Below are 230,686 nucleotides of genomic sequence, written 5' to 3' on the forward strand. Positions count from 1 at the left end.
TAAAGAGTGGGTGGAGATCACCAGGAAGTATACTTCGGAGCCGGTGGAGAACGATTTATACTTTCTACTGCAAACCTTGCTGGTCGTGATGCCGCTGAACGGCGAGGTAGATGAGGCCCTGGTAAAGCGGGTGCAGGAGTACCTGGAGAAAGCGCTGCGAGAGGCCAAGAACAAAACCGACTGGTCGGCGCCGAACGAGAAGTATGAGCAGGCCATGAAGGACCTGGTGCAGCAGTTGCTGGTGCAGGATGAGGACTTTATGCACTCCTTTCAGCCGTTCTTCCTGAAGGTGGCGCACTATGGTTGGCTTTACTCGCTTGGCCAGACGCTGCTCAAAATTACCTGTCCCGGCGTGCCGGATGTGTACCAGGGCACCGAACTGTGGGATCTGAGCCTGGTAGACCCCGACAACCGCCGCCCCGTGGAGTACGACCTGCGCCGCCGCTACCTGCAGGAACTGCAGCAAGCCGAGGCACAAAGTATAGAAAAGCTGCACGAGGAGCTGTTGCACCATCCCGAAGACGCCAGAGTAAAATTATACTTGCTGCACACAGCCCTCACCACCCGCCGCGACCTCCAAACCCTCTTCGATAAGGGGGATTACATTCCGCTGCAGGTGCAGGGGCCAAAACAGGAGCACGTGCTGGCCTTCGCCCGCCACCACCAGGGGCAGTGGGCGCTGGTTGTTGTGCCGCTGTTGTTGGTGAGCCTGGTGGATAGCCACGATTTGCCGTTGGGCCAGGAAGTATGGCAGGACACGAGTATACTCTTGCCGGACAACGCTCCGAAAGTATGGCAACAGGCACTGGGCAACGGTACTATAAATGCAACCAATACCCTGTCGGTGACGGACGTTCTTAAAACGTTCCCATTAGCACTCTTAACTACAGAATCGTAGTTATTCGTTGGGCATCATATAAATAAGAATTGCGATGACTATTAAAGAGGCGATAAACAATATCATTGAAAGAAACGAAGAGATGTCACGCTTTTTAGAAGATGAAGGGAATGATTACTCTCTTGACGTAGTTGACATAGCAGCCTCAAAGTATGTAGAGTTACTTCAGAAGTGGAATTTTAATTTAGGCCTAGGCTCATACTTTGCCAATATCCTCTTGGTGTTAAATGATGAAAAACTTATCACTCAATTTGACCTACAGGATGTAAGAAAGCTATATGAAAGTCTTTTAGATTTTCAAGAATGCAATCTTGACAACTATGTTGACTTGGCACATTTTGAACATGCTATCATGGACAACAGTGAACATGCCAAGCAAATCACTTTGAATGGTATTATGATGGCAAAACGAAAAATTGAAGAGCTTGAAAGTTTGCTCAAGCACATAGAAAGAGAAAAGTAAATTAAGAACATTGCCCGACCACATGTATATTCTATGCTTTCGCACGTCTTCTACACCAGTCCGTCAATTTTTATTAATTATTAGCTACCTGCTCCCTAACCTTCTAACTTTTAACTCAAAAGCTCCAAAGTATGGCGTCTCCACAACTCTCTAACTCCCAAACTCTTTAACTCCCAAACTCTACCATGATTGTACCTCAACGCAGCGCAGGCATTTTGCTTCACATCACCTCCCTTCCCTCCCGCTTCGGCATCGGCGATTTGGGGCCGGAGGCGTTTAGGTTTGCCGACCAGCTACAGGAGGCGGGGCAACGGTACTGGCAGATCCTCCCGCTCAACCCTACCGAGGTTAGCACGGGCAACTCGCCCTACAGCAGTCACTCGGCCTTTGCCGGAAACCCGCTGCTCATCAGCCCGGAGGAACTGGTGCACGATGGCCTGCTCCACAACAAGGATTTGCAGCACAAGGAGAAGTTTGACGATGCCCGCGTGAATTTTGAGCAGGTGACCAGGTATAAACTGAAGCTGCTGCGCAAAGCGTACCAAAACTTTAGCGAGGAGCTGCCGGACGTGCTCTGGAAAGATTTTACAACGTTTCAGAAAGAGCAGAAGCTTTGGCTACAGGATTACGCCAATTTTGTGGCCTTCAGGCAGCATTTCAAAAACAAGAACTGGACGAAGTGGCCCGGGGAGATAAAGTGGCGCGACGAGCAGGCCGTGGAGCAGCTGGCTGAAAAGCTGCGCGAACAGGTAGAGTATGAGATGTTTCTGCAGCTCCTGTTTTACCGCCAGTGGCAACGGCTAAAGGAGTACTGTCTCAGCAAAGACATCCTTTTCTTTGGCGACATGCCCTTCTACGTGAGCCACGACAGCGCCGACGTCTGGAGCCACCCTGGTATTTTTAAGCTGGACCGCGATGGCAAACCCACCGCTGTATCGGGAGTACCGCCAGACTATTTCAGTGAGACAGGGCAGCTGTGGGGCACGCCGGTGTTCGACTGGCAGGTACTGAAGGAGCAGAATTTTGATTGGTGGCTGCACCGCATCGAGCACAACCTGCGTCTGTTCGGCCTACTCCGCCTCGACCATTTCCGGGCTTTTTCGGCTTACTGGGAAGTACCTGCCGGCGAGGAAACCGCCATTAACGGCAAGTGGGTGAAAACGCCCGGCGCTCCGCTGCTCAAGCTGTTGCAGCAGCAGTTCAAGGAGTTACCGATTGTGGCCGAGGATTTAGGCGAGATAGACCAGCCCGTGCGCGACCTGATGGCGAAGTTTAAGCTGCCGGGCATGCGTGTGCTCTTGTTTGCCTTCGGCGAGGACCTGCCGCAAAGTCTCTACGCCCCGCACAACCACACCCAAAATAGCATCGTGTATACCGGCACCCACGACAACAACACCGTGCGCGGCTGGTACGATAAGGACGCCTCCCAAGGTGACAAGCGCCGCCTGCGTGCCTACAGCACCCACCGCGTGAACCAAAGCAACGTGCATACTATCCTGAACTGGCTAGCGTATAGTTCAGTCTCGCAGCTGGCCGTGCTGCCCATGCAGGACGTGCTGGGCCTTGGCAACGAGCACATCATGAACAAGCCCTCCACTGGCAACGGCAACTGGGAATGGCGCCTGCAACCCAAGCAGTTCACACAAGCCCACATACAGGAGTTGAAAGATATGGCTACCCGGTACGGCCGCTGGCAGGATGAAGAAACGAAGGAAGTATAGCTGAGGCTATACTTTTTTATGTTTGCTGGAATAATACTCTATTGTTAAAGGAGTATAAGCTGGAGGATTTGAAGCTGAATTACTCCAGATATAGTGCTTATAAGTATATGCTTGCATTTATAAAATAGTTAGTGGTCATTATTAGATTATGAAGATATACGACGAATACAAATCAGAATTTATAGAAATACAAAGGAATCATTCTGAAGACTACTATTACCCAAGTGTCAATTTGGAAATAAAAATAAAGACTAGAATTCTTGAAGCAAACATTGAAAGCATTTGGGTTGAGCGAAAAAACATTGAAGCTTTTATTGATAACTTAACAATTCTAGATGAAACTAGAAAAGGCAAGGCCATCTTAGTAGGAATGTCGCCTGAGCGCTTTAAACTAGAATTAGTTGGCATTGATGATTCTGGACATCTGGGAATAGGAATAAGGATTGAAAATGAAAATTTTTCAGAAACCGGTTATAATAATGTGATTCAAACCGGATTTAAAATTGATGCGGGGCTTATTTCTTTATTGATTACCGACTTAAAAAGAATAATAAAGAACCACTAACAACACCTGCAAAGCTCCAACTTACATTTTAGCCTAGTCCTTTACCACACACCACTCATCTAAAGTATGATTTATAAGATTGACGTAGAAGATCTGGAAAGTATAAACCACTTGATTTTGACGCGAGTGTTCAGTTCGAGGATCTTCAGAGCTTGAGTATAGAAGCGCCCATCACGTTCCAAATAGAAAGACGGTGCTTTGAAAATGTGAAAAGGAAGAGGTTTCTGTTTTGGACCAGCACCAGTTTTGGCGGTAAAACATCTGCCATCACTTTATCAGGAGTAACAAAAATTGAGCTGGAAGGTATAGACGAGAGGTTTAAGGACAATCACTTTATACAACAGTTTACCTATGATGCTGTAAACGATGTTCTTGCCCTGCATACCGTTTTCGGCTTAACAGTAAAGTTTACCATCGGCAAAGATTTTCAGGGAGAGTTAGCTGATTTAAAGGATAGCAGCTTTGGTGCCGGCATACTGCTTGGCTCAAAAGGCTTCACCGAAGAAGAGTGGGAAATGCTGAAAATAAACCAAACGTAGCCAGACCTATACTTTGTGTCCCGCCCGCATTTGGTATGCCGTGTTTTTCACTTCTGTTGTTTTTTGAGTAACTTATGAACCACTCATCACAACCTACATTTGACCAAGCAAAACCAATCCACCATGGACGAAATCATAAAAGAAGACATCAAACAGGAAGTATTTGACCTCTACGATGACTACGCGCACAACCGCATCAACCGCCGCGACTTTGTGCAGAAGCTTTCCGTTTATGCTGTTGGTGGCCTGACGGTCGGTTCGCTGATGAGTTTCCTGATGCCCGATTACCAGGGCGCCATTCAAATAAAGGCGGGAGATCCGCGCATCAAATCAGAGTACATCTACTACCAGTCGCCAAACGGTGGCGGCAAGATAAAGGCCCTGCTGTCGATGCCTGCCAGCGGCAAGAAGAAACTGGGCGGCATTGTGGTAGTGCATGAAAACCGGGGCCTGAACCCCCACATAGAGGATGTGGCCCGAAGAGCTGCTCTGGCAGGCTTTGTCTCCATTGCCCCGGATGCCCTCTCTCCGCTTGGCGGCTACCCCGGCAACGACGATGAGGGCCGCGAACTGCAAAGCAAACGAGACCGGAACGAGATGCTGGAGGACTTCATTGCCGCTTACGACTACCTGAAAAACTATACCATCTGCAATGGCAAGGTAGGCGTGGTGGGCTTCTGTTTTGGTGGCTGGATTTCGAACATGATGGCTGTGCGGATTCCGGATTTGGCAGCGGCTGTGCCTTTTTACGGTGGCCAGGCTCCCCCCGAGGATGTACCGAAAATAAAGGCGCCCCTGCTGCTGCACTACGCTGAGCACGACGAGCGCGTGAACGCCGGCTGGCCGGAGTATGAAAAAGCACTGAAAGAGCACGGCAAAACGTATAAAGCCTACATTTATCCCAACACCAACCACGGCTTCCACAACGATACCACGCCCCGTTTCGATAAAGAGGCAGCAGAACTGGCCTGGACACGCACCATCGACTTCTTTAAGAAGAAGCTGAGGTAAGTATAGCTGGACAGGTTCCTGCTATCAGGATTCCAGGCCTCCCCTATTGTAATTTATACTTTCTGACAGCAAAAAGCCGTGGCCGGTAAACCTTAGGGAATACCGGCCACGGCTTTTTGCATTTACTTTATACTTTCAGGAGCAGTTATACTTTACCGACCGCTTAACCTGCTTACATACTGTTTGTTATCATCAGGTAAAAGCTTATATTAGTAACAAGCATGGTAACAAACGGTTTTACTCCTACCCTCTAACCCTCACAAACTATGGCACAGCAAAGCATACAAACTGTTCTTGGCTCCAAGGCACACAATTTCGCCCTGGTGGATATGGTTTCTGATAAAATCGTGACGCTGCAGGACGTGGCCTCGCCCAAGGCTACGGTTATCATGTTTATCTGTAACCACTGCCCTTACGTCAAGCACATCCTGCCGACACTGGTGCAACTGGCCGCAGAATATAAAAGCGAGGGCGTAAACTTCGCCGCCATCAATGCCAACGATGTGGCTGTTTCGCCGGAAGACGGGCCGGAGCAGATGAAGCAGCTGGTCCGGGAAATGCAGTTTCCTTTCCCCTATCTCAACGACCAGACCCAGCAGATAGCGCGCAACTACCAGGCCGAATGTACTCCTGAGTTTTTCGTGTACGACGGCAGCCTGCGCCTGGCCTACCACGGGCAGTTCGATGGTTCCCGCCCCAGCAACGACACACCTGTAACGGGCGAGGACCTGCGTCAGGCATTGGATGCTCTCCTGGAAGGTAAACCTGTGGCTGAGGAGCAGCTCCCCAGCATTGGCTGCGGCATTAAGTGGCGGGCGCTGAACCCGGCGTAGGCGGCAAATCCCGCTTATTTTCGTGCACCAGCTCGGTCATGGCCGAAACGTGGTCCAGGTACTGCGAAGTATAGGCATCGTTGGCGGCGTGTATGTACATGGTGGTACCACCTTTTACTGCCCCGATGATTGCCTCATGATCCTCCATCGGGATGGCAGGGCAACCCAGGCTCCTGCCCAACCGGCCGGCCTGTTCAATAAATTCCTCCGAGGCATACTCAGCGCCGTGCATCACAATGCAGCGCTCCCGGGCATTGGTGTTGTAGCCTTCGTCCATCCCGTTTAGGCGCAGCGAAAGGCCGTGCTTGCCGTAATAGATATCCTCGGTCACGTAAAAGCCAATGCTGCTCATGAACGATTTGTTCTCGTTAGAGAACTCCGTGGCAAACTCCTGCCCGGAGTTCCGGCCGTGCGAAACATAGGTGTTGTACAACAGTTCCTTTTTCTCCACATCTATCACCCAAAGCCGCTTCTCGTTCGACGACTTCGTAAAATCCACAATGGTGATATAAGGTTTGTCTGATACCTCGTTGTTATGGCGCATGTTGTAAAACCCGGTAAGCGCCTTGTTAAATACTTCGAACCGCATTCCGGCCTCCTGCAAGCCCATCGTGCTGTACAGGTTATAGGCCACCTGGTTAAAGTGCATCAGCCTGATATTCGTCATTTTGCGCTTCAGGGTGGCAGCATCCGGGTGAGGCATGGCAGTGCCCTGGTTCACGGGTGTTGCCAGCGGCGTCAGTATAAGTGGCGCAAACAGGGGCAGCATTTTGCGGCTCAGTCTGCGGCGCATGTATCTCCATCTCGGCTTTCTCATATCTCCACAATTTTATACTTATTGGTTTTACGGGATGGCTTCGGCACGGTTTAAACTATGGCACGTGCACCTCATCTTTTACAAACAACTATACCACAACAGCTTATACTTTCAAAGGCACCATTTTTGCCTGTATCCGTGTTACTTATACTCAGTAAAACACTCTCTACATGTATCGAAACAGACGCAGCTTTACAAGCGCCCTATTTTATACTTTTCTGATTTTTATACTTGCCGGCTGTAGCCAGCAGCAGACCTTGCGCGGTGTGTTTAAACACCAGACGCCACACGAGAAATACGCAGCCAAACTAAAGGATGCTAACCTGCATGAAACGGCCCTGGGGCAACAGTGGCTACAGGCCAGCGAGCAGGCGCTGCAGGACTCCATTACCATCACCCTGCCTTTTAAGGAAACCGGCTACTTTGCCGCCGACAAACCCCGGGCACTGGGCTACCGCATACCGGCCCAACGCGGCCAGCGCCTTATCGTGAACCTGGAAGTGCAGGCCCGGGAGCAGTTGCAAGTGTTTATGGATTTGTTCGGGACAGAGGGCGGAAAGCCCAGCCACGTTGTCGCTGCCGATACGGCTGCCACTACACTGGCCTATGAGGTGGAGGAAGACCAGCAACATATACTTCGGGTGCAGCCAGAGCTGCTGCGAAGCGGGCAGTATACCGTTACCATTCAGGCAGCGCCCATACTTGCTTTTCCGGTGGCCGGCAAGAGTAGCCGCCACATTGCCAGCATCTGGGGTGACCCGCGTGATGCCGGTGCCCGCAGCCACGAAGGGATTGACGTATTTGCCAAACGCGGCACGCCAGCCATTGCCGCATCAGACGGCATCGTGCGACAGGTAGGCACCTCGCCACGCGGCGGCAAAGTCGTATGGCTCACCGACCTTAACCGCAGGCAAAGCTTGTACTATGCCCACCTCGACAGTCAGCTGGTGCAGGTGGGGCAACAGGTAAAGGCAGGCGACACGCTGGGGCTGATCGGCAACACGGGCAATGCCCGCACCACTGGTCCGCATTTGCACTTCGGGATTTACCGCTACGGCCGCGGTGCCACCAACCCTTACCCGTACATACACCAACCCACTGCCCCGGTGCCGGCTGTTAAGATAAACGCTGAGTTGGTGGGCAACTGGGTTCGGGTACGAAGCCGGAATGCCAATGTGCGATTACAGCCGGGAGCAACATCGGGCGTATACCGCACGCTGCCGCAGCACACGCCCCTGCAGGTTACAGGCGGCACTTCCGATTGGTACCGGGTGGCCCTGCCGGATGGGAAAGAGGCCTACATTGCCAGCAGCGTGGTAGAGCCCGCCAAGCAGCCGGTTAAGTATAAAAAGCTCGCCTCCGATACCGATTTGCTGGACCAGGCACACCCGCAGGCCGCCGCGAAAGACAGTTTGCCCGCCGGCGAAAGTATCGTCATACTTGGCAGCTACCAGGGCTTCGACCTTGTGCGGAACGAGGCCGGGGAAATGGGCTGGGTTCATCCGCAACAGACGGTGAGTGTACGGTAGTAAGGGTTAAGTCTGCTGTTACGGTCTTCTGTGACAGTGCTTTTGCAAAGTATAAACCCCTTCCAAACCTCCCCTGAAAACAGGGGAGGGAGTTCTGCAATACCGGGTCCAACCACCCCTGGCCCCTCCTTGTCTAAGGCGGGGAATTTCTGCAAACGATTACATCCCCCTACCCCCTTCAAAGGGGGACTCTGGCTGAGGCTCCGTTAGCCGTAGCTATCGACCTTATCCCAGCCTTTGGGTGGAGCGCCTTGTAGATTTCTGGTTTCGCTTCAGCGATATTGCGACGCAAGGAGCAAAGGAAATGTACACCGCGCGATGCCCGAAGGCGAGGCCTCCCGGCCTGGGAGGGCAGAAAGCGGGAGATGAAACAATAGGTATGTAAGGCTGGAGGATGAACGGCGGCTAGCAAAGATTGCTTGTGTCAAGCGGAAGGAAGCAAGGGCTAGTAAAGTATAAACCGGAAAGTATAAAAGCATGTATGATTGCGCGGATTTAGAAATCTACAGCAGAAGTAGTTTCGGACAAGGAGGACCGGAACAGCGGAAACACCAGCAATTTCACCTTTTATGCCTCCACAATAAACGATAATTGTTAACTTTACAGGCTCAAAACCTACCCTTAGTTGCCTTTGAAATTAGCTGCGATAGATATCGGATCGAATGCGGTGAGATGCCAGATCTCCAGTGTACTTAACCAAAACGGGCGAGTGTTTTTCAAAAGAGTGGAGTATGTGCGCTATGCTATCCGCTTCGGCGAGGATGTATTCAGCTCCGGCTACATCAGCGATCCGAAAGTAGAGAAATTTGTAAAGCTGCTGCATGCTTTTCAGCTATTGCTGGATGTGCATGACGTGGATTACCACATGATTTGCGCCACCTCGGCCATGCGCAACGCCTTCAATGCCCAGGAGATAATCGATCGGGTACAGCAGCAGCTCGGCATGGAAATCCAGGTAATAGACGGGGAAATGGAAGCCGAACTTATCAACAAGGTTATCTATAACTTCCTGGATGAGCAGCGCAACTACCTGCACATCGACGTGGGCGGCGGCAGCACCGAGTTTAACATCTATGTGAACCGCCAGAAAGTTGCCTCGCAGTCCTTTGAGCAAGGTTCCATTCGCCACATGCAGGGCCGCGACTCAGAGGAGCTGTGGAACAGGATGAAAGTATGGATTGAGGAAAACGCCAAAAAGTATCACCTGTCGCGTGCGGTGGGCACGGGCGGTAACATCAACAAGATATTTGAAATAGCCGGTAAAACAGCGGGCAAACCCATCTTCCGAAAGCAGATAGAGGAGGTAGCCTCTTACATTGCCAGCCTTACCATGGAGCAACGCATCACCGACCTGCTCCTCAACCCCGACCGGGCCGATGTGATAGTTCCGGCCTCTGAGATTTACCTCTCCGCCATGAAGTGGGCCAAGCTGGAAAGTATGATTGTGCCTACTGTTGGCCTGAAAGACGGCATGCTGCACGCCCTCTACGAGCGCCACCATCCTGATCGCTTCATTATCAACAGCATCAGCTGAAACATTTAACAATTATCAGTAAACTCTTTACGCTTTATCATAACAAAAAAGGCTGCAGTATACTTCATCTGAAGGGCTGCAGCCTTTTTTTATTTATTGATAACTGATAATTGACAAATTATAGATGTTAGCTGTTCACGGTTAATTGCTCAAAAAGCTCGACCTCTTCCGTTGCGTAGGCCTTGTTGAAGAACAACTTGTGGATGTCCACTACTTCCTCGTTGGCGCCAGGTCGGCGCTTGATGTAGGTGCCGTCCTCGCGCATGATGTAGGAGTTGTGGTTGTCCTGCAGGTTGTAGTAGAGGATGTTGATTGCCTCCCGCTTCAGCTCCGCATTGGTTATCAGGAAGAGCGCCTCGATACGCCTATCGAAGCTGCGCACCATCATGTCGGCGCTGCCGCTGTATACTTTCGGGTCGCCGTTGTTGTGAAAGTAGTAAAGCCGCGAGTGCTCCAGGTACTCCCCCACTATACTTTTCACGGTGATGTTTTCGCTCAGGTCCTCGCGGCCAGGGCGCAGGCAGCAGATGCCCCGCACAATCAGCTTAATGGGCGCACCGGCCTTTGAGGCTTTGTACAGTTCATCAATGATCTCCTTGTCCTCCAGCGAATTAATCTTCACCACAATACCGCTCTTCAGGCCCTTTTTAGCATTGCGGGCCTCTATCCGGATCAGCTCCATCAACTGGGCGCGCATCGCCTTAGGCGAAGTCATCAGGTACTTGTACTCGTTCGGACGCGAGTGGCCTGTGATTACATTAAAGAACTCCGACACGTCGTGGGCGTAGATCTCATTTGTTGTCAGCAGGCTGATATCCGAGTATAAGCGGGCCGTTTGCTCGTTGTAGTTGCCGCTGCCGATGTGCACGTAGCGCGTTACCTTCTCCCCTTCCTTGCGGATGATCATCAACATCTTGGTGTGCGTTTTATACTTGCTGATGCCGTAAATCACAAAGCAGCCAGCCTTCTCCAGGCGCTCGCCTTCGCGCAGGTTTCGCTCCTCATCGAAGCGCGCCTTCACCTCGAACAATACCGACACGTGCTTGCCGTTCTCGGCAGCTTTTAACAGCGCAGCCGTGATGCGGCTCTGGTCGGCCAGGCGGTAAATGGTCTGCTTGATCCCCAGCACCGACGGGTCTTCGGCAGCGCGCTCCAGCAGGTTCACGACCGGCTCCATGCTGTTGTAAGGGTGGTGCAGCAGCACGTCGTGCTCCTTCAGGTACTCAAACATATCTACGCCATCGCTTGGCAGGCTAAGCGGCGTTACCGGTGCCGGCTGCTTAAAGCCCTTGTCGCGGAACTGGCGGTGGTTGATGATCTGCCACAGGCCGCGCAAATCCAACAGGCTGTTGATGGTAAATACATTAGCATTGTCGATGGTCCAGCGCTCCTTGAGGATCTTCATCATGAACTGCGACGGGTTGCGCTCGATCTCCAGCCGTACCACGCGGCCTTTCTTGCGGGTCTTCAGCTTCGATTTGATCTCCTGCACGAAGTCCGCCTCCAGGTCATCCGATTCCTCCAGGGTAAAATCGCCGTTGCGCGTGATGCGGAACAGGTTCGCTGACACGATATCCACATTGCGGAAAAGCTTTTTTATCTTCCAGCGCACAATCTCCTCTATCGGCACAAAAATGATCCTATCCTTACGGTTGATCTCGTAAAAGCGCGCCAGATTCTGCGGTATCTGCACAAACGTCACCCGGTCCTGCGGCTTGCCCTCGTCGGTGGTGCGGGTTACCACGCCGAAGGTCAGCAGCTGGTTCATCAGCAGCGGGAAACCATGGTAGTTGTCGAACACCATGGGCGTGAGCAGCGGGTAAATCGTGTTCTTGAAGAATGAATCGGCCTTCTTCTGCTCTATTTCCGTCAGCTCACTCACCTTCAGGATATCGAAACCGCCCTTGTGAAACAGGGGTTTTAGTTCGTTATTAAAGGTCAGGTACTGGTCATTCACGAAACGGTGGGCGTAGTCGAGCAGCTTCTTGCGGAAGGGCAGCTCGCGCAGCCCCGAGTAATCGAGGCGCTCCTTGCCGTAGTCGAGGTAGTTGTACAAGCTGCCTACCCGGATCATGAAAAACTCGTCGAGGTTGGACGAGGTAATAGCCATGAACTTCAGCCGGTCAAAAAGGCTCTTGCTGGCATCGCGGGCCTGGTCCAGTACCCGGTAATTGAAGCGTAGCCAGCTCAGGTCGCGGCTGATGTATTTACTTTTCTTTATTTGGTCAGAAACCTTACTGATAAGCATGTTTTCTCCTTATTTGGGGTCACTTAGGGTGTAAGCGCCCACTTCCATTCATAAACTCAAAATATAGGGATAAAGTATAGCTTAACCTCCATATTCACGGAATTTTTCTCAGCGGCCCGGTTTCCGCTTGCACCCGGGTCCGAATTGCTGCGTACAACAGGGGAATATCCTAAAAAAGCGCCATGACCTCAACCCTTGTAAGTCCTCCTGTTTTAGACGAGTTTCCGCCGCTGCCCCTCGGGGAGTGGGAGAAAACCAAAGACACGCTGCACCTGTACCTGCAGGTGGTGGGCAAAATCCGGCTAAAGCTGATGCCCCGCCGCAATCACTGGTGGAACGTGACGCTTTACGTGACCAGCCGCGGCCTGGGTACGGGCCCAATCCCCTACAAGTTTTATACGTTTGCGTGCGAGTTTGATTTTATAGCGCACCAGCTGCTTTTGCGCACCAGCACGGGCGCCGAAGAAAGTATAAAGTTGCAGGATGGGCTAAGCGTGTCGGCGTTTTACCTGCAGGTGATGAAGGCGCTGGAAGTGCTGGGTATCCAGGTGGAACTATTGGCCAAACCTTATGACAACAAAAGTACCATCCCCTTTGCTCAGGACCATGACCATGCCACTTATAACGCCGAGCAGGTGCACCGGTACTGGCGTGTGCTCGTGACCGTAGACCAGGTGCTGAAAGAGTTCAGCGGCCGCTTTTACGGCAAAACCTGTCCGGTGCAGCTCTACTGGCACCACCTCGACCTGACCGTGACGCGCTTTTCAGGCAAGAAAATCCCCGTTAAACCGGAGTCCAGCACCGTGGAGAAGGATGCTTACTCGCATGAGGTCATCAGCTTTGGCTTTTGGCCCGGCGATAACGATGTGCGCTTTCCGGCTTTCTACTCCTATACTTTCCCCTCCCCGGAAGGGCTGGATAAGGAACCGCTAGAGCCCAAGCAAGCCCATTGGGTAGATGCCAACGGCAGCCCGATGGCCATTCTCAACTATGAGGAGCTCCGCCTGCTCGACAACCCACGCCAGGCCCTGCTCGACTTTCTGGAAAGCGCCTACCAGGCCGGGGCCAAACGGGCCAAGTGGCCTGTGGAGGATTTGACGGTTCCGCCGTTGGAGGCGCTGTAAAGTATATGCTTGGCGAAAGCAAAGTATAAAGTATGAGCTTCGGTCGTTCTAAAGTATAAACCGTATCTTTGCCGCTTACAGGCACATTCTTTAACCCTGATACGCATGTCCTTTACTTCCCTTGGCTTATCGGCGGCGCTGGTAAAAGCGGTAGCGCAACAAGATTATACTTCCCCTTACCCTATCCAGCAACAGGCCATTCCGGCGATGCTGCAAGGCAAAGACATACTCGGCCTGGCGCAGACGGGCTCGGGCAAAACGGCCAGTTATGTACTGCCCATTCTGGAGAGGCTGCAACGCCAGGCGCCCACCACCAACAGGGCCGTGCCCGTTCTGGTACTGGTACCCACGCGCGAGCTGGCCATGCAGGTGGGCGAGGTAGTGAAGTCTTTTTCTGCCGGCCTGCCGCGCCCGGTAAAAGCCATGGCGGTGTTCGGGGGCGTGTCGATTAACCCGCAGATGATGAAGCTGCACGGCACCGATGTGCTCATTGCCACGCCTGGCCGCCTCCTCGACCTGGTGGAGCATCAGGCAGTGCAACTCTCTGAAGTGAAAGTACTGGTGCTGGACGAGGCCGACAAGATGCTGAATTTGGGCTTTAAGGAGGAGATGGATAATATTTTCGCCCTGCTGCCCACCCGCCGGCAGAACGTGCTTTTTTCGGCTACCCTGGATGAGGAAGTCGCTTTTCTGGTGGCCGATATCCTGCACAACCCCGTTAAAATTAAGATAGAGGAAGAGGCCGTTGTACCTGAACTGATTCACCAAATAGCCTATCAGGTGACCGCGGAGCGTAAAGGGCCGCTGCTGCGCTACCTCATCAAGCAACAGGACATGCAACAGGTGCTGGTATTTGCCTCTTCTATTCGCACGGCAAATAACGTGGTGGGCAAGCTGGTGAAGAATGGCATCGAGGCCGCCGCGTTCCACGGGGATAAAAGTCAGGGCGCCCGTACGGAGGCCTTGCGCCAGTTTAAGGCGGGCAAACTGCGCGTGCTGGTAGCCACCGACCTGGCGGCACGCGGCATCGACATCAAGTTTCTGCCACACGTAATCAACTACGAGCTGCCGCGTTCCCCCAAGGACTATGTGCACCGCATTGGCCGCACCGGCCGCGCCGAAGCCTCCGGCGAAGCCATTTCGCTCATCTCCCCGGAAGAAGAGCATCACTTCAAAGTAATCCAGAAAAAGATGGGCCAGCGTGTACCTTATACCCCGACAGATGAGCTTGACCTGGCTGGTTTTTGAGTTAACAGACTTAGTCCTCGACAGAAAGCAGCCTTTGAAGAACGCTTAAGGCAATATTTTCTACACTAACACTTAGGCTCGGATGTGCTGCACGTCAGGGCGAAGTTTTCCTGTAATACCAATATTGAACAAGTTGTGCGCCTTAGCTTGTGCCCTCGCTCGCCTCTGGCGCGTGTGCGTCATTTAATGGAGCCCGCCTTTATACTTATACTTATACTTATACTTATACTTATACTTATACTTATACTTAAAGCGACCAGAGGCCGCCCTATAGCTTACACTCGCCAGAGGCAAGCGAGGGCACTGATGTACGCAATACTGACTTGGGATTGGTATAAAACCACCGCAGGATTTACGAAGTATACTTTCACCAACCACGCCGTGTGGTTAAGCGCCTACACCAGCAAGTATGGCGGCTGATGGTTCCGTTCAAGTATAGCTTTGTGATGCCCTATTTTTGTAAAAAGACTTCTCTTGCACTGTACCTGTTGCTGCTTTTTACCTTTCTGCTCTCTCCTGCTGCACCGGTTGCAGCACAAACGGAGGCCACCAAACCTGCCCTTAACCTGGGGCTGCGCACCCATTACGGCTTTATCATCCCCCACTCCGACGCCATCCGGGAAGTATCGTATTCCCACCCCCGCGCCCTGGAACTGGACCTGAGCCTGCACTTTACAAGCGAAAAGGCCTGGCAATACCTGCAAGGCTACCCCCGGCTGGGTGCCTCCTTCTCCTACATCAACTTCGATAACCTGCAGGTGCTGGGCGATGCTTATACGTTTATACTTTATGTGGAGCCTTTTCTATCGGCGCACCGGCGTTTCAGCCTGTCCTTTCGGTTTGGGGCCGGCCTCTCCTACCAAAGCAATGTCTACGACTCCATCAGCAATCCGCAGAACCAGTTTTACAGCACCAAAATAGCTTTCCCGCTGACGGCAAACCTGATGGGCAACTACATACTTAATGATACCTGGATGCTTCGGGCTGGGGGCACGTACAGCCATATTTCCAACGGAGGGATACGCCAGCCCAATAAAGGCATTAACTTCCCGATGGCCACAGTTGGGGTTGACTATGCCCTGCGCCCCGCTGATTTCCCGGAACGCCAGCAGCAAAAGTATAGTCCGCAGGCGCCGGAGCGGTATTACCTGTTTGCCTTACTGGGCACCGGTAAGGATGGGAGAATCGATGCCTCCGAGAAGTTTCCGTTGCTGGGGCTTACGGCCTATGCCAGCCAGCGGGTGGGCAGGCTGAGCGCCCTGGCGGTCGGGGCCGAGTGGGTGGCAGATTTTTCCTTAAAAAACGAGTTGGAGGAGAAAAAGGAGGATACAGATTTTGGACGTGGGGCGATGCTGGCCGGGCATGAGTTTTACATCGGCAGGTTCCGGTTTAACCAGATGCTCGGCATTTATGTGTACTCGCCCCACAAGGCCCGCGACCCGGTTTACCAGCGCTGGGGACTGGAGTATCACACCGCGAGGGGTTTATACTTTGGCATTAACCTAAAGGCGCACCGCCATGTGGCTGATTTCCTGGACGTGCGTGTTGGGTGGCGCTTTGGAGTTGATTAAGCCTTTAAACAAAACAGGCGAGCCTTTGGGCTCGCCTGCTGCTTTGTAATTGGCTATACTTGCTGTTACGGAATCCACTTGATGTCGGAGAAGTCCGGCTTGCGCTTCTCCAGGAACGCGTTGCGGCCTTCCTTGGCCTCTTCGGTCATGTACGCCAGGCGGGTCGCCTCACCGGCAAATACCTGCTGGCCCACCATACCGTCGTCGGTCAGGTTAAAGGCGAACTTCAGCATTTTGATAGAAGTCGGTGATTTAGCCAGGATTTCCTGCGCCCATTGGTAGGCTGTATCCTCCAGTTCCTCGTGCGGCACCACGGCGTTTACCATGCCCATATCGTAGGCCTCCTGCGCAGAGTAGTTCCGGCCCAGGAAGAAGATTTCGCGGGCGCGCTTCTGCCCCACCATCTTGGCCAAATAAGCCGAGCCATAGCCACCGTCGAAGCTCGTCACGTCGGCATCGGTCTGCTTGAAAATCGCGTGCTCCTTGCTGGCCAGCGTCAGGTCGCAGACAACGTGCAGCGAGTGTCCACCGCCCACAGCCCAGCCCGGAACCACGGCAATCACCACCTTCGGCATAAAACGAATCAGGCGCTGCACTTCCAGGATGTTCAGACGCGGCATGCCCGCCTCATCCACGTAGCCCTGAAAACCGCGCGCATTCTGGTCGCCGCCGCTGCAGAAAGAGTATACCCCATCTTTGGTAGAAGGCCCTTCGGCAGAAAGCAGCACCACGCCAATGGAAGTATCCTCGCGGGCGTCCAGGAAAGCCTCGAACAGCTCTGCCACCGTTTTCGGACGGAAGGCGTTGCGCACATTCGGTCGGTTAAACGCGATACGCGCCACCCCACCTGATTTTCTGTAGGTGATATCCTCGTATTCTTTGACTGTTGTCCAGTTAGCTTTGCTCATATCTTCAGATTTTTTGTAAAAATACGGCTTTTCAGACTTCGTTGCCAATTCAGAGGAGGATTTGGTGGTTTGGGTGTCGATGGGGCTTTAGTTTATACTTTGGGATTCGTTCGTTTGTGCTTTAGAAAAATCCCAACCACCCCTAACCCCTCCTTGGCTAAGGCGGGGAACCTATATTTGCTGTGGCTGAAGTATAAGCGCTATAGCCTCAGTTCCCGCGCGGACAGGTCACGACCTGTCCCTACAAAGTATAAACATGCCCACTCCACCTTCTGCTGGCACCTTTTGCTGGCGTGGGCTTCTAACCTGTGCCTTATTATGAGGTCGGATTTGTAATCCGACTGGGCCGCAGGGCCAAACTATAGTCCGTCACGAGCGTGGACGCTCGCGCCATACCGAAAAGTATAGCCACTAAAAAGAAAAGCCGCTCCGGTTATACTTCCGGAGCGGCTTTTTATACTTGGTTCAGACCTGGATTACCAGATTCTGATTCTTTCTTCTGGTGCTTTGTACAGCTTGTCGCCTGGCTGCACGTCAAACGCCTCGTACCAGGCATCCATGTTCACCAGCGGTCCGATAGTTCTGTACTGGCCTGGCGAGTGCGGATCGGTTACAATCTGCTGGGCAGCGGCCTCTGGCAGGATGTTACCTCTCCATACTTGTGCCCACGACAGGAAGAAACGCTGATCCGGCGTAAAGCCATCAATCAGTTCGTTAGACTGTCCTTGCTTGGTCATTTTGAAGGCCTCGTAAGCACCAGCCAAACCACCCAGGTCACCGATGTTCTCGCCCAGTGTCAGCTGTCCGTTTACGTGGATAGAGTCCAGCACCGTGTAGCCGTCGTACTGCTCTTTCAGCAACTTGGCCTTCGCTTTGAACTTAGCCAGGTCTTCTTCCTGCCACCAGTTGCGCAGCGTACCGTCTTTGTCGTACTGGCTACCGGAGTCGTCGAAACCGTGGGAGATTTCGTGACCGATTACCGCACCGATACCGCCGTAGTTCACCGCGTCATCCGCGTTCGGGTCGAAGAACGGGAACTGCAGGATACCGGCCGGGAACACGATTTCGTTCATCACCGGGCTGTAGTAAGCATTCACGGTCGGAGGCGTCATGCCCCAACGCTCTCTGTCAACCGGCTTGCCCAGTTGGTTCACCATTTTGTTGTAGCCCCACTCGCCGGAGTTACGCACGTTGGCAAAGAATGCATCGCGCTTGATCTCCAGGCCGTCGTAAGTTTCCCACTTGTCAGGGTAACCTACTTTCGGACGGAAAGCGTGTAGTTTTGCCAGTGCTTTTTCCTTCGTGGCAGGGCTCATCCACTCAAGCTTGTTGATGCGGATCTCGTAAGCCTTGATCAGGTTGGCGATCATCTCGTTCATTCTGGCCTTCGCCTCTGGCTTAAAGTGCTTCTCCACATACAGTTGGCCCAGCAACTCACCGATGGTGCGGTCTGTCAGCTGAGACATGCGCTGCCAACGTGGCGTCTGTACTTTCTGGCCGGTCAGGGCCTGCGTATAGGTAAAGTTGGCGTCTGCAAACGGTGTGCTCAGGTATGGCGCAGAAGACTTCAGGATGTTCCACTGCAGGTAGGTTTGCCAGTCAGCGATTGGTGTTGAAGTAAGCAGGTCGTTCAGCTCTGTGAAGAACTTCGGGTTGTTCACCAGGATGGTGTCCTCGCCGGTTACCTTCATTTTGGCCATCAGCGGCTGCCAGTCTATGTTAGACGTGGTTTTGCTGAAATCGGCAACGGCAAATTTGTTGTAGGTTTTGTACGGGTCACGCATCTCCACGCGGGCCATTTGCGCCTCGGCCATCTTCTTCTCCAGGTTGAAGATAGTTTCGGCATGCTGCTTGGCTTTAGCCTCCGGCGTACCTGTCAGCGTGAACAGCTGCGTGATGTAGGTTTTGTAAGCTTCCTGAATTTTCTGGTTACGGGCATCATTCTTCAGGTAGTAGTCGCGGTCTGGCAAGGTGGTACCGCCCTGGCTGAACTGCGGAATCATTGTGTTCGGGTCCTTGCGGTCCTGGCCCACGTAGAAGCCGAACATCGGAGAACCTACGCCGGACGTACGCTGGTAAGCCACCTCGTTCAGAACGCCCTGCAGGTTCTTCACCTTGCCGGCTCTTTTCAGGTCTTTTTTGATAGGCTTGTAGCCCAGCTTGTCAATAGCGGCGCTATCCATGGCAGAGGCGTAGAAATCGCCCACGCGCTTGTTTACAGAGCCAGCTGCGGCGTTTTTGTCGGCAGCGGCCTCATCCAGAATGTCTTTTACGGCCTGGATGTTGAAATCGCGCAGCAGGTTAAAGCTGCCCCAGCGGGTTTCTTTGGCTGGCACCGGGTTGCTTCTTACCCAGGCGCCACTTGCGTAGTTGTAAAAATCGTCGCCCGGCTTTACGGACAAGTCCATGTTGGCCTTATCGATAAAGGGCCCTTTGGGTGATGCGCTTTGCTGCGCGGATGCTTCTGCGCCATACAGCACGGCAGCACCGAATAGCAGTAATTTCAGGTGATTTTTCCAGTTCGACATGTTTAAATCGACTTTGTTTTAGGTTGTAAAGTATAGACTAATGCCGGAGCGCTACACGAGGTAACTTCCCCGGCCCAAAAATAGCACTTAAATATAAAAACAGCCGTACGGCAGCGTATTTTAGCGGCTTTTATTCACCTTTAACAAGAAAGGCTCCTATAAAATTCATACTTACAAGTATAGAGATACTTAGATTGCCATACCGCAAGTATAAACCGCCGTGCTCTTAGAGTGGACTTGAAGTATAAAGTTTAATCAGGAAGTATAAATCCTTAATGCTGTTCAAGCGAATATGGAATGGAGGCAAGTATGAGCTGGAAAATGCCTGTGGCAAGTATAAAAACCCTTTACAGCTGATCCACTTTGGGCTTGAGGAAGACTTTGAAATACGCCCAATAGTTGCCAACCAGAACGCCGTACAGCAGCAGGTTGACCAGGGCAATTGGCCAGTTGCGGTGATCAATGAGCAGATGGAAGAGCGCGATGTTGACCACCACCGGACCTAAAAGCACCAGGGCAGCCAGCACAAACCTGTTGAGCAAAAGCAGCAATCCGGCGGTAACCTCAATGGCCTTTACAAAGAAAATCAGTCCGCTTGATACCAGCAAGGCCATGAAGGGATGGTACTCCGGCACCGGGATAAACGTATAAAACCCGTTCAGGCCAAACACCAGGAAGATTAGCCCCAGCAGGATTCTGGCAATGTGTACAGCAGTTTTCATGGGCAGCGGGATAAGGCTTTAAGCTTTGCAGCAATGTTCCTGGTAGCTTGCCAACCGCACGAACCATCATCCAACTACCTGGAGTATAGGCCCAAAGATATGTATGGCCTGCGTCAACACCAAATTAACGAGGCTTGCTTTACACATACTTTACAATGAGAAAGGTTTACTCCTCGTGCGGCTCTACGCTTTTGCCGCATTCTCTCCAGGCTTTGAAGCCCCCATCGAGGTGCGCCACGTTGCGGTAGCCCATTTTGTTTAAAGTAGCTGTGGCCAATGCGGAGCGGCCGCCGGAGGCGCAGTGCAGAATCAGCCGGCTGTTTTTATCAAATTCCGGTTTGTGGTAAGGCTGCGCAGGATCGGCATAGAACTCCAGCATGCCGCGCGGCGCGTGCACCGAGCCTGCGATTTTGCCGTGCTGCTTTAGTTCCTCACTTTCCCGGATATCAATCAATGTTGCATCCCCTTTGGCGAGTTCTGCTTCTACCTGGTCGGGAGAAAGGTTCTCCACCTGCTGCTTTGCTTCGGCTACCATGTCGGTAGCGGATTTTCCCTCCTTCATCGTTACTATAAAATTTTAAAGTATAAATTATACTAGTATAGCGGGGGGAGCTTCGAATTGTTGCTCGAAGTAAGGTTGCTAAGTATAACAACTGCAAAACTTTAGCGGGGTCTGCTTTTCTTTTAGTGGTAAGCTGATGGCGGAAAGCGGCGGGTTTATACTCCCTTTAATACACTTAACACCTGAAGTAACATTAGAACAACAAAAAGGATGGATACGGCTTTAATTGCTTTTTTTAAACCAGCTCCATGAGTCGTCTGCCATTGCAGATATTTTTCTCTTTTATCACCCTCCTGAACATTGACTTTCCCGTCTGCATACCGGTAAAAGAACCCTGCAGTAAGTGAGAATACAATTACTCCTAAAGTTGAGAAGAGAAGTAATGTTTGATTGTCCATTTTATTTAGAATTGTGTCCTTTAAATTTCCCACAACGTCTCGTGCATAGTGTGGGCAAGGCATAGCCGCAGCCTAAACTATGAACCTTGTTGGCAGTTGTTATTTTTTTCTAAAGGTCTGCTGCCTTCCTTTACATTCTATCAAGCTTGTCAATTGCCCAGCGCTTACAAATTCATATTCCTTCTCTTGCAGCTCGGGCAGAATTCTTATTAGTTGTAGATAATCCTTTGATGAAGTGTGAGTCAAGACTACATTATGATTTTCTCCAACTTTTAAATCGCTCTTAAGGTCATTTCTAATCAAAAGCTTAGTATGATTCAGTATTTCATTTCTTGCAAATACTGATGAGTCAGCCTGATACTTCACTTTTATAATTACTACTTCGCTCAGCTCGCATTCATTTTGACTTCTCCTTTCTCCGACTGAACAGTCACACAATCCAGCTTGGCTTTTCTCCTTTACTTCTAAATCGACTACATATAATTCAGTCAAGCTCAGTTTTTCCTGCACTTTTGGCTTTTCAACTTGAAGAAAACCATTTATATGAGAAATAAAAACTAACCCGATAATGAAGTTTATGAGGTTCATTCTTTATTATTTATACCTGCCAACTACTGTATATAAGACAACCTACGCTTATCTGCACTATGTGCTTAGTTACAAACGCACAACACCTACTCAATATAGCATTTACTAAATAAAAAAGCGGCGGCCATACTTTAAAAGTATAGCCGCCGCTTTTGATTATTGCTAAAGCCTGAGCCTTACACGTCTACGCGGGCGTATTTGGAATTGCGCTCGATAAAGTCGCGGCGCGGGCCTACCTCATCGCCCATCAGCATCGAGAACAGGTGATCGGCCTCTGCGGCAGATTCGATAGTTACCTGCTTCAGGCTTCTCACCTCCGGGTTCATGGTGGTGGTCCAGAGCTGCTCCGGGTTCATCTCTCCCAGACCTTTGTAGCGCTGCACGTTCACGCTCTCATCCTTGCCCTTGCCAAGCTCGGCAATCGCATCCATACGGTCCTGCTCGCTCCAACAGTAGCGCTCTTCCTTGCCTTTCTTAACCAGGTACAGCGGAGGCAGTGCAATATAGATGTAACCTTTCTCAAGGAGTTCCTTCATGTAGCGGAAGAAGAAGGTCAGGATAAGGGTACGGATGTGCGAACCGTCCACGTCGGCGTCCGTCATGATGATGATCTTGTGGTAGCGCAGTTTCTCCAGGTTCAGCGCCTTGTCGTCCTCTGCAGTACCGAAGCTCACCCCGAAGGCCGTGATCATGTTCTTGATCTCCTCGTTCTCGTAGATGCGGTGCTCCTGGGCTTTCTCCACGTTCAGGATCTTACCGCGCAGCGGCAGGATGGCCTGAAACTTACGGTCGCGGCCCTGCTTGGCAGATCCGCCCGCTGAGTCACCTTCCACCAGGTAAATCTCGCAGTTCTCCGGGTTATTGTCCGAGCAGTCGGCCAGTTTGCCTGGCAGGCTGGTGCTGGAGAGTACACTCTTGCGCTGCACCATTTCGCGGGCCTTGCGGGCAGCATGGCGGGCCTGGGCGGCAAGTATAACCTTGTTTACGATGGTGCGGGCCTCTTTCGGGTTCTCCTCCAGGTACTGGTTCAGCATCTCGCCCACCGCAGTGTCCACGGCGCCGGCAACCTCTGAGTTGCCCAGCTTGGTTTTGGTCTGCCCCTCAAACTGCGGCTCCTGTACTTTCACCGAGATAACGGCCGTTAAGCCCTCCCGGAAGTCATCGCCGTTGATGTCTATCTTCACCTTGTCCAGCATGCCGGATTTCTCGGCATAGGACTTCAGGGTACGGGTAAGGGCGCGGCGGAAACCGGCCACGTGCGTACCACCCTCAATGGTGTTGATGTTGTTTACATACGAGAAGATGTTCTCGGCATAGGAGGTGTTGTACTGCAGCGCAATCTCCACCGGCACACCGTTTTTCTCACTTTCCACGTGAATCGGCTCCGGGATCAGGTTCTCGCGCGTCTCGTCCAGGTAGGTCACAAACTCCTTCAGGCCGCCTTCAGAGTAGAACGTGTCGCTCAATGGCTCGCCCTGCTCATTCAGCTCACGCAGGTCCTGCAGGTTAATGCGGATGCCCTTGTTGAGGAACGCCAGTTCGCGCAGGCGGCTGGCAATAGTGTCATACTTATACTCGGTGGTCGTGAAGATGGAAGCGTCCGGCTGGAATGTTACGATGGTACCTGTTTTGTCGGTCTCCCCAATCTCGCGCACCGGAAAGGCCGGTACCCCGATGTTATAGTGTTGCTCGAAGACCTTGCCTTTGCGGTGTACGGTCACGTGCATGTCGCTGGAGAGCGCGTTCACGCAGGATACACCCACGCCGTGCAGACCGCCGGATACTTTGTACGTGTCCTTGTCGAACTTACCGCCGGCGTGCAGCACCGTCATTACCACTTCCAGGGCCGAGCGGCCTTCCTTCTGGTGGAAGTCCGTAGGGATGCCACGGCCGTTATCCGATACCGTGATAGAGTTGCCGGGGTTGATGGTCACGTTGATCTCGTCGCAGTGACCGGCCAGGGCCTCGTCAATAGAGTTGTCCACCACTTCCCACACCAGGTGGTGCAGGCCTTTGATGCCAATGTCGCCAATGTACATGGCCGGGCGCTTGCGAACCGCCTCAAGCCCTTCCAGTACCTGGATGCTATTTGCTGAATAATCGTTTGCTAATGATTTTTCTTCTACTTCACTCATGTATGTATCAGGGTAGATTGAATAGGTAAAATTACCACTTTTATTTCTTTTAAACTATACTTTTAAAGCGCTAAAACCACGCTGCCGCACCCGATGGTCGTGCGACCTGGGCTCGAAAAGTATAAACAACTAAAATATAACAATTTACCTACCTTAAAGGTGCCTTATCAGCCTCTTTTTGCCCTCAAAAAACACAAATAGCAGGTGCTTTAAAAAGCGCCCTTTCTTTTGCTGTAAGCTACTGTTTTTATACTTACTGCTTACATCTTCATGGGCTTAGCTACTGGAGAGGTGCCTTATGGCCAGCCCTAAAACAACTCCGCCCTTGCGCTGGCAAGAGGCGGAGTAAAATAACACAAGTCTCGTTTAGTTGGAGGTCAGCCGGGCCCTCACTTTCACCCGCGAGGCCATCTTTCGGTTAAACTCATAGTATTCCGGACCATACGGCTGCATGTTGTCCATCTCCTCGATGCCCACAATCTCATACTTGCCCTCTCCCCCGCTCAGGAAATTGAGCTTGGCTTTGGCGTTGTCCAGCGCTTTCTGCATCAGCTCCTGCTGCAGCTTCTGCTTTTCCGCAGGCTCCACAAAAGTGCCCGACACATTCAGGTTGAAAGGGAAACCATTATCCAGCACGCTTTGGATGATGCGGCCGTAGGTGGCGCTGTCCGGCACCACGATGTTGTAGGTCATGCTGGTCTGGAACATGGACGGCTTTATTTTTTCCTTTGCCATCTGCTCGGGCATGTAGTTGAAGTAGGTGTTGTCGTTGGTGAGCATCATGCTGGGCACCTCCTCGCGCAGCGAATCGGCCCAGTGGATAAACTCCTGGCGCATGTTCATGGGGCCGTTGTAGGTCAGGCTCAGCCGGTAGCCTGCTTCGGGCATGGGCTGTTCATACTCCCCGATTACCTGCAGGTAATCCTCTTCCGGGTTGGCGGTTCGGGTCTGGCAGCCGCTCAGGGTAGCTGCTCCTAACAGCGCGGCCAATACCCAGGCATTCATCTTTTTCATAGTGTTGTATAATAGTAGATGGATATATAGAATGCCGCTAACGAAAAGTGTGCCGTACCGGAACTATAGCCTGTGTTCCGGCCAAATATTTTTTTAAAACCTATACTTTGAAAAGGGTAAAATGCACAGATTTGCAAGAAAAAGAAGTATGAAAACGGTCCTGCTGCTACTCATCTCCAACATCTTCATGACTTTTGCCTGGTACGGCCACCTGCGCTTTAAGGAAACCGCCCTCTGGAAAGTGATCATGATAAGCTGGCTCATCGCCTTCTTCGAATACTGCTTTCAGGTGCCGGCCAACCGCATCGGGCACGGGCAGTTCACGGCTTTTCAGCTTAAAACCATACAGGAGGTGATCACGCTGGTGGTGTTCATCGCCTTCTCGGTGCTGTACCTGCGCGAGGAGGTGAAGTGGAACTACATCGTGGGTTTTATACTTATACTTGCCGCAGTCTTCTTCGTGTTTAAAAAGTGGTAACACTCTGTTACCTAAACTCTTCCATGATGTCTTCGTTCTTTACAAAGAGTGTATGTTCTATCTAAAACTGAAGACAAACTATGGCGATGAATTTTGAGAATTATGTAAAGGAAAGTAAGACATGGCTGCACGAGCTGTGTACTTACCTGGGTATTGATGACGAGATGAAGGCGGCCCGAATTTTCCGGTCCGTGCTGCACGCCATCCGCGACCGCATACAGCCTGGTGAGGCCATTCACCTGGGGGCGCAGCTCCCCATTATCTGGAAGGGCATCTACTTCGATGGTTTCTCGCTGCACGATCCGGTGCGCATCCGCCACGAAGATGAGTGGCTGGAGTATATCCGTAGCAAGGACTCCGGTGCCGACCAGGCTGATTTCCCGACGCTGGACCATGCCTATTATGCCTACCACGACGTGATGAGCTTCCTGCGCGACCACATCTCCGAGGGCCAGTACCGCCAGGTTTCGCAGGCGCTGCACTCCGAGATCACCGTACCAGCCTAGGCTTTTTATACTTCCCCAGGCTCATTTATACTTTGTAACCACTTATGCCCGGTTATGGCCGGGCATTTTTTATGCTTGCAGTTGCCGGCCTTTGCCCCTACCTTTGTAGTATGTGGCGTAGCTATGTTATAAGCCTCAGCTTTACGGTAGTATACCTGCTGACTATGTTCCGTGATTTTGCACAGGCCGTGCAGTGCCTGCCACGCCGGCCGCTGTGCCTGAGCCCGGCATCAGCCTGGTTTTACCTTCCGCTCCCCTTCAGCCGCAGTGCCGTGCCTGTTCCATACGTTGGAAAAAGCCTATGAGCAGCAAACTTTTCCCCTTTCAAATCATTTTAAGGACATATGGCAATGGCCATACGTTGAAAGATAAGTTTACCATGAAGAAATATTTGATACTGCTTGCCCTGCCCCTGGTGCTGTTCTCGGCCTGCCAGGGAGGCTCCTCCCCGGAAACGGAGAAAACAGAGCTGGAGGCAAAGGTGCTGCACATCCACGACGAGGCCATGGCCCGCATGGGGGAAATCCTGAAGCTGCGGCGCTCGCTGCGCTCCGTGCGCGACACCCTGCAGGCGCAGCAGGCAGACACGGCCTCGCTGCGTGTGCTGGAGCAGGAGATCAGTGGCCTGGAGCAGGCAGATGAGGCCATGCGGCAGTGGATGCGCGCGTATAGCTCCCCGGATACCCTGCAACATGAGCAGGCCATGCAGTATCTGCAAACCGAATTGAAGAAGATAGAACGAGTACAGACGATCATGGACAGCACGATTTCCGCTGCCCAGGAAACCGCAAAGAAGTATGAGCAAGAGAAATAACATAAGCCTGAAAACCGGGCTGGCGGCTGGATTCCTCGCCCTGGCATCCACCGCCTTCTATGGCTGCGACTCCGGCAGCAAGTCTAAAACTCTTCCCATTTATGGCGAGCGTGAGCCGGTGGAACGCGTGGTGAACGGCGAAACGGTGATAGACACCATCTACCACCACATCCCCGATTTCGCGTTCGTGGACCAGGACAGCCAGCTGGTAACGCAGGAGACGGTGGCAGGCAAAGTATACGTGTCGGATTTCTTCTTCACGAGCTGCCCCACTATCTGCCCCAAAATGAAATCGCAGATGCTGCGCGTGTACGAGGCCTACAAGGATAACCCGAACGTGGTGCTGCTCTCCCACTCCATCGACCCGGAACACGACACGGTGGCCGTGCTGAAGGACTATGCCGACAGGTTGGGAATTGAAACGTCCAAGTGGCACATGCTTACAGGTGATATGGACAGCATCTACAAAATTGCTGAGCAGTACCTGGCAGCAGCCCGAGTGGATGAAGGCGCTGAGGGCGGCTTCTCCCACTCCGGCGACTTTTATCTGATTGACCAGCAGCGCCGCATCAGGGGCCATTACAACGGCACCCTGGAAGAAGATGTGGACAGGCTGATAAAAGACATCCCGCTGCTACTAAGCCAGAAGGAACATGAGACAAAATAAGCTGGTGATGGTGGCGATGGCAGGCTTCGCCCTGACCACCCTTACCCAGTGCTTTACCAAGAAGAAGGACGAGGGAAAGCGCCTGTACGAGCAGCACTGCCAGAGTTGCCACATGGATGACGGCAGCGGCCTGAAAGGCCTGATCCCGCCTCTGGCCAACGCCGATTACCTGCAAACGCACCGCGACGCCTTGCCCTGCATCATCCGGCATGGCATGGATGGCTCCATTATCGTGAATGGCGTGGAGTACAACAAGGAGATGCCGGGCGTTGACCTGCGAGCAGACCATATTACCAATCTGCTCAACTACATCCAGACCAACTTCGGCAACGACAACCCGCGTTATACTTTGACGGAGGTGCAAGAACTGCTGGAAAGCTGCCCGCCTGAGCGGTAGCTTATAGGAACTGAAAGAGGCCGGCTGTTGACACAGCCGGCCTCTTTTTTCTTTAGGCAGAATTATACTTTGCCAGCGCCCGGTCAGATTAGGGCAGGCTGTCGAAATCTACAACAGGTGATGTTCCCGAGGTGGGTCTGCTGAAAATTGTGCCGATGGCCACCGTCTCGTCGAAAAAGCCGCCGTTTCGGAGGAAGAACTGCGCCCCCTCCCGGCCGCCACTGTAATCCAGGCGGTAGGCTCTTCTGGCAATGTCGTCACCGGTGAAACGGGCCTCGGTCAGTTCCACCCAGTTTCCGTCCACATCCCTGGCCCACTGGTTTTTATACAGCCCGCGGCGGCTGATGTGGCCCCGCGTATCCTGGAAATTCTCCAGAAACGAGTGCGGCCTCTTGTACCAGGTGTCGGTTTTGGGCCTTAAGAAGCTGGCAATCAGCTTCCATTTGCCCTCCTCGGGCGCGTAAAAGTATGCGGTATAGATGGTATTGCCTTTGCCGTCGGGCTCCACGGAGTTGAGGAAGCGGTAAGTGTTGCCGGCTTTCCAGTTATACTTAAAGTAGCTCTGCCCGCCAGAACCCTCGTTGCCGAACTCCCCGGTATACACGCCCTCTCCTTTTTTGAGTAGTTTTATCTTCTCCTCCTCAGGTATTTCCTCCGGGTTGTCGGTTACAAACGGGCTCCAGACAGAGAACAGCACCCGTCGCTCCGAAGGCGAATTAACCTGTATGCCGAAGTATCCTTCCCCAAAGCCATTGGCCATAAAGTAGGACCCGATTGGATCGTCGCCCTCCTGCACTTCCAGCTCACTGTAGAACCACTTAAAGTTTTTCTCTGCCGGCAACGTATAGGAAAGGTGCACCGACGGTCCTCTCCTGCCCCAGTAGAACCTGCTGGCCTCGTTATCCTTCACAAAAGACAGCCCAAGCTCCTGATCCGCTTTCACGATCAGCTCTTTGACCGCTCCGTAGTTTTCGCCACGCTTCTGCAGCCCCTGCACGTCCACCTGCACATAGCCTGGTGCCTTCAGGTTATACTTTCCGGCATCCACTAACTGGTCTCCCGGCTTTACCTTTAGCTCCCGGCTCTGCCCGTCTATACTTACTTTGATGGTGCCTGCTGCCTGCTGCCCGCTGAAGGCCAGTTGCAGCTGAACCCTGCCTGCTTTCTCGGTTTTAAAGTATGTAGAGAAGATACTTTGCGGACTGCTCCAGCTCGTAATCCCATCCGTCGTTACCTTGTCCCCGGAACCTGTACCGGAGGTGAGGTAGGTGTTGCCCCCGAGCGGGATGGTGTAAACGGCGCTGCTGTTGGTTGCGGTGTCTGAAGTTCCTGCGGTTATACTTTTGCTGGCGCAGGAGCTGAGCAGCACTGCCAGGCAAATCCAAAAGGCAAAGGAGACTCTGTAAGCTGTAGTCATATAAACTATATCTAAGTATGAGGGGCGTTCCCTTGGTTCATAAACCGGTGTGATTGCAGCCCCTGTAGAAGTATAGCAAGTATAAAACTGCAGCCGCGATGCTTTCCGAACACGCATCTTTAGCCATTTATACATGCCTTTACAGCTATCAAATACAGAAAATGTATTAAGCAATGCAAATATTAAATCAACTTTGTGTTAACGAACACGCAATTTGTTAAATCATCTTCCGAAAGTATGGATTAAAGTATAGCTTGATCTGCGCGTGATGGGTTTTCTGCCAGCCTTATAGCGCGAGCGTCCTCGCTCGTGCTGAGTATAGGAGTGGCCTCTGGCCGTTGTATGAATTATCTCTGCTGTTCCGGATTTGCACTCCGGAACCACATACTATGAGGATTTATAATCAGCTTGCCTACCAAAAGCCCTAGCCGTTGCCGCTGCGGATTGCAAATCCGCGGTTCCTATACTTTCGGATTGCAAATCCGAAAGAGCATTTGTCATCCTCGGAAAGTAGATCTTATAGTATAGCAGCGCTTTACACTGCCTCGCTCCGCCTCGAACTGGCGGGACAACTATTCCTATCTCACCAAATAGAAAAAGGGAGACGCCTTCCAGAGCCTCCCTACTGTTTATACTTGAGCACGTCTGTACTAGAATCCCATACTTAGCTGCACAAACATATTTCGTCCCGGGCGGGTAATCTGCCCCCAGTCGAGGTGCTCGCGGTAATTGACGTTGAAGATGTTTTCCACGCCTGCGTTGAGCTGCCATACTTTCCTGGCGGTCTCTTTCTGGTAACCAGCGCGCAGGTGCCAGAGCATGAAGGGTTCGGTCGGCTGCTCCCCGAAACTTTCGCTGTTACGGTGCTGGGCGGCAGCTATTTCCGTTTCCCCCTGCACCCAAAGGTTATCCCCGAAGTACTTACGGAGCGAGCTTACGTGGCGGAGCGGGGCAATCATGGGCAGCGGCTCACCGGCGGCGTCCCTTCCGTAGCTATACTTTAGCGTGCTTACCAATTGGGTATACCCGTTGATGTTGTACACGGCACTGGCCTCGGCCCCCATCAGGAGCGCATAAGGGGCATTATAGTATACTTTCACGCCGCGTGCGCCCATGGTCATAGCGCTTAGCTCGGGCTTGTAGGCACCCACAATGTAGTTCTCCACCTTAGAGGCGTAGGCTGTAGCCTGCACCCGCACCTTCGGCTCCTGCCAGGACAAGGTAAACTCTCCCTGCATGCCTCGCTCCGGCTTCAGATCCGGGTTGCCCACATAGTCGTAGCCATCAAACTGACTGAAGAGGTAGAAGCCGTAGAGCTCGCTGGCAGTTGGTGTACGCCCGTTTATCCCCCCGGAAATAGATGCTTTAAGTTTTTTGTATACCATGCGGCTTAGCTGCACCGTGGCAGCCGGAATCACGAACTGGCGCTCGGTGCCGGTAGAACCAAACACGGCCATCTGGTCGCGGCCCTCGCGGCTGGTAACCGAGAAGTCGGACACATTCAGGCGGCTGTTGAGCTGCAGCTGGGTTTTGGCGTTTACCTGCCAGCTATACTGTGCCGCCACCCCCGACTGCAGCTGCCGGTTGTTGGGCCAGGTGAGCATGAACATAGGGGCCTGTCCTTCCTGGTACATCGTCATGGAGGCCTCCAGGTATGAAGCTGAAGCGTCGGCACGCACACTTAGCTGCTGGTTGGCTCCCGGAGCGGTGGTGCCCTCCACATAGAGGCCGCTGGTTCGGCTCAACCCGGGCATATCCATCCGCACCGGCAGATCCGGTCGGGCACTGTCGTCCATGGAGTGGGCGATGCGGTTGGCATAAAGACGAGCCTCCAGCCGGGTCCAGCGCCTTTCCTCATTTTCCCGCACCAGACTAAGCGATCCTATGCGCGCCTTGGCCGTTCCCACATCCATCGGCAGGGCCGGAAAACCAATGTTCCAGCCGTCATCCGCAATAAAATCAGCTTTCAGTATCAGGTCGTCCTGCAGCAAAAACTTGCCGTTGAGGGCTATGTTGGCCTTCTCGTACTGTGAATAAAGCACCTTGTCACCGTTGCCGTTGCGGTAATTTTGGGCGTTCCGGTACGTGCCCGAGGCACGCAGGCCCCAGACTGGAGTGGCATAGTTCAAACGCAAACCGCCTAGTACCGCATTGGCCGCAGACTGATAGCCTGTACTTACAGCACCCGAAAGTTTGGGTTCATCTGCCAGCTCTGCCTCTGCCAGCTTCATGTTAAGGCTACCACCAATGGCTGTGCCCTGCATCGCGCTGCCGCCGGCTGTTTGTACTTCTATACTTTGCAGGTTAAGCGGCTCGATGTAAATGGTGGCGGGGTCCATTTTATCGGTACAGGCGCCCTGTATGCGCATGCCATCCAGCGTTACGCTTACCTGGCTGGCACTGTAGGCCCGGATGGTGGGCTCCATGCCATAGCTGCCCCGGCGTATAAAAGATACCTCCGGCATGCGCGATAGCAGTTCCTCGGTGGTGGCCGCTTTGTTGGCGGTGTAAAACTCCTGCAGGTGTTGCTGGTGGTTGTGCCTTTTGGTTGATATGGCTACCTCTTGCAGTAGAATCGTGCGGATAGAGTCAGCAGGTATGGGTTGTAACTGGGCCCAGGCTGGCAGTGCCGCCAACGCAAAAGTCCCAATCAGGATAGGCGTTTTCATGTCCTTCGCTGTTAAGATTATTGGATGGCAGCCGTACTTATGGCTATTGCTTCAGCACGGCTGCCGGCCTGCTAAAAATTGACTTCGAAGTATACTTTGCCTGCTTCCTCAGTGCCGTCCTTTAGTGTCAGGTGCAAGTGCCACAAGCCCGTCATCGTGAAGTTTACCTTGCCTATGTAGTGCCCGCCACTCTGATGCACCGGGTTCACATTGTTGGGGGAGCCATGGCCCATAGCAGGCATTTCGGGATTGAGCTCCAGTGTCAGCTTGCTCTCTGCCGGGAAGTCCATCATGTTGTTTACCCGGTATACTGCCACTTCCAGATCATTCACGCCAACTTTGGGCTGCTGCGGCTGCAGGTAAGCCACAAAGTACTTGGCCCCGTCTGTCTTCGATACAAAAGATTTGAGGCGGGAGGTGGCTGGCTCGAAGACCGTTACAGGCACTGTCGCTTTGGTTTTCCGTCCATCGGCCTCTACTTCTACTACCAATGTCCAGGACCCCATTTCGCCGGAGGGCATGGTAAAAACTACTGCCCCACTGAATAGTCCATCCACCGCACGGTCGGTGGCCGGGTTTTCTACCGGAGCCGCATGCTGCTTGTCCATCATGTGCATCATGGGTTGCAGTTTTATACTTGCCTGTTCTATCCGTTTGCCGGAGGCAGCATCGAACAGGGCAATGTGCAGCGGGTTATAGCCGGTATAAAGTTTGTCTGTGCTGTATACTTCTACTTTGATGTCGGCCGTTTCCGTCTGGCCTTCGGCAATTTTCTGGTAGTTTATCGTTGGCATGGGCGCAACATCCTCAGAGTCGCAGCCGGTTGAGAAAAATGCTATCAGTGCGAGGGCCCACAAGGTGAGCCAGTTATACTTTTTCATGATGCTTATACTTCTTTGTCCCCTGATGCAGGGTAATAATTGGATATAGGTTTAGCTGGCGGGGCGCAAGGGGGCCACGCATAAGTATGCTTCCACGTTTCTGTGGGGGCAGGTAGAGTCCCATTTAGTGGCAACGGCACGTCAGGTCGCGCTGCGGAGGGACGCAGGAATGGCAGCTTATATCCGTGGAGGGTGAAAGCAGTCGGAGAGGTAGGCGCTATAGTAGGCTCCGCTGCTAAAAGTATAATACAGGGTAGTTTCGGGATTAGCCGGGAGAAGCGGGCTCCAGAAGATCGTTGGGGCTGTAAAGGGGCTTATCTCCAGCTTCAGGCTGAGCCCTGAAGCGTTGCTGTCAGGCGCATCCGCCTTCTGTAGTTCGTTTTTGAGATAGCACTTGCCCTCACATTCCAGTTCAGGCCTGTCCCTGTTCTCGCAGAGCACCGCGGCAATGTAGGCTTTGTTAGCGAAATAAGACGAGAACACGATGCCCTTGTAGGTTACCTGCAAGGTTAAGAGCAGAAGCAATATGGCAGCTATCGTAGGTCTCATTTCAATGGCAAAGGTAGGGCTGCGTATTTCCTAATTAAATGACATCCATCACTTTGACTTACAGCAATTGTCAGCATCGCCACAAGTATAAGTCACAGGCAAGGCCTTATATGCTCTTGCATCTGCCTTAGGTACAAATCACCTATAAGTATAATGGCCGTTGGAGGGATGAACGAGCATTACGCCAGAACTTGGTTCTTTCAAGGAAGCGCAGACGCAGCGAGTTTACCACCATTTTAGGGGCTTGTGCTGCCCTCCAAAAGGCTGCCTGAGCTAAGCAGGGCGAACAACTTAGGCTTTATCCAAAATCATCAACCACATTTTACGCTTAGGTTTCTGCGTTTAAATGCGATTAACTTAATATATTACGGACTTATCTGATAGATGCTATGGCAAGGAGTCTCCTAACCGGCTCGTCACCTATCGCACTTCACCCTTGTCAAAATAGATGAATAAGCTTAAAGTAAACACGGGAAACCTGGAGGCTAACTCGGGCCTTCTCAAACCAAAACAGCATTTTGTTATCCTAGATGGACTGAGAGGAGTAGCGGCTCTGGCTGTTGTCATTTTCCATTTCATGGAGTGGGTTCACCCGCCAGACTCCGGCAAAATTTTCATCGGGCATGGCTTCCTGGCCGTAGACTTCTTTTTCTGCCTGTCAGGGTTTGTTATCGGGTACGCCTACGACGACCGCATCGGTAAAATGGGCGTTAAGGAATTCTTTAAATCAAGGCTGATAAGGCTGCACCCGCTCGTCATACTTGGTTCGGTATTGGGCCTGCTGGCTTTCCTCTTCGATCCGTTCGCCGCTCCTGCTGATGCTTATACCGCAGGCGGGCTTTTCCTGGTTTTCCTTTGCTCTGCCCTCCTCATTCCCTATCCGGTGATGGAAGAGCGTGCGTTCAACCTGTTCGGCCTCAATGCCCCTTCGTGGTCCTTGTTCTGGGAATACGTTGCTAACATTGTGTATGCCCTTGTCCTCTACAGGCTCTCCCGCCGCAGTTTAATTGTGCTGACAGCCCTGGCAGCGATTACCCTTTGTTTTGTTAGCTACCGTGCAGGAAACCTCTTGGGCGGCTGGGCAGGAGAGAACTTCCTGGACGGCGGTGCGCGTATCGCCTACTCCTTCTCCGCTGGCCTGCTGATCTACCGTTCTAACTGGATTATCAAAAACAACCTTGGGTTCATCGGCCTGGCAGTTCTGCTCTCGCTGGCCTTTGTGATGCCCCATTTTGATGGATGGAACTGGGCTACAGAGGCGGTGGTTGTCCTATTTTATTTCCCGCTACTTGTTGCATTGGGAGCCGGGTCCAGCTTGTCGCCAGGAGTTAAAAAGCTCTGCGTGTTTTCCGGAAATATCTCCTACCCCCTCTACATGACGCACTACGCCGTTATCTGGATATTTGGCAACTATTTCACGAGCCAAAAGCCCGGAACAAACGAGCTGTTTCTTATCGTGTCGGTAGGAACACTTCTGTTGGTGGGCTTTGCCTATATCGTGATGGTGGTGTATGATGTGCCTGTAAGAAGGTACCTGAGCAGCAAGAGGCACCAAAAGTAAAACTTATACTTTACCCACGCCTACCAAAACGGCCAGCGGAGGTGTATGTGATGCAGCATATAAGCCTCTTCTGGCCGTTTTCTTTTTGAGTGAGAGTAATCCGGTTCCCAAGGGCGTTTGTTTATGCTTCTGTTGTATCAAGCAGAGAAGCGCTTAGCGTTCGGGCAACTAGAAGGAACAAAGGAGCTTGCTGTTTCATCCTCTGCCCCTATTGCCAAGGGTTTATTTGGCTATAAATCTTTAGAATGGAAATAATGTGTTACCGTTAGTATAGGAGCATAACAGTGTGCCAAAAATCACACGCAAAGTGTGCCAACTTTAATTCAAAGGCAACCTAAATGACTGTTGGGCTTTGTGGGAATGAAAGTGAAGTTATCCGAATTTGACGTCCTAGGACATAAAAAAACCCTCTCTACATGCCGTAAAGAGGGTTCGTAATGTTTAAACCGTGATCCCGTTTGGATTCGAACCAAAGACCTACTGCTTAGAAGGCAGTTGCTCTATCCAGCTGAGCTACGAGACCAGCGTTTGTCAGGAGAGCAGATGCTCTACCCTTAAACAAAAAATTTCGGAATCTCTTCCGAAATTTTTTAGTCGGGGTGGCAGGATTCGAACCTACGACCTCCACATCCCAAATGTGGCGCGATACCGGGCTACGCTACACCCCGAACTATGGTTTCGCTTTCGGACTTTCCGGTGTTTGAACCGTGTTATCTGATTGCGATGCAAAACTAAGGAAGATTTCAGACTAGCAAAAGTTTTTTTCAACTTTTTTTCATCGTCATCCTGCTGCGGAGAGGGGGGGATTCGAACCCCCGGTACCGTTTCCAGTACGGCAGTTTAGCAAACTGCTGGTTTAAGCCACTCACCCACCTCTCCGTGGAAAAATCTCTTACTGCTTAAGAGACTGCAAACATACTACATCGTTCCGTACAACGCAATACCCTCCGGCAAAATTCCAGCTAAACATTTCATCTCCCCTCCCCCCTCAAAAGCTAAGTCATTGATCCATCAGCCCTTCATTTGAGGAAAATTCTTCAGAATTTTTTCAAAAACCCTGCTATACTATGTAAGCGCCCTTTTCCAGTTATAGAAAAGCGCCCTTTTCCAGTTATAGAAAAGGACATCCACTATAGCTGGCCCCCCCTATTGAAAAAATGACCCTCCGCTGCAGTATGGTGGCGGTTTAGTATATTTGTAGCTGTGGCACGGGGTTTCCCATACCCTGGCGCCTCTAATTAACTACTTTATAATGACCTGGTATCAGAGCCTGACCTTGCTGGAGCTACTGCTTGGCGCCACCTTTCTGGTGTTGTACGCCGGCTATCTGCTGCGTGTGCGCAGGGTGGCGCTGTTCTTTAAGCAACGGCCACACGGGGTCTGGTTTAAGTTCCTGCTACGCCACCTGTACCTGGTGCTGATTATCATTGCCATACTCGGCCCCTCGTTCGGCGCCATGAAAAAGGAGATCCGCACCATCGGCAAGGACCTTTACATCGCCGTGGACCTTTCGCTTTCCATGGACGCGACGGATGTGCAGCCCTCGAGGCTGGAGCGGGCAAAGCACGTTACCCAGCGCCTGATCACCCGCTTTAACTCCGACCGCATCGGGCTGATGGTTTTCTCTGACGAGGCGCATATCCAGAGCCCGCTTACCTACGACCAGAACGCCCTGCAACTCTATACCCAAACACTGCGCACCAGCCTGCTCCCCCACACCGGCACCAGCTATGCCCCTGTGCTGGAGCTGGCCCTGGATAAACTCCGGCAGCGCTCCAACACCGCCGAAGAAGAGCAAAAGGCCCGGGTGCTGGTGCTCATCAGCGACGGGGAGGATTTTGGCAGCGATGTAACAAGGCTGGCCGGGCAACTTCAGCGGGAAAACATACGGGTGTATGCACTCGGAATCGGCACAACGGAGGGAGGCCGCATCCCGGTAGGGCAAGCCTTTAAAACTGACCAGGAAGGCAGGGAGGTGGTAACTAAACTAAAGCCGGAGCCCCTGGAGCAACTGGCAGAGTTAACGGGTGGCGCTTACTTCGAGGTGAATGACCGCGTGAGCGAAACAAGCAAGCTCATCAGCACCATCAATAACATTGAGGGCGAGCTGCGCGAGAGTAAAACCATCGATGTGACCGCCAACAAGTATGTATACCCGCTGGTGCTGGCCCTGTTCCTCATCCTGCTGGACATCCTGATCACCGTAAAACTTATCCGGATATGAAGGGCATGACACTGGCAGCTATACTTTTGGTGAGCCTCTTCAGTGGGGGAATATCCGTTGTGACGCGCATAAACCAGCACACGCAGGAGGCTGCCATTGCCTATAAGCGCCAGGATTTTATCGAGGCTATCGCCTCCTACAATTACCTGCTGGAGGACCTGAATGTGGACGACGACCAACTGCGCCTCAACCTGGCGCACTCCTACTACCAGGCTGGTTTGCTGCCACAGGCCACCGCCGCCTACCAATACCTGGCCGACCACCCCCAACCACGGCTGCGCGCACTCGCACACCTGCAGCTGGGTAATATTTATACCCGCCAGAAAAAGTATAAGCGGGCGTTGGCCTTATACAAGCAGGCGCTGGTAACAGAACCAGGCAACGAGGCGGCCCGGTATAACTTTGAACTTCTGAAAAAATACCTGCTGCTGAACCCCGAGGCCGGCATAGAGGACGAACCGGCGGAAGATAAGGTGGGGAGCATGGAGCAGAAGCCTGAGCCGCCCGCCACTGCCGACAGCCCGAAACCAAGGCAGAACCCCGATGCGCAATGCGACCAGCAAGAGGAAATAGATACCCCTGAACCCGATCAGAATGGTCAGGAGCAGCAGCCCGCCGGAAGCCATGAACTACCTGAGGGTGAGAAGGAGCGGGAAGAGGCCACTGGAGAGGAAGAAGGCGATGAGCAGGGCCAGAAGCAGGACAATCCCTTCGACAAGAACGGCCAGCAGCACAAAGGCAGCGCAGAAGGAATCTCTGCCGAGGATGAGATGGCGCAGACCCGCCGCGCCCGCCTGCGCCAGGCCAACATGAGTCCGGAGAAAGCCCGCCTGTTGCTGGATGCCATGCGTAACGCGGAAATGCAATACATCCAGCAACTCCCCAAGCAAAGCACCAGACAGCCTGACCGCAGCAAACCGGACTGGTAAGCTACCCCACCTTCAAAGCTTTTCATTGGAAAGTAAAGCATACTTGCTTTTTAAAACCAATCGGTTTATTTTGCGTTTACCAAAGTATAAACAGCCCCCATGAGTAAGGCAGACCGCACACGCCAACTGATCATCGAGAAATCGGCCCACCTCTTTAACCAGAAAGGGTATGCCGGCACCTCCATGCAGGACATCATGGCGTCGACCGGGCTGACGAAGGGCGGGATTTACGGGCATTTCGAAAGCAAAGAGGAAATTGCCCTGCAGGCATTCGAATACGCCGCTGCGCACCTGCTACAGTTGCTCAGCGACAGCATCTCGCCGCATACTTCTGCTACCAAAAAGCTGGAGGCAATTATCTCCTTCTACAAAACATACCTCTACTCCCCTCCTATACAGGGCGGTTGCCCTGTTCTGAACACCTCCGTAGAAGCCGACGACACCAATCCGCTGCTAAGGGCCAGTGTGGTGCGGGTGCTGAACAAACTGCACAAATCGGTGGCCAACATCGTGCGCCAGGGTATGGCACAGGGCGATTTCAAGGCCGACACGGACGCAGATCGCTTCTCCATACTTTTTGTAAGCATGATTGAGGGCGGCATGATGGTTTCGAAAGCCTACGGGGAGGCGAAATACCTGCACACCGGGCTGCAGCACCTGCAGCAGCTTATAGAGCAGGAACTGAAAGAATAATTTTTTTATCCTAAAATAAACCAATCGGTCTTTTTTTTAAAAATTAATTAACCCATGAAAGAAACAACAAGTATCGCACAGCAACTGGAAAGCAAAGCCCGCATCCGCTTTGAGGACTGCGACCCCTTCGGGCACCTGAACAACGGCCGCTACATCGACTATTTTATGAATGCCCGCGAAGACCAACTACGGGAACATTACCAGCTCGATATTTACCAGCACATGCAGCAAACCGGCAATGTATGGGTCGTGGCATCCAGCCAGGTGGCCTATCTGCAGGAAGTGAAGCTGAACGAAGAAGTTATCATCCGCACCAACCTGCGCTGGTTTACAGAATCCGATCTATTTATGGAGGGCCTGATGCTCCACCCCGAAACGGGCAGGGTGAAGGCGGCCGTTTGGCTGCGCTTCGCTTACCTGAATGTGCGCAAAGGCATAAAAGCCACCCACGAGCCACAATTGGCGGAGCTGTTTGAGGCAGCCGCAGTAAAAGGCGCAGGAAAACCCGACCAGTACTTTGAAGAACGCGTCAGGGAGCTGCGCACCATGGCCGTTGCAGATTAAGCCCTCACAGCAGACTGCGAAACATTCATACTTTTAAGGCTCTCATTTACAGGGATTTGGATTGGGTATGCGCTGCCGGCAGCTTATTTTTTGTTACTTTTGCTCATGCTGTTAAACCTTCTGCTTCGGATTCTATCATAATATCAGCCCCCATCCTCAAATCAAAATAAAATTATGAAGGAGCAACTGAGACAAGTACTCGAAGTACTCACCCTTGCTGAAAAACTAAAGTATGAATTGCGCCACAGCTGGCTGTCGAATGGTAGGCAGGAGAGCGTGGCAGAGCATACGTGGCGCATGTCGCTGATGGTGGTGCTGCTGGAGCCCTACCTGGACCAGGAGATAGACGTGGCCCGTACCCTTAAAATGGTGATTGTGCACGACCTGGTGGAGGCCGAAGCCGGCGATATCCCTGCCTTTGAGGTGAAAACCCTGGCGTTGGAGGAACTGAAGCGCCAGAAAGAGCTGCGAGCCATCGAGAACCTGCGCGAGGCCCTTGGCCACGGGCTGGGACAGCATGTGTACGAGCTCTGGCACGAGTTTGAGGACAAGCTTACGTACGAGGCGCGCGTAGCCAACGCCCTGGACAAGCTCGAACTGCGCCTGCAGCACAACCACGCCGCCCTGGATACCTGGCTGGAGGTTGAGCAGGAGGCTGTTTTCCGACTGGACAACCATACCTGGTTCGACTCCTGCCTGGATCAGTTAAGGGAACTGATCGAAGAGCAGGCCGTACAGAAAATGGAAGAGGGTGGCATAAGTGTAGCCTCCGTTAAAGAACGCCTTTTAAAGCAGGCACTTGCTGTATAGACCCAAACATATTGGTGCCAGGGCGTACAGCTTCGGCACGTTGTAAAGGACGCTAATCGTTACCATACTGGTGGCGCTTAACGTGCTGCTCGAGAAAATAACGATGCTTTGGTTTAGGGGTTTGCTGGTGGTGCTGGTGCTGTTGTAGCCCTTCATCTTCCGGATGTCGCGCGCCTGCAAATCAATCTCCTGCTGCGTTATGGCGAGGAGGCAGCTGCAGCCACGCGCTGTTAGCCATGCATTTTTGAAACGATTAGCCCTGGCACCAAAAAGCCAGGGCTTTTTTATAGTTCAATGTCCGGAGCATAGGCCACCTCCAGCACAAAGCCGTTCGGGTCCCGGAAATCTACCGTGTAGTACTCCGGTGTGTATTGCGGCATGGCCTGCGGTCCGCGGATGATGTCGGCGTTTATACTTTGGAGCCACTCCCCTACTCTGTTCACCACCTCCCGGCTTTCAGCATGGAAGCAGATATGGCGCACGCCCAGGCTGTCGTGCAGCTGCACGGGCATCTGCTTAAAGTATATTTCGTGCACGCCGCAGCTAAAAGAGGTTCTGTTCAGCGCATACCACCCGATCATCGGAAACAGTTTACTGTAAAACGCCAGCGACTCCTCCAGATCTTTTACCCAGAACTCCAGGTGGCTGATGCCCACGCCATACTTATATGCCATACTTTACTTTGCGTTTGATGCCTGCTAAAGTATAAAAATCCTAGAAGAGGCGAAGGCGGCGCTACATATATACTTTTATACTTGCTTTCCCTACCCTATGATAAAGTATAAATTCCCAAACTGCTGTGACTATACTTGCTGCTATACTTTCAAAATATACTTTCGCCACTTCGGACATCCCTGTCCGGAACTAATCTGCTGCGGACTTTCTTGTCCGCATAAGCCTTTCGTGTGACCCAAGCTATACTTTATACGTTGCAACCGCCCTGCCGCGAGCGCAGTTTTTCCTGATTTATACTTATACTTGCCGCATGCAACACGAGGAACATTACCAGCGGCTGGAGCGGCTCTACCACCAGGCCAAGGTGCAGGAACTCTTCAGCGGCAGCACCATCAGCGTAAGCCACAGCCACTCCGAAATTACCCTGCCCATCCGGGATGCCTACTTTCACGGGGCCAACGCGCTGCACGGGGCCGTTTACTTCAAACTGCTCGACGATGCCGCCTACTTTGCCGTGGCCTCCGTGGTGCGCGATGTGTTTATCGTCACGTCCTCCTTCCAGCTAAACCTGGTGCGCCCTGTTACCGGCGGAGCGTTGAAAGCAGTAGGCACCCTGCGCTCCCAAAGCAAGAATTTATTTATTGCGGAAGCCACGCTGTACAACGTGCGCGGAAAGGAAGTAGCTTTCGGCACCGGCCAGTTTGTACGCACCACGCAACCGCTGGGAAGTTTGGGAGTTTAGGAGTTAGAGAGTTGAGGAGTTGTAGAGACGCAACACCTTGCGTCTTAGGAGTTAGAAAGTTAGAAGGTTAAAAAGTTAGAAAGTTTGCCCTCGCTCGCCTCTGGCGAGTGTGAGGTATTAGGTGGCGTCCCGCCACGTTCCGTTCAATAATTTCTACACAGCAAGTATAAAAGTTTAGCTGAAGCATAAAGTATAGCCTTCAGCAGCCAGAGGCCGTGGGATAGCGTGCACTCGCCAGAGGCGAGCGAGGGCGCCCTGGAAAGTATGAAATCATACTTCAGCTAACAGCATAAAAAAACGGGAGCAAGTATAACCTGCTCCCGTTTCTCTTTCTTGGAGAGTATAAACTACTCTTTCGCTTCTCCGGCTACTTCGGGTTCGGCTATCAGCTCCAGGCCGTAGTTCTTGCCTTTCACCACCGATGGCACGCCCTGCTCCATCCATACCGGGGCCGGGACTCCTTTCAGGTAGTGATCGAAGAACTGCGACATGCGCACCGAAAGGTCTTTGCGGTTCTTGCGCTCTATCAGGTTGTGCTCCTCGCCATTGTACACCAGCATCCAGACAGGCTTGTTGAGGCGACGCAGCGCCATGAAGTACTCAATGCCCTGGTACCACGGCACAGCACCGTCGTTGTCGTTGTGCATGATGAGCAGCGGCGTCTTCACGCGGTCGGCAAAGAAGAGCGGCGAGTTCTCGATAAACTGCATTGGCTTCTCCCACAGCGTGCCGCCGATGCGGCTCTGCGTGCGCTCGTACTGGAACTGGCGGCTCAGGCCCGTGCCCCAGCGGATACCGCCGTAAGCACTCGTCATGTTCGATACCGGCGCGCCGGCCATGGCCGCCTTAAACAGGTTAGTACGGGTCACCATGTACGCGATCTGATAACCGCCCCAGCTTTGCCCCTGCAGCGCCATGTTCTTCTCATCCACAAAACCCTGCTGCACCAGCATTTGCACACCCGGGATGATGCAGTCCATCGCACTCTCGCCCGGATAGCCATCCTGGTACACGATGTCCGGCACAAACACCAGGTAATCGTTGCTTACAAACAGCGGAATGTTTATGGTTGATGCACTGGGAGCCGGCACGCGGTGGTTGTGGATACCATCCGAAGAACGCTCGTAGAAGTACACCATCATCGGGTACTTCTTATTCGGGTTGAAGTTCTCCGGCTTGTAGAGCAGGCCCTGCAGCGGAATGCCATCCGTGGACTTCCAGTCTACCAGTTCCACCGTGCCCCACTTATACTCGGCCGTCTGCGGGTTGGCGTCGGTGAGTTTGTCTACCTTGGCAAAGCTCAGTTCCGAAGTATACAGGTCGTTGTAATGGCGGTAGTCGCCACGGCGGAAGGTGATGCGGTTGCTGTTCTTGGCTTTGCTCAGCGATGTATAGGCATGGTCAGAACTGATAAGCTGCTGCGGCTGAGCGTTTCTGCCCACATAGTCTTTGTAGTAGCCTGCCGCCTTGGTTACATAGTTAAAGCCGGCCAGCACCAGCTCCGCATTGGCCGGAATGAACTTCTCCTCCGGGTCGAGCTTTTCGTAGCGCAGGCGCAGGTTATTCTGGCGACCATACGTGTCGGTCAGGTTAACGGCCGCTTTTTTGCCTGATGGGTCCAGTTGCCAGATGTCGTGGCGATCGTATACGAGCAGGTGGCTGTCGCCCTCTACCCAGCCGGCCAGCCCGTAGCTTCCGGGCAGCATCGGCATGTCGTTGTCCTCCTCATAAAACGGCACGTCTGCTTTTTTAGTCAGGTTGAGGTTAGCGCCGCCTTTCGTGTTCAGCACATGCCAGCTGCTGTCCAGCGGCTCGTACCAGTACACATACTTGCCCATGGGCGAGAGGCGCGGATTGCCTCTTGATTCGGTCAGTACCTGCTTCACGGTTCCTTTTTTCAGGTCAATCAGGAAAGCGTCCTTGCGGGTGGGGGTATCGTAGCCGATCGTGATTTTATACTTCTCATCGCTCACGCCGAGCGCCACATCACCAGTTCTATTGGCATCGAGGTAAATGTCCGGCATCTCCAGGGTAGCCAGCTGCTGCATTTTACCTCCTCTGAGGTCGTACATGGCCAGGAAGGAGCGCTTGAGCGTGCGGTCGTTCTGCTTGAGCTGCATCGGCTGGATGAGCGGGTCTTTGTAGGTCCAGATATCCAGGCTTACCTTGTCCTCCTCCAGCTGGGTGGTATCTTTTTCGTAGCGCACCGGTCGCGGGAACGTACCGAAGAACAGGCGCTTGCCATCTTCTGAGAAGTTCAGGCTGCCATGCTCGCTCACCATCCAGTTTTGCGGCATGCCTTTGGCCACTGTGTCGGCCAGCACCTGCTTTTTGCGGTCTTTGGCGTTCCAGTAGTTCAGGCTAAAGTAGCGGATATCGGCTTTCAGCGTATCAGCTGTGGCCACGTAGGCCAGCTGGCTACCGGCCTTGTCGGTGCTGATGCCCTTGTAGGTAACCAGGCCTGTATCGATTGGCATCTCCTTAAGTTCAGCTGTGTTAAAGGCAAAAACCCCGGCACGGTGCAGCGAGTCGAGCTCATCCTTTACAAAGTATAGCATGTTGCCCTGCTCGGAGAAAATGTAGTCCACCACGCGCGGGAAGCGGTGCTCCTGCCCGGTGCTCAGGTTGCGTAGCACAAGCTCGGTGCCTTTGGCATCCTTGTTTGGCTTGAGGGCCGGCTTCTTTGCCTCTGCTTTTGCAGCGCCCTCGGCTGCCTCTGTTTTCTTATCTTCCTTCTTCTCCGGCAGTTGTTTCTCCAGGTGGTAGGCCAGCCAGCCGCTTCCCTCCTTTGGCAGCTTGTAGGATTTCACGCGCGGCAGCTTCACCACGCTCATGTCCTCTAGCTTCACAATCGCCAGCGAGTCTTTGGGCAGGTCGTCGCCTTTCTTCTTTTTCAGCTTCAGGGCACGCACCTTGTCGTGTTCGGGCTTTAGCTGGAAAACCGCATAGCGGCTGTCGTTGCTGAAGCTGGCTCTGGTGCCCCGGCTATACGTGGTGGTGGCATTGCGCTGCAGGTTCCGGATGTGGAGTTCGCCGTCGCCCTCCTGCGGGTTGATGTTGTAGAGCACGTACTGCCCGTTGCGGGAGAGTGCATCCCCGCTCAGCGCATTCCAGCTGTCGTATACCTCGTGGGAAAGTGTTTTTTTAGCTGCCTGTCCTTGTGCCTCGGCCTGTAACAGACCGGCGCCAAAGAGAGCAGCCAGGCATAAAAGTTTCTTCATTTCGGGTGAAAAGCTTGATAATAAGGTAAGTGTTGTGAATAAAGCTAAACAATATCGGCCAAAAGTATAGCCGTTCTATTGTTTAGACAGTAAAATACCCCGGGAGTTTATAGCATACAGAAAAAAAGTATAAAAGGAGTTTGGGAGTTGAGGAGTTGGGGAGTTAGAGAGTTTAGGAGTTAGAAAGTTAAAAGGTTAGAAAGGTGTTTGGGGATGAGGGAAAAGGGGTCCTAACGCTCGTTTGGTTTTGAGCGTAAATCCCTGTAACTTCACAACCAAACCCAATAAACATCAAAACTATGCAGATTAAAGAAGTATATATTATATCGGCGGTTCGTACTCCGATTGGTTCTTTCGGTGGTGCGCTGGCCAGCCTTTCGGCTACGCAGCTGGGTGCGGCAGCCATCAAGGGAGCCCTGGAGCGAGCCGGCGTCGATAAAAAAGAGGTGCAGGAAGTGATCATGGGTAACGTGCTGTCGGCCAACGTGGGCCAGGCTCCTGCCCGACAGGCGGCTATCTTTGCCGGCCTTGGCCACGAGGTGGAGTGTACCACCATCAACAAAGTATGCGCCTCCGGCTCAAAGGCTATCATGTTCGCCGCGCAGGCCATCATGCTGGGCCACAAGGACGTGATCGTGGCGGGCGGTATGGAGAGCATGAGCAACGTGCCGTTCTACCTCGACAAAGCCCGTTTCGGCGCCAAGCTGGGCCACGGCCAGATGATTGACGGATTGCTGAAGGATGGCCTGTGGGATGTGTACAACAACTTCCACATGGGTAACGCCGCCGAAAACACCGCCCGCGAGCTGAAAATCACGCGCGAGATGCAGGACGAGTACGCCATCAGCTCTTACAAAAAAGTAGCCGCTGCCGCTGAGGCCGGCCTGCTGAAAGACGAAATTGTGCCCGTAGAGATTCCGCAGCGTGGCAAAGACGCGCTCGTGGTAAGCGAGGATGAGGAGTTCAGAAAAGTGAACTTCGAGAAAATACCTGGCCTGAAGCCGGTGTTTGACAAAGAAGGAACGGTAACGGCCGCCAACGCCTCCACGCTGAACGACGGTGCCGCGGCACTGGTGCTGATGAGCAAGGAAAAAGCGGAGGAACTGGGCGTAAAGCCAATTGCCAAAATCCGTGGCTTTGCCGATGCCGAGCAGGATCCGATCTGGTTCACCACCACCCCATCGCTGGCCATTCCGAAGGCGCTGAAAAACGCAGGCGTATCTCCGGAGGAAGTAGACTTCTATGAGATCAATGAGGCGTTCTCCGTGGTTTCCATCGCCAACAACCAGAAACTAGGCCTGGAAGGCGGTAATGTGAACGTGTTCGGTGGTGCTGTATCGCTTGGCCACCCGCTGGGAGCCTCCGGCGCCCGCATCGTGACTACGCTGTGCAACGTGCTCGACAAGAAAGGCGGCAAGATCGGGGTGACCGGTATCTGCAACGGCGGCGGCGGCGCCTCTGCCATCGTGATCGAGAAAGTATAACCTGTACCTTCGGTATATAATTTGCAGGAAGCCTTACGTTAAGCGCGTAAGGCTTTCTTTTTATACTGTAGCCTGCGTATTAAACTGATTCCTATCCTTTTGATGTTTACCAAATCCAGAGAACCTATGTTATTAGAAACCGAATTAGCTAAATTTTGGGAATGGGCGGGCATGACGCCAGATACTTACCCTGAAAACAGAGGCCTCGGAGAGTGGGAAACGGAGTATACGGATTGGGAAGCATTATATAAGGCAGCAAAGGAAGTGGTTGGGCAACTGAACACAGAATTTAACCATGACCTGGCCCAGCAGCTTGTTTATGCGCTTGCCATAGACAATGAGTCGGGACAAGTTCTGGCGATGATTGAGGGGAAACTGGAAAGCAAGCTGCGGTTCGTTAAAAAAGCAGTTAACTCAAACCAACCACAAGCGAAATGGCAAATTGCCGAGTTGCTCGGAAATGTTGACGTGGAAAACAGAGAGCAGCTTCTGCTTAACCTGATTAACCGCAACGACGACAAGTATATAAAACGGAGGGCCTTGATGAGCCTGAGCAAAGTCAATCATCCTAAAGCGGTTGAAGTAGCTCAAACATTTCTAAAAGATACAGACCCCTTCCTGAAGTTGGTTTCTAAGGAGATCATCAAAAAGAAAGTATAACCTTATCCAATTCACATTCTGGATCAGGATTGACAGAATTTTAGGATAAGCAGGATGAAGGCAGTATACTTACAATATTATACTTTATACTTGTGGGGAAGTATAAGATGTCTGATTCTGCTCCGAACCACCTGACAGCAAGCAGGTTGGGAATGATTGAAGTATAAATCCTGTTTCCCTTAATGCTGACAAAGTATAACATCACAGTTAAAGAACATGCGTAAACTCCTGGCATTACTGCTTCCGTTGGGCCTGGTGCAAAGTATGGCACTGGCGCAACAGCAGGTCACCACTTACCACGACGAGGCGTTCACCCAAATTAAGGAAGAGTACTACATCACTCCCGACTCTGCTATTGTGGGCTATTACCAACGCTTCTACCCTACCGGCGAGCGCGAGGCGCTGATAAAGTTTGTGGAGGGCAAAAAGGACAGCGTGTACACCGAGTTCTACCCGAGCGGCCAGCCCAAAATGCAGATCAGCTACCACCTGGATGTAAAGCAGGGTCCTTTCCGGGCGTACCGCCCCGACGGCAAACTGCTGCAGGAGGGATACTTCGAGAACGACAAGCAAAGCAAGCTGTACAAAACCTTCTACGCCGACGGCAAGGTGCAGAAAGAGACAGAGTTTGTCAACGGCTTCCCGGAGGGTGTGGTGCGGGAGTATTACCCTACAGGCAAACTCAAGTCTGAAATTACCTACCAGAACAGCAAGCAGAACGGCCCGGCCAAAACCTATTACCCCAATGGCAGTCTGGAAACCGAGGCCAGCTACCGCGGCGGTATGCTTCAGGGCTCCTACAAAACTTACTATGATAATGGCCAGGTAGAAACCGAGGTGCAGAACGTGGCCGGGCAGAAGCAGGGCACCTTCAAGAGCTATTACCGCAACGGGCAGCTCAGCACCGAGGGGCAGTTCCTGTCGGGTAAGATGCACGGACCGGCCAAATCATACTTTGAGAACGGCCAGCCACGCAGCGTCATCAACTACCGGAACGGAGAGATAAACGGCACGGCGCAGTACTTCTATGAGGATGGAAAACTCAAAGAGGAAATTACGGCCAGCAGTAATGGCAGCAACGTAAAAACCGTGCGCTACTACCCGAGCGGCAACCTGCAGGCCGAGGAGCAGCTCAAAGACAAACAAAAGCACGGCAACTGGAAAGTATACTATGATGCTCCGGGCAAGAAAGTGCAGCTAAGCGAAAACTACAACGCCGGAAGGCTGACCGGGGAGCGGCTGAGTTACTACGACAACGGGCAGGTGCAGGAAAAGCACGTGTACGAAAACGGCAGGATTGTCGGGATGAGCTATACCTACTATCCATCCGGTAAAACCAAGTCAGAAACCAACCACAAGGACGGCCTGCGCTTTGGCCCCTACAAGGCATACTTTGAGGATGGCAAAACAGAAGTAGTGGGGCAGTTTAGGAACAACCGCGAAACCGGCACCTGGAAGTACCACAGTCCGGAGGGCAAAGTGGTGAAAACCCGCGTTTACCGCAACGGCCAGGTAATGGAGGAAAAAGAGAAGTAAGTATAAACGGCTTTCCAAAGTATAAAAGCACTCCGGCGTGGGTGCTTTTTGCATTTAGAAGCTTTCAAAGTATACCTGTTATACTTCGCCCTTCCCCGCTACACATAACTATGAAAGGTAGGCAGGCGTAACATCAGCAAACAGAAAGTATAAATTCAAGAAGCGATAGAGAACATGACGACTGATGAAAACAACCGAAGCGGTGCCTCTAAAGGCGTAGTGGTGATTACCGGCGCCTCTGCCGGGTTGGGGCGCGCCTGCGCCCGCGAGTTTGCCAAGCAAGGGTACGATGTGGGGCTGCTGGCCCGCGGCAAAGAGGGCCTGGAAGGCGCCAAACGGGAAGTAGAGCAAATGGGCCGCAGGGCACTGTGGGTGCAGGTAGATGTGGCCGATGCACAGGCGGTGGAAGACGCGGCCGTAAAAATAGAGCAGGAACTGGGTGAGATTGAAGTATGGGTGAACAACGCCATGAACAGCGTTTTCAGCCCGGTAAAGAAGATGGAGCCCGAGGACTATAAACGCGTAACCGACGTCACCTACCTGGGCCAGGTGTACGGCACTTTGTCTGCGCTCAAACGCATGCTGCCCCGCGACCGGGGTTCTATTGTACTGGTGGGCTCGGCGCTGGCGTACCGGGGTATTCCGCTGCAGTCGGCGTACTGCGGGGCCAAGCACGCCATCCAGGGCTTCTACGACTCGCTGCGCACTGAGCTCATGCACGACAAGAGTAACGTGAAAATAACGATGGTGCAACTGCCGGCCATGAACACCACCCAGTTCGGCTTCGTGAAATCGCGCCTGCCTAACAAGCCGCGCCCGATGGGCACCATTTACCAGCCCGAGGTGGCCGCCGAGGTGATTGTGTATGCCGCTGAGCACGAGCGCCGTGAGTACCGCGTGGGCTACCCTACCCTGAAGGCTATCATCGGCAACAAAATTGCCCCCTGGTACGCAGACTATGTACTGGCCAACACCGGCTTCGACGGCCAGCAGACAGACCAGCCCGAAGACCCGAACCGTAAGGACAACCTCTACGAGCCCCTGCCCGGCGACCACGGCGCGCACGGCACCTTCGACGACCAGGCGACCTACTCCAGCCCGCAAGTATGGCTGAGCCTGCACCGCCAGGAGGTGCTCACCGGCGCCCTGGCCCTGGGAGCGCTTGCATTAGGCAGTTTGTTTGCCAAAAAGTGGACTGGAAATGGGAAGGAAGAGTAAAGCGACCGGACAAATATAACATAACAAAAGCGGCCGTTGCTTATTCAGCAGCGGCCGCTTTTTTAGGTTCTAGCAAGTATAAATTACCTGCCGAAGTCGTCCTGAACGCGCACAATATCCTCCTCGTCGGAAGGCTGGGCAGCGTCGGTATGTTGCCAGATTTCGGCCAGTACGCCCCAGTCCTGCAGGCCCACCAAGCGGTGGCGCTCACCTTGTTGCAGTTTTATCTGATCGCCGGGGTTGAGTACTTTTTGCGCTCCTTCTTCATCGGTATCGCTCGTTACCACGCCCACAGTGCCTTTTACCACGCGCCAGATCTCAGCTCTGCGGTGATGGTACTGCCACGACAGGCGTTTCTCCGGGGCCACCACCAGGATCTTCGGGCTCAGCTTGCCGGAAATTTTCAGGTCATCTACTGAAATGCCGTTAAAATAAGTATCGGCAAAGCGCTGGGCCTGCGACTCGTCGATTACAAAAAAGCCTCCCCAGGGGCGGGTGCGGTCCTGCTTGTCTATGTTAAAGCCTTTTGCCTGCAGCTCCTGCTTCAGTTCCGCGAAAAGCCTGTCTTTCGTTTCTGCTTCCGTTGTCATCCTTCGTTCTTTTATTTTTTACTTCGTTCTATTTTGAGAGCCGAATACAGCCTTACGCAAATAACGTCAGAAATTCCTAAAAATTCAGAAGGACTTTGGAGCCTTTACCGGAACAGGAAGTATAAACCCCCTCCAGGTATACTTTTTATACTTCGCTCCGCTTCTGAATAATTTAACTATATTTATACTTTCTGATATAAAACAAGTACATCGATGGAGCGAAAACTGCAGATAACGGGGCGGGGCAAACTGTCCGTCTCACCAGACATGGTTATACTTTCTTTTGATGCCTCGGCGCACGAGTGGGAGTACGAGAAAACGGTGAATGCCCTCAACAACAAAGTGGAAAGTTTACGCGCCATACTGGAGAGTGTGCACGTGGAACGCAAGAACCTGAAGACAAAAGACTTCAGCATCCGGAAGGATACGACCTGGAACAAAAAAACCGAGAAGCATGAGTTTAACGGTTTCAGGGCCACGCACCACCTGGAGCTGGAGCTGCCGCTGGACAAGCACCTGCTCAACCGCCTCCTGGGCCAGCTTGCCAAGCAGCTCGACAACCTGGATTTCAGCATCGCTTTTGGGGTGCGCGACGCCGCCGCACAGCAGCAGCAACTGGTGTTGCAGGCCATTGCCAAAGCCACGGAAAACGCCCAACTCATCGCAGGGGCCACCGGCGTGCAGCTACAGGAAATCCTCGACATCGATTACTCCTTCAGGGAGCTGACCATCCGATCCCAACGCCATGATTACCGGTTGTATGAATCAGAAATGAAAACGACCTACGATGCTGCCCCCGACTTTGAGCCCGACGACATTGATGTTTCTGAAACGATTACTATTACCTGGAAAATAGGTTAGAAGGCTGTCTAATAGATTGAGTTACCTTGGCTACGTTACGCTGCCACCAGCCACTCCAGGGCATCCTCCTCTGAGAGAAAATACTGGGTAATAAAGGGCGGGGTTTCGACCTTCACCCGTTTGTCCAGCACCTCGTTTGTCATCTGCTGCAGCGCATCCGTGGAAGACACGATGGCCAGGTACTTCAGGTGGCTTTTAGAGATTACCTCGATGGAGATTTTGGCCAGCCATCCCTGGTCATCCATGGTGAGCACGCCCATGCGCTGGTTATTGACCAGCAGCTTCTCTACATCCAGGCGCAGCAGGTGCCTGCCGATCTCCTCTATCCCATCCCGGTACTCGTGGCTTTTTACCGACCTCCGCCAACAAACCAGCAGCAGGTGGTTGGGCTTATCATAAAAAACATCTACATAATCCGTGTGGTACAACAACTCCCTCTCGGCATTCCCTTTCCCAGCCACAGCCATACAGGCTTCGGGCATATAGTTACGGTCAGCCCTTGCATTGTCTTCTTCCGTGCGCCTCTTTAAATTATCAGCCCTATCCGCCATATAATAAACAATCATTACCAGCAGCTCTCATGTTGTTGAGCCCAACCGGAGCAACGTATAAAAAGTACAAAATAATAAGAAGCCGACCTTTGCCTGCGCTAAATGGCTGCAAAGGTAGAAACTCTTTTTTAACTAAAAGGATCCGGCACGCAAAACGGACTTTATACTTTCCGCCATCTTATACTTTATAGCAGCCTTAAGAGAAATCTCTACCAACTAAGTACAAAACTTAAAGAGCGCCACACCTGCTAGTAGGTTCTACGCATGCGCCGCTTTCCGCCATGCCTCCTTCGCGAGAAACTACCTGCCGGCAACTGTGAAATAATGGCGGTTCGCTAAAATCCCGGTGAGGGCCCAAACAAAAACACCTGGCGCGTGGTGCTGCGCCGGGTGTAAAGTATAAAATCTCGCCTTGAGTTAGCGAAGGAATGCTTACCCAATCAGTACCGAGGTCATGGTGAGCGAGCCCGCTACAGCCTTATCATTGAAGAAGGTAATGTCATCCTTGCTGCCTTTTAGCCCTAAAGTATAAAGCAGAGGCCAGTAGTGTTCCGGCGTCGGGATGGCCATCATCGCCTCGCGGCCCAGTTTCTCATACTTTATAAGCTTGTCGTGCTCCCCGCTTCGGATAAGCTCCTTAAACTTGTTGTTGATCTGGATTGCCCAGTCATAGCCATACTCGTCGTCGTTTAGCTTGTCCCAGGCCACCATGCGCAGGTTGTGCACCATGTTGCCGCTGCCCATAATCAGCACGCCCTTCTTGCGCAGCTTCATGAGCTCCTTGGCCAGGTCGTAGTGGTACTGCGGGCCTTTGGTATAGTCTATACTTAGCTGCAGCACCGGGATATTGGCCTTAGGGTACATGTGGCGCACCACCGTCCAGGCACCGTGGTCCAGGCCCCAGTCGTGGTCCATCTCCACCTGGGTGGAGGTGATGATGGAAGCTGTTTCCTTGGCCAGCTCAGGGCTGCCGGGCGCGTTATACTGCACCTGGAACAACTCCTGCGGGAAGCCGCCAAAGTCGTGGATGGTCTTCGGGAAGTCCATGGCCGTGATGCGGGTGCCTTTGCTCAGCCAGTGCGCCGAAACCACCAGTACGGCTTTCGGTGTCGGAATCTCTTTGGCTACCTTGGCCCATTTCTGGCTGAACTCGTTGTCCAGGATGCCGTTCATCGGGGAGCCGTGGCCCATAAACAGCACCGGCATCAGCTGGTCCTGTTCGCCCAGGTCTTCTGTAAATCTGTTAAATGCTGATAAAGTGGTCATACCTACTGTTCCTGCTACAAGTGTTTTGATGAACTGCTTTCGCTTCATGGTTCACTTCTTAATAAATGCTAACCGTACAGCCTGACAAAGTATAACTGTACCTTCACTTGCAAAGATACCACCGTTGCCCCCTCCCGCGCCTTGACCTAGGTTAAGAAATGCGCCAGACGGCGAGCTGTTTGCGGATGCGGTGAAGGGTTTGGAGGGACGTGCTGAAATATGCAGGTATATAAACGAAAAATGCCCCCGCAAGCGCGGAGGCATTTAACACAATCAGGAAAACTAAAATGTCACTAATAGCCCCTAATAACTTAACCTATCATACCACAAATATATAAAATGTGTACGAACACGCAAACACTTCCTTCAAAAATATTTATTTTATACTTTCTATTGCGCCGCAAGCAGTCTTCGCTTTACTGTTTAAACTCAGATTCAGCGCGTTACAAGTAGGAACAAAGTATAGTCCTCATCTAACAACCCTCTCCGCTACCTACCCGCCAGGTCACACTTGCGCAAAATTTTCAGCAGTTGCGGCTGCAGTTGCTGCAGCATCCGGTCAAAGCCCAGGTCGTTGGGGTGGCTGCCGTCCACGGTGCCTTCGTGGTCCTCGCCAAGCTGGCGGGGGTAGGAAAGCAAGTATAAATCCTTCACGCCGCTGCGCTGCAGCTTCGCCACCTCCTGCTTTATCTGCTCGTTCTGCGCCTGCACCCGCTTGCCTACCTCCTGGTCAAAGGCCCCGTTCTCCCGCACCGTGCTGGGGATAACGATAATGGGCGCCTTCGGATGATGCTGCCGGATGGTGTTCACCAGGTAGGCGGTTCGCTCGCGTATCTCGTCCGGGGAGGAGTTGGGCACGCAGTCCAGCACAAAGGCATCCGCCGGGATGGTGGTGATCATGTCGGCCACCGCTTTTTCCATTTTGGCGCTGCCGCTCAGGCCCAGGTTCAGGAAGTTCAGCCCTGCGGCCCGGCTCATCCGCGCCGGGTAGGCCATGCCCGGCCTGCTGGCCGAGGCGCCTTGCAGGATGCTGGAGCCATACATCAGGATGCGCTTTTGGAAAGGGTCATTCAGCGGCTGCAGGGTGGCCCCGGCGGCAACGCCGATTTCCAGGCTGGTGGTTTCATCGTAGAGAGGCAGGTAGAGCAGGCACTCTTTCTCCCCTTCGGCCATGTTGCGCACCAGCGTATACTCGGTGCAATCGCCGTTGGGCCTGCCCACGCCGGCAAACTGCCAGCGCCCGTCCTTTTTAATGTATAGGTCCAGCCCCTCGTAAGCAATGGCCGTCATGTTAGATAAGGTGGTACGGGGACTGGTGCACCATTTGGCAGAGATAGTCGTGCTGTTGGTCTTGAAGGCGACGGCCAGGCCGGCTGAGTTGGTCAGGAGGCGCTTTACTGCTGGGGGCATATCCGGGTGATCCGCCGTATCCACCCGATGGTATACTTGTTGGGTGGGTAGCACCTTGCCAACCAACGTTAAATCGGTGGCAGGCGTGTAGACGGTGGATTGCGCCAAGGACAGGTTTGCGGTGCCAGCGCAAAGTATAAACAGCACCCAGGTAAGCATAAATCTTTTCATCTGTTGGGGATTATGCAATGGTCAAAATGATGGCGGATTGTCATCACGCTTTGCGTTTTAAGCTTAGGCTTTGGCTAGGAAACGAGACAGGCATGAAACCCCATGCCCGACGTTGTTTTTCGAGCTTTATACTTCGTTTTACTCCTCTACAAAGGCGATAACCGTGGCCACGCCACGCTCTCCGGCATGGTCAAACTTCTTATTGTCGCAGGGGTAATTGACCACGCCGCGGTTGCGGAGCCAGGCCGTGGAGGAGCCGCCGCCGTCCAGGTTCATGGCCTCTACGCAGCCCAGTGAGTGCATTACGGTGGCTAGCTCCTCAGTGGTCATGCCGTGTGCCTCTGAAAACCTGCCGTCCACTACCACCGCAATCAGCCGGTTATCGGCCGTAAGCCCGATGGCAGTTCTGGGGTGGCGGTTGGTGTTGAAAACCTCCTGCACCTGTGTTACCGGCTTGTCGTCATACACAAGCAGCGGTCCGGAGGTCAGCAGCGTATTGGCTTCGCTCAGCGAGTTCCAGCCTGCGGCCGGCTTCTTCTCAATCGAGATGGTTCCGTCCGCCGCTATAGCAAAGCCCGCGTTCTCGCGGTACGGGGTAAAACCGCTCCGGGTGGTGTTGATGACCTGACCATCTTTCTTAAAGAAGACCGTGGAGCCTCCCTTCGAGGTATCGAAGTATGAACCGTTGATAGCTGCGGCAGCCCGCACACGGGCGGCGCCCTCGCTTGTCTTCAGGAACCCCGACGTCACATAAGGCATGTCCACCTTCAGTTTTTCGTCTTTCAGGTCGATTTCCAGGATGGTAATGCTTTGGTTGGAGCTGAAAAGGTCTTTGAAGTGCTTATACTTCCAGACGATGGACTCCGATACTTTGCGTGTTTCCCAAGTCGCGCTGGCCAGCTGTTCGGCTACGGTTTTGGGCGCCTCAACAACAGGAGGCGTGTTATCGGGCGTTACCTCGTCTTTTGAGCACCCGGCCAACAGCATGGCCGGGAGCAGTAATAGGGCTAAAAGCTTTTTCATATGCGATTCTTAAGCGATGTTGAATTCCAGCGTGCAGCGGTTTATTTCTTCCCAAGTATACTTTCCGGCCACGCTACTTCGATGTTTTTCGGGTAGCCCGGCTCTACTTTCATACTTCCCTCCAGCGAGATGACCACAAATTCTTTCCCCCGGAACAAGTATACTTTGTTCTCACGGCTGTTGTAGTCGGCTGCGTCCAGGTTACCGCTTCCCCAGGCAAAAGGCCAATCGCCAACCAGCGTGCTGATTGGCTGTGGTTCTCCTGCCCCTTTGTTTTGGCCTGCCGGTACCTGCAGGTACTCCTCCCCTTTAAAGAGGAAAACCGCTTTGCTTTTCGGGTGAAAGAAGGCAGCATCGAGGTAGCCGTTGTGCCAATGAGTGGGCAGGTTTTTCACCAGGTCGGTCAGTGGTTTGGGGTAGCCGGCATCCAGCGTTTTGGCTTCCGGAGAGAAGCGGGCATACTCCGTTCCTTTGAAGATGTAGACTTTCTTATCACTGCTGTTAAAGTAGGCGGCGTCTACCTCACCCGCCCAGGCAGCGGGAAGGGCAGGCAAGGCTTGAGTTGTTTTTTCAACACTTCCACTACCAGATTTTCCTGTGCTTTCTACATACACCAGGTCGTTTATCAGGCGATAGGTCGTGTGCTCGCGCTTCTTTTTGTTTTCCACTGTAAAGCCGGCGCCTACCATTGGCCAGAGCGCTTTGGCCACATACTCCCCGCTCTTCACCTCCGGGTCAAAGATGTTCGTGTAGTTCACCTTGTCGGTGTTTTTCGGAAGAATGCCGCCTTCGATGTGGTACACGGCTGTCACGCCGTCGTTGGCTGTGAAGCGAGCTGCCACCGGAATAGCGTGCCAGTGGTTGGAGACCACGTAAAGCTTGTCGCCGGGTCTGATGACTTTGGTGCCGTCGGCCTTCCGCAGCAGCCTACTGTAAGTATAATTCTGCACCGTGGTTTTGGATTTCTCCTCTTCGAAGATAATCTCTGCCGGTACGCCCTTGGCTACCAACAGCTCCTTCATTTCAGAGGCTTCGCAGATTCTAGACTGATGCGCGGCACACCCACCCGACACCACAATGTAATCGAATGACGGGGAGGCGGCGAAGAGCCGATAGCCAATTTCTACCCTTTCTACCAGTGTATTTCGGTCAGCAGAGCCTAAAATAAGCATGCCGTTCCGCTGGGCGGCAGGCTGTTGCTGCGCCACGGCCTGCAGGCTGATAACTTGTATGGCCAAAAGTATAAATACCCACCCTAAGGGTAGCTTTCCGAGGATTCCGTTTCTCATAATACGCTCTTATTTTTACACAAAAAGGTGCCGGGTTTTGGCAACCGCAGCACCTATACTTTCTACATGCCCTCCGTCAAGAAAACGTAGCGCACCAAGTATAAAAAGTATGGGGAGTATAAAGTATAACTCCCCATACTTTTTAAGTAATTAGTTGCCGCCAGTTAGCGCGCCCATGGTGCGCAAGCCGGAGCGGCTCTTATGCTGCTGATCCTTCGTAATCAGGCCGCTTTCCACGGCTGGGTTAAGGCTGCTGCCCAACCTTGTCAGGTCGTCTGCGTTCATGCCATGCTGCAGGGCAGGGTTGTTCTCCCCTACCGGCACATAGGCCTCCGTTAACATAGTGCCCGCGCTGAAGCTGGTTCCGTCGATAGCCTCCCCATTTGCGTCGTAGGCTATACTTCCCAGCACCGAGGACTGTACTACCGGCGCTGGCGCTTCAGCTTCATACACATCCACATCCGGCCCGTCGCCTTTCTGCGTGTTGCCCGATACGATAGAGTTGTAGATGCTCACCTTGTTCACGCCCGCTCTTCTGTAAATACCGCCGCCAGGTCCGGCGATGGCGTTACCGGTGATGGTGGTGTTCACAATCGTTGCCTCGTTGTCCTGGTATAGCATCACGCCACCTCCCCCGTTGGCAGAGGTACTGGTGTTGCCGTAGATGAGGCAGTTTATCAGCAAGCCTTTCGAGTTTTGGCGGATATAGTAAGCGGCACCATAAGAGCGGCCCTTGTTATCGGCGATAACAGCGTTATACATGTTCACCGTGGCCTCCGGGTAACCGTGCACGCCTGCGGCTGTTCCACCCGAGTTACCTATCACCTCCGTGTCGTAGATGTTGGCCACAGACTCGCTGATCCATACGCCACCGGCATTGCCAGCTGAGCTGTTGTTGTTAATCTTGCTTCTGTGGATGGTGACCACCGAGCCGCCGAAAGCGTACAGGCCAGCCACGTTCTTATCAGAGTTATTATCCACAATCTCAGTGTCCAGGATGTCTACCACGGCGTTACCGATGGTGATGCCCCCGCCATAGTCTCTCCGGAAGTTTATTCCGTTAATCCTGGCGGAAGTAGTAGGCACACCAGCCTTACCTTCTGTAATTTTCAGGCCCTCCAGCACTACTTTCTGGCCTTCTGTTTTCGGTGCCGACACGGTTACCACGTGATAGGCCACGCCGCCGCCGGAAAGAATGGTTTTGTACTGTTGCGGATTTGCCTCTGTGCCTTCTGTGGCATCAGCCGGATAGCCTCCTTTTAAGCGAACATACTTGCTGATTTCGAAAGTCACGTCGCCTGCATCTGCTGCCTCACCACCGGTTACGGTTACAGTCGGAGTATAAACTCCCTCTGCGATGTGGATGGTGTTGCCGCTCACCGCGATGGCCAGCGCGTTCTCCAGGCTGGTGGCCTCGTCCCAGGAGTAACCTTCTCCGGTGCCGCCCACCTTCACGTAGATGTCATCCCGGTTGCCGGCTTCCTGCGTTACCACGATTTCCTGCTGCGTTACGCCGTTTGCTGTTACCATAATTTTGCCGGTTCGCTCGTCGTCGTCGTTTTCCTGCACCGTGAAAGAGAGGCTAACCTTACCTTTCTCGCCAGCGGTCTGCTCCAGGCTGATCCAATCCACGTCGGCCGCTGCCTGCCAGGCTTGGTTGGTCAGGAAAACGATGGTGTGTTTGCTGCTGGTGTTTGCCACGGAGAAAGCCTCGTTCTCCAGAAACAGCTTGGGCTCAAAATCCTCTTCGTCCTTCTTACAGCCCGCCACCGCGATAAGTAAAAAGGCAGCCAGGAAGAACCGCGTGATATAACTGAATTGTCGTATTCTGTTCATGGTTGATGCTGGTTTTTAGCTATGGCGCCAGCGGGACGGGTCTGCCCCGCCGGCACCTTGCTTATTTGCTGTTGATATAATTGGTATAAAGCGACTGGTAGCACGCGGCAAAGTCCTTCTCATCCTCAAAGGCGCTCTCGTACATAAACGGTCCGGTATACTTTACCTCCTCCAGAGCCGCCAGAATGGCGTTCCAGTTGTTCTTGCCCTCTCCGGTGCACGGGAAGAAGTGGTTCTCGGCCGCCCCGGTGCCATCGGCAATGTGCACCGTTTTCAGGCGGCTGCCCATGGCCTTGATCAGGTTCTCGGGGTTTTTGATGTGGTTCATGTCGATGGCCGAGTAAATGGTCTTGGGCAGTCTCTGAAAGATTTCCACCGTCTCCTCCACGGTGCGCATCAGGGGACGCTCCCGGCCATTGCTGGCCAATAGCTCTGGCCCGAGCATGTTCTCCAGCACCATGGTGGCGTTTATACTTTGCACCGCCTTGTCGAGCTCCGTAGCCGACTTGATCAGCTGGCTTTTGCGTCTGTCGCGCTCGTTAAGGCCCAGGTAGTAGCTCGGGTGGAAAAGTATAATCTGCGGCTCCAGGATCTTCAGGAAGCCGATGAGCTTCTTGTGCTTGGCCACTACATCCAGCCTGGCTTCCTCGTCGAGAAGAGAGAGGTCAATGTTCTGGCCGAAAGGCATGTGCACCGACCATACTTTAATGCCGGCCGCATCCGCTGCTTTCTTCGCTTCCGTCAGCCGCTTGACGATCTCCTCGTCGGAAAGCTTGAAGTTTCTGTTTCCGTCCAGGAAGAGGCCCATCCCCGAAGCTTCCACATAGCTCACTCCCACCGATTTAGCGTATGTAAGTTTTTCGGCTGTGAAGTTGCCGATGGCCAAGCCATAGCCAATTTTCAGGGGCGCTACCGGGTCTTCTTTCGAGGGTTGCTCCGGCGCGGGCTCATCTTTTCCCGAGTCGCAGGCGCTGAAGCTGAGAAAACAGGCAAGTAGTATTGTTAACATTTCGGTTCTTTTCATGGGTGTGAAATTCTTACTCCCAGTTCGGGTTTTGCACCAGGTTCTCATTCAGCCGCAGGTCCTCGATCGGCAGCGGGTAATAGTAATCCCGGTTTTCGTCGAAGTAACCACCCAACTGGAAAGGATTCAGGTAGCCAGAGGTGCCGTTGGTTAAAGGCCGCTGCTGTACGTTGATGATGGTGGAGGCCTCTTTTGGCGCGCCGGAGGCATTGCCATCGTGCAGGTACACATCGGCTTTGCCGTCGTTGTTGAAGTCGTGCGCGCCCAGGCGGGAGAAGTAGATGCCTACCATCGGCTGCTCAATCTTTTTGCCTTCCTTCCAGCGCATCAAATCATCCCAGCGGTGCCCTTCGTTGAAGAGCTCAATCCTACGCTCCCGGCGAATCTCCAGAATCACGCCCTTGTTAGCTCCGGCGTCCACGTTCGGATACATAGCAGCCAGGTAGGAGTCGGGGTAGGCGTTGGCCTGTGCCAGGTTGAGGTGCGGCATGCCTACCCTGTCTCTGAGCTTGTTGATGCTGATATCCAGGTCCTGCTGCGTCAGGGTGCCCAGCTCGGCTTTGGCTTCCGCATAAACCAACAAGGCCTCGGCATAGCGGAAGATGATGATATCGTAGTAAGAGGCGGTCCACTGGTCTTTGGCAGGCAAGGCCTTGATGACCCTGTAACCTGTGGTGGTACCATTCAGGTTTACCGGCTCAGGGGTGCTCTCACCGTATACTGTAAAGTTCGGCCCGGCGGTGGTCTGCGTCAGACGGGGGTCGCGGTTCTGCATCTCCTCGTAAAACTCCATGGTTTCATACCCGGGCTGGTCCGTGAACCGGCTGCCGTCCTTCATCAGATAGCTGTTTATCACGTCCTTGGTGATGCCCCAGGCCCCCATGGTGGGAGCCGTCATCAGGTAACCCAGGTTGTGCTGCCCCAGGTCCGACTCAAAGTCTCTGGCCAGGATGGTCTCGGTGGGGTCCTGGTTGTTTCTGGCAAACAGCTCGCGGTAGGCTCCATTGGCTCCTCCGGCGGTAAACAACCTGTAAGCACCTGAGTTAATCAGCTCCTGGGAGGCGGCGGCGGCTTGCTGCAGCAGCTCCTCATAATCTCCCAGCCCGTGGTATTTCCTGTAGGTGCCCTCATGCAGCGCGATGCGTGCTTTCAGAAGCAGGGCGGTATATTTGGTAATGCGGTTCAGCTTCACCTCCGCCGGAATGTTGGCGATGGCAAAGTCGATATCGGCCATCACCGAATCAATCACCAGCTTGCGCGAATCGCGGGCCTTGTACAGGTCAGAGTCTCCGGCCTCCAGCACCTTGCCATACCACGGCACATCCCCGAAGCGCTTCACCTTATCGAAATAGAAGTGCGCCCGGAAGAAGCGGGCGATGCCGCCATAATGGCGCTTGGCTGCCTCGTCGGGAACACGGTGGTAGTTCTCCAGGAAGAAGTTAATCTTGCGCAGGTTGCCCCACGACCAGCCCCCGCTGCCACGGGTGGTAGGCACGATGCGGTTGCCCCGCACCCTGTCTGCCGCAATCAGGGGCACAATGTTATCCGAGGAGGCGTCGTCGCTGTACACCCCGGTGGTGGGCAGCATGGTGTAGAAATCGTTCGTAGCTACCTCCAGGTCCGTGGCGGTTTTGAAGAAGAAGTCCGCATCCACCTTGTCTTTTGGTGGCTTGTCAAGGAACTCTTTCTCACAACCGGTGAAGAGAAGGGCTATGGAAGCGAAAACGGAAGCAATGTATATTCTTTTCATCTTTTATTAGAAATCATCAGGGTGAATTATAGGGTCACGTTGATGCCCAGCGAATAAGTTTTGCCCATTGGATAAGACCTTAGGTCGGCCCTGCCCACGGCGCTGCCCGGGTTAGAATAGTTGATGGCTGAACCTGCCTGCTCCGGATCGATATACTTGCTCAGGCCGCCGAAGCGCACCGTGAACAGGTTCTCCCCGCTAAAATATAGCCGCAGTTTTCGCACACTGATTTTGGAGGTCAGGGCCTCCGGCAATGTGTAGCCAAAGGTCAGGTTCTTCACGCGCATGTAGCCCACATTCTCCAGGTAATAGTCGTTCATCTCGTAGAGCGAGCGACCGCTGTTCAGTGAGGCGTAGCCACGCTCGATCTGCGGGTATTTGCCAGGTCGTTCTGGTGTCCAGGCGTTGTCTACCAGGTCTTTGCGCAGGAAGGACAAGTATGGCCGCTGGTAAGTGCCCCAGTAGATGTCGCCGGTTGGGTACCAATTCTGCTTGGCTACGCCGGCACCGGCCACCGACAGGTCAAAGCCTTTCCAGTTGGCGCTTACATTAAAGCCAAATGGGAATTTTGGCATGGCGTTACCAATTGGCTGCAAGTCCCCGTGATCTTCCAGCGTATAGTTACCCCGGTCGATTCGCCCGTCACCGTCCACGTCCACATACTTGATGTCGCCGGCACGGAGCCTGTTCCAATCGTTGTTCTGCACCACGTTCAGGATGTAGTTGTACACGTTGCCAAGGCTGTTACCAGGGTTCACGAAAGAGTTCTGGTAAGCCTGAGCTTCCTCGTCCGTCTGGAACTGCCCGGCTACATGGTAGCCCCAGATCTGGCCCAACTCCTGCCCTTCCCAGTACGTGCTCATCAGCCCGTTCGGGTTATCAAACTTAGTGATCACGCCTTTGAAGTTGGACACGCTGGCTGTGGCGCGAACCGAGAGAGGTGAGCCGCCCACGTCAAAGCTGTTATTGTAGCTCAGGCTGAAGTCAAAGCCCCTGTTGCGCAGGGAGGCCAGGTTCTCTCTTGGCTCCGCAGAACCGAACACCCCCGGCAGCGGCGTGCCCGGCAGGTACATGTCCTCCGTTTTCTTCTCATACAAATCAATGGAGGCCATTAACTTATTCCGGAAGAAGCCCAGGTCAGCCCCGAAGTTGATGGTGCTGGTGGTTTCCCAGCTCACCACTTTTGGAAGCGGGCCGGGAGCGCTGGCATAGACAATTCTCTTTCCGGCGTCCAGCCAGTCAGAGTTGCCGATGCTCATGGTTTGCTGGAACGTGTTGGTGCTGATGTTCTGGTTACCCAATGAGCCGTAAGAAGCTCTCAGTTTGAAGAAGCTGATGGCATTTTCCAGCGGCTGCCAGAAGTTCTCCTGGTTCACCTGCCAGCCCGCCGACACAGAGGGGAACAAACCCCATCTGCTCTCACTCGGGAAGCGGGAAGAGCCATCGTAGCGGGCGTTTACCTCCAGCAGGTACTTTCCGTCGTAATCATAGTTAAAGCGTCCGAAGTACCCCTGCACCGACCACAGTTCGGCAGACCCATCGGCCGCCATCAGTTCAGTACCCAGGGCCAGATTGGCCAGGTCGCGTATCAGCAGGCCGCCCTGCTGCCCCATTATTCTGTCGCGTTCAAACTCCTCTTGGTTAAAACCGGCCATCAACTTAAAGTTATGCACATCGCTTAAAGTATGAGAATAAGTACTGTATGCGTTTAACGCTTTATAGTAGTCTCGCCAGCGGTACTCGTTTAGGCGGTTTACCCCCACAGTTTGCAGCTGCAGCCGTTGGCTGGTGAGCATCTGATACTCATTTAGGCGGTTGGTATTGGCCTGGTTGGTAATGCGATTGCTGTAGTTAAAGTTAATGTCCAGGCCTTTGAGGGGCGTGGCCCGTGCGCGGAAAGTGTTTGTAAACTCCTCGATGTTAAGGCGCTGCCAGTTGTTGCCATCCTCCATAGCCGCAGGACCGCCCTGCCCGAAAACGTCTGTCGGGATGCCGTCAATCATGTTTGGCGCGAAAGGATAGAGTTGGTACCAGGTGGTGGTGCTCCAGATGCCACCGTAGCCATTGCGGAAGCCGCCATACTCCTCATCCTTCTCGTGGTTGAAGAGAACGTTGTTGGATAGCTCCAGCCACTTGGTAGGCTTAAAGCTGACGTTGGCCTTCAGGTTATACCTGTCCATGCCACCGTTGGCAATGTTGTTGATGTCTTCCCGCTCAAAAACCCTACCTGAGAGGTAGCCCTTTATCTTATCGGTCCCTCCGGATACGGAGATATTGTGCATGTTGGAGTACTGGTACTTCTTGAAGTGGTAATCATACCAGTTGGTGTTGTAGAAGAACTTATAGGTCCCGTTGGGCTGCAGCTCGTGGAAAGGCGCGATCTCGCCTCTGGACACCATGCGAATCGTTTCCCAGTCCAGGTCGTTGTAGCCGGTATAGGTGGTTCCGTTATAGCCGAACAGGGCGGCATCCACTGTCTTGCCATATAGATAAGGGTCAGAGATAAAGTCCGTGCGGGTGGTAGGGGTGGTCCAGCCAAAGTTATTGGAGTAGTTCACCACCATATCGCCAGCCTCGCCTGTCTTGGTTGTAATCAGGATAACCCCGAAAGCACCCCGGGCGCCGTAGATTGCCGCAGAGGCCGCGTCCTTGAGCACCGTCACGCTTTCCACATCCTGTGGGTTCACGCGGGTGATGTCTCCCTCAATGCCATCGATGAGCACCAACGGCCCGCCGCCGTTGATGGAGTTAAAGCCCCTGATGTTGATGTCGGGCGTGGCTGTTGGGTCTCCCGAATTCACTTGTATGTTCAAACCGGGCAAGAGGCCCTGCAGGGAGCTGGTGATGTCATTGGCCGGGCGCAGGGCGATGTCCGAACCGCTCACCTGGTCCACGGCGCCGGTCAGGTTGGCTTTTTTCTGGGTACCGTAACCCACGATCACAACCTCTTCCAGGGCTTTGGTATCCTCTAAGAGGATGACGCTAATCGCAGCCCGGTTGCTGATCTCCACTTCCTGGGGCTGAAAACCGATGTAGGAGAAAACCAGGGTGCCCTTGCCGTCCGGCACAGCGATGGAGAAGTTTCCTTCCCCGTCGGTTGGCGCCCCTTTGTTGGTGCCCTTCAGCACAACGGTTACGCCGGGCAGGCCAACGCCATTTTTGTCGGTAACCTTTCCTGTAATGATAATGTCCGCTTGTTGCTGCTTCTTCACCGGCTCAGCAGGCTTCACCACGATGGTGTTTTCCACCAGGCTGTAGGCCAATGGCTGATTATGGAAAATCTCCGCCAGGGCCTGCTCCAGATCTACATCCTTTAAGTCAAGCGACACCGGCTTTGCCAGTTGCAGCAGCTCGTCGTTATAGAGGAAAAGATACCCGCTTTGCTTGCTGATGGTTCGGAATACCTGTTCCAGGGATGCATTCTTCTCTGTGATGGAGATTCCCTGCGAGAAGCCGTGGGCGTGCAGGTGCATGCACGTCACCAGCGAAGCCATAAGCGTTATCCTCTTGGCAGGAACAATCCTGGGCAGCCACTTCCAGATGCCTCTGCCGCTCCTGAGTAGTAGATTTTGTTTCATAAAAGAAGGGTGTTTGGGTAATTGGTAAGACAGTTATTTGTTGATTGTACTTGCGCTAAATCCATACTTTCTGCCGGGAGTACCTTATACCTTCAGTACCCCGGCTGTGCCATCAGATCGTTGAGACAACAACCTTCCTTCCCTCTCGCCTGAACTGGATGGACCCCGTCAGTTCCAACATCTCCAACATTTTGCTGATTTCCGTATTCCGTGAGATGATTCCGGAAAAGTGCTTAGCGGACATATTGCCGGAATAGGCCACCTCAATGCCATACCACCTCTCCATCTGCCGCATCACGGTGGCGATGTCCGCACTGCTGAAGTAGAAAAGCCCGTTCTTCCAGGCTATAGCCTCATCCACGTCCACCTTTTTCAGCTTAATATCCTCCCCGATGGTGGCTTGCTGACCTGGCGTCATCATTTTGCTGACATTGCCTTTTTTAACCCGCACAGAACCCTCTACCAGGGTGGCGGTGGTCCGTCCCTCGTTGGCATAGGCCATCACGTTAAAGTGGGTCCCCAGCACCTCTATGGTTGCCTCGTCCACCTTTACCTGAAAAACCTGTTTCTGATTTCTGGCCACCTCGAAGTACGCCTCGCCTGTTAGCTCCACGGTTCGTTCGTTTCCGACAAAGGCAGACGGAAAGTACAGGGAAGAGGCAGAGTTGAGCCATACTTTACTGCCATCGGGCAGCACCACCTGGTATTGCCCGCCCACCGGCGTAGAAATGGTGTTATAGAATACCTGGTCGCTTTTGCTATCGGCAATCTCGAAGGTGACGACGCCATCCAGTTTGGAAACCTTTACCCCTTGCTCCTGGCGCACGGTGCCGTTTTCCATATCCTCCAGCAGGAACACAGAGCCATCACTGAACGTCAGCTTTGCCTTATCCCCGCCCGGAAGTATGTCCTCCGGTTGCAGCTTTGGTGTAACTTCTGCTATGGTAGCGGGGGCAGTATGTTTCCCTTGTTGTGTCTGGTAGATGAGAAAGACAGTGCCAAGTATAAGCGTGATGGCTGCGGCATACTTCCATACCGTGTTGACGCTCCAAAGGCTTCTGGTTTTCTGCTGGTCTACTGTCTGTGCAGCGATGCGCTGCCAGGCTTTGTCTGTGTCTATCCTAGAAAAGAAAGCAAGTTCTTCTTCCAAAGCCTGCTCATTCCGGATTCTGTCGAAAAAGAGCCGGTTCTTTTCGCTCTCCTCTACCCATAACTCCATTTCCTGCTCTTCCTGCGGGTTAAGCTCTCCTTTCAGGTATTTCAGGATAAGGTCGGCTCTTTCAAATTGTTCTTGCTTGTTCTCCATAAGGACTGTGTTGCGGTAAAGACACCTATGGAAGCAAAAGGGGTGAAAGGAGTACAAGAAATTTTTTCCCTAATTTATGTAGTAGGAGAAAAGTGGGCTATACTTCGCTTGTGAACAAGTAGGATAGGCTCACGAAAAGGCGCAGCTCAGCGCCTTAACTTAAACATAACATTAACTTAACCAGCTAGCTGGGCCGTGTGAATGATTTTAGGGATAGCTTTGGGGCATCAAGTTAAAGGTATCGGAACATGTACGTGCCTGTTGCTTCTGGCTTGAAGTTAAGCAGGCAGCGCCGGCGCAAGTATAAATAAGGCTACTAAAAATCAGGGGTTGATTAGCCAAACGAAGCAGTTGAAAGAACATCCTAAGCGAGCGCTTACTTTCATTCAAAACTTATATTTGATTTCGATTCCTTTCTTTGTAAGTTTAGCAAATGCTTGTTCAACGAAACAACTTTGCTGCAGTACGGGTGACGCTGCTTCATTTTCCATAAGTATACTTTGGTTACCCCTCCGGATAAAAGTTGCCATCAATTAAAAGTACTCCCAAATGAGCGCGAACGAGGATCAGGCTGTACCCAGTGATAATTCAGACCTAAAGCAGCTTTTCGACAGGTATTATACTCGCCTGGTGTACTTTTCCGCCCAGGTGGTTGGCTCCCAGGAGGCTGCCGAAGACATCGCTCAGGAGGCCTTCATTAAATACTGGAACCAGCGGCACGATATTCTGCCACACCCGTTGGCCATCAAGAACTACCTGTATAGTACGGTGAAAAATGCCAGCTTAAACGTAGCGCGACACCAGAAGGTAAAGGCTGATTATGCCGCCAGCCTCGGCGAAATGGCAGCAGTGACAGAAAGCCTGGATAGTGCTATCATTCATGCCGAAGTATTAGCCCAGCTACACAGCGCCCTAAGCGAGCTTCCGGAAGGATGTCAGCAGATTTCCAGAATGTGCTATTTGGATGGGAAGAAAAATCAGGAGGTGGCCGAAGAGCTGGGAATCTCCATCAACACAGTAAAGACACAGAAAAAGAGGGCCCTGCAGCTGCTGCGCCTCAAGCTAAACCCTGAACTGTGTGCTATGCTGCTCTTCCTGGAGTTCTAGATTTATTGAATTTCATACTCAGGCTACCGGCCACTTATTCTACAGCTTGATAATTTCCTTAAAGCGAGCCATTGCGCTACTTCTCCAGAGAATGCGGTTGAATAGTCTGCCTGATTTTAAAGGAACTCTCTAACCTGATGTCATCGGAGGAAGCGCCTACCAGTATATCAAAATCGCCTGGCTCCACGACCCACTGCATTTTTGTGTTTAGCAGCATCAGGTCCTCGGCATGCAGCACCAGCTCCACAGCTTTCTGCTCGCCGGCTTTCAGGTGAACGCGCTGAAACTTCTTTAATTGCCTGTCCGGTGTAACTATCGAGCTAACCCTGTCGCGCAAGTATAACTGCACCACTTCATCCCCGTCGCGTGAGCCTGTATTTTTCACTTGGAAGAGCACTTTCACCTCCACATCGCCCCGGTTCTCTATCGGATTTACTTCCAGGTCGCTGTACTCAAACGTGGTATAACTCAGTCCATAGCCGAAGCTATACAGGGGCTGGGCATCCATTTCCACGTAATCATGCTTGGCGGGCCTTTTGGCATTGTAGTAAACAGGCAGCTGCCCCACATGCTTCGGCACGGAAATGGGCAGGCGCCCAGCCGGGTTATAGTCTCCGAACAATACATCCGCGACCGCATGGCCTCCCTCCTGCCCCGGATACCACGCGTCCAGTATGGCGGGCACATGCGCGGCCATCCAGTTGAGGTTGAGCGGACGGCCTTTAATGAGCACCACGACTACCGGTGTGCCGGTTTTCACCACTTCCTGCAGCAACTCCAATTGTTTGCCGAGCAGGTCGAGCGTGGCACGGTCAAAGCCTTCGCCACTTTCCATATCGCTTAACTCCTGCACTTTTTCCGGAGCTGAAACCGTGGCCGCGCCGGTAGTTTGGTATTCGGTTTTGAAATCGCGTGCGCTGGAGCCTCCCAATACCACCACGGCCACCTCCGCCTTACGAGCAGCCTCCACCGCCTCGGCAATGTTGGCAGAAGTCGTGTCGCGGATGGCGCTCCCTTTGACATAGGTAACTTTTGTCTGGTCCGATACTTTGGCCTTAATGCCTTCCAGCACGGTGGTGATATTGCTCTCTGGTTGAGGGGCGGTGTAGTCACCCAACTGGTTGTAGCGATTGTCGGCATTGGGGCCGATGACGGCAATGCTTTTCAGGTTTTTACTTAACGGGAGCAGCTGCTTTTCATTCTTCAGCAACACGATGGACTCCTGCGCTACCTGGCGGGCCAGCTGCACGTGTGCCTCGTTCCGCACCACCCTGGCTGCTTTCTTTGGATCGACATATGGGTTCTCGAACAGGCCCATCTCAAACTTTAGGCGCAGCACCCTGCTTACAGCCCGGTCAAGTATAGCCATCGATACTTGTCTGCTTTTGATGGCTTCGAGTAGGTGTTTGTCGTATCCGTAACCGCTCAAGTCAGCATCCAAGCCAGCGTTAATGGCCAGTGCTGCGGCCTCGACGGGTGTTGCCGCCACCCGGTGGCTTCCCACCAGGCCCGAGATACTTCCCAAATCCGATACAGTGAAACCATCAAAGCCCCATTCATCCCGCAAAAGGTCAGAAAGCAGGTATTCGTTGGAGGAGCAAGGAACGCCATCAATGGAGTTATAAGCCGTCATCACAGACAATGCACCGGCCTTCACAGCAGCGAGGAATGGAGGCAGGTAGCTCTGGTGCAGCTCGCGGTTGCCTGTGCTGATGCCGCCTCCGTTGTGTCCGCCTTCCGGCACGCCATAGGCTGTGAAATGCTTTAGTGTGGAAATCACATTGGCACCGCTCCTGAGGTTGTCCCCCTGAAATCCTTTTACCATAGCCATCCCCATCTGGCTGGTAAGTACCGGGTCCTCGCCATAGGTCTCCTCTACCCTCGACCAGCGCGGCTCCCGTGCCAGGTCCAGCACCGGCCCGTAGCCGATATGCGCGCCCTGAGCGCGCGCCTCTGCGGCAATGGCCGCTGCCATGCGCTGAATCAGGGCAGGGTTCCAGGTGCTGCTTTGCCCGATGGAGGTCGGGAAGACGGTGGTGCCGATAGCCATATGCCCGTGCGGGCACTCCTCGGCCAGCAACAGCGGTATGCCTAGCCGGGTCTGCTCCACGGCATACTTTTGCAGCGCGTTGGTGGCCTGGGCAGCCAATGTCGGGTTCAGGCCGGTGGTAAGTGTCTTCTTTGTCCAGGGGTCGGCCCGCAGCGTGGCCCACAGCATACCGATATGCCGCTCGTCCACCGCTTTTTTATACTCCGGGCTGTACGTTACTTTCTTCCCCTGCTTCTGGTACATCTCCCAGCCAAGCAATGTGGACAGCTGCCCCACTTTCTCTTCCAGTGTCATACGCCCGAGCAAATCCTTCACCCTTTCTTCGGTAGGGGCTTTGCTGTTTTTGTAAAGCGGCTTTGCCTCTTGCGCCAAGGCTGTTGTCGCACAAAACAGGCTCAGGCCAAGTACGAGGTTTCTAATCATGCCCGGTAGCTCAAGTATAGGTGCTTGATTTATACTTTGTGGATGAGTGCCCTAGTATACTTCCACATTAGCTATTACCGGACTTGCCTTGGCATCGGTAATGCGGATGCGGACTTTATCTGTGTTGATTGGGTTGTCGAGCTTAAGGATGCGCTTATACCCGATGGTGGTGGCATCGGCCACCGGCCTCCAGGCATTATCCTGCCATACGTCCACGGAGAAGGATTTCACGCGCTGCCCCAGCCTGATGTGCTCTTGCAGCAGCACATACTTCACGGGCTGCACTCTGCCTAAATCCACTTCCAACACACCTGAACGCACCTCATCGTCTGTCGCCCAGTAGGTTTCTTTGTTCCCGTCTGTCACATTAGAAGCAGCATAGGCCTCTGCATTTCCGCGATAAGAGTCGGCTTTCACCTTTGCCTTCGCCGCCAAGTTGGTTTTAAACTCCCGGTCAAGCATTTGCCTCCACTCTCGTAGAGCGTTCACATCCTTCTCATGAATAAGCCCGCGCTTGTCGGGTGGCACGTTCAGCAGCAAGGTAGAGCCGCGACCGACGGAAGTCAGGTAGATATCAAATAGCTTTTCGGGGGTTTTTACAAGCGAGTCCTCCTTGGCATGGTAGAACCAGCCCGGCCGTATGGAGACGTCCACCTCCGCCGGAATCCATTTGTCTCCGTCTTCAGCGCCTGTGCCCAGGAGCTTTTCTATCCCTGCCTGACCTGCATAAAGCGTGTCGTTGCTGATGGTGTTCCAGTTCGTTTCGCTCACAAAACCCTTTTCATTGCCCACCCACCGGATGTCCGGCCCCGCGTCGCTGAAGAATAGCACTTTAGGCTCCGGCTGCAGCCCTTCTACCATTTGTAACGTGTTAGGCCAATCGTAGTAGGTTCTGCGGTCGATGTTGCGCTTTTCGCGAGCGCCGCCGTAGTACCCGTCGCCGCCATTCGCTCCGTCAAACCACATCTCGAACACGGGGCCGTAGTTGGTAAATATTTCCTGAAGCTGGTTCCGGTAGTACTCCACATAAGACGGCTGCCCGTAATCTGCTCGGTTCCGGTCCCAGGGTGAAAGGTAGACGCCAAACTTCAGCCCATACTTTCGGCAGGCCTCGGCCACCTCTTTCACCACATCTCCCTGCCCGTTTTTATAGGGACTGTTCTTCACCGAGTGCTCCGTATACTTGCTCGGCCACAGGGCAAAACCGTCGTGGTGCTTGCAGGTTAGAATCACACCTTTGAATCCTGCCTCTTTCAGTGTGCGCACCCATTGCTCCGCATCCAGTTGGGAAGGATTGAAAATTGCCGGACTTTCGTCCCCGTAGCCCCACTCCAGGTCTGTAAAGGTATTGGTGGTAAAATGGATGAAGGCATTCATTTCCATCTCGTGCCAGGCCAGCTGCGCTTCCGTCGGGACAGGAAGCAGTGGCTGTGGAGGAGCAACTTCTTTTACTGAAGTGTTGCTGCTGGTTGAACAGGAAAGGAAAGCGCCGGTACATGCCGCTGCCAGCCAAATGCTTAATTTCTTCATCAGTAGGTCTTAGGGTTTATGGGAAAGAAATGGTAGTGTTTACCTTATAGTAAGATAGTAAGCTACAGGATAGCACGAAAATGCATGTTATACTGAACTGGTGCAGCCTATGGGCGAGGCGAAGCATGTAGGCTGAACTTTGTCAGGCACTGGCTTTTTTTCTATTTCTATTAATTATCAAGTAAATAATCAAATTCATAATTGCAGAGTTACCGATAAGCACCCAATATAAATTAGCTCCTCCGAAGTCGAGAAATTCAATCAATCCTTGTAGCGGGTTAAACAATGCTAGTGCAACAACAGCAGGCATCAAATAACCAACAATATTGTAATTCCTATTCTTAATAAATTTTAAAGTGACTATGGTGATAGCCATATTGAATATATAATTCAGCGCTAGAAGAATTGTATATAAAAACATCACCAATCCTATTGTACCTATATCCCCCTTTTCGTTTATCAAGGATACGATCAGGATAATCGGCAAATAGATGAAATGCAGAAGGTAATATGTTTGAATTTTCTCGTTCATGAAATTAGCTAGTGCCTAATTAAGAAGTATAGGGAAGTTCTCCTCTGCTTGCCAACATTCCTAGATAGCACCGAAACTTTTATACTTCCTGATGCTTTGAAAGCAGGTGGTCCTGACTCCATTACCTAAAGCCAGGACCATCAATTAACCTCACTTAATAACTCACAACCTATCATCTAAATACCTGAGCCATTTTATACTTGCTCGTTTTGAGAAGGTAGCTCAACCGAGTATAAACGGCTGGTTTTTGCCCGGTAGTAGTCTATTTCAACTCTCTTATCCAGATATTACGGAAGCTGATAGGCTCGCTTTTGTCTCCGTGTGATTGTAATTTGATGGGACTGGCACCATGCGCCTTGTTGTAGCTGGGCTTGCCGATATACTGTGTTGGCCCGAGCAGCTCCACGTTGTTCTGCACCAGCACACCGTTGAACAGCACCGTCACGCGTGCCGGGGACTTCAGGGTGCCATCCACCTCGAACACCGGTGCTTTCCAGAAGATATCGTAGCTCTGCCATTCGCCGGGTTTCTTAGCCGGGTTGGCCAAGGGCACAAACTGTTTGTAGATACTGCCAGCCATGCCGTTCACATAGGTTTTGTTCTGGTAGGAATCCAGCACCTGTAGTTCGTAGCCATCATCCCCTTTCCCGGTGGAGGCCAGGAAAATACCGCTGTTTCCCCGCGACTGCCCTTCCAGGTTAATGTTCTCCGGAATGCGCCACTCGATGTGCAACTGGTAATCGGTAAAGGCCTTTTTTGTCTCAATGTTGCCGGCCGGTTTGTTCACGGTCATCACCCCATTGGCGACGGTCCACCCGGCAGGTTGAGCCCTGTCTTTTGTCGACACCCATTGGTCCAGATTTTTCCCATCAAACAGCATGAAGGCGTCTGAGGGAGCCTGCAGGTGCACCTGCCCGGGCTGCACCACCTTGGGGACCGGCTCCCATACTTCCGTGTCTTCCGGTTTTGCTTTTTGCTGCGCCTGCGCTGCCATGAAAGTAGTTGTTAAAATAGCGGTTAAGAGTAGTTTATACTTCATATGTGGTATAGCTAATAATACACATCCTTATTTCTTTTTACTGAAGCAATGACCTATCAGGCAAGGTCGTCATACCGCACGCATTCCCGCAATTCCTTTTCTGTATAGGCCAGGTTATACTCTTTCAAAACCTCGTCCGGCACACCCTTCCAAAGGTTCGGGCGGTTTCCCTCATACCCCAGGTCCTTCACGCCCATTTCAGAGGTAAAGAAGCCGGTGGCCGTCAGGTTGCGCACGAGGCTAAAGAAGGCAACGCCCTTCTTCATCTCAGGTGCAGCTTTCTGAGGGTAAGCGATGGCATCCACCACTTGCATCTGCTGCTTTTCATCACAGTCTTTAAAGGCTTTTTCAAACCGGTTCAGGCACTCTATATCCAGCCATTTCAGGCCGCTGCGCATGGGAGTCTGGAACTCAGGCTTATCTTTGACGATGAACTCGATAAACTCCGGCACACCCGCCTCTTCTGCATTTCCGCTTTTCTCGTCTGCCGGGATGATGATGTTGGCCAGCAAGGTGATGGTAGCCATCTCATGCTCTGCAAAGAAAGTTTTAGAGCTCACCGCTTCCTGGTGCGCCACCTCTTCCGGCATGCGTCCAGGTTCCCCGGCAGGCGTTTCAATAACTTCTGCAATGTTCTCCTCAGTCTTGGTACCGCAGGACTCCAGGAGTATCGCCGAAGAAACAGCACCTAACACGATTGCCTTGAATGATTCTCTTCTATCCATTTTGTTCTGATTTTAATCGGAAATATTCCTAGAGGTTTTGCTTCTTCATTTGATCCACGATGTACTCGGAGGCACGCATCGACAGGGCCATGATCGTCCAGGTAATGTTCTTGTCTGCCTGGGACACAAACTGCCCGCCATCCACGCAAAATAGGTTCTTGCAATCATGGGCCTGGCTCCATTTGTTCAGGGCCGATCGCTTTGGGTCGTTACCCATACGCACAGTGCCTGCCTCGTGGATGATCTTGCCGGGATTCTCCAATCCCCACTTGTTGTGAGGTCCGTTATCGCCACCCCAAGTAATGACTGCACCCATTTCATGCATGATTTCCTTGAAGGTCTCGTTCATGTGCTTGGCCTGGTTGATCTCATAATCAGAGTGCTTCACGTTAAAGCGCAGCACCGGAATGCCATACTTATCCACCACGTTAGGGTCAATCTCGCAGTAGTTGTGCTCGAAAGCGATGGCTTCGCCACGGCCGGCCATCCCCACACCCGCGCCATACATAAATCGATAGTCGTCCTTTAAGGACTTACCGTAGCCACCCGCCTCTTTGGTTTTGCCATGCACCTGCATCTTTCCGTTCAGGTTCTCAATTCCCCAGCCAAAGCCGTAAGCCGGTTGCTGCATGCCTCCCCAGTACTCGATGTGGTAACCTCTCGGGAAGTCCAACTTCTTATTGTCCAGCCACCAGGGAGTATAAACGTGCATGCCGCCCACTCCGTCCTCATTGTAGCGCTTGCGGCCCATGAGGTGCGGGAGCACCCCTCCCATCGCAGCCCCGGTCGAGTCGTGCAAGTATCTGCCCACTACGTCGCTGGAATTCGCCAAGCCGTTCGGGTGACGCCTGGAAACTGAGTTGAGCAGCAGTCGCGCGCTTTCGCAGGCACTTGCCGCCAGAATAACTACTCTTCCGTCCACCTGGTAGTCCTGCATGTCCAGAGTATCCACATAAGACACGCCGGTTGCCAAGCCTTCCGAATTCGTTATTACTTCGCGCGCCATCGCATGCGGAATAACATCCAGGTTTCCGGTTTCCACGGCAGGCTTAACTAAACAGGAGGAAGAGGAAAAGTCTGCGTAAGCCTTGCAGCTACGGCCGCACTGTGCGCAGTAAAAGCACTGCCCGCGCTCATCGTTAATCTTTTTGGTCAGTACCGACAGGCGCGAGGGGATAACCGGGATTCCGATTCCGGTGGCCGCTTTTTTGATCATCAGCTCGTGCAGACGCGGTAGCGGCGGCGGCAGGAATACTCCGTCGGGTTCATCCTCCAAACCTTCGTTTGTGCCGAACACCCCTATCAGCCTGTCCACCCTGTCATAGTATGGTTTTACATCCTCATAGCCAATAGGCCAGTCTTCCCCCAGGCCATCTATACTTTTGTGCTTGAAATCTTTTGGTCCGAAGCGCAGGGAGATCCTGCCCCAGTGGTTTGTTCTTCCGCCCAGCATGCGGGCTCGCCACCAGTCCCATTCGGTTCCTTCTGCCTTTGTATAAGGCTCGCCGTCTATTTCCCATCCCCAGTAACAGCCGTCAAAATCACCAAAAGGCCTGAACTTGGTACTGGCCCCTCTTCTTGGGGATTCCCATGGGTTTTTTAACTGCGCTGAGTCTGTGGCGGGATCGTACATTGCCCCTGCCTCCAACATACATACTTTAAGCCCTGCCTTGGCCAGCACATAGGCGGCCATGCCCCCTCCCGCGCCTGAGCCGACGATTACGGCATCATACTTTTTCGCTTCTTTTTTGACCTGAAAATCTTTCATATGCTTTTTTATCAAGGGTGTTGTCGGCTACCAGAGATGATGGTTACCATAATATAGTAGATCTTAGCGGCTTTCAGGGAGTTTCTGAAAGGCTGCTAAGATCTAATATACAAAAGCAATCGTAGGAAATTGTAATTTATTTATGCTTAGGACTCCTGCAAGCAGGTCTAACAAGCTGCTTCAGCCCTAGAGCCGATTAATAGCCCGGGTTCTGAGCGCCCAGGCTCGGGTTTCGCTGTCTTTCTGCCTCTGGGATGGGGAAAAGCAGATGCTTCTCCTCGAACACCTTATTCCAATTATTGGCATGCCCTACCAGATCCACAAAGGTGATCTCACCAGGCTTGCTAGCGGATGTTTCGGGGTACTTTCTGGTCCGGATCATATCAAACCATAAGCTGAACTCGAACACCAGCTCCCGGTATCGCTCTTTCCATACTTCTTCCACAAAAGCCTCCGTCGACAGTGAAGCAAGCCCATTCCTGATCTGCTCCATGTCCTCCTTCCAGTAGGCTCTTCCCCGCACCTGTGCCAGGTAATCAGCCGTTACGGCAGATACCCCCTGCGCCCGGGCTTTTGCCTCCGCTGCAATTAACAACACATCCGAGTAGCTATACAGCACAACATCTTTGCCGGAGCTGGCTGTTTCAAATATAGCGTTGTCGTCGTGCCACATGTAAGGGGAGGGTTCGAAGGTGACCACTTTGCCGTCATCTAGCGTGAGTGTTGTATGGAAGTATTGCTTTTCCTGCGCTCTCAGGTCTTTCGCCGGATCATACCCAAGTAAAAAGGCCCTTACCGGCTGATAGGCACCATTGGTAAGGGCGTAAGCCACATGCTGCGCCATAGACACAGGATAGGACCACTGCGGATAGGCATTGTCAGAAATGCCCACGGCGTATTCATGATAGAGCACATACTCATTTGCTGAGGCATCGCCTTTGCGGATCTTATTGTAGGCGCTGTTTTCCAGCACTACATTACCTCCTGCCCTGTCATGTTGCGTCAGGCTGTAAGCGCCGCTGTTGATAACGCTTTCTGCCATGGCTGCCGCATCGGCGTACCTGTCCTCCCGCAGCGGGTAGCCGCTCATGGTCAGGTATACATCGGCTAGTAGCGTGGCCGCAGCCCCTTTCGTGACGCGGCTTCCGTTATTGGCCATGGATGTTTCGGCCAGGCCACCTTCATTTACGGCGAATTTCAGGTCCTCTTCAATCAGGTTGTATACTTCTTTTACAGAGTTTCTCGCCGCGTACAGGTCGGTGGGTGCCTCATAGGGCTCCGTCACGACAGGCACCTCTCCGAACATTCTAACCAAATAGAAGTAAGCGTAGGCTCTAAAAAATTTAGCTTCGGCCAGCAGCTTGTTCCGCTCAGCATCTGTTAAGTCCGGTGTGGTTGGGATATACTTGATGGCATTATTGGCCCGGGAGATACCGCGGTACAGGTCGTCCCAGATGCCTCCCAGAAAGCCATTCAGGTTGTTACCGTTCAGCGTGAGCTGCTGTGCATGCTGCACGTGCACCTCCTGCCCCTTGTACTCGTTGTCGAAGAAGCCGGACATATAGTTGCCAATGATGGCTTCGGCACCGAAGTATACACCGCCGTCGAATAATTGAGGGGCGCCATTCCGGTACAGGGAGTTTACGGCATTATAAGCGTGGGCCGGCAAGGTAAAGTTCTGCTCAGCGCTTAGCTGGTTTTTTGGCACTTCATCCAGAAAGTCCTCACAGGAAAAGCATACCAAGCCTGTTAACGCGAGTATTACACTTATCTTTTTCATATTGCTTTTCATTTGCGTCTTTTTAGAATTTCACGTTTAAGCCCAAGGTGTAAGTCCTCGGTCTGGGATACTGGAAGAAGAAGATGTTCTGCCCCCATTGATCGCCTCCCCAGGAGGTAGCTTCAGGGTCATATCCCTGGAACTCGTCCGCGTGAATGACAAAAGCATTCTGTACACTTGCATAAACTCTTAGCGCTTTTAAGTTCAGCGCTGGCAAGAAGGTGTTGTCGAAGTTGTAACCCAGCGAGATAAGGTTGCCGCGCAAATAGGAACCGTTGGCTACCCATCTGCTGTCCACCTCGCTGTTCTGCCCGGCGTAGGCCTGGTTTCGTATTTCCTGCACCATGGTGTTCTGTCTTTCCGGTGTCCATCCTTCCGTCAGGATAGTACGAAGCCCATTGGCAATACCGGACCTGTCTTCTGTGGAGTGGTAAAACTGCTGCAGGATATCCACACCATACACAAACTGCAGGTCAACGGAGAGGTCAAGGTTTTTATACTGGAAGTTGTTGATGAAGCTGCCCGTCCAATCCGGAAGGCCTTTGCCAAGTATGGATTTCTCTCGTGCCCGCTTTGCCTCGCCCGGTACGGCACCTACTTTTGCGGCCTCATCCGCCTCGTCAGTGCCCCATGTTCCCAAGCGTTCATAGCCCCAGAAAGAGCTGACAGGCTCCCCGACACGCAGGATGGTCTGGCTGCCAGATACCCACCACGGTCCCATCTCAATGTCTTCGTCATTTTCCCCCAGCTTCTCTATCCTGTTCTTGTTGTAGTTGAAGTTCAGGGTAGACTCCCATCTGAAGGCGCTGTTGTCGATGTTGGTGGTGGTGAGCATCACCTCGATGCCCCGGTTAGACACGGAACCGATGTTATCTCTTACAGAACTGAAACCCGTGGAGTGTGGGATAGGCCGGTCGAGCAGCAGGTCGGTGGTTAATTTGTAGTAGTAGTCAAACTCCAGCCCTACCCGGTTGTTGAAAAGGCGGGCATCAAAACCCACATCAAACTGCTTGGTCCTTTCCCATTTCAGGTCCGGGTTAGGCATGCGCGATGGAAAGCTTGCCGTTTGTCTCTCCCCGCCTATCAGTACGGTACCGGAGGAAACGGTCGCCAATGACTGGTAAGTAGGTATTTCGGTGTTGCCTGTAACCCCATAGCTGCTTCTGAGCTTAAGATGATCCAGGAGGGTAGCGTTCTGCAGGAAGGACTCATTCGATACCACCCAGCCTACGCCCAGGGACGGGAAGAAACCATACTTGTTATTTCTCCCGAAGCGAGAGGAGCCGTCCACCCTTCCGGTCAGTGTCAGCAAGTACTTGTCTTTGTAGGCATAGCCGCCCCGCAGGAAGTAGGAGTTCATCGACCATTTCTCATACCCTGACTGTGGCGCACCCGGCTGACTGGCTGCTCCCATGTTATGGTACCTGAAAAAATCGTCGGCAAAGCCCCTGGCTTCCGCTGTGTTATACTCGTAGGAGCGCTCCTGCCAGCTAAGGCCGAGTACAGAGTTTATCCGGTGGTCACCAAGTTCCTTGTTATAGGACAAAAAGGTTTCCTCTTGCCAGTAATTCATGTAGTAATCACCGATAAAGGCCCTTCCCAGCGGACTCGATATATTCAGGAGGTCAGTAGGGTAATACTCTTTGAAGCTCCTGTTGTGCTTGTCGAAGCCAAACTGCGTCCGTAAATCAAGACCGGGTAAAAGGTGGAAAGTCAGATAGGTGTTGCCAAAATACTGTGTGCGATCCCTCAAACGGTCTTGCGTTTGTAGCACGTGTACCGGGTTAGCCATCCCCTCCAGGTTGTAGGCATCACTGATTAAACTGCTGTTACTCCAGGTGCCATCCGGAAACTTCACCGGGAAGATTGGGGGCATCTCGATCATAGTACGGCGTGGCATCTGGTGCCCGCCACCTTCTTCTGCCTCGTTCTCGCGGGTATAGTTAACGAGCAGGTTCACGCCAACAGAAAGCCATTTTTTAGGAGTGGCATCGTAGGCAACCTTCCCATTCACGCGCTCTAACCAGCTGTTCAGCATGATGCCTTCCATTTTGGCGTAGTTCAGGAAAGCTCCGAAGGAAGACATATTACCTCTTGTCTGTAAGGAGAGTTGGTGGTTATGGGAGATGGCCGTGCGGGTGGCCTCCTCCTGCCAGTCTGTATCATACAAGGGGTTGCCGCTGGCATCGAAAAGTCTGGGATCGGATTTAGTGAAGGTTGGAGTGACACCAGGCCGGTACTTGGGCGTATTCGCCATGCCCGTCTCCACCACCTGCAGCCACTCCTCGGCGTTGAGCAGATCCATCTTCTTGCGCATTTTCCCTACGCTTACAAAACCATCATACCCGACGACAACCCCTTCCGTCGCTGCTCCCCTTCTAGTTGTCACCAGGATCACACCATTGGCTCCGCGCGCTCCGTAAATAGCGGTAGAAGAGGCATCTTTCAACACCTCTATACTTTCAATGTCATTCGGATTGAGGAACTGAATATCTTCCATCACCACGCCATCCACTACATAAAGCGGACTGGAGGAAGAGTTAATCGTCCCGACTCCTCTGATAACGACGCGGGGGCTGCTGGTCGGTGAACCTGAATTCAGCTTCACATTCACACCGGCAATTTTACCCTGTAAACCTTGCAGTGCATTCGTAACTGGCGCCTTAAGCAACTCCTCCGAACTTACTACACCAACCGAGCCAGTTACATCCGATTTTCTTTGTGTACCATATCCTGTCACCACTACTTCCTCCAAGGCCTTGGCATCAGTTGCCATCGTTACATCTATGACTCTTTGGCCGCTTATTGGGATCTCCTGGGTTGCAAATCCTATGAAAGAAAAGACAAGCGTTCCATTGTTTTGCTCATCAGGCAGGGAAAGGGTAAAGCTACCATCGGCATTGGTGGAGGTTCCCAGGCTGGTTCCCTTTACAAGCACCGTAACCCCAGGCAGCGGCACTCCTTTATCATCCCGTACCGTGCCTGTTATCTGAAATTCATATCTGGTAGCAATAGCCGTGCTGACTTCTGGGCTAAGCGCCAGAGCAAAGGAGGTCATTTGAAGCTGTTCATGTTCAGCAGAATAGCCTTGCGCCGGGCTTATTCCCGCACTCATTGTGGTTACAGAGAGAAGTATGGCACGCCATACTTGCCCCCTTTCCCTTACATAGCTACCATTCAGGAAATCTGTAAAGCAGTGTTTCATAGGAATATATTTGTTATAAGATGATTTCGATAATTTGCTAAATCGTTTTATTAAAACGGGTTAGCAAGTGCGCTTTTGGCTTTTACCAACACTTCCCTCCCTTGTACCGGAGCGAAGAATTCACAACATCTATATCTTATTCCCCTACAAATGCAAAACCACCGTGCAGGGAACTGGTAAGTCAGAACAGGAACTCGCTATGTAAACGTCTGTTTATAAGGATTCTGGAACTATCCTTTTTAAAAGGTGGCTACTATTGGCTTAAATTAATTATTCCACTACTGAAAGCAATGCTACTTGCCAAATAAATAAGTAAGCAATCACATTTATAAAGTAAACAATCTCTCCAAAGGTTTTACTTTGTACAATACAGGGAACTTTGCCGTGCCTGAGATACTTGAAAAAAGCTAAGTATGTACAAACAGGCAGTTTTTTTATTTCTTTTAATTTCCTTAAAGATTCCTAATAACGGGTGCCAAGAAAAAAAGATTTAGAGTAGTATATATTAATACTTAGATTATAGCGGAAGAAACAATACTTTATCGCGGTTGCTTGTTGAAATACTCTGCATAGCTGCATCTGGTTGTGAGGAAGGTGCTCTTTGGATATCTCTACTTGACTTTTAATACCTGCAACTGGGAAAGTATGGAGAACTAATTGTTGAGTTACAGGCGGCCGAAAATTCTTCGCTGTTGATCCGCAGACCCTGGAGGTCAACGTCCTCCGGGAAGGCCTTGATCTGTTGACGATGGATGCGCAAGGCATCTTATACTTCAGGCTCGGGGCCGACCTGTGGAGCTATACACCCGATGCAGCGCTGAGGGAATAACCAGCTGTGCCCTAATTTATTCCTTCGATAATTATTAGGTTTTCACTATGTCCGGTGCAAAATAAATGCTATTTTCTACCTCTCATTCCTTGTTTAAGCAAAGAGCACACTATGGTAAGTATAGCTGAAAGGCATCAGCAGATCATTGACAGACTGCAACAGGAAGGCAAGGTAAACGCAGCTGACCTATGCACGGACATGAACGTTTCCTCGGTCACTATCCGGAAAGACCTTAAGCTTCTGGAGGACAAAGGGTTGCTTTTCAGGATGGGGCAAAGCTTAGAATAAAAGTTGTATTAGTAAGGACATAGGCCTTGAGTTGTGCCATACATAAGGGTAGAACCACTGCGGAAAAACATGCTTATCCATGGAATGGGACATAATCATTAGCAAGTGGCGTCGGCTACTTTATGGGCTGTTATTTTGTCTTAAATGAGGTCAGGCATATTTATGGACAGCTAATGCACAGCTCCTTATTAAGCTTCTGTTATGTAAAGTATGCCATGTTATTGAACCAACTCGACCTTTAGCTTGCTCTTTCTTCGGTGTAACTTCAGCATAGTTATGATAAGCAGAAAGCAGGAAACACTGATGCCAGTTGCATAAGCTATACTTTTCGGAAGATTAAACCCTTCAGGAGCCAGCAGAATGTAGGAAGTGACGACTGCACTCATAAAAATTGCCGGCAACAGGCTTATCCAGAACTGCTTCCCCTCCTTTATCAGATATACCGTCACAACCCATAACACAATCGTAGCCAGGGTTTGGTTTGTCCAGGCGAAGTAACGCCAAATGATACCAAAGTCTAACAGGGTAAGCCCATATCCTAAAGCAAACAAAGGCAGGCTGATCAGGATCCTGTTCATAAGCTGCTTCTGTTTTGATTTTGTAAGGTCTGCTATGATTAGACGCGCGCTGCGAAAGGCTGTATCACCAGAGGTTATAGGCGCTGCAACAACTCCCAACAAGGCAAGCACGCCCCCCACCTGACCTAACAGGGAGTTTGAAATATCGCTAACGATAAAGGCGGCATTTCCTTTCTGTTGTACCATCACCTCGTTTAGCCCCCCAACTCCTCCGTAAAAACTCATACTGATGGCTGCCCAGATCAGCGCTACAATGCCCTCGGTCACCATTGTGCCGTAAAAAATGCTTCGTCCCTGCTTCTCGTTGGTCATGCAGCGCGCCATCATGGGCGACTGTGAGGCGTGAAACCCAGATATAGCTCCGCAGGCTATGGTAATGAAGAGCATGGGAAACAGTGGAAACTTTTCTGGCGTATGGTGCTGGTTTGTCAGAGAGGACCAGGTAATCTCAGGGATCTGGATGCCATTTGTTAGCATCATAACAGCAATCCCTCCTACCATAAACAGCAAGGCGATGCCGAATAAAGGGTAAATCTTGGCAATCACTTTATCAATTGGCAGCACGGTAGAGATAAGGTAGTAGGTGAAGATCACCCACACCCACATGCGCACATCCCCTACCTCCCCTAGCACATCGTCTAGTATCTTGGCAGGTCCCGTAATGAACACTGCACCCACCATAATCATCAGGGCAATCGTAAACACCTGCATGAAACGCTTCATGCCTGTACCTAGGTAGTAGCCGGTTACCTCAGTGATGCTCTCTCCCTTGTGCCTGAGCGAAAGCATCCCGGACAAATAATCGTGCACTCCCCCGGCAAATATTGTCCCGAGCACAATCCACAGGAAGGCAGCTGGCCCCCACATTGCGCCAGCCACGGCGCCAAAAATGGGGCCCAGCCCCGCAATGTTCAGAAACTGGATCAAAAAAATCTTCCACCATGGCAGCGGCACATAATCTACATCATCCCGCATCGTGAGTGCAGGTGTCGCCCTGTTTGCGTCAGCCCCAAACGCACGTACAACTACTTTAGAATACAAGAAATAGCCCAGAACCAATGCCAGCACGGAGATGAGGAATGAAACCATACTTATACTTTTACCCGCTAAGTTTTATATTTAAAATGCTTCTGTACTTAGTTTCTTCTAAGAGAAGGGCCAACTCCTCCTTCCCACTTTTCCCGAACTTAACTTCCACATTGGCTTCCACAGGTTTCCTTACCCTCATCCTACCACTTATGTAAAATGTTTCTTGACCAGGAGAAGCAGGTGGTAGACATAAGGCAATCGTCTATCTGCTTATGATAGGCTGGAAAAAAAATTTAAAAAAATCACATAATAGCTTACTAAACTTAATAAAAAATCGACTTAATATCATTATATTTAAGTAATAAATTTAAAAACCTCAATAATATCTCCCTAGCTTAAAACAGTCGACAGCACGCTGCTTCCGGCTATTGCCTTATGTAAACCCATATAAGCTACATGAACATATTGGAAAACTCCTTATTAGAGGAATTTGGGAAAGAAAATATAACTGGCGTTGCCTATAAGAACGTCAATCAAAAGAGGAGTATCGTTTCTTATTTTGCCAATGCAGGCAATGCTACTATTGCAGAGCTGTGCAAAGAATTTACCTTAAGCGCACCTAAGGTAACGAGCCTCATCAACGACCTTATCAACGATGGACTGGTACGTGACTATGGAAAGGTGAGCTCCACGGGTGGCAGAAAACCGAACTTGTATGGCCTTGCCCCTGATGCAGGCTTCTTTCTGGGGATTGATGTGAAGAATAATTCCGTAAACATCGGTTTAACCGATCTTCAGAAGAACCTTGTCAAAATAGAGGAACATGTGCCTTACCTGCTCAATAACAGCGAGGAATCCCTGGCTGAGCTATGCAATATCATCAAAGGATTTATAGCCGGCCTCTCTATTCCCAAGTCCAAAATCTGGAGTATGGGAATTAACTTATCCGGCAGGATTAATTATGCAACGGGCCATAGCTACAGCTTCTTTCATTTCCAGGAAGATCCTCTGAGTAAAATTCTGGAGGAGGAAATCGGTATAAAAGTATACTTAGAGAACGACTCCAGGGCTATGGCTTATGGAGAGTACAGCAACGGCTCAGTGGATAATTATAAGCATGTGTTGTTTCTGAACCTGGACCACGGGCTTGGCTCAGGCATCATCATGAACGGACAGCTTTATTACGGCAAATCAGGTTACTCGGGTGAGTTTGGCCATATGCCTGTTTTTGACAACGAAATCCTTTGCCACTGTGGCAAGAAGGGTTGTCTGGAGACGGAGGCGTCGGGTTGGGCGCTGGTCAGGATGTTCAAGGAAAAGGTAGCAGAGGGATCTTCTACGTTAGTTATGCGCAACAAACATAACCTGGACGATGTGAGCCTGGAGAGCATTATTGATGCCGCTAACAACGACGATGTGCTGGCAATCGAGCTTATCGCCCAGATTGGAGAGAAGATAGGTAAAACCTTAGCAGGGCTTATCAATATATTTAACCCTGAACTGGTTGTCTTGGGCGGGGGCATGGCCGCTACCGGGGAATATATCAGACTGCCTATCAAAAGTGCTGTAAACCGCTATTCTCTGAGCCTGGTGAATAATGATACTACTTTTCAAATTTCAAGCTTAGGGAACAGGTCAGGCGTTATAGGTGCCTGCCTGCTAGCCCGTAACCGGCAGCTTGATCTGGGATGAGCCGATTAAATGCTCTGGCGGTTTTTACTAAAAAAGCCTGTACCCCGACGTCAAGGGATACAGGCTTTTTTATACAGGTACAAAACCGGGTTACCGCCCCTCCATGCACGTTGCCGTACTCTTAAGGCTCATAGCTCCATAGGTGTGTTCCTCTTCTAAAGTAGAGCTTGTTGTCTTTTCCCAACGTGAGCAAGGAGGCGTCCTTTTCCAACTTTTGAAATTCCATCGTCTCCGGATTTACCACAAACAGTTCGTCGTTGGCCGTACCGTACACCATGCCGTTCGGGTGCATCACCAGGAAAGCATCCCGCCACACAAAATTATTGGCCCTCTCCTCGCTAATGAAGTATAACTCCTGCATGGTTAGCACCTTCTTTTCTTCGATGCTGTAGGTAAACAGAGTGCCTCCCGCCACACCCCAAAGCTTACCGTCCGGGGCAACCTTGAGGCAGGTAACCGCCTTGGCACCCGGTACAGGCACTGTCTCAAACACTTTCTTGCTAGTCGTAGCGTCCCACACAAATAGTTTTCCTTCCTGCTCCGTCGGGTGTGCCCCAATGCCTCCCCAAACCGAGGTGCCACCGAAAACCATGTTCTTCTGATGGCAAAGCGCTACGATCGACTGGTTCTCCATCACCGCTTTGTGATCTACAAGTTTATCCGTTTGGGGTTCGTACTCCAGCAGAGAGCCTCCTAACAGGCCATATTCCGGTACCATGCCAAAGAAAATGGTCCCCTTCTTATCAGCGCTTGCAATAGCGAAAGGTCGGCTCTGCCCTTGTACCTGCTGGATCAGCCGGGGATTCTGTTGCGCCATGTCCCATGGCTTTCGCGTGTCATACACATAAAGCCGCCCATGCGGATATACCCCAAAGTAAATCCGGGAACCTTGAACAGCCATGCCTTCTGTCTGGTGCAAGCCCTTTAGCGTTATGGTTTTACCCGTAGCCGGATCAAACACCCCGTGGCCTCCGGCCACGTAGCCGGCGGTCCAGATACGTCCATCCGGTCCGCTCATAACAGATTGGATTGGAATCGGCAGCTCCGGCACATCGAGCTTTGCCACCGTAGATTTTCCCGTGGCAGGGTTATACTTGACAACTTCCTTGCCCGAGGTGATCATGGACAGTCCCTCGCCCTTTGACCAGTTCATGGTAATGGCACCGGACGTGGCCATCACTTCTTTTGCCTGCTCTGCCGGTTTAGTCAGGTCAAGGGTGTGCAGCTTGCCATTTGAAGTATAATACACCAGCTTTTTATCCGGTGAAAGCGAGGCAGAGCGTACATCCAGGTTACCCAACACCTGCTCTACCTTTTTGGTGTTCAGATTGATGACCAAGCTCTTGTTCTCGCCTCCCCTGGTGATCAGGGCCAACAGCCTATCACCCCCTTTCACACCGGGCAGCAGGCTCATATTGTACACAAACTCATGGTCCTTGAACTCCTGAGGCAGAAACTCGGTCTTTTCGCCTGTTCTGGGATCCAACTCGACCAGATGGGCATGCGACCCTACTCCGGCATAGATTTTACCTGTTTTCTCATGGTATACCAGGCTCCGCACATACTTTTCGCCCTCTACCAATGGCCCCTTTCCCACATCGCTGAAGCCATCTTTGGGATGGTAGCGGAACACCCTGCACCCTGGATAGGTTGCCCCGAAAATCTCTCCGTCTTTGCCGGCAGCTAAATCCCACAGGTAGGTCTCGCCCGACAAAGTATAGCCCAGGTTTTCAATCTGCTGGGTGCCAGGGCGGTGCTTGAACAAGTAGCCGCTGGCGCTGGGCACATACAACCAGCCGTCCGAAGAAACAGCCAGGTCCCAAACACCATCGGTTTTTTTGAGTGGCAGGTCTACCACCAACTTGTTGGTCTGCACGTCATAGCCCAGCAAATGCGCCGGCTCCCCGCGCACTACAGTATAGGCCATTTCACGCCCCTGGTCGTCTTTGGCAAACACACTTCCCTGAATGGCGGCGGCTCCTACCTGAGGGCCCAGATCTGTGAACTTACCGGCACCAGGAGTGGCTCTGGCTACTGCATCTTTGGGCAAGGCGCTCTTCCCCTCCCGAGGCACTGCGGCTGTTTGGGCTGTTTGCTTTGTCTGCCCCCAACCTGGGAAGCTACAGAGCAGAAGTCCTAGGCAGTATAAGAGTATATGTTTCTTCATACTTATAGTCTTATGTTTGATGTTATACTTCCCCAGGCTGTAAGCGCAACCATTGACGTATGTCCATACTTCAGGCAAGCCGGGCAGGTACTGTCTTAAAAGAAGTTCCTGCCCTGGAAGTAGTAGCCCTGCAGACCACACCACCAGGGCAGGAATCCTTCATCAATAAAGCTTTATGTCACTCAATTAGTACCCTGGGTTCTGCGTCAAAACGCCCGGTGCTGACTGATCGATCTGGCGCTGTGGAATGGGGAAGTACTTTAAGTGCTCTTTCGGGGTCAGGCTTACGACCAGAGCCGTTTGCGTATTGTTGTTAAACCCTCTCTCTTCTCGGGTAAGGCTCATGTACCTGCCGGTGCGCACCAAATCGAACCAGCGCTCATTCTCAACGGCAAACTCCAGCTGGCGCTCGAGCAAGAGTTTATCATAGAAGGCCTCTTTGCTCGAAATATCCGCCAACGTATAGTTGTTGGCCGCGCTTCCAAACGCCCGTTCCCGCACCTTGTTCAGTTGAGCCAGCGCCTGATCTGGCTGCCCCAGTTCGTACAGCGTTTCAGCGTAGAGCAATACCACATCCGCAAAACGAATCACCGGCAAGTCCAGTCCGGAAGAACCGTACGTATGGGTTACCGCATACTTGTTTATATAAGGATACCAGATGGGCGGGTTGTTCGGGGTAGAAGGAGGAGTCCAGAACTCTTTTATGGTAGCCGCCTTTCGGGTATCTCCCTCCTGGTATTGCTTGTGCAGGCTCCAGGAAGGCAGGGCCATCTCGTTGCCGCGAGACACGATCCCAATGGCGCCGCTGTTCGGAATAAAGGCCGTAGACAACGTATGGCCGTTCGTACCATCCACATACCTGATGCTGAAGATCGTCTCCCGGTTATCCTCGGTTTCCAGTTTCCAGAGCGAGGCAAAATCGTTCACCAGGCCATACCCGGGGTAGTCGTTCAGAAACTGCTCCAGGTACGTTTTCGCGTTATTCCAGTCTTTCTGGTACACGTATACTTTGGCCAGCAGCGCCACTGCCGCCGCTTTGCTGGCCCTGCCCTTGGCGATGTTGGCCTGCAGCGGCAGCTTCGTGATCGCCTCTTTCAGGTCCTCCTCAATCAGGTCATAAATCTCGCTTTCCGAGGCTCTGCCGATTGTTCTCGATTCCTCAATTTTGGAGATGGTGGCCGTAACTTTTGGCACTCCCCCGAAGGCCCGCACCAGGTCGAAGTAGAACAGGGCCCGCATGAACTTGGCTTCCCCTACCAGTTGGTCTTTCTGTCCGTTGGCGTAATTAAGTGGCTTGTCGATGTTACCCAGCACAGCATTGGCCCGGAAGATGCCGTTGTAGGAACTTTCCCAATAGTTGGCCACCTGCGGGTTATCGGGCGTAAAGGCCAGCAGGTCCGCTTCGTTTGCCCCGGCCACCGCCGTGTTGTTAGACATGTACAGGTTGTCGCTGGGCATTTCCAGGATCAGGTAATCGTTGGGCTTGCGGACCTGCAGACGGTTGTACACACCCAGCATGGCCAGGTCCAGGTCCTTGGCATTGTTAAAGGCGTTCACCTCCGTCAGGGCCGAAGGGGGTGTCATTTCCAGCAACTCGTCGTGGCAACTGCTCAGGGCAAGTGCCAGGCACAGGGCGGCTACAGAAGTATAAATTGTTCTTTTCATTTCGCTTCAGGAAGAAATTAAAAACTCAGGTTCACACCAAACGTCACAACACGGTTAACCGGCTCGGAGCCGTTGTTAAAGCCAGGGCGGCTGTTCACTCCCCCGATCTCACCGGCGGTAAAGCCCTCCGGATTATAGCCATGGAAGCCCTTCTTGGTCAGCATCAGCAGGTTGCTCACCGAAGTATAAAGGCGGAGGTTATCCATGCGCAGCTTATCCGTGATAGAGCTAGGCAGCGTGTAGCCCAGGTTCAGGTTGCGGATAGTCAGGAAGGAGGCATCCTCGATGTACACGTCAGCAGAAGTCTGGTAGGTGAGCATGCTAAGCGCACTGGCGGGCATTTTACCGTCTCCCGGCTCCGCTTCCGACCACCACTGGGTTTCCACCAGCGAGCGGCGCATGGCCCCAGCCAGGGCTCCCTGGTAGTACTCGTTCTCGAAGTTGTACATCTTGGCACCCAGCGAGGCCTGCATGGCAATGCTCAGGTCAAAGTTTTTCCAGGCGAAGTTGTTTACCATACCCAGGATCATCTTGGGCTGGAAGTTGCCAAGTATAACCCTGTCCTCCGGCGTGATTTCTCCGTCCCCGTCCACATCCGCAAACTTCGTGTTTCCAGGCTTGGAACCGGCCCTGATGGGTGAGTTAGCCACATCTTCTGCATTCTGCAGCACCCCAATGGCCCGGTAGCCATAGTAGGAGAACATAGGCTCGCCAACTTTGAGGATCCAGCTCATGCCATAGGTATCGGTGAAGATTCTTTCCTCCACGCCGCCCAGGCTCACCACCTCGTTTTTGTTGCGGGCCAGGTTAAAGTCAGTCTCCCAGGTAAAGGCGCCTACCAGGTTCTTGGTGCTGAGCTCCACTTCAAAACCATGGTTTTTGATCTCGCCGATGTTGGAGATCGCATCGTTGAAGCCGGTGATGCCCGGGATGCCTACAAAGTATAAAAGGTCGGTAGTGCGCTTGTCATAGTAGTCTACTACTACGTTGAGGCGGTTGTCGAACAGACCCAGTTCCACGCCCACGTCATAGCTGTTGGTTCTCTCCCACTTGAGCTCCGGGTTGCCGAAAGACACCTGCGCCTGCCCTTTGGCCAGCTGGTTGTTCGGTGAGTAATTCACGCTGCCCACGCGGCCCAGGTAGTCAAAGTCGCCGATGTTGAAGTTACCGGTGGCGCCGTAGCTGGCACGCAGTTTCAGGTTACTGATGGTCGGAATGGCATCCATGAAGTTCTCCTCCGAAACTCTCCAGGCAACCGAAGCCGATGGGAAGTAACCCCACTTGTTGTTCGGTCCGAAGCGCGAGCTACCATCTGTTCGGATAGAGCCGGAGAACAGGTACTTGTCTTTAAAGCCATACTGCAGGCGGGTGAAGTAGGACACCAGGCCCCACTGTGATTTGGAGGTGCTGGTGGCACCGGCGTTCACGATGGCGTTGTTCAGTGTCTCGATGATGTCGTTGTTATAGCTGCCCGCTACCGCCCCGATGGTGGCAAAGCGGTTCGTATACTTCTGGTAGGAAGCACCTGCTATACCACTCAAAGAATGGATATCCCGGAAGGTCTTGTCGTAGCTAAGCACGTTCTCATTCACCAGGTTGATGTTCCGCGCATCGGCGGAGGAGCCCGAGGAAACACCGGCGTTCGAGGCATAGGAAGCCTGGAAAGTCTCGGCAGTGTTGTAAGAGATGTTGGTACCCACGGATGACTTGAAGTTCAGCCCCTCCAGCAGCTTTAAGCCCACATAGGCCTCGCCAATATTATTCATCGTCGTGGAGTAATAAGAAGAGCCGTTCAGGATGGCCAGCGGGTTCACACCGCCCGTTACCACCACGCCCCAGTAATCACGCGCTTTCGGATAGGTGCCATCCGGGTTTTGCTTGGCCACAAAAGGCGGGTATTTTACCAGCGGGTTGATATCCAGCGGCGAGTAGCGGCGGTTGGAGAAGCTTGGGTTGATGTTAAAGCCCACATTCACGGCCGAATTCACTTTCACATCCACGTTGGCCCGCACCGAGTAGTTTTTGTACCAGGTGTTGAGCAAAGTGCCCTGCTCGTTTTTGTAACCACCCGACACGTAATACTTCACGTTATTCGTGCCGCCGCTCACCGAGAGGTTATAGTTCTGCATCGGGGCGGTGCGCAGCACTTCGTCCTGCCAGTTGATGTTGTTTTCTTTGATGGCCGGGTGCACCTGGTACTGTGCCGGACGGCGGTCATCGCCCCAAACCGGGATAGAAGGGTCTCCACCGGCCCACACGAACTCGCGGTTCTGGTAACGCACCACGTAGTCATAGTATTCCTGGCCTGAGATCCAATCGTCATGGCCCATGGCCTTGGAGAAGCCGCTATAGGCATTGAAGTTGAGCTTCGGCTTGCCTGATCTTCCTTTTTTGGTGGTCACGATAATCACACCGCCCGCACCCCTGGAGCCATAGATGGCCGCTGAAGAAGCATCCTTCAACACCTCAATCGACTCCACGTCGTTCATGTTGATGCTCTCCAGGTTACCACCCGGAAAACCGTCAATCACCACCAGCGGATCGTTACCGGCACTGATAGACCCGGCCCCGCGCACGCGGATAATCGGCGCTGCGCCCGGAATGCTTCGGTTCTGGGTAATGTTCACACCGGCCAATCGGCCAGCCAGCGCCGCCTCAGGCCGCCCTGCCGGAATCTGGTCCAGTTTGGTGTTCTCGACCTTGGTAACGGCTGCCGTAACGGAGCTCTTCTTCACCGTGCCATAGCCAATCACCACCACTTCCTCCAGCGCTTTGGCGTCATCGGCCAGCGTTACGTTGATGATTCCAGGACCATTGACCGGCACCTCCTGGGTAACCATGCCTATAAAGGAGAATACCAAGGTGCCAGGCTTATCCGGAACGCTCAACGTATAGTTACCCCCGGCGTCGGTGGAAGTGCCCAGGGAAGTTCCTTTCAGCACCACGGTTACTCCCGGCAGGGCTTCCCCATTCTTGGTAACAACCTTTCCGGACATGACCCATTCCGGAAGTATAACCTCTGGGCTCAGGATGGTTTCTGTGTCCCGGCTGTGCGCAGCAGAGGCAGAGAAACAGAGGAATAAGATGGCAAATCCCCTTCGCCACCGCTGGGTAAACGTTTTTCTCATATTCAGGCTATTATTAAGAGTTGATGTTTATCAGGAAAAAACAATTAATCCATAATGCCTCAAGAATAGAAAACGACTACAGCAGTCTTGCCTAACCACAATTTTCCTTGTTTCTCCTATCTTGGTATTTACCCAGGCTTATACCTGTCAGCAGCCATCTTTGGAGCATAAATGCAGGGCTGCCTCTGTATCATGTAAGAAAGGGCTAAAGCCCCCAAACAGACTTCGTACACATCTGATTAACGCGTTTTACGCAAAGGATCAGCCAGCATAAACACCGCGTCTATCCCGCTCTTCCTCCCCGATCCCATTGAAAATTATATCAGCCACCAAGTATAACCACGGCCCTGAAGTATATTATCAGGTTCCGTTAATAATACAAGGAGTGCCTTTACCGCCGGATGTGGTTAATCTAATTTTTATTCAACTTTAAGCTAATATACAAAATATATTTTTAATTGTATTTTATTTGCAAATTATTTAATAAATAGGGTTTGTATTTCTTAAATTCATGATTAAAGAAAGCTGACTAAGTAAAAAAATTATGGCTGTTCTCTATTGATCATGCTGCTCAGGAGCGCAGGATAAGTATCGCCTTGCGCTGTGCCGGCGCCTGCCATGTAGCTACCGTAGGTCATACTGTCTCCAAAGCAGACGATCTTCTTTTTACCTTTCAAAAGCTTTTTCTCCTCCAGATAAGTATAGATGGTTTTTGCCATTAGCTCATACCCTTCTTTCGTGGGATGAATCCCGTCGGGCTTGCCCAGATTTTTCTCGTTGATAAGCAGTGATTGCGCTTCCCGGTTTGGCGATCCGGTTGCTTTGAAAAGGGTATTCAGATCGATGAAGTGCAGGTTGTTTTCTTCGGCAAGTGCTCTGACGATCGCCCCAGCCTTCTCTACCTTAACATTCAGGTCTTCGGCGTAGAGCCGGCGGTCGTGCCGCCCGAGCACATACCCGGTATCGACCGGTGGCGGGGCCAGCAGCACGAGTTCAGCCCCCCGGGCCTTTATTTTCCGGATAAGGGTCAGGTAATTCTCCTTGTACTCCCTGTAGTCAACCAACTTGTGTGAGTTGACCATGTCGTTGGTGCCAACCATCATAATGACTAAATCCGGCTGTTCGGCCAGCACATCCTGCTCTACCCGCTGTAGCAGATCCCGGGTGTTATGCCCTGGCACCCCTTTGTTAAGTATGATGCACTGCGCAGAGGCAGTACCCGACAGGATGGCGAAAAAGAGTAACAGGACGATATACTTTAGCTGACTCATACTGTGAGCTTTAAAACCGATTTAAAAATTCTGGCTATACTTGTTGTTCTGCCTCCCCTGCCCACTGCATTGAAGACATGAAAGCTTGCTTACTCATCATGGTAGGCGCTGTTCCATCGGGGATGTAGCACATCTGTAAGTTTATACTTGTTAAGACTTGCTGGCCCCGGCCTTTTTAAACATTTCCTCCAGCGTCACCGGAGACCCTCCCCGCTTCTTGCTTTCATCCGCCGCATCCATAAACGCCAGGATCTCGAGTGTCTCGGCAGAACTTACCGGCGGCTTTCCGGTATCAAAAAATTTTGCTATTTCTACCAGCATGGGATTATAACCAGTAAAAGGGCCCAGCGATACAATACCTTTCTCGGCAAAGCAATTACCCCCAAAGTCTGTCTTACCTGTCCGTATCCCCCTGAAGGTGCCTACGCGGTTATCCTCCCAAGTGCCGACGACCACGTCAGCCCCTTCCGTATAGTAACGGGTTACACTTTTGCATCCTTTGCCCATCACCGAGAACAGGGTTTCCACGCCATGGATACCATACCAGTATAGATCCGGGTGCGTACGCTCCAGGGTGGCCGGGCTGTAGGTGTCGGCGCCGTATACTTTTCCATACTTGCCCTGCATCACCTCCTGCACATTGCCCATAAAACGCAGTGAGGAAGAGGAAAACACAGGTACATTGGCTTTCTCGGCAGCTTCAAAAATAGCGATGGCGTCGCTCAGGGAGGCTGTCATGGGCTTATCGATAAAGAGCGTTTTTTTCGCCTTGATGACTTGCAGGGCCTGCTCCAGGTGCAGCCGCCCATCGTTTGTCTCCAGCAGCACCACATCCACGTCCGACAGCAGGCGCTTGATAGAGTTTACTATCTTGACCCCATACTTCTGTATTTCCTCCGTGTACCCCGGAATCCGTGCCACACTTTCCTCAATGTCTTTGCTGCCGTGCGGGTAAGCTGCCATAACCTTGTAGCCGCCGTACTCCGGCCCAGCATCGGACGCATTAAACGTTTTAGTAAAGGCGATGCTATGCGATGTGTCCAGTCCGATTATGCCTATTCTTTTACCTTTCTGGGGTTTGGGATCCTGAGCCAAAGCAGCTAATGGCGACAGGCTCAGGCCTAGGCCCAGACTGGCCAAGGTAGCAGACTTCAGGAACAAACGGCGGTTGGTGTATGCTATCACGGTATAATAAATGTTCGTTTAAACTAAATTTACAGCTACTCTACAGGGTGTTATACTTCTTACCAAGTAGCGATACTTACTCCACGGGGGCTTCCGGCTCGTACAGCCACAGGTCCATCCCTCTTTTAAAGTATAATTTCCCCTGATTGTCCATGACCGGCATACCTACATTTTCATCCAGCTGCGTCATCTGCTTGGTGTTGGGGTCAATCTTTAAGAATTTGCCATTGACAGCGGCATATACTGCCCCCGAAGGGTGCAGTATCATGAAGGCACTACGCCAGATGTGGCTAGGTCGGGTATGAATCTCAAACAGCCTGTGCGTGGAGATGACGCTACGGTTAGGCACATCAAGTATAAATAAGTCTCCATCGGCAAAGCCCCAGATGTTGCCATCCGGTCCCTTCATCAAACCGGTGATGGCCATCGCGCCGGGCACCGGCACTATCTCAAATGTTTTCTGCCTCCGCACAGGATCCCACCCAAAGACCTTGCTCTCGGCTTGGGTTGGTTTCCCGCCAAGCCCTCCGAAAATGGAGGTTCCTCCAACCACAATGTCTCCTGCTTCAATCAGGCTTACAATCGACTGATCCGGTATCAGGTTGGTCAGAACTTCCAGCTTGTCGGTGGCCACGTCGTACTCCACCAGGGCGCCGCCCAATTGCCCATACCCTGGCACGGTGCCGAAAAGCACCTTGTTCAACTTCTCCAGGCCCAGCACAGCAAACGGACGATCCTGCCCCTTGATCTGCCCCAGCAGTCTGGGGTTGTTTTGCTTCATGTCCCAAGGCTTTTTGGTGTCATGGGCATACAGCCGCGCCTTGGCATAAATCCCAAAGTATATTTCAGAGCCCAGGTTGGCCAGCCCCTCTGTCTGGTCTAAGCCCGGCAGTTGCCTGTTCTCTCCGGTAGCCGGGTTATAAGTGGCATGCCCACCAGCCAGGTACCCGCCCGACCAGATCAGCCCGTCCGGCCCAACGCCGATAGATTGAATATCAATCGGCTGCCCTGGAATGTCTACTTTCTCAGTCGTAAGCTTGCCGGTTTTGGGATTATAAGTATGGATGTGCTTGCTGCTTGTCAGCAAGTATAACAAGCCGTTTTTGCCCCAGCGGATCGTCTTCGTTTCCCCTTCGGTACTGGCCAGTTCTTTCGACTCCGGCGCTTTGGTTGCATAGTCTATTTCGTAGAGCTTTTTGCCTGCCGTGTAGTATACTTTAGAGCCCTTTGAAACTTTGATGAGGGATTTCACATCCATAGTCGGCATGTACTCCTCAAACTTTTTTGTCTTCAGGTTATAGATGGTGGTAACCCGCTCAGTCTGTCCGGTTAGCCAACCAAACACCCTGTCGCCCCCTTTCAGGCCATGCACTAAGTTGATATGGTAAATCGCCTCCTGATCTCTGTCATGGTCGGGAAGGAGCTGTTTTTTCTCGCCCGTTTTCGGGTCCAGTTCCACCATCGCCGAGTGCGAGGCAATGCCTGCGTATACTTTGCCTGTTGCTTGGTGGTAGGTCACGCTCCGCACATAGTTCTCCTCCTCCACCAAGGGGCCGCGGCCCACATCGCTGAAGCCGTCTTGGGGGTGGTAGCGGAATACCCGGCAACCCGGGTAGGTACCACCGAAAATTTCCCCATCCTTGCCTGCTGCCAGGTCCCAGATCACTTTTTCGCCGGGTAATACCGTGCCCAGGCTCGTGACCGCGTCAGTGCCTGGCACATGCTTGAACAGCACGCCGTTAGCAGCCGCGATGTACACGGTGCCGTCCGTTGATACCTCTACATCCCAGGAGCCATCCGTGTCAGCAAGCGGGGCGTCCACCACTAGCTTGAGCGGGTCCAGGCTGTAACCGATAAAATGGGCCGGGCGGCCTCTCACCACGGTATAGACATAGCTCTTTCCGGCCGCATCATCGGCAAAAACGCTCCCTTGGATAAGCGAGGCGTACACTTGCGGCCCAAGATTTGTGAACTTACCGGAGGGGATCTGCGCCCAGCCGGGGGAAAGGCAAGCCATCCCCAGCCAGAGCAGCACAGCAAAGGATAACGTACGCATCATACCAGGATGTTTTCCTTTTTCAGAAAGGCTTTTACAAATTCGTCATCGTGCAGGTGAGGATAAGCGGCATATACCCTCTCGATCTCCTCCATTTGGCCTTCGGAGAGTTCTTCGTTTGGATTGAGGCACCAGCGCCCCTCCAGCAATCCTTGCCTTCGCAATATTTCATGTATGCCCGGAATGCAGCCATGGAAAGCATGCGCCGGGTCGAACATGGCCGCATTCACATCGGTCACCTCGATGCCTTTGGTTAAGAGTGCATCCGCAGCTTCTGCTGTTCTATCCTTACGGTAGGCCTTGATTTCCTCCAGCAGTTCCACTGCCTTGCGCGTCCAGACGGCCCAGTGTCCCAGCAGGCCGCCTACAAACTCTTTTTCCACCCTTTGCCCATCGATGGTAAAACGGTAGGTCGTCATCAGGTCCGGGATGATGTTGTCGTCGTTGCCGGTATACATGGCAATTTCGTCTCTTCGGGAGGAGTGGCAAACGGCCCGCATCACATCCAGGGTTTGGTAGCGGTTGAAAGAAGCGACCTTGATGGCCACGATGTTGTCGATCTCAGCAAATTGATACCAGAAGTCGTAGCTAAAAATGCGGCCACCCACCGACGGTTGCAGGTAAAAACCAAACACGGGCATGATGCGGGCTACTTCCCGCACACGCTCCAGTATCTGCTCTTCCGACCAACCCTGCAAACCACCCATACTTAGCAAGCCAATGTCATAGCCATATTTTAAGGCGACTTCAGCCTCTTGGATGGCCTGTGCCGTCGGGCCGCAAATACCTGCCACTTTAATGAACGGGCGGTCGAGCTTTGCTTTCTCCACCTCTTCGGCGGCCAGCCTAAGTACGGTTTCATACAGGTTGATCTTGGGGTCACGTATCTCGAACTGTGTAGAGTGCACGCCTACTGCCACGCCACCGGCACCACTAGCCATATAATAGCGGGTCAGCTGGCGCTGCATGCGCTCATCCAGTTTCCGGTCAGCGTTAAGGGCCAGCGGGTGCGCCGGAATGACGGTGCCCTCGTGCAACAATGCTTTAAGTGTTGTGTCTAGTATCTGTGCCATTAGAATTTTCCTTCTCTTTCCTGAAAATGTGTGGCCTTGCCAAAAGTAGAGCCACCCTCTGTTAACCATAAGGCAGTGATATCGATGATTTCGCGGATAGTCACCCGCGGGTAGCCGAACAGTTTATGCGCCTCCGAGGCATTGCTCAGCAAGGCGGTTGGTTGCACTTCATGAACGAACTTTGGCTCTTTGTCAAATAATTGGCCGAACTGCTCGGCCACCCATTTTACCGACAGCGTCTCAGGCCCTGTCACGTTGAGGATTTTGGCCGGGGCCTGGCAGTGCAAGAGCGAGCGCAGCGCGATCTCATTGGCGTCGCCTTGCCAGATCACGTTCACGTTACCTGTTCTAAGGTCTATTTCCCGGCCCTCATACACGGCCCTGGCTATCTCCAGTAGCACGCCATAACGGAAGTCAACAGCATAATTGAGGCGGTAAATGAGGGTGGGTGTGTTGTTCTTTTGCGAGAAGTACTCGAAGATACGTTCTCTGCCGAGGCAGGACTGGCCGTACTCCCCTACCGGAGAAGCGGCAGATTCCTCTGACAAACCGCCTGAGGTTACTGGGACAAAGGGGTACACGTTACCAGTTGAAAAAGCCACAATGTTAGAGTCTCTATACTTTTCGGCCACGCGGCCAGGCAGGTAAGCGTTCATGGCCCAGGTAAAGGCTTCCTTGCCGGTAGTCCCAAACTTGTTTCCCGCTAGGTACAGCACGTTCTCCACCTCCGGTAACTTCCTTAGTTCCTCTTCATGGAGTAGATCAGCTGCAATCGTTTCGATGCCATGGCTCTCCAACTCATCCCGCAGGCTCCCATCCGAAAACCTGGAAACACCAATGATGCGTTTGTTCAAGCCTGCTTCCTCCACCGCACGCCGGGCCAGCTTGCCCATACTTGGTCCCATCTTCCCGCCAATGCCCAGAAGTATGATATCTCCTTTGATCTTGGCCATATCCTGCAACAGCCTGTCGGAAGGGCTCAACAACTCATACTCTAATTTCTCTAAGTCTTTCATTCGTATCTGCTTAAGTATACTCTGCCGCACAGGGCACTATTTCAACATGTCTATGGCGTTGCTTACGGCAAGGCCGATGAGGAGCAGCAAGCCCACGCCCCCGAAAATCTTAGTGGCTAAACTATTCCTGTGTGCTCCCATCACGGAGGCTTTGTTTGCGATCACATACATCGCCACTCCAATAAAGGGCACCAGAAAGATGGTCACGCTCTGGGCAAACACGATCAGCTCCAGGGGCAACTTGCCGAATAGGATCGCTATGGTGGCCCCTGCCACCATGACCAGGGCAATAAAAAGCTTCACCTGCCTGGAGTTCAGGTTGCTGCCATACCCTAAAGCGTCTCCCAATAAGGAACCTCCGACAGTGGCATTGCCTACCAGCGAGGAAAAGGAAGCGCCAAACAAACCGGCCAGAAATAAAGCAGAGGCGTTGCTGCCAAACAGAGGTTCCAGTGCCTTGGCCATTTGTGAGGCGCTGTCGACTTTTATACCCTGTGGGTGTAGTACAGCAGCGGCACAAATGAGCACCACCGCGCTCATCACACCCAAGATAAGGATCCCGGTGGTACTGCCGCCGGCTAAGTTGTCGTTTGCAGTTGATTTACGAAGCTTGGCGCGCTCCTGCACCAGGTAAGATTGATAGAAGGCGCCCACGATGGAAAAGCAGGAAGCCGTAAAGGCAATAATCAGCCCGGCTGATCCAGTGGGTACCGCCGGTATAAAACCATGGGCCACGCCTACCGCATCGGGATCCGCCATGAATAGCGTCGTGACGAAGGAGAACAGCATCAGGGCCACCAGAAAAATCATGAGCTTTTCCAGCATTTTATAAAAGGACCGGAAAAACAGAAGTCCGATGCCGAGCATATTAAAGACCACTACCCACAAAACCGGGCTGGTAGCTGTTCCTTCCGCAATGGCAATGCCTACGCCAATAGAGTTTCCTGCCTGGAAGGAGGTGGTCACCAAAAACACGCCTATACCTATGGCAATGGCCACCTTGCTACCCCACTGCTGCCGGATCAGGCTCAACAAAGAGCCTTTATTAACTGCCCCAATTCTGGCTCCCATGCCAGCGAAAATCACCATAAAAAAGATCGCCACGGCCACTACCCAAAGCAGGGAGTAGCCATAGTCTGCCCCCATCTTGGAGGTAATGGTCATTTTACTAGGACCAAACACCAGCGCTGCGGTGATAATACCAGGGCCAAGGGAGAGCAGCCACCTTTGTAAGGTGCTGCCACGTACGGGTTTCTGTTCTGTAACGGGAGCGGTCATTGCTTCTTTCTATAAGTTTTCACGTCGTCTATACTTACTGCAGAGGCATTATTGCCCCAACTGCTCCGGATATAGGTCAGGATGTTGGCCAGCTCTTCGTCTTTCAGGAAACTGAAGGCAGGCATAGCCTGGTCATACTTATTCCCCTTCACCACAATGGGGCCAGACAGACCATTAACCACAATATTCATCAAGGCGGCCTTGTCTCCGATTACCTGCTCTGCTCCCTGCAACGGCGGGAATGTACCGGCCACACCTGCTCCATCGTCTTTATGGCAGGAGGAGCAGTACTGGCTGTACAAGGTCGCTCCCGTCACCTCTGGGGTCACGGTTCCCCCGCCCTTTGCGTTAGCGGCAAGCAGCTGCGGCGGTACCTCTGAGGCTTTAACCTTTCGGATGAGCAGTATCCGGTCATCGTTTTCTTTGGGGAAGCCCGGAGAGGGGTTCCAGTCGCGGTTGCTGGTGGCTATATAAATATCACCCGTTGGCGAAACGCAGATATCCCGAAGCCTTCCGTATTCGTTCTCCCAGAAAACTTCCTCAGAGGTAATGGCTGTTCCGGCTGCGTTCAGCCTCAGTACCCGCAGGCTTTTGCCTTTCAGGGTGCCGAGCAGAATAGCGTTCTTCCACTCCGGAATGGCATCAGATTCGTACATCGCAATGCCGGCTGGCGCGATGGTCGGGGTCCACGATTTTAAGGGTTCTGTTCGCTTATACTTTGCCGCAATGGCCTTTTCTTCGTCCTTGTCATGGAAGCCTTCTATCTCGGGCCAGCCATAGTTCTGCAAGGGCTTCACCAGGTTGATCTCATCTTCAATCGCGTCGCCATGCTCGGAAGTATAAATTTGCCCACTAGAGGAAACGGCCAGGCCCTGCATGTTCCGAAAGCCCCACGCCAAGACGTAGCTTCCCTTGATCGGGTTATCAGCTGGCACGGAGCCGTCAATGTTTATCCGCAGGATCTTGCCATTTAAAGCAGTAGAGTCCTGCGCATAACCGCTTTTCACAGCATCGCCGGTGGCCCAGAGCACCTTGCCGTCTTTTGTAAATGCCACACGGGCTCCGTTGTGGCCGGTGTTGCCTTCTATCTGTAGTAGGGTCTTGGCATTGGTGAGCGTATCGCCTTTGTAAGTATACCGGACAAGCTTTGAGACGATGGTGCTGTCCCTGCCTTCCCGCGCGGTATAGTTTACAAACACATAGGGGTGGCGCTCCATGTCCGGGTGCAGGGCCATGCCCAGCAGCCCGGCTGTACGCTTGTGCCACACCTCGTCAATCTTAAGCAACTCGTGTTTCTCGCCGGTGCTCAAATCCAGCCTGCTCACTACGCCTTTCAGTTCCGTCATCCAGATGCTGCCATCGGCTCCCCAGGCAATGTCCCAAGGTACGTCCAGGCTATCGGCCACCACGCTCACGCCCAGCACAGAAGCACCCAGCTCATGCGTGGACTCGATTGGGTATTCTTTCTGGATCACGTCCTGGTCTTTGCTGCTGACGCAACCAGCCAGTGCTGCGAAAAAAAGGGCCGCAATTGCCTTATGCCTCATCGGAGGAAGTATTTTTTGACCATTCTGTTTCAATTCCCTGTGTCCGGATAAATTCCTGGAACTCCGCCAGCAGCGCCTTGTCTTCCCTCACTTTTCTCGGGATAACATTTTTGCTGCGGGCAAACTTGATGAGCATGCCCACCGACTCGCCGATGTTCCACTCCACCGGATGGAGGCGGAAACAGCCGTTGGTAATATGGGTGGTGCCGATGTTTTTGTTCGCTGGCAGCAGGTTCTCTATCCTTACCGGCAACAGCGCCCCAAGCGGAATCTGGAAGGGCAGGGAGGCAAAGTCCACATAGTTTACCTTGTCGGAGGTGGGGTGCAGGTCGATGTGGTAATAGCCTGTGCCCACGCTGTCATAAAAGTATGCGGAGGTGGTGCCGTTCTTCTTGCCAGCCACTTTCAGCCTGTTCTCTTTGCCTACGTGCTCTTCCAGCACGGTAAAAACGGCTTTGATTCTTCTGGACTCCCGGATGTATGGGTATTTTGCCATGCCATCCTCCGTGCCCATGATGTCCTTGCGCAGGCGCAGCCCTGGCCAGCCCTTGCCCCCATCCGGGCGGGGCGCCTCTGTCTGCAGCCAGTAGAAAAGCGACAGGCTCAGTTGCTTGGCGGCATCCACGTGCTTGTTGAAGTCTTTCTCCGAGACCCCGATCAGGTTGCCCAGCATGTAGTCGTTCTGCGGCCAGTTGACAATGGTGATGTCACCGGCGTAGGTACCTTCTTTGAAATTATTTTTGTTGATGATCCTGCGGTAGTTCCACAGGTTGAGCATATCCCCTGTCTTATGCCCTTCCGGGTGGAAACCCAGGTTCTTCGGCTTCAGGGTGCGTGGGTCTGAGTAGTGCAGGGCCAGCAGCTTACCAGCCCAGGCAGGTTGCAGGTCCGGAATGTGGTTGCTCCAGAAATCATAATCGCGTGGCTTCTCTATCACATGATTCTCCCCGGGCACATAATCCATGGCAAAGCAAACGGTGAAGGCCTGGTTGCTGTTCGGGTTTGCCTTTTCCGGGGCATGCAGCTCGCGTGTCTCTTTTCTGGACTCGGTACCGGTGACGAACTCTGTTCCGGTCAGCGGCAGCAGTTCTCCCAACTCAGTTGCGTCTACGAAGTATGGCGCCTTCAGTGTAATGGTTTTATTAGTACGCAGGCTCTTTGCGGTAAGCTCGCTTACCTTGTTGCCGCTCGCTTTGGCGTCAGTGATTTTATGCTCCAGCAGCAGCACTAGTTTGCCGGAGCTGATGTAAGGCGCCATCATGTCGTTGAACACGGCCACGGCTACGCGTGGCTCGTGGCACAGCCGCGATACGGCCCCATCTCCGGGGTTAAGGTTAGGCTTGTTTTTAGCCTCTTCCGTGAGCGGGTAGTGGCGTTTGTAGTATTCCCGGATGGCATTCCGGAAGTCGCGGTAAAACTGCGTTCCCCCATGCGATTCTATCCACTGGTGCTCATCGGGCGGTACGCCCTGGCTTGTAAGCTGTCCTCCTACCCAATCTGTTTCCTCCGTGAGTACAACCGTCTGGTTGTTGCGAAGGGAAGCCATGGCGGCGGCAAAGCCACCTAACCCGCCACCGGCCACCACCACATCTGCCGTCAGGGTTTCATCGCCATTCGGCGCAACCGCCTTTTTAACCTCTGCCAATGCCTTCTCCGGAAAAACAGTTAAAGAGGCAGCTGCCATAGCGCCTCCTGTAGCCGTGAGAATCTCAATAAAGTTTCTGCGTTTCATGTCTTGACTTTAAATTCTCCTGATGGAGTACATCTAAAAATAAAAACACAGGCGACCTGCGCGGGCCGAAGCCCGGCAGATCGCTGTGCAACCTATTCTACCAACCGTTATTCTGCGTGAGTTTTGAATTTATGTCTCGCTCTGCCTGCGGTACAGGCAACAACATGAGCTTCGGATCCCAGAACCGTGTTTCGCGGGTATAGCGCTGATCAAGCTGCCCGCTGTAGTCCGGAATACTATTCAGGTCATGCTCCGGCGTGGTCTTGAAGTTTGGGACCGGCGGCAGGTCGGTGCCGGACTTGGAAATTCCCACTACTTTGCCTGGCATCACCAGATGCGCGATTTCCCAGCGGCGGATGTCAAACCATCGGAAGCCTTCCACTGCCAGCTCTACCGTGCGCTCTCTTCGGATCAACTCGCGAAGCTCGTTCTGGTCGTTTTGAATAGCCTCCGGAACAAGTGGCTGTTTGGCCCTGCCCCGCACCTGGTTAATGGCGGCTATGGTGGCCTCGTCAATGGTGTTGGACTCGATAGAGGCCTCGGCATACGTTAACAGGATTTCGGCATAGCGCATGAGAATAAAGCTCACCCGCGACTGGAAGGCATTCTCATCTGTCATGGTATACTTTGACCACAGGTACCCTACCCCACTCTTGGCAGGGCCGAACGGGTTATCAAAGTCGGCGTTAGATTTCACCGTCCAGCTACCATCCGCGTTGCGGAAAGAAGTGGTGTTATTGTAGATGTCATAGACAAAGGTCACTAGATTCATGGTTACAGTGTCGCCCGGCATGGCTACCGTATACTTCAGCCGGAGGTCTCTGTTCTCCCTTGGCTTTTGCGGGTTATATACCGCAGACTCATCAATACGCTTTCCATCTTTTGCCTCAAACGCATCCACCAGGCGCTGTGCCGGGAACCTTCCGGATTGGCCGCCGGAAGCACGGGCGGCATTGCCCAGCGGCAGGTTTGTTCTGGAAGAAACCTCTGCGTCTGTGTAAAGTATTTCGAACATGATCTCGCCACCTGCATTTGGCTTTTGGCCGCTGCGCGTGAACAGGTCCTGGAATTTGGGGTTAAGCTGAAGGCCGGTATTGTCCATCACCTCTTTGGCAGCCGCTTTGGCAACGGTGTACTCCTTGTTGTAGAGGGCGGTACGCGCCTTTAAACCCATGGCCACCGCCCGACTGACACGGCCGCGTTCTGTAGGTGCCCAATTGAGCATGGCCCCGGCCTCATCCAGCTCTTTGTAAATAAAGGCGATGATCTCGGCCTTTGGCGTGCGCACCTGCGTCTTAAATTCTTCGGTTGTCAGCGTTTTAGTAATCAGGGGCGCGTCTCCGAACATGAACGCCAGGTAGTGGTAGGCCCATGCGCGCAAGATCCTCGTCTCGGCCTGCATGCGGTTGTAGGCAGCAGGAGGAATCTTGTCCTTGTGGGGCTCCATACCATCAAGAATGGTATTGGCACGCTGGATGGTGATATAGGCGTTTCTCCATAAGCTGGCCGGGTGCGAGTTATAGGTATCGAACGTGCCTTCCCCCAGGTCGTTGGCCCGTAGAATGGCCATGTCAGCCCAGGCGTCGGTGGCCGATTGGTATGGCACCAGGCCGAAGTCCCAGTTCACAGACCGGTACAAGGCGTTTAGCGATACGTTCACGGCCTTTTCGTTATTGAGAAAAGTACCCTGTGCAGGAGAGTCCAGTGGCTCTTTCTCCAGGAAACTTTCACACCCGCTCATGAAAGTTAAGGAAGCGCACAGACCTGCTATGTATAGAAATTTATTCTTCATCTCTCTTAGAAGCTTAGGTTAAATCCGGTAGTATAAGTCGTCATGATAGGGTAGAACTCACCGCCTGTATCCCGCTGCTCAGGATCGAACCCTGGGAAATAATTGCTCCAGGTAAACAGGTTCTGGCCGCTGACATAGAACCTGGCTGAGCCTACCTTGATCTTATCGGTCAGGGATTTAGGAATCGTGTAGCCAAGCACCACGTTCTTTAATCTCAGGAAGGAGCTTTCGCGCATCCAGAAAGAGGAGGTCACGTAGTTGTTGGTGATGCTGTTAGCCGTCAGGCGCGGATAGGCTGCATCTCTGTTTTCAGGAGTCCAGTAGTCTTTCTGGTGCTCGTAGATACTGCCCTGGAAGCTGGCCGAGTAGAACGGCTGCGTACCGGTGCCGGACAGGTAGTTGTCCATCTTGCCCACACCTTGGAAGAAAGCCGTTACGTCAAAGCCTTTAAACTGGGCCGACAGGTTCAGGCTATACTCATAGCGCGGGAAGTAGTTACCCAGTACGGCGCGGTCGTTGGCGTCGATTTTCTTGTCATTGTTGATATCCCGGTAGCGGATATCGCCCGGTTTGGTGTTGGCGAAATGGAACGGCGCGCTGGCTATCTCATCCTCTGACTGGAACAGGCCTTCCGCGATGTAGCCATAGTAGGAGTTATAAGCGTAGCCTTCTTTCGTGATGCGTGAACCCGAAATGTACTCGCGGCCACCCAGGTCCACGACTTCGTTTTTCACATCAGAAACGTTACCCGTTACCTGATAGGTGAAATCACCTACCGCGTCTTTCCAGCCCAGGCTCAGCTCCCAGCCCTTATTCGTCATCTTACCGATGTTTACATACGGGGCGTTCAGGCCTACATAGGATGGAATAAGGTCCAGCTGCAGCATGTTGTCAATGTCGCGCTTGAAATAATCGGCAGTAACACTCAGGCGGTTGTTAAAGAAAGCCAGGTCCAGGCCAGCATCCAGAATGATCGATCTTTCCCACTGTATGAACGGGTTGGCGGCTGTCGTCAGCGCATAACCGCTGTTGACAACATTGTTGAAGTAATAATCATAAGGCGTACCTTTTGCATAGGAAGTATAGGTCGGGTAGTAGGATCCTACGTTCTGGTTACCCAAAGCACCGTAAGATACCCGCAGCTTTGCCTCGTTCACGACGTTTGCCAAGTTACCCCAGAAGCTTTCGTTCGAGATTCTCCAGCCCGCGGACACGGATGGGAAGAGCTCCCACCAGTTCTCCTTGATAAACCTGGACGAAGCATCAAAACGGCCGTTCAGCTCCAGCAGGTATTTTTCATCGTAGTCGTAGTTAATGCGGCTATACACAGAGGCCATGCTGAACTCATATTCACCGCCTGCCAACGACTGCCCGGTGGCGTCGCCGGCACTCAGATATGGGAAGTCCTCCGAAATCAGGTTTTGCCGGAAGGCATCAATATTACTTGCCGAAAAACTCTCTGCGCTAAAGCCTGTCAGCAATTTCACGTTGTGCTTCCCTAGTGCCTTGGCGTAAGTACCCTGAAAGCGTACCAGGTCACGCTGCGATTCATCAAAGTTATCGAAGATGGCATTGAAGTTAGGCCATGGGCGGGCAAAGTCCAGCTTGTTGTTGGCTAAGTCAGGCACGTAGATATCGTATTGCCCCTGCAGCCTGCGGTTGCGGCTCGTGGCACGGTTAGAGCTGTAGTTGGCCAGTAACTCCAGATCATCAATAGGTCTGTAGGTAAGAGTTCCGCTGATGATCCGGCTGTTTGTGATGTACTTATCAAAACCACCATCTTCGGCCTGTGCAGCCGGGTTGGAGTTAGACCAGCCTTCGCCCCACTCACCGGTATTAAAACGCCCCGGAGCGGTGGCCGGCATGCCCAGCATATAGCGGATAATAGCCGTTGGCGAGGAGTTGCCTGGCCAGGTACGCTCGGAGTTATTGAGCACCAGGTCCATTGATGCAGTCAAACGTTTGCTTAACGACACGTCGGTGTTAAAGCGTAGGTCTGACCGCTTGAAACCTGTGTTAGCTGTTATGCCGTTCTGGTCCAGGTAACCACCTGAAGCAAAAACCTTGATCTTCTCTGTACCAGCAGAAACGTTGATGTTATGGTTATGCATCAAACCGTTATTGGTCAGCACCAGGTCTTTCCAATCGGTGTTGAACCTGGCAAAATTGTCAGGTCCCAGGCGCTCATACTCTTCGATCTGTTTCGTGAAGGCCGGCGGAAGCCCGCTGTTTACCTGGGCCACATCCCATAGTTTCATATGATCCAGGGCATTTACCTTCTCCGGCAGGTCAGTCGGCTGCTGTACCGCCACATACGAGCTCAGGTTTACCTTCACACCCTCGCTGCCTCGTTTCGTGGTGATGAGAATCACCCCGTTCGCTGCTCTGGAGCCATAGATGGCAGAGGCGGCAGCGTCTTTGAGCACGGATATACTTTCGATGCTGTTGGGGTCCACGGCGTCGAGGCTCATTTCAACGTTGTCCACCAGGATTAGGGGATTAGAGCCCGCATTAATGGAGCCAACGCCCCGGATGCTGATCCCGCCGCCGTCTCCCCCCGGCACACCGGACTGCTGCCGGACACTAACCCCGGGGGCGGTACCCTGCAGGGCCAGCGAGGTAGAGCCTACCTGGCGCTTGGTGAGTTCCTTGCCTTCCACCACAGCCACTGAACCGGTCAGGTTCACTTTCTTCTGGGTGCCGTAGCCTACCACGACTACTTCATTAAGCTTGTTGTCAGCCTCTGCCATCACCACGTCCAGCTCCGCAGCCCCCGTTACGGTGACCTCCTTGTTGGCAAAACCGATGTAGCTAAACACCAGCACATCGCCTTGTTTCGCCTGCGGCAAAGAGAACTGTCCGTCTATATTGGTGGAGGTTCCCCTGTCGGTGCCTTTCACCACCACAGTTACCCCCGGCAGCGGCACGCCTTTGCTATCCCGGACCTTGCCTTTTACTGCCTGGCCTTGCCCAAAGGCAACAGGCGGCAGCACAGCCATAAATAGAAAAAGAAGCCAGCAGTATTGCCATCTTTTTCCGGTTAGTATAAGTCTCATCATAATGATTTTGTTAGCAGGTGAGTTATTAGGTTTAGGTTAAGTCTAACTAAATGGCACTGACACCAGAGGTATTTTAAGGGCTCTGCCGCCGATACCCGTTCACGCCGTAAAACAGGATGTAGAGATAGCACCCCAGCGGCAGCATAAAGGAGATGAGCCAGGTGTAATGGTCTATCAAGAAACCCTGTGAAAATGAGACAATGGCTCCCCCGACAATTGCAGTTGACAGCAAACCGGAAGCCTTAGTGGTATATTTCCCCAAGCCCTCTACTGAAAGCGAGAAAATGATGGCAAACATGACAGAGTTACACAAGCCGACCGCAATCATAGACCACACGGCCAGGTTGCCTGTGGAACTCACAGAAAGGATAATCAGAAGTATGGCTGTAACAGCGCTGGCTGAAAGCACCACCTGCGGCCTGACTGTTTTCAGGACCAAGGAACCAAGCAGGCGCCCTACCAGCATACTTCCCCAGTAAAAGGCGACATAGTTGTTCGCTTCTCCCTCTGTAATGGTGAGCGTATCCGCTATGTAGTTGGTCAGAAAAGTACCGATGGATACTTCCGCCCCCACATAGCAAAAGATGGCCCACACCCCCAACTTCAGGTTACGGAAAGCGAAAATGCCCTTCCCCTCGCTTGCAGGGACCTCTGAAGCAGCCTCCGCCTTAATGGTGGGCAGGTTTAACCGCGATACGAAAATGGCGATGACAAGCAATAAGGCTGCTATCCCCAGGTAAGGGTATTTCACAGCATCGCTTGAGGTGCCCGCCTCCTGAAGGTTTGAGAGTATAAAGCTTGCCCCGAAAAGCGGCGCAACCGTGGTGCCAATGGAACCCACGCCCTGAATCAGGGTAAAACGGGAGGAGGCAGTGCGTGCCGGCCCTAACACGGTAATATAGGGGTTAGCCGCCACCTGCAGCAGAACAATCCCAATAGCCACGACAAACAGCGCCGCCAGGAACAGGTAATACTGGTGCATCACGGCAGCCGGAAAGAAAAGGGTGGCTCCCAGCGCCGCTATCGAAAAGCCTAGCACCATGCCCTTTTTATACCCTACGCGTTCCACAACTCTACCCGCCGGGATGGACATCACGCCATAGGTCAGGAAAAAGTAGAACTGCACTAAGGAGGATTGGGTGTAGGTTAAGGTAAAACCTTCTTTAAAATAAGGGACAAGCGTATCGTTGAGACAGGTGATGAACCCCATCATGAAATACAGGACGGCCAGGGAAACCAGGGCCGACGTATAGTTCGCTTTAACGCCTCTGGACTCTTCCTCTAAAACGACTTGCTGCACGGGTACGTTGGCCATACTATTTCTCTTGTAGCGTTAAACTCGTCTCTTTCTCCAAAATCGCTTCCAGGGTCATCCAGCATTGGTACAGCGCGCGGGGCACATGGAAGCACCCTTTCCACTTGCCGCCTTTTAGCGTCAAAAGCGGTTTTCCCTCCCTGTTCAGGTAGCCGTACCACTCACCGTTCTCAGGATCGGGAAAATGCCTCCAGGTATACTCGTGAAGTTTCTCAAACCACTCCCAGCAGCGCTCATCTCCTGTGTGGAGGTAGGCTTTCAACAGGCAGACCAGCGCCTCCGCATGCACCCACCACAGTTTCTGGTCCCACTCCAGTTGCTGTGTGGGATGCCCTTTGATGTCTTTGAAATATAGAATGCCGCCATGCTCTTTGTCCCAGCCGTATTCCAGCGCGCGCAGGGCGATCTCCTTTGTTTGGTCGATGAGTGTCTGATCGTTTAACCGCACGGCCTGGTCGGAGATAAACCACATCGCCTCCAGAATATGCCCCGGATTTACCAGCCGCCCTTCAAACGAATCGCAGAAGCTACCATCCTGGAACACATTCTCCAGGATAAGGCCGCTTTCCGGGTGGTAGAAGACTTCCATGACCTCATGGATGATTTCCCTGGTCAGGGTGTCCACAGTCTCTTTCCCTAGCAGGTGCTCCATCTCCAGCGACAGGTTGCAGAGAATCATGGGCAGGGAGAAGTTTTTCAGGGGACGAGTACCGGGGAAGGCCTTATTATAAATTCCTTTGGGGTTATCCCTTCTTTTTAAGATATTTTGAAAAGTGGCTACTGCGATGTCTGCGTAGATTTGGGCTGGCTTTGCCTTGTAAAGAGCGCCAAACCCAAGGGCGGCGAAGCAATCCGAGAAGATATTGTAGGGCTGTACCAGGGGCTGCCCTTCGCGATTCAGGGAGAAGTACCAGTTTCCCTCCGCGTCGCGCCCGTGCTGGATCAGAAACTCAGCGCCATGCAGGGCCGCATCCAGCCATTCCTGCTTTTGCTCCACTTTTGTATAAAGCATGGAGAACATCCATAACTGACGCCCCTGCAGCCACATGAATTTATCTGTGTCGAATACGTTGCCGGTCTTATCCAGGCAGGTAAAATAACCTCCACACTCTTTATCCAAGGAATTATTTAACCAAAATGGTATAACATCATTCAGTAAATTACTTTTATACAAATGACTATACTGTTGTAGTTGCTTTGCTTTCATACCCGGGAGAAGTAACATCTATTATTTATATGTTTAACCATTAATGTGCTACTCTGCCCAAATAAAAGCATAAGTGAGCAAGGCGATGTGCCAGCAAGGGCTAGCGCATCGTGTCAGGTAAATCCAAAAGGGAGCTATATAATTTTATAAGTATGCTACTTCAACCCTTCAGCAGCAACGCCCGGGCTTATGTCGTCCGGTTTTCTTATTGGCGCGTGGCTGCTGCGAAAGGTTATGCTTTCTCAGAGGATCCGATCTTCACCTAGCCAGACTTTTTCTGGCTATAAACTACTTGATTAGAGAAAGTATAATTTATGTACTGAGACCGACCCACTTCACAGAAGCAGACCAGTAATGATTTTTTACTTGAGAGGAAGTCCTTATTGCAACTCCAGCAAACTTACCAGACCATCAAAGGTGGAGTTATTTCAATAAGTAAGACAGTATATATCAGTTATACGTTACTATTGATTAAATATATTAAATTTATTTATTTAAATACAATACTTTCTTAATTTTTTTTAGCAAATCTGATTGGTTTATACTTTTAAGCATAAATCCTAAAGTACGGTGCACCAAGCTTTAATAACTTCTGCAAATAAAGACATGGCAAGTATATGATTAGCGAAAAATTAGAGTGCCCTCCCTGCTGCGGATGAAGAGCAAAGAGGGCATGCTAAATGTCCAGGCAATTTAAAGCGACAAACGCCATGAGGCCCACCCCAATCTCCAAGGCTGCTTCATCTACTTCAAAAGTGGGGGTATGCAAGGAAGAAATTATCCCTTTCTCCTCATTTCCAACCCCTAACATGTAAAAGCAGGCATCTGCCTGATGGGAGTAGTAGGAAAAATCCTCTGCGGCCATCCAGATGTCAACCTCGGTTACATTTTCCTGCCCGAGGTATTCGGCTGCAAATGCTCGGAATCTTGCTGTCGTTTGTTCTTCGTTTATCAGAAAGGGATAGCCCTGCAGAATTTTGAAATCGCAGGTCGCCCCCATACTTTCAGCAATTCCTTCCGCCATCTTCTTCATCCGCTCGTGGGCCTCTTTGCGCCAGGCCTCATCCATGGTCCGGAAAGTTCCTTCGATGTACACTTCATCCGGTATAATGTTAGTGGCGCCGTTGGCAATGACTTTACCGAAAGACAGCACTGTGGGCATCTGGGGATTGGCAACCCTGCTCACAATCTGCTGCAAACTCAGAATAATCTGCGAGGCGATTACGACCGGATCGATGTTCTGCTGCGGCTGCGCCCCATGCCCTCCTTTCCCTGTAATGGTGATATACAGCTCATCATTGGAGGCCATGAATTTCCCTGGCCGTACCCCTACTGTCCCGACAGGAAGTGAGGGCATGACATGTTGCCCGATCACGGTCATGGGCTTTGGCGACTCTAATACCCCTTCCTTGATCATCTGGGCTGCCCCACCCGGGATCTTTTCTTCGGCTGGCTGAAAAATCAGCTTAACGGTGCCTCCAAAACATGAGCGGAGCTGTTGCAGAATACTAGCTACCCCCAGCAAAGAAGAAGTATGCACATCGTGCCCGCAGGCATGCATCACGCCAGGTTGGGTTGATTTGTATGGAACCTCGTTTGCTTCTTTAATGGGCAGAGCATCCATATCGGCCCGTAAGGCGATAACGGCATCCGAAGGCTTCTCTCCTTTGATGAGCCCGACCACCCCGGTATTTGCCATGGCGCTCCACGGCACACCCAATTTATCGAGCGTCGCTTTGACAAAAGCCGAGGTGTTATACTCCTCAAAAGACAGCTCCGGGTTGGCGTGAAGGTGGCGCCGGAAAGCGACCACCTCCGGATGAATCTGCTTGGCCAGCTCCTGAATTCTCTCTTTTAGCATACTGCGGTCACGCATCTAAAGTATAAATCTGCAAGGCTTAGCGCTTTGCCTGCCCCTGCTGAGAGTTGAGCATTGCATCGATTGCCTTTTGGGCCTCTGTTTTAATGGTGGAGTTTTTGGAAATGTCCCAAAGGCTTTGCTTTTGCTGCTGCAGGGCCAGGGTGCTCACAATCCAGCTTTGGGTCCAGCCCGTAAGCGTACCCCAGGCGCCCCAGCCGGCATCAGCGTTGGAGGCCCAGTATTCCCAGCGGTTATAGTCGAAGGCCCGGAACCAGGCCCCATCCAAATCCTGGTGCTGGGTGCTGTTTACCTGAATGCGCACAAGGAAATCGGCGATTTTATCCACTGCCTCTTTATACTTGGCATCCCCGGTGGCAGCTGCAGCTTCATTCAGGGCGAAGAAGGCAAAATTTGTGGTGTATAGCATGTCTGCCACGGGGTCGCCGTTTACGGCAATAAGCGGCGCTTCGTGCTTGCCATAGTCGGCGTTGGACTTGGTGGCGCCAAACATGCCGTCACTGGCAGCACCCAGTTCTTCCCGGATGGCTCCGCTTTCATCCATGTTCTCGAGCAGCGTGCCGGCAATCAAGTCCAGCCACTGCCTGTGCTGCGGCGTATCCTCTACCCGCACCAGCCAGGCCAGCGGCAGGATCATCCTGGCTCTTTCCTGCTGAATGCCGTTGGTCCATTTCCAGTTCGGGTATTTTTCCATGGTAATGGCAATTGCTTTCTTAGACTGCTCCAGGAATGGGCGGTGGCCTGTTTTATCATACAGCCAGAGGTAGCAGGCCCACATCCAGGCCTCAAAGTGCGGGTGCGGGTATACCAGGTCGTTCTGCTGGATGGCCTCCAGGCCAGCTTTCAGCACATTAGCGTCTTCCAGGCGCTCTCCCCGGAAACCGTTTTTACCTGAGGTGCGGAAGTTAGCAATAATGGCTTCTGCGATATACTTATCCCAGTCACTCTGATTTAAACGGGCGGAAGCACCCAGGGCACCCAGAATAACGCGGGCATTGTCGTCACCATAGTATACGTGCGGATGGGTCGTGCTCCAACCCACCAGACCATAGCTGGCAGCGTTCGGATCGTTTCGGTTACCGGCCCGCAGGTTTGAGCTTTTGAAGATATAGTCCAGCAGGTTAGCCGCTACTTCTTTATGGTTGGCAGATGAGTCACCCAGTACGCTCAGGGCATAGGCCACTTCGGCATTACAGTCGGCCCGCATCCAGTACCGGTAAATCTGAGAACCATCGGCCTGAATTCGCGACAAGTGCCCTTCCAGCACGCCCAGGGAGCCGTTGCCCACCGGCAAGCTATGGTCCAGCGGCGGCCCCGCTACGTCGGTGCCGTCCCCCTGTCTTTCCAGGAACAGGCTCTCCCAGGAAGGATGCACGAAAAAGCGGCCTTTGTAAAACCAATCTATTCCTTTCTTGATGACAGTTTGGTAATCCTGAGAAGAGAGAGCCTCTTTTTTGGCGTGCATGGGCGCCACATGCAGGGGCCAGTTGTTGAATTCCCACTTCACGGAGGGGGACAGGTAACTGAAGATATGCTCCCACACCGGCCATACGTGGTCCAGGGGGCCAAACCGGGAAGTTAAGGCGTTGCTCAGGCGCGTGGTAGCCACCAGGTAGCGGCCATGCTGGTAAAGGAAGGGGGCATGCTGCACATCACTGATCCCGTACTGGGCGTTGTCGAAACCTGCTACCTTGGCCACGATCATCAGCGGCTTGGTTGCCATAGACTTCACCACATAGGCATTGTGAATGCCGATCAGATCCAGCGAATCAACGCCTTTGATGTTGCTCGTAGTGACAACAGCCCGTTCGAGCTGCGTTTTGACAGAATCCTTTTCTGTAAGCAGAGCTGATGAGGGTGCCGGGTACTCTACAAAAACCCGCAGCTTCTTCTTATTAATCAACTGCTCCACCTCTTTTGACAGGGAGAGGCGCTTCTCCGGATAGCCGTCCGCTATAAAAAGCACGCTCCCCCCCTTCTTGGCTGCTTTTACAGCCTCCAATGGGTTGGGGATAACCCGGTAAGCATACTTGTTCGCATCCAGGATACTGCTGATATCATTCGTTCCTTCAGCGCAGATAATGATGTCAGTCTTGATGCTTTGGCTCCGGGCTTGGTTCAGGAAAAGGAACAGGCTTATCAAAAGCAGGAATACAGTTGTTCTTTTCATTAGATGTATACTAAGGTGAAATATATTCTGAAGTATGGTACTAATGCGAAAAGCTTTTCATTTATTCCTGCCTTACTTCTTCCTCTTCTGCCATTCAATTATCCAAAGCCGAGTTAAAATCTTTGCTTATTTGTAATGAATAATAGAACAAAAAAGCTATTAAAACAAATATTTATTAAAATAAATTAAAAAGAATATCTACCTATTAAATTTTATAGCTATATTAGATATAGGTAAATCCCAATTAGGAATACCATTTATTCTTTGAAAAGAGGTAGCATCATTTGCAGTTTCTTCCCTCCGCATCATGAATAAGGCAACACCGAATTACAGGCACCTCCGGAAGCATAGTATAAGTATAATTGCGCCAGCCATTTAGCAGTAACTCAATGTATGGCAAGTCTCCCCTATATACCCATCATCCTTAAGTATACTTACATGGTTCAGAAACTCTACATCGCTTTGCTTACGCTGCTTCTTAGCTGGGGAGCGCACGCCCAGGAAAATGGCACTTTTAAGAACCTCGGCCCACAACTACACTCAGCCACCCTGCAGGGCTCTGCCTTTGTAGAAGGCAAAAACGGCAAAACCTATTTATATAGTGTCGTCAGGGGCCGCCCTGCCCATTTGGTGGGTTATGACTTAGCCACTAACGAGTTGGTTGCTGACCTGGAACTGGAGAACACCGACGGCTCCTGGGCCATTGTGGCGTCCACCGACGGCTTGCTCTACGTATCAAGCGCCCAGGGCTACCTATTTAAGCATACGCCCGGCACGCAGCAAATCGAAAACCTGGGAATCGTGCTGGAGGGAGAAAAGCTCGTTTGGGATGTAGTGGCCGGAAAAAACGGGGAAATTTACGGCGGCACCTATCCCGGCTGCCGGATTTTCCGCTATCACCCGAAAGATGGCTTTAAGGACGTGAGTCGGGGACCGGTGGTGGAGAACCAGCAGTACGCCCAGTTCCTGGCCTATGACAAGAACACCGATAAGTTGTTTGTGGCCGTGTACATCGGGGCCAACGTGGTGGAGATTGATCTGAAAACTGGCAAGAAAAGAGAGTTCCTGCCGGAACATTATCAAAAGAACGGTTCGATTTACAACCTGAAGCTGGTAAAGGAAAAAACCGGCACCAAGCTGTTGGTGTGGCTAAACAACAAAGGAGTTGGCAGGGAAACCTTGGTCTTCGACACCAAGACAGCCAAGTTGGAGGAAACACTGGGCACGATGGAGGTTAGAACGCTGCTGAAAGCCCCCCAAATGCCTACCGCGTATTATACCGTAGATACCAGCCTTTACAGCACGGAGCTTCGTGCAGACGCGTATGCCGCCTCCAGGCACCTCTTTAGTTTCAAGGGCAAAACCAAAGCCGCCCGCTGGAACAAGCGCGAAGTAGAATTATTTACCACCGAAGGCCAGTTAGTGAAGTATAACCCGGCAACAGGAAAATCTTCCACTGTCACGCTAAACATCCCCAAGCAGCCCATCGACATCCAAAGCATCTTCTATGGCCCGGACGACAGGGTATGGCTGAGCGGCTACCTGGCCGGCGGCAATGCCGCCTATGACCCAAAGTCGGGCAAGACAGTGGAATACTATGGCCTGATACAATCGGAGGGCATGGCCAAACAGGGAGACGATTTATACTTTGGCATTTACCCTTCGGCGCAGCTTTATAAGTATAACACCAAGGTTCCTTGGGACATGAGCCAAAACAACCCGCGGCTCATCAGGCAGATAGAGGGGCAATCCAGACCCTTCGCCATCCTAAGCGTGGATGCGCGCAAGAAAGTATATTTTGGCACGGTGCCTAATTACGGTATACTGGGTGGGGCCATCACTGAGTATAACACCGAAACAGACGAACTGCATACTTACACAGATGTTGTAAAAAACCAATCCCCGGTTAGCCTGACTTACTTGGATGGCAAGATCTGGGGAGGAACCAGTATTTCCGGGGGACTGGGCATTGCCCCAACCGAGAAAGAGGGCAAGCTTTTCTGCTGGGATCCGGACAAGAAAGAAACCGTTTTCGACATTACCCCGATACCAGGCATTATGGCGGTAACTGCCTTGATCAACGGGCCCGACGATAAGCTATGGGGGATGGCCGATGGCAACTTGTTTATCTTTGACCCCAATATTCGGCAGCTTGTAAAGCAAACCAAAGTATACGAGGTGCCCGCCAAACGCACCCACCTCTGGCGAGATGCTTTTCTGGTAGTGCATCCTTCCGGCAAAGTATACGGCACAGGCGGCCGAAAATTCTTCGCTGTTGATCCGCAGACCCTGGAGGTCAACGTCCTCCGGGAAGGCCTTGATCTGTTGACGATGGATGCGAACGGCATTTTATACTTCAGGCTCGGGGCCGACCTGTGGAGCTATACACCCGATGCAGCACTGAGCAAATAACCTGCTGCACTACTCATTTATTCCTTCGATAATTATTAGGTTTTCACTATGTCCGGTGCGAATTTAATGTTATTTTCATCTTCTTATTCCTTGTTTAAGCAAAGAGCACACTATGGTAAGTATAGCCGAAAGGCATCAGCAGATCATTGACAGACTGCAACAGGAAGGCAAAGTCAACGTGGCCGACCTATGCACCGACATGGACGTTTCCTCGGTCACTATCCGGAAAGACCTTAAGCTTCTGGAGGACAAAGGGTTGCTTTTTCGGACACATGGTGGTGCTACCCTGCACAACCCCTACACCATCGACCGCTCCGTAAACGAAAAGGAAAAGATACAGTCGAGCGAGAAGATGCGTATAGGCGCCACCGCCGCCAGGCTTTTAGAACCCAACGACTCCATCCTGATAGCGTCCGGCACCACGGTACTGGCACTAGCCAAAAACATTCAGCCGAAAGGAAGCCTGACTGTTATCACCTCGGCCCTGAACGTAGCTTTGGAGCTAATAAAACACCCGGACATAGAAGTGATCCAACTGGGCGGGTTGCTCCGGAAAAGCTCTTCGTCGGTTACCGGACCCTATGCGGAGGGCGTTCTGGAGGATTTTTCTTTCAGCAAGTTGTTTTTAGGAGTTGATGGGATAGACCTTGAATTTGGACTGACTACCACCAACGTGATGGAGGCGCACCTCAACCGGCAGATGATCAAAGTATCCCAGAAAACAATTCTCCTGGCCGACTCCACAAAATTCGGGAAAAGAGGTTTTGGCAAAATCTGTGGCTTTGAGGATATCGACCAGATTATCACAGACAAAGGCGTTTCTGACTATGTGGTAAGGGCCTTGGAGGGAATGGGTATTAAAGTCACGATTGTGTAAAAGTATAACAAGTATAAAAAGAGCCGCAGTAATGTGGCTCTTTTGTTAAGGCCCTATCCTGTTCTGTGCCCTTGGCAAAGGTTCCTTTTATCCAGTGCTTCACAGACTTGCCTATAAATCGTATTTTAGATTTTCCACGAGAGGGAAAGTTAAACTTCTTTTCTGCCTTCTACCAAGAACAGGTGAGTTTCTGCCATACCGGGTCCAACCACCCCTGCCCCTCCTTAGCCAAGGAGGGGAGCCTGTGATTACTATGGCTGAAGTGTAAGTTTTATAGTGGCTGTTCTCGTGCGGACAGGTCGCGACCTGTCCCTACAAAGTATAAACCCACCCCTGCCCCTCCGAGGAGGGGAATTATCTGCAGGCGATTAACATCCCCCTACCCCCTTCGAAGGGGGACTTTAGCTGAAGCTCCGTTAGCAGTGGCTATCGAAAGCTACCCAGTTTTCCTGGGAGGCGCCTTGTGAGATCCGGTGCCCGGTAAGGGCAGCCCGAGGTACGAGGGCAGGAGGGAACACAGCGTCGAGCGGGAAAACGAGGCCTCCCGGCCTGGGAGGGCACTAAAGCCAGAGGTGCAACTGTAGGTATGTAAGTCTGGAAGATGAACGGCAGCTAGTAAGGATAGCTTGTGTCAAGTTGCGAGAAGCGGTGGCTATGGAAGTATAAGTATGGTCTACGCGGACTTGGAAGTCCGCAGCAGAATGAGTTTCAGACAAGGATGTCCGAAACAGTGGAAAGCAACTAACAAACAAACTCAAACGCTAATTCCTATTTTTGAGATAGCTTCTAATAAGTATAGCTTGGCTCAAATGGAAGGAAGCGGCGGCTATGAAAGTATAACCAAAGTATAAAGTACCATTCAGCAAGTATAAACTCAGCCTGTTAGTCAAGCTGCGTCAGAAGATTGGGATAATCCGTAATGATACCATCCACTCCCATCGCTTTCAGCTTGCTCATATCCTCCAAAGTATTCACGGTCCACGGCACCAGCTTTATACTTTGCTCTCTGCATTTTGCGACTAACCCGGGGGTAACCAGGCTAAAGTGAGGGCTGTAGATCGGAGGCTTATAGCCTAGCTTCTCCAGGTGTTCTTCGAAGCTCATGTTGGCATCACCAACCAAAAGGGCCGTTGTTACCTCAGGATATTGTTGGTGCACCTGTTGTATCTGCCTCCTATCAAACGACTGGATGTAAAACCGCCCACCGAGGTTCCGCTTTCGCACCTCGTCCATAACGAGTGCCACATATTCTTCCGGCTTTGGCTGATAGACCCCATCCTGATCAGGGTTCGCTTTTATCTCTATGTTGTAGATAACAGGCGGTAATCCTTTACTGGCAGTATACTGCTCTACCGAGTCTATTAACTCTCCCAAAAGCGGCATGTACGTTGCCATTTTCTGCTGCTCCGGGAAACCATCATGGTACCTGGAGCCAACGTCATACTTGCGAATCTCGGCATAGGGCATCTGGTAAAGCAACAGTTGTCTCGCCTGCTCCGGTGTCAGTTCCTTGCCTTCAGGAGTAAGCGATATCTGAGCGTTGATGTGAGGGTCATGCGCCACGACCACCTGTTTATCGATACTGATCTGTATGTCCACTTCCAACACATTGGCCCCGTCGTCTATGGCCTTTTTCATGGACGGGATCGTGTTTTCAGGCATGTACCCTCTGGTGCCCCGGTGCCCTACTTTAAAGAACTCCGGCATACTTGTCTGTTCCGTCTCCACAACCGGAGAACCGCTGCAGCCCCACAGCAGGAACAACGCCAGCATAAAGTATAGCTTTGGTTGGAGTTTTGATAGCATATTCATTTTACTAAGCTGTTAGAAATCTCTTTCGCGGATACGAGCCAAAAGTATAAATTATACTTCAACTTATTTCAGGTAGCCGCCTTTCTTCAGAACTTCCGCCCACTTTTTATACCCCTCATGCGTTAGGTGCAGGCCATCGTGCGTGTAGGCTTCCACCAGGCGCCCTTCGCTGTCCACAAACTCCGGATAGAGGTCAATGAGCGTCACCCGCTCTTCGGCAGCCAGCTTCTTCAGCTCGTTATTCAGCCAGAACACATGCTCCTCGCGGTTATAGTGCCTCGGAAACTTCGTGAACTTGTTGTTGGTGGGCAGCAGGGTCTGCAGGTAAAGCTTGGTTGTAGGCGACTCGGCTTTTATCCTGCGGACGATCTTTCTGTAATTGTTCAGGATGAGGCTGGCTGGAATGTTCCTGGAAACATCGTTGATACCGATCAGCAGAAAGATTTTGGCTGGTTTTCCTTCGGTCACCTCGTCCAGACGCTCCAGCACCCCGAACGTAATATCACCTGAAATGCCCCTGTTTCGGACGCGCTTGGACTCGAGCAACTCGTTCCAGTTTGGGTGCGCTGTAAGGCTATTGCCCAGAAATACGATGTCCTTTTTAGAGTTCGGGTAGGCTCTGAACTGGTCTACCTGTACCTGATAGGTTGCCGGCCGGTAGGTGCTGTCCCAGGCGGCCAGTTCCTGCGCCTGCGCCTTGTTGGAAAGCATCGGTACGCAGGCAAACACCAGGCAGCCACTCCAGAGTTTAGCGATAAACTTCATACTTCTATGACTTTGATCTCTTTGGAAATTATACTTGGAGTATCTCCTGTTATAGCTGCTCTGCCAGCACGTTCGGGTAATCGGTAATGATGCCGTCTACTCCCAGCGCTTTCAGCCTGGCTATATCCTCGGCCGTGTTCGCTGTCCAGGGTACAACCTTGATGTTGCGGTCGTGGCAGGCTTTTACCAACTCTGCTGTTACCAGCGTGTGGTGCGGGCTGTATATGGTAGGCGTAAAGCCCAGGTCGGCAAGGTTTTCCTCAAAGGTCTTTTTGTTGTTTGTCAGCAGCGAGGTTTTTACATGCGGGTGGCTCTTATGAAGCTCCTGCAACGTACGGAAGTCAAAAGACTGGATGATTACCCAAGGCGTGATGCCTTTGCTCTCCACCACCTCCATCAGCAGCTTCACAAAAGTGGCCGGCTCCGGGTGCAGCTGGTTATCGCCTGTTTCTTTGGACTTGGTTTCAATATTATAAAATACCTGCGGCAGGTTCTTCTTGTCCAGGTATAACTGCACGGAGTCAATCAACTCAGACAGCAAGGGAATGTAGGTCTCGGTGAGCTCTTGTTGCGGGAACTGGTCGAAGAACTTGGTTCCCATCTTAAACTGGCGCACCTGCGCATAGTCCATCTGGTAGATGGCATACTTGTTTTTCTCCTCACTTGTCAGGTCCTTCCCTTCCGGTGTTTGGGCATACAGGGGGTTGATGTGCGGGTCATGGGTGATCACCACCTTGTGGTCCTTGGTGATATGCGCATCCATCTCGATGGTTGTCATGCCCAGGTCAATAGCCTTTCGCATGGCAGGGATAGTGTTCTCCGGTGCCAGGCCGCGGGCGCCGCGGTGGCCTTCGGTGTCAAACGCGGGCAGTTCCTGGCTGAGCTGCTGCTGGGGTTGTTCCTGGGCGACTTGCTCCGGGTTCTTGCAGGCAGCGCAGCAAATAAGGGATAAGAGGGCGAGGTTGCGTATTTTTTTATTCATGACTAAAGCTAAGTATACTTTACATAAGGTGCTCAGGAAATTTAGGCCACGTTTGCCGTGCTTTCATACTTGTTTCCAAAGCGGTCGGTGGCAACTACTTTTATACTTTTCATTTCTGGTGATAAAGGAGCCGTGAAAATATGCTCTGTCTCTTTTGGCTCGGCAAACCCTCTCTTTTTAGGAAGCTCCTTCCCAAGATAAAGCGAGTAAGCCAACGGATCGAAGCCTTGCGCATTTTCCAGGGTACCGACGTATGTGCCATCAGCCCACCACTCTACTTTCCACTCCGGGTCCCAATTCCATACGTTGGCTATCAGGCGCTTCTCGTCCTGGCTGTCATTAATGTACACGCTCAGCTGGTGCTCCTTCGGGTGGCCCGTCGATTTATAGAACCAGCTCAGCTCCGTTCCTTTCACCTCATACACCCCATACCCTCTCGGTGTGCCGTCTCCGCAGACAGGTCCGGTCCACCAGGCGCCGCATAAGGTACCGTGCACGTGTTCGTATACATTGCCTTTTATCACATTGAGGTTATAGTGGGTGTGCCCCGACATGATATGCACCTTCCTGTCTTCCAGGATATCATACAGCTCCTGGTTGTTTGCTACCGCGTTATGCACCGGAATATGCAGGCCAATCACGATCAGGTGATCCTTCGGAACGAACGCTAAATCCTTTCTCAGCCATGCCAGCTGCTGCTCGGAAAGGTGCCCGTCATAGTTTCGGTCTTTGCCAAGGTAGCGCACATCATCCAGCACAACATAATGCACCTTGCCCCGGTTAAAGGAGTAGTACGTAGGGCCATATAGTTTCTGGAAGGTATCGTCAGAGGCATCATCCCCTCCCTTGTTATAGTCCATGTCGTGGTTGCCCAGCGCCTGGAAGAACGGAACTCCGGTAGCGGCAACGGCCTTGTCATAGCTGCTGAACAAGTGGTGTTCGTCCCAAACAATGTCGCCAACAGTGATGCCGTGCACCAACGCATCCGGACCGAAAGACTGCACCAACTGCTGCACATCCGGTGCTGCTTGTGTCAGCATCTGCCGTACATCCTCCTCGTTTTTCACCTGCGGGTCTGCCCAAACAATAAATTTATGGTTGCTATCGTCTTGCTGCAGCGGCGTAAGCTCAAAGTCATACCGTTGCTTTCTGGCTATCGTTTGATAGAACCTGGCGATGCCGTTTTCATGCGGGATGGCATGCCCTGCGGGAACAGATACAAAGACGAGCGACGCCTGCTCATGATAAGGAATTTCATACCGCCCCTTCCTGTCTGTTTTCACCACGCTAAACCCATCTGATACCACGACGTTTGCCACTCCTTTACCTGATGCCTTTACCGTGCCTTTTATACTTGCCTTGGCAGGTATACTAAGTCCCAGCACCGAGCGGGTACTAACCAAAAGGCCGCCAGAAACGAGTAAAACGTGATTTATAAAGTCTCTTCTTTTCATCATGCAGTGGTTAAAATTTACAGGCCGGGAATAGTTTTAAGCTTCTCGAAGTAGGAAGTATAAGCGCTGTAAAGGGCGTGGTCTTTCAGCAGCAGAATTGTTTCGTTGTTGTTGCGGAGCGCGTTCAGGGTGAAGTTATGGGATCCCGTTATGATAACATGGGAGGCCTGCCCCTCCCAGGAACCTTCCACAAGTATAAACTTAGCGTGGATGTTCATCTGCAACTTGCCAGATTCGGTCATGTTGTATACTTTCAGGTAAGCACCCTTTTCTTCCAGAGCCCGCAAGCCCGCCAGGACATCCTCGCTGATGCTGCTCTTTACCACCAGTTCTATAGTCGCGCCCTTCTCAAGCAGTTCATCCAGCTTTTCCACAATGTTCAGGCGGGTGCTCGTCCAGTCAGACATACCGATGCGAATAACAGCGGCAGATGGGTCTGTTATTTTTTCCAGCAATTCAATAATAGAGTCCTCTCCGTAGGCAGCTCCCCCGCGCCGCTTTGGCAGGAAGTAAGCCGAGATACCGGTTGCAGGGTCGTGGTACTCCTTGTAGTGGTAGTCTTTCATCCCCTGCTGTGCCCTTTGCGCCATGTCTTGCCAGTAGCCAAGGTAGGCATCGTACAATCCTTTATGGGTCAGAAACACGGCATCCTGCACTTTTCGGGTGCCGGAAAGTATAAAGTTGTGGGACGTCTGTAGTACCAGGTTAGTGGCTTCACCGGACTCGGTAAGCACTTTTGAAAAAAGCACGAACTTGTTGTGATTGATGGCAATGCTTCCGGCATCGCTATCCACCGTCACAAGCACTGCATTATCGGAAAGCTTTGTTTTCAGTTGGTTGATAGTATACGGATTGCTTTTCTGACTCTCTTCCCTGCTCAGGTCCAGCATCAGGTGCAACTTCACCCCACGGGCATCCGCCCTGTCGAGCGCATCCACCAGCTGGGCATAGTCAAATAAGTAAATAGACAGGTATATCGTGGCACCCTTTGGGCTGGCATCGATAAGGGCAATCAGCCGATCGAGAATCTGAGTGGAAGAAGCCCCACGCGATAATTGATCCGGGTCTGTAAATAGGACCTCCGGGAAGGAAGCCGTAACAGGCTTTGCCGCTGCAGGCTCCTCCGGCTGCGGCGTCTCCGGATCATCCTTAGCGCTCCCACAGGCAGCAATCAGAAGTATAAAAGCGTAAAGTAAGTATAAACGTAGATACTGCATAAGACTAGTTTGGGTAAGGCTGCCTCTGATAGGCAGCCTTACCGGTTTTAACATCAGGCAGCTACACAACACTGCCCGTAATAATCACCTTAAACTATTCTAACTATTCTCTTTCCCACCATACTTTGGTGTTGATGTCATCCCCGCCCATGGCTTCTACCGCTTTCCTGTAATTCTCAGCGTTCATTTGCTGCACCGTAGACGGGTAGCGGAAGCGAACGGGCACGCGCTTGTCGTTGAGCATGGCCTCTGTTTTGGGCAGCTCAGGCAAACCCGTGCGGCGATACTCATACCACTGCTGGTAATCGGTAAAGTATAGCGCCAGGTACTTCTGCAGCATGATGCGCTCAAACGTTCCGTCGTAGGCGGCGGCTGGGTTTTCGAAGTAATCGGCTGGCATCACAGCGCCCCATTGCTCTATGGCGGCCTTCACGCCCTTCTCGTAGTGCGCCTGTGCGTCGGAGGCGATGATGCCTTTCTGAGCCAGTTCCGCCTTAATAAACTCCACTTCCGCATAGCTCATGATAACAGCGATCATCGGCGCTGTTACCAAAGCGATGTTCATCGTGGAAGGAGTGTACTCGAACTGGGTATCGCTTCCCTCATAGCCGCTCGGAATGCCTTTGTACCCTAATTGCGTTTTGCCATCCCTTGAGGTAGCCTGTGTGAAGAACTTCTCGCGTCTTGGGTCGTTCAGCTCGTTCATGTTATCGATGAAGAAGGCAGCGGCAGCGCGACCGGTTCTGAAGTCCACGGCGCGTCCCCACGGCGAGATAAGCGGCGGAATACCCGTGATTTCAAGTATGGCGGCATGCGCATTGCTGGTAAATACAGGGTACTGCTCCAGATTATTGATGATCTCAGCCATCCTTGACTCAGCGTTCATCTCAGACTTTCCTGACACTCTAAGCAGCAGGCGCAGGCGAAGCGAGTTGCTAAAGCGCTGCCACATACTTATGTCGTTGCCATAGAGGATGTCCGTACCATAGATCATCTTCCTTGACTTGTCAAACAAGGTGCTGGCATGATCCAGATCGCTTAGTATTTTCGTGTAAACTTCCTGCTGCGAGTTGAAAGCCGGGTTAAAGATTCCCTCCTCTCCCCGGGCAGCCTCCTCCATGGGCACATCCCCGAAGGAGTCGGTCAGCAGCGAGTATACCCAGGCGTTCAGCGTAAGCGCTATCGCCTCATAGTTCGGATCCTCCGCAGCCACGGCTGCAGCATGCATCTCTTTGATGTTGGTAAGCCAGCGGTAGTAGGTGTTCCAGGTGGAACTCCCTGCATTTTCACCTATGTCATAACGGTGCTCACCGCCCGACGCGCTCGGAAACGGAAGCCCCACCTGCATGATTTCAAATGTGAAGTCATTGCTTCTGGTGGTGTTGAAGCTGGCCATTTCATAAAGGGTAGGATTGAGCAGTGTGCCGGGGCTAATTTTCTCAATCCGGTTCGGATCAATGTTTATCTCCTCAAAGTCGTCGGTACAGGATACGTTCAGGCAGCTTAGTGCCACGAGTAAAACAAATCCCTTTTTTATATTAAATGTCATGATTTTATCTTTTTAAGACGAACTGTTTATACCTGATACAATTCCTGCCTAGAGTTTTAGAGTCACGTTAACGCCATAAGTTCTCGTAGACGGCAGCTGCCCCATCTCCACGCCCGGCATGATGGTGCCACCATTCAAAGCCGCAGTCTCCGGATCAAAGATTGGGAACTTGGTTAGCATGGCCAGGTCGCGGCCGTAGAGGGCCACGCTGGCCCCTTGCAGGAATTTAGTGCGGGAAAGCAGCGACCCAGGCAGGTTATACTCCAGGCGCATTTCGCGCAGCTTCAGGTAAGAGGCATCAAAAGAGTTGGACTCCACGTTGGCACGACGGTAGTAGCGCGTGTAGTAGTCGGCTGGGTTTACCTTCTTTGTGTTTGGCGAGAAAGTTCCGTCGCCGTTGTCCACCACGCCATCACCGATGATAAAGCCTTCTTCACGGCCCATCAGTGTGCTCTTCAGCTTGCCTTGCTCGGCCATTTTATGGTGCGTCTGGGAATAAATGATGCCGCCATACTGTCCATCTACCAGTACACTGAAGCGGAAGTTCTTGTACGATACCTCGTTAAGGAAGCCGCCCTTCCAATCAGCATAGGCGTTGCCAATGTATTGCGTCTCGTCCGGGTAAGCTGGCAGACCAGCGTTGTCATATACTATCTGCCCGTCGGGGCTTCTCACAAAGCCGAAGCCGTAGATGTCACCCGTTGAGCCGCCAACTTTGGCGATAACACTTGCCTGGCCACCCGTTGCAATTACCTGCTCCTCTACACCAAGATCCTCTGCCAGTTCCAGAATCTCATTGTCATTCTTGGACCAGGTGACTGTGGTCTTCCACTTAAATTTGCCATTATCTATTGGGGTACCATTCACCATCAGCTCTATACCCTGGTTTTTGACTTCTCCGGCGTTCATTACCGCTCTGCTGTAACCCGTGGTTCTGTCAAGCGGGATTTCGAGAATCTGGTTCTTGGTAAAGCTGCGGTACAGGGTTACGTCCATGCCGATACGCCCCTGGAACAGGCTGTACTCCAGGCCGGCCTCGTAGCTGGTGGTGATCTCCGGCTTAAAGTCCACGTTGTGCAGTGTCGTCGGCACTGAGCCGGACCCCGGGAAGTCGCTTTGGCCGTAGTACTTCCTGGTCTTGTATGGGTCTGTGTCGTTACCCACCTGCGCTGCCGAAACCCTTAACTTGGCATAGGACACCTGGCGCGGCAACATGAAGATATCGCTCAGGATAAAGCTGGAGCTGATAGAAGGATAGAAGAAGGAGTTATTCTGCACCGGCAGCGTGGACGACCAGTCGTTACGGCCCGTCACGTCCACGAACACCTTGTCCTGGTAAGAGAAGGAAGCCAGACCGTAAAGGCTGTTTACCTGCTTCTCACTGTGCCCGGTCGTCATCATCGGGTTGCCGATACCGTTGGAGAGCTTGTATACTCCCGGAATCACCAGGCCGTCCACAACGCCATTCGTAAGTCTATACTTGCGCTTCATCATGTTGCCACCAATAGAGGTGCGCACATCAATATCGCTTCCGATCTTCTCCTTATAGGTAACCAAGGCGTCAGAGTTAATCTCATAGTCGAAGATGCTCTGCTCTTTGTAGTAGCCCGAGGGGAAGTTGGCCGTGTTGAACGGGCGTTGCTGCTCGCGATCTTCGCTGCTCAAATCGACCCCGGAGCGCACCATTACATCAAACTTAGGAGAGATTTCATATGTGGCCGAGAGGTTACCCACGGTGGAGTAGTTGTTGAGCGCGTTGGTCATCTCGTAGGCAATCACGTACGGGTTGTCGATAAAGGAACTGAAAGGGTGTATCTGCTCTATCTGCTCCTTGCCGCTTTTCCATCGTGGCTCGTACCAGGCCAAATCCACGTTCGGGTTCTGGAAGATCATGAAGTAGGCGATGGACTGGTTGCTGTAGCCGGTGCCCGGTAGGTTGTCGCTTTTCTTGTGCGTGAAGTTTAACTTGGAATTCAGGCTAAGCTTATCGGTGGCCTTGTAGTTCAGGCTCAGGGCCGCCGACATGCGCTCAAAGCCAGTGTTGGGCATAATCCACTCATTCTTAGAGTGCGTGATAGAGGCACGTGCTGACCCCTTCTCGTTACCCCCTTCTACAGACACGTTATTGGTAACGGTGTACCCGGTCTTGAAGAAACCTTTGATGTTGTCCTTGTAAGGTCTCCACAACTGGCGCTCCGCCGACTGTCCCTCCAGCGTAGGGTCGTACTGGTAGTAGTACTGCCCGTCGAACTTAGGGCCGTAGGCGCTACTGGTACTTCCTGTGTTAGCTCCATCCTCTGAGGCACCGTAGGAGTAGTAGGGTACACCTTCTTTATTAAAGGACTTGCCTGTACCTTGTCCATACTCATACTGGTAATCCGGCCACCGGAGCACATCGTTAAAGCTATAGTTGGTGTTCACCGTCACACCTAATCCCTTCTGGCGACGGCTTCCGGACTTGGTGGTGATAATAAGAGCGCCGTTAGCAGCACGGCTACCGTAAAGTGCTGCCGCGCTTGCTCCCTTTAGCACGGTTATACTTTCAATGTCGTCAGGGTTGATATCGGCGATGCCGTTACCGAAGTCCACCGGGATGTCGTTGCCCGAGCCCGCCCCGTAGGCGTTGTCCACGCCGGAGCTGGTCATCTCGCTGCTCATCGGCACGCCGTCCAGCACGATCAGCGCGTTGTTGCCATTGGCATTGAGTGAATTATCCCCTCTAAGGGAGATGCGTGTGGAGTTTACGGGACCGGAACCCGGGGACACCAGGTTCAAACCCGCCACCTTACCCGACAGGGCGCTGGCAAAGTTGTTGGAACGGGCAGACGTAACGCTCTCTCCACTTACGGTTTGGGTAGCATAGCCCAGAGCCTTTTCTTCCCGCTTAATGCCCAGCGCTGTCACCACCACCTCAGAGAGTTGCTGGTTGTCTGTCTGCATTCTAACGGTAAGATTATCGCTCGCCTGGTTGACAGTTACGCTTCCCTGCTTATACCCGATATAGGTAAAGGACAGCACAGCCCCCTTCTCTACATTTACCTGAAATTTACCATCCATGTTGGTTACCCCGACAGGGGTGCCGTTGGCAGCAATCGAAACGCCTGGTAAAGGAATGCCATCAGTATCATCCATTACAGTTCCCTGAACAGAAATTCTTTCGCCTTGGGGGAGATACTCCGTCAGCAATGGCCCTACCGGGGCAGCTGTAAGGGAGGGGCCTGCAGCAAAGAGGCACAGGGAGAGCATAGCTGCCCTGCCCAAATGGTGCCGGCCCTTTGGGGAGAGTGGTAAATGTTTTCTCATCTGACTTGAGCTTAGTGATTAGGTTAGTTGATGTTATTTAGGTTGTTAAGTTGATTTCCTTTTTCCAGGTGAGGGCAGTGAAGAAGATGGAAAGGATACAGGCGGCCACTAACACCATAAAGCCTCCATCCCAGCCCAGGCCGTCCACCACAAAGCCCATGGCGACGTTCGCAAACAAGGCGCCTCCCATATAACCGAAGAGTCCGGTTAAGCCAGCGGCGGTTCCGGCAGCTTTTTTCGGCACCAGGTCCAGTGCCTGCACCCCGATAAGCATCACCGGGCCATAAATCAGGAAGCCAATGGCTATCAAAGCCGCGTTATCGACCCATATGTTACCAGCGGGGTTTTTCCAGTAGATAAGCACCGCTATCAGTACCAGTACCATGTAAATGATGGTGGCTGGGGCCCGTCGGCCGCGAAACACTTTGTCGCTGATCCAGCCACAGAGCAGTGTGCCCGGTATACCGGCGTACTCGTAAGCAAAGTATGCCCAGCCCGTTTCCTTCACTGAGAATCCTTTCGCTTCCTCCAGGTAGGTCGGTGCCCAGTCCAGAATGCCGTAGCGCACCAGGTATACAAAAGCGTTGGCAAAGGCGATGTACCAGAGCACCCGGCTGGTGAACACATACTTAAAGAAAATCTCCCTGGCTGTTAGCTCTTTCTCGTGATCGGAAGTATAATTGCTGGGGTAGTCGTTTTTATACGCTTCTATGGTAGGCAGTCCGCACGACTGAGGCGTATCGCGCACGAGCATATAGGCGACCATGGCCGAAAGCAGGGCGATGATGGCCGGGAAGTATAGCTTGCTTTCCCAGGTTCCGAAAATTGCAACTGCTGCAATCGCCAGCGGTCCTACAAGACCGCCACCCACATTGTGCGCAATATTCCAGATCGACATCTTTGTGCCCCGCTCCTTAGTGGAAAACCAATGTACCATTACTCTTCCGCATGCGGGCCATCCCATGCCCTGGAACCAGCCGTTCAGGAACAGCAGCACAAACATGATGGTGATAGAACTGGTGGCAAGGGGCACTGTACCCATTACAAACATGGTGAGCGCTGAAAGCAGCAGCCCCACACTCAAAAACACACGGGCATTGCTTCTGTCCGAGACATTTCCCATCAGAAACTTACTCAGGCCATAAGCAACAGATACGCCCGACAGGGCTATCCCTAAATCAGCCTTGGAGTAGCCTTGTTCTATCAGGTCTGGCATGGCAAGCGAGAAGTTCTTACGAACAAGGTAGTAGCCGGCGTAGCCGAGGAAAATGCCTAAGAAAACCTGAAAGCGCAGGCGCTTGTACTCGGGGTCGATGCGCTCAAGCGGCAGGCGGTCGGCGTGTTGGGCGGGTGAGATAAGGTTCATGTACGCGGTTATACTTGTAATAAGTGGTAAAAATTATACTTTATACTTTGGAGTTAATTCTATAAAATTGATTAATCACTTGCCTTGCAAGACACAGTTACTCCTCACTAGAGGCACTATACTTACCTTCAATTGAAGGCCAATTTATACTTCTGCCCCGGCACGTATCCTCACTCTTAACTTGTGAAGAAAGCCCAGTAGCTGATACTTTAATGTATCAGCTATTCAAGAATAGGTAAAGGACCGCAGCTATACTTGCACCCAGCAAAGGACCGGCCACCGGTACCCAGGCGTAACTCCAGTCGCTGTGGCACTTGTCCTTGATGGGCACCAGCGTATGCACCAGTCTTGGTCCTAGGTCGCGGGCGGGATTAATGGCATAGCCTGTGGTGCCACCCAGCGATAAGCCAATTGCCCACACCAGGAAAGCTACCGGAATAGCTCCCAGCGACCCCATGCCGATAGGTGTTTTGTCATCGCCCAGCTCCGGGTTGGTGAAGTAGAAAATCACGAAGATGAGCACGAAGGTACCCAGCGCCTCGCTGAAGATATTGGAGAACCGGTGCCGGATGGCGGGGCCAGTACAGAATACAGCCAGCTTCGAAGATGCATTCTCTGTCGCATCGAAGTGCGGTTTGTATAACAGCCATACCAGCAGTGCCCCCAGCATGGCCCCGAGCATCTGTGCCAGCACATAACTCCCTACCTCCTGCCAGCTGAACTTACCGGCCAGGGCCAGGGCCAGGGTAACAGCCGGGTTCAGGTGCGCGCCGCTGTAAGGTGCGGCAATCACCACCCCTGCAAATACCGAAAGGGCCCAGCCGGTAGTGATTACAATCCAGCCGCTCTCACTGCCTTTGGTTCCCTTCAGGACCACGTTAGCCACCACACCGTTACCTAGTAGTATCAGAAGCATGGTGCCAATAAACTCGGCCATAAATGCTGTCATCAGTTTTTCCTGTTGCTTTGGTTGCTGATCTATTTATTATACCCAGGCTTTGGCCGCTTTTACCGCCTGGTGCCATCCTTTCAGGAGAGCATCCACCGCTAAGCTGCTATCCGGCTCAAAGCTTTTATCGATGTTCCACTGCTGCTGAATATCATCAATGCTGTTCCAATAGCCCGTGGCAAGGCCTGCCAGGTAAGCCGCCCCAATAGCGGTCACTTCCGTTACTTTCGGCTTGACAACATGGGCACCCAGGATATTGGCCTGGAATTGCATGAGTAGATCGTTGGCTGTGGCGCCACCGTCTGCACGCAATTCTTTTATGGTAATGCCGGCATCGGCTTCCATGGCTTTCAGTACTTCGTAAGTTTGATAGGCTATACTTTCCAGGGCAGCCCGGGCAATGTGCGCCGAAGTGGTGCCGCGTGTCATGCCTACCATGGTGCCACGGGTGTGCTGCTCCCAATGCGGGGCTCCCATTCCCACAAAAGCAGGCACCAGGTATACCCCGTCGCTTCCGGCCACTTTTCTGGCAAGCTGCTCTACTTCCGCAGAGGACGAGATGATGCCTAGCCCGTCGCGCAGCCACTGCACCACCGCACCTGCTATGAAAATACTGCCCTCCAGCGCATAATGCACCTGGTCGTTAATCTTCCAGGCGATGGTCGTGACAAGTCTGTGCTTGGATATGATGGGTGAGTCGCCAATGTTCATCAGCATAAAGCAGCCGGTGCCGTAGGTATTCTTCACCATACCCGGCTTGGTGCACATCTGCCCGAACAAGGCGGCCTGCTGATCCCCTGCAATTCCTGCGATCGGAATGGGGGTAGCAAAAAGAGAGGTGGCCGTATGGCCCACTACTTCGCTGGAGCTTTTTACCTCCGGAAGTATACTGGAAGGGATATCGAAAATCCGAAGCAGTTCTTCGTCCCAAGCTAGCGTATGGATATTATACAGTAAGGTGCGGGAGGCGTTCGTTACATCGGTGACGTGCTCCTTGCCGCCTGTCATTTTCCAGATAAGCCAGGTGTCGATGGTGCCAAACATCAGGCGGCCGGCTTCTGCTTTCTCGCGAGCGCCCGGCACATGCTCCAGAACCCACCTGATTTTGGTAGCCGAGAAATAGGCATCAATCACCAACCCGGTTCTCTCTCTAATAGACTCTTCCAGCCCCTGCTCCTTCAGTTGGTCGCAGAACTCAGAGGTGCGGCGGTCCTGCCACACGATAGCGTTGTATACTACCTCGCCCGTTTGCCGGTCCCACAGCACGGTGGTTTCCCGTTGGTTCGTAATGCCGATGGCCTGGATATCCTTTGCCTGCAGACCGGCTTTCAGAATGGCCTCGGCAGCTACTCCTACCTGTGTAGACCAGATTTCATTAGGGTCATGCTCCACCCAACCCGGCTGCGGGTAATGCTGCGTAAACTCCTTCTGAGCAACCGATACAGGAGCACCTTTTTGGTCAAATATAATAGCCCTGGAGCTGGTCGTTCCCTGGTCGAAAGCAAGTATAAATTTCTGCATAGGCGCCTATGTAAGGTTAGATATGATTCACTGCCGCTGGAGCTGCGCTATTGTAAGGCTCCAGCAAATACCTGTTTGCTAACTTTATAAAATCCCTGACTTGTTCTTGCTGCCACTCCGCATCTTTCCCCATTTCGCCTGCCATCAGGGCAGCCACCTGCGGTGCCATTTCAATAGCAGCTTTTGCATTGAGGAACAGTACCCTTAGCCTTCTTGCCAATACATCTTCCACTGTTCTGGCCATCTCGTGTCGCACCGCCCATACAACCTCAGCCCCTATGTGCGGAAAAGACCTGTGCAACTTGTTTCCTAATGCCGGATGCTGCGCTGCAAGCACTTCAACTCCCGCAGCATCTGTCCCATAATATAAAAGTGGTTTCAATATATTACTTTTTTCACTCACCGCACCATGTATTCGTAAGTTTGTTGTATTACATGGTCTTGCTGGCAGCTTCCCGACTGCAATTGCCTTGTCAATAGTGTCCTGCGCCATCTTTCTGTAAGTGGTCCATTTACCGCCTGTTATGGTAACCAGGCCTGATGCGGCAACGATGAGTTTGTGGCTGCGGGATATCTCTTTGGTGCTTCCGGCATCCTTTGTGGGTGCGGCCAGCGGACGCAGTCCAGCGAACACACTCAGCACATCCTTCCGCGTTGGCTTGCGTTCCAGGTACTGTCCGGCAGTCTGCAAAATGAAGTCTATCTCTGCTTCCAGGGCTGTTGGCTCCAGGCTATTCTCGTTAAGCGGCGTGTCCGTTGTTCCCAGCAGCACGTGCTCATGCCACGGCACCGCAAACAGTACCCTTCCATCCGGCGTCTTTGGGAGCATGAGCGCATTGTCTCCTTTCAGAAAGGAGCGATCGACTACCACATGCACGCCCTGGCTTGGACGTACCAGCGGATGCTGCTTGGGCACATCCATCTGCAGGATATCGTTTACAAACACGCCTGTGGCATTGACTACCACCTTTGCTTTCAGCTTATACTTGCGGCCGCTCTCCAAATCACAGGCTTCTACCCCTACAACCTTCCCTTGCTGATCTTTCACCAGTCCCTCTACCCGCATGTAATTTAGCACTACCCCACCCTGCTCCACGCAGGTTTGGGCCATGTTTACCGCAAGCCGGGCATCGTCAAACTGACCATCATAGTACACGATACCTCCTTTAAGGCCATCCCTCCGCACATTCGGCAGCAAGTTTATAACCGTGTCCTTGCTCACAAGAGAAGTCTTCTGGAACCTGTAGCGGCCCGCCATCCAGTCGTACACTTTCAGGCCAATGCCATAGAACATTTTATCCCACAGGCTGTAGCTCGGTATTACAAAAGGCTGCACATGCACCAGATGCGGGGCATTCTGCAACAGCAGGCCCCGCTCGTATAAGGCTTCGTACACCAGGCCAATATCCCCCTGCGCAAGGTAGCGCACACCACCGTGCACCAATTTTGTACTCCTGCTCGAAGTACCTTTGGCAAAATCAGCCTGCTCCAGAAGCAGGGTCCGGTAACCTCTGGATGCCGCATCTATACCAACTCCCAGCCCGGTAGCACCACCTCCAATTACTATCACATCCCATTCCAAATCCGTCTGCTCCAGCTGCTTCGCGAGCGTGGCCCTGTTAAACAGAGATTCAGAATATTTCTTTTCGTTTCCTAGCACCTAAATGCGTGTTTTATTTATTTACTATTTATTTCGATTTAAAAGTAAAAGAAACTATTTAATAATCAAATACAAGGGCACTTTTTTATCATTTTTAATTAAAGTTATACTTTGGAGAACAGTTTAAGCGGCTGATCTAGTAACATAAAGCATGCTAAAATCGCTAAAACTATACTTGATAAGAGGGAACTACCATAAAAGGCTCACTTATGGATACACGCTGTATGTACAATGATACAGCTCAACCAAATCGAAAGGTTAGCCAATTTTGCAGAGCTATTAAAAAGAAGAGGAAAGTATAGACTTGCTGTTTCGAAACCACTTCGAAAAGCAAGTATGTGGTGAGGGAGCTTCTGGTAAGTACTTATCAGGTCAGCTAGAAGCAAGAACTATGGCAGTGATGTACAATTTTGTGCTACCTCCAGCACTTAACTTTCCGGTTATGTGCCGAAGAAGATATTATACTTTAAACAGCATCTTCACTGCAGCTATACTTTGGGAACCACCATTAACTTATTGTTCACCATAACTGTGGTAAAACGCACATCATATACATACTCCAGAAAGGTGTCGGCATGGTTGTCAGGTTCTATACTTAGCGCAACCACCGCCCGGTCTTTCATGAAGTAGCAATGGTCCGCATACAGAAAAGCCATGTTCGGGTCGTGCATGATGGCGATGACTGTCAGGTTATTTTCTGTTAGCTTTTTGAGCTTCTCCAACACATAGGTCTGGTAATAAACATCGAGGTGGTTGGTGGGCTCGTCGAGCAGAATGATGCGGGGATGTTGTACGAGCACCCGCGCAATCATCACCAGTTGCTGCTCGCCACCCGAGAGTTCGGTATAGGGCCTGTCGGCCAGGTGGCTGATACCCAGATCTTCGATGGCCTGCCCCACCTTTTCCCTGTCGCTTTTACCGGGTGAGAAGGCGGAAAAAGCTGCCCTACCCGTCAGCACCACATCCTTCACCTGAAAGCGAAACACCGATTTATGAAATTGCGGCAGAAAGCCCAGCACACGGGCGCAATCCGAGAAGGACATGTTGCTTCTTCCTTCCCCATCAACTTCACCGAACCCTGCTTATACTTCTGCAGGCCTGCCATGATGTTGAAGAGCGTGGACTTGCCGCTGCCGTTGCGGCCAAGCAAAACAGAAAACCGGTTGGCCGGAAAGGTCACATTTACCTCTTCCAGTACTGGCGTTTGGCCATCCCCGAAGCTGAGGTTCCTTACTTCTATTGCTGCTTCTGTCATACCCAGTTGATTTTGTTTTTCTTTATTAAAAACAGAAAGAAAGGCGCTCCCAGCAACATCGTGAAAATGCCAATCGGAATTTCGAACTCCATCAGCGAGCGGGAGAAGTTATCGATGATAACCAGAAAAGACCCGCCAAAGCAAATGTTGGCCGGCATGGCTTTCCGGTTGTCAGGCCTAACCAGCATACGCGTGAGGTGCGGCATGAACAAGCCATACATGCTGATGACGCCAGCCGTCGCCACCGATGTAGAGGTGGTGAGCGTAGCCAGGCATACCAGTATGGCTTTATCGGCAGTAGGGTTCACACCAACAGCTTTCGCCTCCTCCTCCCCCAAGGCCAGCAAATTAAGCCACCAGCGCATCAGGCACATCCCCCTATCCCTGCTCCCACCGGCAAGGCAGCTGTATTAAGCTTATCCCAGGAGGCGTGGTGCAGGTTACCCATGGTCCACTGCACAATCGCCTGCAGTTTATAGGGGTCGCTGATATACTGCACGACGGTGAGGGAGGCCGTGAAAATACCCGACACAATCATTCCGGAAAGTATAACTGCTACAATAGAAGAACGATTGTTGCTGAAGGCGAAGGAATAAGTCAGTAGTACGGAAACCACGCCCAAGGCAAAAGCCGCCAGGTTGATGTTGATAAAGGGAAACGCAATGACCAGCGCCGCTCCGAAAGCAGAGCCCGAGGAGATGCCCAGCACATAGGGATCCACCAGCGGGTTCCGGAAGATGCCTTGCAAGGCTCCTCCGGAGGAAGCCAGCCCTGCTCCGATGATGAACGTGAGCAACACCCGGGGCAGCCGAACATTCTCGATGATGTTGTTGACCATGAACAACTTCGTGGAGCCTTCGTCAACACTGCCTGCCAGCGCAGCCCTGCCCCACTCCCAATAATCGGCAAATTGGAGTCCTTGGGACGGACCCACCGTCAGGGAATACAGCAGGAGCGGTAAGGGCAGGCCATAGATCAAAAAGGCTGTCAGGAATTTCCTCATTCGAGTAGCGCTGCAGCTTTGTCCCCATACAGATTCGTCATGATGTCCCTTCGGTTCTTTTCGAGGTCGAAGTTCTCTTTCTCGCCATAGCAGATATTATGCAGCTCGATGGCGGCATACATGATCTTGAGGGTATGGGGGTCGTAGTAAAAAGGTGGCTCCAGCACATGCACCTGTTTGTTTCTGACGGCTTTCAACACCGAAAGCTCCTTTTTGCTATAGAGTTCCTGCGGGTCTGTGTCCCAGAGCAGGATCAGGTCCGGTTCCCAGGAAATCAGCGTTTGGGAGTTGATTTTGGGCTGATCCACGGCAAAGGTACAGGCGTTTTTTACGCCAGCCAGCCGGAAGCACTCGCTCATGCGGCTGTTCCGGCCCGACGTAGAATAAATTCGGCCACCCGACCAGGCATAGTACACCGACTTCTTCTGCCCGATATACTTTGTCGCTTCCTGTATCTCATTCAATTTTTCACCAGAAGCTATCTCATAAATGCCTTTAACAAAATCAGCATACATGCCAGTAGGATGAATGCCTTGAAGTTTTCTTCCTTATACTCATACCTGATCAGGCATCTTCTGTAATTGAACAACCAAGCAAAGAACCTCTCGACTTTCCATCTTCGCTTGTAGCGTCGGAGTTTCCTGACGTCCTGCGTCTTTTTCTTTGCTCTGCTACTCCTGTTAGGGGTAATCATCTCAATGCCCTGCCGGCTTAGCGCCTGATCCAGAGGGTCCGAATCGTAGGCCTTACTCCGATGAGCCTTTCAGGCAGAGAGTCAATAAACCGCCCCTCCAAATCACCCCTTGCTCCTGCCACTGCTGGAACCTTCTGTGGCAAGTCTGGCAGGGAGGGTAAATCACTGGCAAATGGCTCCATTGTGCTCCTGTCTTCAGTATCCACAGGATTCCTTCTAGCACTTCACGTTTGTCTCGCCAGGGCCTGCCTTTCCCGTCAGACCTTCTGGCTCCATCAGGAACCAAATCCTTTAGCTTATCCCACTGTTTATCTGTCAACTTCATGACAGATAAACAACCCGCTATGGAAGAAAATCCCTATTTATGAGATAGCTTCTAATAGCACGGGCACTATTACTGTCATTCCAAAATGAATGTAACCTCTTCATGCTGAAATAGCACACTTTAAATAACACTAAACCTAGACTATTTTTAACTTTTTTTGACTAAACTCGCTATTCTACTCTTCTTCATCTCTCGGATTATAGTCAGTTTTCATCTACTGCTGGCTGACACATGAGACTGAATATCAGCTCACAACCGGAACCATAATTTAGGTAAATCCTGTAAAAGAATTGGTTGGGTATCTGGGAGGCAGGTCTTTATAGTTATCAAACCACTCAGGAGCGCATTGGCAGGGGTAATGTGGCGAGTTGAATACCCTTTTGCAAATCAGGCCTTTCCTTAATCTAAAAAACAGAGGATTCAGGGCGCAGGAGGACCTAGGGCGCCTTGGGCAAAGCTGCCCCAGTTTGTCCCGCGCAGGAAGGCTGGATCGCCCTAAAGGAGTGTTATCAGACGCCGCGCGGCGCCTTTGGCCTGGAGGAGTCCCGCTCCCTGAGCTCTGCCTTGAGCACCACCTGATGCACCGTCTCCTTCCCGTCCCGCAGCAGCTCGAGCATGATCTCCATCAGTTTATGGCCGATTTCCTCCAGCGGCTGGGCCACCGCTGAGATGGAGGGCGTATGAATCCGGAAGAACTCCGTATCATCGAAGGTCATGATCCCCCAGTCGGTCAGCTTACCGGGAAAGTGCTCGCGCATCACCAGCAGGCCCTGCTGGGTCAGGTAGTTGGTCGCAAAGAAAACAGCGTCCAGCTCCGGGTGCGCTTCAAAGAACCCCCGCATACAGCTTTCCCCCTCCGGGGCATCCGCCCGGTAGGGCAACTTGAGCACCCTGCTTTTGAGCCTTACCTCCTTCACCGCCTTTTTGTAGCCTTTCAGGCGGTCCAACATCTGGGTCTGGCTGGTGTCGAGCGTCACAAAGCCTATGTCCCTGTAGCCATTCCCAATCAAATGCCTGGTGGCCCGGTAAGTGGCGTTTTCGTTGTCTATCACCACGTAATTCGTCTCCAGGCCGGGGAAATAGCGGTCGAACAGAATCACGGGGATGCCCGCCTCCAGCAATGCCTGTATCTGTTTTTTGGCGCCTGCCGAGGGGATGATGATGTAGCCTGTTACCTGCTGATCCCTGAAAACCTGCAGCAGCTCCTGGGTGTGCCGGTCGTCATTCTCGTTGCTGCAGAAAATAACCTTGTAGCCTTTCCTGTAGGCGATGACCTCGATGATGCGGGCCAGGCGGGCAAAGAAGGGGTTGGAGATGTCCTCCACCATGAAGACGATGATGTTGGACTTGCCCGTACGGAGGCTCTGCGCCAGCCGGTTGGGGCTGTAATTGACCTCCTTAGCGTAGCTGAGGACCCGTTGGGTCACCTCTTCAGAGATGCGCATCTCCGGTCCTTTGCCGTTCAGCACGAAGGACACAGTGGTTACGGAGACGTTCAGCCTGGAGGCAATGTCCTTGATGGAGGGTCGTTTGGGTCTCAATTTTCGAAAACAATTGGCGGTTTACAAATAACCGCCCATGATGGAGAAGGTGTTGGGGCACTACCGGTTGCTACTGCTGCTGCTCCATTGTACGGGTTTGCCCCTAAAAAGGAAAGCAGGAAACTAGTTTTTCCGGGCCCTGGGCTTCAACTCCTGCCTGGACGCCTTCTTCACCGCCTGGAGCACCAGGGGCTCCATCACGGCGTAGCCCTCCAGGTTGGGGTGCACGCCGTCGCCGGAGTACTCCTTCTTCAGGCCCTGTTCCTTGTCGGCCATGGCTGGGAAGTAGTCCAGGTAGACGAAGCCCTGCTCTTCCGCGTACCGCTTCATCCACGCGTTCACCTGGGCGATCATGCCCACCGCGTCGGCCTCCTTGCTCCACGGGTACTCCTTCACCGGCAAAATGGAACTGAGCACCACCTTTACCCCGTTGGCCTTCGCCAGCTGGGCCATGGCCGCCAGGTTGTCGGTTATCATCTTCACTGTGGAGGGGCCGGTGTTGCCGGCGATGTCGTTGGTGCCAGCCAGGATGACCACCACCTGCGGCTTCAGATCGAGCACGTCGGGGGTGAAGCGGATGAGCATCTGGGGCGTGGTCTGCCCCCCGATGCCCCGGCCCACGAAGCCGTGCTTTTCGAAGAACTCGGGCCGCTGCTGCCACCAGCCCTCGGTGATGGAGTTGCCCATGAACACGGCCTTGGGGGGCGTGGCAGAGGCGATGACCTGCTGGTTGGCGGCCTCGTACTTCTGCAGGTTGGGCCAGTCCTGGGCATAAGCGGTTGCGGTCATCGATAAGAGCGCTAAGGAGAGTAGTATTCGCTTCATGGTTTTATGGTATGTTCCTGTCCTGGTATTTAGAGCTGCAGGGCGGCGGCAGAAAGCATCCCACCCGGATGCGGCATGTAAAATATTACTTTTCCACTTATAAAACTATTAGTTTTCGTTTGATTATAAAGCCCCGCGCACAGAAACTACCCTCAGCTTGCTTGGGAGCATCTGCAAAAACCCACTCTAAGCAGCAGGTTACGCCGCTACCTTAGCTGCTGCAACCTATCCAAGGCAGCTTTTCACTGTAATATATTGACCATTAACATATTTATATCGATTTCATTAGCATATATAGAAAATAGTCTCCATATTACCGCCATGCAATCCATGAGCAACAACCTGTTTTCAACTACTATTATTATCTCCACCGGGATCATTACGATTACCGGGACAACAGGCTATTGCACATGGGGAAAGGAATATTATCGTAGTATGAGTTAAAAAAACGCATCATAACCTACAAAAAGGCCTTCCTCACTTCCTGAGGAAGGCCTTTTTGTTTTAATCCCTTTATAACATGAAAATCCTGAAATTCGGAGGTACCTCAGTCGGCTCCGCGCAGTCGATCAGCACATTGGTGCAATTAGTCAAAGAGCAACAGCAGCAAAATGAAGCCGTGGCCGTGGTCTGCTCGGCCATGGGCGGAGTGACCAACACCCTCCTGCAGCTCGTGGCAGAAGCAGCGGATGGAAAAGAGTATGGGCCCGGGTTGAAAACGGTTGAGGACCGCCATTTTGGGCTGGTGAAGACCCTGTTGGAGGTGAAGCACCAGAACGTGGCTCTGCTGGGACTCCGGCTATACTTGAATGAGTTGGAAGAATTGCTGGCAGGGGTCAAGGCACTGGGGGAGGCCTCTCCCCGAACCAGCGACCGGGTAGTGGCCTATGGCGAGCTCTGCTCCAACTATACCATTGCGCATGTGCTCAGGCAGCATGGGATAAGCGCAGTGTTCGCCGATGCCCGCCAGCTTATCAGAACGGATAGCAACCATGGCAGCGCCACCGTAAACGAAGCGCAGACCAACCAGCTTGTAAAAGATTTCTTCAGGCAGCACGCCGGCGCCGTTCCCGTGATCACGGGTTTTATTGCCTCCGACCAGCACGGCAACACCACCACTCTGGGCCGAGGAGGCTCCGACTATACGGCCGCCCTGGTGGGTGCCGCTGTGGGCGCAGACCAGGTGCAGATCTGGACAGACGTGGATGGCTTCATGACAGCAGACCCACGGCTGGTAAAGAAGGCCTTTTCGCTCAAACAGCTGTCTTACAACGAGGCGATTGAGCTTTCATACTTTGGCGCCAAGGTCGTGCACCCGCCTACCATGCTGCCAGCCATTGCCAGAGGCATCCCGATCGTGGTCAAAAACACGTTCAACCCTGCATTTGCCGGGACAGTCATTGGTCCCAAAACCTCTGTGAACGGCTCCCTGGTGAAAGGTATTACCTCTATTCCTGCAGTTAGCATGCTCACCGTACAAGGTGGCGGTATGGTCGGGTACAAGGGCTTTAGCGGCCGCCTGTTCAGTGCCCTGGCTCAGGCAGGCGTAAACGTGATCCTCATCACACAGGCCAGCTCTGAGCACAGCATTACCCTTGCTGTGTCGCCGGCGGAGGCCCGGGCTGCCAGTGCCGCCATTGAGGCAGCGTTTGGGTATGAGCTGCTGTCCGGCAGGCTCTCCACGCCAACAGTGGAGGAAGGGTACAGCGTGATGGCCGTGGTCGGGGAAAATATGAAGCAGGCCATCGGGCTGTCGGGCAAGCTCTTCAGCGCCCTGGGGCGCAGCGGTGTGAACATCAATGCTATCGCGCAGGGTTCCTCTGAGCTTAACATCTCTGTGGTGGTGAGCAGCGACGATCTGTCCAAGGCAATAAACTCTGTGCACGACGCGCTTTTTCTGTCGCCCGTGAAGACGCTGAACGTATACTGCTGCGGCACCGGCAACATCGGCGCCACCCTGCTCCGGCAGCTGGAGCAGCACCAGGGGCACCTGCAGGCCAGCCGGCACCTGAGAATCAACCTGGCAGGGGTGTGCAACAGCCGGCAGATGCTCTGGAACCGTGACGGCATCAGCCTTAAAAACTGGCAAGACGAGCTCGTGGTAAATGGAGAGCAGGCCAACCTGGAGCACTTCATGGAGCAGGCCGTGTCGCTCAACCTGCCCAACTCCGTTTTTATAGACAACACCGGCAGTGCCGACGTGGCCAGTAGCTACAGGCAATTGTTTGAGCAGAGTTTCTCGGTTGTGACCTGCAACAAGATCCGCAACTGCGGCACCTTCTCCGACTACTACAAGGACAAGCAGGTGGTACGCAAGTATGGCGTGGACTACTTCTTTGAAACCAACGTGGGGGCTGGCCTGCCGGTCATTAAGACACTCCACGACCTGCTTATCAGCGGAGACCAGGTACTGAAGATCGAGGCCATTCTCTCCGGCACTATCTCCTATATCTTCAACGAGTACAAAGGCGACAAAACCTTTGCAGCAGTCGTACGGGAGGCACAGCAGAAAGGCTTTACCGAACCCGACCCACGGGATGATCTCAGCGGGCTGGACTTCGCCCGGAAAATGCTCATCCTGGCCCGGGAGACAGGCCTGCCAATGGAGCTGCAGGAGGTGCAGATACAGCCTATCCTGCCGGAAAACTGTGTTGCTGCTCCTACAGTGGAGGGCTTTTACCAGGAGCTGGAGAAATCTGAGCCTTACTTTGCCAGATTGAAGGAAGAAGCGGCAGCCTCAGGAAAGGTGCTGCGCTACATCGGCTCGCTGGAGGAAGGAAAGGTAAGGATAGCGCTGGTCATGGCCGGTCCGGAACACCCTTTCTTTGGCCTTTCGGGCAGCGACAACATCATCTCCTTTACCACTGAGCGCTACCAGCTCAACCCGATGGTGATCAAAGGACCCGGCGCCGGCGCCGAGGTAACGGCCGCCGGGGTATTGGCAGACTTGGTACGGGTAGCAGCGTATTAACTTTAAAAAGAAGAACACGTGAAATCAATAAGAGTATTTGCCCCGGCCACTGTCGCCAACCTGAGCTGCGGCTATGATGTGCTGGGCCTTGCCGTGCATGCGCCTGGCGATGAAGTGATCATGCACCTCAACGACAGCGGACAGGTGACGCTGGACGTGCTGGGGGGTGACGAAGGACGCTTGCCCCGCGATCCCGAGAAGAATACGGTGAGCGCCGTGGTCATCAGCTACCTCCGGCACTTAGGGATAACGCAGGGGGTGAGCATCGAGCTCTACAAGCAGATGCCCTTTGGCAGCGGCCTGGGCTCAAGCTCTGCCAGTGCCGTGGCTGGGCTGGTGGCGATAAATGAGCTGATGGGCCAGCCGCTGACGAGGGAAGAGTTGCTGCCTTTTGCTATGGAGGGGGAGCGGCTGGCCTGTGGCAACGCCCACGCCGATAACGTAGCCCCTGCCCTGCTGGGCGGCCTGGTGCTGGTGCGCAGTTACCAACCGCTGGATGTGGTCCGGCTGCCGGTACCGCCTGACCTGGCCTGTGCCCTGGTATACCCGCATGTGGAAATCCCGACACGGGAGGCGCGGCAGATTCTCAAGGCGCACATACCGCTTCGGGATGCCGTGACGCAATGGGGTAACGTGGCCGGCCTGGTGGCAGGCTTCTGTACCAACGACCTGGGCCTGATCAGCCGGAGCATGCAGGACGTGGTGATAGAACCTATGCGCGCCATGCTCATCCCCTGCTTCGATGAACTACGGCAGCTCGCGCTGGAGCAACAGGCGCTCGGGTTCGGTATATCCGGCTCCGGCCCCTCTGTGTTTGCGCTCTGCAGCAGCCCCTCTGTTGCCCAAAACGTAACAGCCGCCTTAGAGGCAAAGCTCTCCGAGGCGGGCATTGGCAGCACTGCCTATGTCTCGGTGATCAACCTGCAGGGTCCGGTAATAGAAAATGTTCAACCCGTTTTAGCCAAAGCATAATGTTATATAGCAGCACTAGCCGACAAACCACACACGTACCTCTGGAGAAGGCGGTATTAAAGGGGCTGGCCGAGGACGGAGGCCTTTACATGCCTGCGTCTATACCGGTGCTCCCGCCCGCTTTTTTGGAAAACCTGCACCAGTTGTCCCTGCAGGAAATAGCCTATACCGTCGCCTCCGCATTTCTGCAGGAAGATGTTCCGGCTCAGGTTCTAAAATCTTTGGTGGAGGAAGTCCTGAACTTCGAGATCCCGCTGGTCAGGGTGGAAAAGGACATCTACAGCCTGGAGCTTTTCCACGGCCCGACCATGGCGTTCAAGGATGTGGGCGCCCGTTTCATGTCGCGGCTGATGGCCTACTTCACCCGGGGTAAAAACGAAGCGTTGAAGGTGATCGTGGCTACCTCCGGTGATACGGGCAGCGCCGTGGCAGCCGGGTTCCACCAAGTGCCAGGTATACAGGTATACATCCTTTACCCCAAAGGAAAGGTAAGCCCGTTGCAGCAAATGCAGCTCACTACCTGGGGCGACAATATCACAGCCATAGAGGTAGAGGGCACCTTTGACGATTGCCAACAACTGGCCAAGCAGGCACTGGCCGACCAGGAGCTCAGCCGGCGGCACCTGCTCACCTCCGCCAACAGCATCAACATTGCCCGGCTCATTCCGCAGTCGTTCTATTACTTTTACGCCTATGGCCAGCTGCAGCGGCAAGGCAAACCTGTTGTATTCAGCGTGCCCAGCGGCAATTTCGGCAACCTGACCGGTGGCTTACTGGCCGCCGCCATGGGCTTACCGGTACACCGTTTCATCGCCGCCACCAATGCCAACGATGTCGTGCCGCAGTACCTCGAGACCGGGGTTTACACACCCAGACCATCCATGCAGACCATCAGCAATGCCATGGACGTAGGCAGTCCCAGCAACTACGCCCGCATGGAAGCCCTATTTAGTGGGGAGCTGGAGCAGTTCCGCCGTTGCATTGCTGGCTATACTTTCACCGATGAGGAAACCCGAAAAACCATACAGGAGGTGTACCAACGGAACGGCTACCTCCTGGACCCGCACGGAGCAGTAGCCTACAGCGGAGCCCGGAAATTCCTGTCCCAAACCAAGGAACCAGCCGTTGCCGTCTTTCTGGAAACAGCGCACCCGGCCAAATTCAGGGAAGTTATGGAAGAAACGTTGGGAGAGGCCATTGCCATACCTGCCAGGCTGCAGCGCTTTGCGGAAAAGCAGGAGCACATCGTGCCGATGCAGAACAGCTTTGAGGAGTTGAAGAGTATACTATCGAAAGCATAAAGGAAAAGGATATACGCTGGCCACCGCATGAGTAAAGATGAACCGTCTCTGGCACCTAAACTTGGGGAGGACACATCTTTGACTTAAATATCCAGAAGGTAGCGGGTACTCCGGCCGCTACCTTTCTGAAAAAACGCTCCCAGTTCCAGAAGATGCTGCAAATCCCTTGTGGTAGTGACTTTGAGGCTTTGGTAAGAGCCAATTTTACAGTCTCACCTGCGGAACAATTTTCATCTGCTGAAGAGAGCAGACAATAAAAAAAGAACCATCCCAGCGAGTGGGATGGTTCAGGCTAATTCTTACTGCCATTTCACACAGGGTTACCAGGTGATGATTACATCTGCAATCACCGGCAGGTGATCCTGGTCATTCAGCCCGGTGCGGGGTACGGACACATTCATTATCTTGATATTTTTGCTGGTAATGATATTGTCAATGTTCTTGTCCGCACCGCCTGCCCTGCCATCCAGCTTAAGGGATCCGGCTGCGGTACCAAACCATCCTTGATAACCTCCGTTGGCCATGTTGAACCCTGCCTCCCGGAAGAGCAGCTGCTCGGCATCAGTGGCGTTCATATCTCCCATGCAGATCAGGTACTCGTACTTCTTCATTTCCGCTATGAAGGCATCCAGAGCAGGTTTATGCCACTCCTTCTGCCAAGGAATGTGGGTGGACATCACCGTCACTGTCTTACCCCCAATCTTCAAGTCACCGATTAAGGCATAATACTCGCCTGCCCAATACTTTTGCCGCAGGTTCGTCAACTTATAGTTGGTGGCAATTCCGTTGTAAATCCATTTATGCTCATCACCGAAGTAAACGTTGTTATAGAAGGGCTTCAACAATTCTTCCTCAGCATGAAGCACGCCGTCTGCATCGAAATACCTGTTCCACTCCTGCACGCCAAGAATGTCAAGGCTCTGCTCGCTTATCCACTCTCTCCAGTTGATCATCTCCAGGCGGGCGTAACGCTGCTTGCCCTCTTTCCCATACACGGCCTCGCCCCGAACTTCAAGCCCTCCCGCCACTCCCTGATTAAAATGGCCGACATTGTAGGTGGCCACCCTTAACTTCAGGGGGTGCTTATCTGCCGACTGCGCCGCCAGGTGAAGGGAGAAAAAGAAAACGGCTATAAAACAAATCAGTCTCTGTCTCATCTTAAGTCAATAAAGAAATAAAAGAACCTGCTTAATAACCAGGATTCTGGTCCTTGCCCTGATCAAGCGCTTTATTGTAGTTAAACTCTGAGTCTGGAATCTTCCACAGGTAATGGCGATCGGCAATCTGCGTAAAGGAGCCGTCCTTTACATTGAAATACTGCCCCACCAGCTCCTTCTCCTTACCCAGGCGAAGGATGAAATCCCAGTGTTTGGCCTCGTTCATCCGCTCGTAGGTCTCTTCTTTCACCAGCAGGTCTATAAACCTATCCAGGCTATTGTAGTCGGCCAGCTGATAGTCGACTTCCGCATTCGCCACGCTTGGGTTATAACCGTACCCTCGTCTGCGCAGCATATTGAGCGCCTCAATCGATTCACCCGTCGGTGCCCCCGCTACCCGCGCGCTCGCCTCCGCATAAGTGATGAGCACATCTGAATAGCGGATCAGCGGAATGGATACATTCGCACCGCTCCCGGATGCGTTGGGGTCCCAGTACTTTGTCAGCAAAGCCGTATACTCGCCGTAGGCATCCGCCCCAAAAACGTAAGGCCCTACATTAAGCCCATACCGGAGGTCATCCGTATCCCAGGTGGAGATTACATGGTTTCTTAAATCCGTATAATGGGTATAGTACCCAAACCCGTTCAGCATCCGTTTCCCTGGCTCGATCTGGTATTGAGGATGGGCTGTGTAGGATATATAATCCCAGGTCTTGCCGTCTGTACGAGAGGTCTTCAGGTAGAATACCTCTTCTGGGGAAGTGACCAAATCGTAACCGAACACCTTGTCAAAATCCCTTACAGTTGATACACTGACCAGGGAGTAAGCATTGCTGGAGATTACTTCCTCCGAAAGTTGTTTGGCCAGGGCGTATTCTTTCGTGTACATATACACCTCCGCTAAAAGCGCCTTGGCCGCGTTTTTACCGGGAGTGCCCACGAGACGGGGAACATCGGGGCAATTCTCGGATGCAAACTTTAAATCCTCGACGATAAAGGCATAGATCTCGTCCACGGAGCTCTTCGGCAGGTCCCAATCGGTCATGTTCTCTTCCGTTCTCAGTGGCACCGCACCCCAGTGGCGTACGAGGTTGAAATAGTTGAGAGCCCGCAAAAAACGTAACTCCGCCGTGTACGTCGCAATTTCTTCTGCCGACATCGCATTGGCAGCAGGCAGCTTGTCAAGGGCGGTGTTACAGTAGGAGATGGCCCGGTACAGGTATGTCCAGTTCGTTGCCAGACGGGTTTCATGGGTGGAGTTCACAATCCCATTGTAATGGTAACCGGTATACACCCCTTTGGGATAACAGTACTCGGTTTGGATTTCCAAAGTCGCAAACCAATTGGAGTTATAGGCCAACCGCATCATATCCAGCGGCGCCATCACAGCGGCGTTGGCCTCTTCTGCGGTGTTATAAAAGTTGTTGCTCGAAAGAGAGTAGGTGAAATCCTCCTCTTCCAGCACATCCTCGCAGGAAGTCATCATGAACCCTGCCGCGAACAAGGATAATAGTATGGCTATCTTGAATTTCATATCGTTTGTATCTTCAGATTAGAATTGAACCTTGGCGCCAAATGTGACCATCTTGGTATTGGGATAGGTAAAGTGATCGATACCGCTGTTTACATCCCCTCCCTTAGAGCTAACCTCCGGATCCACGCCCGTATATTTCGTGAGGGTCAGGTAGTTCTGCGCGCTCACGAATACATTCAGTCCCTTCACCCACGACAGGCTGTTCTGTATCGGAATAAAATAGGCCAGGCTGATGTTTTTCAGGCGCAGGTAAGAGCCATCCTCCAGGTAACGGTCAGAGTATTTCTGCGGTCCTACCCTTTCAATCCTCGGGTAATTTGCATTGGAGTTGTCCTGTCCCTCTCTCCAGCTCTCGTGGTACACTTTCCGCTCCACGTTCATCCCCTGGCTATAGCTGTAGTTTCGCATCTCACTCAGGTTGAAGACATCATTCCCATAGCTTCCCTGCAGGAACACATTCACTGCCCAGTTCTTGTAAGTCACGTCTGTGTTAAAGCCGTAGGTAAAATCAGGGTAAGGAGACCCTGCGATATAGCGGTCGTCTACATCGGTGTACTTCCCATCCCCGTTCAGGTCCTCGTAGGACAGCTGACCGGTCTCATCCAGGCCAGCGTCCTTGTAAAGGTAGAAGGCACCCAGCGGCTCTCCTTCCCGGATAATCGTGATGGAGCCCGCGCCGAAGCTTGTATGCGTGGCCCCCAGAATGTCGTCTCCGTTGGCCAGCTCGACCACCTCATTTTTATTGCGTGAGATGTTAAGGGAGGACTTTACCTGCAGGTCCTGTTTCTCCACCAGGCGACCGGCCACCGTCAGCTCAACCCCACGGTTGTTCATCCGCCCGATGTTACGCGTCGTCGAAGTGAATCCGGAAGAGGTTGGCAGAAAAACCGTGTTCAACAGATCGGTGGTGTTCTTCTGATAGTAGTCCGCCGTGATCTCGAGTCGCTGGTTAAAGAAGCCCAGGTCAAAACCAATATCCCATTGCGTCGTTGTCTCCCATTTCAAAGGTTCAGGATATGTTGTGCCGGGAGCGTAGTAGGTGTAGTTCCCGTTTCCAGTGGCCGTCTTCCCTGATCTGAGAAGGACCTGGGTCGAGTAGGGGTCGATTGCCGTCGAGCCCGTCTGCCCGAAGCTGGTACGCAGCTTCAGCTCGGATAAGGCCGCCGCATCTTTCAGGAATGGCTCCTCCGACACATTCCAGGCCAAGGCCCCCGAAGGGAAATATCCCCACCGTTGCCCCGGGGAGTACCTGCTGGAACCGTCGGCGCGTATGCTGGCCGTGGCGAGGTATTTCCCCTTATAAGAATAGTTAAGACGCCCCAGATACGACATCAAAGCCCATTTGGAATAACCTGTGTTGGGCGTGTTTACCGTACCGGCAGAGCCCAGCGCATTGGTGAGGGGTACGTCCGAGAGGAAGGTGTTTCCGGAGGCCGCAATGGATTTGTTGACGGCCTGCTGGTATGTAAACCCTCCCAGAATATCAAAGTTGTGTGTATTACCGATGGCCAGCTTGTAGTTGGCTATATTCTCGTTCACGATGCTCATCGCGCGCTGGTGGTTGACAGAGGCACTGTTATTCTGGTAGATATACCTGGACGTGGTATAGCCATCATACCTTCCGTCAGAGGCCTGAAGCCCGAGGGTAGATTTGATGGACAAGCCCTCTAACGGCTTAAGGCTCACAGAAGCGTTGACATTACTCAAATTGGTAACGGTACGGTAGGAAGTCTCATTGGCTATCATGACCGGGTTCCTGATCTCGTGTGAAGACCACGAAAACCAGGAGCGCAAATCCTTGTAGTCCCCATTATCATCATAGGGGGTAAACAGGGGAGACGCTGAATAAAGGGCGCTGAACATGGACGAACCCCCATGCCCTCCCCCATTGGACTGATTCATCCGGTCTATGGAAGAATACCCCATCTGCAGGGACACATCGACGAGCCTGTTTGGTGAGAAGTCCAGGGTAGACCGGACGTTGTACTTGTCAAAAGAACTGTTCTCAATCATCCCGTCCCTCAGGAGTGCGGAGGCACTGACAAAATACCGCATTCTTTCAGAGCCCCCTGAAAAAGTCAGGTTGTGATTACTGATTGGGGCATCCTGTAGCATCAAATCCTGCCAGTCGGTCCCCTTGCCCATGCCGGCAATCTCCGTCTCACTAAAGGGAGCCTCTTCCAGGATCTTCGCGTTCACCAGGTATTCGTTGTAAAAGCGCGCCCACTCCTGCGCATCCATCAGCTCCAATTTCTTGATGGGGGACTGAAGCCCGTAGTCAAAGTTGTAGGAGATGTTAGCCTGGCCTTCTCTTCCTCTTTTTGTTGTTACCAAGATTACGCCGTTGGCGCCACGGGAACCATAAATAGCAGTAGCAGAGGCATCTTTAAGTATCTCTATAGACTCAATATCATAGGAGTTTAGCGCATAGGAATCAAAAGGAATCCCGTCTACGATAAATAAGGGGGAGTTATTCCCAAGAATGGAGTTGACCCCACGGATACGAATGGTATAGTCGCCATCGGGAGCGCCGGTGTTCTGGGAAATCTGCACCCCAGAGGCACGCCCCTGCAGGGCCATGATCGGATCAGGCACGGGAAAAGCGGTCAGTTCCTCTCCTTTTATACTGGCCACCGATCCTGTCAGGTCCCGCTTTTTCACGGTACCGTACCCCACAACCACGACCTCATCCAGTGCAGACACATTTTCGGCTAAGGTAATATCGATACGCCCCTGGTTCCCCACCACCACTTCCTTCGACAAATATCCTATGAAGGAGAACACAAGCGTACTGTTTTCAGGTACGGTAAGCGTATACCTGCCCTCCAGGTCCGTTGTGGTACCAGTGGTGGTGCCTTTCACAATCACGGTAACCCCAGGTAGCGGCACACCCGCCTGATCGGTGACTCTCCCGCTGACAGGCGCTTGCTGGCCTGTCAAATTAAAAAGGTTGCCTTTCATGCGGTTGCCGCCGGAGGGTTCCTCCGCTTGCAAGGCTAGCCCAATAGGACTGGAAAGGTTTAGCTGACTCTCCGTGCTTGAGCCCTCAACCGACTTCAGTACTTCTCGGGGCCTGGAGGAATCAGCATACGCGTAAGTTAAAAAAGCTACCTGTAGCACAGATCCGACCAAAGCGAATTTGCTGAGCTTACAGATGACGTGTAAACTTTTTTTCATAAATTTGACGTGTTTTAATGTTTTAATGACATTGAAGCTGAGACAGATAGCGTAGCCTGAGAAACTTTTCTATCTGCCGAGAAGCCAGCAGGACTCCTGCTGGCTTTGTTTTTATGGTGCTACATAGGCTTTGGGATTAGACTTAAGCGGCGTATTTTTCTGTTGATCATATTTATAAGTTGAGCGCATGGCTTCCGTTAAGCTGTTCAGCCTAGCTTCTTGGGAAAAACACCTTTGGTCTGAAAGCTTGGGCTGCCCTTTTCCCAAGGCTTCTGTCACCACGTCGCACAAATGTTACAATATGGAAGGCACAGCAGGTTCTAGGGCTGTCAAACAATGCTATTCCGCTTCTGCTGGGATTTACCCATCTAGTAGATATACAGCTTGGTTCAACCATGGTTCATATGACTTCCGTGTAAAAGTAATAGGAGTAACTAAAGAAAATACCGTTATAACTTTACCAAATTATTATGCTTAAACTCAAGGCATTGTCCAGCTGGAGTCTGCGGCTACATCACCATTCCTTATAATATCACGAATCTTAGCTGCCCATTAAGAAATTCTGGCCAGTGGCTTACTTTTAGGATTTTAGCCGTAAAAGAAGCAGGTAATTTTATATATGCCCTATGACGGCAATATTACAGGTCCTATCTCATGGCTGGGCATGTGGGTTTAAGTATTTCAAATGCTTATCAGCTCGTTAGGAACTTGCTGCCGTTCCTAAATCAGGAAGCTTTTTGTGCCTGGGTATACCAGGAGTGCCGATCGGTCTGAATCATGTTGGCCTCTTTCCCTACGATCCAGCCAAGGCTGGCCTCCTTCTCCGTTTCCTATTAATCATTATCGTGGCCAGCGTTTAGGCTCGTCCACAGGGAGTTGACCCATATCCTGAAGCCCCTGCGCCGGAACTGTCGCAACTGTCCTGGCACTAGGGAGTTCTCCGTGGTAAAAACCGGCTCCAGGGCCACCGGCCGGGACTCGCGCTGGAACCCGCCGATGAGCTGCTCGGCCTCCGGCTTACCTAGGTTCACAATGGGAATACAGAAGATCCTGTCCTGCAGGGGACTAAAGTCTGCTTTCTCTTGAATCAGCTCTTACATCAGCAATGCTGGGTTCAGGAATATAACTGTCACTGTACGCAGCAACAGCGTCCTGAACACCAGTCATTGCCAGAGTGCGGTTAGTAAAATCAATCAAAACATCTTCCCGCATCAGACCTTTAGCTGAATATTTAACTTCCGTTAACTTCAAGCAAGACGCTTCTTTACAGTTTGCCTCTAGGCATAAATTATTTCCTTGTGATTTTTCGGATCAGGTGATTAAGGTTGTCGGCAACATAAATTGTTCCGTCAGGAGCGACGGCAACATCATAAGGCGCATTAAAGGTAGCCTGATTGCCAAAGCCATCCCCCCTGCCGCTTGCACCTGTGCCCGCTATGGTGCTGACCGTGCCTGTGCTATAATCCCCACCAGGGCTGGCTTTGAGCATGCGTATCATGTGGTTCGAGGCATCAGCGAATAGGATGTTCCCGCTCTGATCGATCGTCAGTCCAAAAATATCACCAAGTTGGGCTGTCAGGGGTTGCCCGGGCACACCGTTGCTAAAGCCCTTTGTACCCGTTCCGGCGATAATGCTTATCTCCCCTGCCGGAGTGATCTTCTTTATCCAGTTGGCATCCGCCACAATCAGATTGCCATGGGCGTCTATGTCCAGCGACAAGGGATTCTTTAAGATATCAGCAGTACCGTCACCGGCCACGGTGCTTACTACCCCGTCCGGAGAAAGCTTTCGTATTCTTTTGTTGTTGCGGTCAGCAATAAAGGTATTTCCATCCTTGTCGACCACCGCATCAAGCGGGTTGTTGAGTCTGGCACTTTCAGCCGGCCCATCCATATACCCCACATTGGTTCCGCTCTTGCGCGGCCCTGCCAGGGTACTAACCGTGCCGTCCGGGCCAATCTTGCGAATACGCCCCCCGTCCTTCTCCACCACAATGACATTACCATCTGTATCAATGGCACACTGCCATGGGAAAGTGAACTGACCAGGTATGCCATCAGCGAAACCAGCCACCCCGTTACCGGCTATGGTGGTCACCTGTCCATCAGGTGTCATTCTCCGGATGCTGTGGTTCGTTCTGTCGGTAATGATCAGGTTTCCTGCTTTGTCGAAGACTACCCCGTCAGGGTTTCTGAACCTGGCCTCTGTACCCTGCCCATCAATGAAGCCGAAGGTGCTGCCTCCCCCGGCAACAGTGCTTACAAAATAATGAGAAACGGCTTCGGTATAGGTAAACACAGGCCCCTTCATCTCCACTCCATTCACTATAACCGTAATCGCTCCCGTCTCAGCGCGCTCCGGTGCCACGACCTGCAACTGCGAGGGGGAGGCCTCCAGCACAATGGCTTCTGTTCCGTTAAACTTCACAACATTCTCTGAGCGCACCTTGCTAAAGTTCTTGCCGTTGATGAAGACGATAGCTTTTGCTGTACCGGTGGCAGGCGTGATGGAAGTCACCAGAAGCCTGTCTGCTGTTGCCTTGTACGGCTCATCCTTTTCGCAGGAGAATGACAGGACAGCCACCATAAGAACAAGTAGTATTGTAATTCTTTTCATGTGTTCCTTTAATTTATCTGCTTACCAAACTAAGGCTGGTCCGAAATAACCAGCCAAGCGTTAGACACTGCTCTTGCTTTCCCATCGGAAGACTGGTTCCGCATTTGCCACACGCCTCCCAGCGCATTATAAATCATCATCGTCGATGAGCCTCCCCCATCCAGGTTCAGTGCACTGTGCACGTCGAGTGAACGAAACAATTTGGAAAGATACTCATAGGACATGCCGTTGGAGTAGTGAAACTTACGCCCATCTACCACCACGAAGTAGATGATATTTTCCGCCGTATAGCCAATGGCAATCCTAGGGTCAATCTGCGGGAACTGTGAATTGTCAACCACGCGGCTGTCCTTCATCAGAAGCACGCCTCCACCTGTTGCTTCCGTGAGTCGAGACTTATAATTCTCATACTCTCTTGTGTAACCGATGTGTGGCTTTCCGTCATTGAGGATACCGAAAAAGCTGAGCGCCTGCTGAGGAAGTGCTGCGGTTGGCGTGAACCGGTCCTTGATGATTTCCCCATTCTTATGAAGCGGGCCCCGCGGCACGAAATTCGAAATATCATAAAAATCTCCGTTAACGCCTCCTACCACCCGGTGTCCGGGCTTGTCGGCATACCTGGCCATCTCTGCCACTGTCTGCGAGGAACCATAGGAAGGCAGATCATAAGGGGTTCCAACCTCCAGGCTTAGTCCTGGTGTGTTCAGGTCTATCCGCTGTATGAACAACCGGGTCGTATAGCCCCTCATATCCAGAAAGTGCATCTCGATTTGCTCTACTCCTGGCACCACGGTAAAAGCAGTATCAGTAAATACCTCACTGACAATCCCGGAGCTGTCTGCGACCAGCTGAGCTACCTCCGATTGGTAATCATAGGTCTTTTTCTTTTGTATAATATCCTCCTCCTCGCATCCGGCACAAGCCAAACCACAGAGTAGGAGAAATAATAAATTTAGGCTCAGTTTCATTTCTAATTTTTTCTGAAATAGATAAATAAGATTAGTACCCAGGATTCTGGTTTAGTAAGCTATTGAGAAACAATTCTCTGGCAGGAATGGGAAGCTTTAACTGCGCCTTGCTCAACCCGATTTCCTCCTGTGCCCTTCCGAGCCTTACCAAATCATACCATCTGAAGCCTTCAGCCAGCAGCTCTCTTCTTCTCTCCAGTAAGACAAGCTCCAGGTATTCAGCCTCACTTCCCGATTGAACTACATCCAATCCCCTGGCCCTTCTGAGCTCATTGAGGCGTGGCAGCCCCTCAAGCCCCTGGGCCTCTGCACTGATCAGGTACATTTCCGCGAGCCTGCTAATCACGATCGGATCGGTACCGGCCTGACCGCTCGGGTACTTATTAATGACTTCCAGGTCAGCGTACGTGTCAATGGAGGCAGTCCTTCTCTTGTCCTCTGCGCTGAACAGATTCATCACTTCCGGAGAGGGCTTGTAGTTATAGCTCCCTTTTGTAGGATGCGCATAGGTATAGAACAGCGTGCTGAGATTGATGCTTGACTCCTCTGTCTGATTCCTGAAACTGAAGATCACCTCCCGGTTCTGCTGACCCCTGAAGATTTTTCCAAAGTCATCCAGCGAAAATGTGCCGCTGTTGATTAGATCCTCCGCCAAAGCGGCAGCCTCCTCATTCTTTCCTTGAGCCAACTTGGTTCTGGCCAGAAGGGCTTGTGCGGCCTCACGCGATACATAGTAACTGCCTGAAGCATAGGCCGGGGCATTATCTATGGCGAAGCTGAGCTCCTGCTCTATAAATGCCCAGGTCTCCGCTTCTGAGTTTCTCGGCAGTTTCTCCTGCGTATTCTGAGAGATCACTGGTACACCGCCCCAACGCGTAACCAAGTTCAAGTAAATATAGCCCCTGAAGTAGTGGGCGATGCCCAAAACCTGCTTCTTCTGTTCCGACTCCGGCAAGCCCCCTGCCACCTCGATCAGGTTGTTTACCTGGTACAAGGCTGAGTAGTAACCGTTCCACTGGGAGGCGATGTTGCCGTTTTCCGGCTGCAGAATATCATTTATCATCTCCTTATATCCTCCCAGTCCTGAAGCTCCGCCTCTGACCATATTGCCGCCCAGTATATCGAACAGGACGTAGGAGGTGTTAGTAGGAGCATTCTGCACCCGGTTGTACACACCATTCACAAATGCCTCAATATCATCCTCCGTCAGCGACTCGGTGGCAACAGAGGAGTGCGGGTACATGTCCAGCTCCTTATCACAGCCGGCAAGAGCGAGCCCGGCGCCGCAAACTAAAATGCTACATATCTTTTTCATGTTCATGCTATTCTTTTAGAATCCAATATTGACACCAATGATAAAAGACCTGGGCTGAGGCAGCAGCAGGAAGTCCTCCCCCATGGTGCTCGGACTCAGGCTAATGTTTACCTCCGGATCCAGGAGCGGATAGGAGGTGAGCAGCAAAGGGTTGTCTGCCTGCACGTATACCCTCATCTGACTGATGCTGGCTTTACTGAGAAGTGTTTCGGGCAGGTTGTACCCCAGGCTTACGGTCCTGAACCGCAGGTATGAGCCGTCATGTAGGAAACGGGTAGAGTAGGCCGAGGAAGAGTTCACCGTATTCCCCCAAATGGCGCGAGGCGTAGTGTTGCTGGTGCCAGGACCTGTCCACCTGTTCAGAGCCTCTGACTCAAGCATTGGCCAGAGACCATTACCGAGCCGGTAGCCCCCTGTCCAAGTTTCATACACCTTGTTGCCATAAGAGAAAGTTGTAAAAATACTCAGGTCAAAGTTTTTGTACCTGAAGGTGTTATTGAAGCCTCCCGAGAAGTCAGGGTTGGCGGATCCCACAATCTGGCGGTCATTCAGATCGATTTTGCCGTCTCCGTTCACGTCCTCATACCTCACGTCCCCTGCTCTGATACCGCTGGCGTACAGGTTCTCAGGTACCTCCTCATCGGTCTGATAGATGCCCAGCTGACGGTATACATAGAAACTACCGACTTCCTCCCCCACCTTCAGCACATGGGTTCTGCCGATGAGCAGCGGATCATCGTCCAGCAAAGAAGTCAGCCTGTTTCGGATGGCGGCAATATTCAAATCTGCGTCCCAACGTACCGGACCAAGTTCCGTGTGCGTATTAATTCCTAACTCAATCCCCCAATTTCGCATGGAACCGATGTTACTGATGATACTGGTAAAGCCGGTTGTACCGTAAGTAGGCTTGCTGTAGAGCAGGTTGTTGGTATTCTTGATGAAGTAGTCCGCTGTAAGGTTTATTTTACCCCGAAGTAGCCCCAGGTCCACTCCGCCGTTAAACTGAGTGGCTTTTTCCCAGGTGAGATCCCTGTTTCCGAAGCTGGTAACAGCAATACCGCTGCTGTTATTATAGTTGTACCCGCCTCCGGTTAAGGCCTGGTAGGCATAGGCGTTTACCCCCTCCAGGTTACCCGTGGCGCCATAGCTGACCCTAAGCTTGAGGTCTGTTTGTGGATTGCCCCAGAAAGGCTCCTTTGATAGTACCCAACCAGCAGAAGCGGCCGGAAAATAACCATACCTGTTTTCCGGTGAAAACCTGGAGGATCCGTCTGCCCGAACGGACAAGTTCAGCAGGTATTTCTGATCCCATCCCAGGTTAGCCCTGCCGTAAAAAGATTGCATGGATACCCCATAGAGGTTAGTATAGGCGCTGGCGATCTCCGCAGCAACGGTATTGACATCAAACGAAGGGGAAGGGAAGCCTCTTCCGTCCGTTCCAATCAGGGACGTTGTCACGCGCTGAAAGGAATGGCCTGCCAGCAGGTCCAACGAAAGGCTGCCCAGCTGTTTGTTGTAATTCGCTGTGTTTTCAAACAAAAGGTTGGTTTGCGTACGCCTATCATCCAGTATTCTTCCTTTCCCGGTGCCATAGGGATGGCTTTGCTTGTAGTAGACGTAATCCTGGGTAAACATCCAGTCGGTACCAAAGGTAGATTTGAAGCGCAGGTTATCCGTAAGCCTGAACTCAGCGAAAAAGTTACCCAGGATGCGGTAGTTGTCCAGGTACACCTTCTCCTCTTTTATTCCCTGCAATGGATTATGATTAAGCAGGTCTGATGTCCCCCCCACATAGTAAGAACCATCAGGTTTGTAAGGCTGGTCAAAAGGCCGCTGTTCCAGTGCTCTGGGGATCACATTCGTACCGGTGGAGTAACTTCCAGGAATCCGGTTGTCCCTGCTGTATGTGAAGTTCGTATTCACGCCGAGGTTTAGCCAGGGCTTCACTTCATTGGTAAGGCTGATCTTCGCATTATACTTGCGGAACACGTTATCGATCACCGTACCCTGCTGGTTGGTATAGCCCCCAGAAATATAGTAGGTACTCTTGTCGGTTCCCCCTGAGAAATCCATGTTGATATTAGAGCTGTAAGCAGTGCGTAGCACGAGGTCCAGCCAGTCCGTGTCCCCCCGACCCGGGTAAGGGTTTTGTATCTGCTCGACAAAACTGCTGCTTTCAGGACTATACCCGTTCTGCATGTTATAATTGTCGATGGCCTCATTGATGACCTCCACATACAGGTCAGAGCCTGCCATCTTCAATTTGTCGAGTCGGGCTACGTTATGCATACCGGTATAGGCGTTCAGCGAAACCCTGGACTTTCCCTTTGTGCCCTTTTTGGTAGTGATCAGCACCACACCGTTGGTTGCCCTGGAACCATATATCGAGGCAGAGGCTGCGTCTTTTAGCACTTCGATGGATTCGATATCGTTGGGGTTAAGAGAGGAGAGCGGGTTTGTACGCTGCGAGAAATTTCCAAGGTCAGCGTCAGATGGGCTTAGCGGAATCCCGTCTACCACATAGAGCGGTTCATTGCTGGCCGAAAGGGAGCCAATGCCCCGGATGCTTACCCGGCTGGCGCTCCCGGGCAGACCGGTGGCTGGCGTGATGTTCACCCCCGCAATGCGTCCTTGTAGCATCTGATCGGGACCTAATACCGGCCGGCTGTTTTCAATCGTAGGCTTGAAGGAACCAATGGCCGAGGTGATGTCTTCCCGCTTCTGCGTGCCGTACCCGATTACAACCAACTCCTTTAGGGCCGTCACATCCGGCTTCAGCTGAATGTCCACCACCGTCCGGCCATTGAAATGCACTTCCTGAGATTCATAACCGATATAACTGAAAACAAGAACGGTGTTGCCAGGAGCAGCAAGGCTGAAAGTACCGTCAATGGCCGTACTAGTCCCCCTTGCTGTTCCTTTCACTAGCACAGTAACCCCCGGTAGGGCTACACCACTCTCATCTGTTACTTTACCTGATACTCTATCCTGCTGACGCTCGCTATCTCCTTCCTTTCCTTTAGTCAGAATAATGGTTCCATTGAGCTCGCTGAAGACTATCCCGTAAGGTGTAAGGAGTTTGCTGAGCACCTCTGACAGCGCAGCATCTTTGAAACTGACCACGGGTGCACGGTAGCTGTCCAGATGCAGGATAGCAGGATCATAGGCAAAGGGAGTACCTGTCTGATGCTTGATCCGCTGCAGAGCGCTGTGCAGGGTCTCCTTTTGAAAAGAAATACTGATGCTACGTTCCATCACATCCTTCGCCTGCCCCTTAAAGGCTTCCGCCTCACCCGGGGATAGCAACAGACAGAACAGGACGCAGGCATGCAGCAGCGCATGCTTAAAGCTAAAACTGCGTAACTTTTTTTTCATAAATTTGTAAGTGGGATTTTAACATTCCGTTTTGAGGAGAGGTTTGCCCTGGGCGACCCTCTCTTTTACAGCCACTGCTACTTGCACTAGCAGTGGCTGTTTTGTTCTAGTAGATTACCAATGCTCCATTCTCATTTCTGTGGCTTAAACCATGAACCGCTGCAATAATAGCCGCTGCCGCTTCGGGAGTTTGCCTTCTATCTAAAGTGAGGGTATAGCTTAAGTTCTGTAACTTTGCGCTACCTGACGTGAGTCTTATGTTATAGAGGCTGTAAAAGGCAGCGCTCAACTCTTCAAATGAAGCATCAACTACCTCCAGTCGGCCCAGCTTCCAGGCTGCGGTATAAGCGGGGTTAACAGCACGCAGGGCAATGGCACCGGACTCCAGGTCATAGTTCAGCTCCTCACCCTTGGCGAGAATGCCCATAACCTTTTCAGGACCATGGACCTGAACGCGCCCCTGCGTAACACTCACCTGAATGTCATGTAATTGGTTTGATTTTCTGATATTGAAAGCTGTGCCCAGCACTCTGGTCGTCACCGGGCCTGTATGCACCACAAACTGTACCTGCTCGTTTCGCTTCACCTCGAAGAAAGCTTCCCCCTTCTCGAGCCATACTTCACGCACTTCCTTCCCAAAATTGCGCTGGGTATACTTTAAGGTAGTATTTTCATTCAGCCAGACGGTGGAGCTGTCCGGCAGGAGTACTTTCAAGCGCTTGCCTCTCTCAGAGGAAATGTAGCTGTATTGCGGTACGGGTGATTCGTATGTATCTCTGAAGAGGCCCCAGATACCCAACCCTATGACCAGCACGGCAGCGGCCACGCGACCTACCTGCTGCCATAGCTGGATAACCCTTGTTTTTCTGATCTGCTTGAAGATGCCGGACAGCATCTGTTCCCCAGCACGTGATGAAAATCTTTCCTCCGGGGTATTCGTGTCCGAGCTGTCGAAAGCAGCATACCACTTCTCCACCCAGGCCGTCTCCTCAGGGCTTGTCGTACCATTCAGGTACCGCTTAAATAAATCTTGTTGCTGTTTCGGGTTCACTGATATATTGGTGCTTTTACCTCTATATCAGTTGAGCTTCATGACCGTACTATAGAACCGGTGTTAAGATTATGTTAAGAGGCAAAAACGTATGCACAGGCCATCAACAAGTGCGCATACAAATCGCTGTCTTCACTGGCAATCCTGCCTTTCAAGTAAATGCGGGCGTTGGTAAGGTAATTTTTAACTGTTTGAACAGAGAGAGACAGGGTAGCCGCAATTTCCTTTGGAGTAAATCCTTTTTTATAACTGAGCAGAAACACCTCCTGCATCCGTTCCGGCATGCCTTCCAGTGCCCCCTCAATCAAAGCTTCTAACTCCTGCCGGGCCAGGTAAGGCTCTTCTGCGGGGAAGACGTCTGGTTGCATCTCAGCTAAGCGGGTATTGGCGTACTTGATCCGAACCTGATCGGCCTGTATATAGTTGATGATCCGGAAGCGCAAAGCTGTGTAAAGGTATTCGGCAACTTTCATATGATCCGGAAGCTCTCTTCTTCTGATCCAAAGCTTGACAAATAGCTCCTGAATAAGGTCCTTGGCATCATCCTCGCTACTCATGCGCTTCAGGGAAGTGGCATAAAGTTTTCGCCAGTACCGCAGGTACAATTCGGTGAAGGCCTCTTCCACCGAATCCCGCATTAGATCAAGCAGCATCTCATCCGTATAGTCCTGAAAGGTCATGGTTTAGCACGAGTCTTAAACCGCAAAATAAGGCCTTGTATGTTAACCCTAAGATAACAGTATATTAACTTATCTAAATATTTTGTGCTATCCGCACCCCTTGCGGAAGAAGTAATGCGCCTTACATGCTACAGGGGGTAGGCCGCTAATTCTCCTGCCAGATACCCAACTACAACTAGTATCCGTCAGGGAAAAGGCAGGTTAGTAAGCTCATCAACTTGACTTCAAAGAGGCCGAACGAGGGCAACTCAGCTACATTTCCCATTTCCCCGTCAGCCAAATCCATTGGGTGTTTCGGCTCATAGCATGAAGTGAAGACAAAATGATGAGCAGAATATGGCCCCAGTGCAAACCATGTGCACCGGTCCTATAAGCAGCTTTGGGCTATTATCGTTGAGGCTGGCAGACCGCTGGTAAGGGGCTGTTGATATGTGGAAAACTAATAGGGTTTTCCACATATCAACAGTATAACAGCAGTGGCGGTAGTAAATGAAATATTGGGCGGCCGGTTTCGGCAAGTTTGAATTTCATGTGCAGACAAGGCAGCCGGGTTGATACCAATTGTAGTTCATGAGCCGAACACAAGGCTTATTCGACTCATTTCCAGCGCATAAGCGAGCCAAATAGTATATCTACCGGCTCATACCAGATTGTATCCCTTTAGAATCAACGAAACAGGACTCACAGCGGTATCCCATAATTAAAGTCCAACAAAAAGGAACAGCAAACTTTACCCAAAAGGATAGTGAGGCGATACTTGCACGTCAGCCGCCCTGTTCCCTGCTCACCCTTATTTTCTACTTTGCAACTGCTTCTCTTCTACATAAACGTTGTGCATCGCTTCGTAGCAAGCTTTCAGTTCCCTGGCATCTTCAAACGCACTCTCGAACATGAATGGGCCGGTATAGCGGGCTTCGTGCAGCGCGGCCAATATCTCCGTCCAGTTATTACTGCCTTGCCCTGAGCATGGAAAAAAATGATTCTCAGCCTCCCCGGTACCGTCTGCAATGTGCACCGACTTCAAACGCTTGCCCAGGGCGCGAATCAGGTTCTCCGGGTTCTTGATATGGTTCATGTCCACGGCGGCGTAAATATTTTTAGGCAGGCGGTTCATGATCTCTACGGTCTCTTCCACAGTGCGACACAGCGGGCGCTCGCGCTCCGCATCTACCAGCAGCTCGGGTCCCAGCATGTTTTCTATCACCATCATCGCTTTCATGCTGCGAACCGATTTGTTCAACTCGGTAGCAGATTTGACAAGTTGTTTCTTCCGGGCCTCCCGCTCATTCAGGCCCAGGTAATAGCTCGGGTGGAAAAGAATGACTTCAGGCTGCAGTATTTGGCAGTATGCTAGCACTTTCCGGTGCAGGGCCACCACCTGCCGCCGCTCTGCTTCGTCTGTCAAGGATAGGTCGATGTGCTTGCCAAAGGGCATGTGGATGGACCAGACTTTGATGCCGGCATCATCCGCTGCCCTTTTCGCCTTATGCATCAGTTCGGTCATCTCCTCATCACTAAGTTTGAAATTCCGGTTGCCGTCGATCAGGCCCCCCAACGAAATCTCCACGTAATCCACTCCAACTGATTTGGCATACTTCATCTGCTCCGCCGTAACCTTAGTCAACCCCAGCGCATAACCAATCTTCAGGGGTTTGGGAGCCTTTACAGGCGGGGCGGCAATGGCAACCATAGCTGTCACAAAGTATACAAGGAGCACTAGCCATGTGCCGTTAAACGTCTTTTTCACGCTTTCAGAATTTAGTTATAAGTGTACTGTACTTTTTTACTCTGTCACTCTGAGCCGCAACTCCGTCTGGAGCGCCTTCTCCGGGGAAACCAGCACATTCTGCACCTCAAAGCGTAGCGGCACTTCCTGCAGCTCCTGCCATAAGGTTTTTAAGGTAAGCGTGGTCGTTTCATGTGGTTTGAGGGTGATACGGCCCAGCGGCAGGTTCTCAAAGTCGTAATCACTTTGGCATACCACGTCATAGGGGATGTCAGCGTTGTTTTGAATGTGGATCAGGATGACCGGCTCGACGTTGCGCTGGGTGCTTTTCACAGCCTTTATATCCAGCGAAGCTTTGAAGAAGGCATCCATCTCCTGTTCACGGCCCACCAGGTAATTGTCGAAGTATACCGCTGTGCGGCGCGCCTGTAACGCTTCCCTTATTCCATCCTCCGAGCGTTCGGCTGCAAAGACAAGCGTCATCGGCCTGTGTGAGTGGCGGTAGGTATAGCTGATGTCCCGGTGCTCGTCGGAGTTGGCGAACATGGTCAGGTTATACTTCTCGGCCATGCGGTGGGCTTCCAGGTTATAGATGCCCGAATTCACCACCTCCACGCCGTGCAGCAACCCTTCTTCGAGCATTTTCCGGTGCAGGTCCGAGAAGAGGTCCAGGCCATACTTGTCCTTGTCCCACCACCGGTAGTTGGGGTGGTTGTAAAAGATAAAGGCGCCCTGCTTTTTGGCATCGCGGAACGGGGCCAGCAGCTGCTTTTCAGTCGGGTTATCCTTCATCACAAACTTTTTCTTCCCGTCTTTCATGTAATCAGCGGGCAACTTGTTGGCATCCTTTACAAACAGGGCATTGTGGTGATATGGCGTCACGCGGGGAGAGATCTCCACCCCCTGTATCACAAGCACATCGGTCTTGGCCGCCGACTCCGTGGCGATCTGGTGCGACTTGTTGTAATCTTTTTTGATTTCGTCCGGATAGCCTTCGTAGTCGATATGCTCGGTGATCGAGATGGCATCCAGTCCGTCGCGGTTTGCCTCATACAGCCGGAAGGACGGCCACACGTGCCCGTCCGAAAAGACCGTGTGCATGTGGAAATCACATTTCAGGGTCTGGTAGCCCGGGATGTCCGGCAGCTTCACTTTCTCTTCTGCTTTCTTTACGGACTGGGCCTGTAGTTCTGCGCCAAAGCACAGCAAGCCGGCCAGTAACAAGTAAGTAAATTTCTTCAGTTTCATCGGTTATCTTTTGTCAAAAATGCTATCTACCTATCGAAGACGACGCATTGCCTTCTTTGGTAGTAACCATGATGTAATTGCGTATCCGGCGCTGCCCGTAGTGGTCGAAGCGCTTATTATCGGTCGGGTAATTTATCACGCCTTCTCCATTAATCCACATGGTGGTAGAGCCACCGCCGTCCAGGTTCAGGGCGTAGTCCGGGTTAAAGTATTTCTGTATGAACTGGGTCAACTCTTTGGCCGACATACCCTCAGACTTGCCTCTGTGACGCCCATCGACGGTGATGAGCAACACCCGCCCCTTGTCTAAGGTGGCAATGGCCGTGCGCGGGTGACGTACCCCCTGGTGCCGGTCTGGATGTTCGTAATCTAGCTGTTCCAGGGGCTTCTCCTGTGATTTGGCAAAGGTTTCGCCGACAGGATTGTAGTCGAAGATGAGCATCGGCGAGCCGGAAATGATGTTGGCATAGGGCATCTGGCTATAGGAAGCATTATCGCCATAGGCTATACCCATTTGCTTGTTAGCGGCGTCGTAATAAAAAGCCCCTTCATGCTTCCAGAAAAGCCTGTGATCGGCCGGTATGGTCACCGATGTTTTGATCTCGTTATCCGCCTTGAAAAAGGACGAAGATTGCCCGTTCTCCACGAGCTCGTAATAGGTGCCGTTGATGGCCGCCAGGGCCGGCTCGTGTGCTTCCGCTACAGCCGACAAGGAATCCTCCGGGAACACATTGTCCAGCACCAGATCATACTTGCCTGATGCAAGGTCCACTTCCAGTACATTCACGATTTGCGCCGAGGCAAAGGGCTCATAATAGCTGGTGTAGTTATACTTGATAAAGCCGGTCGAAAGGGTGTCGATCTTCCAGCCAACAGTATCCTGGAGGACCGGTTGTACAGTCGCTGTGGCTGGAGTGCCGGATTCCGGTTTCTTGGTCTGGCAGGACGCCATCATAACTGCCGCAAGCGCCAGGAAGCTGAGTTTTTTTAGTGTCATGTTTGGGTTATAAAGTATGTGGTTGGGGAAAGAAGAAAGGAGTCGCCAGGACGGCTGACTCCCTTCTAAATCAAACAATCAAGCAATCTTCTTCAATTCTTTACAACCGTCACTAATAGCCTTCATTTTGCGTCAGCATACCGTTCGACAGGTTGATTTGGTCGCCGGGGATGGGCAGCACGTACTGGCTGGTATTTTGAATGTTGGGCAGCTCCACCGCCTTACCGGTGCGCACCAAGTCAAAAAACAGGAAGCCTTCGCTGAAGAGTTCTCTTCTGCGCTCTTCCAGGACCGCGTTCAGGTAAGCTTCCGGCGTGGCGAAATCAGTTGCCTCGAATGCCTCCACGCCTCTGATCCGGCGGAGCTCGTTCAGGTAAGTAATGCCCTGATCCACCGGCAGTCCCTCTGCACTGATCAGGTACATTTCCGACAGGCGGCTCACAATCACCGGCTGCACATCCCAGTACTTGCTCACGATCACGTTATAGGTTTTGTCAGCATTGTAAATGGTGTCAATGTTCACCGCACCGCGCACGTCGTCCGGGGTGTAGAGCGACTCCAGCACCTCCGTGGAGGGCTGCACAAAGTATGAGCCAGCCCAGGTCGTGCCGTACGGCCAGAACAAACTGGAGAAGCGCAGGTTGGTCTCTGTCTTAAGGTTGGAGAAAGCAAAGAGCACCTCGCGCGAAGCAGCTGTGCTGCGGAAGATACTTCCGTAATCAGCCGTCAGACTCAAACCACTGCTCTGTATAAGAGACTGTGCCAGCTGGGCCGCCTCCGCCTTGTTGCCGCGGGCCAGCAATACGCGTGCCTTCAACGCCGTAGCCGCTTCTTTGGACACGCGCTTGTTCGTGGCTTCCTGCAGCGGTTTGGCCTCGGCGATGGCAAAATCCAGGTCTTTGATGATCTGATCCCACACCTGGTCGGCGGTGTTGCGCGGCAGGTTCTCCGTGGTGTTTTCCACGATGACCGGCACGCCACCAAAGGCGGTTACCAGCTGGTAGTACAGGTAAGCCCTGAGATAGCTCGCTTCTGCCTTTACCACCTTCACGCTTCCCTCCGCTCCCAGTTTATCACAGGCCTCTATCACGTTGTTGGCGCTGTAAATGCTCCTGTACGTGTTTTTCCACAATGACGAAGAATAGCTCAGTCCGTCGTCTACCCCGTTACCGGTGATCAGGCGGCCGTAGGCGCTGTTGTTACCGGAAAGCGGGGTCCAGGTATAGTTGCCACCCCGGATGTCGTTGATGAGGTAGTTGTCCCGCTCCGGGGTAGCGGCGCGGTACAGGCCATTGAGGAAAAAGCCGACATTGCTCTCGTTGATCTGATCAGGCGACACGGCGCTCTCAGGCGTTACATCCAGTTCTTTGCTGCACGAGGAGAAAAGGACGCTTGCCCCCAGGGCCATGCTTAATGCTGCTAGTCTATATGTTCGAAACATGTTATACACTGTTTAAAATTAGAAACTTACATTGATCCCTGCCATAAAGGCGCGTGGCTGTGGCGTCACCAGGTTGTCGATTCCAAAGGAGCGGGCGTCGAGCGAGCTGGAAGCCTCCGGATCGTAGCCGCTGTAACCGGTGAAGGTAAGTAGGTTGGTGCCGGACAGGTATACCCGTGCCTGCTGTATGGCCAGCTTCTTCAGCATGGAAGAGGGCAGCTTGTAACCTATGGTCAGGTTCTTGATGCGCAGGTAGGATGCGTCCTCCACAAAGTAGCTGCTGTTTTTCAGGTTATAGGCACTCTTGGAGGCACGCGGCACATCGTTGCTGGTGCCCGGCCCGGTCCAGCGGTCCTCGTATGTATCTCTCACCTGGTTGTAGTCTCGGCCTCCCATGTGGTCCAGGCCCGAGCGCCAGGCAGCAGCGATCTCATTTCCGAGGGAGAAGGTGGCAAAGAGCGAGATATCGAAGTTGCCGATCTCCACGTTGTTGGTCAGGCCTCCGTACAGGTCTGGCTGTGCGCTGCCGATAACCGACAGGTCGGCTGAGTTGATCAGGTTGTTGCCGTCCAGATCTTCAAAGATCATGTCGCCCGGACGTACCCCCTGCTTCTGCAGGGCCTCTGGAATTTCCTCTAATGTCTGGTACAGCCCAAGCTGCTTATAGCCATAGAAAACGCCCAGCGGCTGGCCCGGAATGATGGCGTTCCAGCCCCCTACCTGAATCGGTTCGTCCCCGATCAGGCTGGTCACTTTGTTTCGGATGGAAGCCATGTTAAGGCTGGTGCTCCAGCGGAAGCGATCCTTCTCCATGTTAACACTGGTAAGGGTAAATTCATGCCCTTTGTTTTCCATGGAGCCAATGTTGGTGGTACGGTGCGTAAAACCGCTGGTAGCCAGCGTCGGCACGTTGTACAGCAGGTCGTCGGTCTTTTTAATAAAGTAGTCGTAAGTAAGCGCCAGACGGCCGTTCAGGAACGAAAGATCCAGGCCGTAGTTCGTCTGCCTGGTAGTCTCCCATTTCAGGTCCAGGTTACCCAGCGAGGTAACTGACAGTCCCGTTTCGGCCCCGTAGTTGTAACCACCGGAAGCCAGTGGCATATAGCTGTAAATGCCGATGCCGTCCTGGTTGCCGGTCTTGCCCCAGCTGGCGCGCAGCTTACCAAACTCCAGCCATTCTGCGGTTGGGAAGAAGTTTTCGCTCGTAAATACCCAGCCTGCCGACACGGAAGGGAAATAGGCGTAACGGTTGTCCTTGTGGAACTTGGAGGAACCGTCGTAGCGCAGCGAGGACGAGAGGAAATAGCGGCCTTTGTAATCCAGTTGCACCCGCCCGAGGTAAGACTCCATGGCATATTTGTTGGCGTCTCCGATTGCCGTTGTGACCGTGGCTGAGGTGATGTGCCTGAAATCATCCGACGGAAACTCCGTGCCCTGGGCATGGTTAAAGTCATAGGCATCCTGATAGTACGTATAGCCCACCATGGCTTCCGTGTTCAGATCGCCCCAGTTCTTGAAGAAAGTCAGCGTATTGTCAATGTTCTGGGACAGGCGGTTGTTGCGAATGTCAATCGTCAGGCCCTTTCCTGATGCGTAAGGGTGCAGGCGGGTCTGGTGCCTGAAACCACGGCCAAATCGAAGCTCGGCATTGTAGGCTGTGTGCCAGGTAAAGTACTTGAGGAAGTTGACGTTGCCGTACAGGTTGATGAGCGCCTGGTAGTTCTTGTCCTCGATCTGGTCATTCTCCAGCACCTGCACGCCGTTGTGGCGCAGGATGTCCTTACCGCCGATGTTAAACGTACCGTCGTCTTTGTAAATACGGTCGTAGGGGCGCTGCTCGAGCGAGCGCTGGAAAAGCGCCGTACCCTGATCACCATTGGGCGCTGAGGAGCTGTTGGTGTAGTTACCGCCAAAACGCAGGCCGAAATTTAGGACTTTGTTCGGGGTAAAATCCAGGTTGGTCCGCAAGGAGTAACGCTCCAGGGCACTGTTCTTCAATAGCCCCTCCAGATTCTGATAGCCAACGGAGGTATAGTATTTCACCGTGTTGCTGGAACCGCTGAACGAGAAATCCGTCTGGTGCGTTGCCGCGCCCTCGTTGATGATCAAATCCTGCCAGTTCACATCGTACGGATCAGCAGGAACGTTACCCAACACTTTACCGATGTCGATGTAGCCGCTCTTGCCCGGGCTCAGGTTCATATCGCGGTTGTAGTTATCCACGGCCTCCTGCTGCAGGCTGATGTACTCCTGCGGGTTAAGCAGGTTCAGCTTTTTAGGCATCATCTGGATACCCGACACCTGGGAAACACTGATTTTCGGCTCGCCTTTGCGGCCCTGTTTGGTTGTGATCAGAATTACGCCATTGGCTGCGCGGCTACCGTAAATGGCGGCCGACGCGGCATCCTTCAGGACTTCGATGGACTCGATGTCGGAAGGGTTAATCAGTGAGAGCGGGTCCTGGATAAACTCGCCGGTGTAGTTGTAGCTGGCCCGCGCTTTGGAGAGCGGAATGCCGTCCACCACATACAGCGGTTCGTTGTCCCCGTTGATCGAGCTCACCCCCCTGATATTCACGCGCGAAGCACCACCGGGCGTGCCGTTGCTGACTGTCAGGTTAACCCCCGCTACCTGGCCCTGCAGCAGCTGGTTGGCACTGGGCACATTGCGGTCGGCTACATCCGTCGGGTCCACGCTGGAGATAGCTGTGGTGATGTTGCGGCGCGTGTTCTGCCCGTAACCGATCACCACCACCTCGTTCAGCTTCGACTCGGCTGTTTTCAGCTTCACCATCAGGGATACTTTCTCCCCTTCCTTTATGGTGTAACCGGTCAGCACATGAGGTTCGAAACCGATGTATCGAAATGTGAAGGTGTACGGGCCGCCAAGCGGCAGCCGGTTGAACGAGAACATACCTTCTGCGTCGGTCGTGGTACCGTTGGTATGGCCCGTGCTTTCGTTTTTGGCCAGCACCGATACACCGATGAGAGCGTCGCCGTTACCGTCCTGCACCACCCCTACGACCTGCTCCGGTGCACTTTGGCCGTAACCACTATGCCCGTACAGGACTGCCAGCATGAAAAACAAAAGAACTTTCGGCCATATCGGCCGGCACTTCCTGATAAACTTAAGTGTCATAATGTATGTGTTTGGATAAAGTTTCCCCCTTACGTCATATTACAATGACGTTTCATCCGTCAGCAGACGGAGCAGTTTCTATGTATTTGGTTATTTCCTTATGTGGTAGCTGTCCTGCTCTTTCTTCATTTTTAGGTCATTGAGGACAGCGATGGTCTGCAGCACCTGATCCAGCGAATCGGTGGTGCTTATTTTGCCTGTAAAACTGATCCTGGCTATATCGGGCTGCCTGTACCGGATGTCGCGCCCGTATACTTTGGAAAGCTCGTCGAGCACTACAGGCAAGGGGCGTTTGCTGAACTCAATCATGTCCCCATCAACGGTCATGCTGCCCTCTTCAACAAAAGGCCGGACAGGTTTCCTTTCAGACCGCTCTTTCCTGGCGATTATGTTGCTGACCCGCACTTCCGGGTTTCCTTTATCTAAGTCAAGCTGCTGGCCTGGGTTCAGGTATACTTCCTTTACCTTCTGCTGAAGCGCTTCGGATGCTGGCTTTACCAATACTTTTCCGGTATAGAGCTGCACCTGCACCGGTTTGCCGCCGCCAGGTGCCTTTACCCTGAATGAAGTACCGAGGGCGGTGGTTGCCAGCCCGCCTGCCTCCACGGTAAATGGCCGCTGGCTATCTTTGGCTACCTTAAACACGGCCTCCCCTTTAAGGTAGATCGTGCGCCGGTCCTCCTGCAGAAAAGGCTGTGGATAGGTGATTTCTGCCCCCGGCATCAGCTCTACTTCCGATCCGTCCTCCAGTACGATAGCTTGCGGCTGTAATGAATGATTCGTTTTTACATCAAATACATCCATTGTTATGGCAGGTGATACCGATACGGGAGCCTCAGCATTCTTGCGGCCCAGGTAAAGCTGCCCAACCAGGAAAAGACCCAGCACGAGTGAAGCAGCAACGGCAGCCTTATACAGGTTTCCATACTTTCTGCCCTTCATCCCGGCTTCGCGCTTTATGTGCCGCAGCATCCTGCGCGACACTTTCTCCTTTAGCCACAGCCTGCTGTTGGATTGCTCCCACGCTGACTCCGGCAGGTGCTCCTCGAGCGCCACCGGGTTTTCCAGCAGATACCGGGCGACAACTCTGGCTTCACTGGCACTGGCATTGTTTTGCAGAAATCGCTCTATCTGACGTGGGTCCATTTTAGTATCCGTACACCTTGAATACGATTCTCAGCAGCCTATCCCTTGCTGGAAACAATTATTTAACATAAGCCGAGCCAAGTCCACAGCAGCACATGACTATGCTTTAGCAGCAACTTCAAATGCTTGGTAGCTTTGGAGAGGTGGTCCTCCACAGTCCTGGTGGAGATGGAAAGCTCCCGGGCAATGTCCTGGTACGAGAGGCCCTGGAGACGGCTGAGCTGGAAAACCCTCTTGCGGACGGGTGGAAGTTTTTCTACTGCCAAGCGTATTTCTTCCTGCAGGTAATGGGCGTAAACGGTGTTTTCTGTAAAGGCATGCTCTCCGGGAAGATCCGCGTGCTGGAGGGCCTCGCGCTCTGTTGCCTTTTTCCGCAGCGTGTCAATGAGCGTGGTGCGGGCTATCCGGAATATCTGAGAAGAGAGGGGCACTTCTTCGGAAAGTCGATCCAGGTGTCTCCAAAGTTTGATGAAGGTCAGCTGCACGAGCTCCTCGGCCATAAACTCGGAGCGCGTCTGCTTTAGGAAGTAGAAGTATACTTTTTGATGGTACTCGTCAAATAGCTTCTCAAACGCGGCTTCATCTGGGGTGGGCCTTATGCTTAACCGGTTGTTACTTTCAGAAGTCATCACGTTGGTAACATTTAATCCTGCACAAAGGAACCAACATTTAAGGAGCGCGTGGGTTAAGTTTCTGTTAAATCAATGTGCAGCACTGCTCTGTTTAGCACGCGGTATGTTCGGGTAGAAACAATGGTAACCATTCCAATAGCAGTACCCCTAATGTATGTAGCCTAAGAACTTGGGATGCCAGCCAGTTAACCCCTGAAGACAGCCCAAAAAGGAACACGCGATACTACTAGTAGCAGCGCATGTTCCTTTTCCCTCAGGTATTATTTGGAAAACTTAGCATGTCTGACCGTACAGTTCTCCGCCATTGGTACAGGTAAAGTATAACTCGTTGCTTCCAAAACAGATACCCTCGACTCTGGCAAATCAGGGAGCGGAACGCAGCATCCTAAGTTCACCCCAATGCAAAAGCCCATGGTCATGGTTGTTGGCGCAAAAGTAGGCCCCATAATCAATTCCCTTACTCTAAAAACCAGATGATTATGGAAAAGACCATTACAACCTCCGCCCTCCCCAGAGTAGCCGAAGTCAAGCTCTCCTACCGCAATAAGGTAAAGCCAGGCTAAAGACCGCAGGTCACCTGCTCGGCCGACTCCTATAAGGTGTTCAAAGAGAGTTAGGACAAAAGCAAACAAGACTTTATGGAGCAGTTCAAGGTGCTGCTCTTGAACCGGGCCAACCGCGTGCTGGGCGTCTATGAGCTCTCCACCGGCGGCGTGGCCGGCACCGTCTCAGACCCCAAGCTCGTCTTCGTGGCCGTCCTCAAGGCCTGCGCCTCCGGCATCATCCTCTCCCACAACCACCCCTCCGGAAACCTAAAACCCAGACAGGCCGACCTGCAGCTGACCAGGAAAATCAAGCAAGGAGGAGAGCTGCTGGACATCAGCCTTGTTTTGAAAATCAAAGCTTGCCCTGACCGGATGTGTTGATTCCGCTTTAGCCGGGATTCCTCCTTTGGGACATGGTTTTAAAACCCTGCAGCTCCTGACCAGTTGTACCTGAACCCCTTTAAAACTGGCAATGGATGCTGGAGTAGCTTTCCCCTTAATTAGGTAGAGAATTGCTAATCCAGCATCCACAGATGCCACGCAGCAGGGCTCGTATCCGCCCTTACATTTTACTGCCTGCCGCCTCATATCAGACGGTCAGTCCTTTTAGGTTGAATCAGTAACCCGGGTTCTGGTCTTCCGGTCCCAGATCCGGGTCCGCCAGAATTTCGCTGTTAGGAATCGGGAACAGGAATTTGTTCTGGTCACTGATACCTAACACTGTTTCGGCCCTGCCAGTCCGTATCAGGTCAAACCAGCGGTGGCCCTCAAAGGCCAGCTCTACTTCCCGCTCCTGTTCCACGGCCAGCAGGGCGGCACTCAGATCAGCTAGAACCAGCGGGGTAAGGTCGGCTCTTTTGCGCACTTCGTTCAGGTCCGACAGGCCGGCCAGCAAGTTGTTTTGCTTCAGCCTGGCCTCAGCCCGGATGAGGTACTGCTCAGCAAGGCGCAGTACAAAGGCACCGTCCTCGCCAGTGGCAATCTTGCTATACTTCTGCCCGTACACAGTCTCCTTGCCATTGTCTACCTGCGAACCCAAAACAGCGCCTCGTGAGCCACCTACCTGTGGGTTTCGTAGATCCTCAATGATACCTGCCGAAGGCTTCCACTCGTAGCGACCGCCTTTGCTGCTGGGCAGCCAGTAGTTGGCGTGCGAGTTCCGGTCAGAGTTGTCGTACACCAGTTCCAGGATGCTCTCTTCGGTAAGCTTACCGGTGTAAAACGCGCTGTAAGGTTTCACCAGGCTGGCCTTGCCGCTGCTGATCACGAGCGTGCTATACTCCTCGGCTTTCGCCCAGTTCTGCTGGTACAAGTATAACCTGGCCTTCAACGCCCAAACTGCTTCCTTTGATGCCCTGGCACGGGAGGTAAGCGAAGGCAGGAAGGATTCTGCCTGATCCAGGTCAGCCAGCACCTGCTCGTAGGTTTGCTGCAGGGTAGCGCGCTTGATGCCCGCACCGCTGTTCTTGTCAATAGTTGGCTTGAGCACGAGCGGCACCCCGCCCCAGGCGCGGCCCAGGTCGAAGTAAGAAAGGGCCCGCAGGAAATATGCCTCCCCCAGGATCTTCTGGCGCTGCGCCTCAGTCAGGTTGCGGTCCTCGATAGCAGGAACTTTGCCGATGAGGTTGTTCGACACATTGATCACCCGGTAGATCTGGCTCCACACCGATTTGATGGAGCTGTTCTCAGCCGGAATGGCGTTCAAATCAAACTGCTGGTAAAAGTTGTAGGAGCCGGACCAGTCCACTTCGTCGGCAGACAGATACGCCAAGGCTGGGTACTCGAAGCCGTAGTAATTGTTGCTCTGCAGTTCGCTATAGGCACCTAACAGGGCCGCTTCAGCGCTGCGTTTGTCGGTGATGGCCTGGGCTGTGGAAACGTCGAGACGCGGTTCTGGCTCCAGGATGTTGTCGCAGCCCGAGAGGGATACCAGCAGGGCCAGCGCGAGTACTTTATAGTTGGTCAATATTTTCTTCATGATGATTGCTGATTAGAAACTAACATTTAAACCTGCCTGGAACGAGCGGGGCTGCGGTACGACGGCGTGGTCGATGCCGCGCACGTTCTGATTGTTGCCGGCTACGTTCACTTCCGGATCCAAGCCGCTGTAGTTGGTTAGGGTCCAGAGGTTAGTGCCCGAGACATACACGCGCAGGCTGGAGATTTTATACTTGCTCAGGGCGGCCGAAGGCACAGTGTAACCTAGCGTTACCGAGCGCAGGCGCAGGAACGAGCCATCCTCGATAAAGCGGCTGCTGGGCAAAGTATAGTTGTTGCCTTTTTTAGTCAGGCGTGGCATGTTGGTCACGTCGCCCGGCTGCTGCCAGCGGTTCAACTGGCCTGGCAGGTAAGAGATGGAGCCGTTACGTGTGCCGCCGTGCTCCATAAAGTAGCGGTTCAGGTTCAGGATCTCGTTGCCATACTCTCCATAGATCAAGGCACCCAGATCGAAATTCTTGTAACGTACCGTGTTGTTCAGGCCACCAAAGAAGTCAGGGGAGGCGTTGGCCACAATCTGGCGGTCAGCCACCGTAATACTACCGTTCTGGTCCACGTCGTCATACACGGCGTCGCCGGTCTGTGGGTCTACGTACAGCTGCTTGTACACCCAGAAATCATACACCGAGCCGCCTTCTTCCATCCGGACCCAATCGCGGGAGTGCTGGTTGATCGGGATCGGGAGCTTTTCAATCTTGTTCACGTTGCGGGCAATGTTCAGGCTGGTGGTCCAGGTGAGGTCCTCACGTTCGATGTTGGTGGTGGAGATGTTGAGCTCTACACCTTTGTTGCTGATCTCGCCCAGGTTCTCGAACACGCTGCTAAAGCCGGTTTTCGCGGCCACCGGTACTTCCAGCAGCAGGTCCTTGGTATACTTGTTATAGTAGTTGGCCTCCACTCTCAGGCGGTTTTGCAACAGCCCCAGGTCCAGGCCGATATTCCACTGACGCGTGGTTTCCCACTTCAGGTCCGGGTTGGCTAGTTGCTGGTGGCTGATGCCCGGCAGGCCTTCGTAATTGCGGCCCGCTCTCCACAGCCCAAGCGAAGCAAAGTCGTTGATGCCGTTCTGGTTACCCGTCACACCAATATTAGCACGCAGCTTGATCAAATCAAAAGGCAGGTCCCGGGCAAAGGCTTCTTCGGAAATAATCCAGGAAGCACCCAGCGACGGGAACACACCCCATCTGTTAGAGGCCCCGAAGCGGGAAGAGGCGTCGGCACGCACGCTGCCGTCGATGCTGTACCTGTCCTTGAAAGTATAGCCAGCGCGGGAGAAGAACGATATCAACCCGTTCTGGCTGGAGTTGGTCGAAGCCGTCTGCAAAGAAGAAGAGGCTATCTCCTGGAAGTTGTCGCTTGGGAAATTGCGGCCAGTCAGCGAGAGGAAGTTGTACTTGGTCTGCTGCACCGTATTACCCAAGATCACGTTCAGGAAGTGGTCGTTGCCGAAGCGTTTGTTGTAGGTAAGCAGCTGCTCGTTGATGAGCGTTACCAGCTTGCTTTCGCTGCGGCTGGCATTACCCGCCGGCAGACCCACGCTGATCTGCGTGTTGTTGTATACTTTGTCGGCATATGCATTGTAGTCGATGCTCCAGTTCGATTTAAGGGTCAGCCCGTCCAGGATCTCATACTCGCCGTAGAGGTTGGAGATAAGGCGGCTGCTTTCGCCCTGTATGTTAAGGTTCTCGATCAGGGCCAGGTGGTTGTCGAAGATTGAGTGACGGGCGTAGCTGCCATCCTCGTTAAACACTGGCAGGTAGGTAGGCACGTACAAAGCTGAGTTAATCACGCCCTGGGCGCTGTCGTCGTTGCGGCTCTGGTTGCGCTTGCTGTACGAAATAGAGGTGCTGGTACCAATGGTCAGGCGCTTGTTTACCAGGTGGTCGTAGTTGAACCGGCCACTGAAACGCTCGAACTCAGCCGGCTTCACAATGCCTTCCTGCTTGAAGTACCCCCCGCCCAGAAAGAAGCGGTTGGATTCGCCGCCGCCCGAAGCCGATAGGTCGTAGCTCTGCGTAGTTGCTGTCTGGAACACATCCGGAATGCGGGAATAGGTGGTCTGCTCTTCCGGCAAACCTAAGCCGCCTTCGCTTCTTGGGCGAAAGGGAAGGGTGGACAGGCTACCCCCATCGTTGAGGTGCGTTTCGTTGATAAGCTCCGCTTCCTGCTGCGCGTTCACGGTTTCATAGATCTTGGGCGCTTCCGCTACGCCAAAATAAGTCTGAAAATTGATGCGCGTGCCGGCATTGGTTTTGCCACGCTTAGTAGTGATGAGCACCACGCCGTTCGCGCCTCGGGCACCATAAATCGCCGTGGCGTTCGCGTCCTTCAGAATTTCGATGCTCTCGATGTCTGCCGGGTTCAGGTCAGCCAGCGGGTTGGTCGTTTGCCCGCCCAGGCTCAGGCCCGAAAGGGACTGGTTGTTGATGAACACCCCGTCGACCACGTAGAGCGGCTCGTTGCTGGCATTGATGGAGGTATTGCCCCGGATACGCACGAAGATACCTCCCCCTGGCGTGCCGCTGGCGGCCGCAATCTGCACCCCCGACGCTTTTCCCTGCAACAGCTGGTCCGGCGACGGAGCCGGTATGCCTTTCAGTTCCTGTGGGTTAACCGAGGTAACGGCACTGGAAACAGCCTTCTGCGACTGTGTGCCGTAACCCACAACCACTACTTCCTCCAGGGCTTTAGTATCTTCCTGCAGGGCTATCGTTATAGGCTGGCCATCTGCTTTTACCTCCCTCAAAGTATAGCCCAGGCTGGAAATGATGAGCGTCTGGCCATTTTCAACAGGCAGGTTAAAGCTGCCGTCCACACCGGTTACGGTACCTTTGTCGGTGCCTTTAATCTGCACGCGGGCCCCGATCAGGGGTTCGCCGGTTTTGGCGTCTTTCACTGTGCCCTGTGTTAGGGCGCTTTGTGCCAGCGCACTGCCACTGAAAGCCAGCAAGAGACCCAGCGAAAACAGCAGCCGCACGAGTTTGGATATAGTATATGTTTGCATTTTAGCGTTAATATTTGGACAAAGTATTCCCATGCTGCAAATGGTAGGTTTGCAGTCAGGACAAATTATAGAAAAGGGTTTATGGGATTAGTGCAACTGCTGCGCTAGCGACAACAGCTGCACATGCGCATTCGCTGGTGAACCGGCGTGAAAGAGGAAGAAATGAACCTCCGGAAAGCATAGGCCAGCGCATAAAGGCACGGCGGTAACTGGGGTAGAGCATTGCCCATGATCAAAACAGGATTAAAAAAATGGGGTTGAAAAAATAATACAAAGAAGCTGCCGCACCGGCCAGGTGCTTTTAGCTGTAAACAGAGAAATGGTTGGAGCTTAACAACAACAGCTATAACAACACATCAGGGCAGCGGGCGCTGCTTCAAATGATAAGACGGTTGTCGAGAATGCTGGTTTAGTGTGCTGTGCGTTCATGCGTTCAATTTATATGTCCCAAAACTGGGCAGGAGTTAGCACCTTTTCAGTATGACTGCTGGTTGCTAGAGGTTCGCTGAGCCTGCTCTCTTCCCTCTTCTTTATAAATCTTGATAAAGATGCTGCAAATGTAAGGGCAGGATTTTTAGTGATGCAAGCTTTTTGTCAAAATTATTTTCGTTTTAAAATTAAATCAGACGGTGCAGACACATCCTGAAAGGCACCTTGCTTAAACACAAAACTACTTAAAAGCAGCTCCTCCCTCCTTTTTCGGGCGAATTACCTGTTTGTTTCCGGTTGTAAAGAACATCCGATTACTGCTATGAGATGTTATTGGTGAAACAGAACTCTAAAAAATATTTGCAATTCTGAATGTCGCGGGCATACCTTTGCAATGAATTTATACCGAAGAAGCGAGAGAGCAGGCTCCATGACCTTCTAGCAACCAGTTGATGAACCAGGTGCTACGTCCTGCCCAATTTTTGGGAACTATAAGTTTTACATCATGCAAACAGTCTACAGCTCCTTTCCGGGGCGCACCAGTTTCTTCACCGCATTTCTGAGCATTACCTCCTACACGCTTTCCTGCTGTTGTAGCAAGTAACCTTCTGGCTTTGGCAGTTGCCGGCCGACACGGCCCGCCCCCCTCTGGACTTTGGTCTTAAGGGATAGGGAATGTCTGGTTGCGTTTGCAGGCTTTCTGCCTGCTACCTCCCCGCTTACCTGCTCCAGAGCCAGCCTTTTAACTTGTTTATTCAGACAAGGCATCTGCGCCTGGTCTTTCTTTCATCCATACTTTAACATCGCCATGCATTCCAACACCCGGAGGCCTGCTTTAGGGCTTCTCTTCACCCTCCTCTTATGGGGATTTGCTGCGCTGCCATTGCTGGCGCAGAACAGCTACTACTTTCCCAAAACCAAAAACTTTGATCCGAAAATCCCTACGCCGGAGCAATTCCTGGGCTACGGCATTGGGGAGCGGCAAACACGCTATGACCGCGTGGTGGCTTACCTGCAGGAGCTAGACCGGGTGTCCGATAAGGTGCGCATCGAAACCATCGGGTATACGTACGAGCACCGCCCGCAGGTGATTGTCACCATCACTTCGCCGGAGAACCACGGCCAGTTGGAGCAGATCCGCCAGGAGCACCTGCAACTAACCAATCCGGCCAAGGCAGCGCCAGCCCTTACCAACATGCCGGTGCTGGTGCACCTGGCCTACAACGTGCACGGCAATGAGTCGTCCAGCACCGAAGTTTCCCTGCTCACAGCTTATTACCTAACGGCCAACCAGGATCCGGAAACCCAACGCTACCTGAAGGAATCAGTGGTTTTCATCGAACCGGCCCAGAATCCCGATGGCCGTGACCGCCACACCAACTGGGTGAGCATGCACCAGGGCAACCCGGCCGTAAGCGACCCCGCCGACCGGGAGCATAACGAAGTTTGGCCGGGCGGCCGTGGCAACCACTACTGGTTCGACCTGAACCGCGACTGGCTGCCGCTGGCGCACGTGGAAAGCCGCAACCGCATGGAGTTTTACCACAAGTGGCTGCCCAATGTGTTCATCGATTTTCACGAGATGGGCACCAACTCGACTTACTACTTTGAGCCGAGCAAACCCTACAGTTCGGAAAACCGCCTGATCCCGCGCAGCACCTACGACGGGCTGAACGTACTGATGGCCAGGTACCATGCCGAGGCGCTGGACGAGCTGGGTTCGCTATACTTTACCAAGGAGCAGTACGACAACATTTACCCAGGCTACGGCTCTACCTATCCGGATTTTCAGGGAGGGGTAGGCATTACGTTTGAGCAGGCCAGTTCCCGGGGCAACAAGCAGGAGAACTCCCTGGGCATGCTCACCTTTGCCTTCACCATCCGCAACCACCTGACCACTGGTTTGGCCACGGTAAAAGCAGCCGTCGAAAACCGTGAAACGCTGCTCAGGCACCAGCGCGAGTTCTACCAGTCAGCCCTAACTGACGGACGCAAGAACGGGGTGCGGGCATACGTCTACGGGGAGAACTACGACGCCACAAGGTTGCGTAAGTTTACCGAGCTTCTGCTGGCCCACCGCATCGAAGTGTACGAGTTGGAGAAATCACAACGTATAAACGGGCAGCAGTTCGAGAAAGGCAAGGCCTACGTGGTGCCAACCGAACAGCCCCAGTACCGCCTGGTGGAGTCGATCTTTGCCAAAACAAAAGAGTTTGACGACAGCGTATTCTACGACGCATCGACCTGGACGCTGGCACTGGCATATAACCTGCCACACGCCGGCCTGAAGACTAAGGGAGCTTTGGGCAAACGCGTTACCGAACTGCCCCCCCGGACGCCGGCCTTGCCGGAACAGAGCCACTATGCGTACCTGCTGGATTGGGCAGACTACAACGCGGCCGGTGCCTTGTACCTGCTGCAGGACAAAGGCGTGATCACGCAAACAATCTTCAAACCGTTCACAGCCTCCACGTCCTCCGGGCCTAAGGCCTACCAGCCTGGCACGGTTACCATACCGGTGGCTTCGCAACAGATCTCGTCCGATTCCTTGTATAAAGTGATAGCAGAAGTCGCGCAGCTAAAGCAGATCAGCTTTGAATCCGTGAAGACCGGCCTGAGCGTGAACGGCATTGACCTGGGCAGCAACAACATCCAGACGCTGCGCAAGCCGGAGGCGCTGCTGCTCACCGGTCAGGGTGTAACAGCCTATGAAGCCGGCGAAGTATGGTTCCTGCTCGACGAGCAACTCCACATGCCTATCTCCAAAGTGGATCTGGCTTCCTTTCCGCGCCTGAACCTGCGCCGCTACAACACCATCGTGCTGGTAAGCGGCGTGTACAACAGCCTCGACAAAGCGTCGGTGGAAAAACTCAAGCGCTGGGTAGCGGATGGGGGCACGCTGATCACCTTCAAGTCGGCTTCGGAGTGGGCCATCAAACAAGGGCTGGCACAGGGCAAGATCATACCTGCCCAAGACACGGCCAGCAAAGCTGCGCGCATCGATTTTGCCAATGCCCGCCCGACAGAGGGAGCCAAATCAGTAGGAGGCTCGATCTACGAAGTAGACCTGGATACCTCCCACCCGCTGGGTTTCGGCTTTACGGACCGCAGGCTTCCGGTTTACCGTAACAGCACCACCATCCTGGCGCCTGCCAAAAACCCGTACAGCACGGTGGCACAGTATACCAATGAGCCGTGGCTGAGCGGCTATGTGTCGAAGGCCAACCTGAACAAGATCAAAAATTCAGCGGCGCTGCTGGTCAGCGATCAGGGCCAGGGCCGCGTGATCCTGTTCTCGGACAACCCGAACTTCCGCGGCACCTGGTACGGCACCAACCGCCTGTTCTTTAATGCTATTTTCTTCGGATCGGTGATTAAAACACCCGGCACGGCAGTGGCAGCCGAACATTAGGAGTCTTGCAGCCCGGAGCGATCACACGATAAGCCATTTGTTGCGTTAACTTCTATACAGAGAGGGGGTGCCTGCACCATAGGTGCAGGCACCCTTCTTATTAATGTCCGTTAGCTGTCCCTGGAGCAACGGGAATAATTTATCCAGATAGCTTGCCGACAAAACAGTACTGATACTTTACTGAGGGGATCCTAGCTATACATTTCTGCAGTGAATACCGGGTGCAAATACACCTTTTATGGACAGTGTAGACGAAGTTATACTTAATTTTAACCCCCGTCACGCTGAAATGGTCACTTGGGAAACTCATTGTGCGGGCTTTGTGACACGAGTATAGTCTTGTTTTCTAATTGACCACTTCTGTTCCCGGAAAAGCCATTCATTTGGAGATAGGTTACCAGCACCGCCCCAGGAATGCATGAAAACAAAAAAGCACTTACAAGTTTTACCTTATAAGTGCTTGGTTTTCAGTGGGCCCAGCTGGAATCGAACCAGCCACCTACTGATTATGAGTCAGTTGCTCTAACCGAATGAGCTATAGGCCCGTTCCGCATCTATAGAATTGCTTCCTTTGATTTGGGAGTGCAATTTTACATATTTGCATTCAATATTTCAAATACTACCAACTATTTTTTTCGTGGACCTGACACAAATCAATAATATCATTTTCGACCTGGGTGGTGTCATCATCAACCTGGACTACAACAAAAGTATAGAGGAACTGCAGAAACTTTGTAAAGCCAATTGCAACATCGCCTACAGCCAAAAAGAGCAGTCGCACCTGTTCGATTTACTGGAAACCGGCAACTGCTCCAACGAGGAGTTCCGCAACGGCCTGCGCGAGGCGTATCACATAGACGCCACTGACGAGGAGATTGACGAAGCTTGGAACGCGATGCTGCTCGACATCCCGCAGGAGCGCATCGATTTGCTTCTGGAACTGGGTAAGAAGTACCGCATTTTCCTGCTGAGCAACACCAACGACATCCACCTGCAGCGCTTCAACCAGATTGTGGCACATAGCTTCACCATCCCGAGCCTGGACTCGCTGTTTGAGAAAACATACTACTCGCACCTGGTAGGCAAACGCAAGCCGGACGCCGCCATTTTTGAGCAAATCCTGGCCGAGAATAACCTGCAGAAGGCAGATACGCTGTTCATCGACGACAGCATCCAGCATATTGAGAGCGCCAACAAACTAGGCCTGCACACGCTGCACCTGCAGCCACCGCTTACCATCAACGCGTTCTTTGCCGATGTGGCAGTCTAACCGGCGGCAATACGGGCTACACCTGCTGCTGTTTTGCCTCACGCTGGTAACTACCACCATTGCGGGGGCAGAGTGGCGGTATGGCAAACTGTTCTTTCTGGGGCCTCAGGGGTTCAGCTGGACGGGCACGCTTTCGTGGGCGGAGTTTTTGGGCGGTTTATACTTTTCGCTGCCCTTCCTGGGGGTGCTGACAGTGCATGAGTTCGGGCATTATTTTATGGCCCGCTACTACCGCATCGCTGTTACGTTGCCATACTACATTCCGCTCTGGTTTGGCATTACCTCCTCCATCGGCACCATGGGCGCTTTTATCCGGATAAAGGAGCGCATTTTCTCGCGGCGTCAGTTTTTCGATGTGGGCATTGCGGGTCCGCTGGCAGGTTTTGTGGTGGCCATCCCTTTGCTGATTTACGGTTTCACGCACCTGCCGGAGCCGGAGTATATTTTCAGCATCCACCCGCAGTATGAGCAGTTTGGGCTGGATTACGCCCAGCATGTGTACCAGCAAGGCTTTGGCAATTTCTCCCTGGGCAAAAACCTGCTGTTTATACTTTTCGAGGAGTATGTGGCTGACCCGGCGCGGATGCCGAACCAGTACGAGATTATACATTACCCTTTCCTGTTTGCCGGTTACCTGGCGCTGTTCTTTACGGCGCTTAACCTGCTCCCGATTGGCCAGTTGGATGGCGGCCACGTGCTCTACGGCCTTATCGGGTACCGTCGCTTTAACCAGATATCCCTTATCTTTTTTGCGCTGTTTATACTTTACGCAGGCCTGGGAGTGATATCGCCTCACACAGAGCCCCTGTGGGACGAAGAATTGCTGGTGGTGTTTGCGCCGTTTGCCTACTGGGCTTTTACCAAGCTGCTGGGCAACCGCAACTATGGCCTGGGTGCCACCCTCGCCATGCTGCTGCTGCAGTACAGCCTTTCGGATTTCTTCCCGGAGCTGGAGTCCTACTTCTGGATATGGCCCTTTTACCTGCTGTACCTGGTCTTTGTGATGCAGCCTGCCACGCCCCGCCTGAAGTATAGCTTGTACCTGGCCGGCGTGATACTGGTGGCACAGGTGCTCATCTCATTTTTATTTCCCGAGGCGGACGGGTACAGCGGCTGGCTGGTATTTGGCCTTTTGCTTTCCCGCGTGATGGGCATTTTCCACCCCTCCTGCCCCGACGAGCGGCCGCTCACGCCCCTTCGGAAGGCACTGGGTATACTTGCTTTCATCATCTTCCTGCTCTGCTTCACCCCTACGCCGTTTATCATAGACTAAGGAAGAAAGGTTGGGAGAACCTGCTTTTATACTTCTGACTGGTCTTACAGCACTACATAAACCGCCAATGAAGTATAGTAGCTATACTTTTGCCTAAAATAAAAAAGGGAGCAGCTGTGATGGCTGCTCCCTTTATACTTTGTTTTATAGGTTATACTTAGCCGTTGTAGGCCAAAATCCCTCCCACCAGGTTGCGCACGTTGCTGAAGCCCTGCTGCTGCAGGAACGCTCTGGCAGAGGCGGAACGGGCACCGGAGCGGCATTGCACAATCACTTCCTCCCCCTTCAGGTCCTCCAGCTCATCCAGGCGCTGTGGCAGCGTACCCAACGGAATGTTCTGTGCTCCGGGTATATTCGTTTCCTGGTACTCCCAATCTTCGCGTACATCTATAATAACGGGAGTTTCGCCTTTGGCCAGGCGCTCCTTCAATTCTTCAACGGTAATATCTGCTGATGCAATCATGGTTTAATGTGTTAGTATGATTTTTCTCGTGATAATAGCTTTTCTATTCTGAATACGCAAAGTATAAACCCCTGGTGGCAACTGCCCTAAGGCAAGCGGCTCCTGCCTGTTTTTATACGTTTGCTGATGCACCTGCCGTCCCAGCATGTCGAATACCTGCACCTGCTCATAAGGCTCGCTCAGGTATACCTCGCCCCGGCTTGGGTTCGGAAACACGCGCATCACGGCGTTATAGCGGTCCTCCTCCAGCCCCAGCGGCACTTCTCCCACCATCACAGGGCGCATCATAATAGCTCCTTTAAAGGTTGTTTCCTCGGCCCATCCACCGGAAGCGGTATAGGTAAACCGGCGGCCTGCGGCATCCTCATTCCTGTCGAAACCGATGTTGATGTAGCGGCTGCCAGGCTGCGTCCAGCCGATGTAGAAGCTCCCTTGCACCCGTACCGGCTGCGTCAGCTCCACTTCGTAAAACCCGTTCAGGGAGTCGGAGTACTGCACCTGGAAGCTTTGCTGGTAAACCGACTCGCCAGGCAGCCCGTTGTCATCGCTCCAAATCCGGAAGGTGATTGCAGTGCCGGAGATGTCCTGCCCCACCCGCGGAAAGTATACCCGGAAGGCCCGCACCTGATCTGCCTGGTTCACGTCGAAGCGCTGGGCCACCTGTGTGTTGGCGGTGCCCAGAAAACTGAACCCGGCCTCTGCCGTGCCGTCGTCATAGGCGTAGTAATCGGCGAAGGTGGTGCTACGCTCGGTGATGTCGTTGGCGCGCTGCTGTGGGTTTTGCTCTTTCGTGTCAAGCCAGATGCCGTGGACCAGCGTGAAGCTGTCGGTTTGCGGCAGCGCCATGTTCTCCAGCCGCGGCGTGCCGTTCACCCGGTATTGCCGGGCCAGGCCCGGCACCAGTGCCTGTTCCCGTAAAAAAGTATCGGCAGCGGTGGCATTTATACTTTTGATGTAGCCCCGCCAGCTGATAGCCCCCGGAAAGTCGCCGAGGTTGTTAAGCGTTGCCCGTACCGTGTCGGCCAGTTCTCCCTCAGGGTTTGCAAGGAATTGGCGGGCGGGCATGGCGGTATAGTTTTTCAGCAGCCTGCTTATACTTTTGCTGATGGCGATGTCGCGGGTGGTGTTCTGGCCTTTGCGCCGGTTTCGGTCCAACTCCACGTAATCCAGGTTCCAGACATCGGCCAGGCCGTTGCGCAGCCCCATGTTGCGGAACCGGAACCTAAAGCCACTGTGAAAAAAGCGTGCCTCCCGCAGCCCTACAAACACCTGGGCAAAATCGGTCACCTCCCCCACCGCCGGCTGGCGCCATACTTCCTGCCATACTTCCGTGTTATCCAGAAACTCCAGTACCAGGTAGCGCTGGTTGTCCTCGGTGCGGTCCGGCACATCGCCCAAGCCGCCCGACTGCCAGTAAAAGCTCAGGTACACCGAGTCGGCTGGTGTGAGGTTGCCTAAAAGAATAGGCGCAGAAGCCAGAGTATCGGAAGGACCCGCCGCCAGGGAGTTAGGGGCATAGGCTCGTCCACGGGTATCTAGCCCATCCAAGGAAGCTACGTTTTTAGTGATGGGGCGCAGCGCGTAGCGGTTGTTGATGAAAACGCCGCCGCTGCTCCACAGCGACATATCCAGGCTATCGTAGCGGGCAAAATCGTCGAAAAAGGGTAAGCTTTGCTCTGCTGCCCGTCGCAACTGCTGTTGCGCTGGTGCAGGTTTATACTTCTGCGTCGGGCGTACTTCCTGCTGCAAAGGCTGCAGCACTACCTGCGCAGAGGCGCCTGTAGCGGCCATTCCGAAGGAAAGAAGTATAAGTGCCAGCTGTTTTTTCATCCGAGGTATAAATTTAAAGCAAAAGGTAGCATTTCCGCTACTTCCATGCAAACCTAAAGGTTGCCCGCAAGCTAGAACGACAGTGGCTGGGGTGAAATTTCAGGCATCTTGGACCGGTATTTATACTTTCGAAATGCCGCTAATTCCATCAGCAGGGGCCGGGGAAAGGAACACACACACACTGCAGGGACGGCAACAAAAAACGCCTGCCATGGCTGGCAAGCGTTCCTATTTATACTTTGATTTTATACTTTGCCCGGGCTTAATCTATTCCCTGCACCGGCTCCTGGCCAGCTACCCACAGGTCCACCAGCTCCCCTACGCGGATTCTGGCGCCCACCTCGGCGTACGGACGCTGCTTCACCACTGTGCCGTCCGGCTCACCTGAGCCCTGCACGTAGAAAATGTTGCCAATCTGCAGCCCCTGCCCTACTAAGAGCACAGAGGCTTCATCCACCGGCATACCTACTACCTTTGGCATCTCAAACTCTGTCTCGCCCAGGCCATCGCCCACATGCAGGTCCACCACAGAACCTTTCGGGATCATCTCCCCGGGCTTCACCTCCTTGCCATCCACAAACTGCTTTAGCACGGCATTCTGCTGCAGGTCCGGCACAAACGTAATCTTGCCCTTGCGCAAATCGTAGCTTTTCAGGATGAGCTCGGCGTTCTTCACAGAGCCGTCAATGAGCTTCGGCATCTTGATCATCGGCGGGTTTTTCATGTTCACCGAGATGTAGATCTTGCGGTTTTCCTTCACCTTCTGCCCCGGCGCCGGGTCCTGCGTCAGCACCTCGAAAGGCTTCTGGTCCGGCCGGTACGTGGAGTCGTTGATGAAGTAGCGCAGACTCTGCTCCTCCAGCACCGCCTCCGCATCGGCCAGCTGCAAACCGGTTATCTTAGGCACCGAAATGCTCTCGCCATGGTTGGTGGTAGAGGGCAGGTAAAAGTAAAAGAAACCTAAAATCAGGGCCGCCACAATAACGCCCATAATAAGTAGATGCATTATAACACCCAGAAATGACTTCGCTTTAAACATGCGTATGTTGGTTGTTGGTTGTTAGTTATTGGTTATTGGAATTTCTTAACGCTCTAACTCCCAAACTCTTTAACTCTCTAATTCTAAATTTCCGCTTTCATTTTGGTGCGCTCCATGCCGTACTGCAGGATGCGGTCGATGAAGTCGTAAGGCTTGTAACCGTTGATGGCGGTCTGGTGGAAGATGCAGGTGGCCGGCGTCATGCCCGGCAGGGAGTTCACCTCGATGATGATTGTCTCCACCTCGTCGTTTTCCAGCACGCGCACGAAAGCGTCGATACGGGCATAACCTTCAATGTTCAGAATCTGTGCCACGCGCCTGAGGTCTTCCTTCACTTTATCGGAAATCTTCTGGCGGCGCTCCGGGTCGGCAGCGTAGCGGGCGGGCGTGATGTTCTGCCCTTCTCCGGCCAAAAACTTCTCCTCCAGCGAGAGCACCTCTCCTTCTGCCAGCGCCTCAGACGCCTCAAATACCTCGTAGCCAACGGTACCGTCCGGGTTATACTTGGTCAGCAAACCGCCGGTGATCTCCAGGAAGTGCTTGGCGCCGTTACGGCTGATGAGCGTTTCCACCAGGAAGCCCACCTTGTTCGGGAACTCCTCTTTAAAGCCCAGCGACAGTGTGCGGGCACACTCGGTATCCAGCTCCTCCATCTCCCGGAAAATCAGCGTCGTGAACGCCTCCAGCTCCTGCCGGTTCTTGATCTTTTTCACGGCAGAGCTACAGCCATCGTCGGCCGGCTTGGCGATAATCGGATACGGAAACTGCGCCTCTATACTTTGGTAAAAAGCCTCCTTGTCCTGCAGCCAGTCCTCTTTCCAGGCCATGGCGTGCTTGGCTACCGGCACCCCGTGCCTGCCCAGGATCTCGTTCGTTTCATACTTGTTGATGGTGATCTGCGAAGAGCGAATTCCGGATCCGTTGTACGGGATGTACAGCTTCTCCAGCTCCTGCTGCAGCGCCCCATCCTCACCCGGACGACCGTGCAGGGCGATGAACACCACATCCACCAGGTTCTTGAGCTGCTCGTACGTGATGCTCTGCGGCTCCTGCAGGCTGCGGCCTGTATACTTTTTCGTTATACTGGAGGCTTCCTCAATGATCTGGGCCAGCACCGGATGCGGCTTTCCGCCCTGCTCAAAGTATAACACCTTCTCCTTGATGTCGTCGGCGTTGTCCTTGAGCATGATGTTGATCGGAATCGAGTACAGGCGGTGTGCCTCGTTGCTTCCGGTCAGGAAGATGGGCAGTGGCTCATACTTTACAGAAGACGACAGCTTCTCGTAAATATTGCGTCCGCTCTCCACAGAAATGTGGCGCTCCGACGAGTAACCGCCCATGATCACGCCCACGCGGATTTTCTCCTGGCGGTGCGCCTGCTCGTCTTTTATACTTTTATCCAGCTGCTGTAAGAGACGCGATAGCCTTACCGTGTCCTTGCCGGTTTTCAGGCGCTCAGCAAGCGAGGTGCGGATAATATAGGTCAGGAACTGCGACGGGTTCAGGCCTATTTCCGCTGCCTGGTGGAAGAAGAACGACGAAGGCAGCATGCCCGAGGTGGTGTTCGGGTCATTCAGGAAGATATTGCCCTCTTCGGTAATAAAGCCATCCAGGCGGGCATACACGTTAAAGCCGAAGTCTTTAAAAAGTTTGCTTGTCGCCTTGCGTATACTTTGGATCTGCTCAGTTGGCAGGTTTATCGGCGTAATCTTGCGGCTCAGGCCTGGCAGGTACTTGGAACGGTAGTCGAACACCTCACTGCCCTTCACAATTTCGGTTGGCGGCAAGGCAATCGGTTCGCCCTGTTCGTCCTGCACCACAATGCAGGAGAATTCCCTGCCCTGGATAAAGGCCTCTACCAGAATCTGCTGCTCGTGCTCCACGTTCGTCAGCGTGATGCTGTCGGTGGCAGTAGTATTAAACGTATGGTTGATGTGGTTGAAAAGCTCCTCGGGGTGGTAGATAATCTGGCCATCCTCCAGCACCACCGGCATGCCGATGCCCTCGCGGATATCCACCAGTTGCTTCATGCTCATCAGCTGCTTCTCTTCGCCCATGGCCAGCCACTGGCTCTTGTAAATGGTCTTGGTAAAGAAGCTACGCTCTACACTGGCCTCAAAGGCATCAAAATTATCTTCTTTGATGATGGATACCCCGATGGAAGAGCCCTGATGCGGCGCCTTCAGCACCAGCGGCAGGTGCAGCGCCGTTTTTACCTCCTCAAAAATCTGGCGGCGGTTCTGCTTATCGCTCCAGTCAGCATACTTGATAATCCTGTAATCCGGGGTCGGGAAGCCGTGCTGCTTGAGCATTTCCTTCTGCGCTATCTTGTCAATCCCGATTGCCGACGGAAGTATACCAGAGCCCGAATACGGGATGTGGTACCACTCCAGTAAGCCCTGGATGCTGCCGTCCTCGCCGTAAGGGCCGTGCAGTGTCAGAAACGCGAAGTCGAAATGGTTCTTGAACTCATTCGGCTGCAAACGCTTGCCTGCTTTAGCTATAATGCGGTCCTGCTCTTCTATGCTCAGCTCGCCCAGCGACTCCAGGTAAATCTGCAAGCCGTGCTCGCTTTCCGGCAGAGCCTCCACTGGCGGGTAGAAGTCGCGGATAGTGCCTTTGTAGATAAACTGCCAGTCGAGCAGAATGAAGTTGCCCAGGCTGTCTACAAACACCGGAACGGCCTCAAACAGAGACTTGTCTAAATTGTCGTACACTGTACGGCCACCCGCAAACGAAATTTCACGCTCGCGCGACGGACCACCGAAGATTATACCTACTTTCATTCTTGCAAAGGTAACAAATGAGGGGCTTAAGTTAAGTAGAATTTAGGATGTTAAAAAAATGCCTTGGTTTATACTTTTAACAACTGCACAAACGCCATTCCAAAAGGGCTTCTGCAGCGGGTGATTTATACTTTGGGGAAGCAAGAGGGGGATGTTTAATGGAGGTGTGATTTGATGCAGCCGGGTTATGCTGTGCCGGGTCCAACCACCCCCTAACCCCTCAGAGCTGCGCTCGCTACCTTCGAACTCCCGTTCTCGGTAGTCTAAGGCGGGGAGTCTGTGATTACTTTGGCTAAAGTATAAGTTCTATAGCTACAGTTCTCGCACGGACAGGTCGCGACCTGTCCCTACAAGTATATACCCACCCCAGCCCCTCCGCGGAGGGGAATTATCGGTTAACGATTAACACCCCTATGGTCCCTTCAAGGGGACAGTTTGTACTTACTACTCACTATGTCATCTCGAACGTAGTGAGAGAGCTATCTGGAATCCTAAAGAGATCTCTCTCGAAGGTCGAGATGACAGTAATAGCAGTAGCTATCGACCTGCTTCCCAGTCCTTGGGTTGAGCGCCTTGTAGATTTCTGGTGACGAACGAAGTGAGGCAGCCCGAGGCACGAGGGCAGGAAATGTACACCGCGCGATGCCCGAGGACGAGGCCTCCCGGCCTTGAGGGAGCCAAAGCCAGAGTTGCAACGTTAGGTTTGTGCGAACTAGAGGATGAACGGAAGCTAGTAAGGATAGCTTGGTTCAAATGGAAGGAAGCAACGGCTAAGGGAAGTATAAACTCAAGTATAAAAGTATGGCCAAAGTATAAATTAGCAGTAAAGAATTATAGCCGAATTATGAAGTATAGCCAAAGTATAAAGTATGGCTTGAAAGACACGAGCCTGAATAATTGCGCCATTTCAGGAAATAACCAACCTAAAAACAGAAAAGCCACTGGCTTTCGGCGCAGCGGCTAATCTACCTTTGGCTATACTTTTTATACTTCTGCTCGTTGCCTACACATACATTACAGAAGTATACTTATCTGCTTAAAACGGTGGTTCCTCGTCAAAGTTGGAGGCCGGGAAGCCACCGCCACCCTCGTTCATACGACTGCCTAAACGGATAGCGCCTGGCGTCTCGGTATCGAAGGTGCTGTTAGGCAGAGCGTTGAAACCGCCCATGCTGTCGCCCCCGAAATCGCTGTCGAGGTTGGTAAACTTAGTATACTTTCCGATAAATTTCAACTGCACGTTCTCCAAAGAACCGTTACGGTGCTTGGCGATGATAACTTCTCCCACGCCGGCTGTCGGGTTGCCCATCTCGTCCTCGGTGATGCCATAGTACTCGGGACGGTACAGGAAGCACACCATGTCGGCGTCCTGCTCAATCGAACCGGATTCACGAAGGTCGGACAGCTGCGGGCGCTTGTCGCCACCACGGGTTTCCACGGCACGGCTCAGCTGCGAGAGTGCAATCACGGGCACGTTGAGTTCCTTGGCCAGCATTTTCAGGGCACGCGAAATCGAGGCAATCTCCTGCTCACGGTTACCACCACCCTTGCCGTCTGCGTTGCCGCTCATCAGCTGCAGGTAGTCAATGATGATCATCTGGATGTCGTACTGTGCCTTGAGGCGGCGGCACTTGGTGCGCAGCTCCCGGATCGAAAGGCCCGGCGTATCGTCAATGTAAATTGGCGCCTCGGTAAGCTTGGCAATTTTATGGTTAAGCTGTGCCCACTCATATTCCTCCAGGCTGCCCTTCTTGATCTTCTCTGACTCCAGCTCCGCCTCCGACGAGATTAAACGATTCACCAGCTGCAGCGAGGACATCTCCAGGGAGAAGATCGCTACGCCCTTGCCAAAGTCCACGGCAGCGTTTCGCATCACTGAAAGCACGAAGGCCGTTTTACCCATCGCCGGACGGGCCGCGAGTATAACCAGGTCAGATTTCTGCCAGCCAGACGTTACGCGGTCCAGCGCCGTAAGCCCAGTTGGCACACCGGTCAGGCCGTCCGACTGCTTCCGCTTCTCCTCCAGTTCCTTGATGGCCTGGTGCATGAGCGAGCGCATGTCGTCGAAGTTCTTGCGGATGTTCGATTCCGATACTTCGTAGAGCTTGGCCTCGGTCTTGTCGAGCAGCTCAAATACGTCTGTGGTGTCCTCATAGGCACTGGTGAGCACCTCGGAGGAAATCGAAATCAGATCGCGCTTAATCGAGTTCTCGGTAATGATACGGGCGTGGTACTCGATGTTGGCCGCCGAGTTCACGCGGGTGGTTAGCTGCGCGATGTAGTAGGCGCCGCCGGCCAGTTCCAGCTCGCCGTGCTCCCGCAGTTCCTGCGTCACCGTCAGAATATCGATCGGCTCCGACTTATCGAAAAGAGAAAGGATGGCCTTGAAAATCCGCTGGTGCGACTCCTTGTAAAAACTTTGCGGTCGCAAAATGTCGATAACCGTAGTCAGGGCGTCTTTCTCCAGCATCAGAGCGCCTAACACGGCCTCTTCCAAGTCAAGGGCCTGCGGCGGCTTCTTGCCCAGCTCCGACACAAGCGGGGCTTTTTTCTGCCATCCGTTGCGGTTGCCCGCAGGCCGCACATTCATTTTCATCTCCTCCATAAGCACAAAGATATATCCTTATATAAGCTGCACCTGAAAAATGTTGTTAAAAGTTGCCCACCCGGCTTTCAACAATGCCAAAAGCGTATGTACACAGCTTATCCACATGAATATACACATATCCACAAAGTATCCACATATTAACGTATAGCTATTTTATTTCTAAGGAGTACTTCTAACTTTGTCTGATTGAGTAAACTTTGTTGCACATGGAGAAGAAGGATTTTCAGCACATACACCTTATCGCCGTTGGCGGTAGCATTATGCATAACCTGGCCCTGGCCCTGCACGATAAGGGCCTGAAGGTGACGGGTTCGGACGACGAAATCTATGAACCGGCCAAAAGCCGGCTGGCCGCTGCAGGCCTGCTGCCGGAGCAGGAAGGCTGGTTTCCAGAGAAACTGGACGCCCGACCCGATGCCGTGATACTGGGCATGCACGCCCGGGCCGATAACCCCGAGCTGAAGCGGGCGCAGGAACTGAACCTTCCCATCTACTCCTTCCCGGAATTTATCTACGAGCAGAGCCGCGACAAGCAGCGCGTGGTGATTGGCGGCAGCCACGGAAAAACCACCACCACTTCCATGATCATGCACGTGCTGCAGCACATCGGGCGCAAGTTCGATTATGCTGTGGGCGCGCAACTGGAGGGCTTCGACCGCATGGTAAAACTCTCCGACGACGCCCCGGTGATTATCATCGAGGGGGATGAGTACCTATCGGACCCTGTTAAGCGGGTGCCGAAGTTCCACCTCTACCACCACCACATCGCTGTCATCACAGGCATCAGCTGGGACCACATCAACGTGTTCCCCGACCCAGATCTTTACCGCGACCAGTTCCGCATCTTTGCCGAAATGACACCGAAAGCCGGCACGCTGATCTACAACCAGGACGACGAGCAGGTGCAGCTGGTGAGCGTACCACGCAACCCGGCCGACATCTCCTACATTGGCTACGGCGTGCACGAGCATAGCATCCGCAACGGCAAAACCATCCTGCATACCAAGAAAGAGGGCGACGTGGAAGTGCAGCTCTTCGGCGAGCACAACCTGCGCAACCTGAACGCTGCCAAGGAGGTGTGCAAGAAGATTGGGGTGAAGGCACAAGATTTCTATGCCGCTATGAGAACCTTTAAAGGAGCCGCCAAGCGCCTGCAGAAACTGGGGGAAACCCCAACTTCCAATATCTACCGCGACTTTGCCCATGCTCCTTCTAAGGTGAAGGCCAGCACGGAGGCGGTGAAAAAGCAGTTCCCGGAGCGCAAGCTGGTGGCGGTGCTGGAGCTCCATACCTTCAGCAGCCTGAACAAGAAATTTATCCCGCAGTATGCCGGTGCGCTGAACCTGGCCGACGAGCCGATCGTGTACTTCAGCCCGAAAACCATTGAGCACAAGCGCATGGAAATGCTCACCGAGCAGGAGTTGAAAGAGGCCTTCCAGAACCCGAACCTGAAAGTATACACCGACTCCCAGGCACTGGAGCAGCACCTGCTGGCGCAAAACTGGCAGAACGCTAACCTGCTGCTCATGAGCTCGGGCACCTATAACAACATCAACCTGGAGGCGCTGACACAGGCGGTTCTGAAAGCTTAGCAACGTATGAAACTACACCTGAAGCGCCCGATCGTTTTCTTTGACCTGGAAACCACCGGCACCGACATCGGCAAAGACCGCATCGTGGAACTGAGTGTTCTGAAAGTGACCCCCAACGGCGAGGAATTCCTCAAGACACGTCGCATCAACCCCACCATCCCGATTCCGCTGGAGTCGAGCCTGATCCACAAGATCTACGACGAGGATGTGGCCGACTGTCCTACGTTCAAGCAAATTGCCCGCGATCTGGACAAGTTTCTGGAGGGCTGCGACCTGGGCGGCTACAACATCCTGCGCTTCGATATTCCGCTGCTGGCTGAGGAGTTTCTGCGCTGCGACATCGATTTCGACATCGAGAACCGCAACATCGTGGACGCCTGCCGCATCTTCCACCAGATGGAGCAACGTACCCTGTCAGCAGCTTATAAGTTCTACTGCAACAAGTCGCTTGACAACGCCCACAGCGCCGAGGCCGACACGGTAGCTACCTACGAGATTTTAAAGGCACAGCTGGAGCGCTACGAGAACGAGCCGTACGAGACAGCAGAGGGCGCAACAGAGTACCCGGTGCAGAACGACATGGCCGCGCTGCACAAGTTCACCTTCCAGAAAACCGCTGACCTCTCGGGCCGCATTGTGTACAACAACGCCGGGCAGGAGGTCTTCAACTTTGGCAAGTATAAGAATGTGCCGGTGGAGGAAGTGCTGCAAAAGGAGCCCAGCTACTACGACTGGATGATGAAGAGCGAGTTTCCGCTTTATACCAAGAAGATTCTCACGCGCATCCGGTTGCGCGGCATGCAGGTAAATTAACAAGTATAAAAACCGAGCAAGTATAAAAAAGAGGCGGCCGCTATACTTTAGCGGCCGCCTTTGTTTTTATACGTGTTAGTTCCGTCTCTTCTTGTCCTCCTGCTCGCGGTTAGAGCGAAGCCTTGGGTTATCTTTCAGCAGGGTATTCCCCTCCGAGTAGCGGTGCTCACAGTTGTTGCCGGGTGCCCGCGAGGAGCACTCGCAACCGGTAATCTGATTGCCCGAGAAGGTGAAGTAGCAAAACCCGCATCCGATAGAGGACCTGCAGATATGCCGGGAGCCCTTGCTGCTTAAGTATAAACTGTTATCGGCGGCAAGGTCCAGCTGCAGGGCCATACTTCTGTAAGCACCGTTCTGCATACCCAGGCCCACCAGGTAATAAGCGGGCTCGTCGTCCTTGGTCTCCTGCACCTTCCGGATCATCACCCTGTCCACGACCGTTCCATCGCCAAACTCTTTGATGAAGGGCTGCATGAGCTGCTCAGAGGGAACAATGTAATCCACCGTATCAAAAACCACCTGCGCCAAAAGCACCCCATCATACGGAATTTCCGCCTCTACCTCCGCTTCGCCCTCCGGGTTCTCCTCCTGAATAAACTCACGGGTGGAGCAGGCCTGGGAGGCCAGCAGCAGAAATAACAGCAGGTATAATAACCCGCCTTTGTTTAGGGTGAGATTTCTTTTGGCTGTGGTCATGAAGTAAGGTTTGTTAGCGCTTGTAGTACTGGAGCGCCTCCGGCATGTACTTTTTCAGGTCTGCCTGTCTGGTTCCGGCGCTCGGGTGTGTAGACAGGAACTCCGGCGGGGCTTGTCCGCCGCTTGCAGCTTCCATCCTTTGCCAGAAAGATACAGCTTCTTCTGGATTATATCCAGCCATCGCCATAAAAATTAAGCCCAGCCGGTCGGCCTCGGATTCCTGCGTACGACCATACTTGAGCAGCCCCAGTTGCGAGCCCACGCCGTAAAGCGAGAGCACCAGGTTCTGCGCTACACCTGGCTGCGAGCCTGCCAGGGCAGAAAGCGTCTGGCCACCGAATTGCTGGGCCAGTTGCTGGCTCATGCGCTCGTTGCCGTGCTTAGCAATGGCGTGGGCAATCTCATGGCCCATCACCACGGCTAGGCCGGTCTCGTTCTTGGCTACCGGAAGTATACCAGTGTAAACGGCAGTCTTTCCGCCAGGCATCGCCCAGGCGTTTATCTGGTCATCCTCAATCAGGTTAAACTCCCACTCAAAGCCAGCCAGCTCATTCTGCAGGCCATTGGCCGCCATGTACTGTTCCACAGCCCGCTGCACGCGCTGCCCCACGCGCTTGACCATGGCAGTTGCCTGGGCGTCGCGCGAGAGCTTACTTTCACTAATCACCTGTTTGTAGGCAGCATAGCTCTGCTGCTGCATGGCCGCATCCGACACCAGGCTGAACTGCCGGCGACCCGTGATTGGCACCGTGGTACATGCGACCAGCATGGTCACTGCCATTGTAAATGCAATAATTTTCTTATACATCGTCTTTAATGATTTAGTGGCTTTCAGAAACCGGTGTCAAATTTTGAACCAAATTTCCGGAAATTCCACGCAATTATATGAACTTATTAGCATAAACCTATACTTAAAACACCGCTACAAGCGTTCTAAGCCTGCATAGTCAGGGTTTTAGAGCTCAGTTTACAGACGGTTATACGGCTGCGCTGCGCTCAAAAGTTGTACCACTGCAAGCTTCTGTGGTTTATATCAAACACAGGCTGAAGCAAGTATAAAGAGCTCGATTGCGGTGCTGCAGGTGGCAGAATTATTTTACCGATTTTGCTGGGGCTCTCCGTTTTAAGTCCTATTTTTGAAAAGAGAACTGAAAACACCCTTTACATGAAGATAGTAGCCATCGGCAGAAACTACGCCGATCATATTGCCGAACTCAAAAACGAAGTGCCCGATGAGCCCGTGATTTTTTTTAAGCCAGACACGGCCGTGCTTCGGAACAACGAGCCTTTTTATTACCCGGAGTATACCAACGATGTGCACCATGAGGTGGAACTGATCCTGCGCATCAGCCGCGAGGGCAAGAACATCGACCCCAAGTTTGCCCACAAGTACTACGATGCCATTGGCCTGGGCATAGACTTCACGGCCCGCGACCTGCAGGCCAAAGCCAAGGCCAAGGGCCTGCCGTGGACGTTGGCCAAGGGTTTTAATGGCTCTGCCCCTATTTCCGAGTTTCTGCCGCTGACCGAGTTTACGGACCTGCAGAACATCAACTTCAGGCTGGACGTGAACGGCGAGACCCGGCAGCAAGGCAACTCAAAAATGATGATGAACTCCTTTGACGACATCATCGCCTATATTTCAAAATTCATCACCCTGAAAAAGGGCGACGTTATATTTACAGGAACACCAGAGGGCGTAGGCCCGGTAAAAATTGGAGACAGGCTGGAAGGATATGTTGAAGACAAGAAACTCCTCGACTTTGAAGTTAAGTAAAAAGCAATTCGCCACAGCCCTACTTGCACTCTTTACCACCTGTGGCGCGATGGCGCAGATGCCGGCAGAGCCCCCTATGCCTGCCCCGGCAGATTATTTCCTTTTCCCGATAAAGCCGGGAGAGCGCAATTACCTGTCTGGCACGATGGGTGAGATACGCTCGAACCACTTCCACGGCGGCCTCGATATCAAGACCGACCAGCGGGAAGGGCTGAACGTATATGCCGCTGCCGACGGGTACATCTCGCGGGTGAAGCAATCGACCTATGGCTATGGCAACATCATCTACGTGACGCACCCCAACGGGCTGGTGACTACCTACGCCCACCTGCAGTCGTTTTACAAGCCTTTGGCCGACCACATGCTGCAGAAGCAGTATGAGCGGCAGACCTTTGAGCTGGAGCTTTTCCCGGAGCCGGGGCAGTTTCCGGTAAAGCGCGGCGACGTGATTGGCCTTTCCGGCAATACCGGGGGCTCGGGTGGCCCGCACCTGCACTTTGAGATCCGCGACAAAGAGGACCGCCTCTACAACCCGCTGCGCTATACTTTCAAGGAGGTGATCGACACCACCCCGCCAGATATTTATAGTATAGGCATCTCGCCGCTCAACATCCACGCCCGCGTGAACAACGAATTTAGCAGGGCCGAGCTGCGCACCACGAAGGTGGGCAGCAATTATACGCTGCCCGACACGGTATACGCCCACGGCCTGGTGGGGCTGGAGCTGCAGACCATCGACCGCCTGGACGGCGCCACGAACAAGAACGGCACGCAGGAGGTCACGCTGTTTGTGAACGGGGAGCAAGTGTACACGCACTACATCGACCGGGTACCGTTTGAGCTGTCGCGGCAGGTGTCGCAGCACATTAACTATAACCAGTACCGCAAAAGAGGCAGCACGTTCCAGAAAGCTTTTGTGGACCACGGTAACGACCTGCCACTCTACCAGACCAACGACCAGGACGGCCGCCTACGGGTTCAGCCCGACCAGGTGTACCAGGTAAAGCTGGTGGCCCGCGACTCGTATAACAACGCCTCCACCTTGAGCTTTGTGCTGAAGGGACAGAAGCCGACCTTCACGCAAACCAAGTCTGCCACCGTGAAGAAACCGGCCATCAGCGGCTACGAGATCATCGGCAATGTACTAAAAATAAGTGCTGCCGACACCAGCAGCACTCCGCAGAACATCGAGCTGTTTGTGGGAGGCCAGGATCTGATGTTGGTGCCAAGCTATGTGCGCAATTCTGTGTCGGTAAGCCTTTACGACCTGCGCGCTGGCCTGCCCGACTCCATGCGCTTCTGCGGGCTGAAGACCAGCTTTGGGCTGGAGCAGATGGTGCCGCCGGCACAGGATTTCCAGCACCGCAACGAGTACCTGCAGCTGAGCTTCGACAAGCAGTCGCTCTACGACACGCTATACTTGCAGACCAGCCTGGAAAACGGCGTCTATACTATCGGCGATTATTTCACGCCGCTGCACAAGGCCATTAAGGTGACGTTGAAAGCTGACACCACCGGGCTGGACAAGAGCAAGGCAGCTGTATACTTCCTGGGCACCGGCCGTGGCCGTGGCTTTACCGGCGGCAAGTGGGAGGGCAATACCATCACCTTCACGACCCGCAACATGGGCAAATTTAAAGTGATGGAGGATACTAAAGCCCCCACCATCCGGCTCCTGAGCAAGAGCAGCAAGGGCATCAGCTTTAAGATCTCAGACGATTTGTCGGGCCTGAACTCCTACAATGCCTGGGTCAACGGCCAATGGCTCCTGATGAAGTATGAGCACAAGCAAGCCACCATCTGGTCTGAGAAGCTGGATAAAAATGTACCTTTGTCCGGGGAGGTAGTGCTGAAGGTAAAAGATAACGCCGGCAACGAGGCGGTGTATAAAACGACTATTTAAATTTTAAAACCCGAATCACGACACACGTATCACGTAACACGACTATGATACTTGACTCATAGACAAGGGATAATTGGTAAGCCCACGTTATGCAGCTCTTTTGTCCTTTGTCACAAAGTCTGATGTCCAGAGTCGTGCTACGTGATACGTGCTACTTAATACGTAAAAAAACTATGCAACTGAACATCGGAGACAAGGCTCCTGAATTTGAAGGGAAAGACCAGAACGGCAACACCGTAAAGCTGAGCGACTACCGCGGCAAAAAGGTGATTTTATACTTCTACCCCAAGGACAACACCAGCGGCTGCACCGCCCAGGCCTGCAACCTGCGCGACAACTACAACGACTTGCAGCAAAAAGGCTACGAGGTGATTGGGGTAAGTACAGACAGCGAAAAATCGCACCAAAACTTCATCAGCAAGTATGAATTGCCTTTCACGCTCATCGCCGACACCGACAAGAAAATTGTGGAGCAATACGGCGTGTGGCAGGAGAAGTCGATGTACGGGCGCAAGTACATGGGCACCATGCGCTATACCTTCGTGATTGATGAAAACGGCACCATCCAGGACATCATCACCAAAGTAAAAACCAAAGAGCACGCCGCCCAGATAGTAAAGTAAAAACAGAAAACGCAGCCGCTCCCTTTCGCAGCTGCGTTTTTTTGTTATATTTGACCACTTGTAGAAGTATGGCTTCTGCAAAGTATAAACCAAGGCTGCGCCCGGTACATCCTGTAAAGTATAAAAGTATGGACTGCCCGGCCACGCCACAATAAATCATTTAAGAACCAACATTTAATCGAACGTGAATCCACATAACCTAAGCATCGAAGAGCTGAAGCAAAAGGCCGCACAGGTGCGCCGCGATATTGTGCGCATGGTACATGCCGTTAACTCCGGCCACCCCGGCGGCTCGCTCGGCTGCACCGATTATTTCGTGTCGCTATACTTTAAGGTGATGAACTATAGCACCGATTTTACCATGGAAGGCAAAGGCGAGGACCTGTTCTTCCTGTCTAACGGCCACATTTCGCCGGTATGGTATAGCGTGCTGGCCCGCGCCGGCTTCTTCGACGTGAAAGAGCTTGCTACCTTCCGTAAACTGAACTCCAGGCTGCAGGGCCACCCTACCACGCACGAGGGACTTCCGGGCATCCGGATTGCCTCCGGCTCGCTGGGACAGGGCTTATCGGCGGCCCTCGGCGCCGCGCAGGCCAAGAAACTGAATAACGATGACAGCCTGGTATACGTGCTGATGGGTGACGGAGAGCTGGAAGAAGGCCAGATCTGGGAAGCTGCCATGTATGCCGCCCACCACAAAGTAGACAACATCATCGCCACCGTGGATAAGAACGGCCAGCAGATCGACGGCTCTACCGACGAGGTGATGAGCCTGGGTGATTTGCGCGCCAAGTTCGAGGCTTTCGGCTGGCACGTGCTGGAGGCCGACGGCAACAACTTTGAGCTACTGCTGCCCGCCCTGGACGATGCCAAGGCCGCTACCGGCAAAGGCAAACCGGTGCTCATCCTGATGAACACCGAGATGGGCTTTGGCGTGGACTTTATGATGGGTTCGCACAAATGGCACGGCGTGGCCCCTAACGACGAGCAGCTGGAGATAGCCCTGCAGCAACTGGCCGTAGAGCAAGCTTCCGACTACTAAGCTAGACGTTAGCACCTGGTTCGCCGCCCCTCAACTGGTCTTACGCGCATGCTACGCTGGAGCAAAAGTATAGCCGCCATCTTTGTATTGCTGATACTTTCAGCAACGGGAGGCGCTTTTGCCCAGGAGAAAAAGCCGCAGCCCAAAACGCGTATCCTCTTTTTGCTCGATGCTTCGGGCAGTATGATGGCCAAGTGGGAAAACAGCGACCGCATGACGGTAGCTAAAAACCTGCTCAGCCATCTGGTGGACTCGCTCGACCGTTACGATAACGTGGAGGTGGCGCTGAGGGCCTACGGCCACCAGTTCGGGCGCGAGCGCAACGACTGCAAGGACACGAAACTGGAAGTGCCTTTCGGGGAGGATAACGCCACGGCTATCAAAAAGAAGCTGGACGCAATTGTGCCGCGGGGCAACACCCCCATTACTTACTCGCTGCAGCAGGCAGCGGGCGATTTTCCGGAGGACCGCTCACGCAACGTGGTCATCCTGATTACGGACGGGCTGGAGTCCTGCGGCGGCGACCCTTGTGCTACCTCGGAGGCTCTGCAGAAAAAGCGTATTTTCCTGCGTCCCTTCGTGATTGGCATCGGCATAGAGCCGCAGCAGGAGCAGCAACTCGACTGCATCGGGCAGTACTTCAACGCCGCCGATATCAAGACCTTTGAGCGGGTGCTGAGCGAGATCGTGACGCAGACGCTGAGTCAGACCACGGTGAGCGTGGAGCTGCTTGACGAGCAGAACCGCCCGCGCGAGACTGGCGTGAACATGACCTTTGTGAACGCCATGACCGGCGAGGCAGAGTATGATTACGTGCACTACCTGGATGCCAACGGCAAAACCGATGTGCTGGACGTGGACGCGCTCCTGCCCTATCACCTGGTGGTGTACACCACGCCACCTGTGGTAGAGTCGAACCTGAAGATGCAGCCGGGCAGGAACAACGTTATCCGGGTAAAGGCGCCGCAGGGTGAGTTATACTTGCGCCAGGATGGCCCATCGCCCTACAGGTTGCTCAACACCATTGTGCGGCAGGCCGGATCGGACAAAACGCTGCATGTGCAAAGCTTCGGCGAGCGCCACAGGTACCTGACCGGCAAGTATGATTTGGAGATCCTGACCGTGCCGCGCATCATGCTCCGCAACGTGGAGGTGAAGCAGGGCGAGACAAACACGATCACCATTCCGCCGCCGGGGCAGCTGGCCATCCCCTCGCAGGTGCAGGGCTACGGCAGCGTGTACGAGCTGCACGAGAGCGGCGCCCAGCGCTGGGTGTGCAATCTGCCGGAGGAGAACAGCAAATTAACCATGCCCCTGCAGCCGGGCAAGTATAAACTGGTGTACCGGATGAAATCGGCCCAGTCGAGCAAGTTTACCTTTGTGCAGGATTTTACCATCCGGTCCGGGGCGACGACGACAGTAAGAATTTTTAACCGATAAAGCGGGGCAAGCTGGAAGTATAAAGCCGCCTCCTGATCAGCTTTAAGAAAAAACATACAGATGAAAGAGTATACTTATACAGAGAAAAAAGACACGCGTTCCGGCTTCGGCGATGGCCTGTTGGAATTGGGCCGCCAGAACCCGAACGTGGTAGGCCTGTGCGCCGACCTGACCGGCTCGCTGAAGATGAACGCTTTCCAGAAAGAGTTTCCGGAGCGTTTCTTCCAGGTAGGCATCGCCGAGGCGAACATGATTGGCCTGGCCGCAGGTATGACGATCGGCGGTAAAATTCCTTTCGCTGCCACGTTTGCCAACTTTGCCACCGGCCGCGTGTATGACCAGATCCGCCAGTCTGTGGCCTACTCGGGCAAGAACGTGAAAATATGCGCCTCCCACGCGGGCCTTACGCTGGGCGAGGACGGTGCTACGCACCAGATCCTGGAAGACATCGGGATGATGAAAATGCTGCCCGGCATGACGGTGATAAACCCTTGCGACTACAACCAGACCAAGGCGGCCACCATCGCCATTGCCGATTATGATGGCCCGGTATACCTGCGCTTTGGCCGCCCTGTGGTGCCTATATTCACCCCTGCCGACCAGAAATTTGAGATTGGCAAGGCCGTGATGCTCAACGAGGGCACCGACGTGAGCATCTTCGCCACCGGCCACCTGGTTTGGAAAGCCATACTTGCCGGCAAAACCCTGGCCGAGAAAGGCATCTCTGCGGAGATCATCAACATCCATACTATCAAGCCGCTGGATGTGGAGGCGGTGCTGGCCTCCGTGGCCAAGACCCGCTGCGTGGTAACGGCAGAGGAGCACAACCGTCTCGGCGGCCTCGGCGACAGCATCGCCCAGGTGCTGGCAACGGCACACCCTGCACCGCAGGAGTACGTGGCCGTGGACGATACCTTTGGCGAGTCTGGTACCCCGGAGGAGTTGATGGAAAAGTATGGTTTGACGGAAGGCAACATTGTGGCCGCCGCCGAGCGTGCCATCAGCAGAAAGTAAACAGATCCTATACAAAAGCGCATAATTAGAGCGGGAGGTACGGCGGTATCTCCCGCTCTTTTTTGTATACTTGCTCTTTCCTCAGGCGGAGTATACCCCTGAGCCCGCTACCCCTGATTACCTGGACGTTCCTTTGGAAGACAAAGAGTTACTCGAGAAATTCGCCCGGCCCGAGAGCCGTAACATGGCCTTTAACCAGCTTGTGCGCAAGTACCAGGAAAAAGTGTACTGGCACATCCGCAAGATGGTGATCGACCACGACGATGCCGATGACCTAACACAGGAAGTGTTTGTAAAAGTATGGAAGAACCTGGATAACTTCCGCCAGGATGCACAGCTTTATACCTGGATCTACCGTATTGCCACCAACGAGTGCCTTTCTTTCCTGTCGAGTAAAAAAAGGAAATTCTTTCTGCCCCTCAACGACGTTACCGCTGAACTGATGGAGAAGGTGGAGTCCAGCCCCGAGCTGGCCGGCGACGAAGTGCAGAAAAAACTGCAGAAGGCCATCCTGCGCCTGCCCGAGAAACAGCGCCTGGTGTTTAACATGAAGTACTTTGATGAGCTGAAGTACGAGGAAATGTCGGAGATACTGGGTACCTCGGTGGGCGCCTTAAAGGCCTCGTACCACATCGCGGTAAAAAAGATTGAAGAATTTCTGAAGCAGGATTAAACTATTGGCAGTGTACCCCATCTAACGTTTAGAGTTGACTATGATGAAGAAAGATTTTAAGCTCAGCGACATTCCCAAGCGCAACCCCTACCAGGTACCGGAAGGCTACTTCGACCGGCTGCCGATGCAGGTGATGGAGCGCACCGCCGCCCGGGAAAAAGCAGGCTGGCTGCCCAACCTCTGGCAGCCGCTGCGCCTGGCCATGGCTCCGCTGTTGCTGTTGCTGCTGGTGTTTGTGGGCGTGTATTACTACAGCGCCTTTAACGGGCAGGACAAGGTGCTGGTAAACCTGGCCGCCGTTCCGGACACTGAGATTATGAATTACCTGAGCACCTACGCTACACTGGAGACAACGGACTTTGTTGAGCTGAACACCCTGCGGGAGCAGGATCTGCCGGCTGATGTATTAAACATAAGCGCCCAGACCGCCGAAGCGGAACTGGAGTACTATAACCTGAATACCCTTGACTACTAATTCACCCATGAAGCGTTATACCTTATTTTTATTTTTCAGCTTTATGCTGATGCTGGGTAGCGTTGCCGCTAATGCACAGGACAGCCGCACAGAGAACGTAGAGGCAGCCAAAATTGCCTTCCTCACGGACAAAATGGAGCTGACCGCAGAGCAATCCCAAAAGTTCTGGCCCCTCTATAACGAGTATGAGCAGAAGCGCCGCACCCTGATTAGAGGTTACCGCAGCGGCTACCGACAGGACGTAGACGCGCTGAGCGAGCAGGAGGCCAAGGCCCGCATCGACAACATGTTCCTGACCAAGGAGAAAGAACTGGAACTGGAGAGAGAGTACGCCTACAAGTACCTCAAAATCATTTCCAACAAGCAACTGATAAAGTTATACCGTGGCGAGCGGGACTTTACGAAAATGCTGCTCAAACGCCTTGACGAGAAGCGCGCGAGCAACTAAGTATAAATTTGGCTAAAGTTGAGAACGAAGAGGGCGCTACCGCAAGGGGCGCCTTTTTCCATTTCAGGTGAACGTATAAAGCCCGGTGCAGTTCAGCATCCGGGCTTTATACGTTTAGTACACGTCCAGCAGGAAGTTCAGGTCGTCGGTTGGCTTAAACTCCATCGGCTTCTCGCTTTGCAGGAACACGCGTGCCGAATGCGGCCCGAGCAACTGCATTTTATCCCCCTGCACGCGCAGCATGCTTCCCTCACGCAGCCCCACCACCGGCTGGCGGTTGTGGTGATGAAACTCGGCAATGCGGGTGTCGCGGGTTTCGCCCATGTGCGTGGAGTTGGGGTCCGGGTCCAGGAAGTGTGGGTTGATGTTAAAGGGCACCAGTTGCAGCGCATCAAAGGTCTTCACGTGCACGATGGGCATGTCGTTAGTGGTGCCGATGGTCCTGCCGGCCACGTTGGTGCCGGCGCTGGTGCCGATGTACGGCATCCCCTTCGCAGCACGCTCCTGAAGCGCGTCTACCAGCTTGTTCTGGTACAGCTGGCGCAGCAGCACAAACGTGTTGCCCCCGCCGATAAACACGGCCTCGGCCTCTTTTACCGCTTTCACCGGGTCATCGTACTCATGCACACCGCTCAGGCTGATGCCCCATTTCTCGAAAGGCTCGCGCGCCTTGGCCGTATAATCCTGGTGTGAGATGCCGCCCGGGCGGGCATAAGGTATAAATAAAATGCTGCTCTTACCCTGTAGCAGGGCTTTTATCTCCTCCTGCGCATGCTCCAGGTAACCGGTGCCATACGTGGTAGAGGTGCTTATTAAAAGTAGGTTTCTGCTCATACCCAAAGATAGGGATTTTGCAGCTTTGGTGAAGGGAGGAATAGATGTATTGGAGGAAACGCCAGGTTATGCGGTCGGCATTAAAGTATAAACACCTGCCGGTCTGGCGCAAGCGTGCCAACAGTGGCGAAGGGTGGCCACTAAAGAGTTTGGAAGTATGGCACTTAAGCCAATTGTAAAGTATAAACCTGGGGCAAAAGCTCAGGAGCATGCACTCCCTCATATAGTATGAGGGTAGGTTCTCAGAAAAGGTACCCTGAAACGCATCAACTGCAGCCCTTTCAGTCCCTGTCTTTCTTCTGGGGTTTGAGCTTTAGCTTGATGGTTTCTAGGTAAGGCTCCAGCTGGCGGTTGCTGGTGAGGGCACGCACCAAGCCAATGCTCTTCAGGTCGTAGAGAAACCAGAGCTCCACATAAAAATCATAAAGCCAGTAGAGGTCTATTTTGCACCAGCCTTTGATACGGTGATGTATGTAGTGGCCGTGGTCAAGGGCCAGGGTTGCCTGCAGGTGCGGCGGCAACTCGTTAAATTCTTCGGCACTCATGGGTAAAAGTCTCCTCTGCTACACTATCCAACTAAATTAAGTTAAAAAAAAGGCTGCGCGAGGCAGCCTTTATAGTTAAACGTAAGTTTCAGAATTTTGGTCTAGTTCAGGTGAAGTGTAAACAGCTCAAAGCGAGAGGAAGCAAAACTCCAGTGTGATGTCGAAGGATGAATTTCTACCCCATCCTCGTCCATGATCGTAACTGCAAACCCGTCGCCCGTGTTAAGGGGCTCCGTGAAGTGCTTCACCGGGTAAACCTTTCCTTCCTCAATCCACTCCTCCGGCTCAAAGGCTGGCAACGACGCATCCACGCACTTTGCGTAAACGGCCATATAGCTTGGGGGTACGAATAAATTAACCATATCAGTAAGTAAACTTTTCCTTAAATTAAATAATTCCTGCAAACCCGCAAATAGCAAAGCAAATTTTGCGGGCGGCTACTTTACCGGCACAAAAAACGTGCCCTCATGGGGCAGAGCCACAAAAATAGGTAATGCACCAATTTTGGCAGCTTTCGGGGCAGATGTTTCGTAAGTACAGGTTCAGGTTCATTCTCAAAAAAAGAAACAAACTTATGGCAGCAACATCAGCGCAACACGCTACTCCTAAAAGACACACCTTCCCTGTTGCCCCCCGAGTTTGGGGCCTCAAGACTGTAATGGTAAACTTATACTTTGTGGCGAACCCCGATGGCTCGTGGGTGCTGGTGGATGCGGGCATTCCCGGCAGCGCCAACAAGATAAGGGAAGCCGCCGCCCAGACCTTTGGCCCTGACAGCCGGCCCAGCGCCATTGTGCTCACCCATGGCCACTTCGACCACGTGGGGGCTGTAAAGGAGCTTGCCGAACTCTGGGCTGTTCCCGTCTACGCTCATCCCATGGAGTTTCCGTACCTGACCGGCCAGAGCAGCTATCCGCCACCAGACCCAAGTGTGGGTGGCGGCGCCATGGCCTACCTGTCGTTTGCTTACCCTAAAAAGCCGATAGACATTAAAAGCCACCTGGAGCTGCTGCCCAAAGATGGCACCGTGCCGGGGCTGGAAGGGTGGCACTGGATCTATACGCCCGGCCACACACCGGGGCACGTGTCCCTTTTCCGGGAGGAGGACCGCCTCTTGCTTGCCGGAGACGCTTTTGTGACCCGCCATGGAGAGTCGGGCCTGGCTGTGATTATGCAGAAACGTGAGGTGCACGGCCCGCCCGCTTACTTTACCCCCGACTGGGGCTCCGCCCATCATTCCGTGGAGGCCCTCTGCGACCTGGATCCGGAAATTGCCGCGACCGGCCATGGCTTGCCTATGACCGGCGAGGAACTGCGCCAGCAGCTCAAGCGCCTGGTGCAGGATTTCTGGCTGGTGGCCGTGCCCAAGCATGGGCGCTACGTGCACGAGCCCGCCGTGGTGGATGAGTATGGCGTGGTGTCGGTGCCGCCGGCTGTCAGCAACCCGGTGCCAACCGTGCTGGCCGTGGCCGGAGCCGTGGCATTGGCAGGGGTGGCCTGGGCTGCCATGAGCAAGCGCAACAACAGGAAAGGCTATAGCCACAGCAAAAGGTCAAGGCCTGGTGCAGGGCAGCGGCCCTACTCCCACAACCGCGTGCTGCGCGACACACCGGCCGCGATAGACCCGGACTACACCAACCCAACGGATCACACTAATAATTATCCATAAAAAAGAGAGGGCCAGGAAGTATCATCCTGGCCCTCTCTTTTTTTACTTTATACTTTGGCTTAGCTACCTGGGTGGTTCTTTCTGCCCGATCCGCTCTTTTTGCCTCCGCCGTCCTGCTTGTTCACGGTGGCCCAGGCGCGCTTTTCAGCCTCTTCCTGGCTCACACCTTTCTTTTGGTAGCCCTCTTCTATATGCTCTGCCTTGCGCTTCTGCTTGTCAGTATAGGCTGATTTATCTCCTCTTGGCATAATATCTCCTTTCGGTTAAGTTATACAAACTGATACCGTATTCTCCGGCTCATACCCTTTTACGAGTACATTGCTAAGAATGGCGACATCTGCCCGAAATCAATCAGTTTGAATTGTAGGCCTGGTAAGTATAAATTAGCTGGACAGACGAAGCCTATACTTTAACGGGGAGCTTTAGAGATACACCAGAGACTTTACCAACCGGTGCAGCGCATCCAGGTATAGGCGTAAGGTTTAAGCTTATACTTGGGCGGGTGTTATCACGGCTGTTGGAAGTATAGCCTGAAGGTGGACCCCTTGCCCGGCACACTGTCGAGCTCGATACGGTCTCCGGAATTGTCGAGGATGCGCTTCACCAGGTACAGCCCCATTCCGGTGCCCTCCACATGCGTGTGCAGCCTCCTGAACATCGAGAAGATCTTCTGCTTATACTTCTCATCTATACCCAGGCCGTTGTCCGACACCTGCAGTACATACCTCCCACCCTGCAGCTCTGTTCTTATTTTAACGACTGGCCTCCGATCCGGGGAGGAGTACTTGATGGCATTGGACACCAGGTTAAAGAGTATACTTCTGAGGTTTTTCCGGGAGTAGCTGAGCTGGTCAAACCCGGATAAATCTCTCTCAACCACTGCGTTGCAGGAGTAAATCAGGTTCTCCAGGTTTCCTTCCACCTCATCCAGCATTTCGGCCAGGTATACCTGCTCCACCTTGTTTTCCTCATGCTGTATCCGCGTCACATCGGTCAGGTCAAGTATAATGCTGTTCAGCCTCGTTATCGAGTTCTCGATGCGGCTGAGTACCTCCTGGTGCTTCTCCAGGTCAGAGCCAAGGTCGTACTTTAGCAACGAGAAGAGCCCTTCCAGGTTGGATATCGGAGCTTTCAGGTCGTGGGAGGCCGTGTACACAAAATTATCCAGGTCGGTGTTGATGCGGTGCAACTCCTTGTTTTTGCGCATCAGGTCCTCGTTCTTCTTCTTCTCCGACAGGTCCCGGGTAATCTTAGAGAAACCGATAAGTTGCTTTTCCGCGTTGTATACCGGCGTGATCAGCACATTTGCCCAGAAGGTGCTGCCGTCCTTGCGCACCCGCAGGCCCTCATCTTCAAACCGCCCATCCTGCAGCGCCCGGCTAAGCTCATACTCGGTATAATTTCTCTGGTTCGCCTCCTCGGGGTAAAAAGCAGAGAAGTGCTTGCCGATGATCTCCTCGGCTTTATACCCTTTTATATTTTCGGCGCCCTGGTTCCAGGAAATAACAATGCCCTGCGGGCTGAGCATGAAAATAGCATAGTCACTTATACCCTCCGTCAGCAGCCTGGCCCGTTCCTCGCTTCGGCGGAGCTCCTCCAAGGTTTGCGTGAGTCTGTCTTCCAGCCGTTTTTTATCCGTCAGGTCGCGCGTCACCTTCGAGAAACCGAGCAGATCGCCGGTTTTAGCGCTTCGGATAGCCGTAATCAACACGTTTGCCCAGAACAAGCTACCGTCCTTCTTCACGCGCCACCCCTCTTCCTCAAAGCTGCCATACTGGGTAGCATGTTCCAGCTCCATCTCAGGGTGCTTGATGGCCTTGGCCTCCTCGGGGTAAAACTGGGAAAAATGCTTCCCGATAATCTCCTCTGCCTTGTACCCCTTTATGGCTTCTGCCCCTGCGTTCCAGGTTTGCACATACCCGGTTGGGCTCAGCAAAAAGATAGCATAGTCGCGCACGCCCTGCACGAGCAGCCTGTAAAGATCCTGGGTTTCAGAAAGAAGTTCGGAAGTACCTTTTAAGATATGGTTTTCGATACTCATCTAGATAAGTCCTCTGTTACCGATAGACTTTATATTGTAATAGCTATATGACAATCCTACTAATACTAAAGATAGGAAAGAATGTTGGATAAAATGTTTATAAAAACTGCTTTTACCACCGTTGATGCAAGTACGGCGTTTATACTACACTTTTCAGTCCAACTTTAGTTTCAGAAAACCGGCTTTTGTTCCCGCCCAGTATCCCCTGATTTTCCTCAGAGCAACCGGTTCTTGCTTCTGCGCTTATTTCCGTAAATTTGCAACATGATTTCAATGAGACAATTATTTCTGCAGAATGTAGCGCAAACATCGGATTTCCCGCTGATGATTGAGGTGGAGAAGGCGGAGGGAGTATACATGTACGGCACGCAGGGCGAGCGCCTTCTGGATCTGATATCGGGTATTGGGGTGAGCAACGTGGGGCACCGGCACCCGCGCGTGCTAAAAGCGATACACGAGCAGCTGGATAAGTACATGCACCTGATGGTGTACGGCGAGTTTGTGCAGGCCCCGCAGGCAAAACTGGCGCAGGCCCTTACCAGTACGCTGCCAAAACGCCTGAACAATGTGTACTTCCTGAACTCCGGTGCCGAGGCTGTGGAGGGCGCCCTGAAGCTGGCCAAGCGCTACACGGGCCGCACGGAGCTCATCTCCTGCCGCAACGCCTACCACGGCTCCACCCAGGGGGCGCTGTCGGTAAACGGCAGCGAGAGCTTTAAGAACGCCTTCCGGCCACTGCTGCCCGATGTGCGCCACATACAGTACAACCACCTGCCCGACCTGCAAAGTATAACCACCCGGACAGCCGCCGTTATTGTGGAAACGATACAGGGCGAGGCTGGCGTTCGGGTACCCCAGAACGATTACCTGCAGCACCTGCGCCAGCGCTGCACCGAGGTGGGCGCCCTGCTGATACTGGACGAGATACAGTGTGGCTTCGGACGCACCGGCACGTTCTGGGCCTTTGAGCAATTCGGTATAGAGCCGGACATCCTGCTGTGCGCAAAAGGCATGGGCGGCGGCATGCCCATCGGGGCGTTTATTGCGCCGCAGGAGATAATGGCCGCTTTTAAAACCAACCCCATCCTGGGCCACTGCTCTACCTTTGGCGGACACCCGGTGAGCTGTGCGGCCTCTCTGGCTACCCTGCAGACCATTCAGGAGGAAAAGCTGCTGGACGGCGTGGCTGCAAAAGCCGCCTTGTTCAGGGAGTTGCTGGTACACCCAAGTATAAAAGAGGTGCGCGGCTGCGGCCTGATGATGGCTGCTGAGTTTGAGAGCTTCGAAGTACTGAAGGCCGTGATTGACCAGGCCATACAGAATGGTGTGCTCACCGACTGGTTTTTGTTCTGCGATAACTCGATGCGCATTGCCCCGCCCCTGGTTATTTCGGAGGATGAAATACGCGAGGCCTGCTCCCTTATATTACGGTCTATCGGTGAGGTGCTGAACAATTAAAAACAGGCACAGGAAAACCAGGTATTCGCCTTATTTCTATATTAGCTCACGCTGCAGCAAGCATACCGGCAACTATGGCCTGCTTGCTGCAGCTAGCTTCAGGTTCTGCTCTGCCCTTGCCGGTTAACCGCACTACGCTAAACGCGATGCGGTAACCGCAGCTATGATTGCACGTAAAAACCGTGGCTATACTTTGCCCCTGAAGGTAGCCTAAGCAAAAACGATATGGAAATAGCCCTAGTGCTGACACTGCTGGTGATTGCAATGGTGCTGTTTGCCACGGAGAAACTCTCCATCGAGCTCGTGACACTCACCATGCTCGTTATCCTGGCCAGCACCCGTATCATTACCCCCGAGGAAGCTTTTGAAGGCTTCAGCAGCGACTTTATCATCATCATCGCCTCCATTTTTATACTTAGCGCCGCCCTGCAGGAGACCGGTATATTTGACTTCGCCGTGGTTCGGCTGGTGCGGCTGGCCCACCGCAGCACCAACCTGATGCTCTTCGCGGTGATGGCCATCTCCGGAACCGTGTCCGCCTTCATGAACAACACCACGGTGACGGCCATGTTCGTCACCCCGCTCGTCGGCCTTTCCCGGCAAATCAACACGAGCTCCTCCAAACTCCTGATGCCCCTGGCCTTTGCGGCCATACTCGGCGGTACCTGCACCCTGATTGGCACCTCTACCAACGTTGCCGTGAGCGGCTACATCGCCCATGCCGGCCTGCCTCCTATCAGCATCTTCGAAATCACTGGTATCGGGCTTATCATCTTTGCCGTCGGGTTGCTTTATATGATGACTATAGGCCAACGCATGTTGCCAAGCCACGAAGACCAGCAGCTTACCGAAGAGTATAAACTGCAAAAGTACCTCACCGAGATTGTGGTGCGGGCCGATTCCCCGCTGGTGGGGCAGCTTGTGTTTGCCTCCGAACTTTCCACGCTCCAGTTCCGCATCCTCAACGTCATCCGGGGAAAGGACAATTTCCTGCCCGACTTCCGTACCCGCATTCAGGAGAACGACATGCTGCTGGTAGAGGGCGACCTGGACAACCTGATTAAGGTAAAGGAAACAAAGGGTATCGATATTATGGCCGATGTGATATCGGAGAAGGACCTGCAAACCGACAACATACGGCTGGCAGAAATGCTGGTGGTGCGGCAGTCTAACCTGATCGGGTACACGGTAAAGGAGGTTAATTTTCTGCAGCGCTACGGACTTGTGGTGCTGGCCATTTCCCGGCACGGCGAGACCCTCCGTACCAAGATAGGGAGCATACAGCTGCAGCTCGGCGATATGCTGCTGGTACAGGGCTCGCCGGAGCGGTTCGAGCAGCTGCGCAACAACAATAACCTGGCCCTGCTCGACGAGTTTGAGCCCCTGCTCTTTAAAAAGCGCAAGGGCATTATCGCTATCTCCTGTTTCCTGCTGGCCATCATCCTGGGTACCACGAAAGTACTTCCCCTCTCAATTGCTTTTCTGCTGGCTGCCTTGTGCGCTATTCTGCTCCGCTGCATCAGCTCCGAAAAAGCCTACGCCGCCATCGACTTTAAACTGCTGATCCTGATTGGGGGGATGACGGCTTTCGGCACGGCGATGGAAAACTCGGGGGCAGCAGATTTCCTGGCGAATGGCATTGTTAACTCACTGGGCTCCCTGGGCACTATAGCGGTGCTCACCGGCTTTGTGGTACTCACCGTTATACTTACCCAACCTATGTCCAATGCGGCAGCGGCCCTGGTGATAGTGCCGGTTGCCCTGCGCGCGGCAGAAGCCATGGGCTCAGATCCCCGGGCGTTTGCCATCGCCATCATGCTGGCTGCTTCTGTTTCGCTCATCACGCCTTTCGAGCCTTCCTGCATCCTGGTGTACGGCCCCGGCAAGTACCGCTTCTGGGACTTCATCAGAGTAGGTTCGCCGCTCACGCTGCTTCTCATCATTGTAATAGTAGCCATGGTGCCACTTTTCTGGCCTTTGTAGCCTGCCCTGGGGGATTAAGGGTTGAATAGCGGGTAGAGAACACTAGCAGCACCGGGTCCACCCACCCCTTCCCCTCCTTGGCTAAGGAGGGGAATTATCACCCCACCCCGGCCCTCCCCTAAGAACAGGGGAGGGAGTTCTGCTAATCGTATTGTCATCTCGAGCAGCGCGAGAGATCTATCTGGAATTCTAATCAGATCTCTCACAGCTACGCTGGCTCTCTTCGGCTCCCGCCTCAAGAGTGGTTGAGATGACAGCAGAGGCAGCGGCTATCGAATTGATTCCCAGCCTTTGGGTTGAGCGCCTTCTAGATTTCCGGTTTCGCTTCAGCGAAATTGCGACGTCAGGAGCAAAGGAAATGTAGACAGCGCGATGCCCGAAGGCGAGGCCTCCCGGCCTTGAGGGAGCCAAAGCTGGAGATGAAACGATAGGTATGTAAGGCTGGAGGATGAATGGTGGTTTGAAAGTATAGCTTTGTCCCAGATGTAGGATGCGATGGGTAGGAAAGTATAAGCATGTAAGTATAAAACGAACTACAAGCTCGTGCCAGCGACAGCAAAGGAAAGCCTAGCAAGTATAGCTCAAGTATAATAAAAAGCTCCCCCTACACTGCCCCCACCCAAAAAAGCGTAGAAGCCAGCGCAATGGCTACCACCACTCCCCCGCTTACCAGGTACGTGCTCAAACGCATCACGCGGCTGCGCTCAGCCTTGGATAAAGTATAAATCTGCCGCCGGGTATAGTATAGAAATACCAGCATGGCCAGCAGAAAACTGCAAAACCAGAAGGTACTGAAACGCAGCAGGAAAACAAGCGGGTGGTACTCGTCGGAAAGGTAAAGGGCAGCCACCGCCATCAGCAGGCTGCCGTATAGCGATAATATCAGAAACAGAAAGGAATTAGGGTTTTGCCTCATGCAGCACAGCGCAGTTTGGGTAGTCACTTAATAAGTATATACGCACCAACCCCTGCGCCCTATCGCTGAAAGTATAAAGTATAAATAGGACTTTACCGCTAACTTAAGAACGCCTGTGCCTCGTGCTTGATATTATCGCGGCTAAGGCCGTCTTTTACACCCATTGTTATTTTGCCTACCAGCACCCCCACAATCGATTTTTTAAAGCCCAGTTTTACAGCCATGCTGATACAGAAGTCCATCTCGCTCTCATCCACGATGCCGTCGGCCAGCATCATCTCCACCAGGTCATAGATCTGGTCAAAACGCTCAGAGTCGTTGGACGGCAGCTGCGCCTTTTTGGTATCGGCCTCTGTGATCAGGTGGCGCACCTGCTCGGGCTTAATGCCGTGCCGCTGGCCAATGTTGATGATAAACTTCATCTCGGCAGGATCCAGGTGGCCATCCACCTTAGCCAAAGCCCCAAGGTTGGCAATATGGCTTTTCAACCTTTTTGTCTCCTCACTTTCAAAAAAACCAAACATACGTTGCCTCTGTAGGTTAAATTAGTTTACTTGTACTCCGGTTTATGCTGGCACGGCCCCTGCAACAAATTATTCAAATAGTACGCTTTTTCCTCCCATAAACGGACCCCGCCATAAGGCAAGCGTATACTACGCCGATATAACATACGTTTTTTACTATCTAAAAGTCGTGCTATATCGGCAGTTTTTGTGCAGGCCTTTTTTTTACAAACGAACAACTCTTCCGTTCCGCATAATTTAAACTTTAATTAACTTGCGATTTGCGAAATTTGAGTATCATTACCACATTTAACAGACACTAATCTACCATGAAGAGAATTGGAGTATTTACTTCGGGCGGGGACGCGCCGGGCATGAACGCATGTATCAGAGCAATCGTGAGAGCCGCCGTCTATCATGGAGTGGAAGTATATGGCATTCACCGTGGCTACAAAGGCATGATAAAGGGCGAGATCTACAAAATGGACTCTCACTCTGTGAGCAATATCATACAGAAAGGCGGAACCATACTTCGCTCCGCGCGCAGTAAAGAGTTCGTAACACCAGAAGGCAGAAAAATGGCCTACGACCAGCTGCAGAAGTTTGGCATCGAGGGGCTGGTGTGCATCGGAGGAGACGGCACCTTTACCGGGGCTAACATCTTTTTCGAGGAGTTCGGCATCCCTACCGTCGGCGCCCCCGGCACCATCGACAACGACCTGTACGGCACTGACTATACCATCGGCTACGACACGGCCGTCAATACCGCCCTGGATGCCATCGACAAAATACGCGACACGGCCGACAGCCACGACCGCGTGTTCTTTATCGAGGTGATGGGCCGCGACTCCGGCTACATTGCCATGCCTTGCGCCGTGGGCGGCGGTGCCGAGATCGTCATGATCCCGGAGACAGAGACAACTATAGACGAAGTGGTGGACACCCTGCGCACTGGCTGGAACCGCTCCAAGACATCCTTTATCGTGATTGTGGCAGAAGGCGACGACGCCGGCAACGCCACCGAGGTGGCGGCCAAAGTGCAGCAGGAGCTGCCGCACATGGATGCCCGCGTCACCATACTTGGCCACGTGCAGCGCGGTGGCGCACCCACTGCCGCCGACCGGATGCTGGCCAGCCAACTGGGCATAGCCTGCGTGGAGGGACTGCTGGAAGGACGCAAGTGCGAAATGGCCGGTATCATCAATGGCGAGATTGTGTACACGCCGTTCATCGACACCATCACCAAGGACAAACTCATCAACCCGAACTACCTGAAGATGGTGAACATACTTTCTGTGTAAACACCCAAAGTATAAAGTATACCTTATCGCCCCGGATGAAGCGTAAATGCCTTATCCGGGGCTTTTTGTGTTTCCTGCCCATGCCCTGCCCGCTGCCAGAATATACTGGCTAAGCCAAACAGCAAAAAACCTATCCCTGCGCATACTTTTCCGTAAAAGCATACACGAACTCAGAAACCACGGAAAAATATCGCATCTGCCAAACATATCGCTAAAATCGCCCTGAAGGTAGTCCTTTGGCCGCTAGCCATTATCGTAGGGCTACTCCTACTTATTATCATCGCCCTGCAGTTTCAGGGCGTGCAGAACTTTCTTGCCAAGCAAGGCGAAAATTACCTGCAGAAAACCCTGGGTACCGAGGTCAGGATAGGCGGCCTTACCACCGACTGGCGGAACGCTTTGGTGCTGAAAGACATGTACCTGGAGGACCAGCAGCAGGACACGCTCTGGTACGCTGAACGCCTTGGCGTAGACATGGCCATACTTGCGCTCATCAGCGGGGAGGTGAACATCAGCAAACTAGACCTCGACAACGCTACCCTCAAGCTGCACATCCGCGAGGACAGCACCACCAACTTCGATTTCATCACGGAGGCCTTTGCCACAGACACTGCCGCAGCCCAGCCCACCGATACCACGGCCTCGGCCATGCAGATAACGCTCGGCACCATCAACCTGGACAATGTGTATGTCTCGTTCAGGGATGATGCCGGGGGCAACTACATCCGCATGCGCGTGGGCGAGCTGACCACCACTATGGATGAGCTGAACCTGGAGGAGCAGCGCTACCTGGTGGATGAGGTGCGCCTGGCCAATACCTGGGTGGCCTACGAACAAACCAAACTGCCTCCGCCCGATACCTCGGCCTACGAACCACTGGAGATGGATTTTGGATTGAACCGGGTGGAGCTGGAGAACCTGCGCCTGAGTTACTGGAGCCATCCAGCCGAACAGCGCATCGAACTGAAACTAGGCGAGTCGGAAGTGGTGTCGGATAAGATAGACCTGAAAAACGCCAAGGTAAACCTGAATAGCTTTGCCCTGCACAACACCGATTTGAAGTATGTGCAGGAAAAGTATAAACCTGCCGATTCGCTGGCTGTGAACCCGGAGCGGACCGTGAAGGAGCTGGACAAGAAGGTGGAGCACCTGCAGGGCGAGCCGGTGAACTGGGTCGTAACGCTGGGCGACCTGGACGTGTCGGGCCTGAACGTGGCCTTCGACAATTTTAACGCTCCCAAGCAGCCCCAAGGCATGGACTACGACCACCTTCGCTTTGCAAACGTGCTGCTCGACGCCCAGGACATCAGCTACAGCCTCAGCCGCACCGAGGCTACGCTAAACCAGTTTACCCTGCAGGAGCAAAGCGGCTTCAGGCTGGAGAATTTCACGGCGAACATCGTTTTCGACACCATCCATACCAGCCTCACCAACCTCGACCTGAAAACCGGCCACAGCCACCTGCAAAACCAGCTGGCCATGTCGTACCCCTCGCTGGAGGCAATGGCCGAGACGCCGGAGAAAATCGGACTGGACATCGACATCCGGAACAGCTACATCGGCATGCAGGATGTGCTGTACTTTATGCCGGATATGGCCCAAAACCCTTCGTTTAAAAGTATAGCCAAAGACAACGTACGCCTGACCGCCAAAGCCACAGGCACCCTGGAGAACCTGCGCGTCCAGACCCTGCAGCTGGCTGGCCTGAACAACACCCGCGTGGATGTGAAAGGAACGGTCCGCAATGCCATGGACCCGGACAACCTATACCTGGACCTGGACATTGACCGCTTTGCCACCACCCGCACCGATGTGCTGGCGCTGGTTCCTGCCGGCACGATACCGCCTAACTTCCGGGTGCCGCCACAGCTAAGTATGACCGGCAACTATAAAGGCAACCTGACGAACTTCGATGCCAACGCTGATCTGCGCACCTCTTTTGGTAATGTAGTGGCCAGGGTGGATATGGGCGCCAACGAAACCTTTACGGCTACCGTGCGCAGCGGCGGTTTTGCCCTGGACCAGCTCATGACCGACAGCCTGGGTTTGGGAAACATTGCCCTGGATGCCCAGGCGCGCGGCACCGGCCTGACCCCGGAAACGATGCGCGCCGATGTAAAAGCCGATATCCGGGTGTTCGACTATAGCAACTACAGCTATAAGGATGTGGACGTGGTCGCCAACATAGACCGCAACCTCTATACCGTACAGGCTACCGCCAACGATGAGAACCTGGCCTTTGACCTGGACGGCAAGTTTAACCTGCGCGACGCTCAAAAACCGGCTTATACATTTAACCTCGACCTGGCCCAGGCCAACTTGCAGGCACTAAACCTGTACCCCGAGCCCCTGGCAGTGCGCGGACAGCTGCAGGGCAGTTTTACCGGAGCCGACGCCAGCACCCTGAGCGGCAAGCTGGAGGGGCAGGCACTGCGGATAGAGCACAACGGCAGCGCCTTTCCAATAGACACCCTGGCGATGACCCTGGCCCAAACCGGCGAAGCGGCTGACATCACGCTACAGTCTGAGATAGTGGATGCTGAGATGCACTTTGAGAACACGCTGGCTACCCTGCCAACGGCCATGCTCAAGCATTTCTCCAACTATTTCGACCTGCAGCCCGACCCGCCTTTTCCGGCAAACCTGAACCTGGGCGACTTTACCGCCACTATCAACCTGAAGCAAACGGGTCTTATCACCTCCTTTGTGCCGGGGCTGGAGCAGCTGCAGCCTGCCACGCCCTTTGTGGCGACCTATAACGGTGATAACCAGCAACTGGAGCTGGACGGCCGCATCAGCAGGATTGTGTACACGGATTATACGTTGCAGAACCTGAACCTTTCGGTGCGCGGCGACCGGGATCAGCTGGCCTACGACCTGGACCTGAAGCGCCTGCTCTCCCCTTCTCTCACCATGGATAACATCAGCCTGGACGGGGCCGCCCGCGACAACGAACTGGCTGTGCGCGTGGCCATAGCCGGGGATAGCCTGCAGGAAAAGAACGAGCGCTTTGTAATAGGTGGGATTCTGAACAGCCTCGGCCGCGGCTACCGCTTCGCGTTTAACCCCGACCAGCTGGTGATAAACGGAGACAAGTGGGATGTGGCGCAGGACAATTACCTGCAGTTCGACACCGACCTGCTCTACGCCAATAACATCCGGCTGCAGCATAACAACCAGGCTATACTTCTAAACAGCGCCGGCCCGGTAGCGCCTCAGGCACCACTGGAGGCACGTTTCGAGAACGTAGACATCGCCTACATCATGCGCACCTTCCAGGCACCCGAAGACAGCCTGATGGCCGGTATCATCAACGGTACGGCAACCGTGCGCAACATTATGGGCGATAACCTGGCCTTCACCTCCGACCTCACCGTTACCGACTTTGCCTATGAGGGCATACCGGTGGGCAACCTAGCTCTGAATGCGAGCAGCGGCGACAACAACCGCTACAACATCAACGCCAGCCTGACCGGCAACGACAACCAGGTGCGCGTGGAGGGTTACATGGAGCCCCAGACAGAGGCCACCCTGCTGAACATGACTGCCAGTATAGACCGGCTGAACATGCATGCGCTGGAGGGTTTTATGGCCGGAATGGTGAACCAACTCGACGGCAATGCTACTGGCGACCTGCGTATCACCGGCACCGTAGCCCAACCGGATATACAGGGCCAGCTGAATTTTAACCGGGCGCAGTTTAACCTGGTGATGCTGGGCTCCCTGTTTACCCTGGAGAACGAGCGGCTGGAGTTCAACCAGCAGGGCATCCGTTTCCCCAACTTCACCATCACCGACTCTTTGGGCAACGACATGGTGGTGAACGGCAATATCCTGACGCAGAACTATACCGACTTTGACCTGGCGCTGGACGTGAAGACACCGCGCTTCCTGGCGCTTAACTCCACGGCGCAGGATAACAGCCTTTTCTACGGCAACGTGTTTGTTGGCGCCGATGCCACTATCAGAGGTAATGCCATGGAGCCTGTGATTAAGGTTAATGCCCGTGTGCTGGATGGCTCCGATTTTACCACGGTTATTCCTGCCGATGAGGTGGGTGCCGCGGAGCGGGAGGGCATTGTGGAGTTTGTGAACCTGAACCCGGAGATGACACGCATTATCCGCGAGCAGCAGGAAGACACCGTTAGTGTAACCGGTTTTGTGGGAGCCGATGTGGAGGCCCAAATCACCATTACGGACGCCTCTACCCTGACCATCATCATAGACCCCACCACGGGCGATAATCTCACGGTGCGGGGCTCGGCAGACCCGCTGTTCATTGGCATGCGGCCAACCGGCGAGATAAACATGTCAGGCCGCTTTACCGTGACAGAAGGCAAGTATAGCATGGACTTTTACGACCTGGCCTCCCGTGAGCTGGACATTGCCCAGGGCAGCTACATCAACTGGACCGGAGACCCGCTGCAGGCCATCATGGACATCACAGCGATTTACAATGTGGAGACGGCTCCGCAGGAATTGGTGGCTACATCAGTAGGCTCATACGAGGACCCCGCCCTGCGGAACCAGGTGCCGTTTCAGGTATATGTGTATGTGCGGGGCGAGTTGCTGCGACCAGAGATTGAGTTCGACATACAGCTACCCGAGGAAGAGCGCGGCAGTGTACCGGCGATCGTCACCACCAGCCTGGGCAACCTGCGCCAGGATGAGTCGGAGATGAACAAGCAGGTTTTCTCGCTGCTGGTGCTCAACCGCTTTATGGCCCCGGATCCCTTTACCAGCTCAGGTGGCGGCCTGGAGTCCACGGCACGCAACAGCCTGGGCCAGGTGATGACAGACCAGCTAAACCAGCTCACCAACCGCTACGCCGGTGGCCTGGGACTGGAGCTGGGTGTGGATTCCTACCAGGATTACTCCTCCGGCTCGGCCGAAGGCCGCACCGACCTGAATGTGGCCATGCGCCAGCAGTTTCTCAACGACAGGCTGACCGTGCGCGTAGGTACGGATATCGGACTGGAAGGCGGCAGCCAGACAAACCAGACCATGAGCGGCTTTGGTGGCGACATCTCAGTGGAGTATTCCCTGACCGAAGATGGAAGGCTGCGGGTGCGCGGCTTCCAGCGCAACCAGTACGAAGGCGTGATTGAGGGTGGCGACGTGCGGGCGACCGGCATGGCCCTCATCTTCGTGCGTGAGTACAACAACTTCTCCGACCTCTTCCGCGACCTGGAGAGCCGCCGCAGGCGCGATGAGGAGCGTAGGATTGAGGCAGCCCAGAAAATACGGGAGGAGAAACCCGAGGTAGAAAAAGAATTAAGAGAAGAAGGTACAAGATAAAACTATGCTAAACATCTACCCCCTGTTCCGGGCGAAAGAGGCCGGTGTGCGCTTGCTGCTGCTCATCTGCCTGCTACTGTCCGGCTGTAGCGTAACCAAGACGGTGCCCAAGGGTGATGCCCTCTTTACAGGCTTTGAAGTGAAAGTGGAGGGGAAGAACGATAGCAGCAACCGCAGCAAGCAGCTCGAGACCGAGCTGAGCGCCGCCGTGAGGCCGGAACCCAACGCCTCTATACTTGGCTTGCGCCCCAAACTGGCTATCTACAACGCTTTTTACACTGACAAAGAGAAGGGCCTCAGACACTGGATCATGACCAAGCTCGGGGAGCCGCCTGTGCTTATCTCGCAGGTGGACACCGGCAGCGTGAGCCAGGTAATGAGCAACCGCCTGCATAACCGGGGTTACTTTAACAACCAGGTCAGCAGCGCTACGGAAGTGGATACAGCCAAAAAGAAAGCGACCATAAACTGGATTGCCCGCGTGGGCGAACCCTACCGCCTGCGCAATATAAAGTATATGTTAAACGACTCGCTGGACATCCACCGGGCTATCCGGCAAACACAGCCGGAGTCGGTGCTTAAAAACGGGGAGCCTTACGACCTGGGGCTGATGACCGATGAGCGCATCCGCATCGACGGCCATCTGAAAAACAAAGGGTACTATTATTTCAGTCCGGATATGCTCATCTTCAGTGCGGATACCACCGTTGGCAACCGGCAGGCCGATGTGCTCATGCGTGTCAAGAACGCCACCCCCTCCCCGGCCCTGCATCCTTACACGCTGGATGACATTTACATCTTTGCCAACTACTCCATCGGCGATAGCCTGGCTGTGAACGACACGATCAGTATAATGGGCTACCATTACATTCCCAACGAGGAGTACCTGAAGGCCAAGCATTTACTCGATGGCGTATTTCTGGTCCAGGATAGCATTTATACCCGCGAAAACCACTTGCTCACTATCAAGCGTCTCTCCGGCCTGGCGGCTTACAAGTTCGTCAACATCGACTATAAACCCGACACCCTGAACCCGGGCAAGCTGGATGCCTTTGTGTACCTGACTCCGGCCCTTAAGAAATCCCTGCGGGCAGAGGCGCAGATGGTTACTAAGTCGAATAACTTTGCCGGTCCGGGCCTGAAGGTGTCCTTCCGGAACCGGAACGCTTTCCGGGGCTCCGAGGTGCTGAACGTGGAGTTTACCGGCAGCTTCGAGTCGCAGGTGGGTGGCCGTGGCACGGGCGAGGTGCCCGAGGGCGTGGAGGCGCCTGAGAAAAGCGGCATCCCCTCCTACGAGCTGGGCGTGCAAACTACACTGGCCATCCCCCGGATCGTGTCACCGTTTAACCTGCGCAACCTTCGCACCGAATTTGTGCCGCAAACCCGCATCGGCCTTGGCTTTAACTTTCTGAGCCGCTCAGGTTTTTACCAAATCAATTCGTACAACGCCACCTATGGTTATACCTGGCGGCCCAAGGAGACGCTAACCTTCGATGCCACGCCCATCAACTTGCAGTATGTACGTCTCACTAAAACGACGGAGGCCTTCGATACGCTTTTGGCATTAAACCAGTACCTGCGGAGCAGCTTCGAGAATCAGTTTATTGTGGGCGGGATTTACCAGATGACCTACAGCAACCAGATGTTTAAAGACCGCACCAGCAACTTCTTTAACAGGCTCACGCTGGATTTGTCGGGCAACGTGGTGAGTGGTTTCCAATCGCTTATGGGCAAACCGAAGCCTACCCCGGAAGAGCCGCGCGTGCTGTACAAGGACCGCTTTGCGCAGTATCTCTTGGTGGATAACGACTTTCGGCATTACCTGAACCTGGGCACCGAGAGCCAATTGGTGTGGCGACTGGCAACAGGTGTGGGCTACTCTTACGGCAACTCCAGAACCATGCCTTACGTGAAGCAATTCTCGGTGGGCGGCCCTAACAGCGTGCGGGCATTCCGGGCGCGCAGCATTGGCCCGGGCACCTATGAAGTTCCGGACTCTGTTGCTTTTTCCTTTTTTGACCAGGTAGGCGATATCCGCCTGGAGACTAACCTGGAGTACCGCTTCCCGATAGCGGGATTCTTTAAGGGCGCCGTGTTTGCCGATGCCGGTAATATATGGAACCTGCGGGAAACCGATAAAGATGGAGCCAAATTCGAAGCCAAGAACTTTCTGAGCGAGCTGGCGGTGGGCACTGGCGTCGGCTTGCGTATAGACGTGGAATTCTTTGTGATTCGCCTGGATTTGGGCATTCCGGTGCGTGTACCTTACCTGCCCAAAGGAGACAGGTTTGTGCTGAACGAGTTCAATGGCAGCTTCAGCGGCGACTACGGCATGGTGCTCAACATCGCCATCGGATATCCGTTCTAATATTGAATGAGTGAGTGAATGAGTGAATCTTCCCCATGTCAGACTGGAAGGATCTTGGTAGCGAGCAGCGACTGCTTTTATACTTCGCCACCAAGATCTTTACAAGATGACAAACTTGGATGAAAGTACCTTCTCAATCATACACTCAACCATTCATTCGCTCATTAATATACGCTACTATCTCCTGCCACTGCTCCGGGTGGAACCAGGCATACTCCTCCGGATGCTTACTGAACCAGGTGAGCTGACGCTTGGCGTAGCGGCGGCTGTTGCGCTTTAGCAAGCGCACGGCTTCCTCCCAGCCATACTTGCCCTCCATGAAATCGAATATCTCCTTATAGCCTACCGTCTGCAGCGCGTTGTGCTCGCGGTAAGGGTACAATGCTTTGGCCTCCTCTAAAAGCCCCTGCGCCAGCATCAGGTCCATGCGCTGGTCGATGCGGCTGTAAAGTTCGGCGCGGTCGCGGGTAAGGGCTATCTTGATGATGTTGAAGGGGCGCTCTACCCGCTCGCTCTTTCTGAACGAGGAATAGGGCTGTCCGCTGCTCCGGCATACTTCCAGCGCCCGGATGACCCGCTGCGGGTTGGCCTTGTCTACCTGGGCAAAGTATAAAGGGTCCAGTTGCTGCAGCTGGTCCAGCAGTGGCTGCAAACCCTCCTGTTCATACTTTTCTGTAAGCTCCTCCCGCACCTGCGGGTCCGCCTCCGGCATCTCGTCCATGCCCTCCAGCACCGCCCGCACGTACAGCCCCGAGCCGCCGGTCATCAGCACCACGTTATGCTGCCTAAAAAGTTGCTCCAGCAACGTCAGCACATCCTGCTCAAAGGCCCCGGCGCTATACTCCTCCGTTATACTGTGCGAGTCCACGAAGTGGTGCTTTACCCCCTGCTGCTCCCCGGGTGTGGGCTTGGCCGTGCCAATTTGCATTTCCCGGAAAAACTGCCGGGAGTCGGCCGAGATTATCTCGGTGCCGTAGTGCTTTGCCAGCCGCACGCACAGGTCGGTTTTGCCCACTGCCGTCGGCCCCACCACCACCACCAGGTGCCTGTTATACTTGGTTACACTTTCCATTTATCTGATACTGTTCACGCTATGGGCTTCGGTTAAAATCTGGCGGCCTGCTCTGCAAAAAGGCACAAACCACGCCGCCGTTTTGTTATAGCTTGCAAAAGCGAAAGCCGGCATTTATATTTTTTTGCTAAATTATCGCTTTATTTATGAAATTAGCATAGGCGTTGCGACTGGCTACAGTGCCTTTCGTTTGCTGTTATACTTTAAAACCAGAACATGCCCTATACTTTAAACCGGCAACCTGAAGATAAAACCGTGCAGGCAGCATCTAACCTCTTGCAGGTGCTGGTGCAGCTGGCCAAACCAAGCCATGGCGTGATAGTGGCCCTTCCAAACGGGCAAGTACTGGCAGCCAACGCACAAGTCAGGAATTACAAACCCACCGACTCCGACTTTGATGCCACCCGCCATCTGCGCAGCCTGTTCGGCCACACGCAGGAGCAGTTTGCCCAGGTAATGGAGGAGTTAAAGCAACAGCGAAAGTATGCAGGCGCCGTGGAGCAGGACGAGGAGGATGACCAGCACTGCAGCGCTTATACCTACAGCTGTCGCATGGTGCACTTCCAGGACGAGCCATTTGTGTGCGTGGAGCTGGCCAACGTAGGCCAGGCCACTGCCCTGCTGCCCTACGACGGGGACAGCTACCACGATGTGTTTGAGGAAAATGCCGAGCCCATGTTCCTGCTCGACTGCGAAGGGCATTTTATTGACATCAACCAGGCAGCGCTGCAACTGGTAAGCCAGGACAAAGACCTGTTGGTGGGCAAGTCCATTTTCAGGGCTTTTAAGCTAAACCTGTTTGAGCGGGTGGCCCTGAAAGGGCAGCTAAAAAAAGCGCTCGACGGAACCAAGCAGAAATTTGAGTGGTGGATTCATGAGAACAGCCACCACCTCCTCCCTGTTGAGATAACCCTGCAGCGGGGTAGGTTTAAGGCTCAGGAGATACTCTATGGCACTGTTTACAACCTGAACGAGGTCATCGAGACGGAGCAGGATGTGCGCTTCCGGAACCATCAGTTGGAGTTCGTGAACCAGCTCATCACCAACCTCTCCTCCACCGACAGCCCGCACTCCATCCTGCACAACACCCTGGACGAACTGCTGGAGAAGAGCGACGTGAAAGGGGGCTGCGTTTATACTTTCGATACATACGAGGCAGACGTGGTACACCTCTCCTACTCTGCCGGCGAGGCAGGCCCCCATGCCCTGCCCGAAGAGCTGCAACTGCCCCTGGCACAGGTACAGCAGCTGTACTCTGATAACAGCCGCCATGCCGTAAGGGCACTGGAGGAACACCTGCAGAAAAAGCTTTACCGCACTTTAACGCTTGTGCCCATTACATCGGACAACAAGGTGCTGGCCCTCATACTTATATGGCCAAACAACGAGCCGCGCATGACGGAGTCGTTCGTTTCGCTGCTCGATTTTATCGGCTCGGCCATTGGCAACTACATTGAGCGGCACAGGCTGCAACAGCAGCTCATCAGCTCCGAAGACAAGTACAAGCTGCTCTTCGAGTCCTCTTACGACGCTATTCTCCTCTTCAAGGATGGCCTGGTGGTAGAGTGCAACGACAAGGCCATTGAGTTTTTCCGCTGCACCCGCGAAGACCTTATCGGCAAGTCGCCTGTAGACTTCTCGCCCGAGTTTCAGCCGGACGGGGAGCGCTCCTCGGACAAGACGGCCCGCCTGATGCAGGAGGTGCTGGAGACGGGCCGTTCCGTCACGTTTGAGTGGAAAAACATCCGCAAAGATGGCACTCCCTTCGACTCAGAGGTTAATGTCAACCGCCTCCTGCTGGACGGCCAGTCCTATATCCAGGTATTTAAGCGCGACATCACACAACGCAAGCTGGTACAGCAGAGCAAGCGACGCGAGGAGGTGCTGCACGAGTCGATGAACCAGTTCCGCAGCTTCCTGGACAAGGTAAACCTGATCTACTACAGCCTCGACACAGAGGGCCATATTACCGTGGCCAACGACTACTTTATGAAATATGTCGAGTACCCGGAGGAAGAGCTGATCGGCCGGAATTTTTACGAGCTGCTTGTGCCCAAACAGGAGCGCTCGCAGCGGATGCAGGATTTTAAAAAGGCCCTGCAGACAAAGCAGATTAGCTCCTACTACGAGCGTGATGTGATCACAAAGTCGGGTCAGCTGAAGACCATGCGCTGGAACGCCATGTTTGACTACGACACGGAAGGGCAGATTACGGGTATCACGCACGTGGGCAAGGACATGACCGACAAACGCATTGCCATGGAGGCCCTGAAGGATAACAAAATCCGCCTGCAGGACCTCTTTGACAATGCCCATGACCTGATCCAGAATATCTCGGTTGACAACAAGTTCATCTTTGTAAACAAAGCCTGGAAAGACCGCCTCGGGTATACCGACCAGGACATCGAGTCGCTGACGCTGAACGACATTGTGCACCCCTACTACAAGGCCAAGCTGATTTACCAGCTGCGCAACCTGTACAAGGGCGAGAATGTGAACAAGATAGAAACGGTATTCCTGACCAAGAGCGGAAAGCCGGTGCACCTGATTGGCAGTATCACCTGCAGCTGGCAGGATGGCAGGCCCGTAGCCACGCGCGCTATCCTGCACGACATCACGGACCGCATCAAGGCCGAGCGGCTGCAGAAAGTATACTATAGCATCGCCAACCTGGCCATCAGCAGCAAGGACCTCAACTCGCTTTACTCGGCCATCCACCGGGAGCTGAGCAAGATAATCGAGACGCGCAACATCTACATCGCCCTCTGCGACCCGGAGCAGAAGGACCTGAGCTTTGTATACCTGGTAGACCTGTTTGTGGACAGGGCCTCAAAGGCGCAGATGAAGCGGCCGTTCTCCAGGGGGCTTTCGGAGTATATCATCCACACGGGCAAGCCGTTGTACATGCAGAAAAAGGAGCTGCTGGAGCTGGCCGACCGCGAAGGGCTGGTCCTGTTTGGGGCGGTGCCGGAAGTAATACTTTGCTCTCCGCTGGCTATCGGCGAGCGTATCATCGGTGTCATTGCGCTGCAGGATTACCAGAACCCGGAGGCTTACGTCAGTACCGATATCGAGATCCTGCACTTCATCTCGAACCAGGTGGCCCTGGCCATCGAGCGGAAACGCAACGAGGAGCAGATCAACACGCAGAACGCGCGCCTCAACGCCATCTTCGAGTCAGGCACCCACCACATGTGGTCCATCAACCGCAACTACGAGCTGACCTCCTTTAACCGCAACTTTGCGCAGGAGTTTAACGACCGAAACAAGCTTGAACTTACCTCTTTCACCCAAATCAGCAACGACACAACGGTGCATGAGGGGTCGTGGGCTTTCTGGGAAGACAAGTATAAGCAGGTGTTTGCCGGGCATCCGCAGCACTTTGAGATTGAGCTGCAAAACGGCAAAAGCTGGCGCGAAGTATACCTGCACCCCATCTACATGGAGGATGGCTCATTTGAGGAAATATCAGGTATTGCCCTGGACATAACAGATAAGAAGAAGTCGGAGCTGGCCCTGGCAGAAAGCGAGGAGAAATTCCGAAACATCTTTGAGTCGTTCCAGGACGTGTATTACCGCACCGACCTCTCCGGAAACCTCTTGCTCGTCAGCCCCTCGGTCACGCAGTTGCTGGGCTATAACGAGCAGGAGGCGCTTGGCATGAAAACAACCGACTTCTATGCCAACCCTGAACAACGAATCCTCCTTATTAACAAGGTATTGGAGCAGCAAAACGTGCGGGATATAGAAGTCGAGATGGTTTGCAAGGATGGCACCCGTAAAACAGTTGTGCTCGACGCCAGGCTGGTATATGATGACGCTGGCGAGCCTATGGGCCTGGAGGGTGTTATCCGTGACGTGTCGGAGCTGAAACGCACGCAGATGGCTTTGCTACGCGCCAAGGAAGAGGCCGAGAACCTGCTGAAGGTGAAGACCCAGTTCCTGGCCAACATGAGCCACGAGCTGCGCACCCCGATGAACGGTATCATCGGCATGATAGACCTGATGAGCCAGATCAACACCGACCCGGAGCAACGAGAGTACATCGACACGCTGCGCAAGTCATCGGACGCCCTGCTGGCTATTCTGAACGACATCCTGGACCTGAGCAAGATACAGGCGGGCAAGCTGGTGCTGCACGAGAGCGGCGTGGACCTGCACGAGACATTGGGCAAAATACATTCCCTGTTCGTGAACCGGGCCCAGCAAAAAGACCTGCAGTTTACCTACAGTATCGCACCCAATGTGCCGCGCCACATCGTTACCGACGAGACCAGGCTGCTGCAGATTTTGTCCAACCTCACCTCCAACGCCATTAAGTTTACCAACGCCGGTTCTGTAAGTATAACAGTGGGTGCAGATAAGCTGGACGGTCAGCACTACAGGCTGCATGTGCGCGTGAAAGACTCGGGCATAGGCATCTCGCCGGAAGGGCAGGAACTGCTGTTCAACGATTTCACCCAGCTTGACAACTCCTCTACGAAAACCTTTGGCGGCACCGGCCTGGGTCTTGCCATCTCCAAACAGCTCACGCAACTGCTGGGCGGCGACATCGGTGTGGAGTCCGAGGAGGGCGAGGGCAGCGTGTTCTGGTTTGACATACTCGTGCGCGCAGCCAGCACCCAGGAGGTAGAGGCACAGCAACTGCGCCAGCTGCAGCAGCACCAGGAGGTAGACACCTTTGAGGATGAACCCTACGTGCTGCTGGTGGACGATAACCAGATAAACCAGAAGGTGGCACAGAAGCAGCTCGAGCGCCTGGGCTGCCGCACCGACATTGCCTCCAACGGCTTTGAGGCGATTGCGCATGCCACCCAGCACCAGTACGACATCATTTTCATGGACATCCAAATGCCTGAGATGGACGGGGTTACCGCTACGAACCTCATTAAAGAGCAGCTCGGCAGCGCCTGTCCGCCCATTGTGGCCATGACGGCCTATTCCATGAAGGACGATGCCGAGAAGTTCATGAACCAGGGAATGGATGACTATGTATCCAAACCGGTAAAAAGCTCCGACCTGCATGCCGTGATAAGCAAGTGGATGGCCAAAGACGCCGGTATTGGGGAGAAGGCTGCTGCGGAAGAGGCGCCGGAATCGCAGGAGCCTATCATAGACTTAGCTGTGGTGGAGCAGCTAAAGGAGATAGGCGGAGAGGATTTTACCAAGCAATTATATTCCGAGTTTGAGGAAGAAGCCGCCGGGCTGCTCCAGGAAGCCAAAAAAGAACTCGATATACAACATTACAAAGGTATTTTAAGTACATTGCATCAACTTAAAGGTACCGGTTTTACTCTGGGCATAAATCCGCTGGCTGAACTGGCCAAAAAAATAGAGCACAACATCAAAAACGACAACCTGGACGAAGTGGACAAAGACTTCTCTGCGTTGCAAATGCAGTACGAAAACTATAAAAAAACTTATAAGGACATCATATTCAGCTAAAAATGGCAGAAAATAAAACTATTTTGATCGCCGAGGATAGCTCTGTTATCCTGAACTTGACGAAAAAGATTCTTGAGCTGCAGAAGTATAAGATCCTGACAGCCAAGAACGGTGGCGAGGTTCTAAAGCAGGTGGAATCTAACAAGATTGATGCTATCCTGATGGACCTGAACATCCCGGTTAAGAACGGCATGGAGTGCACCAAGGAGATCCGCGCCAGCAAAAACCCGGAAGTGGCCAACATTCCGATTATTGCCGTTACGGGCAATGCTAACAACTATAGCATGGAAGACTTTAAGGCCGTTGGCATTAACGACTACCTGCCTAAGCCACTGGATTTCGACATGCTGGTGGAAACCGTGAAAAAGTATACTGTATAAACATACCGTATCAGAGTAAATGCAGTTAAAGTACACGCGGCCCTTTTTAACCAAGCTGGAGGATATTTTTGCAGAGTCGGATTTTGTGCTGCGCTACGAGAAGGGCAATTTTAAAGCCGGCTACTGTGTGCTCAAAGACATGAAGGTGGCTGTGGTGAACAAGTACTACAGCCTGGAGGGGAAGATAAACTGCCTTTACGATATCCTTCGCACCATTTCTGTGGACGAGAGCCGCCTGAGCGAAAAAAACAGGCAGCTTTACCAGGAAATCCGAAACGGAGAAAACGCCAATTGAAAGTAACAATGTTAGGCACTGGCACCTCGCAGGGCGTACCGGTAATCG

The 230,686-nt window shown here is 52.9% G+C and carries 169 protein-coding genes, 4 tRNA genes, 1 pseudogene and 2 riboswitches (2 of these 176 cut by a window edge); of the genes and pseudogenes, 62 read left to right on the forward strand and 112 right to left on the reverse strand.

All coding sequences use genetic code 11. From position 1 onward, the window contains the following. The 7 genes from treY to C8N40_RS11205 all read left to right on the forward strand — a co-directional run. Positions 1 to 898: the final stretch of a malto-oligosyltrehalose synthase gene (gene treY / locus C8N40_RS11175; protein ID WP_108211860.1), read on the forward strand. Its footprint begins 1,808 nt before the window's first position; only the last 898 of its 2,706 coding nucleotides appear in the window; the start codon falls outside the window, past its left edge; its stop codon occupies positions 896 to 898. Positions 899 to 932: 34 nt separating this feature from the next. Further along, on the forward strand, positions 933 to 1,361 hold the full coding sequence (locus tag C8N40_RS11180; protein WP_108211861.1) for a hypothetical protein: 429 nt from the start codon (positions 933 to 935) through the stop codon (positions 1,359 to 1,361). 185 nt (positions 1,362 to 1,546) lie between these two features. Continuing rightward, complete coding sequence (gene malQ / locus C8N40_RS11185; protein ID WP_108211862.1) at positions 1,547 to 3,082, forward strand: 4-alpha-glucanotransferase; 1,536 nt, start codon at positions 1,547 to 1,549, stop codon at positions 3,080 to 3,082. A gap of 148 nt (positions 3,083 to 3,230) precedes the next feature. After that, positions 3,231 to 3,647 (forward strand): hypothetical protein, encoded by a 417-nt coding sequence (locus C8N40_RS11190; RefSeq protein ID WP_108211863.1) that lies wholly within the window; start codon positions 3,231 to 3,233, stop codon positions 3,645 to 3,647. Positions 3,648 to 3,799: 152 nt separating this feature from the next. Then, positions 3,800 to 4,186 carry a hypothetical protein gene (locus C8N40_RS11195; RefSeq protein ID WP_211318080.1) on the forward strand — a complete coding sequence of 129 codons (387 nt, stop codon included), beginning with the start codon at positions 3,800 to 3,802 and terminating at the stop codon, positions 4,184 to 4,186. A 123-nt stretch (positions 4,187 to 4,309) separates the two neighbouring features. Continuing rightward, positions 4,310 to 5,197, forward strand: coding sequence for a dienelactone hydrolase family protein (locus tag C8N40_RS11200; protein WP_108212064.1), 888 nt, complete (start codon positions 4,310 to 4,312; stop codon positions 5,195 to 5,197). Between the two features lie 266 nt (positions 5,198 to 5,463). Then, positions 5,464 to 6,030 (forward strand): thioredoxin family protein, encoded by a 567-nt coding sequence (locus C8N40_RS11205; protein WP_108211865.1) that lies wholly within the window; start codon positions 5,464 to 5,466, stop codon positions 6,028 to 6,030. Here the strand turns inward: C8N40_RS11205 and C8N40_RS11210 are convergent. Continuing rightward, positions 6,002 to 6,847: a murein L,D-transpeptidase catalytic domain family protein gene (locus tag C8N40_RS11210; RefSeq protein WP_245905082.1), complete on the reverse strand. Its 846-nt coding sequence runs from the start codon at positions 6,845 to 6,847 to the stop codon at positions 6,002 to 6,004. The genes C8N40_RS11205 and C8N40_RS11210 overlap by 29 nt on opposite strands. 170 nt (positions 6,848 to 7,017) lie before the next feature. On the opposite strand from C8N40_RS11210, the gene C8N40_RS11215 reads away from it, so the two are divergent. Then, positions 7,018 to 8,376: a M23 family metallopeptidase gene (locus tag C8N40_RS11215; RefSeq protein WP_245905083.1), complete on the forward strand. Its 1,359-nt coding sequence runs from the start codon at positions 7,018 to 7,020 to the stop codon at positions 8,374 to 8,376. A gap of 631 nt (positions 8,377 to 9,007) precedes the next feature. Next, positions 9,008 to 9,910 carry a Ppx/GppA phosphatase family protein gene (locus tag C8N40_RS11220; RefSeq protein ID WP_108211866.1) on the forward strand — a complete coding sequence of 301 codons (903 nt, stop codon included), beginning with the start codon at positions 9,008 to 9,010 and terminating at the stop codon, positions 9,908 to 9,910. A gap of 127 nt (positions 9,911 to 10,037) precedes the next feature. On the opposite strand, the gene ppk1 is transcribed toward C8N40_RS11220, so the two are convergent. Then, positions 10,038 to 12,158, reverse strand: coding sequence for a polyphosphate kinase 1 (gene ppk1 / locus C8N40_RS11225; RefSeq protein WP_108211867.1), 2,121 nt, complete (start codon positions 12,156 to 12,158; stop codon positions 10,038 to 10,040). Between the two features lie 182 nt (positions 12,159 to 12,340). Here ppk1 and C8N40_RS11230 point away from each other — a divergent pair, with 182 nt between their 5' ends. From C8N40_RS11230 to C8N40_RS11245, 3 genes are all read left to right on the forward strand, one after another. Next, entirely contained in the window at positions 12,341 to 13,282 is a 942-nt protein-coding gene (locus C8N40_RS11230; RefSeq protein ID WP_108211868.1) for a DUF5996 family protein, read from the forward strand. Between the two features lie 105 nt (positions 13,283 to 13,387). Next, positions 13,388 to 14,530, forward strand: coding sequence for a DEAD/DEAH box helicase (locus C8N40_RS11235; protein WP_108211869.1), 1,143 nt, complete (start codon positions 13,388 to 13,390; stop codon positions 14,528 to 14,530). A gap of 383 nt (positions 14,531 to 14,913) precedes the next feature. Next, positions 14,914 to 16,101 (forward strand): acyloxyacyl hydrolase, encoded by a 1,188-nt coding sequence (locus tag C8N40_RS11245; RefSeq protein ID WP_245905084.1) that lies wholly within the window; start codon positions 14,914 to 14,916, stop codon positions 16,099 to 16,101. A 65-nt stretch (positions 16,102 to 16,166) separates the two neighbouring features. Here C8N40_RS11245 and C8N40_RS11250 read toward each other — a convergent pair whose 3' ends face one another. The 8 genes from C8N40_RS11250 to C8N40_RS11285 form a co-directional block, all read right to left on the reverse strand. After that, positions 16,167 to 17,009 carry a 1,4-dihydroxy-2-naphthoyl-CoA synthase gene (locus C8N40_RS11250; RefSeq protein WP_108211871.1) on the reverse strand — a complete coding sequence of 281 codons (843 nt, stop codon included), beginning with the start codon at positions 17,007 to 17,009 and terminating at the stop codon, positions 16,167 to 16,169. Between the two features lie 476 nt (positions 17,010 to 17,485). Continuing rightward, positions 17,486 to 19,537: a M13 family metallopeptidase gene (locus C8N40_RS11255; RefSeq protein ID WP_425440660.1), complete on the reverse strand. Its 2,052-nt coding sequence runs from the start codon at positions 19,535 to 19,537 to the stop codon at positions 17,486 to 17,488. 347 nt (positions 19,538 to 19,884) lie between these two features. Further along, on the reverse strand, positions 19,885 to 20,259 hold the full coding sequence (locus C8N40_RS11260; protein ID WP_108211872.1) for a hypothetical protein: 375 nt from the start codon (positions 20,257 to 20,259) through the stop codon (positions 19,885 to 19,887). Between the two features lie 166 nt (positions 20,260 to 20,425). Then, positions 20,426 to 20,821, reverse strand: coding sequence for a rhodanese-like domain-containing protein (locus C8N40_RS11265; RefSeq protein ID WP_108211873.1), 396 nt, complete (start codon positions 20,819 to 20,821; stop codon positions 20,426 to 20,428). Positions 20,822 to 20,976: 155 nt separating this feature from the next. Then, complete coding sequence (locus tag C8N40_RS11270) at positions 20,977 to 21,219, reverse strand: hypothetical protein (RefSeq protein ID WP_146173553.1); 243 nt, start codon at positions 21,217 to 21,219, stop codon at positions 20,977 to 20,979. 99 nt (positions 21,220 to 21,318) lie between these two features. Next, complete coding sequence (locus tag C8N40_RS11275) at positions 21,319 to 21,807, reverse strand: hypothetical protein (protein ID WP_108211875.1); 489 nt, start codon at positions 21,805 to 21,807, stop codon at positions 21,319 to 21,321. Between the two features lie 176 nt (positions 21,808 to 21,983). Further along, entirely contained in the window at positions 21,984 to 23,942 is a 1,959-nt protein-coding gene (gene gyrB / locus C8N40_RS11280) for a DNA topoisomerase (ATP-hydrolyzing) subunit B (RefSeq protein WP_108211876.1), read from the reverse strand. Between the two features lie 366 nt (positions 23,943 to 24,308). Beyond that, positions 24,309 to 24,956 carry an SIMPL domain-containing protein gene (locus C8N40_RS11285; RefSeq protein ID WP_108211877.1) on the reverse strand — a complete coding sequence of 216 codons (648 nt, stop codon included), beginning with the start codon at positions 24,954 to 24,956 and terminating at the stop codon, positions 24,309 to 24,311. A gap of 148 nt (positions 24,957 to 25,104) precedes the next feature. On the opposite strand from C8N40_RS11285, the gene C8N40_RS11290 reads away from it, so the two are divergent. The 5 genes from C8N40_RS11290 to C8N40_RS11315 all read left to right on the forward strand — a co-directional run bounded on the left by C8N40_RS11290 (position 25,105) and on the right by C8N40_RS11315 (position 27,818). Further along, positions 25,105 to 25,434 (forward strand): DMT family protein, encoded by a 330-nt coding sequence (locus tag C8N40_RS11290; RefSeq protein WP_092099370.1) that lies wholly within the window; start codon positions 25,105 to 25,107, stop codon positions 25,432 to 25,434. An 80-nt stretch (positions 25,435 to 25,514) separates the two neighbouring features. Beyond that, the gene (locus C8N40_RS11295) at positions 25,515 to 25,940 is read left to right on the forward strand and encodes a DUF2267 domain-containing protein (protein WP_245905085.1); all 426 of its coding nucleotides are present in this window, start codon (positions 25,515 to 25,517) and stop codon (positions 25,938 to 25,940) included. Positions 25,941 to 26,319: 379 nt separating this feature from the next. Next, positions 26,320 to 26,754, forward strand: a complete 435-nt coding sequence (locus C8N40_RS11305) for a hypothetical protein (RefSeq protein ID WP_108212069.1) — start codon at positions 26,320 to 26,322, stop codon at positions 26,752 to 26,754. Further along, positions 26,738 to 27,421, forward strand: a complete 684-nt coding sequence (locus C8N40_RS11310) for an SCO family protein (protein WP_108211880.1) — start codon at positions 26,738 to 26,740, stop codon at positions 27,419 to 27,421. The genes C8N40_RS11305 and C8N40_RS11310 overlap by 17 nt, the downstream gene beginning before the upstream one ends. Continuing rightward, positions 27,408 to 27,818, forward strand: coding sequence for a c-type cytochrome (locus C8N40_RS11315; protein ID WP_108211881.1), 411 nt, complete (start codon positions 27,408 to 27,410; stop codon positions 27,816 to 27,818). The genes C8N40_RS11310 and C8N40_RS11315 overlap by 14 nt, the downstream gene beginning before the upstream one ends. Positions 27,819 to 27,906: 88 nt before the next feature. Here the strand turns inward: C8N40_RS11315 and C8N40_RS11320 are convergent, their stop codons facing one another. The 4 genes from C8N40_RS11320 to C8N40_RS11335 all read right to left on the reverse strand — a co-directional run bounded on the left by C8N40_RS11320 (position 27,907) and on the right by C8N40_RS11335 (position 33,334). Next, positions 27,907 to 29,235, reverse strand: coding sequence for a DUF3472 domain-containing protein (locus C8N40_RS11320; protein WP_108211882.1), 1,329 nt, complete (start codon positions 29,233 to 29,235; stop codon positions 27,907 to 27,909). Positions 29,236 to 29,885: 650 nt separating this feature from the next. Then, entirely contained in the window at positions 29,886 to 31,904 is a 2,019-nt protein-coding gene (locus C8N40_RS11325; RefSeq protein WP_108211883.1) for a TonB-dependent receptor, read from the reverse strand. Between the two features lie 71 nt (positions 31,905 to 31,975). After that, positions 31,976 to 32,785 (reverse strand): FixH family protein, encoded by an 810-nt coding sequence (locus C8N40_RS11330; protein ID WP_108211884.1) that lies wholly within the window; start codon positions 32,783 to 32,785, stop codon positions 31,976 to 31,978. A 177-nt stretch (positions 32,786 to 32,962) separates the two neighbouring features. Then, positions 32,963 to 33,334, reverse strand: coding sequence for a hypothetical protein (locus tag C8N40_RS11335; protein ID WP_146173554.1), 372 nt, complete (start codon positions 33,332 to 33,334; stop codon positions 32,963 to 32,965). Positions 33,335 to 33,782: 448 nt separating this feature from the next. Here C8N40_RS11335 and C8N40_RS11340 point away from each other — a divergent pair, with 448 nt between their 5' ends. Beyond that, positions 33,783 to 34,895 (forward strand): acyltransferase family protein, encoded by a 1,113-nt coding sequence (locus C8N40_RS11340; protein ID WP_108211886.1) that lies wholly within the window; start codon positions 33,783 to 33,785, stop codon positions 34,893 to 34,895. Positions 34,896 to 35,344: 449 nt separating this feature from the next. Here the strand turns inward: C8N40_RS11340 and C8N40_RS11345 are convergent. The 3 genes from C8N40_RS11345 to C8N40_RS11355 form a co-directional block, all read right to left on the reverse strand. Then, a tRNA-Arg gene (locus C8N40_RS11345) sits at positions 35,345 to 35,418 on the reverse strand. A gap of 71 nt (positions 35,419 to 35,489) precedes the next feature. Next, positions 35,490 to 35,563: transfer RNA gene (locus C8N40_RS11350), tRNA-Pro, on the reverse strand. 124 nt (positions 35,564 to 35,687) lie between these two features. Beyond that, positions 35,688 to 35,774 (reverse strand) — tRNA-Ser (locus C8N40_RS11355). Between the two features lie 373 nt (positions 35,775 to 36,147). Between C8N40_RS11355 and C8N40_RS11360 the strand changes: the two genes are divergently transcribed. The 5 genes from C8N40_RS11360 to C8N40_RS11380 all read left to right on the forward strand — a co-directional run bounded on the left by C8N40_RS11360 (position 36,148) and on the right by C8N40_RS11380 (position 40,115). Further along, the gene (locus C8N40_RS11360) at positions 36,148 to 37,119 is read left to right on the forward strand and encodes a VWA domain-containing protein (RefSeq protein WP_108211887.1); all 972 of its coding nucleotides are present in this window, start codon (positions 36,148 to 36,150) and stop codon (positions 37,117 to 37,119) included. Then, positions 37,116 to 38,048, forward strand: a complete 933-nt coding sequence (locus tag C8N40_RS11365) for a tetratricopeptide repeat protein (RefSeq protein ID WP_108211888.1) — start codon at positions 37,116 to 37,118, stop codon at positions 38,046 to 38,048. Before C8N40_RS11360 ends, C8N40_RS11365 begins: the two co-directional genes overlap by 4 nt. Before the next feature lie 99 nt (positions 38,049 to 38,147). Beyond that, positions 38,148 to 38,741 carry a TetR/AcrR family transcriptional regulator gene (locus C8N40_RS11370; RefSeq protein ID WP_108211889.1) on the forward strand — a complete coding sequence of 198 codons (594 nt, stop codon included), beginning with the start codon at positions 38,148 to 38,150 and terminating at the stop codon, positions 38,739 to 38,741. A gap of 54 nt (positions 38,742 to 38,795) precedes the next feature. Then, the gene (locus C8N40_RS11375; protein ID WP_108211890.1) at positions 38,796 to 39,305 is read left to right on the forward strand and encodes an acyl-CoA thioesterase; all 510 of its coding nucleotides are present in this window, start codon (positions 38,796 to 38,798) and stop codon (positions 39,303 to 39,305) included. A gap of 174 nt (positions 39,306 to 39,479) precedes the next feature. After that, positions 39,480 to 40,115, forward strand: a complete 636-nt coding sequence (locus C8N40_RS11380; RefSeq protein ID WP_108211891.1) for an HD domain-containing protein — start codon at positions 39,480 to 39,482, stop codon at positions 40,113 to 40,115. Here C8N40_RS11380 and C8N40_RS22430 read toward each other — a convergent pair. Together C8N40_RS22430 and C8N40_RS11385 are read right to left on the reverse strand one after the other, a co-directional pair. Beyond that, on the reverse strand, positions 40,092 to 40,295 hold the full coding sequence (locus C8N40_RS22430; RefSeq protein ID WP_146173555.1) for a hypothetical protein: 204 nt from the start codon (positions 40,293 to 40,295) through the stop codon (positions 40,092 to 40,094). The two genes, C8N40_RS11380 and C8N40_RS22430, sit on opposite strands and share 24 nt — an antisense overlap. 104 nt (positions 40,296 to 40,399) lie before the next feature. Beyond that, positions 40,400 to 40,789, reverse strand: a complete 390-nt coding sequence (locus tag C8N40_RS11385; RefSeq protein WP_108211892.1) for a VOC family protein — start codon at positions 40,787 to 40,789, stop codon at positions 40,400 to 40,402. A 311-nt stretch (positions 40,790 to 41,100) separates the two neighbouring features. On the opposite strand from C8N40_RS11385, the gene C8N40_RS11390 reads away from it, so the two are divergent. Then, on the forward strand, positions 41,101 to 41,532 hold the full coding sequence (locus C8N40_RS11390; RefSeq protein WP_108211893.1) for a PaaI family thioesterase: 432 nt from the start codon (positions 41,101 to 41,103) through the stop codon (positions 41,530 to 41,532). Between the two features lie 347 nt (positions 41,533 to 41,879). Here C8N40_RS11390 and C8N40_RS11395 read toward each other — a convergent pair whose 3' ends face one another. Next, entirely contained in the window at positions 41,880 to 44,753 is a 2,874-nt protein-coding gene (locus C8N40_RS11395; RefSeq protein WP_108211894.1) for a S9 family peptidase, read from the reverse strand. Positions 44,754 to 45,052: 299 nt separating this feature from the next. Here C8N40_RS11395 and C8N40_RS11400 point away from each other — a divergent pair, with 299 nt between their 5' ends. The 4 genes from C8N40_RS11400 (at position 45,053) to C8N40_RS11415 (ending at position 49,651) form a co-directional block, all read left to right on the forward strand. Next, the gene (locus C8N40_RS11400) at positions 45,053 to 46,237 is read left to right on the forward strand and encodes an acetyl-CoA C-acyltransferase (protein WP_281259516.1); all 1,185 of its coding nucleotides are present in this window, start codon (positions 45,053 to 45,055) and stop codon (positions 46,235 to 46,237) included. Between the two features lie 126 nt (positions 46,238 to 46,363). After that, on the forward strand, positions 46,364 to 46,897 hold the full coding sequence (locus C8N40_RS11405) for a HEAT repeat domain-containing protein (RefSeq protein WP_108211895.1): 534 nt from the start codon (positions 46,364 to 46,366) through the stop codon (positions 46,895 to 46,897). Between the two features lie 216 nt (positions 46,898 to 47,113). Then, complete coding sequence (locus C8N40_RS11410) at positions 47,114 to 48,433, forward strand: toxin-antitoxin system YwqK family antitoxin (protein WP_108211896.1); 1,320 nt, start codon at positions 47,114 to 47,116, stop codon at positions 48,431 to 48,433. 174 nt (positions 48,434 to 48,607) lie between these two features. Further along, positions 48,608 to 49,651: an SDR family oxidoreductase gene (locus tag C8N40_RS11415; protein ID WP_108211897.1), complete on the forward strand. Its 1,044-nt coding sequence runs from the start codon at positions 48,608 to 48,610 to the stop codon at positions 49,649 to 49,651. A gap of 83 nt (positions 49,652 to 49,734) precedes the next feature. Here the strand turns inward: C8N40_RS11415 and C8N40_RS11420 are convergent, their stop codons facing one another. Beyond that, positions 49,735 to 50,241, reverse strand: coding sequence for a cupin domain-containing protein (locus tag C8N40_RS11420; RefSeq protein WP_108211898.1), 507 nt, complete (start codon positions 50,239 to 50,241; stop codon positions 49,735 to 49,737). A gap of 213 nt (positions 50,242 to 50,454) precedes the next feature. On the opposite strand from C8N40_RS11420, the gene C8N40_RS11425 reads away from it, so the two are divergent. Next, the gene (locus C8N40_RS11425) at positions 50,455 to 51,102 is read left to right on the forward strand and encodes an SIMPL domain-containing protein (protein WP_108211899.1); all 648 of its coding nucleotides are present in this window, start codon (positions 50,455 to 50,457) and stop codon (positions 51,100 to 51,102) included. A 35-nt stretch (positions 51,103 to 51,137) separates the two neighbouring features. Here C8N40_RS11425 and C8N40_RS11430 read toward each other — a convergent pair whose 3' ends face one another. The 10 genes from C8N40_RS11430 to C8N40_RS11475 all read right to left on the reverse strand — a co-directional run bounded on the left by C8N40_RS11430 (position 51,138) and on the right by C8N40_RS11475 (position 66,306). After that, positions 51,138 to 51,584, reverse strand: a complete 447-nt coding sequence (locus C8N40_RS11430) for a hypothetical protein (protein ID WP_146173556.1) — start codon at positions 51,582 to 51,584, stop codon at positions 51,138 to 51,140. Positions 51,585 to 52,085: 501 nt separating this feature from the next. After that, complete coding sequence (ygiD, locus tag C8N40_RS11435) at positions 52,086 to 52,919, reverse strand: 4,5-DOPA-extradiol-dioxygenase (protein WP_108212071.1); 834 nt, start codon at positions 52,917 to 52,919, stop codon at positions 52,086 to 52,088. Positions 52,920 to 53,408: 489 nt separating this feature from the next. Beyond that, on the reverse strand, positions 53,409 to 54,500 hold the full coding sequence (locus tag C8N40_RS11440) for an SGNH/GDSL hydrolase family protein (RefSeq protein ID WP_211318081.1): 1,092 nt from the start codon (positions 54,498 to 54,500) through the stop codon (positions 53,409 to 53,411). Between the two features lie 138 nt (positions 54,501 to 54,638). Next, a complete protein-coding gene (locus C8N40_RS11445) occupies positions 54,639 to 55,523 on the reverse strand; it encodes a phosphodiester glycosidase family protein (protein WP_108211901.1) in 885 nt (294 codons plus the stop codon). 41 nt (positions 55,524 to 55,564) lie between these two features. After that, positions 55,565 to 56,812: a hemopexin repeat-containing protein gene (locus C8N40_RS11450; protein ID WP_108211902.1), complete on the reverse strand. Its 1,248-nt coding sequence runs from the start codon at positions 56,810 to 56,812 to the stop codon at positions 55,565 to 55,567. 150 nt (positions 56,813 to 56,962) lie between these two features. Continuing rightward, positions 56,963 to 58,648: a BACON domain-containing protein gene (locus tag C8N40_RS11455; RefSeq protein ID WP_108211903.1), complete on the reverse strand. Its 1,686-nt coding sequence runs from the start codon at positions 58,646 to 58,648 to the stop codon at positions 56,963 to 56,965. Between the two features lie 61 nt (positions 58,649 to 58,709). After that, positions 58,710 to 59,657, reverse strand: coding sequence for a sugar phosphate isomerase/epimerase family protein (locus tag C8N40_RS11460; protein ID WP_211318082.1), 948 nt, complete (start codon positions 59,655 to 59,657; stop codon positions 58,710 to 58,712). Positions 59,658 to 59,685: 28 nt separating this feature from the next. Beyond that, positions 59,686 to 61,422, reverse strand: coding sequence for a RagB/SusD family nutrient uptake outer membrane protein (locus C8N40_RS11465; protein WP_108211905.1), 1,737 nt, complete (start codon positions 61,420 to 61,422; stop codon positions 59,686 to 59,688). Positions 61,423 to 61,448: 26 nt separating this feature from the next. Beyond that, a complete protein-coding gene (locus C8N40_RS11470; protein ID WP_211318083.1) occupies positions 61,449 to 65,000 on the reverse strand; it encodes a TonB-dependent receptor in 3,552 nt (1,183 codons plus the stop codon). 112 nt (positions 65,001 to 65,112) lie between these two features. Further along, positions 65,113 to 66,306, reverse strand: a complete 1,194-nt coding sequence (locus tag C8N40_RS11475; RefSeq protein ID WP_108211906.1) for a FecR domain-containing protein — start codon at positions 66,304 to 66,306, stop codon at positions 65,113 to 65,115. A gap of 549 nt (positions 66,307 to 66,855) precedes the next feature. On the opposite strand from C8N40_RS11475, the gene C8N40_RS11480 reads away from it, so the two are divergent. Beyond that, positions 66,856 to 67,413: an RNA polymerase sigma-70 factor gene (locus C8N40_RS11480; RefSeq protein ID WP_108211907.1), complete on the forward strand. Its 558-nt coding sequence runs from the start codon at positions 66,856 to 66,858 to the stop codon at positions 67,411 to 67,413. A gap of 76 nt (positions 67,414 to 67,489) precedes the next feature. Here C8N40_RS11480 and C8N40_RS11485 read toward each other — a convergent pair whose 3' ends face one another. The 8 genes from C8N40_RS11485 to C8N40_RS11520 all read right to left on the reverse strand — a co-directional run bounded on the left by C8N40_RS11485 (position 67,490) and on the right by C8N40_RS11520 (position 80,318). After that, on the reverse strand, positions 67,490 to 69,886 hold the full coding sequence (locus tag C8N40_RS11485; RefSeq protein ID WP_108211908.1) for a glycoside hydrolase family 3 N-terminal domain-containing protein: 2,397 nt from the start codon (positions 69,884 to 69,886) through the stop codon (positions 67,490 to 67,492). Between the two features lie 51 nt (positions 69,887 to 69,937). Next, positions 69,938 to 71,416, reverse strand: a complete 1,479-nt coding sequence (locus C8N40_RS11490) for an alpha-L-fucosidase (protein ID WP_108211909.1) — start codon at positions 71,414 to 71,416, stop codon at positions 69,938 to 69,940. A 142-nt stretch (positions 71,417 to 71,558) separates the two neighbouring features. Continuing rightward, on the reverse strand, positions 71,559 to 71,948 hold the full coding sequence (locus C8N40_RS11495; protein WP_108211910.1) for a hypothetical protein: 390 nt from the start codon (positions 71,946 to 71,948) through the stop codon (positions 71,559 to 71,561). A 262-nt stretch (positions 71,949 to 72,210) separates the two neighbouring features. Then, positions 72,211 to 72,987, reverse strand: a complete 777-nt coding sequence (locus tag C8N40_RS11500; protein WP_108211911.1) for a 3-keto-disaccharide hydrolase — start codon at positions 72,985 to 72,987, stop codon at positions 72,211 to 72,213. Positions 72,988 to 73,043: 56 nt separating this feature from the next. Next, on the reverse strand, positions 73,044 to 73,712 hold the full coding sequence (locus C8N40_RS11505) for a gluconate 2-dehydrogenase subunit 3 family protein (protein WP_108211912.1): 669 nt from the start codon (positions 73,710 to 73,712) through the stop codon (positions 73,044 to 73,046). A gap of 28 nt (positions 73,713 to 73,740) precedes the next feature. Beyond that, complete coding sequence (locus C8N40_RS11510; protein WP_108212074.1) at positions 73,741 to 75,480, reverse strand: GMC family oxidoreductase; 1,740 nt, start codon at positions 75,478 to 75,480, stop codon at positions 73,741 to 73,743. 196 nt (positions 75,481 to 75,676) lie between these two features. After that, on the reverse strand, positions 75,677 to 77,260 hold the full coding sequence (locus C8N40_RS11515) for a RagB/SusD family nutrient uptake outer membrane protein (RefSeq protein WP_108212075.1): 1,584 nt from the start codon (positions 77,258 to 77,260) through the stop codon (positions 75,677 to 75,679). A 22-nt stretch (positions 77,261 to 77,282) separates the two neighbouring features. Then, positions 77,283 to 80,318, reverse strand: a complete 3,036-nt coding sequence (locus tag C8N40_RS11520; protein WP_108211913.1) for a SusC/RagA family TonB-linked outer membrane protein — start codon at positions 80,316 to 80,318, stop codon at positions 77,283 to 77,285. Between the two features lie 1,087 nt (positions 80,319 to 81,405). Here C8N40_RS11520 and C8N40_RS11525 point away from each other — a divergent pair. Beyond that, the gene (locus tag C8N40_RS11525; protein WP_108211914.1) at positions 81,406 to 81,582 is read left to right on the forward strand and encodes a DeoR family transcriptional regulator; all 177 of its coding nucleotides are present in this window, start codon (positions 81,406 to 81,408) and stop codon (positions 81,580 to 81,582) included. A 218-nt stretch (positions 81,583 to 81,800) separates the two neighbouring features. Here C8N40_RS11525 and C8N40_RS11530 read toward each other — a convergent pair whose 3' ends face one another. Beyond that, entirely contained in the window at positions 81,801 to 83,249 is a 1,449-nt protein-coding gene (locus tag C8N40_RS11530) for a carbon starvation CstA family protein (protein ID WP_108211915.1), read from the reverse strand. Between the two features lie 396 nt (positions 83,250 to 83,645). On the opposite strand from C8N40_RS11530, the gene C8N40_RS11535 reads away from it, so the two are divergent. Then, positions 83,646 to 84,881 (forward strand): ROK family transcriptional regulator, encoded by a 1,236-nt coding sequence (locus C8N40_RS11535; RefSeq protein ID WP_108211916.1) that lies wholly within the window; start codon positions 83,646 to 83,648, stop codon positions 84,879 to 84,881. A gap of 121 nt (positions 84,882 to 85,002) precedes the next feature. On the opposite strand, the gene C8N40_RS11540 is transcribed toward C8N40_RS11535, so the two are convergent. From C8N40_RS11540 to C8N40_RS11620, 17 genes are all read right to left on the reverse strand, one after another. Continuing rightward, positions 85,003 to 87,048 carry a ligand-binding sensor domain-containing protein gene (locus tag C8N40_RS11540; RefSeq protein WP_146173557.1) on the reverse strand — a complete coding sequence of 682 codons (2,046 nt, stop codon included), beginning with the start codon at positions 87,046 to 87,048 and terminating at the stop codon, positions 85,003 to 85,005. A 186-nt stretch (positions 87,049 to 87,234) separates the two neighbouring features. Then, a complete protein-coding gene (locus C8N40_RS11545; protein WP_108211918.1) occupies positions 87,235 to 88,713 on the reverse strand; it encodes a RagB/SusD family nutrient uptake outer membrane protein in 1,479 nt (492 codons plus the stop codon). Positions 88,714 to 88,730: 17 nt separating this feature from the next. Continuing rightward, the gene (locus tag C8N40_RS11550; RefSeq protein ID WP_245905086.1) at positions 88,731 to 91,841 is read right to left on the reverse strand and encodes a SusC/RagA family TonB-linked outer membrane protein; all 3,111 of its coding nucleotides are present in this window, start codon (positions 91,839 to 91,841) and stop codon (positions 88,731 to 88,733) included. 542 nt (positions 91,842 to 92,383) lie between these two features. Continuing rightward, the gene (locus tag C8N40_RS11555; protein WP_108211920.1) at positions 92,384 to 93,112 is read right to left on the reverse strand and encodes an SGNH/GDSL hydrolase family protein; all 729 of its coding nucleotides are present in this window, start codon (positions 93,110 to 93,112) and stop codon (positions 92,384 to 92,386) included. A 150-nt stretch (positions 93,113 to 93,262) separates the two neighbouring features. Next, positions 93,263 to 94,297 carry a Gfo/Idh/MocA family protein gene (locus tag C8N40_RS11560; RefSeq protein WP_425440661.1) on the reverse strand — a complete coding sequence of 345 codons (1,035 nt, stop codon included), beginning with the start codon at positions 94,295 to 94,297 and terminating at the stop codon, positions 93,263 to 93,265. A gap of 76 nt (positions 94,298 to 94,373) precedes the next feature. Beyond that, entirely contained in the window at positions 94,374 to 96,356 is a 1,983-nt protein-coding gene (locus tag C8N40_RS11565) for a ligand-binding sensor domain-containing protein (protein WP_108211921.1), read from the reverse strand. Further along, positions 96,353 to 97,426, reverse strand: a complete 1,074-nt coding sequence (locus C8N40_RS11570) for a dihydrodipicolinate synthase family protein (RefSeq protein WP_108211922.1) — start codon at positions 97,424 to 97,426, stop codon at positions 96,353 to 96,355. Before C8N40_RS11570 ends, C8N40_RS11565 begins: the two co-directional genes overlap by 4 nt. After that, complete coding sequence (locus C8N40_RS11575) at positions 97,426 to 98,442, reverse strand: Rossmann-fold NAD(P)-binding domain-containing protein (protein WP_108211923.1); 1,017 nt, start codon at positions 98,440 to 98,442, stop codon at positions 97,426 to 97,428. Before C8N40_RS11575 ends, C8N40_RS11570 begins: the two co-directional genes overlap by 1 nt. 36 nt (positions 98,443 to 98,478) lie before the next feature. Continuing rightward, positions 98,479 to 99,720 (reverse strand): NRAMP family divalent metal transporter, encoded by a 1,242-nt coding sequence (locus tag C8N40_RS11580; RefSeq protein ID WP_108211924.1) that lies wholly within the window; start codon positions 99,718 to 99,720, stop codon positions 98,479 to 98,481. Beyond that, positions 99,717 to 101,267: a PQQ-dependent sugar dehydrogenase gene (locus tag C8N40_RS11585; protein WP_108211925.1), complete on the reverse strand. Its 1,551-nt coding sequence runs from the start codon at positions 101,265 to 101,267 to the stop codon at positions 99,717 to 99,719. Before C8N40_RS11585 ends, C8N40_RS11580 begins: the two co-directional genes overlap by 4 nt. Continuing rightward, entirely contained in the window at positions 101,257 to 102,999 is a 1,743-nt protein-coding gene (locus C8N40_RS11590; RefSeq protein ID WP_108211926.1) for an FAD-dependent oxidoreductase, read from the reverse strand. The genes C8N40_RS11585 and C8N40_RS11590 overlap by 11 nt, the downstream gene beginning before the upstream one ends. A 97-nt stretch (positions 103,000 to 103,096) precedes the next feature. After that, positions 103,097 to 104,740: a RagB/SusD family nutrient uptake outer membrane protein gene (locus C8N40_RS11595; RefSeq protein WP_170114082.1), complete on the reverse strand. Its 1,644-nt coding sequence runs from the start codon at positions 104,738 to 104,740 to the stop codon at positions 103,097 to 103,099. Positions 104,741 to 104,796: 56 nt separating this feature from the next. Continuing rightward, positions 104,797 to 107,850 (reverse strand): SusC/RagA family TonB-linked outer membrane protein, encoded by a 3,054-nt coding sequence (locus tag C8N40_RS11600; RefSeq protein ID WP_108211928.1) that lies wholly within the window; start codon positions 107,848 to 107,850, stop codon positions 104,797 to 104,799. A 73-nt stretch (positions 107,851 to 107,923) separates the two neighbouring features. Next, a complete protein-coding gene (locus tag C8N40_RS11605) occupies positions 107,924 to 109,165 on the reverse strand; it encodes a sugar MFS transporter (protein ID WP_108211929.1) in 1,242 nt (413 codons plus the stop codon). 1 nt (position 109,166) lies between these two features. Next, positions 109,167 to 110,372, reverse strand: a complete 1,206-nt coding sequence (locus C8N40_RS11610) for a n-acyl-d-glucosamine 2-epimerase (RefSeq protein ID WP_108211930.1) — start codon at positions 110,370 to 110,372, stop codon at positions 109,167 to 109,169. 676 nt (positions 110,373 to 111,048) lie between these two features. Continuing rightward, positions 111,049 to 112,233 carry a M20 metallopeptidase family protein gene (locus tag C8N40_RS11615; RefSeq protein WP_108211931.1) on the reverse strand — a complete coding sequence of 395 codons (1,185 nt, stop codon included), beginning with the start codon at positions 112,231 to 112,233 and terminating at the stop codon, positions 111,049 to 111,051. 37 nt (positions 112,234 to 112,270) lie between these two features. Further along, the gene (locus tag C8N40_RS11620; protein WP_108211932.1) at positions 112,271 to 114,421 is read right to left on the reverse strand and encodes a hypothetical protein; all 2,151 of its coding nucleotides are present in this window, start codon (positions 114,419 to 114,421) and stop codon (positions 112,271 to 112,273) included. Between the two features lie 438 nt (positions 114,422 to 114,859). On the opposite strand from C8N40_RS11620, the gene C8N40_RS11625 reads away from it, so the two are divergent. After that, a complete protein-coding gene (locus C8N40_RS11625) occupies positions 114,860 to 116,833 on the forward strand; it encodes a ligand-binding sensor domain-containing protein (protein WP_146173558.1) in 1,974 nt (657 codons plus the stop codon). A gap of 112 nt (positions 116,834 to 116,945) precedes the next feature. Continuing rightward, the gene (gene agaR / locus C8N40_RS11630; protein ID WP_108211934.1) at positions 116,946 to 117,710 is read left to right on the forward strand and encodes a transcriptional repressor AgaR; all 765 of its coding nucleotides are present in this window, start codon (positions 116,946 to 116,948) and stop codon (positions 117,708 to 117,710) included. An 882-nt stretch (positions 117,711 to 118,592) separates the two neighbouring features. On the opposite strand, the gene C8N40_RS11640 is transcribed toward agaR, so the two are convergent. From C8N40_RS11640 to C8N40_RS11720, 19 genes and pseudogenes are all read right to left on the reverse strand, one after another. After that, the gene (locus C8N40_RS11640) at positions 118,593 to 119,516 is read right to left on the reverse strand and encodes a glycerophosphodiester phosphodiesterase family protein (RefSeq protein ID WP_170114083.1); all 924 of its coding nucleotides are present in this window, start codon (positions 119,514 to 119,516) and stop codon (positions 118,593 to 118,595) included. 69 nt (positions 119,517 to 119,585) lie between these two features. After that, the gene (locus C8N40_RS11645) at positions 119,586 to 120,287 is read right to left on the reverse strand and encodes a GDSL-type esterase/lipase family protein (protein ID WP_108211937.1); all 702 of its coding nucleotides are present in this window, start codon (positions 120,285 to 120,287) and stop codon (positions 119,586 to 119,588) included. Positions 120,288 to 120,336: 49 nt separating this feature from the next. Continuing rightward, entirely contained in the window at positions 120,337 to 121,269 is a 933-nt protein-coding gene (locus C8N40_RS11650) for a glycerophosphodiester phosphodiesterase family protein (protein ID WP_108211938.1), read from the reverse strand. Between the two features lie 41 nt (positions 121,270 to 121,310). Then, complete coding sequence (locus tag C8N40_RS11655; protein ID WP_211318085.1) at positions 121,311 to 122,726, reverse strand: calcineurin-like phosphoesterase C-terminal domain-containing protein; 1,416 nt, start codon at positions 122,724 to 122,726, stop codon at positions 121,311 to 121,313. 14 nt (positions 122,727 to 122,740) lie between these two features. Next, the gene (locus C8N40_RS11660; RefSeq protein WP_170114084.1) at positions 122,741 to 123,940 is read right to left on the reverse strand and encodes a phospholipase D-like domain-containing protein; all 1,200 of its coding nucleotides are present in this window, start codon (positions 123,938 to 123,940) and stop codon (positions 122,741 to 122,743) included. 103 nt (positions 123,941 to 124,043) lie between these two features. After that, positions 124,044 to 125,489: a SusD/RagB family nutrient-binding outer membrane lipoprotein gene (locus C8N40_RS11665; RefSeq protein ID WP_108211941.1), complete on the reverse strand. Its 1,446-nt coding sequence runs from the start codon at positions 125,487 to 125,489 to the stop codon at positions 124,044 to 124,046. 48 nt (positions 125,490 to 125,537) lie between these two features. Then, positions 125,538 to 128,792 carry a SusC/RagA family TonB-linked outer membrane protein gene (locus tag C8N40_RS11670; protein WP_211318086.1) on the reverse strand — a complete coding sequence of 1,085 codons (3,255 nt, stop codon included), beginning with the start codon at positions 128,790 to 128,792 and terminating at the stop codon, positions 125,538 to 125,540. Between the two features lie 37 nt (positions 128,793 to 128,829). Beyond that, the gene (gene glpT, locus C8N40_RS11675; protein WP_108211943.1) at positions 128,830 to 130,158 is read right to left on the reverse strand and encodes a glycerol-3-phosphate transporter; all 1,329 of its coding nucleotides are present in this window, start codon (positions 130,156 to 130,158) and stop codon (positions 128,830 to 128,832) included. Positions 130,159 to 130,375: 217 nt separating this feature from the next. Continuing rightward, positions 130,376 to 131,107: an MIP/aquaporin family protein gene (locus C8N40_RS11680; RefSeq protein ID WP_108211944.1), complete on the reverse strand. Its 732-nt coding sequence runs from the start codon at positions 131,105 to 131,107 to the stop codon at positions 130,376 to 130,378. 36 nt (positions 131,108 to 131,143) lie between these two features. Beyond that, complete coding sequence (glpK, locus tag C8N40_RS11685) at positions 131,144 to 132,628, reverse strand: glycerol kinase GlpK (protein ID WP_108211945.1); 1,485 nt, start codon at positions 132,626 to 132,628, stop codon at positions 131,144 to 131,146. A gap of 16 nt (positions 132,629 to 132,644) precedes the next feature. Further along, entirely contained in the window at positions 132,645 to 134,288 is a 1,644-nt protein-coding gene (locus C8N40_RS11690; RefSeq protein WP_245905088.1) for a glycerol-3-phosphate dehydrogenase/oxidase, read from the reverse strand. A gap of 488 nt (positions 134,289 to 134,776) precedes the next feature. Then, positions 134,777 to 135,331 (reverse strand): ABC transporter ATP-binding protein, encoded by a 555-nt coding sequence (locus C8N40_RS23290; RefSeq protein ID WP_211318087.1) that lies wholly within the window; start codon positions 135,329 to 135,331, stop codon positions 134,777 to 134,779. Continuing rightward, positions 135,256 to 135,543 carry an ABC transporter ATP-binding protein gene (locus C8N40_RS22955; protein WP_211318088.1) on the reverse strand — a complete coding sequence of 96 codons (288 nt, stop codon included), beginning with the start codon at positions 135,541 to 135,543 and terminating at the stop codon, positions 135,256 to 135,258. Before C8N40_RS22955 ends, C8N40_RS23290 begins: the two co-directional genes overlap by 76 nt. Then, positions 135,540 to 135,908 (reverse strand): FecCD family ABC transporter permease, encoded by a 369-nt coding sequence (locus tag C8N40_RS23295; RefSeq protein WP_211318089.1) that lies wholly within the window; start codon positions 135,906 to 135,908, stop codon positions 135,540 to 135,542. The genes C8N40_RS22955 and C8N40_RS23295 overlap by 4 nt, the downstream gene beginning before the upstream one ends. Continuing rightward, positions 135,908 to 136,546, reverse strand: a complete 639-nt coding sequence (locus C8N40_RS23300) for a FecCD family ABC transporter permease (RefSeq protein WP_211318090.1) — start codon at positions 136,544 to 136,546, stop codon at positions 135,908 to 135,910. Before C8N40_RS23300 ends, C8N40_RS23295 begins: the two co-directional genes overlap by 1 nt. Then, positions 136,543 to 137,010: an ABC transporter substrate-binding protein gene (locus tag C8N40_RS11705; protein ID WP_170114085.1), complete on the reverse strand. Its 468-nt coding sequence runs from the start codon at positions 137,008 to 137,010 to the stop codon at positions 136,543 to 136,545. Before C8N40_RS11705 ends, C8N40_RS23300 begins: the two co-directional genes overlap by 4 nt. Positions 137,011 to 137,024: 14 nt before the next feature. After that, a pseudogene (locus tag C8N40_RS11710) lies at positions 137,025 to 137,565 on the reverse strand (transposase). 509 nt (positions 137,566 to 138,074) lie between these two features. Further along, complete coding sequence (locus C8N40_RS11715; protein WP_108211947.1) at positions 138,075 to 139,106, reverse strand: LacI family DNA-binding transcriptional regulator; 1,032 nt, start codon at positions 139,104 to 139,106, stop codon at positions 138,075 to 138,077. Between the two features lie 123 nt (positions 139,107 to 139,229). Next, positions 139,230 to 139,931 (reverse strand): SGNH/GDSL hydrolase family protein, encoded by a 702-nt coding sequence (locus C8N40_RS11720; protein WP_211318091.1) that lies wholly within the window; start codon positions 139,929 to 139,931, stop codon positions 139,230 to 139,232. Positions 139,932 to 140,451: 520 nt separating this feature from the next. Here C8N40_RS11720 and thrA point away from each other — a divergent pair. The 3 genes from thrA to thrC are packed head-to-tail and all read left to right on the forward strand — an operon-like array spanning position 140,452 to position 145,175. After that, on the forward strand, positions 140,452 to 142,902 hold the full coding sequence (gene thrA / locus C8N40_RS11725; RefSeq protein WP_108211949.1) for a bifunctional aspartate kinase/homoserine dehydrogenase I: 2,451 nt from the start codon (positions 140,452 to 140,454) through the stop codon (positions 142,900 to 142,902). A gap of 18 nt (positions 142,903 to 142,920) precedes the next feature. Continuing rightward, complete coding sequence (locus tag C8N40_RS11730) at positions 142,921 to 143,874, forward strand: homoserine kinase (protein WP_108211950.1); 954 nt, start codon at positions 142,921 to 142,923, stop codon at positions 143,872 to 143,874. Then, positions 143,874 to 145,175, forward strand: coding sequence for a threonine synthase (gene thrC / locus C8N40_RS11735; protein WP_108211951.1), 1,302 nt, complete (start codon positions 143,874 to 143,876; stop codon positions 145,173 to 145,175). The genes C8N40_RS11730 and thrC overlap by 1 nt, the downstream gene beginning before the upstream one ends. A gap of 320 nt (positions 145,176 to 145,495) precedes the next feature. On the opposite strand, the gene C8N40_RS11740 is transcribed toward thrC, so the two are convergent. The 18 genes from C8N40_RS11740 to C8N40_RS11820 all read right to left on the reverse strand — a co-directional run bounded on the left by C8N40_RS11740 (position 145,496) and on the right by C8N40_RS11820 (position 171,374). Further along, the gene (locus tag C8N40_RS11740; protein WP_108211952.1) at positions 145,496 to 146,332 is read right to left on the reverse strand and encodes an endonuclease/exonuclease/phosphatase family protein; all 837 of its coding nucleotides are present in this window, start codon (positions 146,330 to 146,332) and stop codon (positions 145,496 to 145,498) included. A gap of 31 nt (positions 146,333 to 146,363) precedes the next feature. Further along, positions 146,364 to 147,866 carry a RagB/SusD family nutrient uptake outer membrane protein gene (locus tag C8N40_RS11745; protein WP_211318092.1) on the reverse strand — a complete coding sequence of 501 codons (1,503 nt, stop codon included), beginning with the start codon at positions 147,864 to 147,866 and terminating at the stop codon, positions 146,364 to 146,366. An 18-nt stretch (positions 147,867 to 147,884) separates the two neighbouring features. Continuing rightward, the gene (locus C8N40_RS11750; RefSeq protein WP_211318093.1) at positions 147,885 to 150,860 is read right to left on the reverse strand and encodes a SusC/RagA family TonB-linked outer membrane protein; all 2,976 of its coding nucleotides are present in this window, start codon (positions 150,858 to 150,860) and stop codon (positions 147,885 to 147,887) included. A 1,016-nt stretch (positions 150,861 to 151,876) separates the two neighbouring features. Continuing rightward, positions 151,877 to 152,074: a hypothetical protein gene (locus C8N40_RS23430; protein ID WP_170114086.1), complete on the reverse strand. Its 198-nt coding sequence runs from the start codon at positions 152,072 to 152,074 to the stop codon at positions 151,877 to 151,879. 34 nt (positions 152,075 to 152,108) lie between these two features. Next, positions 152,109 to 152,294, reverse strand: a complete 186-nt coding sequence (locus C8N40_RS22435) for a hypothetical protein (RefSeq protein WP_146173559.1) — start codon at positions 152,292 to 152,294, stop codon at positions 152,109 to 152,111. 37 nt (positions 152,295 to 152,331) lie between these two features. Then, complete coding sequence (locus tag C8N40_RS11760; protein ID WP_108211955.1) at positions 152,332 to 153,660, reverse strand: IPT/TIG domain-containing protein; 1,329 nt, start codon at positions 153,658 to 153,660, stop codon at positions 152,332 to 152,334. Between the two features lie 29 nt (positions 153,661 to 153,689). Beyond that, a complete protein-coding gene (locus C8N40_RS11765; protein WP_211318094.1) occupies positions 153,690 to 154,451 on the reverse strand; it encodes a phosphodiester glycosidase family protein in 762 nt (253 codons plus the stop codon). 208 nt (positions 154,452 to 154,659) lie between these two features. Beyond that, complete coding sequence (locus tag C8N40_RS11770) at positions 154,660 to 155,943, reverse strand: RagB/SusD family nutrient uptake outer membrane protein (RefSeq protein ID WP_108212079.1); 1,284 nt, start codon at positions 155,941 to 155,943, stop codon at positions 154,660 to 154,662. A 15-nt stretch (positions 155,944 to 155,958) separates the two neighbouring features. Then, the gene (locus C8N40_RS11775; protein ID WP_108211957.1) at positions 155,959 to 159,318 is read right to left on the reverse strand and encodes a TonB-dependent receptor; all 3,360 of its coding nucleotides are present in this window, start codon (positions 159,316 to 159,318) and stop codon (positions 155,959 to 155,961) included. Positions 159,319 to 159,424: 106 nt separating this feature from the next. Next, positions 159,425 to 160,369, reverse strand: coding sequence for a FecR family protein (locus C8N40_RS11780; RefSeq protein WP_108211958.1), 945 nt, complete (start codon positions 160,367 to 160,369; stop codon positions 159,425 to 159,427). A gap of 74 nt (positions 160,370 to 160,443) precedes the next feature. Continuing rightward, entirely contained in the window at positions 160,444 to 161,049 is a 606-nt protein-coding gene (locus C8N40_RS11785) for an RNA polymerase sigma factor (RefSeq protein WP_108211959.1), read from the reverse strand. Positions 161,050 to 161,839: 790 nt separating this feature from the next. Further along, entirely contained in the window at positions 161,840 to 162,796 is a 957-nt protein-coding gene (locus C8N40_RS11790; RefSeq protein WP_108211960.1) for a sugar phosphate isomerase/epimerase family protein, read from the reverse strand. A 36-nt stretch (positions 162,797 to 162,832) separates the two neighbouring features. Then, positions 162,833 to 164,023 (reverse strand): Sb-PDE family phosphodiesterase, encoded by a 1,191-nt coding sequence (locus C8N40_RS11795; RefSeq protein WP_108211961.1) that lies wholly within the window; start codon positions 164,021 to 164,023, stop codon positions 162,833 to 162,835. Between the two features lie 22 nt (positions 164,024 to 164,045). Beyond that, a complete protein-coding gene (locus C8N40_RS11800; RefSeq protein WP_108211962.1) occupies positions 164,046 to 165,020 on the reverse strand; it encodes a phosphodiester glycosidase family protein in 975 nt (324 codons plus the stop codon). Between the two features lie 112 nt (positions 165,021 to 165,132). Beyond that, positions 165,133 to 166,461 carry a RagB/SusD family nutrient uptake outer membrane protein gene (locus tag C8N40_RS11805; RefSeq protein ID WP_108211963.1) on the reverse strand — a complete coding sequence of 443 codons (1,329 nt, stop codon included), beginning with the start codon at positions 166,459 to 166,461 and terminating at the stop codon, positions 165,133 to 165,135. Positions 166,462 to 166,479: 18 nt separating this feature from the next. Next, complete coding sequence (locus C8N40_RS11810) at positions 166,480 to 169,539, reverse strand: SusC/RagA family TonB-linked outer membrane protein (RefSeq protein WP_170114087.1); 3,060 nt, start codon at positions 169,537 to 169,539, stop codon at positions 166,480 to 166,482. Between the two features lie 150 nt (positions 169,540 to 169,689). Further along, complete coding sequence (locus C8N40_RS11815) at positions 169,690 to 170,745, reverse strand: FecR family protein (RefSeq protein ID WP_108211965.1); 1,056 nt, start codon at positions 170,743 to 170,745, stop codon at positions 169,690 to 169,692. 62 nt (positions 170,746 to 170,807) lie between these two features. After that, a complete protein-coding gene (locus C8N40_RS11820) occupies positions 170,808 to 171,374 on the reverse strand; it encodes an RNA polymerase sigma factor (protein WP_108211966.1) in 567 nt (188 codons plus the stop codon). A gap of 641 nt (positions 171,375 to 172,015) precedes the next feature. Here C8N40_RS11820 and C8N40_RS23115 point away from each other — a divergent pair. After that, entirely contained in the window at positions 172,016 to 172,303 is a 288-nt protein-coding gene (locus tag C8N40_RS23115; RefSeq protein ID WP_281259517.1) for a JAB domain-containing protein, read from the forward strand. A gap of 235 nt (positions 172,304 to 172,538) precedes the next feature. Here C8N40_RS23115 and C8N40_RS11830 read toward each other — a convergent pair whose 3' ends face one another. Together C8N40_RS11830 and C8N40_RS11835 are read right to left on the reverse strand one after the other, a co-directional pair. After that, positions 172,539 to 173,900: a RagB/SusD family nutrient uptake outer membrane protein gene (locus C8N40_RS11830; RefSeq protein WP_108211967.1), complete on the reverse strand. Its 1,362-nt coding sequence runs from the start codon at positions 173,898 to 173,900 to the stop codon at positions 172,539 to 172,541. Positions 173,901 to 173,912: 12 nt separating this feature from the next. Beyond that, complete coding sequence (locus C8N40_RS11835; protein ID WP_108211968.1) at positions 173,913 to 176,924, reverse strand: SusC/RagA family TonB-linked outer membrane protein; 3,012 nt, start codon at positions 176,922 to 176,924, stop codon at positions 173,913 to 173,915. Between the two features lie 435 nt (positions 176,925 to 177,359). Beyond that, positions 177,360 to 177,463, reverse strand: a riboswitch (SAM riboswitch). 287 nt (positions 177,464 to 177,750) lie between these two features. After that, positions 177,751 to 177,851, forward strand: a riboswitch (SAM riboswitch). 310 nt (positions 177,852 to 178,161) lie between these two features. On the opposite strand from C8N40_RS11835, the gene C8N40_RS11845 reads away from it, so the two are divergent. Further along, complete coding sequence (locus C8N40_RS11845) at positions 178,162 to 180,765, forward strand: M14 metallopeptidase family protein (protein ID WP_108211970.1); 2,604 nt, start codon at positions 178,162 to 178,164, stop codon at positions 180,763 to 180,765. 471 nt (positions 180,766 to 181,236) lie between these two features. Here C8N40_RS11845 and C8N40_RS11850 read toward each other — a convergent pair. Beyond that, positions 181,237 to 181,310: transfer RNA gene (locus C8N40_RS11850), tRNA-Ile, on the reverse strand. Positions 181,311 to 181,402: 92 nt separating this feature from the next. Here C8N40_RS11850 and C8N40_RS11855 point away from each other — a divergent pair. Continuing rightward, complete coding sequence (locus tag C8N40_RS11855; RefSeq protein WP_108211971.1) at positions 181,403 to 182,035, forward strand: HAD family hydrolase; 633 nt, start codon at positions 181,403 to 181,405, stop codon at positions 182,033 to 182,035. Then, the gene (locus C8N40_RS11860) at positions 182,022 to 183,308 is read left to right on the forward strand and encodes a site-2 protease family protein (protein WP_108211972.1); all 1,287 of its coding nucleotides are present in this window, start codon (positions 182,022 to 182,024) and stop codon (positions 183,306 to 183,308) included. Before C8N40_RS11855 ends, C8N40_RS11860 begins: the two co-directional genes overlap by 14 nt. A gap of 157 nt (positions 183,309 to 183,465) precedes the next feature. On the opposite strand, the gene C8N40_RS11865 is transcribed toward C8N40_RS11860, so the two are convergent. From C8N40_RS11865 to dnaB, 5 genes are all read right to left on the reverse strand, one after another. Next, on the reverse strand, positions 183,466 to 183,771 hold the full coding sequence (locus C8N40_RS11865; protein ID WP_108211973.1) for a rhodanese-like domain-containing protein: 306 nt from the start codon (positions 183,769 to 183,771) through the stop codon (positions 183,466 to 183,468). A gap of 3 nt (positions 183,772 to 183,774) precedes the next feature. Further along, a complete protein-coding gene (locus C8N40_RS11870; protein WP_108211974.1) occupies positions 183,775 to 185,601 on the reverse strand; it encodes a T9SS type A sorting domain-containing protein in 1,827 nt (608 codons plus the stop codon). A gap of 262 nt (positions 185,602 to 185,863) precedes the next feature. Continuing rightward, complete coding sequence (locus C8N40_RS11875; RefSeq protein ID WP_245905090.1) at positions 185,864 to 186,607, reverse strand: PASTA domain-containing protein; 744 nt, start codon at positions 186,605 to 186,607, stop codon at positions 185,864 to 185,866. 116 nt (positions 186,608 to 186,723) lie between these two features. Then, complete coding sequence (locus C8N40_RS11880) at positions 186,724 to 189,426, reverse strand: D-alanine--D-alanine ligase family protein (RefSeq protein ID WP_108211976.1); 2,703 nt, start codon at positions 189,424 to 189,426, stop codon at positions 186,724 to 186,726. 1,036 nt (positions 189,427 to 190,462) lie between these two features. Continuing rightward, entirely contained in the window at positions 190,463 to 192,031 is a 1,569-nt protein-coding gene (gene dnaB, locus C8N40_RS11885) for a replicative DNA helicase (protein ID WP_108211977.1), read from the reverse strand. Between the two features lie 209 nt (positions 192,032 to 192,240). On the opposite strand from dnaB, the gene C8N40_RS11890 reads away from it, so the two are divergent. Together C8N40_RS11890 and C8N40_RS11895 are read left to right on the forward strand one after the other, a co-directional pair. Further along, positions 192,241 to 193,626, forward strand: coding sequence for a UDP-N-acetylmuramate--L-alanine ligase (locus C8N40_RS11890; protein ID WP_108211978.1), 1,386 nt, complete (start codon positions 192,241 to 192,243; stop codon positions 193,624 to 193,626). Positions 193,627 to 193,632: 6 nt separating this feature from the next. Next, positions 193,633 to 194,439 (forward strand): 3'-5' exonuclease, encoded by an 807-nt coding sequence (locus C8N40_RS11895; RefSeq protein WP_108211979.1) that lies wholly within the window; start codon positions 193,633 to 193,635, stop codon positions 194,437 to 194,439. 75 nt (positions 194,440 to 194,514) lie between these two features. Here C8N40_RS11895 and C8N40_RS11900 read toward each other — a convergent pair whose 3' ends face one another. Further along, the gene (locus C8N40_RS11900; RefSeq protein WP_108211980.1) at positions 194,515 to 195,135 is read right to left on the reverse strand and encodes a hypothetical protein; all 621 of its coding nucleotides are present in this window, start codon (positions 195,133 to 195,135) and stop codon (positions 194,515 to 194,517) included. A 13-nt stretch (positions 195,136 to 195,148) separates the two neighbouring features. Next, positions 195,149 to 195,943: a M48 family metallopeptidase gene (locus C8N40_RS11905; protein WP_092099564.1), complete on the reverse strand. Its 795-nt coding sequence runs from the start codon at positions 195,941 to 195,943 to the stop codon at positions 195,149 to 195,151. A gap of 357 nt (positions 195,944 to 196,300) precedes the next feature. Between C8N40_RS11905 and C8N40_RS11910 the strand changes: the two genes are divergently transcribed. The 9 genes from C8N40_RS11910 to C8N40_RS11950 all read left to right on the forward strand — a co-directional run bounded on the left by C8N40_RS11910 (position 196,301) and on the right by C8N40_RS11950 (position 204,530). After that, positions 196,301 to 196,912, forward strand: a complete 612-nt coding sequence (locus tag C8N40_RS11910) for a fumarylacetoacetate hydrolase family protein (protein ID WP_108211981.1) — start codon at positions 196,301 to 196,303, stop codon at positions 196,910 to 196,912. Beyond that, positions 196,899 to 198,815, forward strand: coding sequence for a M23 family metallopeptidase (locus C8N40_RS11915; protein ID WP_245905091.1), 1,917 nt, complete (start codon positions 196,899 to 196,901; stop codon positions 198,813 to 198,815). Before C8N40_RS11910 ends, C8N40_RS11915 begins: the two co-directional genes overlap by 14 nt. Positions 198,816 to 198,988: 173 nt before the next feature. After that, a complete protein-coding gene (bcp, locus tag C8N40_RS11920) occupies positions 198,989 to 199,438 on the forward strand; it encodes a thioredoxin-dependent thiol peroxidase (RefSeq protein WP_108211982.1) in 450 nt (149 codons plus the stop codon). A 184-nt stretch (positions 199,439 to 199,622) separates the two neighbouring features. After that, a complete protein-coding gene (locus tag C8N40_RS11925; protein ID WP_108211983.1) occupies positions 199,623 to 200,480 on the forward strand; it encodes a transketolase in 858 nt (285 codons plus the stop codon). Between the two features lie 48 nt (positions 200,481 to 200,528). After that, positions 200,529 to 201,920 (forward strand): vWA domain-containing protein, encoded by a 1,392-nt coding sequence (locus tag C8N40_RS11930; protein WP_108211984.1) that lies wholly within the window; start codon positions 200,529 to 200,531, stop codon positions 201,918 to 201,920. Between the two features lie 60 nt (positions 201,921 to 201,980). Beyond that, positions 201,981 to 202,934 (forward strand): transketolase family protein, encoded by a 954-nt coding sequence (locus C8N40_RS11935; protein ID WP_108211985.1) that lies wholly within the window; start codon positions 201,981 to 201,983, stop codon positions 202,932 to 202,934. Between the two features lie 133 nt (positions 202,935 to 203,067). Next, positions 203,068 to 203,607 carry an RNA polymerase sigma factor gene (locus tag C8N40_RS11940; protein ID WP_092100270.1) on the forward strand — a complete coding sequence of 180 codons (540 nt, stop codon included), beginning with the start codon at positions 203,068 to 203,070 and terminating at the stop codon, positions 203,605 to 203,607. A gap of 40 nt (positions 203,608 to 203,647) precedes the next feature. Further along, positions 203,648 to 204,082 (forward strand): hypothetical protein, encoded by a 435-nt coding sequence (locus C8N40_RS11945; RefSeq protein WP_245905092.1) that lies wholly within the window; start codon positions 203,648 to 203,650, stop codon positions 204,080 to 204,082. Then, complete coding sequence (locus tag C8N40_RS11950; RefSeq protein WP_245905093.1) at positions 204,072 to 204,530, forward strand: Spy/CpxP family protein refolding chaperone; 459 nt, start codon at positions 204,072 to 204,074, stop codon at positions 204,528 to 204,530. Before C8N40_RS11945 ends, C8N40_RS11950 begins: the two co-directional genes overlap by 11 nt. A gap of 114 nt (positions 204,531 to 204,644) precedes the next feature. Here the strand turns inward: C8N40_RS11950 and pepE are convergent, their stop codons facing one another. The 3 genes from pepE to C8N40_RS11965 all read right to left on the reverse strand — a co-directional run bounded on the left by pepE (position 204,645) and on the right by C8N40_RS11965 (position 206,241). Then, a complete protein-coding gene (pepE, locus tag C8N40_RS11955; protein ID WP_108211987.1) occupies positions 204,645 to 205,364 on the reverse strand; it encodes a dipeptidase PepE in 720 nt (239 codons plus the stop codon). Between the two features lie 281 nt (positions 205,365 to 205,645). Then, positions 205,646 to 205,909 carry a hypothetical protein gene (locus tag C8N40_RS11960; protein WP_108211988.1) on the reverse strand — a complete coding sequence of 88 codons (264 nt, stop codon included), beginning with the start codon at positions 205,907 to 205,909 and terminating at the stop codon, positions 205,646 to 205,648. Between the two features lie 101 nt (positions 205,910 to 206,010). After that, positions 206,011 to 206,241: a hypothetical protein gene (locus C8N40_RS11965; RefSeq protein WP_245756114.1), complete on the reverse strand. Its 231-nt coding sequence runs from the start codon at positions 206,239 to 206,241 to the stop codon at positions 206,011 to 206,013. 242 nt (positions 206,242 to 206,483) lie between these two features. On the opposite strand from C8N40_RS11965, the gene C8N40_RS11970 reads away from it, so the two are divergent. Next, positions 206,484 to 207,578, forward strand: a complete 1,095-nt coding sequence (locus tag C8N40_RS11970) for an MBL fold metallo-hydrolase (protein WP_108212082.1) — start codon at positions 206,484 to 206,486, stop codon at positions 207,576 to 207,578. Between the two features lie 59 nt (positions 207,579 to 207,637). Here C8N40_RS11970 and C8N40_RS11975 read toward each other — a convergent pair whose 3' ends face one another. Both C8N40_RS11975 and C8N40_RS11980 read right to left on the reverse strand, forming a co-directional pair. After that, the gene (locus tag C8N40_RS11975) at positions 207,638 to 207,826 is read right to left on the reverse strand and encodes a hypothetical protein (protein ID WP_108211989.1); all 189 of its coding nucleotides are present in this window, start codon (positions 207,824 to 207,826) and stop codon (positions 207,638 to 207,640) included. 260 nt (positions 207,827 to 208,086) lie between these two features. Continuing rightward, on the reverse strand, positions 208,087 to 209,619 hold the full coding sequence (locus C8N40_RS11980) for a sensor histidine kinase (RefSeq protein WP_108211990.1): 1,533 nt from the start codon (positions 209,617 to 209,619) through the stop codon (positions 208,087 to 208,089). Between the two features lie 264 nt (positions 209,620 to 209,883). On the opposite strand from C8N40_RS11980, the gene C8N40_RS11985 reads away from it, so the two are divergent. Together C8N40_RS11985 and C8N40_RS11990 are read left to right on the forward strand one after the other, a co-directional pair. Beyond that, a complete protein-coding gene (locus tag C8N40_RS11985) occupies positions 209,884 to 211,077 on the forward strand; it encodes an aspartate aminotransferase family protein (protein WP_425440662.1) in 1,194 nt (397 codons plus the stop codon). Between the two features lie 225 nt (positions 211,078 to 211,302). After that, positions 211,303 to 213,060, forward strand: coding sequence for an SLC13 family permease (locus C8N40_RS11990; protein ID WP_108211991.1), 1,758 nt, complete (start codon positions 211,303 to 211,305; stop codon positions 213,058 to 213,060). Between the two features lie 604 nt (positions 213,061 to 213,664). Here the strand turns inward: C8N40_RS11990 and C8N40_RS11995 are convergent. Both C8N40_RS11995 and C8N40_RS12000 read right to left on the reverse strand, forming a co-directional pair. Continuing rightward, on the reverse strand, positions 213,665 to 213,976 hold the full coding sequence (locus tag C8N40_RS11995; RefSeq protein WP_108211992.1) for a hypothetical protein: 312 nt from the start codon (positions 213,974 to 213,976) through the stop codon (positions 213,665 to 213,667). 98 nt (positions 213,977 to 214,074) lie between these two features. Continuing rightward, complete coding sequence (locus C8N40_RS12000) at positions 214,075 to 214,464, reverse strand: tellurite resistance TerB family protein (protein WP_245905094.1); 390 nt, start codon at positions 214,462 to 214,464, stop codon at positions 214,075 to 214,077. A gap of 344 nt (positions 214,465 to 214,808) precedes the next feature. On the opposite strand from C8N40_RS12000, the gene pfkA reads away from it, so the two are divergent. From pfkA to tamL, 3 genes are all read left to right on the forward strand, one after another. Beyond that, entirely contained in the window at positions 214,809 to 215,780 is a 972-nt protein-coding gene (gene pfkA, locus C8N40_RS12005; RefSeq protein ID WP_108211994.1) for a 6-phosphofructokinase, read from the forward strand. Between the two features lie 252 nt (positions 215,781 to 216,032). Next, positions 216,033 to 221,078, forward strand: coding sequence for a translocation/assembly module TamB domain-containing protein (locus C8N40_RS12015; RefSeq protein WP_483878508.1), 5,046 nt, complete (start codon positions 216,033 to 216,035; stop codon positions 221,076 to 221,078). Between the two features lie 4 nt (positions 221,079 to 221,082). Further along, entirely contained in the window at positions 221,083 to 223,446 is a 2,364-nt protein-coding gene (gene tamL, locus C8N40_RS12020; RefSeq protein ID WP_108211997.1) for a translocation and assembly module lipoprotein TamL, read from the forward strand. A gap of 145 nt (positions 223,447 to 223,591) precedes the next feature. On the opposite strand, the gene miaA is transcribed toward tamL, so the two are convergent. Then, on the reverse strand, positions 223,592 to 224,518 hold the full coding sequence (gene miaA / locus C8N40_RS12025) for a tRNA (adenosine(37)-N6)-dimethylallyltransferase MiaA (RefSeq protein ID WP_108211998.1): 927 nt from the start codon (positions 224,516 to 224,518) through the stop codon (positions 223,592 to 223,594). Between the two features lie 216 nt (positions 224,519 to 224,734). On the opposite strand from miaA, the gene C8N40_RS12030 reads away from it, so the two are divergent. The 4 genes in view from C8N40_RS12030 to C8N40_RS12045 are tightly spaced (at most 19 nt apart) and all read left to right on the forward strand, a layout consistent with a single transcriptional unit that may run on beyond the window. Beyond that, positions 224,735 to 229,963: a PAS domain S-box protein gene (locus C8N40_RS12030; RefSeq protein ID WP_108211999.1), complete on the forward strand. Its 5,229-nt coding sequence runs from the start codon at positions 224,735 to 224,737 to the stop codon at positions 229,961 to 229,963. 2 nt (positions 229,964 to 229,965) lie between these two features. Continuing rightward, positions 229,966 to 230,343: a response regulator gene (locus C8N40_RS12035; RefSeq protein WP_108212000.1), complete on the forward strand. Its 378-nt coding sequence runs from the start codon at positions 229,966 to 229,968 to the stop codon at positions 230,341 to 230,343. 19 nt (positions 230,344 to 230,362) lie between these two features. Further along, a complete protein-coding gene (locus C8N40_RS12040; RefSeq protein WP_108212001.1) occupies positions 230,363 to 230,638 on the forward strand; it encodes a hypothetical protein in 276 nt (91 codons plus the stop codon). Continuing rightward, on the forward strand, positions 230,635 to 230,686 hold the 5' portion of the coding sequence (locus C8N40_RS12045; RefSeq protein WP_108212002.1) for an MBL fold metallo-hydrolase. 710 nt of this gene lie beyond the right edge of the window; 52 of the gene's 762 nt are visible here — the first part of the coding sequence; its start codon is at positions 230,635 to 230,637; the stop codon falls past the right edge of the window. Before C8N40_RS12040 ends, C8N40_RS12045 begins: the two co-directional genes overlap by 4 nt.

This window comes from Pontibacter mucosus (genome assembly GCF_003054055.1).
Lineage (GTDB): Bacteria > Bacteroidota > Bacteroidia > Cytophagales > Hymenobacteraceae > Pontibacter > Pontibacter mucosus.

Bases quoted from the DNA above. Each gene is read 5' to 3' on its own strand.
- C8N40_RS11380 (WP_108211891.1), top strand. From the start codon at position 39,480: ATGAAGGAGCAACTGAGACAAGTACTCGAAGTACTCACCCTTGCTGAA.
- C8N40_RS11800 (WP_108211962.1), bottom strand. From the start codon at position 165,020: ATGACACTAAAAAAACTCAGCTTCCTGGCGCTTGCGGCAGTTATGATG.
- C8N40_RS11985 (WP_425440662.1), top strand. From the start codon at position 209,884: ATGATTTCAATGAGACAATTATTTCTGCAGAATGTAGCGCAAACATCG.
- C8N40_RS11275 (WP_108211875.1), bottom strand. From the start codon at position 21,807: ATGAACCTCATAAACTTCATTATCGGGTTAGTTTTTATTTCTCATATA.
- C8N40_RS11365 (WP_108211888.1), top strand. From the start codon at position 37,116: ATGAAGGGCATGACACTGGCAGCTATACTTTTGGTGAGCCTCTTCAGT.
- C8N40_RS11960 (WP_108211988.1), bottom strand. From the start codon at position 205,909: ATGAGTGCCGAAGAATTTAACGAGTTGCCGCCGCACCTGCAGGCAACC.
- dnaB (WP_108211977.1), bottom strand. From the start codon at position 192,031: ATGGAGGAGATGAAAATGAATGTGCGGCCTGCGGGCAACCGCAACGGA.
- C8N40_RS11870 (WP_108211974.1), bottom strand. From the start codon at position 185,601: ATGAAAAAACAGCTGGCACTTATACTTCTTTCCTTCGGAATGGCCGCT.
- C8N40_RS12030 (WP_108211999.1), top strand. From the start codon at position 224,735: ATGCCCTATACTTTAAACCGGCAACCTGAAGATAAAACCGTGCAGGCA.
- tamL (WP_108211997.1), top strand. From the start codon at position 221,083: ATGCTAAACATCTACCCCCTGTTCCGGGCGAAAGAGGCCGGTGTGCGC.
- C8N40_RS11865 (WP_108211973.1), bottom strand. From the start codon at position 183,771: ATGATTGCATCAGCAGATATTACCGTTGAAGAATTGAAGGAGCGCCTG.
- C8N40_RS11250 (WP_108211871.1), bottom strand. From the start codon at position 17,009: ATGAGCAAAGCTAACTGGACAACAGTCAAAGAATACGAGGATATCACC.
- C8N40_RS11795 (WP_108211961.1), bottom strand. From the start codon at position 164,023: ATGAAACTGAAGAAATTTACTTACTTGTTACTGGCCGGCTTGCTGTGC.
- C8N40_RS11845 (WP_108211970.1), top strand. From the start codon at position 178,162: ATGCATTCCAACACCCGGAGGCCTGCTTTAGGGCTTCTCTTCACCCTC.
- C8N40_RS11260 (WP_108211872.1), bottom strand. From the start codon at position 20,259: ATGAAAACTGCTGTACACATTGCCAGAATCCTGCTGGGGCTAATCTTC.
- C8N40_RS11510 (WP_108212074.1), bottom strand. From the start codon at position 75,480: ATGAAAGATTTTCAGGTCAAAAAAGAAGCGAAAAAGTATGATGCCGTA.
- C8N40_RS11410 (WP_108211896.1), top strand. From the start codon at position 47,114: ATGCGTAAACTCCTGGCATTACTGCTTCCGTTGGGCCTGGTGCAAAGT.
- C8N40_RS11295 (WP_245905085.1), top strand. From the start codon at position 25,515: ATGGCGATGAATTTTGAGAATTATGTAAAGGAAAGTAAGACATGGCTG.
- C8N40_RS11180 (WP_108211861.1), top strand. From the start codon at position 933: ATGACTATTAAAGAGGCGATAAACAATATCATTGAAAGAAACGAAGAG.
- C8N40_RS11330 (WP_108211884.1), bottom strand. From the start codon at position 32,785: ATGAAAAAGTATAACTGGCTCACCTTGTGGGCCCTCGCACTGATAGCA.
- agaR (WP_108211934.1), top strand. From the start codon at position 116,946: ATGGTAAGTATAGCCGAAAGGCATCAGCAGATCATTGACAGACTGCAA.
- C8N40_RS22955 (WP_211318088.1), bottom strand. From the start codon at position 135,543: ATGACAGAAGCAGCAATAGAAGTAAGGAACCTCAGCTTCGGGGATGGC.
- C8N40_RS11390 (WP_108211893.1), top strand. From the start codon at position 41,101: ATGCAACACGAGGAACATTACCAGCGGCTGGAGCGGCTCTACCACCAG.
- C8N40_RS11500 (WP_108211911.1), bottom strand. From the start codon at position 72,987: ATGAAGTATAAACTACTCTTAACCGCTATTTTAACAACTACTTTCATG.
- C8N40_RS11995 (WP_108211992.1), bottom strand. From the start codon at position 213,976: ATGAGGCAAAACCCTAATTCCTTTCTGTTTCTGATATTATCGCTATAC.
- C8N40_RS11400 (WP_281259516.1), top strand. From the start codon at position 45,053: ATGCAGATTAAAGAAGTATATATTATATCGGCGGTTCGTACTCCGATT.
- C8N40_RS11310 (WP_108211880.1), top strand. From the start codon at position 26,738: ATGAGCAAGAGAAATAACATAAGCCTGAAAACCGGGCTGGCGGCTGGA.
- C8N40_RS11320 (WP_108211882.1), bottom strand. From the start codon at position 29,235: ATGACTACAGCTTACAGAGTCTCCTTTGCCTTTTGGATTTGCCTGGCA.
- thrA (WP_108211949.1), top strand. From the start codon at position 140,452: ATGAAAATCCTGAAATTCGGAGGTACCTCAGTCGGCTCCGCGCAGTCG.
- C8N40_RS11990 (WP_108211991.1), top strand. From the start codon at position 211,303: ATGGAAATAGCCCTAGTGCTGACACTGCTGGTGATTGCAATGGTGCTG.
- C8N40_RS11875 (WP_245905090.1), bottom strand. From the start codon at position 186,607: ATGCATCTACTTATTATGGGCGTTATTGTGGCGGCCCTGATTTTAGGT.
- pepE (WP_108211987.1), bottom strand. From the start codon at position 205,364: ATGAGCAGAAACCTACTTTTAATAAGCACCTCTACCACGTATGGCACC.
- C8N40_RS11270 (WP_146173553.1), bottom strand. From the start codon at position 21,219: ATGGACAATCAAACATTACTTCTCTTCTCAACTTTAGGAGTAATTGTA.
- C8N40_RS11425 (WP_108211899.1), top strand. From the start codon at position 50,455: ATGGAGCGAAAACTGCAGATAACGGGGCGGGGCAAACTGTCCGTCTCA.
- C8N40_RS11895 (WP_108211979.1), top strand. From the start codon at position 193,633: ATGAAACTACACCTGAAGCGCCCGATCGTTTTCTTTGACCTGGAAACC.
- C8N40_RS11930 (WP_108211984.1), top strand. From the start codon at position 200,529: ATGCTACGCTGGAGCAAAAGTATAGCCGCCATCTTTGTATTGCTGATA.
- C8N40_RS23295 (WP_211318089.1), bottom strand. From the start codon at position 135,908: ATGCGCTGGTGGCTTAATTTGCTGGCCTTGGGGGAGGAGGAGGCGAAA.
- C8N40_RS11370 (WP_108211889.1), top strand. From the start codon at position 38,148: ATGAGTAAGGCAGACCGCACACGCCAACTGATCATCGAGAAATCGGCC.
- C8N40_RS11455 (WP_108211903.1), bottom strand. From the start codon at position 58,648: ATGAACAGAATACGACAATTCAGTTATATCACGCGGTTCTTCCTGGCT.
- C8N40_RS11760 (WP_108211955.1), bottom strand. From the start codon at position 153,660: ATGAAAAGAATTACAATACTACTTGTTCTTATGGTGGCTGTCCTGTCA.
- C8N40_RS11835 (WP_108211968.1), bottom strand. From the start codon at position 176,924: ATGCAAACATATACTATATCCAAACTCGTGCGGCTGCTGTTTTCGCTG.
- C8N40_RS11980 (WP_108211990.1), bottom strand. From the start codon at position 209,619: ATGAGTATCGAAAACCATATCTTAAAAGGTACTTCCGAACTTCTTTCT.
- C8N40_RS11230 (WP_108211868.1), top strand. From the start codon at position 12,341: ATGACCTCAACCCTTGTAAGTCCTCCTGTTTTAGACGAGTTTCCGCCG.
- C8N40_RS11520 (WP_108211913.1), bottom strand. From the start codon at position 80,318: ATGACCTCCTTTGCTCTGGCGCTTAGCCCAGAAGTCAGCACGGCTATT.
- C8N40_RS11620 (WP_108211932.1), bottom strand. From the start codon at position 114,421: ATGAAAAGAACAACTGTATTCCTGCTTTTGATAAGCCTGTTCCTTTTC.
- C8N40_RS11485 (WP_108211908.1), bottom strand. From the start codon at position 69,886: ATGATTAGAAACCTCGTACTTGGCCTGAGCCTGTTTTGTGCGACAACA.
- C8N40_RS11935 (WP_108211985.1), top strand. From the start codon at position 201,981: ATGAAAGAGTATACTTATACAGAGAAAAAAGACACGCGTTCCGGCTTC.
- C8N40_RS11680 (WP_108211944.1), bottom strand. From the start codon at position 131,107: ATGACAGCATTTATGGCCGAGTTTATTGGCACCATGCTTCTGATACTA.
- miaA (WP_108211998.1), bottom strand. From the start codon at position 224,518: ATGGAAAGTGTAACCAAGTATAACAGGCACCTGGTGGTGGTGGTGGGG.
- C8N40_RS11770 (WP_108212079.1), bottom strand. From the start codon at position 155,943: ATGAAAAAGATATGTAGCATTTTAGTTTGCGGCGCCGGGCTCGCTCTT.
- C8N40_RS11430 (WP_146173556.1), bottom strand. From the start codon at position 51,584: ATGCCCGAAGCCTGTATGGCTGTGGCTGGGAAAGGGAATGCCGAGAGG.
- C8N40_RS11655 (WP_211318085.1), bottom strand. From the start codon at position 122,726: ATGATGAAAAGAAGAGACTTTATAAATCACGTTTTACTCGTTTCTGGC.
- pfkA (WP_108211994.1), top strand. From the start codon at position 214,809: ATGAAGAGAATTGGAGTATTTACTTCGGGCGGGGACGCGCCGGGCATG.
- C8N40_RS11860 (WP_108211972.1), top strand. From the start codon at position 182,022: ATGTGGCAGTCTAACCGGCGGCAATACGGGCTACACCTGCTGCTGTTT.
- C8N40_RS11285 (WP_108211877.1), bottom strand. From the start codon at position 24,956: ATGAAAAAGATGAATGCCTGGGTATTGGCCGCGCTGTTAGGAGCAGCT.
- C8N40_RS11580 (WP_108211924.1), bottom strand. From the start codon at position 99,720: ATGACCGCTCCCGTTACAGAACAGAAACCCGTACGTGGCAGCACCTTA.
- C8N40_RS11745 (WP_211318092.1), bottom strand. From the start codon at position 147,866: ATGAAATTCAAGATAGCCATACTATTATCCTTGTTCGCGGCAGGGTTC.
- C8N40_RS11360 (WP_108211887.1), top strand. From the start codon at position 36,148: ATGACCTGGTATCAGAGCCTGACCTTGCTGGAGCTACTGCTTGGCGCC.
- malQ (WP_108211862.1), top strand. From the start codon at position 1,547: ATGATTGTACCTCAACGCAGCGCAGGCATTTTGCTTCACATCACCTCC.
- C8N40_RS11945 (WP_245905092.1), top strand. From the start codon at position 203,648: ATGATGAAGAAAGATTTTAAGCTCAGCGACATTCCCAAGCGCAACCCC.
- C8N40_RS11565 (WP_108211921.1), bottom strand. From the start codon at position 96,356: ATGATGCGTACGTTATCCTTTGCTGTGCTGCTCTGGCTGGGGATGGCT.
- C8N40_RS11385 (WP_108211892.1), bottom strand. From the start codon at position 40,789: ATGGCATATAAGTATGGCGTGGGCATCAGCCACCTGGAGTTCTGGGTA.
- C8N40_RS11445 (WP_108211901.1), bottom strand. From the start codon at position 55,523: ATGAAAAAGCTTTTAGCCCTATTACTGCTCCCGGCCATGCTGTTGGCC.
- C8N40_RS11205 (WP_108211865.1), top strand. From the start codon at position 5,464: ATGGCACAGCAAAGCATACAAACTGTTCTTGGCTCCAAGGCACACAAT.
- C8N40_RS11530 (WP_108211915.1), bottom strand. From the start codon at position 83,249: ATGGTTTCATTCCTCATCTCCGTGCTGGCATTGGTTCTGGGCTATTTC.
- C8N40_RS11190 (WP_108211863.1), top strand. From the start codon at position 3,231: ATGAAGATATACGACGAATACAAATCAGAATTTATAGAAATACAAAGG.
- C8N40_RS11315 (WP_108211881.1), top strand. From the start codon at position 27,408: ATGAGACAAAATAAGCTGGTGATGGTGGCGATGGCAGGCTTCGCCCTG.
- C8N40_RS11740 (WP_108211952.1), bottom strand. From the start codon at position 146,332: ATGAGACAGAGACTGATTTGTTTTATAGCCGTTTTCTTTTTCTCCCTT.
- C8N40_RS11570 (WP_108211922.1), bottom strand. From the start codon at position 97,426: ATGGCACAGATACTAGACACAACACTTAAAGCATTGTTGCACGAGGGC.
- C8N40_RS11210 (WP_245905082.1), bottom strand. From the start codon at position 6,847: ATGAGAAAGCCGAGATGGAGATACATGCGCCGCAGACTGAGCCGCAAA.
- C8N40_RS11325 (WP_108211883.1), bottom strand. From the start codon at position 31,904: ATGAAAACGCCTATCCTGATTGGGACTTTTGCGTTGGCGGCACTGCCA.
- C8N40_RS11480 (WP_108211907.1), top strand. From the start codon at position 66,856: ATGAGCGCGAACGAGGATCAGGCTGTACCCAGTGATAATTCAGACCTA.
- C8N40_RS11525 (WP_108211914.1), top strand. From the start codon at position 81,406: ATGGTAAGTATAGCTGAAAGGCATCAGCAGATCATTGACAGACTGCAA.
- C8N40_RS11665 (WP_108211941.1), bottom strand. From the start codon at position 125,489: ATGACATTTAATATAAAAAAGGGATTTGTTTTACTCGTGGCACTAAGC.
- C8N40_RS11910 (WP_108211981.1), top strand. From the start codon at position 196,301: ATGAAGATAGTAGCCATCGGCAGAAACTACGCCGATCATATTGCCGAA.
- C8N40_RS11545 (WP_108211918.1), bottom strand. From the start codon at position 88,713: ATGAAAAGAACAATTTATACTTCTGTAGCCGCCCTGTGCCTGGCACTT.
- C8N40_RS11340 (WP_108211886.1), top strand. From the start codon at position 33,783: ATGAATAAGCTTAAAGTAAACACGGGAAACCTGGAGGCTAACTCGGGC.
- C8N40_RS23115 (WP_281259517.1), top strand. From the start codon at position 172,016: ATGGAGCAGTTCAAGGTGCTGCTCTTGAACCGGGCCAACCGCGTGCTG.
- C8N40_RS11375 (WP_108211890.1), top strand. From the start codon at position 38,796: ATGAAAGAAACAACAAGTATCGCACAGCAACTGGAAAGCAAAGCCCGC.
- C8N40_RS11830 (WP_108211967.1), bottom strand. From the start codon at position 173,900: ATGAAGAAAATATTGACCAACTATAAAGTACTCGCGCTGGCCCTGCTG.
- C8N40_RS11615 (WP_108211931.1), bottom strand. From the start codon at position 112,233: ATGCTAAAAGAGAGAATTCAGGAGCTGGCCAAGCAGATTCATCCGGAG.
- C8N40_RS11640 (WP_170114083.1), bottom strand. From the start codon at position 119,516: ATGCTATCAAAACTCCAACCAAAGCTATACTTTATGCTGGCGTTGTTC.
- C8N40_RS11490 (WP_108211909.1), bottom strand. From the start codon at position 71,416: ATGAAGAAATTAAGCATTTGGCTGGCAGCGGCATGTACCGGCGCTTTC.
- C8N40_RS11440 (WP_211318081.1), bottom strand. From the start codon at position 54,500: ATGAAAAGATTTATGCTTACCTGGGTGCTGTTTATACTTTGCGCTGGC.
- C8N40_RS11215 (WP_245905083.1), top strand. From the start codon at position 7,018: ATGTATCGAAACAGACGCAGCTTTACAAGCGCCCTATTTTATACTTTT.
- C8N40_RS11540 (WP_146173557.1), bottom strand. From the start codon at position 87,048: ATGAAGAAACATATACTCTTATACTGCCTAGGACTTCTGCTCTGTAGC.
- C8N40_RS11720 (WP_211318091.1), bottom strand. From the start codon at position 139,931: ATGAAGCGAATACTACTCTCCTTAGCGCTCTTATCGATGACCGCAACC.
- C8N40_RS11460 (WP_211318082.1), bottom strand. From the start codon at position 59,657: ATGTTAACAATACTACTTGCCTGTTTTCTCAGCTTCAGCGCCTGCGAC.
- bcp (WP_108211982.1), top strand. From the start codon at position 198,989: ATGCAACTGAACATCGGAGACAAGGCTCCTGAATTTGAAGGGAAAGAC.
- C8N40_RS11550 (WP_245905086.1), bottom strand. From the start codon at position 91,841: ATGAGAAAAACGTTTACCCAGCGGTGGCGAAGGGGATTTGCCATCTTA.
- C8N40_RS11450 (WP_108211902.1), bottom strand. From the start codon at position 56,812: ATGAGAAACGGAATCCTCGGAAAGCTACCCTTAGGGTGGGTATTTATA.
- C8N40_RS11660 (WP_170114084.1), bottom strand. From the start codon at position 123,940: ATGCAGTATCTACGTTTATACTTACTTTACGCTTTTATACTTCTGATT.
- C8N40_RS11470 (WP_211318083.1), bottom strand. From the start codon at position 65,000: ATGAAACAAAATCTACTACTCAGGAGCGGCAGAGGCATCTGGAAGTGG.
- C8N40_RS11585 (WP_108211925.1), bottom strand. From the start codon at position 101,267: ATGAGGCATAAGGCAATTGCGGCCCTTTTTTTCGCAGCACTGGCTGGT.
- C8N40_RS11810 (WP_170114087.1), bottom strand. From the start codon at position 169,539: ATGCTGGCAGTCCTGTACGGGCATAGTGGTTACGGCCAAAGTGCACCG.
- C8N40_RS11775 (WP_108211957.1), bottom strand. From the start codon at position 159,318: ATGAAAAAAAAGTTACGCAGTTTTAGCTTTAAGCATGCGCTGCTGCAT.
- C8N40_RS23300 (WP_211318090.1), bottom strand. From the start codon at position 136,546: ATGAGGAAATTCCTGACAGCCTTTTTGATCTATGGCCTGCCCTTACCG.
- C8N40_RS11405 (WP_108211895.1), top strand. From the start codon at position 46,364: ATGTTATTAGAAACCGAATTAGCTAAATTTTGGGAATGGGCGGGCATG.
- C8N40_RS11625 (WP_146173558.1), top strand. From the start codon at position 114,860: ATGGTTCAGAAACTCTACATCGCTTTGCTTACGCTGCTTCTTAGCTGG.
- ppk1 (WP_108211867.1), bottom strand. From the start codon at position 12,158: ATGCTTATCAGTAAGGTTTCTGACCAAATAAAGAAAAGTAAATACATC.
- C8N40_RS11555 (WP_108211920.1), bottom strand. From the start codon at position 93,112: ATGAGTCAGCTAAAGTATATCGTCCTGTTACTCTTTTTCGCCATCCTG.
- C8N40_RS11200 (WP_108212064.1), top strand. From the start codon at position 4,310: ATGGACGAAATCATAAAAGAAGACATCAAACAGGAAGTATTTGACCTC.
- C8N40_RS11420 (WP_108211898.1), bottom strand. From the start codon at position 50,241: ATGACAACGGAAGCAGAAACGAAAGACAGGCTTTTCGCGGAACTGAAG.
- C8N40_RS11415 (WP_108211897.1), top strand. From the start codon at position 48,608: ATGACGACTGATGAAAACAACCGAAGCGGTGCCTCTAAAGGCGTAGTG.
- C8N40_RS11305 (WP_108212069.1), top strand. From the start codon at position 26,320: ATGAAGAAATATTTGATACTGCTTGCCCTGCCCCTGGTGCTGTTCTCG.
- C8N40_RS11590 (WP_108211926.1), bottom strand. From the start codon at position 102,999: ATGAAACGCAGAAACTTTATTGAGATTCTCACGGCTACAGGAGGCGCT.
- C8N40_RS11465 (WP_108211905.1), bottom strand. From the start codon at position 61,422: ATGAAAAGAATATACATTGCTTCCGTTTTCGCTTCCATAGCCCTTCTC.
- C8N40_RS11880 (WP_108211976.1), bottom strand. From the start codon at position 189,426: ATGAAAGTAGGTATAATCTTCGGTGGTCCGTCGCGCGAGCGTGAAATT.
- C8N40_RS11535 (WP_108211916.1), top strand. From the start codon at position 83,646: ATGAACATATTGGAAAACTCCTTATTAGAGGAATTTGGGAAAGAAAAT.
- thrC (WP_108211951.1), top strand. From the start codon at position 143,874: ATGTTATATAGCAGCACTAGCCGACAAACCACACACGTACCTCTGGAG.
- C8N40_RS11255 (WP_425440660.1), bottom strand. From the start codon at position 19,537: ATGTCGAACTGGAAAAATCACCTGAAATTACTGCTATTCGGTGCTGCC.
- C8N40_RS11515 (WP_108212075.1), bottom strand. From the start codon at position 77,260: ATGAAAAAGATAAGTGTAATACTCGCGTTAACAGGCTTGGTATGCTTT.
- C8N40_RS11600 (WP_108211928.1), bottom strand. From the start codon at position 107,850: ATGATGAGACTTATACTAACCGGAAAAAGATGGCAATACTGCTGGCTT.
- C8N40_RS11610 (WP_108211930.1), bottom strand. From the start codon at position 110,372: ATGAAAGCAAAGCAACTACAACAGTATAGTCATTTGTATAAAAGTAAT.
- C8N40_RS11505 (WP_108211912.1), bottom strand. From the start codon at position 73,712: ATGGATAGAAGAGAATCATTCAAGGCAATCGTGTTAGGTGCTGTTTCT.
- C8N40_RS11575 (WP_108211923.1), bottom strand. From the start codon at position 98,442: ATGAAAGACTTAGAGAAATTAGAGTATGAGTTGTTGAGCCCTTCCGAC.
- C8N40_RS11815 (WP_108211965.1), bottom strand. From the start codon at position 170,745: ATGGACCCACGTCAGATAGAGCGATTTCTGCAAAACAATGCCAGTGCC.
- C8N40_RS11645 (WP_108211937.1), bottom strand. From the start codon at position 120,287: ATGAAGTTTATCGCTAAACTCTGGAGTGGCTGCCTGGTGTTTGCCTGC.
- ygiD (WP_108212071.1), bottom strand. From the start codon at position 52,919: ATGACCACTTTATCAGCATTTAACAGATTTACAGAAGACCTGGGCGAA.
- C8N40_RS11265 (WP_108211873.1), bottom strand. From the start codon at position 20,821: ATGAAGGAGGGAAAATCCGCTACCGACATGGTAGCCGAAGCAAAGCAG.
- C8N40_RS12035 (WP_108212000.1), top strand. From the start codon at position 229,966: ATGGCAGAAAATAAAACTATTTTGATCGCCGAGGATAGCTCTGTTATC.
- C8N40_RS11970 (WP_108212082.1), top strand. From the start codon at position 206,484: ATGGCAGCAACATCAGCGCAACACGCTACTCCTAAAAGACACACCTTC.
- gyrB (WP_108211876.1), bottom strand. From the start codon at position 23,942: ATGAGTGAAGTAGAAGAAAAATCATTAGCAAACGATTATTCAGCAAAT.
- C8N40_RS11395 (WP_108211894.1), bottom strand. From the start codon at position 44,753: ATGAAGAAACTTTTATGCCTGGCTGCTCTCTTTGGCGCCGGTCTGTTA.
- C8N40_RS11890 (WP_108211978.1), top strand. From the start codon at position 192,241: ATGGAGAAGAAGGATTTTCAGCACATACACCTTATCGCCGTTGGCGGT.
- glpK (WP_108211945.1), bottom strand. From the start codon at position 132,628: ATGCAGAAATTTATACTTGCTTTCGACCAGGGAACGACCAGCTCCAGG.
- glpT (WP_108211943.1), bottom strand. From the start codon at position 130,158: ATGAACCTTATCTCACCCGCCCAACACGCCGACCGCCTGCCGCTTGAG.
- C8N40_RS11785 (WP_108211959.1), bottom strand. From the start codon at position 161,049: ATGACCTTTCAGGACTATACGGATGAGATGCTGCTTGATCTAATGCGG.
- C8N40_RS11235 (WP_108211869.1), top strand. From the start codon at position 13,388: ATGTCCTTTACTTCCCTTGGCTTATCGGCGGCGCTGGTAAAAGCGGTA.
- C8N40_RS11495 (WP_108211910.1), bottom strand. From the start codon at position 71,948: ATGAACGAGAAAATTCAAACATATTACCTTCTGCATTTCATCTATTTG.
- C8N40_RS11335 (WP_146173554.1), bottom strand. From the start codon at position 33,334: ATGAGACCTACGATAGCTGCCATATTGCTTCTGCTCTTAACCTTGCAG.
- C8N40_RS11900 (WP_108211980.1), bottom strand. From the start codon at position 195,135: ATGACCACAGCCAAAAGAAATCTCACCCTAAACAAAGGCGGGTTATTA.
- C8N40_RS23290 (WP_211318087.1), bottom strand. From the start codon at position 135,331: ATGTCCTTCTCGGATTGCGCCCGTGTGCTGGGCTTTCTGCCGCAATTT.
- C8N40_RS11595 (WP_170114082.1), bottom strand. From the start codon at position 104,740: ATGAGCGGGTGTGAAAGTTTCCTGGAGAAAGAGCCACTGGACTCTCCT.
- C8N40_RS11475 (WP_108211906.1), bottom strand. From the start codon at position 66,306: ATGGAGAACAAGCAAGAACAATTTGAAAGAGCCGACCTTATCCTGAAA.
- C8N40_RS11290 (WP_092099370.1), top strand. From the start codon at position 25,105: ATGAAAACGGTCCTGCTGCTACTCATCTCCAACATCTTCATGACTTTT.
- C8N40_RS11650 (WP_108211938.1), bottom strand. From the start codon at position 121,269: ATGAATAAAAAAATACGCAACCTCGCCCTCTTATCCCTTATTTGCTGC.
- C8N40_RS11805 (WP_108211963.1), bottom strand. From the start codon at position 166,461: ATGTTTCGAACATATAGACTAGCAGCATTAAGCATGGCCCTGGGGGCA.
- C8N40_RS11975 (WP_108211989.1), bottom strand. From the start codon at position 207,826: ATGCCAAGAGGAGATAAATCAGCCTATACTGACAAGCAGAAGCGCAAG.
- C8N40_RS11820 (WP_108211966.1), bottom strand. From the start codon at position 171,374: ATGACTTCTGAAAGTAACAACCGGTTAAGCATAAGGCCCACCCCAGAT.
- C8N40_RS11605 (WP_108211929.1), bottom strand. From the start codon at position 109,165: ATGGCCAACGTACCCGTGCAGCAAGTCGTTTTAGAGGAAGAGTCCAGA.
- C8N40_RS11965 (WP_245756114.1), bottom strand. From the start codon at position 206,241: ATGGCCGTTTACGCAAAGTGCGTGGATGCGTCGTTGCCAGCCTTTGAG.
- C8N40_RS12040 (WP_108212001.1), top strand. From the start codon at position 230,363: ATGCAGTTAAAGTACACGCGGCCCTTTTTAACCAAGCTGGAGGATATT.
- C8N40_RS11670 (WP_211318086.1), bottom strand. From the start codon at position 128,792: ATGAGAAAACATTTACCACTCTCCCCAAAGGGCCGGCACCATTTGGGC.
- C8N40_RS11905 (WP_092099564.1), bottom strand. From the start codon at position 195,943: ATGTATAAGAAAATTATTGCATTTACAATGGCAGTGACCATGCTGGTC.